Origin of the sequence: Streptomyces sp. NBC_00461, assembly GCF_036013935.1 — a bacterium.
Lineage (GTDB): Bacteria > Actinomycetota > Actinomycetes > Streptomycetales > Streptomycetaceae > Streptomyces.
In genome coordinates, this window is sequence record NZ_CP107902.1 from 10,163,814 (window position 1) to 10,374,860 (window position 211,047).

Here is a 211,047-nt window from a genome sequence, read left to right on the forward strand (position 1 = left end):
GGGTGGTCCCGACGGGGTCTTCGAGTCCCTGACCTTCGGCAACTTCGATGTCGAGGAGGCTCTGATCGAGTGGGAGGGCATCTTCACCGGTCGGGGCTTTGAGGAAGTCCTTGACGACGATGTTCCCGAGACTGGTGTCGACCCGGACGACGGCGAGGGTCCGCTCGTCCTTGCCGTCTCCGGCACCCTTCGAGATGCCCTGTGCACTGCCGTCGAGCACCGGCTCGCTGAAGTCAGCCGGCTGTGGGTGGCCGAGCGGGCGGCAGACGGCGAGGTCTTCGACCCCGAGATCGCCGTGTGGATCCTGAGCGGCGTGGCCGACCTGGCCCGTGCCGTCCGCGAGGGAGACGAGAACCTGTACTGCTGGGTGGCGTAGAAAGGGCACGGCCACCGTTGATCATCGTCGGTTGTGTGGACAGACGAAGATCAGCCGATGGCCGTGGGCCACAACGCAGACCCTGCCCGGTGGCAGCCGGTGTTCGACGACCTGATGGCGGGTGTCGGCGTACACCTGAACGTCCCCACCCGCGTACGGATGAACGCGGCCGTTCCTGAGACGGTGAGGAACGCTGGCGGGCACTCTGCTGCGTAGTCGGTGTGTGGCGGCAGGGGGTGGTCGGCGGTGGTCTTGGATCCGCGTCGCTGGTCGGAACTACGACGGTTTCGGGGGTTGTTGGAGTCCGGGGCGGCGATGAGTCCGTCGGAGATCGCCCGGGAGACGGGGCTGGACCGCAAGACGGTCCGCAAGTACCTCGCGGGTCCGGCGACCCCGCCGCGTCGCTCGCCCAGCGGCCAGGTGGTGCCCAGGAACAGCGCCCGCGCCCGCGCTTTCGGCAAGATGCAGGACGTACAGGGGAAGTTGACTGCCGTCGGCGCGGCCGATGACGCCTTTGCTCGCTCGAACCCGGCCGAGGACCCCGCCTGGATGCACTACTACGACGACGCCCAGCACCACGGCGACACGGCGCATGCGCTGTTCGATCTTTCCATCCACGCTGACCAGGACCCACGGCGGGCCGCGCAAGGCTTCGCAACGGCGGTGGCGGGCACGGCGACGACTATGCGCGCTCGCGCGGCATTTCCCGTACAAAGCTGGCGTCGCTGGTCATGGCCAAAGGTGACCCAGTGCAGGCGGCCACCATCGGGCACCAGGCACTCGACGACGTTGGCCGACTCACCTCGCAAAGGGCGGCCGACGACCTTCGGGAACTCCGCCGATTCGCCGGGCAGCACCGCACTCTGGAAGAGGCCGTGCACCTGCGTCAGCGGATCACCGCTACCTTGCAGGCATGACGATCTCGGCCGTCCCTGAGGCCTGCGCCCTCGCAGGCTTCGACCCAGCATGCGCTGAGCCCGTTCGGATCGCCGAGAACGAGATATGGCGTCTTCCCGGCGAGGTGATCGTCCGCATAGCGCGCGGCGGCCAGTGAAAGGCGGCTGTGCGTGAGGTCCGCGTGGCCCGTTGGCTCGCCGAGAACGAAGTGCCGGCCGTCCGCACGTTGCCGGTCGAGCAGCCGGTCGAGGCTGCGGGCCGCCCGGTGACGTTCTGGGTCGAGCTCTCGCCGCACGGGATCGGCACAGTTCGGGATGTCGTCACACTGCCGAAGATGCTCCACCCGTTGCCCGTGCCGGACTTCTCGCTCGACCGGCTCGACCCGTTCGTACGGGTCTCCGAGCGGATCGACGCGGCAACCTCCCTGTCCGAGGATGACCGCGGGTGGCTGCGTCATCGGCATGCGGAACTCCGCGAGTTGTGGGAGCACGGGCCCGTCGGTCTACCCGAGTGCGTCGTGCACGGTGATGCCTGGGTCGGCAACGTCGCCCGCACGACATCCGGGCCGCTGCTGATGGACTTCGAACGGGTCTCCGTCGGCCCGCCGGAGTGGGATCTCGTTTCCACAGCGCTCAAGCTGACGACGACTGGTGCGGTCTCCGAGGACGAGTACGCCGAGTTTTGCGAGGCGCACGGAACGGATGTCATTGAGTGGGAGGGGTACGAACTCCTCGCTGGGGCCCGCGAGTTGCGCATGACGACCTACGCGGCCCAGCACGCGGCGAGGCGCCCCAAGTGGCGGGCGGAGGCTCAATACCGCGTCGACTGCCTACGCGGGCGTGCAGAACCTCGCCCCTGGCACTGGAAAGGGATCATGTAGTGGACAGACTGGCGCGACGCCCCGACCTGCTGTTCTGCTATGACACGCTGCAGTTCGACGCTGTCATCGAGGCTCTCCTGGGGCGGATACCTGAACGCATCCCGGCGTCCGCACCTGGCTACCGTGCGGCCGCACTCGCAGCGCGTGTCTCTCCGGGCCTCATCCGCGCCTCCGGCAGCTCGGCGGTCGGCATGCTGCTCACCGACCTCAGCTATCAGGAGTGGGAGATCCTCGATGCGTTTGAGTATGTCCGCCACGACCTGCGGGAGGTCACGTTCTCCATGGGCAAGTCGGGATGGGCGTAGGTCTGGCCAGGCGACGACGTCCAGGAAGACGACTGGGACGCCGAGGGGTTCCAGGCCCGGCATCTCGCGGAGTACGCGGCACGCTGTGCGCGAATCGGTCCGCGCCTCGCCGCAGGAGCCCAAACGGCATCCGAGGGCCCCCGGATGCCGCGTCAGGCCTACGCCGCAGCGGGGTTGTGCACGGGAATCCTGGCGAACGGCTCGTTCCCCACCTCGGGCCATGGCCGTCTTCCCCTGAGTCTCCGCAGAGGCCACCTTGCTGCTCCGGAGAACGTGCCGGAATACCGGCCCTGTGGTGATGCCCTGGTCGGCCATGTAGTCGAGCCAGCGGGTGAGCCGCGGGACGAGCTGGATGTCCGGCCGGTCCAGGAGCACGAGGTTCTGCTCCTCGTCGTGCGTCTTGTCTTCGGGGAGCCAGACCAGGAGGCCGCCGTTGATGGAGGTCAGGTCCTCGATCTCGAGGTTGGCGTCTTCGACGCTTCGGCCCAGGAAGCGGTACCCGAAGGCGAGCATCGCCGAGTCGCGTTAGCCGATCGGCCGGCTGTCGGCCTCCGCCTTCTCCATCATCGGGATCAGGTAGGGCAGCGTGATCGGGAATGCCCGCCGAGTGCGCAGCGCGTGCTTGTTGTTCTTCCGGTAGTTCTCCAAAAGCCGCAGGTAGAGGCTGTTATCGGGCTTCTTCCCTGGGGGCATGGCGGTCTTGATCAGCGACATGTACGTCATCTGGTCGACCACCACTCGGAAGGTGGGGCGTCCGTCCGCTGGTCGTCGTGATCTCCCTGAGCCAGGTGCAACAGCCGGATCGGGTGCATTGCCTTCGCAGGAAGGTGGCCTGGGCGGGGCAGCTCGCTGCGCAGGTCGTCCGGGACCCGCTCACTTCACACCGCAGACCCGGTGAGAAATTGCGGATGAACCGGGAACGGACAGCGAGCAGGGGCCGGGCGGTGCAAGGATGCGGTGCGGCAGCCTCGTGGCGCACCTGGGGATACCGCTCGCTGATGTTCGATGTCGGCGGCCAGGCGGAATTCCCCACGGACGGCCAGTTGCGATGTAACGGTCCGTGACGAACATCGGGGCCGAGGCGCCCGCCGGCCGTCTAGTTCGGTCTGTACTGAGGTGGTCGCTCAATGGGCAGCCGCATGAGGTGTGCCTGGCGGTCGGGTCTACGTGTCTCGTTCTGCGGTGAGGCGCTGAAGTAGGTCGAGCAGGGTTGCGCGGTCCGCGTCGGGCAAGGCGGAGAAGCAGGCGGCGAGCACCTCGTCAGCAACCTTGTGGCCGGCTGCCAGGACCTGCTCACCGACGGGCGTGAGATGGTGCTCGATGCGCCGGCCGCGTCCCGGTCGGCGCTCCGCGAGGTCCTGGGCCGTGAGGCGGCCGACGAGCGTTCCGAAGGCTTGCTCGGTCTGAAACGTCGCTGCGGCCAACTCGCGGGCCGATGCCCCGGGTGAGCGGCTGATCGCACGCAGGGCGTCCCACTGGGCCAGCGTCGTGCCGATGGCCGAGAGCGCGCTGTCGAGCGCCCGGTGCTGTCGATACTGGGCTTGTTTGACCGCTCTGCCGAGTTCTTGCAGCTCACCATGCATGGAGCGAGTCTACGTCATAACCAAGCTAGCTTATATAAAGATGTTTAGTTATGCTGGAGGGCATGCTCACAGACGCATCAGCCGTGTACGCCGACCTGTCCCTCACTCTGTCCGAGGCCGGAGCCGGCAGGCCGGTCCTCATCCTTCACGGCGGCGGAGGCCCCGCCACAGTCGCCGGCCTCGCCCAGCACCTCTCCCGCGTCGCACACGCCATCACGCCCGTGCACCCCGGCTGGGACGGCACCCAGCGCCCCGCGTGGCTCACCGGCATCGACGACCTTGCCCTCGCCTACCTGCACCACCTGTGCGACCGTCGGCTGCGCGATGTTCTCGTCATCGGCTCCTCGCTCGGGGGCTGGACAGCCGCCGAGATGGCCGTACGCGACAGCGCAGGAATCATCACCGGCCTTGTCCTGATCGATGCCGTCGGCGTGCAAGTCGAGACGGAACCGATCACTGACTTCTTCGCCCTTGACGCCCGCGGCGTCGCAGAGCACTCCTGGCACGACTCAGACCGGTACTACCTCGACCCAGCCGACGTCCCAGCCGAAGAACTCGCGCGCAGACAAACCAACATGGCCACCATGCGCATCCTCGCCGGCGACCCCTACATGCACGACCCCAAGCTGCTGCGCCGGCTCGGACGCATCCAGGCACCCGCCCTCCTGCTCTGGGGCGAGAGCGACCGCATCGTCACCCCCGCCTATGGCGCGGCGTACGCCGACGCATTCGGCAACGGCCGACTCGAGGTCATCCCCAAGGCCGGCCACCTTCCGCAGATCGAACAACCGGAAGCCACCTTCTCCCTGATCGACGCCCACCTGCGCCAGACTGCCGTTGTGGACGGGTACGCCGGGTCAACGCCCTGACCTCTGACGGGCCGGTCTGCGGCGGTTGCTACTCCAGCCCTGCCCGCCTGTGCGGTGTCTGCGGGCAGATCGTTCCCATCGTGGCGCGGGCCGACGGCTCCAGGCCGGACACCTGCGACCGGTGCTACAAGCGACACGAAAAGACCTGCGCCATCTGCGACAGGGTCCGCCCAGGCCACCACGTCAACGGCGGCCTGGGACCGTTCCACTGCGACACGTGCCGCCCTCGCGAAGAGTGCGCATGTGCCCTGTGCGGGCACGTCGCGAAGATCAAGGTCTTCTGGCCGCGAGGGCCGGTGTGCAACTCCTGCTACAGAACAGCCCTGTCGACCCCTGCACCGTGCGCCTCGTGCAACCGGCAGCGCATCCTGATCGGTCAGACGGCCGAGGGAACCCTCCTGTGCAAGGCGTGCTCGTTCCCCGACGAACCGGTCGAGCGGTGTTCGGCCTGCGATGAGCCGGCGGACCTCTACTCCGGCCGCCGCTGTCCCCGCTGCACCCTGGCCGCCCGCGTGACCGATCTGCTCTCCGCGGACGGCGCAAGCCTGGCCCAGCTACTCCACCCCCTCGCCGCGGTACTGACCGGAGCGGATAACCCCTACCGCGTCCTGCAGTGGCTGCGCCGAAGCCCTGCCGCCCATCTGCTGGGCCGCTTGGCACTCGATCCCGAAGCGCTGAACCACAAATCCCTCGACACGCTGCCGCAGCGGGCTGCCGCCGCCTAGGTGTGTGGGCTACTCGTCACCGCCGGCATCCTGCCGCCACGCGATGAGAATCTCGCCCTCCTCACCAACTGGGTCGCACGGACCGTGGCCGAACTGCCAACGCGGCACGCCAACCTCATCCGTCCGTTCGCCGAGTGGCACATCATCCGCGACGCCCGCCGACGCTCATCCCGCGGCCGTTACACCTACGCCGCACACAAGGGTGACTGCGGCAACGTCCTCGCCGCCATCAACTTCCTGAACTGGTTCGGCACCCAGCACCTGAGTCTCTCCCAGCTCCAGCAGCGGCATCTGGACACCTGGGCGATCGAGCGGCCAACCCTGCGCTCCCGTTCCATCCCCTTCCTCCGCTGGAGCACTGCACGACGCCTCTGCCCGCCCGATCTGGTCATCGAGCGCTCAGCCGCCCAACTCCCGGGCCACTTCCAGGCAGAGTAGGAGCACCGAAAAGAGCTGCTGCGCTGCTTGAACGACACGGCGTTGCCCCTGGATGTCCGCGTCGCGGCTGCTCTCGTCCGCCTCTACGCCCTCCCCCTGACCCGCATCGTCGAACTCACCGAAGACCACATTCGCCGCGATCAGGGGCATACCTACCTGACGGTCAATAACCACCCCTTCGTGCTCCCGCCGAAGCTCGCCCGTCTCATCGACGATCAGCTGCAGTACAGCCCCCGGCACAGCAACGCGGCCGGGTGCAGATACCTCTTGCCCGGTCACAGCCCTGGACGCCCGCGCAACCCCCTCGGCCTCGCCGACGCCTTGAGACACCACGGTCTGCCCGCCCGCGTTGCACGGAACACCGCCCTGATGGACGCCCTAGTAGACCTGCCGCCCATGGTCGTCGCCGCCCTGCTCGGTATCCACCCCAAGACAGCCGAACGCTGGGCCACCTTCGTCGGCGGGAACTGGTCCGAATAGTTGGCAGCGCGACGGGCCGACCCGTAGGGCTAGGCAGTTGAGCAGGGCAGTGTTCCGAGTCTGCGCTATTGGGGGAGGGTGACCAGGATGCGGCTGTGGACACCGTCGGCGTCGACGTGGTCGTGGGCCTTGGCGATGTCGTCCAGCGGGTGACGGTCGCCGACGGCGACGGTGAGGGCGCCGACGGCGGCGGCGGAGGTGAGGTCGCGGGCGGCTTGGCGTTTGGCCTCGGCGGGGAAGTCGTCGCTGCCGAGCAGCCGCAGGGTGACGTTGTTGAACAGCAGCGGCCAGAAGGGGATTTCGGTGCGGTCCGAGCGGGTGGCGTAGGCGGCGATGACGGCGTTGTTGGCGGCGACGGCGTTGTCGAGATCGGCGTTGTCGGACAGCGCGACCTCGATGATCCGGTCGACGCCCCGCGGCGCGTGCGAGCGAATGGCCGCGGCGGGGTCGCCGGTGTCCAGGGCGACGGCGTGGGCGACGGCCGGGTCGACGCGGTCGAGGTCCGCGGTGCGGCGGACGGTGGCGATCACGGTGGCGCCGGCCCAGTGGGCGAGCTGGGCGGCCAGGGAGCCGACGCCGCCGAGAACTCCGTGGACCAGGACCAGTCGGCCGTCGACCGGGACGTCGGCGAAGACGGCGCGGTGGGCGGTGATGCCGGGGATGCCGAGGCTCGCGCCCAGCTCGTCACTGAGGTGGTCGGGCAGGGGTGCGGCCTGTCGCGCTCACTGGCTTGGCGGGCGCTCTGGGCGGTGGCCTACTCGGCGTTGCTGGCACTCTCATAACCACAAGAGGAACCCGTAAGGCTGCTCGTGAGGCTGCGTGAACCGAGCATGAGAAGTGGCTTCGGGATCGTCGAGTCGATGTATTTAAAGAGGTGAGCCGTCATGCGCAACAGTTGGCGACCTCAATGGAAGTCGGTGAGCCCTTCGCTTCTCTTGCTAACTGGCTCTAACAAAAGCGGGTTGATCATGTGACTGTCCGCTTGATCGCTCGTTGATGTGGGCATGGGGAAGCGTCAGTCGCGGCCGTGGATCGTGTCGGACGAACTGTGGTCGCTCATTGAACCGTTGCTGCCCAAGCCGCCGCCGAAGCAGGTCGAGGGACGGCCACGTGTGCCCGACCGGCAGGCCCTGTGCGGCATCTTGTTCGTACTGCACACCGGGATCCAGTGGGAGTACCTGCCCCAGGAGCTGGGCTTCGGCTCGGGCATGACGTGCTGGCGCCGTCTTGCGGCCTGGAACGAGGCCGGCGTGTGGGGCCGGTTGCACCAGCTGCTGCTGAACAAGCTGCGCTCGAAGAACCAGCTGGGCTGGTCGCGGGCGGTGATCGACTCCTCCCACGTCCGGGCCGCACGCCGGGGCCCAAAAGCGGACCCAGCCCGGTCGACCGCGCACGCCCGGGCAGCAAGCACCACATCATCACCGACGGCCAAGGGATCCCGCTCGCGGTGTCGCTGACCGGCGGAAACCGCAACGACGTCACCCAACTGCTGCCGCTGTTGGACAAGATCCCGGCAGTGGCCGGAGTCGTCGGCCGGCCGCGCAGGCGGCCCGACATGCTCTTCGCCGACCGCGGCTACGACCACGACAAGTACCGCCGGCTCCTGCGCGAGCGCGGCATCCGGCCCGCGATCGCCGAACGCGGCCAGCCTCACGGCACCGGCCTGGGCACGTTCCGGTGGGTTGTCGAGCGGACCATCTCCTGGCTGCACGGCTTCCGCCGCCTGCGGATCCGATGGGAACGACGCGACGACATCCACGAAGCCGTCCTCGGACTCGCCGTCTGCCTCATCACCCACCGCCACGTCCAGAGGCTTTGTTAGGGCCAGTGAGAGCGGCAGGTAGGGACGGACGCCGCGAGGATCCGGTCGAGGTGCGTTGCTCTGGAAGTTGGCCACCATCCCGTGCAGGCCACAGACCCCGCTGATGGTTGCGAAGTCAGGGAGGTGACCACGCCGTGCGTGCTCTTCAGCGGTGTGGGTCGTTGGACGGATCATGCAGACCAAATGGGTGACGCGGCCAGTCAGCGGCCTCAGTTGTCGTCAGAGCCGTGAGCCAGGGGGCAGCTATCGCGCATTCTCGTCCGTCCCCATGAGACTGGCTCCCCTGGTGGGGAGTGGTGAGTCGTGACGTCGGGTGTGATCGACGCGCGAGCTATCGATCTGCCTGCGGTGAAGTGCCAAGTTGATGCGGTTCTTGAGAACTTCTTGGCCGAGAAGGCTCGTGCGGGGGCTGGCCGGGGGCATCCGCCGGAGGTGGTGCAGACCGTACGCGACTTCCTGACAGCTGGCGGGAAACGGATCCGGGCGCTTTTGTGCGTAGTGGGCTGGCATGCCGCCGGTGGCCGTGGTGATGCGGCGTCGGCGGTGCGGGTGGCGGCGTCGCTGGAGTTGTTCGTGGCCTTCGCGCTCATCCACGACGACATCATGGACGACTCGGTCAGTCGCCGCGGTCGGCCCGCGGTCCATCGTGTGATGCGTGCCCGGCTGGGAGCTGGCGAGCGGGCCGAGCGGCTGGGTGCGGGCGGCGCGTTGCTGGTGGGCAACCTGGCCCTGATGTGGGCGCAGGAGCTGCTGCACACTGCCCCGATCGAGTCCGGCCGGCAGCGGCTGGTCCATGGGCTGTATGACGCGATGCTGGAAGAGGTGATGTACGGGCAGTACCTGGACGTCATGGGCACGGGCCGTGGCGCCGATGACGTCGAGGCGGCCTTGCGGATCATCCGGTACAAGACCGCCACGGCAACCATCGAGCGGCCGCTGCAATTGGGGGCTGCGGTCGCCGGGGCCGATGGGGCCACGATGGAGGTTTTCACCGGGCTGGGCTTGCCGCTGGGGGAGGCGTTCCAGCTGCGGGATGACCTGCTGGACGTATTCGGCAGCCCGGACGGCGCGTGCGCTCCGGGCCTGAGCGACCTGCGGGAGGGCAAGCGGACCGTTCTGCTGGCCCTGGGCCTGCAGAAGGCTGACTTGGTCCAGCGGGAGCGGCTTGGCCGGCTGGTGGGCCGGGCCGCCCTGGAGGAGCGCGAAGCCGAGGAGATCCGGGGCATCCTGCTCGCGACAGGGGCACGCAAGGAGACCGAGCGGATGATTACTTCCCGCTACGACCACGTCTTGCGCGTCCTGGACGGGGCCGGCTTCCCGCCGTCTGCGGATCGTGCTCTGCGTGGGCTGGCGGTCAAGGCCACCCAGTACACGTCCTGACCCCTGCGGCCGCGACCCTAGGGCACCAAACGTCAACCGTGGCGCGTCTACAGCGGTGTCACCGGACCCCCGAGCAGGAAGAACTCGTGATGACCGAGCAGGTTCCCGATCGTGTCGCCGGATATGAGCGCCGGTTCAACACGCTCTTCGAGGAGTACTTCCACGCGTTGAGCGCCGGGCTGGATGCGCCGTCGTTCAGCCGTTTCACTCCGGAGTGCCTGCGGTTGCTGCGGGAGTTGTCCTTGCGGGGCGGGAAGCGGATGCGGGTCGTTTTGCTGCATGAGGCGGCGCGTCTGGTGACGGACGAGCCGGTCGAGGGGCTGGAGGCTGCGGCGCTGAGTATCGAGCTGCTGCAGACCCACGGCCTGGTGCACGACGATCTCATCGACGACAGCCCCACCCGCCGCGGCGGCCCGTCCACCTACTACGCCTACCGTGAGCGGTTTCCCGGCCATCCGCAGGCGGCCCTTGGTCTGACCGTGCTCGCGGGGGACCTCGCCCTCGCCCTGTCGCTGCAGGTGCTGCTGGAGGCGAAAGTGCCTGTGGCGGTGCGGCAGGCCATGGTCGAGGTGCAGACGCGGGCGGCGGCCGACACGTTCGTGGGCCAGATCGTCGACCTGGAACGCGACTTCGCCGCCGCGCCGGGAGAGGAGGTCCTGCACTGCGTGGCCGACTACAAGTCCGCCCGCTACTCGGTTCTCGCGCCAATGCAACTTGGGCTCCTGGCCGCAGGCGAGAAGCCGGCGCTCTTCGGGAAGGAGCTGCGGGAGTATGCGCGGCTGGTGGGGATCGGCGGGCAGATGCGCGACGACTACCTGGATCTGTTCGGGGACGCGTCCGTCATGGGCAAGCCGACCGGCACCGACATCCGCGACGGCAAACACAGCTACACGGTCAGCGCCTTGCTGGCGGCCGTCGACGACGCCGAGCGTCGCGTGGTGGAGGCCGCGCTCGGCGACGCGTCCTGTCCGGCGGAGACCATCGCCGCCGTCCGGGAGATCGGGGAGCACTGTGGTGTGCCGGACAGGATGGAGGCGGACATGCACCGCTGCGCGGCGCAGGCCACCGAGGTGGCCGCCGGCTGGCGGTCACGGTGGCGGGAAGAGGCGGTCACCTTCTTCGAGCAGGTGCCGCTGTGGAGCGTCAACCGCACCTGGTGACCGGCCCGTTCGGGCGCCTACGGGGTGCTGACCTGGGATGGTGGGGCCGCGCGTCAGCTCCGTTCGGATGCTCCGCACGCTGCCTTGACCAGGACGAGATCGGCGGGGCTGGGAGCCAGGAATGGGTTCATGCCCATCACCTCATGAGGTCGAAGACGGGTGAGCTGACGGCCGCGCCGATGAGGAACCCGACGCTGACCTGGCCGGCGGTGTGGCAACGCAGCCGGATGCGGGAGCAGCCGATCAGCACCACCAAGGGAGCCAGTACGAGCAGCCAGGGGCCGAAGACCATTGCGAGAATGGTGAAGGCGCCGGAGGCGACGGCGGAGTGCACCGACACCTTCCAGAAGAAGGTGATCACCAGGAGGGCGAGCAGAACGGCGACCATCGCCGTCACCAGGGCCGTCACCTCGACGGGAGCATCGAACCTGTGCAGCAGTGCGGTGCCGGTGATGACCGAGGCCATCACCCCTGGGGCCGCCACAATGCGGTCTTGCCGCCGCCGCACATGCCGGTCTCCCCAGTACTGGCGGTGCTCGCCGAACCGAAGAATCAACGTGGGCAGCACCGCCGTGAACACCGCCGCGACCATGCCCCAGCCGATGCCGGCCCAGCCGTCGGTGTGCCAGCCCAGCAGCGGGGCCAGGAGCAACATCCAGTTCCGGGGCTCGCCGCCGTCGCTAAGCAGCCACGCCCAGCGCGCCTCCGTTCGAGGCACCACGACCTGCACCGCCAGGCGCCCCTGGCCGGGCGGCGCGGCTGATGCGACCGGTGAAGCAGCCGAAGCCGCAGCCTCGTCGTCCGGCACCCTGAAAGCCCCCGTCCCTCACACGATCACGCTCTCGCCGTGCGCGGCGTTCACCGTCCAAACGACACTCGCACCGGGCCGGTCACGACACCGGTACAGCGTGCTCGACACCCGTCGACGCTGCCTTGGCCCCCGCGCGCGGGAGGCGGTCCGGGCGGCGAAGGCGGTAATGCCCAGCGCCGCCAGGCCCACCGCCCAGCAGCAGGCAACTGGCTGGCATCACCTGCAGAGCGACGCGTCACCACCCAACGGGATTCGCAGCTTCTCGACCTGGGGCTTGCCTCTCACTCAACGTCCGATGAGAAAGCTCAACCTTCACTGCGCAAGGTCACAGACCTCGACTGTCCCGTGTCATCGATGTTTGATCGTGTGTCATCGATGTTTGAGCGGCTTCGATGACGCGCCGTCACTGAAGCAGTCCCCTACCTGCAGGCCGTCGACGAAGCGCTCACCGGGCGGGGCATCCCGCCGGGCACCGTCCGCGCGGACTGCACCCATCCCCAGCGCGGGCGCACGATGTACCTCGTACTCGTGTGGGACATCAGCCGCACCGCCGGAGTGGGCGGTCTACGGTTCAACTGGGAGGAAGAGACCGGCTGGGCCTATGCCCTGCGCCGGACGACGTTGCCCAGGTGGCTGAGGACTACGTGTGCACCTGGCGTACGCCCACCGGCGAGTACGGTGCGGAGTGGGACGGGGCACCACACGTGCGGGACACGATCGAACGGTTCCGCGCCACCCTCAACGAACCCGGTGGTGTCTGGACGGGCACGGGTGAATGAGTCCAAGAGGGGCAGCAGCACGGCGGTACTGCGCCGCGGCCGCGACGCGATCCGGGCATCGTCGGCGTGACGACGATGAGATGGATGTTGGCCAGGCGGCTGGCAAGACCGGCCTGCGCAAGGCCGATTGCGCAGGCGAGCGCATCCAGCCTTGCGCATTGGGCAAGCCTCCGAACCCCTTACCGGCCCCGCTACCGTCATCCCTACCAACTCCCCTACCGGCAGCCGCTGTAGGCTATGCAAGGTTCCCCTGGTCAGACCCCGTAGAAAGGCCCGACCGCACACCCCGACAACCCTCTTTCTCTCTCTGTCGCCCCACTTGAATGTCTGTGGAAGGTGGTAGATGTGGGGCGGACGTCGAGATCATCGGGTGAGGGTCTGCGCGGCTTCTGGCGGGCCCCGCGTCGCCGGGCCCGCAGCGGCGCGGCCAGGGGGCCGCGCCGGGAGCAAGGAGGGATGGACGGTGGGGCGGCTCGAAGATCTACCCGTACGGATCCACGGGTGCGGTGCGCGCGCACGTTCTGGCTGCGCTGGGTGTGCTCAAGGTCGCCAGCCCCGACCAGATCCACCGGCTGACGTGTCCCGGGCAGCGACGCCTTCCGCCTCGCCCAGACCGGGCCAGGGCTGAGCAGGCGCACAACGGCTGACCGCAGCAGTCTGAACCGCCCGAAGGCTGATCATTGTCGCCGAGGAGTGATGATCAGTATGTTCGTCTCACCGAAGGTTGGGACTGCGGGGCCTCAGGGGGTTTGATGCTGGACTCGCTGGTGACAACGGCCGCTGGTGCGCTTTCCGCCACAGCGGGTGTGCTGGTCGGCGGTATCGTCACGCGCCGGGCTCAAGATCGTCAGTGGACCCGTGATCAGCAACTTGCCGCCTACCAGGAGCTGTTCAGTCACTACGCCAAGTTCACGATGGAACTCAGGCGAGCGCATGGTGACCGACGCGGGTGGGATTACGACTGGGGCGAGTGGAGCGCGGCCTTGATACGCGTAAGCCTGGTCGCTCCCACGGAAGTTGCGACGGAAGTCGACAATTTCGGCCGTGCTATCAACTCCTTCCTGGACCAGGTGGAGCGAGGCGAACGCACCCCACTGCGTGACCCGCTGAGTCCGGAGGAGTTCGAACAGGCCAGACAAGCATCCGCCCAAGCGCAGGTGAAGCTGGTCAACGTCATACGACGTTCACTGAGCAAGCATCACAAGGGGCTGCCCTTTGGGATCGGCGGGTAAGGCAACGACCCCAGCATGCCGGGGTGCTTGTTGATGTGCGGAATTCCTGTTGGCCGCTGCCAGGTGCTGCCAAAACTCACCAACATTTCTAACCCCACTGATGGCGAAGTGGTGTCGAGACTCACCGACATGCGCTGTCATCCGACATCGACAAAGCCGGAGCCCCGCACAAACCGTGCCAGACAGAGGAGCCCGACAACCGCCATCACCGCGAACGCCAGCCACCTGACCTCGGCGGAAGCCCGCATACGCACCTCCAGCGGCTGTCCCGGCATGCTCCTGTCGCCATGATGACCAGGCCCCGCGCGACAAGGGCAGGGCGCGTGGAGGGCGCAGAACGGCACTACGCCCTCCGAGTCGCGCCTCTGGCCTTGTCGCCTAGCAGCTCCGCATCACACGGGGCGGAACGGTCAGTCGTACCCCTCGGCCACCGGAACGGCGTGCTCGGCCTCGTCCAGCCAGCCGATCAGGGAGGTACGGGCCCGGGCGACCCGGGAGCGCACCGTGCCGATCGGGCAGTCGCTGACGAGGGCCGCCTCCGCGTAGGGAAGTCCCAGCATCTGGGTGAGCACGAACGCCTCGCGGCGGTCGTCGGGGAGCGTGTTCAGCAACTCCGCGAGCGCGACGCCGTCGTCGAAGCCGGGCAGGCCGCGCGGCCGGGTACGTTCGACGAACGACTCCCACTCGCCCGTGTCCGACAGGCGGGGGCGGGAGGAGTTGTGGCGGATGCTGTCGATGACCGCGCGGCGGGCGATGGAGAACAGCCAGGTGCGGGCCGAGGAGCGGCCTTCGAACCGGTGCAGGCTGCCCAGGGCGCGCAGGAAGGTCTCCTGGGTCAGGTCGTCGGCGCTCTCGGGGTCGGCACCGAGGTACGTCACGTAGTGGCGGACGTCTCGGTGCAAGGCGCGGACGAAGTGGTCGATGGCGTCGGGATCACCGCTGCGCGCGGCAAGCGCCCACGCCGTGATCGGGTCTTGTCTCGGGTTCGTCGTCGTCTGTTCACGCGAGGGAGGCAGGGCAGGAGTGATCACCTGGTGTCTGTCCTTCTCTGTGCCAAGGATCCGGTTTCCGGGCAGGCAGGCGCATCAGGGCAGCAGGCAGCCCGGCACCGGTGAGGGGGTGTCGGCCGGGCGCGGGCGCACGGCCGGCCCGAGGCGGGCAACCGACAGCTCGATGACTGCGGACGGGCGACTGCCTGGACGAGCGAGGACCTGCCGGATATGGGCACCGCGGCAGCACCGTTCCTCTGCTGCGCCGGCAGTGGGGCCTTGTGGTGCGGGGTGGTATAGGCGGCCGTCCTGTACCACCCCTTCGTGCGCCGCTACCGCCGGGCGGCCCGTGCGCGGGTGACGGCGAGGCCGCCCGCGAGGAGGCCGAGGACACCGACGACGAGACCCGCGATGCCCAGGCCGCGGGCGGTGTTGTCGCTTGCCTTGGCCGACGACGAGACCGCGCTGACGTTGGCGGCGTCGGAGCCGGCCGCGGTCAGTTTCAGCACGGGTGCGAGGTTCTCGGGTTCGGCCTGGCCGGGCTGTTGCTGCTCGATCCAACGGACGATCTTGCCGTCGGAGTAGCTCTGCAGGGCCTTGAAGACCAGTTGCGCGGCGCCGGTCGGGAGCTGGCCGAAGGCCACGGTGAAGTCCTGGTACTGGCCCGGCGCGATCCTGCCGCCGGTCCAGACGATTTCGGAGACGGCGGTGGTGATGTCGCCGTCGTCGGTCTTGATGGGGGTGCGGAGTCTGGCGGTCTTCGTCTGGGCTGTCCAGCCGGTGACGGGCTGGACGAGGACGGAGGGGATCGGGTGGTCGGTGGGGAAGACGACGTCGAGCTTGACCGTGCCCGCGGTGTCCTCCTCGTTGGGAACGCGGAAGGTGATCGTGCCGTCCGTGGCGCCCTGCGGGTAGCTGTCGGGATGGACGGTGACGTGGGCGAACGCTGCGCCGGCGCTGCCGATCAGGCCGGCTGCGGTGAGCGCGGTGACCGTCAGGGCACGGCGGACCGCACGGGAGGACACGGTGGGTGTCGCGTACATGAGGGACTCCATCGGGGGACGTGGGAGGCCATCGCGGCTGCGGTGTGCGGCGGCGACGCGGATGGCAGGGCGCGTGCAGCCATGCGGGTGCGGTTTCGGGGCGCGGGGGTGGCAGGCCCCCGGTCCGCGGGAGGCCCGCGGCGGCTCACCGTGTGCCGCAGCAGCAGTCGCCGCGTCGACTTCTCGTGCCCTTCGCGGCGCCGGCGGCACGCCTGCGGCGGCTGTCCCTCCGGTGCTGTGGCCTCCGGCCACCGGAGCCTGGGCCTCGGGAGCAACGTGGCAGCTTGTCGCAGAAGCGACCACACGGCCGCCTCACCGCACCGTAGCCACCAGGCGGCCACCATGGCTGCCGCGAGATGAGCAGCGAACATCCGCGTGACGTCCCGGTGGTCCGTCATCACGGCCATAGACGTTCGTGGAGTCGACGCGTCGAAGTACAGGTGGAGTCCGAGCTGCGTCACGGCCATGGCGCCGCAGATCTCAGGCAGCGAGCGTTCCCTGCCGCACAGCGGCACGGTCAGAGCGAGCACCACGGCGAAGCCGGCCCCCACCGACCAGCCGGCAGGCGGCGGATGTCCCGCCATGCGGTGGCCGGCGGCCGCCAGTGTCACGCACAGCGCCGCGAAGACGGCGGCCCGCAGAAAGCTCACGCTACTGCCCTCCCGCGGCGACCCGTACGGTCCGGGTCTCCGTCACCTCGTCGACGGCCGACGTCCGTACCGTGACGGAGAGCTGCCACGCCCCCTGCATGGGGATCTGGAACCCCTTCGCCACCCATCGGCTTCCGGACTTCACGAGGGCGGCTTTGAGCGGGCCGATGCCTCTGCTCGGCAGCGTGAGCGCGACATCCAGTTCGGGAACGCGCTCGGGTGTGCGGCGGGGGCCCAGAACGACGGCCCGCAGGGTGTTGCCGCCCGGCCGGCCCGGCGTCAGGGTGAGGTCGACGGTGCCTCGGCCGGCGCCCCCCAACTGGCCGGTGTCGAAGGGCACGGCGAGGCTCGTCGTCCGTGCCGTCGACCTCGGCGCTGCCTCGGTGTGGGCCTCGGCGCGCGGGGGCTGGGTGTTGGTGAGGACGGTGGTCACCGCCAGCACCAGGATCCCGACGGCCGCTTCCATCGCTGCCGTTCGCCGCAGGGCCCGCCGGTAGACGTCGCCGTCGTACGGCACTTCGCCATACGGCACTTCGTCGTCGCCGCCCGTTCGCGGGGGCGGTTCGCCGTGGGCCTCCCGCAGCGAACCGCCCGCGTGCCCGACCGCCCCGACCGGTACCGGCACAGGCACGCAGGTACGCTGCGTCGTCGATCGCGCCCGGTGTCGCAGTTGGGCCGCCCATCGGCGCGAGTAGAAGGCGGCCGTCAGCATCACCAAGACGCCGTAGACCTTGAGCAGCAGCCACCTCCCATAGGCCGTCGCCACCAGCGCGTCCCAGGAGCCGGTCTGACGCCACGTCTGGTAGACCCCGGTGAGTACCAGGACCGCGACGGAGGCCAGGGCGACCGCGGAGAAACGGCTCACGGCCCGGGTGTCGGCCCGTTCCTCGGCTGGGGCGCGCCACAGCATGGTCACCAGCGCCGACAGGCCGCCCAGCCAGCAGGCCATGGCCACCAGATGCAGGATGTCGAACGGGATGGCGGCCGCCACCTGGATGCCGACCGAGGCGTGCTCGGCCAGGGACCAGGTCGAGGCCAGGCCCACTGCCAGCACCACCGTGGCGCCCGACAGACCTGCTTCTCCCCTACGGATCCCACGCCCCGCCCGTCCCGCGGAACCCGGGCCGCAGCCTCGGGTCAGCAGCCGGAGCAGCGGATACGCCGCCGCCAAGAGCAACAGCCGTATCAGCAGGGCGATTCCCGCGGTGGTCCCGAGCGTGCCGCGGAGCACGGAGACGCTCAGCGCACGGCCGGGGCCCTGCTCCGACGCGTACGGGCCGCGGAGCGTCAGCAGAGCGACCGTGGCGAGGGCCATGGACCACCACCCGACCCGCAACAGGGGCAGCAAGGACCTGCGGGCGGCGGCGCCGGGCCGGCACAGCAGCACGAAGGCACTCACCCCGACGAGCACCGCGTAGCCCGTGTAGTCGAGGTACCGGCCGCACCCGTACAGGATGCCGGCCGCGCTCGCGTTGGGTGAGGCTGCGGTGGGAGCGGCGGCATGACGGGAGGCGCTGCCGACCGAGAAGACGAACGCTCCGGCGACGGGGTGGGTGTCAGCAGAGATCACGTGCCACGCCACTGTGTAGGTGCCGTGCGGCAGGGCGCCCGTCAGCAGCACGCCCACCTCGGCCGCGTTGCCTCCCACGCGCAGCGGACGACCGTCGTCCACCCGCTCGCCGGCCGGGCCGAAGACCCGCACCGAGTCGTCGAGAAGCCCGACGCCTTCACCGAAGTCGAGGACGACCTGCCGCGGCGCGCTCGCCACCACCGCGTTCGCAGCCGGGTTCGTGGCCATGAGGGCGGCGTGAGCCGAGGCTCTGCCAGCAGTGACCAGCGCCAGTCCGAGCGCCGCGACGCAGAACGCCAGCGCCGCGACCAGCGCTCTCAGGCCCTGCTTCGCCCTGTGCGGCGAACGCGTCGTCATGCCCAGGAACGATGACCATGGGGCTTTGCGATCGCATCGCCGTACCGTTGGCCCGCCGTAAAGTCGCCCTCATTCCGGGCTGTGCGTCAGGGTGAGCGATGGGGAGATCCTGTGCGCGGGACCACTCACTACGGACCGGCAAGGCTCGCCCGGCGGGTCGTCAGCGTGCCGCAGCCACGCCCCGGGTTCGGTGCGGGCGGCGCGGCACCACCGCCACAGCCAGGGCCGGGACGGCGGCGAGGACGAGCCAGACAACGGCGGCCGGGAGACGGAGGTCGAGCAGGGAGCCGGTGGCCACGCTGCCGATGAGGACGATCAGGCCGGAGATGGAGGACAGCGCGCCGATGGAGAGGCCGATCCGGCCGTCCTCCGCGAGGTCGGGCACCCATGCACGGGCCGCTGGGACGACCAGCATCTGCCCCACTGAAGGTCACCGTCGACAACGTGGTGACCACGGATCTGCAGGAGAACCTTCGCGGCATCGAGCGGCAGATCGAGCAGGTCCGCCAGGCCGCCGCCCCCGACGAACCTTCGGACGACGACGAGAGGGGCGAGGCCCTGGCGGTCACGTGGCTGGTGCCGGCGCGCCACTATCGGTAGGTCATGCTGCGAGCGTCTCACCGATGCGGCCCGGTCCAGCAGAACCGCTCCAGGCACCGAGCCGCCGAAGGCGCGAAGGAAGCGTGCAAGTCAGGCGGTCCGTGCAGCACCCTGCGGCCACACCACATCGACGGGGAGGCCAGCGTCGCGCGCCTCCAGGACGGTGTCCGCGGTGCCTCCCACGCCTGACGGCGGTTCGCCGTTCCACACGGCGACCGGGAGGCTTGAACGAGCCGAACCTGGTGCTCGCGCAGCAGCGGCAGCACGTACTGAGCGGTGTGGGCGCGGGTGGCCGGCCACTGGCTCCCGGTGAGCTGGTGCAACACCGTGGTGCGGGCCGGATCGACTCCGTGGGCAGCCGGGTCCTCCAGCATCTTCACCAAGTACGCGGTCGAGTCGACGGCGCAAAGGCACGCGACCCGCCAGGGCGTGCCCACTCCCATCGCCTAAACACTGCGGGTATACAGGCCGCGTATACATGGTGTGTATAGTGCTGGGTATGTCCATCGGTAATACCCTTCTGGGGCTCCTGGAGTCCGGTCCGCGCCATGGCTACGACCTGAAGCGGGCCTTCGACGAGAAGTTCGGTCATGACCGGCCGCTGCACTACGGCCAGGTCTACGCGACGATGTCCCGGCTGCTGAAGAACGGCCTCGTCGAAGTCGACGGCGTCGAGGCGGGCAGTGGGCCCGAGCGCAGGCGGTACGCGATCACGGACGCCGGGATCAGCGACGTCGAGCGCTGGCTCGCGACGCCGGAGAAGCCCGAGCCGTACCTGCAGTCGTTGCTGTACAGCAAGGTCGTCCTCGCGCTGCTGACCCGTCGCAACGCCGCCGACATCCTCGACACGCAGCGCTCCGAGCACCTGCGCAGCATGCGGATCCTGACCGACCGCAAGCGCAAGGGCGATTTCGCGGACCAGCTGATCTGCGACCACGCCCTGTTCCACCTCGAAGCGGACCTGCGCTGGCTGGAGCTGACCGCCGCGCGTCTGGACAAGCTCGCCGGGGCGGTGACCGCGTGACCCGTGTTGATCCTCCCGGTTCCCTGCTCGCCGCCCAGGACCTGCGCAAGGCGTACGGGCCGACCACCGCGCTCGACGGCGCCGACTTCTCCATCCACCCCGGCGAGGTCGTCGCCGTGATGGGCCCCTCCGGCTCGGGCAAGTCGACGCTGCTGCACTGCCTCGCCGGGATCGTGCCGCCCGACTCCGGGTCCATCACCTACAACGGGCGTGAGCTGGCCACCATGAACGACGCCCAGCGCAGCGCGCTCAGGCGCTGCGAGTTCGGCTTCGTCTTCCAGTTCGGTCAGCTGGTGCCCGAGCTGACCTGTGTGGAGAACGTGGCGTTGCCGCTGCGGCTGAACGGCACTTCCCGCAAGGAGGCCGAGAAGGCGGCCCTGACCTGGATGGAGCGGCTGGAGGTCGACGACCTGCGCAAGAAGCGGCCCGGCGAGGTCTCCGGCGGTCAGGGGCAGCGGGTGGCCGTGGCCCGGGCGCTGGTCACGAGCCCCCGGGTGCTGTTCGCCGACGAGCCGACCGGCGCACTCGACTCCCTCAACGGCGAGCGTGTGATGGGGCTGCTCACCGAGGCGGCTCGCTCCACCAACGCCGCCGTCGTGCTCGTCACGCACGAGGCACGGGTCGCCGCCTACTCCGACCGCGAGGTCGTCGTACGGGACGGCAAGTCCCGGGACATGGAGCGGGTCATATGAAGACGCGCCAGTGGTCCAGGGACCTGAGTATGGGGGTCAGATTCGCTGTCGCCGGCGGGCGGGAGGGGTGGGCGCGGATGCTGCTCACCGCCGTCGGCGTGGGGCTCGGTGTGGCACTGCTGCTGCTCGCCACCGCGGTGCCGAACGCGCTGGCCGTCCGGCACGACCGGGAGGAGGCGCGTAGCGACCTCACGTACGCGTTCAGCGAGTCGCCGATGCGGAAGGCGGACAACACACTGCTGGTCCGCAACGCCGGGACGGTTTTCCGTGACAAGGAGGTGCGGGGGCGGGCGTTGCAGCCCGAGGGGCCCAAGGCGCCCCTGCCGCCGGGGGTCTCGAGGTTTCCGGGGGCGGGCGAGATGGTGGTCTCCCCCGCGCTGAAGCGGCTGTTGGAGTCTGGCGAGGGGAAGATGCTGCGGGAGCGGCTGCCGGGGCGGATCGTCGGCACGATCGCCGAGCCCGGGCTGATCGGTGCCCAGGAGCTCGCCTTCTACCGCGGCGCCGACGATCTCGTGTTCAAGCAGTACAGCGGCGGGGTCGAACGCATCGACCGATTCGGCGCAGGCTTCAAGACCCCGGAGCGGAAGGACCCCGTCCTCGTCCTGCTCTCCCTCGTCGTGTTCCTGGTGCTGCTGTTGCCGGTCGGCGTCTTCATCGCCGCGGCCGTGCGGTTCGGCGGCGAGCGCCGCGACCGGCGACTCGCGGCCTTGCGGCTGGTGGGTTCGGACAGCCGGATGACCCGGCGGATCGCCGCCGGCGAGGCCTTCGCCGGCTCCGTGGCCGGCCTGGCCTTCGGCGCGGTCTTCTTCCTGCTCGTCCGGGAGTTCTCCGGGTCCGTGGACCTGTTCGACGTGAGCGTGTTCCCCAGCTATCTGGTCCCCTCCCTCCTGCTCGCCCTGCTGGTCGTGGTCGCGGTCCCGGCGGCCGCCGTGCTGGTCACCCTGTTCGCGCTGCGGGGCGTGGTGATCGAGCCGCTCGGCGTGGTGCGCGCCGCGAAGCCCCCGCGGCGCCGGCTGTGGTGGCGGATACTGCTGCCCGTGGGCGGGCTCGGCATGCTCTACCCGATGATCGGCAAGGACCGGTACAGCAAAGACTTCAACCAGTACCAGGTCACCGGCGGCGTCCTGCTGCTGCTCGTCGGGGTGACCGCGCTGCTGCCGTGGGCCGTGGAGACGGTCGTCGCCCGGCTCGGCTCCGGCGCAGTCGCCTGGCAACTGGCCATCCGCCGGCTTCAGTTGAGCAGCGGAACGGCCGCCCGCACGGTCAACGGCATCGCGGTCGCCGTGGCGGGCGCCATCGCCCTGCAGATGCTGTTCACCGGGGTGCAGGGCCAGTACACCAAGCACACCGCCAACGACCTCACCCGGGCCCAGATGCACGTGGACCTAGGAGACCAGGTCCCGCTCGCCCGGGCGGCGGCCGACTTCAAGGCGACCAAGGGTGTCGCGAAGGTCTACGCCTTCGACGAGGGCTCCGTCGGCGAACGGCGCGAGGCCGCCGACGACCAGGACTACGCCCAGGTCGCCATCGCCGACTGTGCGTCCCTGCGCGCGGTGGCTTCCCTCCCCTCCTGCAAGGACGGTGACTCCTTCGTCGTCCAGGGTGGCGCATACGGGGAGGCGACGCCCGGCATGTCCAAGCCCGGCAGCACGCTCTGGTTCGACTCCCGCGACGAATCCGGTGCTGCGCGGACGCGGACGCCCTGGACCGTGCCGGCGGACGTGAAACAGGCGAGGTCGATCACGGACCCGGCAGGGAACAAGCGTGGCGGCCTGCTGCTGACGCCGGGCGCGCTGCCCTCAGGCGCCGTACATGGTCTTCGCGGCCAGATCTACCTCGCGCTCGACCAGGGGCTGGCAGACGCGCCCGACCATGCGCGGAACACGGCCCACCGTCTCGGCCTACCCGCCGACCCGGTGATGCTGGTGTCCAGCAAGAGCGACGACACCTACGCCTCCATCCGCACCTTCCTGTTCGTCGGCGCCACCTGCGTACTGGCGCTGATCGGCGCGAGTCTGCTGGTGTCGCAGCTGGAGCAGCTGCGCGAGCGCCGCAAGCTGCTGTCGTCGCTGATCGCCTTCGGCACCCGGCGCCGCACACTGACCCTGTCCGTGCTGTGGCAGACCGCGATCCCGATCGGGCTCGGCCTGGCGCTGGCCACGGCGGTCGGGCTGACGCTGGGCGCGGTACTGCTGAAGATGACGCACAAGGCGGTGGACGTCGACTGGGCGAGCGTACTGTCCATGACCGGTATCGGCGCCGCCGTCACCGTGCTGGTGACCGTGCTCAGCCTGCCACCACTGCTCCGGCTGATGCGCCCGGACGGCCTGCGCACCGAGTGAGCCATACGGCCCGAAGGCCCCTCTCCACCAGAACCGCCGGCCAGTGTGCTGGATCGTTCAGGCGGAGGGGGGCCTCGGGTTGCTCGTCGTACGGGCCTCGACCCGGAATCTTGGACACGGGCTGTGCGGCTTGGGCCAGGGTGGTTGATGTTGTGTCGACTGCTGTCTCGTCAGCAATGGGACTGCGTTGTCCGGGGGGGTGCCTCTATGTCCTTCGTCAAGGCACCCCTGTCGGGTTTGGGGTGATTCGGTCTTGCTGGGGTCATGCGGCGAGCTCGACGTCCGCGGGCGTGCGGGATTCGTAGAAGGTGCCGTCTCGGAGCATGGCGAACAGGACGCTGATGCGTTGGCGGGCGAGGCGGAGGAGGGCCTGGGTGTGGGTTTTGCCGCGGGCGCGTTGCTTGTCGTAGTAGGCGCGGGAGGCGGGATCGGCGTTCATGCAGGCGAAGGCGGAAAGGAACATGGCGCGTTTGAGCTGGCGGTTGCCGCCTCGGGGCGCGTGTTCGCCGTGGATCGAGGTCCCCGACGACTTCGTGGTCGGGGCGAGTCCGGCGTAGGAGGCCAGGTGGGCGGCGTTCGGGAAGCTGGTGCCGTCGCCGACGGTGACCAGCAGGACGGCGGCGGTCCTGACGCCGACGCCGGGCATCGACGTCAGGACCGGGGAAAGAGGGTGGGCCTCCAGCAGGGCGTTGATCTGGGCTTCCAGGGCCCGGCGCTGTTCGTGGACAGCGGCGAGCGAGCGGGCCAGGGAGGGCACGACGATGTCGAGGGTGCCGGTCCCCGGGACCACGACGGTCTGCTCGTCCAGCGCCTCGAAGACATCGTCGATCAGCCGCTGGGCCATGCGCGGGGCCTTGGGCCGGATGAGCTCGACGAGCCTGCGGCGGCCGGCTTTGCGCAGTGCGGCGGGGGAGCCGTAGCGCTCCACCAGCCAGGTGACGGCCTGGTGGTCGAGGCGGGGGCCCAGAACCCGCTCCAGCGACGGGTGGAACTGGGTGAGCAGGCCGCGTATCCGGTTGGAGGTGCGGGTGGCCTCGGCCGCGAGGTCCTGGTCGAAGCCGACGAGGACCGTGAGTTCGGCGGTGATCTCGTCGGTGAGTTCCAGCGAGCGCAGGGTGTGCGGCATGGTGCGGGCCGCGTCCGCGATGACCGCAGCGTCCTTCGCATCGGTCTTGGCCTCGCCCGGATACAGGTCGGCGATCCGCCGCATCGCGAGTCCGGGCAGGTAGGCGACCTTGCAGCCGGTGTCCCGGGCGACCGCGAGCGGGAGGGCTCCGATGGAGGCGGGCTGGTCCACGATCACCAGCACGGTGCCGAACTTCGCGGCCAGTGTGTCGAACACGGCCCGCAGTTTCGGCTCGCTGTTGGGCAGCTGCTTGTCGAAGACCTTCTTGCCGGCCGGAGTCAGCCCGTGCCCGTGATGAGAGCTCTTGCCGACGTCCAGGCCGAGGAACACGCCCACGTCTTCGGTGTCGAACATCGCGCCCTTCCAGGGGAGTTGATCGTGCCGGCCTCGGCAGTGGTGTCGTACGCGCGCATCCACGTTATGCAGACCTGCCGCCCGCGAGCTGTCCGGCGTTGCGCCGGACCGGGTGGTGGCCGGACCTCTGATCAGCGTCTCCGACGGCACCTCCCGGGCCCGGTGACACCACCCCCCAGGTCATCCGTTCGACAGGGGGACACAGTCATGCCGGGCCCGGAGGCCAGCGGCCCTCTTGCAGGACCGCGGAAAACATAACGGGGGGGCAACCCCCGCTACCGCAGGTCAAGGTCGCCCTCAACGAGCTCGCCGGCCCCGCCACCCTTCATGTCTTCGGGTGGCGGGGGCGTTGACCGGAGCCCCCACCTCCGGTCAACGCCGCCCCACCAGTCCTTCACTTGAGCACAACACGCCGACAGCGGGCACCCGAGGAGGCGTAGCGCTCACATCGGACACTCCACTGAGTGGACGGTTCGTGAGTCTATGAGTGGTTCTGGTGTCACCTGATGGTGTGGGCGAAGCCGGAACGTGCCGGTCCGATGCCGGTGGCCTGCTGGGATCGGTGGGGTGAGTGAACGCAAGCCGTACCAGAGCGACTTGACGGACGAGCAATGGGCGTTGATCGAGCCGGTGCTCACGGCCTGGAAGAACCGGCACCGTTCCGTCAGCGGCCACGAGGGCCGCTACTCGATGCGGGAGATCGTGAACTCGATCCTCTACCAGTCCCGGACCGGCTGTCAGTGGGCTCTCCTGCCGAACGACCTGCCGCCGAAGAGCGCGACGTACTACTACTTCGCCGCCTGGCGGGACGACGGCACCGACCGGCAGATCCATGAACTCCTGCGCTGCCAAGTGCGGGAGAGGAACCGGCGATTAGAGGACCCGACCCTGGTGATCCTGGACACCCAGAGTGTCCGGGCGGCCACCGGGGTCCCTGCGGCCACGACGGGCAAAGACGCCGCGAAACGGGTACCGGGCCGCAAGCGGGGACTGGCCGTGGACGTCCTCGGCCTGGTCATCGCCGTCACCGTGCCGGCCGCGAGCGTCCACGACAACGCCGCCGGCATCACTCTGCCCGACCAGGTCGCCGTCGCGGCCGGCGGCTCGGTCAGCAAAGCCCTGGTCGACCAGGGCTTCAAGAACCAGGTCGTCACGCACGGGGCCGCCCTGGGTATCGACGTCGAGATCGTCCAGCGGAACCCTGAGGAGCAGGGATTCGTTCCGCAGCCGAAACGGTGGCGGGTGGAGCAGACGTTCGGGATCTTGATACTGCACCGGCGGCTGGTCCGCGACTACGAACACCGCCCGGCCTCCTCCGCCTCACGCGTCTACTGGGCCATGACCCACGTCATGGCCCGTCGGCTCACCGACACGAACACGCTCACCTGGCGCGATCCGCGGATGGCCGGCGCGTGAACCTGAACCCTCTCCTCCAGGCACTCGACCTTCAGGAAGACGCCGCCCGGGCCCTGGCCGACGATCTCCGCACCCAGATCGACGCCCTGCAGACCCAACTCCGTGAGGCCGAACTACGTCTGGAACACCTCGCCATCACCCGCACGACCATCATCGGCCTCGCCGACCGAATCCCGGCCCAGACGGTCGCCCCAGCAGGAAGTCTGGAGCTGCCCGAGCACCCGGACTACCCCCGCATCCTCGCCGTCTTCAACGACACCACCGGTCCGCTGAGGGCCCGAGACATCTGTCAGGCCCTCGACTTCGAGCTGCTGCCGAAACACGTCGAACGCACCCGCGCCAAGATGAAACGCCTGGTCACACTGGGAATCCTCACCGAGGCCGAGCCCGGCACCTTCAGCAAGAAGCCGTAACCAAGTCCGGAACGGACATCAACTCACGAACCGCCCGCTCACTCCGGCCTGGGCGTCCGGCTTTCGCGTGTTGCGCGCCCTCGGCCCATGGCGGCACGGCCGGACCGGACACGGCACCATGCGCCGGGCGGCACCGCGGGCGTGGGCCTTGTGGGAAGCTAACGGCAGGTCGCCCTCGTTCTGTGGGCTGAATGCCACCGGTGACGGGCCGAGTTGGTCGGGGAACGACAGGGCCCCCACGCCACCGCCGAGTGGTTGACACACCACGACACGCAGGCGTGCTCGACCGTGACCGGACAGCCTGGAGCGTGGCAAAGAGCCCCGTCCAGGTCGTCGGGGATTCTCTGCGCCGGTTCGGCGTGAACAGGGTCGACCTGCTGTACCAGCACCGCGTCGACCCCGACGTGCCGATTCGAAGGGGCCCCGGGCGGCGGAGGAGCTCATCGGAGCGGGCAAGGTCAAGCACTTCTGCCGGTCCGGGACCGAGTACTTCCTGCGGTGGCGGGAGCCCGCGAAAGGGATCCTGCCGACGCTGCTTGAGCTCGGTATCGGATCTGTCCCCTTCAGCCCGCCGGCAAGGCCCAGGCGGGTTCGCGTTCTGCTCCCGCACCGCACCGCAGGGCAGCGCCTCGCTAGGTGAATTCCAGCAGCCCCCGGCGGACCGCCTCGGAGACCGCCGCCGCCCTGTTGTCGACGCCGAGTTTGCGGTAGATGCGCACCAGGTGTGTCTTGACGGTCGCCTCGCTCAGATACAGGGCGCCCGCGATGGAGCGGTTGCTGTGCCCGTCGGCCATCAACCGGACGACCTGTCGCTCCCGCCCCGTCAGCTCCGGTGCCGGACTGACGACCTGCCCGACGAGGTCGCCGACCACCCCCGCCGCGAGTCCCAGGCCGCCCTCGGCGGCGCTGCGCACGGCCCGGAAGAGGTCCTCGGGCGGTCCGGCCTTGAGGACGTAGCCGCGTGCGCCGGCCGTCAGCGCGCGCACGACGTCGGCTCGCCCCGAATAGCTGGTGAGCATCACCACGGGCAGGCCCGGAGCCTGGGCGGCGAGCCGGCGGACCGCCTCGATCCCGTCGATGCCGGAGCGCATGCCCGCGAAGCGCAGGTCCATCAGCACGACATCGGGTGCCAGTGCGAGCGCCAGGCGGACGGCTTCCTCGCCACTTCCGGCCTCCGCGATCACCTCAAGGTCCGGCGCCCCCTCCAGCAGGGCCCGCACCCCGGCCCGTACGACCGGATGGTCGTCGGCGATCAGCAGGCGCCGCGTCGCGGCCGTCATTGCGCCGCCGCCGCGGAGACAGGCGCCTGCGTTCCCGGCCGCAACGAGCGGGCGGGGACGGTGGCCCGGATCCGCGTGCCCTGCCCCGGGGCGCTGTCGACTTCCAGATCGCCGCCGTCCTGGCGTAGCCGGGCCCGGGCCGAGGGCAGGCCGAAGCCCCGGCCCGACCGGACCGATCCGCCGATGCGGGCGGTGTCGAAGCCGACTCCGTTGTCGCACACGTCCAGTTCGACCCGGTCCGTGAGATGGCGCAGTGTCACTGACACGTGGGTGGCCTGCGCGTGTTCGCGGACGTTCGCCAGCGTGCTCTGCGCCACGCGGAACAAGGTGGTGGCGCTCCGTTCGTCCGGGCCGAGGGCCGGGGTGCCGACCGAGCGGAACCGCACCCGCCCGGCGCCACCCGGCTGCTGAGCCCGGGCGCACAGCAGCTGCAAAGCCCCCTCCAGCCCGGCCTCGGCGACCGTGGGCGGGGTGAGGTCCTGGATGATCCTCCGGGTCTCGGCGAGCCCCGCGTCCAGGCCTTCGGCGACCGCGCGGACCCGCGTCCGGGCCATGTGGGGCCGTTCCTCCCACTCCTGGTCGGCCGCCTGCAGCAGCATGAGGTTGCCGGACAGTTCCTGGGCGAGGGTGTCGTGCAGGTCACGGGCGATGCGCGCGCGTTCCTCGAGCGTGCCGTGGCGGTGCCGTTCGTCCGCCAGTACGTCGCGGGTGCTGCGCAGTTCCTCGACCAGCCGCTGGCGTTCCGTGACGTTCCGTTGCTGGGCCCGGTACAGCGCCACGGTTCCCCAGACGGCCGCCACCGGGATCAGTACCATCTCGAGGTCGAACCCGCCTGCGGTCCGGGTGAGTTGACCGACGAGCAGGCCGGTGACGGCGCTCAGTGCCACGCCGGTGGCACGGCGGCCGAGGGTGTCCAGGACCACGCAGGCCAAGGGCACGGCGCACCAGATGTAGGCGCCGGTCAGGGGCGGCGGAGTCAGGAGGACGAGGATCGCCCACAGCAGGAGGAGGGCAGCGATCCAGGTGTGCCGGACGAGCCTGCCCAGCCTCGCCCACAGTGCCAGCCCGGCGGCGTACGTCATGGCGAGCAGCCCGCTGACGGTCACGATGTCCCAGCACAACGGGATGTTCAGCCGGACGAGGCGGACCAGCGCGGCACCGACGACGAGGAAGAACAGCAGGTGCGGCAGCTGCCTCGGGTCGAACCGTCTGCGGCTGGCCGGCGCGGAAGCGTGGACGAGGCCGGGGTCGGTCACGACAAACCCCCTGGATGAATGATCCATTGGGACAAGGGGGCCGAGTCTATCCGCCGTCTGTATGACCCATGTGAAGGGTGAGGCCGCCGTTCCGCCGGTGGGAGAGCCGGGAGAGTACGGCAGCCCCGCTGGCGGTTAGGCCCCCGGGTGCAGTCCGAGCCAGCCCGGCGTGGGGTCGCCCTTGACCTCGCCGAAGTACAGGGCGAAGGTCTGCCTCCAGCGCTCCACCTCGGCGCGGTCGGCCATGAAGCGGGGGAAGCCGTCCACATGGGCGTTGGGGTACTCCCACATCTGCTTCAGGCCGGCCGGGGGAGTGACGTCGGTGCGCACGGACCAGCCGTTGAAGGACTGCTGCTGGTGCTCGGTGGACAGCTGCCAGTTGAGGAAGAGCTTGGCGGCCGTGGAGTTCTTGGCCCGCTTGAGGATCGCGGTGCGCTGGCCCCAGGCCATGAACGGGTGTCGCGGGTCGATGACGAACTTCACCGGGGAGGACGTCGACGGGACCGCCGAGCCGGCGGTGCCGATACCGATCGGCTTCTGCCCGCCGAAGACGGCGTCGCCGGGGGAGTTGCTGCCCCGCGCGAACTGCACGTCCTGCGCGGCAAGCCTGGCCACCCACTCCCAGCCGTACTTCTGGGCGTACAGCGTGTAGAGGTAGAGGACGGCGTCGTCGTCGTGCGGGTAGGACGAGGCGATCTTGCCCTTCCATTTCGGGTCGACCAGGTCGCGCGGCGTGAGCCGCACGCCCGAGCCGACCGCCGTCGTGCTGTACACGAGGCTGAAGGCGATCGCTCCCGTGGCCACCCACGCGCCCTGCGGGTCCTTGAACTTGTCGTAGACCTTCGAGAACCCGGCGGGCTTGTAGGGCAGCAGGCGGTCCTGCTGCTTCCAGCGGTCGAAGTCCTGGACGGTCTGGAACTGCACGACGTCCGGCACGAGGGTGTCGGTGGCGAACTGGTTGTCGACGCGCACGTCGTGGTACTTGCTGTAGTCGACGATCAGCGTCAGGTCGATGTCCGGGAAGCGGTCCTTGAAGGCGGCCTTGGTGCCGTCCTGCTGCGTCGGCGTGTCACCGCCGGCGTAGACGACGAGCTTCCCGCCCTCCGCGAGGGCGGCCTGGTAGAGCTCGTCGAGCGACCTGGTCTCCTCGCGCCCGGCCGAGCGCCCCGACAGTGCGGGAGAGGCCGAGGCCGGGAGCGCCGAGGCACCGAAGGCGCCGGCACCGAGGGCGACGCCGGCACCGGCGGTGAGGACACGTCGTCTGCTGGGGAAACTGGGCATGCGAAGAGACCTCTCTCAGGGGGGTGGCACACAAGACCCGGCGCGCGCCATGGGCGATGGTCATCCTGCTGCGGCCCACCGCGACTTCGCGTCGTCCGTACGGAGAAAAGAGACCTCCATGAGGTGGAAGCCGCGTTCAACCGATCGGTTGAACGCGGCTTGTCAGGCCCTGGTGTCGTCGGTCTACCGCGCAGGAGGGGCGGTGCTCCGACGCGGGATGAGCGTGGGAGAGAGCGTGACCTGTACCGATGCCTTGTTCCGGGCGGTGATCCGCTCGAGGAGGAGACGCGCGGCGTTCGCGCCGATCTCCGGCCCGCCTGGTCGACGCTCGTGAGCACGATCGGGCCGAAGGAGGCGAAGGTCGTGTTGTCGTAGCCGGCCACCGAGATGTCGCCGGGAACCGACAGCCCGGCTTCGGCGCAGGCCTCCAGCACCCCCATGGCAACGATGTCCGCACCGGCGAAGACGGCCATGGGCCGGCGCGGACGCGCCAGCAGTTCCCTGGCACCGTCGTACCCGCCCCGCTGGGTGTAGCCGGTGGAGACGATGTCGATCTCCTCCGCGAGGCCAAGGGAGCGCATGGCGTGCCGATATACGCCGCGCGCACTCGGCACCAGGACGACGAAGGCGAACAGCAGCAGAGCCGGCAGCGCGAACCACCAGGGCGGGGTGATGCGGCGATGGTGCGCCTTCGCCGCCGGCTCCGGGCAGGGTATGCGGTCGTCGTGGTCCGGGAGCGGAGTGGCAGACGGAAGCAGACTCCCTGCTGGCCTCAGTGTTCCTGGACAGGACTGCCGCTGCGGCGCGCTCGCGGATCATCGCATCGGGCCGAAGCCTGCGGCTGCGTGTCGAGGCCGCATCGTTGCTGGACGACCTGGGCCACACGGTGCGCACCCGGCCCGACCGCACTGGACACCCTCGACATGATCTGGGAGCACCCTCCGCACAGCATCGAGCGCAAGCTCCTCATCGCCCGCGACTACGTCACCCGCCACGGACACCTCGCCCCCCGGTGGGCCGAACACCACCAAGGCCTGCACCTGGGCCGCTGGCTCGCCGAGCGCCGAAAGGATGCCAACACCCGCCGCCTGCCCCACTGCTACCAACGGGCCCTGAACGAGATCTACCCCTGGTGGAACGCCAAAGGCAAGGCCGAATGGAAGCGCACCTACGCCTGCGCCCGCGCCGCCGCGCGCGACAACACCCTGATCTTCCCCAGCCCGCACCAACTCACCGGTACCGTCCCTCCGCTCACCCAATGGCTGACCCAGCAGATCGACAACCTCGACAGACTTGAGCCCTGCCAGCACCACCTCCTGGGCGACCTCCCCATGGGCCTTGACCCCGGATTTTGGACGCCGGAGACACTTGGATCTTGATGGTCCGGGTGGTCAGGAGTCCTGCACAGATGGCAATGAAGCACTATCCGTCGGTGTTCAAGGCGGACGCGGTCGCGCTGTACCGGTCGAGGCCGGGAGCGACGATCAAGTCGGTCGCCGAGGACCTTGGGGTCAACACCGAGACCTTGCGGAACTGGATCCGGGCCGACGACGGCCGGCGCCAGGGTGCCCACTCGACGCCTCCGGCGGCGTCGGCCCAGGCCCGGAACCCGGTGGAGGCCGAACTCGCCGCCGCGCGGAAGCGGATCCGCGAGCTGGAGGAAGAACGCGACATCCTCCGCAAGGCGGCCCGGTATTTCGCCGGGGAGACGCGCTGGTGACCCGCTTCCAGTTCGTTGCCGATCACCAGCGCCGTCACGGCGTGAAGCGGCTGTGCGCCATCCTCGGGATCGCCCGTTCCAGCTTCTACTACTGGCGCCGCACCGCACCCAAGCGGGCCGCTCGCCAGGCTGCGGACGCCCAACTCGCGGCCCGGATACGTCAAGTGCACCGGGACTCGGACGGTACCTACGGCGTCCCGCGGATCACTGCCGAACTCCGCGACGACGGCCGGGCGGTGAACCACAAGCGCGTCGCCCGTGTCATGCGGACCATCGGGCTCACCGGAGTTCGCCTGCGCCGCAGGCATCGCATGACGGTCCCGGCCCCGTCCGCGGCCAAGGCCCCCGACCTGATCGGCCGCGACTTCACCGCGGCGGCGCCGAACACCAAGTACGTCGGTGACATCACCTACTTGTCGACGGACCAGGACCGCATCCGGCACCTGACCGTCGCCCTGCCGCCCCACTACGCCGCCCGCCTCTTCGACGCCCAGGAAGCCGGTGCCACCGAGCAGCAGCTGAACGAGATCGCCGCCGAAGCCCTCAAGGAGGTGTACTTCCAGGACAACGGCCGCCGCGCTGGACGTCTGGAGGAAGTGCGCTTCACCGACATCGAGCACCTGGAGTTCGACCTGTAGAGGCCTCGGCCGATGGCACCGATCGCTGCTCAGGTGTGGTCGGGTAGTGGATTGCGACGGCTGCGGAGGACTGCCGTCACGCCGGTCAGCGGGCCTAACCGTTGGAACCGAGTCATCGCCCAGGCGATTTGGGGCGCAGTTCCCTGAACTGCATTAGTAATGACTTGGTAAAATAGCGGCTCGTTGCTTGGTGATCCGGGTCGCTCGCTGCGTGGTACAGAGTGCGAGGGGTATTGCCCTCGCAGAGGTGGGTGCAGTCCACGTTGGGCTCCGGGCAAAAGAGTCGCCGACGACCGGACTGCCGGACAACCACCCCGCAGCCAAGCGCACTTGCCAGCCCGCGAAAGCTTCTGGCAAGTGCGTTTGGCATGCCCCTTTTGTTACATCGTCACAAACATCATGCGTCGGTTGCGTCACTCCCTGTGACTGTGGTTTTTCTGTACGCGGACCCTCGTCGGCGACCTGCCCGGAGCCCGGGGGCCACTTCGGTTGTCTGACCCATCCACCTTTTGTGAGGTTTACGCAAAAATGACCGAAAATAACAGTGCGCAGCAGGGCGGCGTGTTCCGTCGCGCTGGCAGGTGGTCCACGGCGTCGGCCGTGGTGATCACCGAGGTCGCGCAGCACTACGCGGTTCCCGGGTCCGCGCTGGAGACGGTCGTCCATCACGCGCACACCGGCGCGGTCTGGGGGTTGGGCTTCCAACTCGCAGCCATGCTGGGTACAGCGGTGTACAAGGCCCTGCCGTCCGACGGCTCGTTCACCGTGTCGTGGCGCGTCAACAACAGGGGTGACGGTGACGCTTCGACGAAGGCAGACACCGTCCCCCCGGCGGCGCAGGTAGCGTGCGCGACGGAGACGGTTCCCGAGATCGAGAAGCATGGCGTCTGAGGACTTGGACGCTCGCCACGGGACCCCGCCGTCAGGTGGGGCCCCGTGGTCGGAGTTCGAGCAGCTCTACCGCGCCAACCATGGCAAGCTGACCGCCTATGTGACACGGCGGGGCCTTTCGCCAGCGGACGCCAGCGACATCGTGTCGGTGTCGTTCGCGGACCTGTGGAAGTCCTGGCAGAAGAGGGAGCGCCCGCAGGATCCGACGCCCTACCTATACAAGATCGTGCAGATGCGGACGATCGATCATAGGAGGCGGGAAAGGCAAGCGGCCCGGGCCGTGGACTTCAACGCATCAGACGCCGAGACAGACGCTGTGGGACCTATTGAGGACGTCGCCGCTTCGGTCGAGCCGGAGATGGGATACCTGCAGGCCATTGCGACGCTACCGGAGCGCCAGCGTGCGGTTCTCACCCTCCATGGGATCGGGCTGGAGGACACCGAGATTGCGGCCGCAGTCGGCCATTCGGCAGACCGTTCACGACCGCCTGGTATGGCTTCGGCGCACGCTCCAGAGTCGCCGACCGCCGAGGTTCACGCAAACCGCGGCGATGCCCACGAAGCAGCCCCGCCTCCCCAGGACGGCGCGGAGCTGCCGCCAGACTTCGAGGCCTTCTACCTTGGCCACCAGGAGATATTCCACGAATATGCGGAGGCTCACCTCGGTAGCCGCGCGACCGCCGAAGAAGTTGTGCACACGGCGTTTGTGAAGCTACTCGCCGACTGGACCGAACTGCTGCGCTCGGAGAATCTCGAACAAGGCGCATGGGCGATCGTACGGCGCACGGTGCACGACCGTCTGAAGCTAGAGAGTCGGACTACGGCATTCGCCATAAAGGAGCAAATCGCCCAGGCCCTGGTGGCCACCCGGGGCCAGCTACAGATAAGCGGATCCGTGTCTGGTCTGTACGAGGCGATTGCGGAACTACCCGACCGACAGTTCGACGCGATCGTGCTGCGCTACGTGCTCGGCTACCCCACCTCCAAAGTCGCCTGGTACATGGGTGTTGATGAGCGAACTGTCGGATATCACCTGCGCCGCGGTAAGGCGCGCTTGCGCCTCACACTTGACATGCCTGGCCCGTAAAGGAAACCAAAGGCCAAAGGCTCACGCCGACGTCGTCGTCGCGAGACGGCCGTCGGCCTGCTGGCCGGCCAGGGCCCCCGCGCGCCACGGGAAGTGGTGCCTGACGTCTCGTCGGCGACTCGCGGCCGCTGCCCAACATCCCACCGGACTGGCGGACCCAAGCCGCTGCGCCCGCTACGCCCATCGTTCGAGGCTTGCGACTCCCCTTCTCCGGCACCGAGTTCGATGTCACCAGCAGGGACTTCGAGATCCGCGGCTCACAGGACAGCAGCGGGTTCCACGATCTCTTCAGTGGAGGCGTGTTCGTAGAGTCGGTCGAGGTGACCGACACCAGCGCGAACGCGCCCCACGCAGAGCAGACAGATCATGCGATTAGGTGGTTTAGCGCAGGAAAAGACGCGTACTGCGACAGTCTCCTGTTTCCTGGCGGCGAGGCGTGGAGGTGGTCACAACGGGGAGCGGGTACTGCGACGTTCTGCTGCAGTGTGTCGGCTGTCCTCGCGCTCGGTGAACACCGACCAGTGTCAGGAGCGCACAATGCCACCTTCTGGGATTGACCCTGCTGCTTTTCCGTGTCTGGAGGCGGACTTGGACAGGGTCCGTGACGCTCTGGGACCGGTGCGTATCCAGGGCAGGCCCGAACTCGACGCGCTCACACAGGAAGGGCCCGGTACGTCCCGTGGCCTGGTCCGTCCCACCCTTGCTCTGCTCTCGTACTACGTTCTTACGGATCCTTCGGTGCCGGCCGATGACCGGGCAGTGCTCGCCGCCGCAGCCGTCGAGATGCTGCACCTGGGCGCGCTCTACCACGATGACGTCGTGGACCACGCTCACGAGCGCCGGGGCCGCCCCAGCGCCAACGCGGTATGGGGTGACCACCTGGCCATCCTCGCCGGGGACTGCGTGATGCTCACCGGCCTGAACATGCTGGCGCAGCTTGGTCAGCGCGAAGTCGTCGAGGGGACGATGGCGAATGAACGCATGTGCGCCGGCATGGTGATGGAGGCGGCCGACCTGTATGCGGTCTCGCGCAGCGAGCAGGCCTACCTCGACGCGATTGGGGGCAAGACGGCGCATCTGTTCGCCCTGGCCTGTCGGCTGGGGGCGGTGCAGGCAGACAGGGACGGCGGCCGGCAGGAGAGCCGAGAGGAGGCGCTGGCCGGGTTCGGCTGGCAGTTCGGGTACGCCTATCAGTTACGCGATGACATTCTCGATCTGACGTCGACCGTTGAGGAGTTGGGTAAGCCCGTCAACACCGATTTGTCCGAGGGTGTCTACACCCTGCCTGTGATCCGTGCGGTTTCCCGCGACCGCGACCTCGGCCGCCTTTTGGGCAAGGAGATGACACAGGAGGAAGCCGCACGTGCCCGGGACCTCGTTGTCGCCTCCGGGGCCGTGCAGGAGGCGCAGGCGGTGGCCGACGCGTACATGACCGAGGCCGCTGATCGGCTTTCCCACCTTACCGATCACTCTTGTGCGCTCGATGGTCTGACAGCCTACGCTCGGGCCGTACTCGACCGGCCCACTGCTTCCCGTCCCGCGGTTATCCCCCACCAGGTCCGGCAGGCCCCTCAGCCCCAGAACAGCGCGCACGCTGAGCAGGTCACGAGGCGGCTGAAGGGCTGGCTCGTGGAGACCGGCATCGCCGCCACCCCAGCCGAGGCTGACCATCACCGGCTGTCGGGGGCTCTGTCGATGATTGAGCGGATCATTCCTCGGGTGGCGGATGAGGCCGGCAACGCCGACAGCAATGACGATGACCTCTTCGAAAGGAAGCAGACCAGCGCAGCGTTGGGCATGCTGTTCGGTATGTGGGACGACCTGTTCGAGGATCCACAGCTGACGGACCCGCGCGCTGTTACCGCGCTGAGGGAGGGATTGGTGGCGACATTGCGCCAGTCCCCGGGCGCACCGTGGACGCACGGCGCGATCCCGACGTCCTGGGCGCAGTTGTGGCCGCGCCTGTGCAAAGGCAGGACAGTGCGATGGCAGGAGGCATTGCTCGACAACATCGAGGAATGGCTCCACGCCTGCGAGCGTGAGGCACGCCACCGCATCAGCGGCTACATCCCCTCACCAGCGGACTGGCTGCCGCTGCGGAGGTCGACCGGTGGCTTCGAGGTCGGCCTGGCGTGCTCGGAGATCGTGCAGGACCGGGAGATGCCGCCGGCGGTGCGCAGCCACCGCCTGGTCCGACGTCTTGAGGATCTCGGCTTCTTCGTCGTCTTCGCTGAGAACGACCTGGCGGGCGTGGACCAGGACGAGGCTGACCAGGTCCCCTACAACCTGGTCAGGGCGATCCGTCATGAGATGGGGTGCAGCCGCGCGGAAGCCATCGAGCGGGTGGAGCGCCAAGTGGCGGAGAAACGTGCCCAATTCAACGCGGTATACAAGTACGTGCCCGTGCTCTTCCGCACGTTGCCCGGCCTCTCCGGTCAGGGTGACCGGTATGCGGCGATCTACGATATGTTGAAACTGTTTTTCGATCTACGGCAGGGCGAGTCCGAGAGGTACCAGCCGAAGACCACGGCCGTGGGACCGGACCTGGAGCGTCTGCGTCGTGAGATCAGCCGGCCTGCCGCCCCGGCCCCGTCCACGCGGTAGTCCCGGGGGCTAGAGAAAGACGGTGTCCCTGTGCGGCTGTTTGTACAGGGACACCGCCCTCATCGATTCGCCGCCCTCCCGAACGGCACCGGGCCGTCATCCGCCTGACGGCCGATTCGCACAGCGGCTGCCAGAGCGGACCGGGTCCGCCGGTAAAAGGCCAGCAGCCCGATGAGGCCGACGGCGGTGAACCAGGCCAGTTGGATGGCGAAGTCCACGGCGGACACCGTGGCGGAGAAGCCCGCCGCCGTCGCGGTCTGCATGGCACCGTATGAGGGCAGCCAGCGCACCATGCCGCTGTCCGCCCCGCCACTGGCGAGGGGATTCTGCAAGCCCAGGTCCACGACGCTGATCATTACAATGGCGAACATGCCCTCCACCTCGCGGCGCAGGAGCGTGCCGAGGGCGACGCCCAGCGCGCCGTAGGTCATCGCCGTGCCAAACAGCGCCGCGCCGAGCAGCACGGGCTGCCGGGGCGACCAGAAGCAGCAGATGACCGCGGTGGCGTACGAACAGACGGCCACCGACGCAATGACCAGGCAGGCGACCTTCGCCAGCCCCAGCGGAACCCGGGGAAACCCGGCCATGGACAGACGGCGGTCGAATGCCCCATTGCTGAAGGTTGCCGCGAACATCATGAATCCGATGATCAGCGTGACCCCGTTCAGCGCCCCGGTGATCTGGGTGATCTTGTCACCGTCGGCGGTCAACACGTGACTGGTGCTGTGCAGCCGGAACTGCACCGGCTCCTTGGTGACAGCCCAGCCCGTCATGATGACCCACACAGGGAGAAACACCGCCACGAGCAGCATGGCGAACCGGTTCCTGGCGTGCTCCACCAGGCCATAACGTGTGGCGATCTTGAACAGCCGCAGCCCTCGCCTCACCGCACCTCCTCCTGCCGTCCGTGCAGCACACCGTCCCGCAACCGCCACACCTGATCGAGCCGATCGGTGTCGTAGGCCAGATGCGAGACGACGAGAACCGATCGGCCGGCCGCACGCAGGTCCCCGACCAGATCCCAAAAACGCAGGTACGTCTCCCAGTCGAACCCCTGGTACGGCTCATCCAGCAGCAGCACCTGCGGGTCGTGCATCACCGCGAGCGTCAGATTCAGCTTCTGCCGCGTGCCGCCACTGAGCGTTCCCACCAGGGCCCCGGCGTACTGGGCGAAACCCAGGATCGCCATGACCTCCTCGGCCCGCCGCAGATCCGGAACGTCATAAGCCGCAGCGAAGAGCTCTAGATGCTGACGCACCGTGAACACATCGTTCAGCACCACCTGCTGAGGGCAGTACCCGAACCGCCCACCGTGCCGGACCACGCCCCGCTCCGGCCGGAGCTCCCCCGAAAGGATCTTCAACAGCGTCGACTTGCCCGCCCCGTTCTCGCCGACAATGCCCACCACCGAACCCGCGGGCAGCGCGACATCGATACCGCGCAATACCTGCCGAACGCCGTAGGAATGATGGACTCCCTCTGCCTCCATCAACGCCCCCCTCTCCCTCACCCCCGAGGCAGGCCATATGGATGCCCCACAACGGCCAACGAACCAAAGGCCGCATGGAAACGCCACAGCACAGTCGAGCCAGGACAAGCCGTCATCGGGCAGATGCGTGCGACGACGGGATGGGCGGCACGGAGCGGATTGCCGCCGGAGATCAGGGCGCGCTCACCGGTACTGGGGGCCTCCCCCTGAGTGGTGGACACGCTGATACTGGATCTGCTTGATCCGGAGGAAGCGAGAAGACCGCCGATGGCGATGAAGGACTATTCGGACGAGTTCAAGGCCGATGCCGTGGCCCTGTACGAGTCCACACCCGGGGCGACCTACAAGAGCATCGCTGCTGACCTGGGCGTCAACCGGGCGACCCTGCGGGAGTGGGTGCTGCGGGACCGCGAACGCCGCGGCGTCACGGCCACGGTTGGGAGGCCGGCCGCCCGACCTCGGGAGGCGATGGCGTCCGCTGATCCGGACGAGCGGGTGCGGCAGTTGGAGGCCCGGGTGGCCGAGCTCGAGGCGAATGAGCGCAAGCTCGCCACCGAGCGGGACATCCTCCGCAAGGCGGCCAAGTATTTCGCCGGGGAGACGAACTGGTGAGGAGCCGCTTCCAGTTCGTTGACGACCACCGGGACACCTACGAGGTGAAGCGGCTCTGCCACGTCCTGGACGTGAACCGGTCCGGCTACTACAAGTGGCTCGCCGGCGCCGAGGCCCGGGCAGCCCGCCTGCACAAGGACCGGGTCCTGGCCGAGGAGATCCGCGAGGTCCATAGCGAGTCCGGGGGCGCCTACGGCTCCCCGCGGGTGACCGCCGAACTCCGCGGGAAAGGAAGGCGGGTCAACGAAAAGCGGGTCGCCCGGATCATGCGGACGTTCTCCATCACCGGCATCCGCCTGCGCAGACGCGTCCGCACCACCGTCCCGGACCCGGCCACCTCACCGGTTGCGGACCTGTTCCAACGGGACTTCACCGCCACCGAGCCGGGGCGCAAGTACATGGGCGACATCACCTATCTCGCCCTGGAAAACGGGGAGTTCCTCTATCTCGCGACCGCGCTGGAATGCTTCAGCCGCAAGGTCGTCGGCTGGTCCATCGCCGACCACATGCGCACGAGTTTGGTCGCCGACGCACTGCGGATGGCCGTCCGCACCCAGGGCAGCCTGGACGGCGCCGTGTTCCACTCCGACCACGGGGCCCAGTACGGATCCCGGGCCTTCGCCGGCCTCTGCGACCAGCTCGGGGTCACCCGGTCGATGGGCGCGGTCGGCACCAGCGCCGACAACGTGGCCTGCGAAAGCTTCCACGCGTCCCTGAAAGGCGAGACCCTCCGGGGCGCCCACGACTACGGTGACGCCGGCACCTGCCGCAGGACCGTCTTCGCCTGGCTGACCCGCTACAACACCCGCCGCCGGCACTCCGCCAACGGCCACCTCAGCCCCGACGAATACGAACGCCGACACCACACCGCTAAACTCACGCTCGCCGCGTGATCAATAACCGCGTGCCCACCTTCACGGGGGAAGGCCCGGCGAGCCGTCGGTGGTGCATGAGCCATCCGATGCTGCGCTCGATGGTCCATCGTCTCGGGATGATCGTGAACCCGCGGGCGCCGGGCGGGCGTTGGACGGGGTGGACGTCGATGCCGCGGCGGGTGCCGTGGTGATGAGGACGGTCGAAAACGACCAGGGATGCTGCTCGCCTCAGTTCGTTCGTTGTTCAACGGAGTGGGGAGCACGGGGAGGGGTCTGTAAAGCGAGCGGCTCTGTCACGTAATCGGCTCTGTCACGTAATCGGTGGTAGCGCTGCGTGGTGATCACTGGAGGAGGATGCGGTGGCGGAGCAGGGGGAACCCGGCTCGGCCGTGCATCTGCCTCATGATCCGCTTGGTCCGCGTGTTGACGCCTTCGGTGCGGCCGTTGTGGTGCGGGAGGGTGAGTCCGGCGTCGACGGCGGCGCGGTCGAGTTCGAGGCCGTTCGCGAAGGAGCGCAGGTGGGGCAGGTCGGCGGCGCAGACTTTGGTGATCCAGTCGGTGAGCTTGGCGTCGTTGCCTTCCGCTGGGGTCAGTAGCTGAGCGAACTCGCCGGTGAGCCGGGCGAGTTCGGTCATCTCGGGGCAGGCTCTGGTGAGTTCCCGCAGCAGTGCGGTGTCCTTGTCGCGCAGGCTCTCGGGGCGGGTGAGCAGGAGGCGGGCGAAGCGCTGCGGGGTGGTGACCGGCTTGTCGCCCTCAGCGCGGCCCTGGGTGATGTTGCGGTAGAGCAGGTTGAGGCTGCCGGTGTATCCCAGCTCCTTGATCTCCCGGAAGAGTTGGAGGACGGGGACTGCCGGGTCGTCCGCGCGGCGGATGCGCAGGTGGTCGCGGTAGGGGTCGACGAGCGTGGGCCTGTAGCGGGGTGCGCGGCGGTCGCCGGTGGGCTCCTTCATGCGGGCGTAGCGCTTGACGGTGTTCAGGGCGACATCGAGGCGGCGGGCGCATTCGAGCAGGCCGACGCCTTGGCCGAGCAGATTGTGGACCCGCTGCCAGCGCTCGCGGGTGGTCTGCTCGTGTAGGCCCCCGGGCCGGGCGGGGTTCACAGCGGTCGCCCAGCAGGCGGTGTGGGAGCGGACCTCGGACAGGACCTTGCCGCACAGGTTGCTCCACAAGTGCCACCTGTCGCTGACCTGCACCGCCTCGGGGAGGGCCTGGCGGATCGCCTCGCCATAGGAGCCGGAGCCGTCGCGGCAGACGTATGCGGACCCGGGATGCTCGCGCAGCCACGCGACCAGGGTCTGGGCGGTGCGGTCCGGCAGGACGTCGATCCGCTCGCCGGTCTCGGCGTCGATGATCACGGTGGCGTAGCGGTGCCGGCGCTTGAGGGCGAAGTCGTCAATGTCGAGCACGCGCGGGACGCGCAGCGGCTGTACCGCCCTGCGCATGAGCATGCGCAGGGCGGTCGAGCGGGAGATCGCACAAGCCAGCACGCAGGAGAGGCGGGCGCCCGCCCGGCCCGCTAACTCCTGCACCACAAAGCCGAGTTGGTCGGCCAGGCGGTTGGTGCGACGCTGGTAGCGCTCCACGACGCCGGGAACCTGCTCGCGGAACGTCTGCCGCGGGCAGCCGAGTACCGGGCAGACCAGGCGCCGGATGCGCACCGACGCCACCACCCGCCGTCCGTCCACCGGCACGTCCGCGACCACCCGTCTGTGGAAGCCATGCACCCGCCTCGTCGGCTGCCCGCACAGCGGGCACGGCACCGGGTCGTCGCGGGTCCGCGCCGACACCCGGATGACCTCACCCTCGTCCGTCACGCCCTCGACGACGAGGGCCGACAAGCCCGAAAACACCACACCCACAAGCTCATTGACATCGCGCACACCATGGCAACGACGACCGTCACCCTTCGCTACCACCGATTACGTGACAGAGCCGGTGAGCGTACAGACCCTACGGTGTTGACAGTCGGGGCTCGCAGGGACTGAGGCGGAGGTCCGGTCCCGCCCGCGGCACTTCAGGGTATTTCTGCACCTGACCGCTCGTAGTTGTTTGAGGCGGCCTCTGCTTCGGGGGTGAGGCGCCGCTCCCGGGTGTCCGCCGAGGCGGGGCAATACCGCCGAGGTGAAGAGCCGACCTCTCGTCAGTCCCCGCTGGGAGGCTGCCAGGACGGCATGGAAGAAAGGTCGTCGGCATGGGGCAGTTTCACGACCGTACGTGTTGCTACGTATGGCCGACGACAGCCGTTTTGTGTAAGCGTGTTGTGGAGAGGCTTGGTTCCGGAAAAGCCGTTCAGTGGGGGTCTGGTGGCTGGACAACGTCATGGCCCTGACGGGCAGTTCGCTGGACATCCTGGAAGCCTTTGGGGGCTGGCTTTCTGCGCCGAGAATCTGCTCGCCAGCGCGGGTGGCGATGCGGTGCGGTTGTGGGACTGCTCCGAGGGACGACTGGTCGCGGTACTAGCCGGTCACCGCGCGCTTGTACGGGACATCGCTGCCAGCAGCACCGGCCGGATGCTGGCCAGCGTCTCGCACGATGGAGAGATACGGCTGTGGGATGTGCCCGAGCGGGAGCTCAAGCAGGTGGCGCGCAGGGAACTGGCCCGGTCTGCGTGGTCGGTGGCTTTCAGCCCCGACGACCAGATGCTCGTAGTGGGCGAGGACGACGGGCAATGGAGTGTGTGGGACGTGCCGTCCCTGTCCCCTCTCAAAGACCTTCCCCAGCTGCCAGGGAGCGGCATGGTGCAGGGTGTGGCCTTCCACCCCGACGGGGACCGGCTCGCCGGGGCGAACATGCTCGGCAAAGTCTGCGTTTCGGCGGTCAACGGCAACCAACCCCTGATCAAGATGGCCCATCCGCAACGGTGGCCCAGGGCCGTGGCCTTCAGCCCAGACGGTGATCTTCTCGCAGCGGGCGGGGAGAGCCCGGGCATCCGCCTATGGGACATCCGGGACGGCGCGGCGCACTTCGAACTCCCACAGAAGTGGGGAGAGAGTAGGAGACCCTTCGAGGGCGTCTGGTCGATTGCCTTCCATCCGCACCACCCCTTGCTGCTCGCAGGCGGTTCTGGAGATGCGTCCAGTGTCTGGCTCTGGGACTACGAGCGGAGGGAATGCGTCGCCGAGCTCGGTGGGCATGCAGATGAACGCGTCGTCCGTGTTGTCTTCAGTCCAAGTGGCCGGACCTTCGCGAGCGCGGGCATGGATGGGACCATCGGGCTCTGGGACACCGCCACACACGAGCGACGCCACACCGTCGTCGGCGGCATCGGCCGGGTGACGAGTGCTGCGTTCAGCCCCGACGGTCGGCTGCTGGCCACCGGATCCGACTCCGGGACGGTGCGGGTGTGGCACACGGCCTCCGGCGCTCAGGCGCTGCGTCTGTCGGAGGAGCATCTGAACGATCTCGCCCATATCTATGTCACCACCTCGGACTTGGCCTTCGACGGATCGGGCGAGCGCTTGGCGTCGACCGGAGGCGGCGGGATGACAAAGGTGTGGGACATGCGGACCGGCGAGCGTCTTGTGACGCTCATCCCCTCGATCAGCAGCGGCCAGGCTCCTCCGTCGTCCGTGGAATTCATCGGTTCATCGCTGATCATCTCTGGAGGCGAAACACTGCAGTTGTGGAACGGGGCGGCGGACGAGCCAGCGCCCATTCTTCAGATGCCTGGGAAGATCCACGCGGTGCGAGGCCAGGACGACCAAGGGATCGCCGTCGTGGCCGGCGCGAAACTCCGCCGCGCGGAGTCCTTTTCGGCGCTGGAGAACGCTTCCGACATCGATCTTCCCTGCTGGCCGAAGCATGCGGCATTACAGATGGACAGCGAGCGCGCAACAGCACTGATCCACGGGTACGAAGGACTGGTGCTGCTGGATGCCCACAGCGGCGAGCCACTCGCGGACCTGGCACGTGACCTGCCGGGAGAGCCTTCCGGCAGTGCGACCGCCGTGGCTCTGAGCCCCGACGGCACCTTTTGCGCCGCAGGGGCCGAAGACGGCTATGTCCGGGTGTGGCACAGGGCGACAGGCGAACGCGCCACCAGCTTCCAGGCCCACGTCGGACCGGTGACCGTCTTGTGCTTCGAGCCGCGTGGGTCCGTCCTGGCGACCGGCGGCCACGACGGCGCTGTGCGCCTCTGGCAGGCCCACAGCGGTCAACAGATCGGCGGCACGGATGTGCCACCACTGCGGGCGCCCAACGTGACCAGCACCCACCCTGATCAACCCACCGCCGATGACCTGCTGGGAACGGCACGCCACGTAAGAACCCTCACCAGTCTGGTGTGTGCCCGCGACACCGATCCACCCCTGGCCATCGCGCTGCTCGGAGGCTGGGGGGCGGGAAAGTCCAGTGTCATGCTCCAGATGCAGAACCAGGTACGGGAGCTGGCCGCGCGTTCGTCAGCCGCCAGGCGAAACAGCGGCCAGAGCGCCTTCGTGTCCAATGTGCGCCAGATGACCTTCAACGCCTGGCACTACAGCGACGACCGGCTGTGGGCTGGACTCGCCACCCATCTCTTCCGGGCCCTCGCTGAACCGGACCGCCCAGACGGGCCGGAGCCCTCCACGGACCAGGCTGAGAAACGACGTCATGAACTCCGCAACGAGCTGACCTACTACAAGGCCAAAGAAGCCGCACTTTCCGAATTCGAGGCCGATGGACAAGGCAACGGACTGGCATCGCCGGTCGATATCGGCATCCGGATGTGGCGGCGGCTGAGGATGGCCAGCCCCCACGTCCTTCGTGCACTGGCAGGATGGGGTCTACTGGCCGCTGCCGGCTACGCCGGATACCACTGGCTCGACTCGGCGTATGCCCCTGCAAGTGCCGCCGCCCTGGCTCTGTACAGCGCCCTGCGGACCATCGGCAGTATCGCGTCGGACCTCCGGACGGGCATTCCCCAGTTCCCCGACATCGAATTCGAACGGGAACAGGTCAGCGCGCAGATCGCTAAGACCGAGGACAGACTGGCTCAGGCAGATGCAACCGTACGCCTCTCCCGGCTACTGGAGGATCTCGGCAATTCCCGCGCCTATGCCGCCGACCGGGGGCTGCTCGGGCGTATCCACCAAGACCTCGAACAGTTACAGGATGATCTCGACCGGGCCCGCCGACAGTGGTCCAAATACCAGACCGGGCAACCACCCCTCGAAAGAATCATTCTCTATATCGATGACCTCGACCGCTGCCCGCCCGCGCGGGTTGTCGAGTTGCTGGCCGCCGTACACCTCATGCTGGCACTGCAACTTTTCGTGGTCGTGGTTGCCGTGGACCCACGCTGGTTGCTGGGAGCCCTGGAATATCACTACCGCGAACTCTTTCCAGGTGAGAACACCACAGATCGCGCGGGAACATCACCTCCGGTCACCCCGCTCGACTACTTGGACAAGATCTTCCAGATCCCGTGGACCGTACCGACCAGCTCGCAGGAAGCTGCCGAGAGTTACATCAGGGCACTGCTCACCGACCGCCAGGCTCCGCTACCGGGTACGGAGCGGACCAGAGAAAACGGCAACGCCCACCAGAGGGCACCGCGCCCCGGACTCGAAGAGCCACGTCCCTACTCGGCCCCTTCCCCGGTCTCACCGGATGAGCCGGTTCGCCACGGCACTTCGCGGTTGTCTGGTCATCCCGGACCCGGGTGGACGCCGCTGGAGGTCCAGCCGTCACCACTGCGTCTGACCGAGGCAGAGATCGTCTCCCTGGCTGCCCTCGCCCCTCTGCTTCCTACACCACGGGCCGCGAAGAAGCTGGTCAACCTCTACCGACTGGTCCGCTTCGGCATACCGGAAGCCGAACTCCCTCGCTTCCTCAACTCCCACGAGGAGTACTCCGACCACCGGGCGGTACAAGTTCTCCTGGCCCTCCTGGTGGGCCATCCCAACGCCGCCCCGATCCTCCTGAACGCCATTCAGGAAGCCGACCCGCAAGACGATCTCACGACGTTGCTGGAGGCTGCTGGCCCTCAAGGCAGCAGTACCGCGCACGTCATCCGCCAGATCGGCAACCGACAGAGATTCCCCTCCACGGCCGGTCCGTATCAGAGATGGTGCCGCGAAGTCAGCCGTCTGAGCTTCCACACCTGGAAGGGATTGCGCCCCGACAACGGCCCAGCCACACAGCCTCCTCACGCATGACCTGGCCCGCTGAGGCATGAGTACGGGGCCTCTTGGCAGCTCGGAGTTGCGAGACCAACCGAGGTCCAGGAGAGTCTCCATCGGTGCTTGGAGTTGCGGCGGACGAGAACGCCACTGGCGCACAGGCCGACTAGGGCGGCGGACAGGCCTGCGGCCCAGTGCAGGGTGCCCGGCGCTCCGAGGCAGCCGAGCACACCGAACGAGAGCAGGAGGAGCCCGAAGGCCTCCCGGCCGATCTTCGCGTCGGAGAGCACCGACCCAGTGATGTCGGTGGTGGCGACAACCGGGTCGTCGTTCGACGGCTGATTTCGCTGAGTAGTCACGCCGCGCACCATGAACAGCGGGCGGCGTTAGTGTCGCGTGCTCAGCGTGGGGGGCGGGACACCCCGGACATGTAGGCGCTGATGCCGCGCCGGTTGATCGTGCCGCCGGGGATGATCCGCGCGTTCGCGGGCGGGGTGGGCACCTTCCGCTTCGCCCGCTTGGTCTGATCCCCGCCGATCAAGTGCGTGTTGTCGATCTTGGCGGCGCAGTCATCACCCCGGACTTCGTCGTACGGGCGGCGGCACCCCTTGCGATACACCTCGAGCGCGTCAACGCGCTGCCCCGCCGTAGCCTTGAAGCTGCCCCGGCAGTCGGCGACGCTCGCGATCTTCGGCGTGACCTCGATCTCGGCGGCCACGACCCAGACGTGGGAGAGGTCCGGCGCCTCCCGTTCGGCGGCCGGTGGCTCCGGCGGTGGAGCGGTCTTCTGCTCACGCGCAGGTGCGGGCGCTGAGGCGGACGTGGGGGCCGGCTCGGGTGCCAGCCAGTCGAACAGCCTCTCCTGCAAGTGGGAGCGGCCGGTCTCGGGCGAGAGGGGGGCTGTCGCGGTCGTCACCGTTCCTCCGGATCACTGCGGGATTGACGTAAAGTGCAACCCCCTTCACCCCCGGAACGTCAACGGCCGTGATCTGTTACACCCAAGCCTGTGCTCCCGCCTGCAGAAGGCGGGAGCACAGCAGAAGTCTGGACCACCAATTCACCACAAGGTCGGGTCCTTTTCTGGCTCGATGGCGCCGGGCATGCCGGGCGGCACGGCCGTGGCGACCAATTGGTCCCAGGTCTCGTATCGGGAGGCCATGATGATGAGGAGCTGCGCGGTGGCGTACGCGTCGAACGTGGCTCGGTGCCGATGCGCGGGGGCTTCGCTCAGGTCGGGCTGCACGTGCTTGATGAGGGCATCCAGGCTGTAGCCGCTCAGATCCGGAAAAGTCTTCCTGGCCAGCCGCAGGGTGTCCAGGACGCCGGTGGGCTCCCAACCGGGCAGGTGCGCGCTGAGTACGCGGTAGTCGGTGTGCGCGCTGTGCGCGCAGATCCAGGTGTTCCCCAGGAAGTCCCGCACTTGGTCCGCGACTTCGGCCCATGCTGGCTTGTCGGCCAAGTCGTCGTTGGTCAGGCCGTGCACCCGGGTGGCGAAGGGGGTGACGGGGCGGTTCGGGCGGGTCAGCCACCATCCTGCGGTGCTCTTGTCGGGGCGTCCGTCACGGACGGGCAGCGCGGCGATTTCGACGAGGTCGGGCGGGTTGGTGCCGTTGCCTTCGACGTCGACGACGTGCAGCACGGGCAACGTGCCGTGATCCATGGAGTGTCGCGTCCGTTCTCCGCCAGCCTCCGGCCGGGCGTCCTGCCCAGCCGGAGGCCCCTTGTTACCAGCCGTGCAGCGTCAGGGCGCCGGTCTGCCCGAGGCAGCCGCGCAGGCCCGCCTCGGGGTATTCGATGATGTCTTCGGGGAGGTCATGGTCGGTGAACCACTCGAGCGCAAGGCACTTCTCGGGCTCCTTGTTGGTGGGCGCTCCCTCCCATTCAGTGGCCAGGAAGAAGAATCCGATGCGGTCGGAGCCGTCTTCCTGCCGGTGGTGCACGACGTGCAGGAGCTCCAAGTGGTCAGGGTCGACCTTGACGCCGGTCTCCTCGAACAGTTCGCGGGCTGCCCCGAAGGTGAGAGATTCGCCCTGGTCGAGCTTGCCGGAAGGCAGATGCCACCGGCGGAAGCCGTAGGGACCGCCTCTCTGTGAGAGAAGGATCTTCTCGCCCGCGCGGAGAAGGACGTGGGTGTCGATGGTGGGCTGGGCCAGCTGTGCGCTCATGATTCCTGGGGGGTTGGGGTGGCGACTGGAGCACCTGACGGTAGCGGGAGGGCGGGGAGCGCGTCGGCGATTCGGCGCGCGACCTCCGATGGGGGTATGTCGGTGCTGTCGATCACGATCACCTTGGACCCGAGGTCTTCGAGGATGTTCGCGGCATCGCGGTACAGATCGACCTCTCGCGCGGGCGCCGCGGGGTCGGCCCGGAAGCGGTGGGTGATGCCGGCCTGGACGATACGGTCGGCGATCGTGCCCGGGGAGGCGGTCAGGATTACCGCCAAGTCAGGTTGCGGCGCATAGTCGTTGAGTAGCAGCAGGAAGTCCATCGGGACACCGTCGAGCCGCTGGAGTACGAGGGTCGAAGCCAGGTACCGATCGGAGATCAGCAGCTCGCCGCGGCCGAGAGCGGGGTCGATGGTTGTTTCGACGTGCCGGTACCGGGCGGCTGCGACGAGGCAGGCCAGGGCCAGGCCGTGGAGTTGACCGCCATACGTGCGGGTGAAGTCCCCGAGGAAGTCACCGCGGGGCGGCTCGACCGTCCACTGTGCAGGGACGCCCCGCGCGGAAAGCTCGGCTTGCAACTCCCGGATAGTGGTGGACTTGCCTACGCCGCTCGGGCCGTCGATCGAGACGAAGACGCCTTTGCGGTCCCCGCTCATGCAGCTTCTCCGATCCCGGCCTCGTTCCGTTCGTGCTGCTCGCGGGTGAGCATCGCGAGCGTGGAACGGACCTCGGGCAAGGGCACGTCACCGAACTGGATGCCCACCGAGAAGTTGAATTCATCCCGCTGACGCATGGACTCGTCGGCGCCGTCCTGGGTGAGATCGACATCCCCGTAGGCGAGCAGATCGTCCGGGTTGTAGCCGGCCTCTTCGGTGAGGGTCTTCCACACGGGCGTACCCGGGTAAGGGCGGAACTCGAAGACGCTGGCGCGAATGCCCCCGGGGTTGCGGTCGGCGATGTCCCACAGGTTCCGGATGTGGCGCACGGTGGCGTCGAGGTCTTCGCGGGTCTCACCGGGGTAGCCGAGGATGAAGTAGCCCTTGACACCGATGCCGCGCTCAAGGAGTCGGCGGGTGACGCGTTCGGTCATCGCGGCGTTGATCCGCTTGTCCATCACCTGAAGGATGCGGTCGCTGCCGGACTCGATCCCGAGAGCGACCTCCCGAAGCCCATTGGCCACGAGGACATCCAGGTCTCCATTCGTGAGGCGGTCGAGAACGTTGATGCGGCCGGTCGCGTCCCATACGTACTTCTCGCCGATGCCGTTGTCGGCGAACGCCTTCATGTGCTCGTAGATCACATCTCGGACGCCGAGGAAGAGATCGTCGACGAACCTGAAAGCGGTGACACCGTACTCGCCGTGCAGCGCTTCGAGTTCGCCGATGATGTTCTCTGGAGTGCGAACGCGGATTGTCACATCCTCGTTGGCGGTCCAGGCCGCGCCGCAGAACTTGCAGTTGTACGGGCAGCCGCGGCTACCGACGATGTTCGCCTCCATGTGCCCGGTGTTGGCGGCCGCCGCCAGCCAGGCGGAGCCGCGGCTCACTGCGAGGCGGCGATCGGTCACCGAGGGAGAAGCGCGGTACGGGTCCTGGGGCAGGAACGCGCGGTCCACGTAGGGCAGGGCGTTGATGTCGGGGCCGAGCATCCGAACCCTGGTCCGTCCGTCGGTGATCCCCACGCCTGTGGTGCCGAGCAGCGGATCCCGCCACAAGACCTCGGGGAGCTCCCGCCGGCGCTGTTCGTCCTCCAGCAGGGCGGTGACGCGCAGCTCCCCCTCGCCGATGACCAGCGCGCGCAGATTGCGCATCCGCGGGTCGGCGAGGATGCGTGTGGGTAGCGCCTTGGCGTGGTGCCCACCGACCATGAGGGCAATACCCGGATCGAGCAGGTCGGCGATCTTCGCCGACATCTCGTAGGTGGGGGCGAGGAGGTTCATGGCGGCCCAGCGGGGCCCGGCCTCGTTCACGATTCGGGCCGTCGCCTCGAGACCCAGACCGTGGGCTTCGGCGTCCAGTACGCCGACGTTGTAGCCGTGCTGCTTGGCGTACGTAGCGATGTACGCCATACCGAGCACGGGAAGCGTGTAGTCGTTGGTCCGGGGCCGCAGGGTGTAGTCACGCAGCGGCGCGTTGATGAACAGGGCATCCAGCGTGTGACGGTCGTCGGCGCCCGCGATCAGCGGTAACTGCTGCATACGTCCTCCATGTCATCGGGCATGCGCCCCCCAGGTGAGGGTCGCGAGGGTGAGGGTGTGCAGGGCAGTGCGATCGTTCCCGGCCCAGCCGGTCCACAGCGGACCGAACGCCTTGTCCTTCTTGTCGGGCCAGGCGTAGGCGGGGGCGATCTTGGCGGCCCAAGTGCGTACGGCCAGGTCGTCGTGCGGGTAGACGCTGAAGTCACCGGTGAAGTCCGTCGCGGCGGCCGCAGCAGTCCACCGGCCGATGCGGGAGATGCGAGTGAGCTCGAGGGCCAGGGCGTCGGCGTGCAGACACTCCCACTCGCGGTGAATGCGCTCGTACTCCGTTGCGGCTGCCTGCAGGGCGCTGTGATGGAACTTCGCCCCGACGGCGGCGAACTGCTCGTCGGCCAGATTGAGGACCGCGGCCGGCGTGGGCGCCACGGCGAGCTTGCCGTGTGGGCCGTCGACGGTGGTGCCGTAGGTGGTGCACCAGGTGCGGTACACCTTGCGGGCCTGGTCGGCACGTACGACTTGCCGGAGGATCGCCGTGGTGATGGCGTCCCACAGCCACGGGTTCGCCAGGCGCTGGGTGACGCCGAGCTCGGCGAGGCCTCCGCTGAGGGCGGCCGGGGCGGCGGGCGGAAGGTGCGCGGGGTCGGTGCTGACGAACTCGGGCTTGGCGTCCTCAGTCCCGTCGACGCACGTCAGGTGCAGGCCGTTCCGGTCGTGGGACACGGTCCAGATGCCGGAGGCGGTGCGAACGGCGCGCGCGCGTGTGCCGTCCTCGTACGTCTGCCAGGCGGGGTGATCGGTGGTCAGGACATTGCTCATCGGTTGGCTCCTCGGTGTGCCGGATGTGTTCGCCGTAGCCTCTCGCGTCCCAGCCGTGCGACGCGCCGCGGCCACGGAATTGAGGCGTCAGCCGATGAGGGCGTGTTCGATCAGGTAGGCGCGCATGCGCTGGTACTCGGCGAGCGTGCACGGCCGGGACTCCTCCGGTGTATCGCCCGGTATGGCGGCCGACGGCCAACTGTCCGGCGGCGGCATCAGCTCCTCGGCCGCGTGAGACAGCTTCTTGCGGCGTGGGCCGCGCGTGAACAGGGTGACCGTGTGTGGCTCCATCACGGCCTGGTGCACCATCGACTCGCCGAGCGTGTAGGCGCTGCCGGGCCGCTCGACGGTGACGACGGCCGGTTCCAGGTCCGCGCCGGTGAACGGGCCCTCCCAGCCGTTGGTGCGGCGCCGAATGACGTGCACGTAGCCACCGGTGAGGATCCGAGTGGCGAAGGCATAGCAGTGGTCGTGCGGTACAAGCTGGTTGTCAGGCCGTGGGTTCATGTTCAGCCGGATCTCGAACCCACGGTCCGGGGCCTGGTACAGCGAGAGCCGATTGAGCAGCAAGGTGACTCGGCTAGCCGCCAGGCGGTCCGGGTCGCGCAGGACATCCTTGACGAGTTGGGTGAGCGTCTCGCGGTCATCGGCGAGGCGGTCGAGCACATTGCGGCTGATCCGCTGGAACTTGCGCAGACTGTCCATGTCCAATGGCGGCACGGCGTCCAGCCACGAGGTTGTCGTGGTCAGCACGGGCCACCTACCGGGGCGGGGGAGGCCTGCTCGAGGAGCTGGCGGGCTCGCCGGGTAAGGGAGGCGTACGCCGCGCCGGACAGGGGCCGCTCGCGGCCGGTCACCGGCTCCGTGGTGGCGAGCAGTTGCACAGTGGCCGTCGCCCCCCGGGTCGCGCACAGCGTGCCCGGGTGCACGGTGAAGAACTCGCCGGCGCCGAACGGGCGCGCGTACTGCGGTCGACCGCCCTGCGCGTCGTCCGGGTCGCGGTACATCTCCAGCATGGTCGTCCCAGCCATCGTGAGGACCGCTACGGGGGCGTGGACGCGCCAGGGCGTCATGGCTCGCGTGTCCGAGACACGCAGATAGACCGTGCAGGCGTCCGGCGTCCGGAGCGGCAAGTACGCGTAGCCGTCCATTCGGAACGAGCCCTCCGCGCGGGCACTGCCGGTGTCGAGGAGCGGCAGGATGCGAGACGCGAGAGGAGAGAGCCAACCGGTGGCGGCCGACACGGTGATGTCAGGGATGTGTATGGGATCGCGGCCCTGCGCCAAAAGCTGGCCGACGAATCCCGGGAGGACGGCATCCACTGAGTGGCCCCTTCAGAATGAGTTCGGATGGTGTAGGCCGTGCTGGGGCCCCAGGGGGACGTGGCCCCAGCACCATTTCCGCCCGCGCCGTAGCACAGGCATCTCCTGCGCCGGGGCGTTGGCCCTCGTTCCCCAGACCACCGTCCGGACGGGGGGAACGAGGTGCTGGCCCCTGCCGCCGAGGGGGGTTGCACCCGGCGGCAGGGAGTTTCATCGGATCCCGCGCTGGCGCTCCATGTCTGTGACGTGTCTGCGCGACCAGGTGAGCTCGGCCCGCGCTGCGTGGGAGTAGTGCCGCACGACGTCCTTGTCGAGCAGGAATCCGGCGATCGTGCTGTCCTCGAAGTACGAGAGCGCTTCGGAGAGGTCGGCGTAGAGGGGGATGGAGTCCCGGTCTTGGTAGGCGTCGCTGTCGCGGGCCGGACGTACCGTCAGCTTTTCCTCGATGCCGTGGGCCATCGCGGCGACGTAGGCGCTGAGCGCGAGATAGGCGTTGGCGTCGGCGCCGGCGAGGCGGACCTCGATGTGGGCGCCGTTGCCGTGGCCGGTGATGCGGATCGCGCAGCCGCGGTGATCGAGGCCCCAGTTGTAGCGGGTGGGGGCGAATGAGTGCGGCTGGTAGCGCTTGTATGAGTTGACGGTGGGTGCGTACAGCGGGGCCATGTGGGGCGTCGCCGAGAGCAACCCCGCCAGGGCGTGCTTCATCGCTGGTGGCAGGTCCTCGCCGCGGCGATGGGCGAACGCCGGCTGGTCGTGCTCGTTCCATAGGGACACGTGCAGGTGCAGGCCGCTGCCGACGCCAGTTTCCGGAGCCGCCATGAAGACCGCCGTCATGTCGTACCGCCTGGCAACGGTAGCGACGATCTGGCGGAAGACCGCATAGTCATCGCATGCGGCGAGCGCATCGCCGTAGGCGAACGTCACCTCGACCTGCCCCGCCGCCCCTTCCGTCTTGAATGCCTCGTAGACGATCCCGGCGTCGCTCAGCGCCTCGCCCAGGTGGCGAAAGAAGTCATCGACCACGGGCGGGTGCTGGAGGCCGTAGTCGAGGTTTTCACTCCATGCCGGTTCCCGGCCGGACGGCCCGTCCGTGTACAGGACGAACTCGGCTTCGACGCCTACCTTCACCAGGTAGCCCAGTTCACGCAGGCGCGCGAGCTGTGTTGACAGCATGTACCTGGGGGCCACGCCCACGGGCATGTCGTCGTCGTGGACGGGCGTGCCGAATACCAGGGCGGTGCCGGGCCGGTGCGGCAACATGCGGACGTTGTCGAGGTCAGGCGTGACGAGGAAATCACCGAAGCCCTCGGCCCAGCCGGTCAGCTCGAAGCCGTTCAGAGGCGTCATGTCGACGTCCGTGGCCAGGATGTACGAGCACATCTCAGCCCCGTCTGTCATCCGCTCGAGGAAGACCCGGGCGTTGAAGATCTTGCCCTGGAGTCGCCCCTGGATGTCTGGTACGGCCAGCATGATGTCGGTGACAGATCTGTCGTTGAGCAGGCGTTGAAGGGTCTCCCTGGTCACCGGTCCTGCGGGCCAGGGCGTATCGGTGGTGTTGGCCGGTGCGTTCATCAGAAACCCTCCAGCATGGCTTCGCTGCGCTGGGCGGTGTGGGCGGCGGTGAGCTGGTAGTCCCGTTTGCCGCGGGTCAGCCAGGTCCCCCAGGCCAGCAGCAGCGCGGCCAGCAGGGTCACCCCGGCGTAGTTGAAGGAGTCCGTGGTGATGGGGGTCGACTGCGGAAGGCAGAACACGACGGTGATGACTACGACGTAGGCGACGGCGATGACACCGATCGGCTTTCGCCAGCGCCCCAGGCTCCACCGGCCGGACTGGTAGGCGCGGCCCTTGCGCAGGGCGAGGAAGACGGGGATGCCGTAGGCCGGCGTCATGCCGACGGCGTTGATCGCGGTGATGGCACCGTAGGCGGCGGGCGACCACAGGGCGGGCAGGGCGAGTACGAACGGCGCGACGATGACGAACCACACCGCGCGTGTGGGCGTTTTCGTGCGGTCGTTGACGATCCGCCAGCTCTGCCAGCCGGGCAGGGCACGGCTGCGGGAGAAGGCGAAGACCATGCGGCTGGCGGCGGCGACCTCGGCGTTTCCGCAGAACAGCATGGCGACGATGACGACCAAGAGCAACGCCTTGGCGCCTGATGCGCCGAGGACATCGAGGAAGATCTGCGCGGGCGGCACCCCAGCCGCGGAATTCTGCGTGGCCGCGTAGTCCTGCATGGCGAACAGCAACCCGGCCAGGAGCACGAACCCGGCCGCCCAGGAGACCCATATAGAGCGCACGATGCCGCGGGGTGCCGACATCTGCGCGTCGGTGGTCTCCTCGGCCACGTGGGCGGAGGCGTCGTAACCGCAGAACGTGTATCCAGCCAGCAGACTGCCGATGAGCGCCACGTAGAAGGGGCTGGAGAAGCCAGTGTCGTTGTGGAAGTGCGTGAACACGAAGCTCACCGACTGGTGCTTGGCCGGGGCGATGGTGAGGGCGCCGACGATGACGGCAACGCCGATCAGCTGCCAGTACACCGAGATCGAGTTCAGCACGTTGACCAGGCGCACACCGGCCGAGTTGAGCAGGCCGTGCACGAGCAGGATGCACCCGAAGACGGTCATGGTGGAGCCGTCGGTTGGGGTGATGCCCCACTGCAGTTGCGCGAACGCTCCGGCGAAGGCGGCGGCACCGTAGTCGATACCGGCGATCGCGCCGAGCAGGCCCAGCAGGTTCAGCCAGCCGGTCACCCAGCCCCAACGGGGCCCGCCGAGCTTGTCGGCCATGAAGTATGGGCCGCCGCTGGTGGGATAGGCGGAGACGACGTCGGCTAGGGACAGACCGACCAGCAGCGTCATGAAGCCGATCACGATCCAGCTGCCGAGCATGACCACGGGCCCGCCGTGGCCCAGGCCGAACCCGAACAGGGACATCCCGCCGGCCAGGATGCAGATGACCGAGAACGAGATCGCGAAGTTCCCGAAGGGGCCCATCCGGCGGGAGAGCTCGGGCTTGATGCCGAGGTCTGCGAGGAAAACGTCATCCGAGCTCGGTGGTTCAACCTTGCTGGCACTTCTGTGAGACACCAGAGATCCACTTTCAGAAGGGAAGGGGAAGTGTGGGGACAGATCCGGGGAGCGTTGAGCACGCTGCACGGGCGGAGGCGCGCGACTGTTCACCACAGGGGCCGCTCCCGCAGCGCGGTGGCGCGGATGCGCAGGAACTCCGTCGTCCAGTCGTAGCTGCGGCCCAGACTGACGTTGATCGTCTGCCATGGCTCTGGAGTGGCGTAGGGACCCATCGCCTCGAACACGGCCCGCGCATCCTCGCCGCAGGCCACTAGGGCATGCGCGAGGTGGTTGAGATCCAGTGGCGACAGCCATCCGTGGTGGACCGGCGGGACGGACGCGAACCAACGGTCCCGCGCCTGCCGTGCGTAGTGCGCAACCTGGGCGGTCTGCCAGAACTGCAGGGCGCTCCCCTGGCCGTTGCCGTGCCGCTCCCGGTAGACGTCCATGAGCGCGTACAGGGGGAGCATGTCCAACTCGAGGTTGTTCGGTTCGCTTGCGACTGTCCAAGCCGCGTAGTTCATGGCGGCGGACAGTCCGTTGCGGTGGAGGTGGAATTCCCGCATGCGGTGATGCCCCTCCCGGCTGCCGGGATCGCGCTTGTTGATCTCCTCCAGAAGCGGCCACGGCCCCCGGTAGGGCATCGTGGGATCTCCTAGCTGATCCCATGGAATCGGGCGAGATCGCCAATGAGGGTCGAAGTGATAGGGGTCGAAGGGGAGTTGAGCCAGGTGCAGCAGGCAGATCCATGGCACCGGACAATCTGGCCAGAGGGCGATCGCCTTCAAGCAGGCTTGCAGTGCCAGACCGGCGGCTCGTGAGACCAGGCTCTTGTTCTTGCCGCTGCGATGGGCCTCGATCGCGGCCCGTGTGAGCACCCGTGCCCACATCGTCGATGCGTCCGCGCTGTTAGGTTCCTCGTCCAGCCACGTTTTGAAGACGCCGCCCGCTCCCGCCTGCGCGGCTAGGAGCTGGCTGCGCCTCGTGCGCAACGACCAGTTCGGGCCCGTCCTGGCCAACAGGTCACGGGCGGCCCGATAGCGCCCCATTTTTAGGTCCTCGAGAGCCGCACGTAGATCTGTGTCGGCACCGACCGGGCTCACTATCAGGTTCATGTCATTGGGTGTTGCCATTCGGTCTCCGCTGCGGGCGGAGGTGGCATTGGTCGTTAACGAATCGGGCATGGAAGGCCTCGTCGTTGATTGGTGGGGGGAGTCGGAGTAGCGATGCCGCGCCGCAACGTGGCAGCCAACGCGGGGTATATGGGTGTCAGTTCTCCGCGGACCAGTCCCTCGCCACCATTACGGTCCCTCTTCGGCGGATCGGCTGTGGCCGTAGGCGACGAGTTGCGCCACCGCCAAGGCGGGGCACAGGTCGCCCGGTCCGTCCATCGGCACCACCCAGTAGCTGAAAGCGTCGTCCGGGTTGCTGAGGTCGAACCGCGGAACGCCGAGGAAGGAGTCACGGGCAAGGCACTCGGCGCCGCGCTGCTGCTTACTCCACTCGGGTCGATCGGCCGCACTCGGTGGCACGAGGGCGTAATACCGGCGGCTGTGCTGATCGACGAAGACGGGGCCGCCGTGCAGCACGTCGGCGAGGAACTCCTTCACCTTCTCCGGTGCGTCCGACCCGGCCGCAGCGTGGATCAGGCCGGCTTCCACGCGGACGGCGGTGAACTGCATGCCGCACCGCAGGAGAGCGATCCCGCCAGTGCGCCACTCTTCGAGCGCCCGGTCCCTACTATCAGCGGACAACAGCAGCCACGTACCCACCGCAAGTTCGCGATCCTGCCGGGTGGTTACCAGTACGCCCGCTGACGAAGCGTCGTCGGTGTGCTCCCTGGAAGTCTCCGGGCTGGTCATGACGCCTCCCGGCTCCGTGGACCCTCATTCGGGTCGACGCTGGGGATGGTGAAGTTGGCCCACACGTCCTTGCCGCTGTTGGCGGGGGACCATCCAAAGTCGTCGGCGAAGGCCCTGACCAACTGCAAGCCCCGGCCGTCCTCGGCGTCCGTTGCCGCGCAGGACGGCACGGGGAGGGCCCGGCTGAAGTCCCGTACGCAGACGTTCAGCGCTCCGGGCAGGCGCGTGACGGTCAGTCGCGCACTCCTCGCTCCGGTGCGCGCATCCGGCGGCACGTGCTTCAGGACGTTGGTCAGCAACTCCGAGACCGTCAGGGCCACCGGGGCTGTCAGGCCATGCAGATCCCACAGCTTGAGGTGTGCTCGCACGATGGTCCGGACGATGGGCACGGCCTCCGAGGTGACATCGAGGTCTATCTCCAGGTGTCCCGGCTTGCTACGTGTCGTCGCGCGCACGCCGGTTGCTGGCGGGGCGGGCAATTCCAAGAGGTCGGCCATCACAGATCCACTTCGGTCTGGCGGAATCCTCACCAACGAGGTTCGACTGCGGTGTGTACTGGTGTGGAACCGGTCAGCGACTATTCAGTCAGGCCGCGAGACTCGCGTGCAGATCCGGATGCGGAGAGCTGAGATATCCGCATCGCGACCAAGGGGACGCTGATGCCGCAGCCCGAGAAGGAGCTCAACCCCGACGCCTCGCCGGAGGCGTGGTTCGGTGCCGAACTGCGCTACTGGCGCAAGCGCCAACCCGGCTTGCGCGCTGCCCAGTTAGGGCCAATGGTGCAGGTCAGCCCGTCTGTGATCTCCAAGATCGAGAAGGGCGAGTACCGGTGCAGCCGAGACCTCGCCGAGCGCTTGGACGCCGTCCTCGAAACGGGAGGGGTCCTGACCCGTGCGTGGGGAATGGTGTTCGGCGATGCGGATAAAAAGCGGTCTCAAGCGGAAAGTGCCCGCAGGGGGTCGGTGGAGGGGACCATTCAGGTCCACCAGGGGCGCATGCTGGGCACAGATACCTCAGCCCAGCAACCTGAGAGCCTTACGTCAGTGGACCGACGCGCCTTCCTGGCTGCCACCAGCCTCGCCGCCATCGCCCCGATAGACCTCGCTAACCTCGTCGCTCCGACCGCGCCGCCCGAGCTGCCGAAGCGGATCCGACCAAAGGAGCTTGATCAGCTGCGCCACGTCGCCGACGGCATCCACCGCTGGGACAACGCCCAGGGCGGCGGGGGCCTGGTCGGCGACTTCGCGAGCCGCTCAATGGCGTGGGCCGTACGGCTGCTCTCCGTCGACTGCCCTCAGCAGCTCCGTCTCGAACTCCTGGCCAGCGTCGCCCGGCTCGGCATCGTGGTCGGTGCTACGCACTTCGACGCCTACGCCCACGACGATGCCCGGGTTGCCTTCAAGGTCGCTTCTGAGTGCGCGGAGGCGGCCGGCGACTGGTGGCTTCGGGCAAAGACGTTCTCCTTCCTCTCCCGACAGGCCACGTGGCTGGGCGATCCAGACGAAGGCCTGACGTACGCGGAAAAGGGACTTGTCCGGTCCGACCGGCTCACGCCGACGATTCAGGCCATGATGCACAGCGCCCGCGCCCGCGCTTTCGGCAAGATGCAGGACGTACAGGGGACGTTGGCTGCAGTCGGCGCGGCCGATGACGCCTTTGCTCACTCGAACCCGGCCGAGGACCCGGCCTGGATGCACTACTACGACGACGCCCAGCACCACGGCGACACGGCCCACGCCCTGTTCGATCTTTCCATCCACGCCGACCAGGACCCCGGGCGGGCCGCGCAACGCTTCGCAACGGCGGTCGCCAGGCACGGTGACGACTACGCACGCTCGCGAGGTATCTCCCGTACGAAATTGGCGTCGCTGGTCATGGCGAAGGGCGACCCGAAGCAGGCAGTCGCCATCGGGCACCAGGCGCTCGACGACGTCGGACGGCTCACCTCACGGAGGGCGGCCGACGACCTTCGAGAGCTCCGCCGATTCGCTGGGCAGCACCGCACGTTGGACGAGGCGGCGGAGTTGCGCCAGCGGATCACCGCTACCTTGCACGCATGACGATCTCGGCCGCCCCTGACCGCGCCGCACTGGACGAGGCCTGCGTCCTCGCAGGCTTCGACCCGGCAGGCGCTGAGCCCGTTCGGATCGCCGAGAACGAGATATGGCGCCTCCCCGGTGGGGTAATCATCCGCATCGCCCGCGCCGGCCAGTGGAAGGCGGCCGTGCGTGAAGTCCTCGTGGCGCGTTGGCTTGCCGACAATGCAGTGCCAGCCGTCCGCGCACTGCCTATCGAACAGCCAGTCGAAGCCGCGGGCCGCCCAGTGACGTTCTGGGTCGAGCTCCCGCCGCACGAGGTCGGCACCGTCCGGGATGTCGTCACGCTGTTGAAGCAGCTGCACCCCTTGCCAGTTCCGGACCTGCCGCTCGACCGGCTGGACCCGTTCGTGCGGATCGCCGAGCGGATCGAGGCCGCTACCTCACTGTCGGAAGACGATCGTCGGTGGCTTCACGATCGGCACGTCGACCTTCGCGAGCAGTGGGAGCACCGGCCCCAGGGCCTGCCGGACTGCGTTGTGCACGGTGACGCGTGGGTCGGCAACATTGCCCGGACCGCCAACGGTCCGATCCTGATGGACTTCGAACGGGCCTCCGTCGGGCCGCCGGAGTGGGATCTCGTCTCCACCGCCGTCAAGCTGACGACGACCGGCGCCGTCACCGCGGCCGCGTACGCCGAGTTCTGCGAGGTGTACGGGACAGACGTCACCCAGTGGGCCGGGTACGAACTCCTCGCCGGAGCTCGCGAGTTGCGCATGACCACCTACGCAGCCCAACACGCTGCAACACGCCCAGAGTGGCAGGCCGAGGCCCAGTACCGCGTCGACTGCCTGCGCGGTCGTGCAGAACCTCGCCCATGGCACTGGAAAGGGATCATGTAGTGGACCGACTCGCGCAAGGCCCCGACCTACTGTTCGGCTACGGCACCTTGCAGTTCGATGACGTCCTCAAGGCGCTGTTGGGGCGAATACCCCAGCGCACTCCGACGTCCGCTCCCGGCTATCGCGCGGCCGCACTCGCAGCGCGCGTTTACCCAGGTCTCGTCCGTGCGTCGGAGAGGTCGGCGGCCGGCGTGCTGCTCACTGACCTCAGCTCTGCGGAATGGGAGATCCTCGACGCCTTCGAGGATCTCCACTACGAGCTGCAGGAAGTCGCTCTCTCCACGGGTAACCAGGGATGGACCTACGTCTGGCGAGGCGGCGACGTCCAGGAAGGCGACTGGGACGCCGAAGGTTTCCAGTCCGAGCACCTCCCTGCGTACGCCGCTCGCTGCGCGCGTATCGGGCCCCGTCTCGCCGCGGGCCTACCCAAGGGCGAGTAGCCCAACCGGTATCCGAGCATGGGAGATGTGCCCGGATGCCGCGCCAGTTCTACGCCGCCGTCGCAGGGTTGTGCACGGGGATCCTGGCGAACGGGTCGTTCCTCTCGGCACGTGCTGGGCGCACGTAGACCTCCCGGGGGACCCGGGAGCCCGGCCGCCAACGGCCTGCCCGCTCCAGTTCATCGTCTGTGGCACCCCACTGGGCCAGTTCGGTCGCGGCGCCCGCGCGGACGCCCTGGGAGCTGACGTGCCGGCCATCGGTGACCAGCCCGGCCGCGTTGAACCAGTGCTTTACACGCTCGTTGACGGTCTGCCCCCGAACGCGCAGACCTCGGGTCGTGGCCGTCTTCCCTCGAGTCTCCGCGGAGGCCACCTTGCCGCTCCGCAGAACGTGCCGAAATACCGGCCCTGTGGTGATGCCCTGGTCGGCCATGTAGTTGAGCCAGCGGGTGAGCCGGAGGACGAGCTGGATGTCCGGCCGGTCCAGGAGCACGAGGTTTTGTTCCTCGTCGTGCGTCTTGTCTTCGGGGAGCCAGACCAGGAGGCCGCCGTTGGTGAACGTCAGGTCCTCGATCTCGAGGTTGGCGCCTTCGACACTTCGGCCCAGGAAGCGGTACCCAAAGGCGAGCATCGCCGAGTCGCGCAAGCCGATCGGCCGGTTGTCGGCCTCCGCCTTCTCCATCATCGGGATCAGATAGGGCAGCGTGATCGGGAATGCACGCCGAGTGCGCAGCGCGCGCTTGTTGTTCTTCCGGTAGATATCCAAAAGTCGCAGATAGAGGCTGTTTTCGGGCTTCTTCCCTGGCGGCATGGCGGTCTTGATCAACGACATGTAGTTCTTGATGGTAGTGACCTTGAGGTTCCGTGCCATCAGGTGTCGGCTGTACTCGGTGTACGTGGCGGTGGTGCACGGCACCGCCACGCGGTCGTGCTGCGCACACCAGGCTTTGAAGGCCTTCATCGGGCCCGTCTCGGTCGGGTCCGTGTCTTCCAGGATGGCGGCGGTCTCGTCGCTGACGTACAGGTCCCGCTCGCTGTACTGCGGGCCGTCAGCCGCGGTCGGGATGTCCTCGCCCGGGTACAGCACGGTGTTGAAGTCGACTAGGTTCTGTCTCTTTGGTCAGCGTCGGGTCCAGATGAGGATGCTCGCGAGGTGGAGTGCGGCCTGGTAGGCGATCGCGAGCTTGTCGGTTCGTGTGGCCAGGCCGCGCCACTGCTTGAGGCGGTTGATGCACCGTTCGACGGTGTTTCGCTGCTTGTAGACCTCGCTGTCGAAGGCGGGCGGACGGCCACCGAGCCGGCCTCGCCGCAGGCGGTGGCCGACTTGGTCAGACGGCTGGGGGATGACCGCACGGATACCCCGGCGCCGCAGGTGGCTGCGGATGGCGCGCGAGGAATACGCGCGGTCGGCCAGAACGGCCAGGGGCCGGGTCCGAGGCCTGCCCGGGCCCCTGCGGGGCACGCGGATGCGGGACATCACCGTCTCGAAGGCGGGTGCATCACCTGCCTGGCCCGCGGTGACGGTGAAGGCGAGAGGCCGTGCGCGGCCGTCTGCGGCCAGGTGGACCTTGGTGCTCAGCCCGCCGCGGGAGCGTCCGAGCGCGTGATCGGCGGGCTCGCCGGAGCGGGACGCCCCCTTTTGAGTGCTCCGGCAGCGTGCTGGTGAGCCCGGACGACGGTGGAGTCCACCGACACCGTCCAGTCGATGTCGTCATCGGCGTCCGCTGCCGCCAGGACGGCGGCGAGGATCATCTCCCAGGTGCGGTCCACGGCCCATCTGATCAGCCGCTTGTGAGCGGTCTGGAAAGAGCCGAGCTCGTCGGGCAGGTCCCGCCAGGGTGAGTTGGTGCGGTACTTCCACGCGATGGCCTCAAGAGTGCGGCGGTGGTCGGCCCATCGCCGCCCGCGGACCGGATCCGCCGGCATCAACGGCTCGATCCGGTCCCACATCGCATCGGTGATCACTAATCGGACAGACACATCCGATCAACTGACCAACCCATCAAAGAGACACGCGCTAGTCCCACCCTCCTCCTGTGCGGTGCTGAGAGGGGGGTTTGCGCGGTCGAGGCGCTGCTGAAGGTCGTCAAGGGCGGCTCGGTACCACGGCGGATTAGTGGGCTCTCTCCAGCCGGTTGGTGGTGCGAAGCGCGGCGAGGGTTCCCACTGTGGGGGTTCTACGTGGCTGGTCTGCTGGGCTTCCTTGTGTGCCTTGCGCTCTCGTTCCTTCTTGCGGCGGTCGATCTCCTCGACAATCCAGTCCTCGTGCTTGTCCAGCAGGCTCCGGAGCTGCTCGCGCTCACGATCACGCTCGGCCTGTGAGCGCGAAAACACGATTTCGACGTTCTCGGAACTGGGCCTGGGCAACTTCCACTGACGCTCGCGCTTGCGTCGCCGCTCAGCCTCGTGGGCGAGCCACCATTCGATGTCCACGGAGGGGAAAGAGTGATCGTCCGTTGGCGTCGCATCGACAATGAACGGCGTGCGGCTCCTCCAGTTCAAGGCTCGGTCGAGGGCTTTCGCCCAGTGGTCGTCATCGGTTCCGTGCTTTCGCTCGTCCTTGTCACCCATCGTCTGTTCCCTTGTCACCGTCACCAGCGTGCGCAGGTGTTTTGTGTAAAGACAAGGCTTTCATGGCGGTCTGGTCACGTTGGCCTGGGTGAGTAACTGATCGTTTCAGAATGAGGGACCGCCATCGTGGTCTTTGCTGGTCAGTGGGGCTGGTGTGATGTTCGGGTGGGGTGCTCGTGCTGATCGGGAGCGTGATCGTTGACGCGTGATCGTCCGTCATCGCTGGACCTCGGTGTTCGCCAGGACGAGCAGGGCCCGCAGGAGGGTGGTCGCGTGCCGGGCGTTCATGCGGAGCTTGGTCAGGATCTGCCAGGTCTTGAGGTTGGCGACGCCGTGTTCGTTCGCGGCGCGTTCGCGGCTGACCAGGCGGTTCGCCTCCTTCTCGGTGGCGGTGAGGCGGTGGTTGCGGGTTGCTTTGCGGCCGGTGATGATCACCGGGTCGTCGTCGGGCTTGTCGTCCAGACCGACGAAGCCGAGGTCGGCCAGGGCCCCGAGCCCGGCCTCCCGCAGATGCCCGGTGATCTTGTTGTGCCGGCAGGCGGTGATCTCGCTGGAGCCGCCGGGCCTGGCCGCGGATATCCAGATCAGGTTGCCCTTCTCATCGGTGAGCGCGAGAAACAGCAGGCCATGAGCCTTGCTCTTGCCGCTGTAGTTCTTCCGGTTGTCCCTCCCGGTGCGGCGTCGGGTGCGGATGAGGGTGCCGTCCAGCAGAACCACGACCCCGCCCAAGCGGGCGATCTTCCTCAGCGCTCGGTCCAGGCGCGGGGAGCGGGCGGCGAGGAGTCCGATCACTTCCTGGACCCAGCGGCGGATGGTGGAGGCGGACACGTCGTTGCCGCCGGCCATATCGGAAAGACGCTGGTCATGGCGGAGCGCGGCGAGCACGACGATCGCCTGGGTGCCGGGGCCGGCCTTGCGCCAGCGGGACCGCATCTGGCTGCGGCGGCGACGTATGAGACCGGCGACGAGGTCGATGGTCCGCTTCGACAGCGGGAGGCGGACCTGGTAGACAACATCGTGAGCGCCCTCGGCGGGCTGGTTTGTCTTCACACACTCACCAACTCCAGCCGGGGGCCCTCGTGTTACGGCGGGAACCGGCCGCTCCGCTGCCGTCCTCGCCCGTCAGCGCGGCAGGTAGCGGCCGGATCCGGTCCGGGCCAGCCAGCCCCGGTCGGAGAGTTTGCGCAGCTGACCGCGGACCGGCTCGACCTTGCCCGGTGTGGTCTCACGGCCCAGGGCGATCGCGACGTCCCTGGCCATCACCGGCCCGCCCGCGCCGGCCACGATTTCCATGATCCGCCGATACTCCGGCGTGAGGACCTCCATCCCAATGCCCTCCGTCCGGTCCGGCACCAGCCGCATCCCACCCACACCCGGCCCGACCGTCACCCGCTCCGGCTCCGGCTCCGGCTCCGGCTCCGGCTCCACGATGCGCGACGGCTGCCGGCCGCCGTCGGTCGCCTCGGCCCACTGCCCGAACACCACCTCGGCGGCCTCCAGCCGGGCCACCTCGGCATCGATCCCGGCCAGCTCCTTGCGCAGCAGTTCGGCACGTTCCGCCAGCTCAACCCGCCGCTCGACCGTCCAGGTCAGCACGTCCGTCATGAGCATCCCTCCCGCCGCAGAACCTACGCAGCAGCCCAAGTGCCCCGTACGAGAAGGCCAGAGGCCGCCCGTGACGGATGATCACGTGCTACCGATCTCCACCCCGGCCAGCACGAGCACCCCTGCGAGACATCACACCAGCCCCACTGACCAGCAAAGACCACGATGGCGGTCTCTCAATGGACGTCCGTGGAGCCCCCAGGCCCCGGCAGCGGCGTTTGACGGCTTTGCTGCCGGGTCGGCTGCCGACGCTCAAGGGGCCTTCCCCATGGCGCCGACCTGTCCGTCCACACCCGAGCGCACCGCATGCGGGTCGGGTCAGGGAGGCGACTCCAGTCAGGTGAGAACCCTGTGCCGGAGGCGCCTCGCAGGCCAGGCGATGTGCGCCGGGGCAGTGCCGCGGGCACCTCGGCTGCTTCGGGGGTCGTCGAGACGGACCCGCCGTCGAGAATTCCCGACCTCGCCCTCTTCTCTCATGCGCTCTCTTCGCTGAGGCGGTCGACTGCCCACGGCAGGAGCTCCTTGGCCACCGCAAGGCTGAACGGCCTCACCAGCGAACGAAGTTCGGCGCAGGCGGCAGGACCGAGCGTGATGTAAGGGAGGGCGGCCAGCCTGTCGGTGGTGTGCTCGATCTCCGCCCTGCCATGCGTACCGTCCTCGGTCAAGGCCAGGTGGGGTCCGTCGTCGAGCCATCCACGCTCACGCAGGTTCTGCACGGCCTGTCCCCACTGCTCCGGCGTCCATGCCCGCGAGTCGCGCAGCACCCCTGCGTCGATGTCGCCTGTGGCAGCGTGCGTGACGAGAGCCTCGAGCCCGCTCAGTCCGGCAGTCAGTAGTGCCGCCACGTGACCGTCGCCACGGAACTCTCGCAACAGAGTCTGCGCGTGCCAGAGCACGAGGTGGGGTGCGCTCGGCCACGGCAGTGCGGCGTGCGCGGCGAAGAGGGGGCGGCCTTGTGGATGGCGCACGGTCACTTCAGCCGCGGTACGGGCTAATTCCGCCGCGCGGGCCAGCGCCGACGAGGAGACGTCCGCGCCGAGGATGCGGCGGAGCGTGGTATCGATCCCGGTAAGCCGGGCGGCGGCGAACCGCTGCGGCGTGGCGGCTTCCCACGCCGCGGGTATGGCTCGGCGCACCAGTTGGGGATTGAAGTTGTAGAACGTGGCGATGACCAGATCCGCCGGAGCGGCGCCGAGCGCGGCGGAGCGGGACGCGAAGTACCCCGTCCTGGCGTCCACGCCCAACTCGGCGTACTGGCCTGCGGCTTCGGGCGAGAAGTAGACAGCGCCGTGGTAGGGCTCGAGAGTTCTCCAGGTCTGGCGCGCGAAGGCCAGGCTGTCGCGGTCCGTGTTCTGCGTCATGAGGGGCTCTCCGTCCCGTGGCGGATGAAACGTTGCTGTTCATCGAGCACACGACGGCGCGTGGGGCACGCCCAACCGTACCGTCTGGTCGGTACGTTATCGGAGAGCGGCTCCGGCGACTACTGCCCTGCAACCAGTTCTCTCCTGACCAAGGTGCGCATGCATCCGCGGCACACGACCGCGTTGGTGCGGGCCCTCCTGGTGCTGACGCACCACCAGGTGGCTCGGTGACCGATGATCTCCCCGCAATGACCGTGTTCTGCGGCATCGACTGGGCGGAGCGCCACCACGACGTCGCCCTCGTCGACGAAACCGGCACCCTGCTGGCCAAGGCTCGCATCAGCGACGATGCGGCCGGCTACAGCAAGCTCCTGGCCCTCCTCGCCGAGCACGGTGACAGCCCCGAAGATCCGATACCGGTGGCCATCGAGACCAGGGCTGCGCGAGGTCAGCTACCACGGCTGGCAGAAGCCCGGCTGGTCCCAGCCGGGCCTGACCCTCGCGTGGACGGATGGCGACGGCCCCGCTGCCCTCCGCCTTACCCTGCACGGTTCCGCGACCGACCCGCGTCAAGCCGCCAACGCCATCGCCGCTGCGGCCAGCGCCGACCGCCAGCGCCGAGGCGTCCCCATGCCGGCCTGGCCGGGCCCCACCGGCTTCCGCGTCACCGACTCAGGTCCCCAACAGGGCGGCATCGCCGCGATCCCCTGCCCAACCCCCGCCACGCCCCCGAGCCCAGCCTCCACCCTTCAATGAGAGGCGAAGCCTATGCGTGCCAGATACCATTACGCCGCACTGTTCGTGCTTCTCGCGGCATTTGTGGGCGGCTGCTTGACCAGCGCATCTGCGGGTCAGCCGAAGCCCGACTGCACTGGGAAACACAGCTTTATCGGCGTCCGCGGGTCAGGTGAGCATGCGGGGTTCGGTGACACAATCGGGGCAGTGAAGGATCGGCTTCAGCAGCCCGCCCCCGTCTTCACGGGCTTCGAAGCAATCGACTACGTCGCCGTGGACGTGCTAGACCCCAGACTCTGGGGAATGTACGACGCTAGCTACCGTCAGGGAGTAGATCAGCTGACTAACGCGCTGTACTTGAAGAATCATCAATGTCAGAACAACACCTACGGCATCGCAGGATATTAACAGGGTGCCGACGTGGTCGCTGGGACCCTCAATAGTCTCTGGAAATCCAACTCGGCCCGGGACCGGCATATCGCCGACCAGATTGAGGCTGTAGCACTCTTGGGTGACCCCCGCTACAATTCCAAGGACACTTCTGTAGCAGCCGTAGCCCACCAGCGCGGAATACCGATTCTGACCATTGTGCCGTCCGACCACGGTGGCGTCAGGCCGGTCTTTCCTGAGGCCTTGGCTGTCAAGGTGCGCTCCTGGTGCCTACCCAAAGACCTAGTTTGTGATCTTGACCCGGTCACGGTAATCGCATGTGCGAGGGGCTCTTCCTCGTGTGCAACGCGCCTCGCCACCCAAACTGCCCGTCATCTTTTTGCCTACAAGACCACCGACAATACGACCCGTGCTGCCGACTGGCTGGCGCACAAGGTGCGCAGCTCCATCGCACCATCGGAATCGACATCCCCTGTCCAGTCGGCACCTTCCGACTCCCCATACGTGGGTGACTGGCACGGAACGCTGCTGCAAGATAATAACCAGGTCTATACCATCGATGTCCATTACACCGGCGGACAGCTGGGAGAGAAGGTAGCCACCGTCAGCTACGCCACCCTTGGATGCAGCGGCCAGTGGCTCCTCGCTAAGGCTTCAGCCCGCGCAATTGTCGTACGTGAAGAGATCACCAAGAATTCCCACTGCATCCCAAAGGTAGACATCACATTGACACCCCTGGGTAAGGACACCCTGGATTACAATATCTCGACGCCAAATAGTGTGACGGGGCAGTTGCACCGACGCTGAAATCGACATTCGCCGCCCAGGGCTGATGCGTTCTCAGTTGGCGAGATGAGCTGATCGCCTGCGTTCCCGCAGCCGCAGGCCGGCCTGGTAGTCCCGGCGCAGTACTGCACCGACCTCCCCTCAGAACCGTACTGGCCCTTCGTCCGTTCAAGTAAACCCTGTCAATTCCGTGTCCTCGCCACCACATGTCGTCCTTGTCGAGACCGACACCGCTTGGCGCGTCAACGCTCAGGTGCGTCAGGTGCGGAAGTAGGACCCGGCGTCCAGGTCCTGCATCAGGGTCGGCCCGCTTGGTGCCCAGCCGAGGAGTTCCTGCGTGCGCGTGCTCGAGGCGGGGATGTCCATGGCGAAGAAGCGGCCGATCCAGCCGAAGTGCTTCTGTGCGTCCTGCGGTGCGATCGAGGTCACGGGAACGTCGAGTCCTCGTCCGATGGCCTCTGCGATCTCCCGTGTGGGGACTCCCTCCTCGCTCACCGCGTGCAGGAGCGTTCCCGCCGGGGCCTTCTCCAGTCCCAGGCGGGTGATCCGTGCGGCATCCGACCGGTGCACTGCCGGCCAGCGGTTCGTGCCATCGCCGACGTAGCCCGCGACCCCTTTCTTACGGGCGATGGCGACCAGGGTCGCGATGAGCCCGTGGTCGCCGTCGCCGTGCACGGTCGGGGCGAACCGCACGCTGACCGTGTTCACGCGGCGATCGACGTACTCCAGCGCGAGGTTCTCGCTGCCGCCTCGGGGGGACTCCAGGCCGTGGAACGGTGACCTGTCGTCCTCGGTCGCCAGCCGGCCCTGCGCCGGGCCGGCGACGCCGGACGCCAGCAGGAACGGACGGCCTGATCCGGTCAGGACGTCGCCGATCGCCTGCACGGCGGCCCGTTCGGCCTGATTGGAGACGGCGGGGTTGTTGAAGTCGTGCTTGTTGGCGAGGTGGAGGACGGCGTCAGCGGTCGCGGCGCCCTCCCGGATGCTGTCGAGGTCGTCGAGGTCGCCGCGGCGGACCTGGGCACCCTTCGCGTCGAGGGATGCGGCCGAGGTATCGGAGCGGGCGAGCCCGACGACCTCGTGGCCGGCGGCGAGCAGCTCGTCGACGGTGGCCGAACCGATCCACCCGGATGCTCCGGTGACGAAGACGCGCATGTGAATGATCTCCTTCGATGCTCAAGCCTGGTGAACGAGGCAAGCGATGTCAGTTGCTGACGTCAGTAACTGTCGTCACTGTAGCTGCCATGTCAGCTGCTGTCATCACTAGAGTGGTGGGCATGGTGCGATGGGAGCCCGGGGCGCGGGAACGACTACAGGCAGCGGCGATGGACCTCTACATCAGTCGCGGCTACGACAGGACGACCGCGGCCGACATCGCCCAGGCCGTCGGTCTCACGGAGCGGACGTTCTTCCGCCACTTCGCCGACAAGCGTGAGGTGCTTTTCAGCGGCCAGGAGCTGCTGGAGCAGGCGTTCCTGGACGGCGTGGCTGCGGCTGCGCCGGACGCGTCACCGCTCGAGATGGTCGAGTCCGCCCTGTCGGCCGCGGCGCCGTTCTTCTCGACCGAGCGCCGCGACCACTCCAGGCGGCGGCAGAGGATCATCTCCGAGAATCCCGCGCTGCAGGAACGGGAGTTGTTGAAGTTGGCTGGGCTGGCCACGGCGGTCGCTGCCGCCCTCCGATCGCGGGGGGTTCCCGAGGCGACGGCCACGCTCGCCGCGGAATCCGGGGTGACCGTGTTCGGCGTGGCCTTCGGGAAGTGGATCGCCGAGGGTGAGGAGCGGTCGTTCCTCGACATCGAGCGCGAGGTGTTGGGCGAGCTCGTGGCGATGGCCGCCGGTGCGACGTGATCAGCGTAGCGATGGATCAACCGGGTGAACTCCCGACGACGTCCTGGCCTCGCGGTAGTGATCAACTGCGTTCGGGCCTCGGCGCCGGCCCGGCATGTCGTGCGCGCTGTGGGCGAGAGGGATGGCGTCGACGAACCGGCCGCCGAGCTGCTGGCGTCCGGCTGTCTGGCCAGCCTGCGGATGTGCGATGAGGTGAGCGCCGGCAGTGTGGCGTTCCCCTCGCAGTCCACCGGCACCTTCGGGTTCCCCAGCACGAGGAGTGCCAGATCAGCGTGGCGACCTTGCGTGGCGCCGGCACTCAGGTCGGACGATCAGGGCTGATGCGTTCTGACCTCAGTTGGCGAGATGAGCTGATCGCCTGCGTACGCGCGGTCGCGTGGGAACGGTTCGCCCGGTTCGGCAACGAGAGACGCGACCCCCGATGATCAAGGTTGTTGAAGCCTTTGATCACGAACAGGGGTCGCGTTCGCGTGCCATCTTCCCTGATCGGTGTCCTGCAGCGCCACTGCGAGGACATCGACTCCGCCTGCCCGGATCCGGAACTGACGCAGTTCGCTTCCCTGGCCCAGGTCTTGGACCGGATACCTGATCCCCGCCGGGTCCGGGGCCGCCGCTACCGCCTGGGCTCCCTGCTCGCGCTGTGTCTGGTCGCCGTCCTCGGCGGAGCCACGTCCCTGGCCGCCATCTCCCGCTTCGCCGCCGATGCCGACTCCGACCTGCGCGAACAACTCGGACTGACCTCCTGCACGCCGAACGCCTCCACGCTGGGACGACTCCTGTCCCGCCTGGACGGCGATGCCCTGGACGACACCGCGGGCGTCTGGCTCGCCCGGTACGCCGCCGACCCGGTCGACGAACCCGGCGACAGGCTGGTCGGCCTGGCCGTCGACGGCAAGACCGTGCGAGGATCCCGCACCGACAGCAGCGCCGTCCACCTGCTCGCTGCCGCGCTGCACTCCTGCCAGACCGTGATCGCCCAGCGCCAGGTCGCCGCGAAGAGCAACGAAATCCCTGCTTTCGCCCCGCTGTTGGACCGGATCGACCTGCGCGGCGTCGTCGTCACCGCCGACGCGATGCACACCCAGCGCGCCCACGCCGAGCACGTCATCACCGCTGGCGGCCACTACCTCCTGGTCGTCAAAGGGAACCAGAAGAAGCTGCGTCGGCAACTGCGGCGCCTGCCCTGGCGGGAAATCCCTCTGCAGGCCCGCACCACTGGGGCGGGGCACGGCCGCCGAGAGGTCCGCCGCCTGAGGGTCTGCACCGTCCAGCCGGGCCTGCTCTTCCCCCACGCCGTCCAGGCCATGGAGATCAAACGCCGCCGCACCCACCGCAAGACCGGCAAGGTCGAGACGAAGACCGTCTACGCGGTCACCAGCCTGCCGCCTGAGCAGGCCAGTCCGTCACAACTCGCCGAACTCGTGCAGGACCACTGGTCAGTTGAGGCGCTGCACCACATCCGAGATGTCACCTACAGAGAGGACGCCTCGCGAGTACGAACCGGCACCGCACCCCGCGCCATGGCCACCCTGCGCAACCTCGCCATCGGACTTATGCGCCAAGCAGGTTGGACCAACATCGCCGCGGCAGCCGATCACTACCGGTCACGCCCCCAGCATGCGATCGCCCTGCTCTGGCTCACAGTCTGAGAACGCATCACCCCTGGAGGGCTTGCCAGCGCCGTTCGAAGTCGGTGACTAGCTCGGTGATGTGGTCGGTAGTGATGGGTTTGTTGTATTGGGCGGTGATGTCGCGGGCTGCGCATTCTCGCGCGATGGTCTCGAGGGAGGGCGTTTCGCTGCTCTGCCGTTGCCGGGCCCAGAGGTGGTAGATGCGAAAGGGCAGCAGGTAGCGGCGCAGGGTGGCAGGGCTGACGGGTTTGCCGCCTCGGCCGTGCAGGCCCTTCATGGCCAGGTGCGCGGATAGCTGTTCGGCCATGCGTGTTGAAGCGAGGGTCTCATCGTTGTGTTCGCTGTGAAGTTCCGTCCAGGCGAGGTAGTACCGGTCAACGGTGGTGAGGCCGGTCGATTTTTCGCTTGCGATGTTCATGTCCGCAAGTGGGTCCGGGCCGTCCTGCGGGACGGCGGTATGCGCGTGGCCGCTGCGTTGCTTCTTTGCCGGTGCTGGGCGTGGAGTAGGCGCTGTCAGCACTCGTTCCGCGTCCGGCTGTAGGCGACTGACGTGTTGTACACCCGGGGCTGCGGTGGCTTCGCTTGGTGCATCGAACGCTCCCTGTCCGACTGCGGGGGTGGTGCGGTCCTGTATGCCCGCAGCGGCCAGGCCGGAGGGGGCCGTCTCCGCGAGCGGGACGCCGTAGCGGGCCAGGCGCAGCGGCATCAGGGACTGTACTGGGGCCTTGCGGCGCCAGGCGCGGCCGAAGCGGGAGCGCAGCCGGGCCTGGTAGACCAGCCGCTCCTGCTCCAGCTTGATCACCTGCTCGTAGGAGCGCAGCTCCCACAGCTTCATACGCCGCCACAGCAGGAACGTCGGGACCGGCGAGAGCAGCCAGCGGGTGAGGCGGACGCCCTCCATGTGCTTGTCGGCCGTGATGTCGGCGATGCGGCCGATCGCGTGCCGGGCCGCCTCGACGGAGACCACGAAGAGGATCGGGATCACCGCGTGCATGCCCACGCCCAGCGGGTCCGGCCAGGCCGCGGCACCGTTGAAGGCGATCGTGGCGGCCGTCAGCAGCCAGGCCGTCTGCCGCAGCAGCGGGAACGGTATTCGTATCCAGGTGAGCAGGAGATCGAGGGCCAGCAGGACGCAGATGCCTGCGTCGATGCCGATCGGGAAGACGTAGGCGAAGTTCCCGAAGCCTTCTCTGAGGGCCAACTCGCGGACCGCCGCGTACGAACCGGCGAAGCCGATGCCGGCGATGGTCACGGCGCCGCACGCGATGACGCCGATGAGAATCCGGTGCGTTTGGCGCAGTCGGCTCGGGCGGTTGGCCTGGTCGGGGGGTGCGGATTGACCGGGCCCGGCTGTGCTGTCTCGGTTGGGGCGGGCGGCTTCTGGGACGGCTTGGTGGATATGGCGTGGGGCCTGGTGCATGTGGGGGCGCGGCGGGGCGGGGTCTGCCTGTACGTGGGTGAGTGAGGCCGGGGATGGCGTCATCGGCTGTGTACCTCGCCGCGGGGGATTGACTGCAGCAGTTTGTTGATGAGGTGGGTGGTTTCCGTTTCGAGGGAGCAGTCCAGTGCGGCGTTGACGTGTTGAATGCGGGTGATGGCGGTGTGCAGGCCGCTGCGGTTGCCGCGGGCGGCTTCGAGGCGTATCCAGTCCCGGTACAAGAGCTCGGCGGAATCATCAACCTCGAGGCCGGTCGCGATGGCCTGGCGGGCGGCGCTGAGATCGTGGTGCGGGCCGGCGGGCGTGCGGTAGGTGGCCACCGTGTGGGCCACGTCGATGATGCGGGTGACCATTTCCTGCTGGTAGGGCTCGGCCCAGGGCAGGGCCTTGCCTCCGAACGGCCGGCCGCGCACCAAGGTGAGTGCCTGTTCCAGGTCGGTCAGGCCGGATGGGCCCTGCGGCAGTGCGCGTTCGACGAGTTGGAGGAAATGCGTCCAGTCGCAGCGCACGGCGGCAGTGAGCCGGTAGGGGTCCTCACCCGTTTTGCGGCGTGGTACGTAGACGTTGCCCGTCGAGTCGCTGCCCAGGGAGCTGCGCAGGCCCTGCATCCGCGCGTTGAGGGTGCTTGTCGACCAGGGGTTGATGGGATCCATGTCGGCACACAGGACATCCGCATTTCGCCCGGGCCGAAAATACAACAGCGCGGCCAGCTGCGCCATCCTCGGCCCGTGGCCGGTGCTGTCCACGCCCGTCACCTCAACCGGCCCCAGGACCCGGATCTCGGGGGCGTGCAGGTCGTGCGCCTCGCGCTCTTCCGCGACCGGCACTGTGGGTTTGTCGGCGGAGGGTGCTGGGTCGTCAGCTTCTGCGGCCCCTGCTGCGGCGGTGGAATCGGCGGCAGCCGCGGGCGCCGGGAGCGAAGGCACCGCTGTGTCGGTGCCGGGGCCGGTCTTGTCCTCGTGTCCGGTCGGCGATGTGGTGGGGGAGAGGGGGCGGAGCCCGGATGGGTCGGTGCTGGCGGTGAGCAGGGCCGGGAAGACCTCGCCGTTCACCTCCGTTGCCGCTGTCGGCGAGGGGATCGGGGCGGGGGTTGCGGGCGCGTTGGGCTGGTCCGGCGATGCCTGCTGGGTCTGCGGCATGCTGTCGGGTTCGTCCGGGACGTCCTGCCAGGGTCCGTCGGCCGGGTGGGGCGGCTGCCCGGACACCTTCAGGGCGGTGGTGATGTGGAGGTAGGCGGCGTGCTGAAGGCGTTGCACTGTGATGTCGGTGCCGGCGTGGTCGAGGGTTTGCGGTTCGCTGGTGGAGGCGTTGAGGATCTCCGCCTCAGGGAAGTGAGTGGCCGCCGTGCTCGCTGGGGCGATCAGGGTGACGGGCACTGTCCCCGCCCGGTCGATCAGGTCGGCGAACTGCCAGGCGGTGTCCTCGTCCAGGGGGGCAGCGCACAGCAGCAGATACGGCTGATGCTGGGTTTCGGGCATCTGGTGTGCTTCCAGGAGGCGTTCGCTCAGGTCGCGCAGTGCGTGTGCGGGCTGGCGCATGTGGGCGATCCGCGCGGTGGGCAGCAGTTGTGGCAGGTCCTCGCCGAACCCCACGGTGACGACCTCGACTTCGGCCGCCCAGGGGCTCATGCCGAGTTCCAGGGCGAGTGAGGTGCACACCTCGGTGATGTGGAGCGGGTTGCCGTCCAGCAACAGCGCGGGCAGCCCGGCGAGGTTGTGCAGCAGCAGGTCGCCCGCCGCGGTGCTGCCGATTGTGACCAGCCCCGGATACGGCGCCGGTACGTCCCGGGCCATCTCCTTGTCCAGGAGCGCGGCATCGGCGGGCAGGGCCCACCATCCGCCCTGCCCGCTAGTGAAGGGGGCTACCGGTTCCTGGGTGAGGTCCTCGGGCAGCACCTCCACCGTACGGGTCCCGATCCGGGCGGCCCGCAGCGGCGGCAGGACCGCGTCGTCCTCCTCCTGCTGGGCCAGGTGGTGGGCCAGGGTCCGCAGCGCCACATCCAGACGGCAAGCGCCGCCGGGCTCGGCGGCCGCCGCCAACTGGGCCTCCGCGACGGACGTCTGCGACGCGATGGCGATCTTCTCGCCCGGCTTGCGGCGGCGCCGCTGCAGCGTCCTGCGCAGGGCGAGCGCCCCGGTGATCGCGGCAGCGAGCAGCGCGCCGGCGCCGAGCACGATGCGCAGGTTCAGCGGGCTGCTGGCCGGGGCCGTCGCCGGGGTCTGGGTCGCGGGAGCAGCGGGGGAAGGGGAAGCGGAGCCGTCCGGCTGCGCCGACGCCGACGGGGAGGGGGCGGAAGCCGGGGCGCTGGCGCTGGGTTCGGGCGTCGCGGTCGCCGCTGCGGACGGCGAGGACTGGCCTTGCCCGGGCTGCTCGGCCGGGCGGCTGGACGGTGTGCTGGGCGCCGACGACTGCGGTGTGGGCGCCCGGGTCTGGCTGGGCGCGGGGGCCTGTGCATCCCCCGAGTCGTCGCCCGGCTTCTGCATGCCGTCGGGGTTCTGAGGGGTGGGGGGAGTGGTTTCCTGGCTGCCCGACTCCTCACCCTGGTCTCGGTCTTGGGGCGGCTGGCCGGTTGGGGCACCGGGCACGGTGACCTGCTGCCCGGGGCGGATGACGTCGGGGTCGGTGATCTCGGGCAGGCCATGCGGCTGCGGCTTGCCCTGGCTGGCCTCGAACAGCTGCGGCCATGCGTCGCCGTCGCCGAGCTCCTTCTCGGCGATCTTCGACAGGTAGTCGCCCGAGTGGACCGTGACGACGTGCCGCCCCTTCTCGTCGCCGGCCGGAGCGCTGTCACCCAGCTGCGTGCGGAAGCCTCCCGCGGCCGGAGCGGTCTCGGGCATCTGGAGCTGCCAGCCGGGTTGCAGAAAGCTGTTCGCGCGGAAGACCGTGCCGTCGACCATGGTCCGGCCCTCGTTCAGGTCGGCGATCTCCCGCCACCGCTCGCCGTCTCCCAGCTCCTTCTCGGCGACGCCCCACAGACTCTGGGCGGGCCGCGTCTCGCGCACCGTGTATGTCGAGCGGGACGCCGGTGTGCTCGCCGCAGGCGTCTGAGCCTGCTCGGTCGCGGTGGTCTGCGGCGTGTGGGTCTGGCCGGGGACGGGGGCCGCCGTGGTGGCCGGGGCGGCCTGGGCGTCGGAGGCCAGCGCCGAGCTGGTGGGCAGCAGCACCAGGATGCTGCCGATCAGGAGAGCGGCGGCGCGCTGCGAGGCGCCCATCCCGCGCGGGGCATGCCAGGTACGGCCCCGCACCTGCGCGATCAGCTCGCGCACGGTGCAGAAGCTGAACTGCGCCCAGCCGATCCAGCCCACCGCGACGAGCAGCAGCAGGAACACGCTGCCGGTGTCCTGCCGGTCCAGCAGGTGCAGGGCGTCGTCGTGGGTGGCAGCCCAGATGACCGGGGTGGCCCAGGCCAGCAGCAGCGGCAGCCCGGCGACCGCGACCGCCAGCACCACCGCGCTCAGCAGGGCCTTGCAGACCCGCGCCAGGGTGCGGCCGGCGGTTGCGGTGGGGGAGGGGGTGGTGCTCATCAGTTTCCTTCGGGAGCCGTGACGCCATGCAGGAGGGTGGCCTTGCCGTGGCCGGTCACCGACAGCGAGCCGATCCCCGCCACGGACAGGAACTTCGTGTCGTAGGTGCCGGTGACCGTGACGGTGAGGGTCTTGTCGTGGCCGGACACGCTGACCGTGCCGGTGGCACCGGCGGAGCGCAAGTAGGCCTGGGCTGCGGCGGCCGCGGCCTGCGGATCCACGACGGTCGCCCTCCCGCTGATCGCGTCGGCCGGATCGATGGCCTGCCCGCCGGCCCGCGCGGCTTCGCCGGCGATGTAGTCCGCGCGTTCCGTGGCCCGCATCGTGCTGCCGCCGTCGACGGCGACGCCGATGATCCCGAGCAGCGCGATGACACACACCGCGACGAACACCGTGATGCCTCCCCGGTCGTCCAGCCGCACTCGCCCCAGGCACATTTGACGGACGGTCATCAGTCACCCCGCTGCCTGTACTGGTCCACTACCGAGGTCGCCGTCGAGGTGAGTGTCTTGGCTCCTGGCACGCCCGGAAGCAGGAGGTCTGCCAGATTGACCGTGCAGGTCACCGTCACGGTGACGGTGCCGACCTGTCCCACGGGCACGCTGAGACCACCGGTGTTGATGTTGACGGATGTCGACGCGCACCTGATGCCCTGGTCATTGAGGGACTCGGCTGCCGCCGACTGCGCGGCACTCTGGGCGGTGGCCGCTGTGCGGTGGATGGACGCCTCCCGCGCCGCGTCCTCGGCCGCAGAGTCGATCTTCGCGCCGGAGGTGACGATCCGGCCGCCGGCGATCGCCAGACACAGAAACATGATCAATGCCGGGAGGACGATCGCCGCCTCGATCGCGGCACTGCCCTCATCGCTGCGCAGTCTGCGAGCCCAGCGGGCCATGGATCGCACGTGATTCACTCCCCCGGGACCGTCCAGCGCTCCACGGGGCCGGACGCCGACTGGCTGACCTGCAGGCCCGACACGCCAGGAATCATCGACAGGGCCGTGCCGGACACCTGAACCTGAACGCGCTGCCCACTGCTGCTCGCGGAGACGCTGTAGCCGCGCAGGCTGTCACCCGCGGTGCGCCCCAGCACGGTTCGCGCCTGGGCCGCACCGTCAGCCGGGCTGGAATCGTAGGCGCGGGCAGCGGTGAGGCCCTCACGGGCAGCGGTCAGGGCGATCTGCCGGGCGTAGTACCACATGGAGGCCTGGATGACGGCGACCGTGGCGAGCAGCACGAACGGGAAGATGATCGCCATCTGGATACTGGTGTCCCCACGGTCCTCGCGCCATCTTCGCCCCTGCCACCAGTCCTGCAGTCGCTCGGGAGGCTTCATCACAGGCCGTTGAGCTTGCCGTTGTACTTGTTGATCACGACGGCGATGGTCCCGGCGATGAGAACGGCGCCGGTGACGGCGGCCACCCAGATGATGACGGTCGTGGTGGAGATGTCGCCCCGGTCCGGTCGGCGGGCGGCCTCCTCAAGGCCCTCCTGTACGCGCGTGGTCAGCCGGAGGACCGCACGATTCGCGCGCTCCCAGGCGTGTGCTCCCCGTCGGCCACGTCCCGGTCCGCGCGATGTGGTGTAGGGGCCGGTGTGCGGGTGCGTGGTCGCGCGGAGCACAGCACGGCGGGTGCGGGCTGCGGTGAGCTTCATGTTCCATACCTCTCTCGAGCGTTGACCGAGTTGAACGAGTGGGTGGTCTCAGACGGTGAGCATGCGGATCACTGCGGGGAAAGCCATCAAGAGCATCACCAGGACGGCCAGGAGGGCCCCTGGCGCGGTCATCTTTTCGCTGGCCGTGTTGGCCTCGGCGGCCTGATCGGCGAGCAGTTCGGCGTTGAGCGCGGCGGTGCGGGCCCGCAGCGCCTTGTAGACGGCGGCGCCGTCGGTCGCCGAGCCGCGCATGATGTCGGCGACGTCGTCGAGGACGGGCAGGTCGTACTCGTGGGCGAGTTCCGTGAGTGCTTGATACGGCGGGATCTTCTCCAGCCGGGCCCGGCGCAGTGCGCCCTGCAGATACAGGAAGGGCCAGCCCTCGCCGACCTCGGCGGCCTTTTCCAGCGCCTCGGCGGGGCCGGCGTCGGCGGCCCGCTTGAGGGCGACCAGGTCGAGGTAGGCGGACAGTGCGTGCGCGAACTCCTCCCGGGCCCGTTTGGCCTGGTCCCGCACCGCGAGATCCGGGGTGATGAACAGCAGGGCGGCGATGATGAGTCCGACGCCGGCGGGCACGTAGAACGGCAGGCCCACACCTGCGATGATCCACGGAATCGTCGCGATCACCGGGCAGAGCAGACCCAGCGCGGCGAGCGCAGTCTTTTTAAGCATGAACTGGCCCGGCCCCTGCCCGAGCAGGGCCAGGTTCGTGGTGGGGACCCGCACGCCCGGGAGCCGCTCGAGGCGGGCCAGCAGCCACCGGCCCCACCGCTCTTCGCGGTCCAGCTCCGGCTCGGGCATCGTCAAGGTGCCCGGGGCGCTGCGCTTCAGGGCCGGCGCCAACGCGGGCTGGGGCTGCAGGAGTTCCCGGATCAGCAGCGCGACGCCGGCGCCGAGGGTGCCGCCGGTGAGGACAACGGGAAGCACGTTCACGAGGCGGCTCCTTCCGGCTCCCGGGCGGCGATCGGCAGATCCGGTTCCGGCGCGGGCGCAGGAAGTCGGACGGTGCTGGCCGGGTCGGGAAGGAGGAAACGCGGGATGCGGCGGAACAAGCCGAGCTGGCGCATCAGGGCGAGCACGCCGATGAACCCGGCGGCAATAAAGGCGAGCACCAGTTGTCCCAGCAGCGTGGCGTACGGCTTGGTGTAGGACGGCACGAAGAACCCGGCCGCGACCACCCCGACGGTGATGATGGTCATCCACCGCACCGTGGTACGCGACTTGGCCCGGTCGGCCTCGATGCTCCGCTTCCCCGCGACTTCGCTACGGACCGTGCCCGCCAAGTCCTCCAGTGCCTGGGCCAAGCCCGGCCCGCGGTCGTTGACGGACAGAATGAGCGCGGCGATGACCTTGTCTGAGGTGATGTCGTTGAGCTCATCACCGAAGGCGCGCAGCGCCAGTTCCGGCCGCCAGCCCAGGCGAAGCCGGTCGGACAGATTGATGATCTGCCCGGCGAGTTCGTCCGGCGCCCCCTGACGGCTGGTGACCATCGCCTGTTCCAGTCCCATGCCCAGCCGCAGCAGACCGGCCAGCCGCTGCGTCCACTCGCTTAAGCCCTCCAACTGGCCAATGCGGTCCTGCGCCATCCGGGCCGACGCAGTCAGCCACGGCACGCCGATGACGGCCGACCCGACCAGCACGCCGCCCACGAAGTTCCCGGAAAACAGCCACACGGCCCCGAACACCACCACCGCCGCGACCGCGAGGGTCCGCCGACGCATCCGGACGTCCTCGGATTGCTCCTTCCCGGCGCGCGGGGCCTGCCAGCGCAGGTGCAGCGGAGCCCGGCGCGGCGCCGTGGTGCCCACGCAACCCGCCACGACACCGATCAGCCCGCCGACCACGGCCATCCCGCTGAGCAATCCGAACAGCAGCGTCATCGGCCCGCCCCCACCTTCAGCGGCAGCGGCGCCGGCCAGGCCCCATACGCCTCCTGCAGCAGGCCTGAGTCGAAGCCGACGCGGCGCAGGTCATCGACGCAGCCCGGGTCCATCCTCGGCACCGCCCGCAGATCCCCCCACTCACGGCCGGGGGAGAAGATCTCATTGGTGGCGGGCCGGCCCATCTCGCCGATCCCCGTCAGCTCCAGGACGTGCGAGACGTAGCGGTGGCGGCGGCCGCCGATCTGCGTCTCATCCGTCATGTCGACGTACACGATGAAGTCCAGGCCGTTGGCGGTCTGCCGGTAGGCGAGCTGCTCGGACAGGTTCTCCTGGGCGAGTGCATACAGCTCGGCGATCCGGTCGAAGATGATGTCGGGGCGACGCGCGTGGATGGTGCACAGGTTGCCGCCCGAGCCGTTCGTCAACGCCTGCATCATGGCGACGACTTCGGGGCCGCGGACCTCGCCGACCACGATCCGCTCCAGCGACATCCGCAGCGCGGGATGCATCAAATCCAGGAGCGTGATCTCACCGGCGCCACGCCCGGTGACGTCCTTCTCCCCGTTGGACTCACGGCCGACCAGTGAGACAACCTGGCGGTGGTAGCCGTTGGCGTGGGCGAAGAGTTCGTCCTCGGTCTGGATGGTCGCAAACCGGCACTCCGGGTCGAACTCCTTGAGCATCGCCCGCAGCAGCGTGGTCTTCCCGGCCTTCTGCTTGCCTGCGATCATGATGTTCTTCTCGGCGCGTACGCACGCGCCGAGGAACTCGCGCAGGATCGGGTCGATGGTGCCCAGCCGGACCATGTCGTCGAGGTCGGCGTGGGAGACCCGGTGCCGGCGGATGACGGCATAGGTCATCGGCCCGAGCCCGGTGATGGCCTGGAGGCGGGAGCCGTCCTGCAGGGACAGGGCGAGGGTGGGGTTCGCGGTGGAGATGGTGCGCTCACTGTGCCCGGAGCCGCCCCGGGCCAACTCCCGCAGCAGCTCCAGCAGTTCCTCTTCGGAGTCCGCGATCGGGCCGACCCGGCGGCGTTCGCCGTCGCCGTAGTCGAGCCACACCTCGTGCGGACCCTGGATGATGATGTCCTCGACCCGTTCATCGTCGAGGTACGGCTGCAGCCGGCCGGCCCGAAACAGCAGGTCGTACACGGCACGCCGCAGCGCCTCGTCTTCCTGCGGCGTCATCGCCTGGGCGTCCGACCACAGCGCGACAGCCTCGGCGATCCAGTTCAGGCACCGCTGCTCTTCGCTGGCCCGGTCCATATCGGGCTTGGTCTTGAGTAGTTCCTCGCGCTGCTTGGCGACCTGGGACGCAATCTCCCGGGCCACCCGGTAGTCGACGGTGATCTGCGGAGCCGCCATACCCAGCACCTGCGTACTTTCGGCAGCACCGGCAGGTGCCGGTGCACCGTTCGTCTGCTGTCCCCACTCCTGGGGCAGCGGCGCCACGGTGGGGTCGGGGTGCAGGGGCCTAGCGTGCATGGGTCACCTCCCCGCCTGCTGCGCGCAGACTGCGTGGATCGAGGCGGGCCCGCCGCAGGGCGGCCCGCTGGACCAGCAGCGTGCTGGTCGTGCGGGCGGCCTTCATCAGCGGCGACTTGGTGAACCGACGGGGCTGTTCGGCGCCGTCGGACAGCACGCGGGCGTCGTCCGGCGCATGCGGCAGGGTGGCGACCACCGGCACCTGCAAAACGCGCTGCACCTCGCCCGCGGGGTAGGGGCCCTCGTTGATCAGTAGCACGCTGACGTCGCCGACGCGCTCCTCCAGTGCCCGCACCCGGCCCTCTGCCGCCTGCAGGCAGCGCAGGGTGTTGCGGACCACCACGAAGGTGGCGTCGGCCTGCTCGGCCAGGACCCCGGAGGGGCCGTACGCGCCATGGCGGCCGAGGTCGATCAGGACGTCGTGGCCGCTCTCGGCCTCGATGCCGCGGAACATCTGCGCCAGGACTTTCCAGACCTGGCCGAGGCTTGCTGACTGCGCGGGGTCGGTGAGGCCGGGCAGCAGCAGCCGGTCGCGCGGTGACTCCTGTTTGCCGTCATCGCTGCTCAGGTCGATCAGCTGGCGCCAGAAGGCATCGCTGAACTCGCCTTTGCGGGCAGCAACACTGAGGTTGCGCAGCCCGTACCGGTCGCCGAGGGTGCCCTGCAGCAGCCCGTGCAGCACGGCTCCGCCGTCCGGGTCGCACTCGGCCAGGATCATCCGCCGGTCCGCCTCCAGCGGCCACGACAGCAGCAGGGCCAGCGCGCTGGTGGTCACGCCGGGTGCGCCGCTGCACCCGGCGAGCGCGATCACGGCCATCAGTTGCCGTCCGGGGCAGCGAGTACCAGGCGCAGGGTGCCGGCTGCCTCCCATGCGGCGGCCGTGGGGCCGTCGGTGGCGGAGGTGGCAACGTCGACGACCACGATTCCCGTACCGGGGGCGGCGCTTGACACCTTCACCACCTGGCCGTCGATGGTCTGCGGCGCGGCGTCGGACGTCTTGCCCGTGTCCGTGGTGCCCTGGGCCGGGACATGCACCAGCTCTACCCTCTGGCCCGGCACCAGCGCGGTGGCCGGGATCTGCTTGGGCTCCAGACCGATCGGCACCAACTGCTCACCGGCCTTCACCAGGTTGTCCTTCGTCACCTGCGAGGGGGCGAGCATGGCGCCCGGCTTGAGCTCCACCGCGGCCCGCTTGCCCACCACAGACTTCAGGTCGTCGGCGCGCACCGCCTTGACGGCCGGGTCCAGGGCGACGGACGCCCTGCCCAGGTCGTCCTCGGTGAGGACCTGGCCGACCTGCACGTCGCGGACCACGGTCACCACGTCCGTGCGGTTGCCGACCTGCAGCAGCAGGACGGCAACTCCCGCCCCACCGGCGGCGATCAGCGCCAGCGACAGGGCAATAACGCCTGGTCGTCGCCTACGAGCCGACACCCGCGGCGGCGCCACCGGTCCGGCCACGCGCCCCGGCTGCGGGACACCGTTCGGGGCTGTGTCTGCACGTTCTTTCGTCTTGCTCACGGTTTGTCCTTCCGGCGGCGCTACCTGACGACCTGGACTTCGCCGATCGCCACTTGCACGTTGGTCTGCCGGACCTCGGTGAGCTGGCCGGCTTGTCCGCCGCCCTGCCAGTTGATCGTCCACGTCGAGGTCGCGGTCACGGGGAACTTGCCGCTCTGGGCACTGGCCGAGGTCTTGGCGTACACGTGTCCGCAGGTCGGGGACTCGGCCATGCCCTCCGACGATGTGTAGGGCGTGCCCGGGCCATTGCAGGTCACGGAGGCGCCGTCGCCCATCGCCCACACGATCTTCGACACCTTCGCGGTCGCGGTGACGGTGACCCCGCCCGCCGTAGCCGATGCGGTGTTCGGTCCGTACGTCGTGGCGCTCTCGTTGACCCACATCCACATCGGGACACCCACGGTGTACTTCCCCGCCGCGCGCGGGCTGGCGAGGTCCGGACCGAGCAGCGTCATGGAATCCACCGCGCGCTGGGCCAGCACCTGCGGGTCGACCTGCGGCGCAGGAGCCTGGCCTGTGCGCACGACAACGAAGCTGGCCGGGTTGTCCTGACCGCCGTCCGAACACTCCATCAGGTACAGGTCGTTCTTCTTGGGGTCTTCGCCCTTCCAAGCCGGGTGGTTGGCTGGAGGCTTCGGATCGACCTTGGTGTAGGTGCACTTCACCTTGCTGTCGCTGCCGTCACCGCCGCCCTGCGAGCCACCCGCCTGCCCGCCGCTGCCTCGGGTCTCGTCACCGACGCCGACGTCGACACAGAACTTGATGACCTGGCACTTGCCCGCGCCGACGTCCGGATCGTCGCCGGCGTGCGTGACACCCGCCGAGGCCAGTACGAGAGCGCCGGTGAGTACGGCGAGACGTCGGGTCAGCAGGACTGCTCTTGAGCGGTCAACTTCGTGACCATCCACTTCGTCCCCCACTTTTCAAGCGTTGCGGTGCTGACGTATTTGATGAGCCGCGTCGTTGGCAGCGGGACCTTCTTCTTCGATGCCTTGTCGATCAGTGTCCAGTGCGTGGTGTCGACGCAGTCCGCGACCGTGGCCGTGGGGACCTTGGCGTCGGTCACCTTGACGACCTTCGGACTGATCACCGGCTTTCCGGTCGTCACCTGCCCGGCCTCCCGCATAACCGAGAGGTCCTTCTCGATGTCGGCCAGGGCCTTGAAGGTGGTGTTCTTCTTCAAGTCGGTGCCCGCGGAAGAGGCCTTGCTGTAGGCCGCGGTCTGCGCGTCCCAGGAGCTGGTGTACGCCGCGATGACGGCGGCGCCCTCGGCGTCGACGGTCGAACTGGCAGACGGCGAGACAGCCGTCGGGGTCGGGCTGAGCTTGGACGACGTGTTCGAATCGCTGTCGCTACAGCCGGCCAGCGCCAGCACGCTTCCGGCGAGGAGCAGCGCAGTTGCGTGCTTCCGGGTGCGAACAGCGGCGATAGTGAGCCCCGATGGGCGTCGTTGTGTAGCTGTCACGATGTCTCCCCGTACGACGCGGTGCGGTCGACCGCTGCCCCCGGCCTCCGCCATGCGACGACCCAGAACCGCGGCCTGGTCCAGCTGCGGTAATGCGTTTGCGTGATCGCAAGGTTACGCATATGCCAGCCAACTTCCCAGCGTGATAGATGAGTTCACTCGCACAACTCGGGACGTATCCGGTCACTTTCGGAACCGGATATCGATTTGTACTTCTGTGTCTTCACTCGTCGCTCCCGCACACCGTCAGGGCGTGTTCGCCGAGCCGAACGAACCTGATGAGTCCGCTGCGGCAGGAAACGAGATTCGAACACGTCGGTTCTTCTGACGGCCAGCCTCGGTGGTGTTGGAGGCCACCGGCTGCCTCTCGCCCAACCCGCGCGTGTCGAAGCTGACCACCCCACCCTTGAGCTCCTCGGCCAGCACGACCTGGACAGCGGCAGCACGCCGCCGGGAGAGGACGTCGCCTGGGCGGCCGATCCGACATCGTCGGTGAACCCGTACACCCGGATCACCGTGCCCACCTGCGGCTCGATCTCCCGGGCAACGGAGGCGATGCGAGATCGCGCCGAACTGCTCAGCCGCGCGCTGTCCTTGGCGAAGAGCACCTCCGCCTGCAGATCGACGGTCACCTGTGTGCCTGCGTCCTCGCTACGCTCGGCTCCCTCCTGGTCCTCGACCACCCGTCCAATGCCGACGGGCTGCGAACCGAGATCGAGAACCTTGGGCGGTGCGAGCGTCGCGTGGGCATGGAGCGTAAGTCCGGGACTGGCCGAGTCGATGGCGAGCAGCGCGCGCCCGCTGGATGCGGCTGTACGCGGACCGGGAGCGGCTGCTGCCTGCCCGGCCGAACCGCCGGCCCAGATGCTTGTCGCGACTGCGAGGGCGAGGAGCGGAGCGGCGATCCGCGATCGGGTGGTGGTCATGCGGACGCTCACCTCACTCACTGATCTTGATGTTCGCGGTGTCGAACAGGGGCAGTTGGAATCCGACCGTGCTCGACGAGGGCGAGGGGAACTGCATGAAGACATGGGCGCTTTCGCCGGCCTTCAGCGTGGACAGGCCGGTCGTGGTGAGGGGGCGTCCCTCCGTGTCGCGCAGCACGTAGTAGCGCTTCTTGTGGGCGAAGTCGACGAGGGTCGCCCCACCCAGTGACGGGCCTGTCCTGAGTACCTTCAGCTCGTCGCCGCGCAGTTCGGCGGGGACCGCGGCCACGGTGGACGCGTCGTTCTTCAGATCGCCGCGGACGGTGACGTAGCCGGCAGGGTCCCGCTTGGCTGATGTGATCGTGAGCGACAGGCCGCCCTGTCCCTGGAGTTCGGCCAGAGGCGTGTCGGTCTGCAACTGCTCGTGCAGAGCGGAGCCGCCACGTGCATCCGATGCCGCCGCCGGACGGTCCTGGTCCCGGCCGCCGCCCGAGCAGGCGGAGACGCCCAGGCCAAGGCCGACGGCGATCGCCAGTGCAGTGAGGCGTCTGCCGAACGCTGTGGTGTCCCGACTGGTCATAGGGCTGCTTCCTTTCGGTGAGGGATCTGGAGGTGGTCATCGCGGCGCAGGGGCCGCGCCGGCGACATGAGCGGGGACACGGGGAGCGGACGCGTTTCACTACTGCCGGACCGGCGGCCACACGGTGATCACGTCGCCGTCGAGGGTGACGTGCCGGCCGGGGAAGCGACCGCGCACCGCGCTCAGGTCGGCGAGGCCGAAGTCGCCGCTCCCGCGGACCACGCACGCGTCACCCACGTATGTGACGTCCTGCGTCCGGGCGGGCCACTCCCCGTCGATGGCGGGTTCTGTAGTGCGAATCTGACCAGGCGCGTGCAACATGCTTCGTTCCCTAACGTCGGTACACAGCAAGGAGTTTCCGAGGCGATGCCTTGCTGTGCAGAAGTAAACTAGAGGTTCGCGTGAGCAAATCTCAAGGGGTTTGGGGCGTAGTTGCAAGGCTGCGACATTCGGCCCCGGCACCCGGGGTCTCACAGCTCGGTCCACGGCCGTGGCTCGCCGCCGGCCAGAGGCGCCCAGACGTCACCGGTGGGCCCCCGTTCTTCGAGGTCGTCCAGGACTGCCGCTCCCATCGGCACCTGCCGGGCCAGCGTGCCCACGAGAGGGTGCGCCGCCATCATGGCCTGCAGGTCGCTGATCCGGTGGTCCAGGACGTACCGGGAGGCCCCGGTCAGCACGAACAACACCCGGGGGAACACGGGATACCAGCGCAGCCACACCGCTGAAGGAGCGGCCGGCTGCCGCGCACGTGCCCGCCCGACGGGCTGTGGCTCGTACGACCACAGCCGCGCGTACTCGATCAATTTGGAGGCGAGCCGTTCGCTGCCCATCGTGGTGCGGTCGACCTCGACGAACGCCCGCAGCTTCATCCGCTCGTCGTCACCGATGAGGGTGTAGTGCATCACCGCGTCCGTGATGATCCTTTCGCCGTCGCTGAGCGGGTGGGAGACCTCCGGTGTCCAGTCCAGGTGGCCGTGCTCGTCACCGCGCCGGCGGGCGTCGGTGACGAACGTGAGGTGGGTGCGGACCACGGTCAGGGTGTGGGGCGTCTTCAGCGAGGCAGCCGTGGCCGAGCTGATCGGGTACGGGGGCCGTCCCCGCAGAGCGGGGAAGTCCTTCGTCAGCCGGGCCCCCTCGCTGGTGAGGTACCAGGCGCGGGACCGGTTGGACTGCGGCAGCACCGTGTAGTCCACCAAGCCGTCGCGACGCAGCTTGTTCAACGGCGCGGAGACGGTCTGCCGCGCGGCGCCGGGCCGCAGCAGTTCGTGGAGCTGGTTCGTGGTCGCCATCCGGTGCTGACCGAGCACGGCCAGGAGCTGATGCGGCAGCGGCTCGACGGGGCTTGGCGTACGACCGGACGACACGGTCTCGAAGGCGGTGGTCACTTGTATCCCTTCATGTTCAACTGGACGTTCGGCGGGGTGGCGGGGGCGTGCTGGGCGAGGAAGCCGCTCACTCGGGTGAGCTGGTTGCCGGCCCGGTCCGTGAGCTGGTCCAGCGCAGCTGCGCCGGCCGTGGCCCGGGCGGCGCGCTCCAGTGCCGCAACCTGGCGTGGGCGGGCGTAGTCGGCGAAGACTTCGTCCAGGTGAGGGCCGGTGATCCGGACGGGGCCGACACGACGGCCCTCGACGGTCAGCGACATGTAGTGCTCGAACCGGTCCAGCGCGGCGACCACGTCCGGGCTGGGACGGTCGCCCCACTCCGCGGTGATCGGGGCGACCGCAGACTGTGAACCCGCGGTCGACGCCAGCGTGGAGGCGTTCTGCACCAGCGACAGCCGCACCGGAATGGGCAGGCGGGCCAGCAGCTGCGTCATGCCGTGGACGTGGACCTTGTACTTGCGGAAGTCCTCGAACATCGCGGCGATCGTCTCCGGGGCCGCGCCCGTGAGGGTGATCAGCTCGTCGAAATACGGGCGGAACGGCACCCGCTGGCCTTCCGGGGTATCCCGGCGGGAGCGCACGGCCCGCAGCAGGTCGCGGGCGAGCAGTGCGGTGATGAGCCGGTCGGTGGGCCCGTTCCCGCCCGGACACACCCACACGATCATCCGTGAGTCCATCGCGGCCCGGATGTTGTAGACGCCGGCCGGCTGCCCGAGGAACGCCCGGGTCACCGGGTTCGCGGCCAGCCGGGCGATCGGGTTGAGGACGACGCCGAACGCGTCGGTGGGCAGCGTCGGGAACACCGTCCGCCACCAGGAGCGGGTCTCCTCGTCCAGGCGCCCCTCCACCGCGGTGAGCGCCGGAATACGGAAGGCCGGATCCGTGAGGAGAGAACGCAGGTGAAAGACCGTCGCCTGGTCCTCGGGCCGCCCGGCCTGGCAGGCGGCCTCGTTGACGGCCACCAGCACCGCCAGGGCGGCGGTGAAGATGGTCAGCGCGCGGGGAGCGGTGGCGTCGTCCCACCTGAGCACGGACGCGTAGGCATCCGCGGTCGCCTCCACGACCTCGTGCGCCACCTGACCCTGGTGCATACCGATCGGATTCCAGCAACTGAGCTGCGGAGCAGGCCCGTTGGCGTTCAGGTCGATCAGTGCGATCCGCTGCATCAAGTGGTCGTGGGCGAGGAACGGCAGGGCGCGCGGCCAGGAGTCGCGATGCGGGTCGACGAACATCAGCCCGCCGTCGGCGTGGGCCCAGCCGATCGCCTGGGCCAGAGCGCGTTCGGTCTTGCCGCCGCCCGCCTTGCCCACCCCGACCTCGAACAGCGTCTCGCACGCGTAGGTGGCGACCAGGCGCCGCCGGCCGTCGGATCCGCGGTAGATGCCCTGCAACAGCAGGTCGGGATCCCCGTGCTCGAACGTCGGCAGGTCCCCGGCCAGCAGCGGCAGTCGGCAGTGCACCGTGGGTGGTTTGAGCAGCCCGGTCAGCTCGTCCAACCGGACCCAGTTCGCACGAGGCGGCTGGCAGTGCCCCAGATCCCAGCGGCGCTCGAAGCCACGCCTAGTGGGCCAGTGATCGGCGCCGAACCGCCACGGGCCCACCCGCCAGCCGCGCATCGCCCAGCGCGAGCCGCCGCCGAACACGTCGAGGGCGGCCTGGAGTTGACCGAGGCGGGCCTGGGCGCGCCCTTCAACGTTGGACGCGCACATCACCAGCAGCTGCACGCGCACCAGGTGGTCGTCCTCGACGAGCTTGCCCAGTGCTTCCTCCGGGTCCACCCGGCGGGGGACCGGCGGCATGACCAACCGACGCCCGCCCCCGCCCTGCTTGCCGGCCACCAACTGCTGCAACTGCCAGGCCAGCGAGTCTTCGATACCGGTGGCGTCCTGCCGTACCCACCGGGCGGCCCGCTGGGCCTCCCGCCTCTCCGCACGCCGCGCCTCCGTCATCAGCTGCAGCCGGCGCGCCCGCAGCGACCATTTGGGGGCGCGCTGGATGTCGAGCCGGATCTCGGCCAGGTCACCCAGCTCGGCACGGAGGTCGGAGACAGCGTCGATCAGCGGCTGCAACGGGTCGGGGGCCAGCGGGACTTCACGCAAGGGCGCGCTCGGCTTGCCACGCAGGATGAACTCCGCCCGCACCACGTGGTCACGGGGCTTGTCGACCAGGGGACGGGCCCGGTTCACGGTCACCGCAGGGCCGAACGGCGTGATCGACAGGAGACGCTCGCCGCCTGCGGGGCCTTCGATCCGGTACCGCAACGGGCTGGAGCCGTCGGCACGCAGCCTCAGCTGCACCGTCTTCGACCGGCGCGGCGCCCACCACGGCATGGAAGTCGAGGCCCGGGCGAGCTGAACACCCCGGCGGAAGATCTCCTCGAAACCAGGGTCGAAGTGCCGCGACGGCACGAGCTCCAGCGCCATCCGCTCAGCCGAGGCCTTCCGGGCCAGGTGGCGCACCACCAGCTCGCTCGCCATCCAGACGACGACGGCGACCGCGGCCACCACCCACCAGTAGGTGAGCACCCAGCCGGCGGCATGAACGATGCCGGAGATGAGGCCGAGCACCTGTCCGGATGCCGTTGGGTCCGACTGGCCGGTCAGGTACGGGGCTGCGGAATCCACGTCGCTGCTCCCTTCTTGTTCGTGCGGGTGAAGAACCAGTCGGTGATGCGGAGGTCGGTGAAGGTGCCGCCGCGGTCTACGCCGGCCCACACCAGATGGACCACCGCCTTGTTGCGACTGCCGTGGCGGCGGGCGATCGCGGCCTGGATGCGGAAACGGGCGGTGGCGAACGCCGGGGCCACCGCCTGCCCCGGGTCGGGGAAAACCTCTGGCCATTTCGCGCGGCCGGCTCCGGTGGCGTCCGCGCGCAGCAGCGCGCGACCGGCGGTGAGCAACTCCCGCTCGTCGGCGGCAGGAAGATCGGCGGGCCAGGCCGCCTCCAGGTTCCGCTGGACGGCCCGGTCACCGGCCACGCCCTCGCCGTGCGGTGGCAGAGCGGACGCGACGGCCGGCGGTGTCGATGCGGCGGGCGTCGCGGTGGCAGCCGCGTGGGCGGTCAGCTTGCCGGTAGGAGGCGCAGCGGCCGCCGATGACGCATCCGTGGTCACCTGCTTGGTCGGCGAGGCGGCCGGGGCCTGCGGCTGTTGACCGTGCGGCATGCCCAGCAGAGCGAGGCCGGCAATGGTGAGCACGACGGTGCTCAGCAACAGCAGACGCGAGGAGCGCGGGGTGGTGGTCACAGCAGCCGCGCCCCTCCCGCATAGCCGGACATCGCGTCCACCGCGTCCAGCCGGACAACGGTCCCCGGGCGGGCGGCGTTGACCATCTGCCCGCCGCCCAGGTAGATCCCGACGTGATAGATCGTCAAATCGCGTCCGGGAGCGGTGGCGTAGAAGACGAGGTCACCCGGCATGAGCGCACCCGTGCCAAGGCCCGCGGGAATCCGCCGGCCGACACCGGCCTGGGCGGCCGCGGTGCGCGGCAGTCGGATGCCGGCCTTCGCGTACGCGTACTGGGTCATCCCGGAACAGTCGAAGCCCTTGATGTTGGCGCCGTTCTTGCCGCTGGGGGAGCAGCAGAACCCGTACGACGGACCCTTGGCGTTGCCCCCGCCCCACGAGTAGGGCACCCCCCGCTGGGAGAGCGCCGCCTCGATCACGGTGCGGGCCTTCCCGGAGACGTTCTTGAGGTCCGGGTCCTTGGCGGCCGCCCTGTACTGCTCGATCCAGCCCAGCACGCCTGCCACGTACTCGCTCGAGTGGTTGTACTGCAGGATCGCCGCCGTGAGCTGGGCCCGCTTGGTCAGGTCGCGGCCTCCTGTGCACAGGTAGATCGCGGCGCCGAGCGCGGCGTCGTCGGCGTTGTGGGGATCGGCAACCTTGTCCCCGTTGCCGTCCTCGCCGGTCGACTCCCAGGTCGAGGGCATGAACTGGAATGGCCCGACGGCTCGCTCACCCTGTGAGGCGCCATCCCACCTGCCACCGTCGGTGTCGGGGAAGACAGTGGTGTTGCCGCCGGCGCCGGAGCCGTTGAGGAGCACCCCGTAGATCTTCGGGCGGATGTCGCCGTTGTCGGCGATGTTCCTGCCCACAGCGTGGTTGGACTCGACCTTGGCGATCCCGGCGAGGATAGGCCAGCGCATGCCCTCGCACTTGGGCACATACTCACCGACGTGCTGAACCGCCTTCTTGTAGGCGGTCAGCATCCGCGGCGGGATGTCCGCGGCGCTGCCGCCCTCGGCGATCCCTCCGTCGTCCTGCGCACCGGTCTTCAGGGCGACGTATGCGCTGATCGCGTTTCCGACCGGCGCGGCGCAGCACACGGCGGCGAACATCAGCAGCGCGACGACACATCCCCACCGCCTCATGCGGCGTACCGGCGGCCTCACTCGCCCTCACCGTCCTCGTCCTGCCACCGATCCCGCACCTGGCGCAGGCGGCCCAGCCGGTCGGCGTCGGGCTCGGTCCGCCGCATCAGCTCCCGCATCCGGTCCCGTGCCTCGTCCCGTGGGTTGCGTGCGTTCCCGCCCCCGGGATGAGCGGGCCTGCCGAGATCGGACCGAGGCACTGGGGGCGGGCCCTGCCGAGGCGGGAGCGGTGCCGGCGGCGGAGCTGCGGGACCGCCCGTTGGTGGGGCGGGGCGCGCAGGCGCGGCCGGGCGGGGGGTGGCAGCCGGAGTGCCTACGGCTGGCAGGCGGCGGTTGGCGAACGGACCGGAACCGCCGCTGTCGTCGGTGTGGTCCCGCAGGACCTGGGCCACGTGTCGCCCCGTGTCGCCCCAGGCCCGGCGGTCTTCGCGGACGGTGTTGCCCCAAACCCGCACCTGCTGGCGGGCGTCCTGGGAGTAGCGCGAACCCCCCGACCGGGCCCGGCGGACGTTGGCCGGCAGACCGACCGTCGCCCCGTACGCGGCCCGGCCGCCCCGGTTGAGGATGCGGTACCCGCGGAAGCGGACCAGCCGGTTGTGGGCCCGGGTCGACAGCAGCGTCCGATCGCTGTTCTGGTCGTGCAGCACCTGGCCGGTGTTACGGTCGACGACCTGCCCCTGGTCGTTGCGATACCGGTCGGGCGGGCCTGACGGCCGACGCGGCCCCGCACCGCCTGAACCACCGCCGCCCGACGGGCCACCCGCACCCGGGTCCCCGTCGGCCGTGGGCTTGCGCCACTTGGCCAACTGCTCCCGATCCGGACGGCGGCCGATCAGCAGCCAATGCGCACCCTTCCCGCCAAGCCGTGCGCCCAGCCCACCCACGGCCGCGGCCGCGGTCAACGGGGCCAGACCGCGCCCGGCTTCGGCCGTGGCATCGGCGAGGAGTCCGCCGGTGTCCACCGGCATGCCGGCGCCGTCGACCAGGGAGGTGAGTGCGCCCATCAGTCGCTGGCGGGTGCCGAGCATGCCGAACCTGCCGCCACCCCCGCCGGTGAAGGCGCGCAGCCCGCCGCCGTATCCGCCGATCGCGGTAGGGGAGTTCATGGCGAGGGCGGCGCCGAGTTCGGAGGTGTCGCCGGGCATGTGGGTGCCGCCGACCTTGGCGTAGCGCATCCGCATGGCCATGCGCCGTCCGAAGGAGGTGATGCCGGTCAGCAGCCTGCGGTGTCCGGCCGCGCCGGCGATGGCGAGCACGTCGATGAGCAGGATCCGCTCGACCATCAGGTCGGGGCCGTTGGTGATGGTGGCGTCGATGGCGATCCCGAAGAAGGGGATGAAGGCGCAGATCCCGACCACGGCCAGGACGGCGATGCCCCAGATCGACAGCCACTTCCACACCGACTGGCGCGCCGGGCCGGGCAGCATGCCTGCGACGAAGGTGACCCCGCCGACGGCCGCCGCTGCCGCGCAGATGCCCTGGGTACCCAGCAGCACGATCGCGCTGGACAGCAGCATGCCGCAGATGAACAGGGCGGCGATCAGCAGCAGGAAGGCTCCGCCGACCCGCCACCAGGTGGGCTGTTCGGCGTAGGCGGCACACGACTTGCCGACCGGTCCGGCCTTCTTCATGTCGGCGAGGAACGCGGCGAACTCCTGGTCCTCCGCGCTGACGACCGGATTGGCGGCATCCAGCAGCTCACCACCCGGAGTGAGTTCGGGCAGCGCCCCTGCGGTCCCCTTGTCGCCGTCGCCGCGCTGGCACCATTTCTTGGCGGGCCCCTTGACCAGGCGGCAGGGATCGTCCTTGTCGTCTTTGGCCGTGCCGGCCTTATAACCGCCGGTGATCCACTTCAGGTGGACCGCGTAGGCCTTGCGGTCGGCAGGCTTGGCCGGGTCGAGGATGCGCCCGTACTGGAGGAGCATGTACGGCTTGACAATCAAGGCGTTGGTGATCGAATCCTGGATGGGCCGGGCCACTTCCGTTGAAGAGACCGGTCCTTCGCCTTCACGCTGTTCGCACTTGATCTCGGCGTTGCCGGCCATGCCGGCGCATGGGTCGTAGCTGGCGAGCTTGCCGCCCCAGTCGTAGGAGTTGACGCTCTCCTGGGCGACCTCGGCGGCCACCTGCTGGGACTGCCCCAGCGGCCCGTCCGGGCCGAGCATGGTGTCGGGGCGGATGAGAGCCGAGGCAGCGATCGCCCCGATGAGCAGGGTGAGGAAGATTTCGCCCAGACCGCGGCCGACCCGGCCACGCACGATCATGAATCCCGCGAACACAAACGCCCAGGCCAGCAAGAGCCCCTTGATCCCGAGTGTGTCGACGACCACCGTGTCGTAGGTGTCGGCGACCTTCTGCGCGGGCTTGGTGAGGAGCTTGAGCAGCGGGAACCGGAAGGCCACCTCGATCGCCCACCCGGCCAGCCCGACCAGCAGCCTGATCAGGGTGAACAGCCCGGACAGGGCGAAGGCCAGGGCCTGGGTCTTGAAGGCGACGATGGAGCCACCTGAAGCGTTCAGGTCGTACCCGTCGATCGGCACACCCTCGGACGAGTAGATGTTCAGCGGGGCGAGCAGGTCTCCGGTCTCGCTGTTGCTGCCGGCCGCGTACACGACCTGGGTGTTCACCATGAGGAACACGCCGGTGAGCAGCACGACGAAACCGGCCGAACGCAAAGTCGCACGGTCTGGACGGAACACGTCAGCGCCGCCTTCGCCCAGCGGCGCCGCGCAGCCGCCACACCACGAGAGCACCCACACCTGCACTGGCAGGCACCAGCCTCCACGCCCCGCCGGCCACGTCCTGATGACCGGCGGAGGCAGTGGTCGCGGCGCCGCGCTCGCAGTACGCCTTGGCCGGGCCCACGATCAGGGCGCAGGGATCCCGGTGCGCGGCGTCGGCGGCGAAGGCCTGTCCGGTGTGCGGCCACCACCCCTGCGGCACGCCCACCCCGAGGGCGAGCACGACGACGGCGAGCACGGTGAGGACGCTCACGGCGGCGACGCGCTTCGAGCGGGCACAGGACAACGTGGTCATCAGACGGTTTCCTTCGGACGGGTCTGTGCGGCCTCACCGGCAAGCGGCTTAGGCACCGTGGGGGAGACAGCGCTCGTGCGGCGTCCCGGCGTGGTGGTGATGGACGTGGTGATGCGCTCGATGCGGGGGATGGAGACCTTGATGCGGCCGGTGTTCTGCCGCGGGCACGTCAGCAGGAACTCGCCCTCCCGGCCGCGCTGCCCGACGGGGGACAGGCCGGTGGTCACCAGCCGCAGCAGTTCGCCGTCGGTCGGGTCGAGGCCGACGAACTCCAGCCCGCGGCGGGCGCGTTCACGGTCGGCGGTGCGGGCGAGTGCCCGGTAGGCCATCAGGCCTCGGTCGGGCCCGAGTTCCTCGGCGTCGTGCGAACCCGCCAGGAGCCCGGCGCCGTGCTTGCGGCCGTCGTGGAGGATCTCGTGGACCAAGGCCGTGCCCTCGGCGGACGAGGTGAGCCAGTACAGCTCGTCCAGGACCACCGCGGTGAACCGCTCGGGGTCCTCGAAAGCCGTCTGCCGGGCGATCGCGGCGATCAGGTAGAGCACCGCCCGGCCGATCAGCGCCTCCAGCGGCTGCTGGTGCAGGATCTCAGGGTTGGCGAACGCCGCCTTCGGAGGCAGCTTCAGACCAGTGGTGGTGATCACGATCATGTCGGAGGCGCTGGAGGCGTCCAACCTGACCGGCGGCAGCGTCGGGTCGAAGACCATCCGGGCCAGGGAGTTGGTCGCCACGACCCGGATGAGACCGGCGAGGGTCGCGGCCGCGTCCTGCCGTTTGCCCGCCTCGCGCGTGGCCATCTCCTCGAGGACCTCAAGGACACGGTGCATGGACGGGGCGTCGCTGAGGGCGGCCTGTTCGACGGCGTGGTGGAGGACCTCGCCGTTGGTGCTCATCGGGCCGATGCCGAGCTGCAGGGTGAGGTAGGACAGGGCGTAGTGGCGGCCCTCCGGCCCGTCGAACATGCGCAGCGGGTCGATGGACACCTCGGCCTGCGCGGCGTCGATGATCTGGACGCGGCCCTTGGCCGCGGTGCGGGCGAAGGTGGCCCACTCGCGCACGGGGGTGCGGTCGATGCAGATCGCGCAGCCGCCGCGCGCCCACACCGCCTCCGCGATCAGCTTCTGCAGGACGCTCTTGCCCGCGCCGAGATCCCCGACGATGCCCATCGACGCGGATGCGTCCACCTTGGGCGCATCCGCCACGTTGATCATGACGGGGCGGGTGGAGCCGCTGTCCTGGTCGATGCCGAGGAACATGCCGTTGGGGTCGCCGACCTCCGCAGCCGTGAAGGCCCCGCCCAGCGCCCAGTCTTCGGAGACCTGGTGCTGGGTGAACTCCCGTACGACGCCCGGCCGTACGGTGCCGGGCAGCCCCAGGGTGAACAGGGCCTCCTGCAGGCCGGCCGGGCGCACGGCGCGGTAGTCGGCGCCGCCGAGCAGCGCGGCCAGGGCGCGGGCCCTCGCGTCGCAGACGGCGGCGGTCGGCCCCCACACCGTCAGCACCGTCACCGACTGCACCTCCACCTCGACCGACGTACGGGACAGGCGGGCGTCCAGCTCGCCCAGGTCACGGGCGGCCTCGGTGAGCGAGGCGGGCATGCCGGTAGGGCGGGCGTCGTACTGATCGGCCTGGTCGATGAGTTCGTTCTTCTTGCGCCGCACCTGGTCGCGAGCCTTCTCTGCGGGCACGAGCGTCAGGTCGACGGTGTAGTCGACGGGAAAGTCGAGCATCTCCAGCTGGGTGAACAGGTCGGCGGCATCCTGGCTGATGGCGGGCGGGCACTCGGCCAGCGCCAACTGCGCCTGGTAGCCCACACCGTTGTCGGACTCGACCTGCAGCCAGCGCCGCCCCAGCGGTGATCCGGTGTTCACTCGCCACCAGGCCTTGCGGCCCGACCGGGTGATCCGGCCCGCGCTCTTGAGCTCGTCGACATCATCGAGGTCGGGGTCGATGCCGCCTTCCTGCAGGCGCACCTGGCCGAGGTCGGCGTAGCTGGGGGAGCGCAGCACCCCTTCACGGATCTGCCCGCCGTACAGCTCGCTGGTCTCGGCCTCCGCCAGCAGCGGCTCGGCAAGGCCGCGGTGGAGGGCGTGCTGGATCATCCACACGATCTCCGCCGGGCGGGCCGGGCGGAAAGCGATGCCGCCGGCGAGCGCGGCCTCCACCCGGGAGGCCTGCTCGCGGTAGGAGCTCACCTCGCGCCGGGCCACCGGCGCCAGCCGCATGCCCAGCATCGGCGCGACCTCGGCCCACGCCGCACCGAGGGACGCCGACACCTGCAGGCCGCCTGTTTCGGTCTGCAGGGGCACGGCCAGCCACAGGGTGCGGCGGTGCATCTCCTGGCCGTCCAGCAGATCCAGGGTGGCCTCGACGTTCTCCACCCACGGGTGCCGGCCCGCACCGGGTGCCTGCTCGGCCGGCTCGATGCCCTCGATCATCCTGAGGGCGATCTCGCCCGGGTCGACCTGCGCGCACATGCCGTACAGGCGCGGTGCCCCGGACAGAGAGCGCACCAAGTGGGTGATCTTGGCGAGCTGTTCGTCGCGGACGGGGGCGGGCACGTAGGTGCCCTGGACGGTCTCCTCGCGCCGGCCCTGCGCGTCCGGGCCCGGGTGCAGGCGGTAGACGGCCCACACGCTGCCCTGCGTGGACCACACCAGGTGCCCGGCGATGTGACGGATCGGCACCCTCATCGCGCACCCCCTTGCTGGGCGAGCGCGAGCAGCTGCTGCACGCCCGACACCGGCCCTGCCGCTACCGCGGGAGCAACTGGCTGTGTGCGGCGGGGTGCGGACGCGCGGTCTGTGGCCGGGCTCGGGTGCGGCGCCCGGGTTGGACCCCGCTGAACCGCGCGGGAGGGTGCGGCGTGCACAGCGGGATGGGGAGCGGGCGCGGGCGCGTCCTCGATGGTGAAGCCGCCGAGCAGCGGGTGGTCAGCGCGGTCGCGGGCGGCCCGCCCGCCGATCCGCCCTCCGCGGGGCTGCCAGCCGAGCAGCACCCAGCCCAAAGCGGCCTGCATCGGGGCACGGCCCCGGACCTTCGGCCGGCGCACCATCCAGATGACCAGGCCCCACCCGACGATGGGGACCGGCCCCATCCACGACCACCAGCCGATGGTCTTGATCAGAAGGAAGCCGCCGCCGACGGCGACCGCGATCTGCGCGGGCGTGTAGGGGCCGAGCGGGATTTTCCAGTCGGCGACCTTGCCCAGCACCCAGGGATGGCGGCGGGCGGAGGTGTAGAAGCGGCCCACCCGTGCCGCGGCGGCCGCGCTCACAGCCAGCCCCCGGCCCCGAGCGAATGGTCACGAGAGGCCGGGAGTTCGGACCGGACGATGCCGGGAACGGCGGGAGCGCCCTTGGGCGGGTTCTTCACCTCGTCGGTGAACATGTTCGCCAGGTCGTTGCGCGAGTTGTACAGACCCAGCGCGATCACCATCAACAGCAGGGCACCGATCCCCGCCTTGAGGCTGAACTTCTGGATCATGATGACGACGACCAGACAGATCAGACCGGCCTGCAGCCCCTTGGTCGCCCACTCCTTGAACATGTTGATCCAGCTGTTGCCGAGGTCGTCCAGCTGCCCGGCGAGCATCAGGCTGTGCACGGTGTTCATCGCCCGCCCCCGTCCTGGGCAGTCCCGGACTGAAGCGCGGCGACTTCCCACCGGCCGGAGCGGGCCTTGAGCGTGAGCTCGTACGCCAGCGGCCACCGGCCGGTCGCGTCACGGGCTTCCACCGAGGCCAGGACCCGCACCTTCGTGCCGTCCGCCGGCACCTGCTCGGCGGCCGCGGCCTCCTCGACGGCCGACACCTCCTGGACGGCGACCGCCGCGTACGGGGCGGGGGACACGGCGGTGAGCTTCACGCCGGGCGCGAGGTAGCGGTCGACCTCACCGGCCCCCGTCAGGTAGGCGGCGAGGAACTGCCCGAGAGCAGACGACAGATCACCCTCCGGAACGGGCACGGCGTACGACGACTTCGCCACCTCGGCCCGGGCCGGGCTGGCCACCACGCCAGGCGCACCGGTCACCGTGAACGAGGAGCCCGCGCTGTCGCAGACCACCGGCACGGCGTAGAACCGCACCGATCCGCCTGCGAACTGCGCAGCCACCGTCACCGACCACGCACCGGCGCCGCGCTGCGCACTGCGCACCGCCGTCACCGACTGAGGAGCCGATTGCGCATCGGCGACCGGGTCGGGCAGCTCGACGTCCGGCGCCATCGACTGCGCAAGCCGCGCCTGCGCACTCGTCTCGTCGTCCGCACTGCTGCGCAACCACGCGCCGACGAACACCTGCGCATAGCCGCCCGGGTCGGCGGCGTCCGACGCGGTGCGCATCGCAGTGGGCTTGGCCGCCGCTGCTGCCGCGACCGTGGTCGGGGTGGAGGCGACGGCGACGCACAGCGCGACGGGGCCGGCCGCGATGACGGTCCAGACCGCCACACGTGAGAGGCGTACGCGGCGGCGCATCGCCTCCAGCCGGGCGCCGGCCGCCATCGGAGCAGCGGCCTCGCTCCGTGCGGTCTGCTTGCCAGGGGACATGGTCAAACTCCCAGGTCAGAACGGATGTTGCTGACCTCGAGAAAACCCGCCGACCCCGACCCGACCACCGACCACGAACCCCCGACCACGGTCACGATGGGGACACGAAGTCCATGGTCGGGGTCATGGTCGGGCCGACCACGACCCCAACCATGGGCCAGACGTGAGCTGGCGGCAGGCCATCGCGCCCGGCGCGCGTTGCCCAGACCGGCGACCGCCAGGCGATCACGTGCCGCCCGGCCACAGGGCCCGGACACCGATGCGCAGACGGAAGCCGGCCGGGCCGCGACAGACGCCTGCGCAGTACGCGAGACGGACCTGCGCAAGAGGAGATCAGGAAGTCCGGGCGGACTGCGCAGCCTCCCCAGCACAACTCGACTGCGCAGGATCCCCAGACCGGTTGCGCAGCCCGATTGCGCAACGCCCGCCCAAGGCTGCGCAATCACCGAGCGCCCGGGCCGAAGGCGCCGTGGTAGGCCCGGCCATGAGCCCGACCACGGCAGCTAGACGGCTCCGTTGCCGGATCGTGACCGATGGTCGGGGCTCGTGGCCGCCGGTGTGGTCGGGGCCGGCGGGTGAGCTGACGACATGGAACACACGTACGCCTCCACACCCACGATCCCCGGCCGCCCCACCTCGGCGGGCCCGGTGTGCCGCCGTGGCCACAGCGCGCGGCACGCGTCGGGGACACGGCAGTGAGCCGCTTCGGGGCGGGGATCCACCGGGGCGTGATGGCGGCCGATCAGTTCACCCAGATCGCCAACGCGCTGTTCCGTGCTTCTGCGCTGTCCTTCAAAGCGAAGGGGATCTTCGGGTACGTCAGTACGCACAGGAACGGCTGGCAGGTGACCGTCACCGACCTCGTTCGCCTGGGCCCGGACGGACGCGAAGCGGTACGGACCGGCCTGCAGGAGCTCGAGGCACACGGCTACCTGATCCGTGAACGCCAGCGCCGCCCGGACGGCACGCTCGGCGAGATCGTCTACTGCATCACGGACCGCCCGGCCACCTTGGACATCGCGCTGATCGAAGGCGACTTGATGGTCACGGCCCCCGAGGCCGAGTACGCCGACGGCCTCCCAGCGGGGATCCGGCGGGGCGTGATGGCGGGCGATCAGTTCACCCAGATCGCCAACGGGCTCTTCCGCGACCCCCAGTTGTCCTTCAAGGCCAAGGGCCTGTTCGGACTGCTCTCGACGCACCGGGACGGCTGGCGGATGACCGTCTCCGACATCGCCCGCCGCGGCCGCGACGGTGACTCAGCCGTCAAGAGCGGCCTGAAGGAGCTGGAGAAGCACGGCTTCCTGGTCCGGGAACGCGAGCGCGGCCCAGACGGCACCCTCGGCGCGGCCGCGTACTTCATCACCGACCTGCCCGCTCTGCAAAGCAGCAGGTCACAACCAGAGTCGGGTTTTCCACCAGTGGATGACCCTACGTTGGCTGATCGGTCCACTAAGAACACCAACAGAAAGAAGACCACTCAGCAGAAGACCAGCCCCCTCCGTCCGTGCCGCGGCGACACGTCGCGACCACCTGGACGGACGGACCGGCCGCACACGCCGACGTCCCCGCCGGCCGCGCCCGCGACGGATGAGATGCACCCGGGGATCCGGCTGCTGCTCGAGCTCGGGGCGGCCCGCCCCGAGCTGCTGCTGACCGGGCAGGCGCTGACCGATCAAGGCCGCATCGTGACCGCGATGCTGGAAGCCGGCTGGAGCCGCGAGCAGCTGCATCACGTCGTCGCCGCGAGGCCGCTGCCGAATCCGGTACGGACCACGGTCGGCGCGATCATCGCCGCTCGCCTGCGCGCCGCCCAGGCCTACCCGCCGCCCGCCCTCACGGCCGGCCACCACGACACGCCCGCCGGGGACGACCAGCCGCCGCAGCCGGTGACCGCTTCCGCCGCCGCCCGCACGGTGGGCGAGGCCCTGACCTACCGGGCCCTCGTCGAATGCGCCGGCTGCGGCCATCCCGCAACCGCCCCCGGCGAGGACCTCTGCCCGGCTTGCCTCGGCTGGCCGCTGTGCCACACCTGCCCGGGCCCCACCCCCCGGCGCGCCCACCCGGACGGCGACGGCCGCTGCACCACCTGTGCCTCCGCATCGACCGACCACCTGGAAGGAAGCACCTCGTGACGGACACGCTCCACACACCGCCGCCGACCGCGGTCGCGCACCACGAGCACCCCTTCACCGGCCACCCGAGGCGGTGGGAGAAGGAACGCGCCCGCGCCCTGCGCACCGGCCACGTCCGCGACCACACCTGCTCGGCCGACTGCGAACCCGTGCTCGTCCACGAACGCACCCCGTGGGGCTGGCTCGCCTGGACCGTCCCCGGCGACGGCAGTCCGCCCGAGATCCCCCACCAGATCGGTGTGCTCACCCCGGCCGCGACCCGAGCGCAGCGCCTGGCCCCGCGCTGGCTGACCCGACGCCCCGCCCGACGCATCGCCCTGGGCAGCGTCCCCGGATCCCTGCGACTGTCCGCCGCGTGCGTCGCCCTCATCAGCGTGCTGGTCGGCCTGTTCGAGATAAGCCGCGGCGTCCCCACGGATGTCGCGCTGCCGGCGATGCTCCTTGCCCCGCTGCTCGCCGAGCACCTGCCCGACCGGATGGACGCCCGGGCTCGCGAACACGTCCACATCGTCGAAGGCGACGGCCCCTGCCGCTACCTGCAGCGCCTCGCCGCCCTGCATACCTCGCTCGTCCAGGCCGCCGCCGGCAGCGACCGCTACGAACTGCGCCGGCCGGCCGAGATCGGCCAGCACCTGCTGTGGGACGCCGCCAACCTGCTCCAGACCCGCGACGCCCGCTCGGCCCCAGCCGAACTCATCGCCCGCGAGCGGCTGATGCTCCAACTCGCCCACCAGGTCACCCAGATCCTCAAGCACACCGCGGACGACAACGCACCCGGAACGAACCAGGCCTGCGCTCCCGCACGACCCCTGAGCCCGTATGCGCCTGGCGCCCGACCGACGACCCATCCAGGCCCCCGTCATGCACCGACCCCACCGCCTCAGAAGGGAAGCCTCCCCATGTCCCAGCCCGAACTCAGCCAGGCCGTCCCCACCCCGGACGTCTACTTCCTGTTCGCGCACGAGCCCTACTACCCGGCCCCTGCCAAGGAGATCAACACCACCGTCGTGGCCGCATCCTCCCTGCTGCACCCCCGCGTACAACAGCCCGACGGCGCCCGCATCCACGCCCTCCTCGTCCATGGCCGCCGACCCGGCGAGATCGTGCCGCTGTCCACGCTCACCCACGAACTCGACGGGGGCGAACGCTGGCCCGAGGTCGGCGACTGGGAGACAGCCACCGAAGACCTGCTGCAGCTCATCCGTGCCCACGACTGCGACGCCCTCAATCTAGGCCTGCCTGAAATCGCTCGCGCCCTGGTGTGCAACGGTCCGCACGGCGAGATCCGTGCCGTCGACCCCGCCTCCGGGGCCCATTGGACGTACGGGTCGGCCGACCGTGTCGAGGTCCTCGTCGAGGTCGGCAGGCACCTGGCTTGGGCGGAAGCAGGATCGCCCCTGTGGCCCGGCGACGGTCTGCTTCCCCCGCTCAACTCCGCGGATGCCAAGTGATGATCGGCTACCAAGCCTGCGAAGTCTGCGTGGAGCTCCGCCGGTTGGTGGCCGGGCTCCGACAACTGAATGGCTCAGGGCCGGTAGCCGCCAAAGGCCTGTGGCCACCCCCGATTCGGAGGGTTACGGTCCGGTTCCGGAGTGGGGCGGGAGTTGCCGCCCGAGTGAGTGCCGATACCGTGGCACAGCGATCATCCCGTGCGCGCTGCACAGGGCGGTCGCCGAAAGAACACGACAAAAAACGGGGATACCTTGCTATGGCCCACCCGGCCCGCTCTGCCCACATAGGCCCTGCCACGCGCATTGGAGCGTTCGCCGCGGCCGTACTCTCAGCCGCGGCTACCTTGACCGGATGCTCTACCGCCGACAGCGCTTCCGAACCCGCGGGCGCTGCGCCGGCCGAGAGGCCGTTGCTCACCAAGGCCGAGGCGAACACGACGGTCGACGCCTATCAGAAGCTCAACAACCAGGCCAACGCCAAACGTTCCGCCTCACTCATGGCGAAGGCGGAGGGCGGCGCCGTCCTTGCGATGGACCAGGCGTACTTCACGCAGATCCCAGCCCTCGACAAGAGCGACGTCGCGGACAATATCGCTCCGTTCGTGTACGTCAACCGCACCTTCTACATCCCGCCCGCTTCCTCGAAGGCCAACTGGTTCCTGGTGCGCACCCAAGGCGCGCACCTCACCCACGGCAAGCCGGGCAAGCTGTGGTCAAAGGACATCAGGTTCCTCGTCTTCAAGCGCTCGGGTGACGGCTGGCGGATGGTCGTCGCCCGCGACTTCGAAGGGTCCGAGGTGGCCAAGGTGCCGCACATCGCGCTCGACAAGGCCGGGCTGATGAAGGTCGCCGACCCCGACACCAAGATCGGTAAGACGGCACCCTCGCAGCTGCCGGAACTAGTCACCGATCTGTGGGTGACAGGCGGCCGCAACACTCCGCTCGCCAACACCTCAGCCCGACGCATCGGCAGATCCTGGTACACCGAGCGGGAAAACAACCTGGACGGGCACGCCTGGGTCGACTTCAAGAAGACCGCCCCCCGCGCCGGGGACGTCTTCGCCGCGAAGACCGCTGACGGCGGCGCGCTCGTGTTGTCCGACAGCGCTGTCGATGAGACCTTCCTCGCCAAGGACCTGCAGTCCTACATCAACCTCGGCGACTCAGACAAGCCGTTCGTCAAGTACAACCCGGACGCGCAGATGTACAAGGTCGTCCGCCACTACGCACAGACTGAGCTCGGACTCATCTCCGCAGCCGGCAAGCCTGCCGTCTATTCCATCGGCACCCAGGTGACCAAGGTGGACGCCACACCAACAGCCGACATCAACTCATGATGGCCGCTCACGTACCGCGGCGGATCCTTGCCGCACCGGTGCTCACAGCGCTGGCGTCGTCCACATCAGAGATGCTCCGGCGCAGGAACTGAGCGATGGCCGGTTCCGCGAAACCGTACGGCTTCGCGGTGGAGGGGTGGCTGGCCTCTCCATACCGGCCATCGTGCGGTATCTGGTCCGCCGGGAGTTCGTCGATCCCATAAACCAGAGGCCGCGGTCTTACGGTATCCCGCCTGCGACGCGGTTCGGCGCGCTGCAGTCAGGACGTCGAGGAGCGGCGGGCGGCCAAGTCCTCGAGGCGGGAGCGTTTCCAGCGCTGCTGACGGGGGCGGCCGCCGCTGCCGCGCCGGTACTCGTATCCGTCGGGCTCCTCGAGGTCGGGCAGGAGCCCGTGCCCCAGCGCGCTGATGAAACTGTCGGCGTTGTTGTATCCGAGGATTCGGGCTGCTTCGGCGGCGCCGACCAGGTCCTCGTTCTCGTCCTGGTCGGCCGGCGGCAGCACACCGCGCTTGCGGGCGACGGCAACGACGGTGGCCCGGCGCCACTTCTTGCGCGCCCGGCCGCGGCTGCCTTCTTCCTTCTCCAGGGCGTCCGGCTCGGGCAGTTCGGGGATGCGCCCCTGGTAGAGGGCGCTGGAGAAGGAAGCCGTGCTGCTGTAGCCGAGGAGGCCGGCGACCTCGGGCGTGCCGAGGAGCTCGTCGGGATCCCCATCCGCCGACACATCAGGCCGCGCCGCCGGAGCGGAGCTGCGCCGGCCCTTGCCGGGGCGGTTGGACACCCAGGTGACGATCGTGCCGCGGCGCCACATCGGGCCGTCGGCGTCCTCGTCGGGCTCGGGGAAGTAGCCGGGCCGGTCGCGGAAGTAGCCGTCGATGGTCGACGTGCGGGTGTAACCCAGAAGCTGGGCCACCTCCCGCTTGGTCAGCAGCTCGTCCTGGTCAGCCTCGAGGACCGCGGCCGGCAGCGCGCGCTTCTTCGGGGCACGCTGCGCGAAGAATGCGGCAACCTCGTCGTGGCGCCAGAACCGCTTGCGGCCCTCGGTGTGCGCGACCGCGGGGAAGCCGCTGTCCGGGGTGTTGCTCCACTCGCTGACCCGGGGCTTGCTCGTGCCGAACTCGGACACGATCTGCGCGGTGTCCACGAGCCGGTCGGCGGAAGACATCGGGTCCCCTTGGAAGAGTCAGCACAGCGGGGCCGGCACTCGGACGAGCGCGACATGTTCGATAATGCCAAAGTGGGCGGTTTGTTGTCCAGCCTGACGGCAAATCCGTCTACAGCACTTCCTCGCCCAGCAGGCACACCCCGCAGCGTGCCGCACGCTCCGCCAGTTCCGTGTAGGCCATGGCGGCCGGCGCGGCGTCCCAGGTCACGAACGCGAGAGCGGAGACCGCCTCGTCGCGCGTCATTCCCTCCTCCCACGCCGCGCCCGCAGCGGCGCACCGCTCGGCGAGTTCGGCGTCGGACAGGCTCGAGGTCTCCCGGCCAACACCGGTCCGGACGTCGGCGACGCCCTCGCACCAGGCCCGGTGGCCCGCAGACAGCAAGTCGCGCAGCGTGCCCGGGTCGCTCACGCTCCGGGCCTGGGCGGCGAGCTCGAGCAGCAGGGCGGTGGGGTTCATCTCCATGGTCATCTCCTCATCCACTGTAGGGGGCGCCTGCCGCGCCGCGGGCATCGGCCGACGCGGCAGGCGGTGGTCATCAGCTGTGAACGGTGCAGCCCTCGCACAGGGCGCGGCCGCCGTGGCGAGCCAGCTCGGGTTCCTTGCGGGGCTCCTTCTGCAGCGCCGCCCGGACCTGCTTCGTGAGAGCGGTGAACTCCGGACCGTCGTCCGTGCAGACGACGCCGGGGTCGGGCGCCCCGCACTGGGCGGCGTGCCGGATCAGGTCGGCGATGCGCCAGTCCGCGCGGAAGCTGCGGAAGCTATCGCCCCGCACCCGCTCGACCTCGGCGTACAGGTCGGCCAGCCGCGGCCGCCGCCCGATGGAAAGCAACACGTCGTGCTTGGAAGCGAAGACACACAGCGAGCAGGAGCAGCGGGAGGTACCGGACCAGTCGCCGGCACCGGGCACGGAGTCGTACGTCCAGGAGTACGGAACCGGCGCGTCGGCGTGCCACTCCTTGACGGCGGCGGTGGACCAGTCCTTGACGGGCAGCCACTCGTCCACCACTCGCGCCCCGTTGACCTGCACCGTACGGAAGGCCGGGCGCTTCTTGCGGTCGGGGCCCTCATCGCTGCGCAAGCCCATGACCTTTAAGATCCGCACCGGTCGGCCGAGCTCGCGCTTGAGGCGGTCGACGAACGGCGTCCAGGCGGCGGAGACCACGCTCTCCTTGGCGCTCTTGCGGCAGTACGGGCTGCCCATCCGCGGGAACCGCCCGTACGCCACGATCTCGGTGAGCAGACTGTGCGGCATCCGGGTCCCGTCCGGGCCCGGCATCGTGCGGGTACCTCCAGGTGCCGGCCGGCGGGCACCCCGAACGCAGCGCTCTGCAGGGCAGCGAGCTCGGACACCCCCGGGTAGCGGATGCCGTCGAACACGACGGACGGCCACTCCAGGACCCCCAGGCTGGAGTGGTACGAGATCACCCGGTCGGCCACGCCGGCGGTGCGGGCGGCTTCCATGAACACGGCCATCATGACCGCGCTGTCTTTCCCGCCGGACAGCTGGGGCGCGAGCAGATCGTAGGAGGTCAGATCGGGCGTGATGGGCGGGCGGCTGCTGGGGCGCGAAGGCATGTCAACTCCAGTGAGACGAGCAGCGGACGGGGAACTCAGGGCGGACGGTGCCGCGGGTGTGCAGGGGGGCGATGGTTCGGGGTCGGGCTGGACCGGGAGCGTCACGGCGTTTCACCGCCGGTGGCCTCCTCCGGCAGACCGGTGCTGGCGAAGAGGGACATCTGCCCGTCCGGCGCGGGTGCGGGCACGGACGTCGAGCAGCGGGTCTCCGACCGCCGGGCGGACGGCTGTACCTCGGGGGCGTGAACGGCGGCCTCCTCGGCTTCGCCGTCGGGCGCGTGCGTGCAGGGGCAGATCCAGCGACAGGGCCGCTGGCCGGGGCCGTAGCGGATCACGGCGACGACGAAGCCGCGCCGGTCGGTGATGGTGCCGGCGGCGTCGTCGACGCGGGGGCCGTTGCGGCTGATGCACTGGTCGTGGTGTCCGGTGCGGCAGGGGTGGCAGGTGCCGGCCTCGCACGAGCACCACCGGTGGAAGCCGTGAGGGTAGGCGTCGTCGATCTTGCGCAGTGCCTTGGTCCAGGCGTTCGTGCGGACCCAGGCGCCTTCCTCCTTGGCCATGGGGGAGGCCACGGTGGAGGGGACGGGGTCGAGGATGCCCATGATCGATGCGCCCACGTAGCGCAGCCAGGTCGTCGTCATGCGTCGTCTCCGAACAGGGTTGGGGTGGTGTGGAGTTCCTTCATCCAGGCGAGGAGGCGGGGGAGGTTGGTGTCGGGGCCGAAGGCGAGATAGGTGCCGTCGGCGCTGGTGCAGCCGAAGGCCTGTGCGATGCGCAGCCGCCGGCGGGAGTTGACGCGGCCCATGTGGACGGCCAGGCCCCGCTCGCGGGCCTCAAGCGCGAGGCGGTGGGCGGCCGGTGAGGTCTTCCACTCGGTGGAGCCCGCGAGGAACAGCACGTCGATCAAGTCCCAGGGGATGAGGCCGTGTTCGCTGCCGTCCTGGGCGGCGAAGGCCGCCGGGATGCCCAGGGAGCGGATCGGCTCAAGCCAGGGCAGCGACTCGGGCAGGGTCGCCGCGGCGTCCATCGGGACGTCGGGGGCGACGGCCCACAGGCAGCGGTCCGGGCCGTAGCGGTCGAGGGTCGCCTTGAGCCAGGTGAACCAGGCCTCGGCGCCGGGCCAGCCCTTGCCGAACTTGCCATTGTCGCAGGCGTACAGGCAGCCGGGCGGGATCACGTTGCCCTGGGCCGGGGTCGTCATGCAGGCCAGCAGTCCGGCCCGCATGGCGGCCCGTGCGTCATCCCCGGACGGCGTGGCCAGGTACAGCACGGCGCAGAAGGCGAGACGGATCGGGGAGTAATGCCAGGTGAGCGCACACGACAGGTCCTTCCGGGAGAGGGGCGGGATGGTCAGGCGAGAGGGAGCTGTGCGGTGGAGCCGGAGATCAGGGCGTTCCACGCCGGCTCGAAGTTCGGGTCCTGTTTGTTGATCACGCGGGCCGGGGCGGTCGCGAAGAGTTCCTCGGCCATCGGCCATGCCTTCGTGCGGGGGCGGGTCCAGGAACGGGCGCGCCCGTACTGCGGGTCGCGTTCGACGGCGATGCCGTGACGTCCGCCCACGGTGACCAGCCGCTGTGCCAGCTGCTCGGGGCGTCCGATGTCGACGCGCTCGGTGGATCGCTTCACTGGGCGCCGTTCGCCGGCGTCAGACAGGAGGAACAGGCGGCGCACGTGGTACAGCGCCCACGGCATGTCGAGCTCACGCTCGAAGGCCTCCAGGCAGGCCCGGTCCCGCGGCTGGGAGGGGTCGAACATCTCCAGGAGGGTCTTGCGGCCGTAGAGCTTCGCGTTCGGGTTGAGGCTCATCGCCGTGTACTCCAAGCGCAGCACCTCGCCCGCGATGTCCGGGTGCGTGCGCATGCGCTCAAGGTGGGCGGGCAGGGCGCCCATGGAGACGGGGAAGCAGCAGAACGTGCAGTAGCTCTTGGGCCAGTGCACCTTGAACCGCCTCAGGAGGTAGTCCTCCACCTGCTGGCGGCCCCAGCCCCACTCGATGAGCGGATACACCCCGGTCCGGCCGGAGAGCTTCGAGGCGGTCTCGTCACGGAGGCAGCGCCCGGCTTCATCGGCGTTGAAGCCCATAACTTGGCGGAACGGGCGGTGACCGCCGAAGACGCGGGCGAGCCACCAGTCACCGACGTCGCCCTTCGCCCACAGACTGCACTTGCGGGTGCCGGCCTGCTGGGGCACCGTGCCGACGGACTCCAGGTCGTCCCACAGCGTCCACGGTCCCCGGGTGAAGAGCTGCTCGGGGTGGCGGGAGTCGTCCAGGACCGTGAAGCCGTCGGACTTCAGGTGCCCGTTGCGGGCCAGCTGGACGAGGCGTACACCGTGCTCGCGCAGCAGCGGGAGCATGAACTCCTCGACCAGGAGCCGGGTTTCGGGCCACTCGCTGCCGGTGGCCATGTACAGGACGGCGGTGCGCTCCAGATCGATGCCGTGGGCGTCGGGGTCGGTGAGCATCCGCGCGAGGTAGGCGGTGGAGTCGGCTCCCAGGCCCCAGTTGATGACGGTGTCCAGGTCGTCGGCGCTGCTCAGGCCGGGCAGCGACAGCGTGTACGCGGTGCGAGGCATGGCCTCCGTCACTCCTTCCGGGCCCGTGCCCGGCCGAACGGCCGGGCACGGCAGGGCGGTTGGGCAGGTCAGCGCAGGGCGGCGAGCGCGTGCGCGGGATCGGGGACCAGGACGGCGCGCTGCTCGGCGAGCAGACGGACGTTGCCGTCGGCGCGCACGTCGCCGGTCGGGGGCGGGACGAGCACGGGCCGGTTCAGGCCGGCGGCGACCTCGGCGGTGTGCATCGCAGCCTCGGAGTGGTCCAGGGCCTCGACGAGGACCACTGCCCGCACGAGCGCGGCGAGCAGGGCGGCGCTGGCCCGGAGCGTTGCTCCGCTGGCCGGGGTGCCGGGCGGGAACAGGCTGGCCACCGCGCCGCCGCTGGCGGGGATGGAGCTCAGCAGCTGGGCGTGGTCGTGCGGGTGGGCGCGGTCCAGGCCGCGGGGCAGGACGGCGAGCGTCGCGCGCCCGGACTGGGCGGCGGCCCGGTGGGCGGTGGCGTCGACGCCGTAGGCGAGGGTGGCGGTGACCGTGTGCCCGGCCTCGGCGACGGCGGTGGCGAAGGCCTTCGCGCGCGTGAGGGCCTCGGCGGTGGCGGCCCGGTTGCCGGTCACGGCCACTGCCCGGGCGGTCAGCCGAGACAGCTGCTCGTGACCGCGCACCCACAGACCGAGCGGGCAGTCGGGGCCGAGGTCGGCCAGGGCGGCGGGCCACGCGTCATCCGACGGGATGACGAACTGGCACCTCAGCTGGGCGCTGGCGAGTTCCTCGCGCGGCTTGTACTGGGCCAGGCGGCCGCTGGCGTCGTGGTCGACGCCGTACTGCCAGATCTCCTTGGCGGGGTGATGGGCGAGATGGGCAGCGACCTGGTGGGGGGAGAAGTGCGCGGCGAGCGCGGCGCGGGCGGCGCGCTCGGCGGGATCAAGTGGTGGGGCGGCCGGTGCGGCTGGGCGCGGTCACCGCGTCCCAGGAGCGGCGCGGCGGCGACTGCCACCAGTCGGCCGGTGCGGCGGCGGGAGTTGCGGCCTGGCGGCCTTCGGCGCGGGGCGCGGGCTCGGGGGCCGCGGCAGCACACGGTGCCGGGGCGGGCGCACGTCCGGCGAGGACGGCGGGCAGGGTGTCGTCGATGTAGGCGACGTGGTGGGCGAGGTCCACGCCGACCTGGGCCGAGTCGAGGTGGAGGCCCGCGCGCAGGGCCAGGTTCCCGGTGGCGATCACGTGCACGGCGTCGGTGAGGCACTCGGCAGCGTGCCGGGCGAGCGGCCCGGTGACGGTGCAGATGACCGGGACCGGCTCGCCGTCGCGCCACTGCCCGCGGGCGCGGTCGTACTCGCGCGGGACCTGCATCACGGTGAACCGGGCGGCGGGCGTGCCGCGTTCGGTGTGGCGCAGCTGCACGGTCCCGTATACGCGGCCGCGGATGACGGCGGTGGTCTCTCCGCTCATGGAGGTACTCCTCGATGCGACGAACGGTCTGGCGGTGCCCGGGAGCCATCCGGTCAAGTTCCATAATACCTATATTGCGATGGAGTGTCATCCCCTTTTTCCTCGACAGGGAGGCACCCGCCCCATAGAGGCCGGCCGGGGCCTACTTGCGTTCCGCCTCAACCCCTGCGGCAGGCTGGGGGGTTCGGCAGGGCCCGGGCCCCTCACAGCAGGTCGCGGCAGCCGGGTTGTCCCACTGGCAGGCTGGGCAGCGCCAGAGGAGGCCGGCGGCGAGAGCCGCGGCGAGGATGGGCTCCTTCTGTATCCGTACGGCGTCGGCCGCGCTCAGCAGCGCGTCCAGCAGCGGCGGCCTGGGTGCTCCTTCGGCGTTGCTGTCATCGAGCACGATCGTGTCCTCGACCTTGACCCTCAGCGGCACCGTGTCATCGGGCCTCACGAGATGGTCCGGGGCGCTGTCGAGGTGGACGGACACCCGGACGGCGCCGACCTGGGGGTCGAGGTAGGCGAAGACCAGGACGCCGTCGACCTCCAGATAGGGCAGGCCGCCGTGAATTCCGGCGTGGAAGACGGCGCCACGGTTGGCGCGCTCACAGTCGACGGCGTCGGGGAACTGGAAGGCGAGCGGCACGATCCGTGGGCGGCCCCTGCCTCTGACGGTCTCGGCGTACAGCGAGTAGCCCTGGTCCGGGAGGTTGTCGCGGCCGGGCGTCGCTGACGCGCTGGGCGTGCCAGGCGGTCTCCGGGTCGTCGGGAACGGGCGGCAGGGTCACGGGGTACGCGGTGGGCATGCAACTCCCCTTCGGGGTCACGCAGATGGGGGCGGCGTACCGGGCTAGGCCCGGGACGTACGGGCTAGGGCTGCTCCAGTCCCAGGGCGGTGCGCAGTAGGTCGAGCAGGGCGGCGTGGTCGGCGGGCAGGACGGCCTCACGCAGGACGCGCGTGCGCAGGATGGGCACGTCCAGGCTGATCCCGACCGGGATGTCGGGCGAGTCCGGGCGGAACACCAGCTGGTAGTGCCGGGCAGCGATCAACCATGCCTCGTACCGGTCGGCGGGCCGTCCGCTGCGGGCGGTGTGCCCCTCGTCCGGCGTCAGCTCGGGGCACCGGCACGACGGGTCGGCGCAGGGACGGGACGCGGGATGGGAGGCGAGCACCGGGCGGGAGCGGTAGTGGGCGGCGGTGCCGTTGAGCATCGGACAGTTCGCCGCGGTGTACGGCTGGCACTCCGGGTGGAGCGCAGGTTCGGGGGAGTAGCCCTGCTGCTCGTCGGCAGGTCGGACGATGACGAAGAACTGCTCTTCAAGGGGCTGGGAGCAGATCTGGCACAGGCGCTGGAGGAAGGCGCGCCGGGCACGGTCGGCGTCGAGGCTGCCGAATACGGCGTGCCCGTTGTGGATCAGGGAGACCCACGGCACGACCAGCCCGCCGGCCAGCGGCCGGGCGAGGCAGCGCACGGGGATCGCGCGGCTCATGGAAGTCACGCTCCTTTCACGGGAGTTGCGGGCAAGGACGGCATGCCAGGGCCGGGGCCGGGGGCAGCGCTCGGCGCGCTGCGGGCGCCCAGCTGCGACGGAACGGTCACGCTCCAGCCGCAGGAACAGCGCGCCACGGTCGCGCCGTCGTACACCTGACCGCCCTTGCGCTCGCGGCCCCCTCCGATCTGGCCCCGGTCGGACGGCCGGTACCAGCCGGACGGCTCCCCGGTGCTGGTCAGGTGACGGGCCTCGGGAGCGCACAGCAGCCGCAGGCCTGCGTCCGCCACGGCGGCCACCCTGAAGTGATCCCACTCGGAGCCCTCCAGCCGACCGGCGAGCTGCGTTCCGGTGGCGCTGCGCAGCTCGATCCGGCCGTCCGGCCACGCGCGCGCGGACGCGCCGGGCACGCTCCAGCCGACCGAGCCGTCGGACTTCCGGGGGATGCCGTTGCGGTGATCCGGCGTCATCCGTGCAAGCAGCCGGACCGAGACCATGGAGGCGGACGGGCGGCGGTGGTCAGCTGTCTCGGGCGCGGCCTCGGCGATGGCGGCCAGCCAGGCCGGCGCGAGCGGGTACGCCTGCGGGTGCAGCGTCAGCAGGGCGGCGCGGTCGCGGCCGTTGCCGGAGCACACGGCGGCCCGGACGAAGTCCGAGAAGCGGGCGTACCGGCGCACGGATACCGGACCGCGCCCGGTGGCGAACCATGTCTGCTGACGGTCGGCGAGCGCTGACAGGTCCGCTGTCTCCAGTGGGGCGGCTGAGGGGGACACGGCGGAAGTCCTCTCGGGAGCAGGGCCGTTGGGCTGTCTTCGGTGTGGTGGGCCGGGCGGGGTCAGTTCTGGACGGGGCCCTTGGCCTGGCTCTCGGCGCGCCACTGCGTCAGCTGACGGACGCATGCCGCGCTGTCGGCGAGACACTCGTGCGCCGTGTCGGGGGAGGGGTGGCGGAGCACGTCGGTCGCGTCCCCGTCCGGGTCGTGCAGGTGGGCGGTCCACCCCGCGCTGCCCTTGCCGGTGCCGTGGATCTCCTCCGGGTGGTTGGCGGAGCCCTGGTCGTCGATGCGGATCGTCCAGTCGCCGACCAGGGGGACGACGACGGCGGTGCGGTTGCCTCCGGTGCTGGTGAGACTGCACCCCTGGAAGGTGGCCAGTTCGAGGGCGCGGATGAGGATCTCGTCCGCGCCACAGGGGATGTCGCGGGCGGCCGCCGGTCCGGTATCGAGGCGCTCGCGCAGGGCGGTGACCACGTCCAGGGCGGTTGCCGTTCCGGCCGGTGCCTCGGTGAAGCGGGCGTGCAGCTCGGCGAGGACGGCGGTGGCGGTCGGTGCGCCGGGCAGGTGGTCGACGATGTTGGTGTGGAGGAGAAAGAGCCTTTCCGCCCAGTGCCGGGCGGGGCGCTCGGGGGTGCGGTCGCTGAACTCCTGGCAGGTCAGGTCGTAGGCGCCGGTGATCCCGTCGCGGGTGAGGGTGCGCAGGGTGCGCGTGGCGGCGACCAGGCGTGCGGGGTCGGCGAGCGGGAAGAGGCTGCGCGCGTCGGTGCCGTGGGCCTCCCACAGGACTGCGTCCCACAACGCGGCCAGCGCTACGGCGCGTTCGGCCTGATGGGCGAGACGAGCCAGGCGCCGCGGGTCGCGCTGCGTGCCCTGGGTGAGGGCGGCTCCGGCCTGCTGCTGGAGCGTGAAGGCGTGCTGAGCGTGCGAGGTGAGCAGCGCGGCGGCATGGTGCAGATCCACAGAGATCCCCTCCGAATGGCTAACGAGTTCCGTAATACCTATTAAAGAGGGCGGGGCAACTGCGTTTCTCCGCGTTGCCCCACCCTGAAACCGCAGATCAGGGCCTGGGCGGTGGAGCGCTGAAGGTCACCTGGATGCCGTCCAGTTGGACGGCCACGGTCCGGCCCGGGCCGTTCAGGAGCCTCGCGTAGGCCCTCAGCTCCCTGTCGTAGCGCTCGACCTCGCGCTCCGGCGCCTCGAAGCGGGCTCCGGGCCGGATCGCCCCCCAGGGCTCCAGCAGCCGCGCCACGCGCACCGCGCTGGGCTGCGGCCCGGGGTAGATGAAGAATCCGGGCGTCTGTGTGTAGTCGACGTCGACCAGGCCGTACGGCATGTGCCCGGCCATGGCCAACTCGACGGCCAGGGCGCGGACTTGCTCCACCTCGATCAGGTCGTCCGACAGGCCGGGCAGATCAGGCGACGGGGTCGCGGCGCGCCGGGCGGCCTCGTCCTCGCTGTTCGCGCTCTCGGCGATCCGCTGGGCCCACTGGGCGTCGTCGTAGGTGCGCACGACTGCCCCGGTGAACTGGTCCACGAGATCCCACCCGTCGCACGCGGAGGCTGGCGCGACGTGAAACCGTGCGTCGGGCTGCTCGGCGGGCGGATCGGAGAAGAACACGTGCGCGCTGCCGTGCGGCTCCGTCGTCGCTAGTCCGGCACGGCGCAGGAGGTCGGCGAGGAACGGGGCGACGGCGCGGGACTCCCCGGAGGGTGTGTGCCACCAGGCGATGTGGCACGTCCGGTCCAGGCCGAGCGGGTGGGGGACGGGCAGGTCGGAGACGGCCCACCGCTGTTCGGGGTGGGTGGGGAGGGCGGACAGGGCGGTCCGGGCGCGCTTGACGGTGGCTGACAGCCGCGAAGCAACGGCGGTCTGCTGCGGCATGAGGCGTCGACGGATGTGGTCGGCGGTGTGCCGGGCGGTGGCCTTGTCTTGGTTCTCGCTGGGGCGCGGGCGGGGCAGGGCGGTCACCGTGATGGGCTCGATCGCCAGGTTCTGCGCGGTGGCTTCCTCGGGCAGAACCGCGGTGATGGTGATCCGGGTCCGGGGGCGGTTGGGGACGAGTTCGAGGGTGCGGCCGTCGGCGAAGATGATCCGTACCCGGTCCGGGGTGCCGTCCTGCTCGGTGCGGTGCGCGCCGAGCTGCTCGGCGACGTCGCGGGCGAGGATCTCCAGACCGGCGGGGGTGGACAGGTCCATCACGGGCTCTCCTTCCGCCTGCGGCGCGAGGGCTGGTCATCGGGGCGGTCGGCGTGGCGCTGGGCGTCTGCGCGGTAGTCGTCGGCGGTGTATCCGGTGTCGCACCAGGGGCGGCAGAGCTGCCCGGGCGCGGCCCCACAGGTCTCGCACTTCTCGCCGAAGTCCTCGGGGCTGAACGGCGGCAGGCTCACGGGGCGGTCTTGATCTGCTCGGCCACCTTGCGGGCGGACAGGACCGGGGTGGTCCTCGCCAGTTCGCCACAGCTGGCCTCCCAGATCTGCGCCGCATTCGACGTGGAGATCTGGAAGTTGGTGGCCGGACTGATCCGCCACGTGCGGCCGTGCGGGTCGGTCACGGTGTAGGTGAGGTACTGCGGGGCGTCCTGGCGGCCGTTGTCGCTCCAGGTGAGGCCGGCGGCCGTGAGAGCGCGGCCGAGCTCGGAGCAGCGCTCCGGGGTGGCGTGGTCGAAAGATGCCACGGGGTGTCTCCTCGCTCACACTCGATCTGACATGTTCCATAATACGTAATTGATGGGGTGGGGCAACTGGATTTCCTGGGGCTGCCCCACCCCTCCGGTGCCGGTGCGCCTACGGGCGCGTAAGCATGTTGGTCCTGGGCGGCAGGGCGGTGAATGCCTGATTGTCGCGGTAGTCGGACACCTTCACGTAGCCACCCGGCATCGTGTCCAGCCGCAGCTGGTCGGGCCCCCAGTTCTCGATCACCTCCTGGGGAAGGTTCTCGACGTCGTCCGCCTCAACCTGGCTGGCCCACCCGGTCAGTTCGACGCCGAACAGCCGCCGCGACTCCAGCAGGACGGGGAACAACTGCCCGACGTCGTCGACCAGGGCAACGGCGCGGGCCTCGTGCGGGCCGGGGCACTCAGCGAAGGTGGGAGCGTCCGGGCGGGTGCGCTCGCCCAAGGTCATCAGCCAGCGCATGATCACACCTTCTCCTTGGTCCCGGGGTACGCCTCGGCTCCCCTGCGGCGGGTGTGAGGTTCGGGGAAGCCGTCACTGAGATGTTCGGGTTCGCGTGTCACTGGTGAGAAGCTGCCTTTGCGCTGATCAGCAGCTATCTGCCGAGCCGATCACGATGGCAGTGGTCCGAATCATGTGGTGACGTAAAGCCGTATCGTCCGGTGTCACCTTCACCGAACCTCCTTCGTGGCGAGCCTGCCATGGTCCGTCCTTTCGAGCCCACCGGTGGTGCAATGACCAATGCCTATGCGGTCCCGAGTGCCGTGCCGTCAGCACGCTTCCCGCGAGATCGGCAGGATGCCCGATACCCGACCACCAGCCTCCGGCTACACCGGAGTACTCAAGGCTGACCGTCCGTGATCCGCTTTCGGTGCTACGGGCGGTGAGAATGGACTGATGCGATACGCGTGGCGACGGTCGTTGCGACCCCTGCAGGCCGAGAGCAGTGCCCGGACCGATGCCTTCGATGGCGGGTGGGATGTCGGCAGTCCGGTGCGGCTGGACGAGATGCGGGATGTGCCGGTCGTTGTGGTGTTGGGGGAGCGCGGTGCGGGCAAGTCCGTGGCTCTGGAACAGGAGCACGGCCTGCTCAGGGACCAGGGTGCAGAGGCGGCGCCTTGGCTGCATCTGGGCCGGGACGTCGCCGATACGGCCTCGGCGGGCAGCACACTGCAGCAGCACCTGCATGGGCAAGGAGACGGGCCGCGGTATGTGCTACTGGACGGGCTGGATGAGGGCCTGAGCGACATCCCTGGTCTCGACAGAGTCCTCCTGCTGCAACTGCGGGCGTTGTCGGAGCCACAGCGCGAAAGGCTGCGCTTGCGGATCACCTGCCGTACCACCCGATGGCCCGAGGCGCTGGAAAGCGGGTTGCGGGGGCTGTGGCCGGATGCGGACCAGGTGACGTTGATGACGCTGGAGCCTCTGACTCGGCACGACGTGGAGAGCGCGGCCTGGCAGCGCGGCCTGGACGGGGCAGCGTTCGCCGAGGAGGTGAGCGGCCGGGGCCTTGCGGCCCTGGCAGAGCAGCCTGTCACGCTGATCCCGCTGCTGGATGCTCAGGCCGAAGGAGAAGCTCTCCCCAAGACGGTGGCCGAGGCCTACAACCAGGCCTGCCGCAGGCTGTGCACGGAGAGCTGGCCGCAGGGGTTTGTACAGCGCCAGGAACGGCCAGCGGTGGATCACCTGCTGGAAGTGGCCCGCTGGGCGGCAGCCGCTCTGCAGTTCAGCCGCGTCCCGGCCCTCGCCGACCGGGAGCCGGCGCGAGAGGGCGAACTACATCTCGACAGCCTTGTCGACCCCGCCCTTCCCGGACTCGTTCCGCAACTGGAGTGCCGCCGCCATGAACTGCTGCACCTGACCGAGTCCTCCTTGCTGACACCGGTGGGGCAGCGGCGCTGGGTGTTTGCCCACCGCAGCTACCAGGAACACCTGGCGGCGCAGTACCTGCGTGAGCACATCGCCCCGGCGGTGCGAAGCGAGCTTTTGTGGGCAGGCAGCGGCTCAGCGCGCCACATCGTGCCAGAGCAGGAGGAGATCGCCGCCCGCCTCGCGGCCGACGACCTGGAGCTATTCGAGGATCTACTCGTCCACGACCCGCGGGTCCTTCTCCTGGCCGACCTGCCCTCGCTGTCGGCCGACTACCGGCAGCAGGCCGCCCAGGCACTCCTGGATGAAGCCCCCGACGAGGGCTTCGACCGCATCGACTTCGCACTCCTCAAACGGCTGACCCACCCCTCTCTGTTCGCACAGCTGACCCCGTTCCTGGTCCGCGACGCCGACCCGGATCAGACGTACTTGGCTTTGTGGATCGCTGCACAGTGCCAGCCAGCCCAACTAACGCCCGCGCTACTGTCCTTCGCGGAGGACATCACGCTGCCGACGCGGCTTCGCTCCTTCGCTCTGCACGCGATCGCCGAGGGAACCGTGCACGGCGACGAGGTCGTCGCCAGAATGCGCGCCCTGGCCGCGGACGCGAAGACCGGCGTTGCCGAAGCAGCGCTGGACCATCTGTGGCCGCAGCACCTGCCACTGACCGAGTACTTCGACCTGCTCCCTGCCCAACGGTCGTTCACCTACCGGCCGGAGCTGGAGAAGGCCATGGACCTGATTTCGGCAGAGCATGCCGACGAGGCTCTGGCCTGGTGCCGCACAGCCCTTGAGGACCAAACCCCCAAGTCCCTGATCGCCACTGCACTGCTGGCGAGGTGCATCCACATCATCAGCCACCCTGGCCTCGGCAGCCCGGTGTCCCGCGAGGAGCAGGCCGGCCGGGCGCTCGTCGCCCTGGCGGCCTACCCGGAGCTGTCCCACACCAGCGACGCACGCACCCCACTCGAATACCTGCACGACTCCTTGAATGCCGTGCCCGTTCTGCGCCGCCGTCTTGCCGACTACGTCCTGCGCCACAGCAGCCAGGAGCATGTACTGGAACTCACCTTCACCACCCCGGAGGTGGGGCTGTTCCCGGACGAAGACCTGCTGTACTGGGCCGAGCGCTGGCCGGACCTGCCACAAGAGATGCGGCGTACGGCGCAGCCGCTCTTCAGCCGCAGACAGCGGCCGGATGACGCGCGGCTGCACGAGGCCATCGAACAGGCCCGGCAGGCCGATAACGAACTTAGGAACGCCACCGCCTGGTGGGACGCTCCGCCCCCCGAGTGGCAGCTCCGTAGGCAGAAGGGCGAGCAAGAGCAGCGGCGCCGCAACACCTTCGACGAGGACCAGTTCACCGCAGCGCTGGAGGCGGTCCACACTGCCGCCCCGGACCAGGTCCGCGCTGCCTGGCGCACGGTCCTCGGCCACATCTACCGCACCCACGACGGTCGGCCCTCCGACGGATCCTTCCACCTCACCGCAGTGGCCGCAGCACCGTCATGCCCGCCCATGGACAGCGCTCTGCACGCGAAGCTGTTCCACGCCGCCCTGCACGTCCTGGCCACCGCCCCCGCATGGAAGCCGCACGACGTCTCAGCCTGGGGCACCGAATGGACCGACGTACCAGAGTTGACCGCGGCAGGATTCGTGTCGGCCGACGCATGGCAAGCCACAGCGCCCGCAACAGACATCGAGCGGTGGACCGGGTGGGCGCTCGCGCTGGCCACGATGACACCCCCCGCGCAGGAGGCGGACCTGCACCACAGCCTCTTCAAGCGGTGCGCTCGCCACGCCGGCCACGCGTTCGAGGCCGCGCTTGCGACATGCCTGGACCGCCTCGAGTCCTACCGGCTCACCGACCTGGTCCGGTTCCTGCACACACTGGACGCGATGGACGCCCTCGCCGTCGTGCGGGCCTGGGCTGCTGCATGCGACCGCAGTGACGCAGCCTGGGCTGCCGTGACGGTCACCCTGTCCGGCCTCGGCGACACCTCTGCCCTCGCCCAGGTCAAAGACACCGTGGCAGCTGGCCCGCCCCATGAAGGGGCAGAACCAGACCCAGGGCGCTGGATCACCGCGGCCTGCACTCTCATGTCCTACCCCGACCTGCCGGAAAGCTGGCCGCCCATCCGTCAGGCGTTCGAGGATCCCGACCTGTGCAGGGCCGTGATCGACCGTATGATCATCGGCGGCTCCGATCGCTGGCCCGCAGGCGTGGCAGAACTCGACGTAGACGATCTTGTCGACCTCTACACACGCCTGTGCGAACGGGAGGAACTTCACCGGCCCCGGACCGAGCACGAGCCCGGTGTCGCCTACAGGATCACCCGGGAAGACACCCTCCACGACCTCGCCGACGCCCTGCCCCAGCTGATCGCCAGCAAAGGCACACCGCAAGCGGCCGACCACCTCGGCCAACTGGCCGCCTCCACATCCCGCCACACGTCCTGGCTGCGGCGCCTGGCCCGCCGCACCGCCCGCCAGGCGGCCCAGCAGCAGAGCCGGCCGCTGCCCGCGCACCAGTTGAAGAAACTGGCGGCCGACCACAGCCTGCGCGTGATCACCGACGAAGCCCAACTCCTGGACGTTGTCATGGAGGCCGTCGACCGAGTCCAGGAAACACTCTCGGGCCCCAACGGGATGGCCATCCTGCTGTGGAACCGCGCCGCCGCAGCCGATTACAACGCGATGTGGCCGACATGGGAAGAAGACTTCAGCGACCTCGTCATGGGCCTGCTCAAGATCCACCTCGGCGGAAGGCGCATCATCCTCAATCGCGAGGTCCAAGTCGACCGCCCAGGCGCCGGAGGAGGCCGCACAGACATTCACATCCAGGCGGCCGACCCCTCCCACGACACCGAGCCATTCACCGTGGTCATCGAAGCAAAAGGCTGCTGGAACCGAAGCCTACCCACAGCGCTCGCCGAGCAGTTGGTCGCCCGCTACCTGCGCCGCCCCCGCACCGCTGGCATCTTCCTCGTCGGCCTCTTCGACTGCGACCAGTGGCACTCCGAGCGGCGGCAGCACTGCTCGCCAGGCCACACCCCGCAGCAGATCGAGCACGAGCAGCAGGAACTGGCCGCACAGCAAGATGCCCTGGTCCGCGCACGGGTCCTCGACTGCCGGCCTCCCGGAGCCCAGACCGACTGACCCCCTTCGTCCGCCCCAACCGAGGCAGGACCAGACTGGCGCCCCCTTTGGAGTGGCGGCTGCCGGAATCCGCCTGCGCAGAGGCGTCCGGACCACTGTCCGGGTCCGCGGTGCGATGCCGTGCTCCGGGTCTGTCCAGTGTGTGGCGCGCTGGGGCCCCGATGGCGCGGCAGGTGAGGAAGAGGGGGCGGCTCACGCTCGGGGGCCTGGGCATGGCCCGGCCGCCGTGGCCGGATTGCACGTCCACACAGCCCCGGCGGCCCTCCTATGGTGTGGACCTTGGATTCCTCACCGGGGGTGGCGATGGCGAGCCGTTACTACAGCAACGCTGTGATCATGGCGCTGATGGATCTGTCCCGCGGGTACTGCTACTGGCCTGACCCTCCGTGCCCCACACCGGTGATCCGTGAGGTCAACGGGGTGCCGATGACGAATGTGCAGATCGCCCACATCCGCGCATTCGAAGCCAATGGGCCCCGGGCCGATCCGACCTGGCCGGGAGACGTGAACAGCTTCGCCAACCTGCTGCTGCTCTGCGAGCCTCACCACAAGCTGATCGACGGGAAGTACCGCGACCGCTACACGGTGGAGGAGCTGGAGAGCTGGAAGCAGCGCCGGGAGGGCGAAAGCCTCCAGCGGTTCAAGGACACCCGCGTCCTGAGTGAGGAGGCGCTGTCCGACGCGATCGCGAAGGCGCAGGCTGACCTCCTTGACCAAGTGGGGCCAGCCCTGGAGGAGTTCCGGCGGTTCGCGCCCCAGATGGCCGAGTTGCTCGGCATGCTCACCACGTCACTGGCTGACCCTCGAGTGCACGGGTTCGGTCTCTCGCCCGACACCGTTGAGCTGCTGAACACAGCCGCCTTCCGGCTTCGGGAACTTCCGGACACCGCCCCGACGCTCGCCCACGCCGCACGGGACCTCGTCGCCGCGCTGGAAAAGGCCCCGCAGGTTGAGCGCGCGACGGCTGCCCTCAAGATTCAGATTGACCGTCTTGAAGATCTCGGAGGTCGTCGTCGGTAAGCCTTCTGCTCGCTCGTGACCTGCGTGGTGCTGACCTGCTGGCCGGTGACAAAGGCTGGTCGCCGACGTTCGGGACCACGCGGTCTATAGAGGAAGCCCAATATCGCGGGCGGCGTTCTGAAGCATTTTCTCGCGCTTCTTGGCGTAACCGAATGGGTGTTCGTAGTACGTGAGGCATTCGAGCCGACCTGCTCTGAGGACTGGCTGGGCCCATCGCGGCATCATATGCAGTGCGCACTGCCCGTGAAAGTCGTAGCCTACGCCTCCATGTGTCTTGAGCAAGTCGCCGACTACGGATACGTCGCAAGTTCGTGTGTTGGAGAGTGCGCGTAGACCAAGGCCGGTGACCGTTGCGGTCGTCAAGATCGCGGCAATTGCGGGGTCGGCGATCTGTAGCAGGCCAGCGATAACCTCTGGGCTGGGGTGCATCCGCAGGCCGTCCGGGCGTGACGGAGAATACTGGATCGTGTCGGCGCCTGGACACAACGGCTCATCCATGCGGCCACTTAGCACTGTGTGTCCTGGAAGGGCGTCGGAGAATACAGGCTCTGGCAAAGGTCGGCTTACCGCTGTCATCTTCAGTGATGTTCCACTCTCTGTCGGACAGAGAGGTTGTGGCGTATTCAGCAAGGCCGCCCGCGCTGCGGACCGGGCCCTGATCACCCGGTGTGGCACGCGGGCCAGATGTGGGGTGCCGGTCCAAGGCCGGTGCCACAGCGCGGTAAGACGCAAGTTCGCGGATTGGCGCAGCGCGAGCAGGACTTCCCAGACTCGGTCCCACCGACTGTTGTGGGCGCGACAGAAGATGACATGCCTGATCCCCAATGCGGTGATCCAAATAAAAACCTGTCCCCTCAGCGTGTCAGCGGCCTCGGTATTGGATCTCCAATACGGATTCTTGCCCAGTTGGGTAAGCATCTCTTGAAAGAGCATGCGTGAGGGATACCGCGAGGGCGCAAGGTGAACGGTTATCCGCCCCTCTTCTGGAGCATGGGCCAGCAGAGCCGCACGCATGAGCGCGGGGTCGTCCACGGGGTCGACGATGACCTGGACCGGTGGAGGACCAGGGGGCGTAGGTGTCCCATATGGCATCGACGGCTGTAGGCAGGGCCACGGGCTACGGATAGCCATGGGCGTTCCCGCTTCCCTGTTGGCGAGTTCGGTGCATGTACGTGCAGAGCGGCACTCCATACAGAGCAGTACAGGCTACGGGGAAGAACTCCGGAAGGGCGCCCTTGGGGGGGCCGGGCCTGCACCGGCCTGGCCATATCGCCAGCATCAAGTAGCGCATGTTCTCGCTGAGTGAAGGCGAAACGGCCCAGAGCCCACTCGTTCCAGTGACAGCCTCCTCCGATTCGGTCACGCCGCATTTAGCCTCAATCCACGCTGTGCGGCACCCGACCGTGCCGCCTCTGTTACCTCTGCCGGGGGAGGCTGTACTTGAGCGCTGCGCCGCTATTCACTTGCTGGTCTTACAGGTTCTGCCGACGGTGATCACCGTGGACGATGAGTCGGAGACGGGTCTGGAACGGCCCCGCGACGAGCTGAGGCCTGCTGCCGTCCGTCAGATGCTCAGGCTGCGGGAGTCGGGGGAGCTGACCACCGCGCACATGAGGCTCATTGCCGAGTCGGTGGACGTGAGTCTGCGGCAGGCGTGGCGCTGGCTGGCCGAGGCGGAAGGGTCCGGCTCACCGGAGAAGCCCGAACGTAGGCGTTTCCGGATCACCGAAGAGATCATCGATGTCCTCGCCGACTACCGGGGCAACGTCAAGCGTGCCCACGAGCATCTGGTGCGTGAGGCCAAGAGGGCGGGGGAGAGGCCGATCGGCCTGACCACGCTGCACGACGCCATCGCCCGTGACCTTGACCCCGGTTTCATGGCCGGGCTGCGGGAAGGCATCCCAGCTGCCCGCGGTTTCGATCCCGCCTTCCAGCGCCCGGCGGTCGCCCGCAACCAGGTGTGGGAAGGGGATCATAAGCAGGCCCCGACCGTCGTGATGATGCCCGACAAGAAGCTGTCGAACGTGTGGGTGACGTGGTTCGAGGACCGTGGCACCAGCAACGTGATGGGCTGGGCGGTCACCGCCGGCTCTGCGCACCGCGGATCGGTCCTGGCGGCCGTGCGGGCCTCTGTGCTGCGTGAACCCCCGTACGGGCCCGCCGGCGGGCTGCCGCACCTGGTGAGGGTCGACGGTGGCTCCGACTTCATGTCCAAGACAGTCCGGCGGACCTTCGGTCTGCTCGGTGTGCCGATGCACAAGGTGCGCAGCGCCCGCCACAAGGGCGGGATCGAGCGGCTGAACGGCACCGGTGTGACCCGGTTCTTCGCTGACCTGCCCCGCTACACCAAGGCGCCCCTGCTTGACCACCGTCGCCGCGTCGGCGACCAGGACCCGCCCCTGACCTTCGAGGCGTTCGTCGACAAGCTGCGCCAGTGGGTTGAGGAGCACAACACCCAGCACGTCCTTGAACGGACCGGGATGACACCGCTTGAAGCGTGGCTGAGCGATCCCACCGAGATCCGGCCCGAGCCCAGCCCGGAAGAACTGCGCGCGTTCATGCTGGAGAGCGACAACAAGATCCACAAGGTCACCAGTCACGGAGTGGAGTTCCGTAACCGCTACTACATGCCGGAGAAGGGGGTGGGACGCATCGGTCTGGAACTGCGCGTGCGGTGGATGCCCCACCACGACCACGAGATCGACCTCTATACCTTCCGTGGCAACCGCTATCTCGGCCGGGCCTTCCTCAGCAACGAGGCCAGCGAGGAGATGCGCAAGGCAGTCCTCAGCGACCGTGACGAGCACAGCGAGGTGCTGCGCCAGGCCTTGAAACGCTCCGCCGATCGCAGGCGGGAACGCCACCTGCCCTCCACTCAGCCCGAACTCCCCGTCCGTGCCCTCCGCATGACGGAACAGGAGGCACGCGCCGAACTGGAGGGCACCACCCCATCCACACCGCCGCGACGGCGCGTACAGCCCTACCAGCCCCTGACCCCGCTCCCGCCCACCTGGCGGCGCCCCGGCCAGACCCCTGTTCCTTCAACGGAGGACGACGCCTCATGACCACTGCTCCGAAACGCAAGCACATGCCCAAACGCCGCGCTGCGCCGGACGCGGGTCAGCCCGCCACGGCACCGCGCCGCCGGCCTGACCTGCGTCCGCAGTTCTTCCTCGGCCTCGAGGACTCCACCCTGGTCGCCACCGACACCCTGTTACAGATCAAGGACACCGTCATCGACACCGTCGAGTCGAAGGCCATGTCCGTGATCTACGGCGACGCAGGGCTCGGCAAGAGCTTCAGCACCCGCGCCACGATCCAGGAAATGAACCCGGACCTGATCCTCCCCTTGGACTTCGCACGCTCCCGCCCCGGCCCGAAGGACCTGCGCGAGGAGCTGTTCCACCAGATGAACCTCAGCTGCAAGATGCCCGGTACCCCCACCGCGTTCGACAAACTGCTGCGCGAGACTCTGCCGCGGCGCCCGTACGTGATCGTGTGCGACGAGGCCCAGCAGTACCGGCGGGAGAACTTCGAGTTCCTGCGCAAGCTGTGGGACAACTGCGACCCCAAGCCCGCCATCATGTTCGTCGGTGGCCGGGAGGCCTACGAGACCCTGCAGAGCGACCCGGCGCTCGCCTCCAGGATCTACATCCGCCTGGAGATCCTCGCCATGACCGAGGACGAGGTCCTCAAAGCCGTACCCGACTCCCACCCCGTGTGGCGGGACGTCGACGAGGCACTGCTGAAGCGGATCGACACCCAGTACACCCTGGGCTCCTTCCGCGAGTGGGTCAAGGTGACCAAGCACGTCCTGAAAGGCATGGAGCACTTCGGCGCCGAGCAGGTCGACGACCGCATCGTCGACTGGGCCCTGGCCCGATGCTGACCGAGACTGCTGCGCAAGGGTGTGCGGCCACGCAGCCGTTTCCCCTCGCCGACGAGCCCGCGCCCCGCGAACTGCACTTCCTCAGTCTGGCCGGGGCAGGCACCGTCGCGACTCCCGGCCTCACGGCAGTCCAACGCGCACTCGCCGATGCCCACCGTCAGCAGCGTTTCCTGTGCGTGCTGGGCGACGCCGGCGTAGGCAAGACCTTCGCCGTTCACACCACCGCCCTTACCCGCTTTCCCGAGGCGCACCTCCTGCTGCGCCTGGGCGCCAGGCCAGGACCGGCTGACCTGCGCACTCACTTGCACTACGCCCTCGGGCTGAAAGGCGAACCGCCCGGCGACCCGGCGGCCTCCGACTCCCTCATCCGCCGCGCGCTCGACGCCGGGCCGCACATCGTGGTCGTCGACGAAGCTGACCGGATGCCCGACACCTGCTTCGAATACCTCCGCTTCCTGCACGACGACCTTCCCGCCGGACTCTGCGTGGTCCTGATCGCCGGACAGGGCGGTGAACGGGCCCTGCGCGCCCAGCAGATGCTGCACACCCGCACCGCGGCCTGGCTGACCCTTGTGACGATCGCCGGCGACCAGCTCGCCCGCATCATTCCCGCCCTGCACCCGCTGTGGCACACCGTTGCACCGGATCATCTGCGGATGCTGGACGGCCGCTTCGCCCACGGCAGCTTGCGCCGCTGGGCCCTGCTGACCCACCACGTCCAGCGCGCCCTGGCCGCCGCCGGCGCCACCCACCCCGACTCCGGCCTGCTGTGGCAGGTCATCCGCCGCATCGACACCTCACGCCAGCCATGACCGTGACCTCACCCGCCCACCTCGTCACAGGGCCGGCGCCGCCGCCCGTCACGCTACTGCTGGACACCCACGACGACCGCACCATCCACGCCGCCGCCTACCAGCGTGCGCACCCCCACCGCGGCCGCATCACCACCGACCCCACCCCCCACACCAGCAGCCTCGCTTACCTCGCCCTGGACCTGCTGCGTGCCATGGGCCGCGACAGCTTCTCCCGCCCCGATGCCGAGCGGATGTCCACCGATCCGGCCTGGCGCGCGGTGACCTGCTGGACGCTGCACATGGGCCTTGCGGAAGCCATCGTGCTGCGCGCCCACCGCCTCACCCCCGAGCGCCTCAAACGCCTGGCCACTTGGCGCACCGAGACCGGTATCCACCTGATCCTCATCGCCCACACACCCACCCCGGCCGACGAACAGCGCCTCAACGAACGCCTCACCGCCGCCAACCTGACCGACCTCACCGCCGTGCGCGGCACCGACACCATCCTGAACGCCATCGGCCCGGCTGCCACCGGCCGACGCCACGGCCCGCCCCCGTCCGACCACGCCTATCCGCTGCCCAGCCTGCCCCGCAGCGGAGTCGCCGCCTTCCGCGCCGACTGCTGGCGCCGCCAGAACGACCTCGACTTCGCCCACACCGACGGTCAATACCGAGCCGGCTATGCCGCCGCCCGTACCTGGCTGGCCCGCCACCCCCCACCACCGCCACCCCCCGACACGCCTCAGGCCGAGGACGCCGGTCCGGACGGGGCCACCCCCTGGCGGAACATGGAAGGCCTGCGCCTGTTCCTGGCCCGGCTGACCGTCCTCAGCCCCAGTCCCCAGCACACCCTGGCCCGCGTCCGCGGAGCCCAGGCCGCATTCCTCAGCCAAGCCCTCCTGCTCAACGTGCCCGACGACCTCGCCAAGCACGGCGGCCCCGGCATCACCACCGTGCCGATCACTCCGCGTGTGGCGCACATCCTCACCACCCAGCTGCCCAACCCGCTGCGCGCCGCCGCCGTCGCCGCCCTGCTGTTCACCGGCACCAGCCAGTCACTGCTGTCCATGACCCAACTCGCCAGCGTCGGCGAGCACGCCACTCTCCTGGCCATCGACCGCGACTCCCGGATCAACGTCGGCGTGCCACCCGGCCCACGGCACCTGTACGCCATCCCGCCCCGCGCCCGCCCGCTCCTGGCCGCGGCCCTGGAATTCCGCCGCCGCACCCCACGCACCGCCGACCACCTCGGACTGTTCGCCAACTGCTTCGGCACCTCCGAACGCTTCGACCACCTCATCCGCGACGTCAGCCTCCACATCCCCACCGTCCTCCACCCCCACACCACAGAGGACTGGCACACCGTTGCCCGCTGCTGGCACCTCAACACCCCCGCCCCGGCCATTGCGCCCACCATGCCCCCAGCACCCGGAGCACACCCGTGACCCACCCGCTCCCGCACCCACCCAACCTTCTGGATTCGGCAGCCTTCGACCTGCCCTACCTACGGGCGCGGGCATCCCAATGCCGGCTCACCGACGACGAACTGACCGCGCTGACCGGCATCCCCACCGCCGACTGGGAAGCCCGTCTCACCCCGCAGAGCCTCAGCAGCGCGGCGATGATCGCCCTGGCCCACATCCTGAACACCTCACCCGAATCCCTGCTCTGCCAGCCCGGCACCGCCCGCGCGGGCCCTCGCCACAACCCACAACTCACCCCCCAGGCCGCCGTTCTGCACGCCGCCCTCATCGAAACCGGCCCCGTCCACCCCGACGACCTCGCCTCCGCCCTGGAATGGAAACCCACACGCCTGACACGAGCCACCGCAGCTCTCAAGGCCCATCTCGACCAGCCCAACAGCCCGCAGCGCTTGATCTCTACCGAAACGACCATCCATCTGGCCGCCACACCCGGACTGCTGACCTCCCGCCAGCTCGACAACCTGCACCACGCCGGGCACTGCGCCGCAGCACTCAGCCCCACCGAGGCCACCGCCGCAGCACGCCTGCTCCACCACACCGTGCTCGGCCTGCCCGTTAACGCCTCGGCCGCTCAGATCCCGCGCCTGATCAACCGGCGCCTGCTGGCCCCCGTCGGCCCGCCAGCCCCCCACCCCGACCTGCTGTTCGCCCTGGGCCTGACTGCCTCCCCGATGACCGAACACCCGCCGGAATCCGCCACCACGGTACCCACCGGCGCCCAGGCCGCCCTCGCCACCCAATGACACCCGCCCCGCGGCCCCCGGCCCTGCCGCCGGCAGCCTGCTCCGATCACCAGGGATCCCTGACATGACTTCTGTACCCGGCCGACTGGAAAGAGGCCAGTACTCCTGGCAGCTGGCCCGACCAAGCCCGCCCTGGTGCCGACCCCCGCACCGAGCACGGCCAAGACCGCGATCGATGACGCCATCAAGGCCGGCGGTATGACGTGCCTTCATGGAGACGCCGACGCCAGCAGGACACTCGCCGCGCTCCGCAGCACCGCACGCGAGCAAGTGATCTGGGCATGGCTCGGTTTCCGCTCGTACGCACCCTGCGCGAAGACCTCTTCCGCGCCCTGAGGATGGACGGGCCCGTGCCCCGCAAGCAGCCGAGGTGCTGATGGAAGTCCGATCGAGCGCGGCATCACGTCACACGACTTACTCCGGGGGCGCCATGAGCGACCTCGTGCCACATGCCGGTGAACAGCGCACATGCTCATTCCGGGCAGCCGTATCACAGCGGCGCTGGCAGATGCCATGAATCCCATCAACGCTCTGGGAGAGACGAGCGTCGACCTTCTGGTGTGCGGGCCCGGCCTGCACGAGCCACCGTCATGGGATCTGCTGTGTACTCCGCGGCGTCCGCCCGTCAGGGTGGTCGTCGACAGCCGCGATGACGTCGGATTCACGCGTGCTGCCCTGCAGATTTACAACCCGGCGGCAGGTCACCTGGTGGTCCATCCCGCTGAGCCCCACCGTGAGCGACAGGTGTGGGACGAGCTGAGCCAGGCCTTGGGGGAGGGGCCACCGCCTCCCGAGGGGTCCTCACTGGTTCATGGGAAGCGTGAGCACAAGGCTGCCTACGCCGTGGCCCGGACCCGGGCCGCCCGCACGGTGACGTTGCTGCGCACCCATCTCATGCACATGGGCATGTGGACCGACCTGGTCCATCTGCACCGCACCACCCGGGTAGCACTCATCCTGGTCCACCACGCCGAACTCCCCGAGGACCTCAGGCATCTGCTGCAGCACTGCGACCACCAAGTGACCGACACGATCGGGGGCATGAGGACGCTTCACTGCATCCCGCAGCTCGGTGTATGCCCCTGAACACCACCCATACTCAATGAAACAATAATACGTTGTTTCATTGAGCAATGAGGTAAGCTGGGCACATGGCACATGATGCTCGCGATGAAGCCCGGCGGCGGTTGTCTGCCCTCGCGGAGGGCCCAACCGCTCAGTGGGGTCCGGCGCGCAGCCTGGAACGCGATGCCGTCCTGCTGGGGCGGCTGCTGATGACTGCCGCCAACTACCAGCAAACCGGCGGCCGTGCGGCGGACGTGACCCCGGATGATCTCGGTGCGGCGCTTAGCTTGTTCGAAGACATGCGGCATCAGCTGGACCGGTTGGAGTCCCAGGTGGTCATCGAAGCCAGGCGCCGTGACATGGACTGGCGTCAGATCGCGCAGCATCAGGGGCTGAACTCGCAGCAGGCTGCTTCGCAGCGTTATCAGCGGCTGATGACCCGCCTCGAAGAGATCCGCCAGGGCGTCAGGTAAGAAGGGGAAAGCCCAGATGACGGACCAGCCGCAGGAACTGTTCGCCGCTGTCGACTCGCTGCTTGCCGCCGTCGACGACGGTACCGTGCTGCCTTTGCCGGCCGAGCGGGTAAGACTGCGTGAGGCGGCCGGGCTGACCCGGGCCGCCATCGCCCAGGCGCTTGGTACGCGGGTGCCGAGCATTGAGGGGTGGGAGGCCGGCCGGTCCGAGCCGACGGGGGAGCGCCGCGAGGCATACCGCCATTTGCTCGAGGGGCTTGCTCAGCGCCATCCCGCCCCCTCGCCCTCCAGCCGGCCCGCAGCCCGACCGAAACCGCCTTCTGTGCCCTCGACCCAGAACACACCGGCGCCGACGGCACGTCCTGCTCGATCGAGCGGACCAACGCGTGCTGCCGACGCACGGTTTCCCAACGGGCCGCTGGCGGTGCTGGACGGGGACGGCACCGCCTACTGCCTGGGCGGGGTGCTGCTGGAGTGCCCCGCGGCCACGATCCCGCAGCTGGCTGACTGGGTGCTGCGTCAGTCCGGGCTGGGCGCGGAGAGGCTGCACCGGCACGGCAAGGACTCGGACCCGCTGATCGTCCTCACCGCTCAGGCAACTGCCCGCTTCGGCCTGCCCGCGGAGCTGGAGGACCGCCGGGGCCTGCGCCTGCCCGACGATCATCCAGTGGTGCGTCAACTCGCCCGCGCGAAGTGGAAGCTGACGCGCCGTGGGTTCGGCCCCTGGCCGCGTATCTACCGGCCGGCCCAGGACGGGCGCCGCCAGTGCGTGCAGCTCGCCGTCCTGCCCTGGGGCGCCCTCGACGCCCGTTCCTGGGGGACAGCCGACCAGCTGGAGCCGGCTGAACTCGCCCGCCTGCTCGGCACCTACGCCACCCGTGTGCTCACCCCCTGCGGCTCTACCGCCGTCACCGGCCTGGAACTGATGACCGCGCTGCGCCCGCCTACCCGCGCGGTGAAGGACCCCGTCACCGGGAACTGGGTCTCCGGCCCGATGCCCGGCTCGCTGACCGAGGCGGTGGAGTGTGCCCCGCCCGAGGCTCCCGACGGACACCCGGCCGTCGCCGCCTTGTATCCCCGCTTCCACCAGCGCACCCCCGACCAGGTGTTGGACGAAGAGGCCTACCAGTGGGCGAGGCCGCTGACGGACGAGGAGTGCATGAAGCCCTATGTCGTCGGCATCGACGTCAACATGGCCTTCGCCGCGGCCGCCAACCGGCTGACCGTCGGCCTGTCCGCCCCCGTCCACGTCCACCGCCCGGCCTTCGACACGAAACTGCCCGGCTCCTGGCTGGTCGACCTCTCCCACATCCGCCTCGACGAGCGCCTGCCCAGCCCGTTTACCCCGCACGGCGAACGCCCCACCGGCCCGGCCTGGTACGCCACCCCAACCGTCGCCTACGCCGTCGAACTCGGCTACACGATCACCCCTCTCGAGGCCTACCTGCGCTACGAGCACGGCCCCTACCTGGACGCCTGGTACACCCGGCTGCGCGACGCCTACATCGCCACGATGGCCGACCTCGGGATCACCCCCGGCATGCCCGAAGAGCAGTACCTGGCCGCGATGGCCGGCCACCAGCACACCGACCCCGTCCTCGCCGCCGTGCTCAGCGCCATCAAGGCCACCGTCAAAGGCGGCATCGGCAAACTCCGCGAGCGGGCCCGCAGCGGCGGCTGGCGACCGGGCGAGCCCTGGCCCGCCCTCGCCCGCCCGACCTGGCGCCCCGACATCCGCGCCGCCGTCATCGCCAACGCCCGCGTCAACATGCACCGCAAGATGCTCAAGCTCGCCACCCACGCGGACCTGTACCCGGTCGCGGTCCTCTCCGACTGCGCCGTGTACGCCTCCGACGGCCCCAGCCCGCTCAACTTCCTGCCCTACCGGGACGGCAAGCCCCTGCCCGGCGGCTTCCGGCTCGGCGTTTCACCCGGGATGGTCAAACACGAGGGCACCCAGAGCGTGCTGTGGGCCGAAGGCCTGCTGGAAGAACATGGCCCGGACGTGAACATCGCCCGGCACATCAAGACCGGCATCATCTCCGGCCAGGACGAAGGGGAGTAGGCACCGATGGGCATCATCGCCGACAGCCTCGACCAGGCCGACGCCGCACACTTCACCCGCCCCATCCCGAAGTCGGCCCAGAAACAGATGCAGTTCCTGGTCCGACAAACCAAGGGCACCAGGGCCGCGGCTGACCTGCTGGGCATCACCCAGCGCACCGTCGAGCGCTACGTCAAAGGACAGCTCAAGCAGCCTCGCCACGACCTCGCCCAACGGCTCGCTGACGAAGTCCGCAAACGATGGCAGCCCCGAGTCCGCGACCGGGCGAAACGACAGGCCGCCACGACCAGCGGCATCGTCATCGACACCCGGGCACGCTTCGGCTTCACCGCCGCCCCCGGTACCACCGACGACCCGCGGCTGAGGCCCATCACCCAAGGCCTGCCGCCAGCCTACGCAGCACGACTCTTCGACGCCCACGCCGCCGGAGCCACAGAGCAACAACTCCAGGACATCGTGACCGAAGGACTCCAGGAGATCTACTTCAAAGACCGCGGACGACGCGCACACGGCCTGCTGGTGGACTTCACCGACCTCGACTACCTCGACGTCGACTACTGAGCAGAGCGGCCCCCTCCACCAAGGGCCCCCGCCTGCTGAGCCAAAGCACAATAGTTGTCACCAAGGCAGGCGTGCTGTCACCAGGGCCACCGGGCGGCGAGTGCTGAGCAGAGTTCGGGACCGCGGTGCAGTCTCAGCTGTCCAACCCGGCTTCCCACTTGCGCCGGCGCAGCAGGTGGTCGCTGAAGAGGTGTCGGCTCCGGTCGAGCAGTTCACCCACCTCCGCGTCGCCGCGCGGCCCGTCAGGCGAGGGATGCCAGCGCTGCACTGATTGCGCGGCCCAGGTGCGCAGCTTCACATCGGGGTCCTCGAAAAGACCGACAGCCGCCCGAAGCGCCACGATGCCGCCGCACGCGTCGAGCAGCCGGAACGCACCGACGCGGACGTGCCGCGGACGCTCGGAGCTGATGCGCTCCAATAGCCAGTCGGCGGGCAGGTCCTTGGCCGAGGGCAGGAGGGCGGCGGCGGTCTCGCGGACGACTCCGGCGGCAGGGTCGTCGAGGAGCGGCCACAACTGCTTCGCATCCACGCAGTCCAGTGCCCGCAGCCCTGCCACCGCTCGTGCCCGCACCCCGGCCGCCGGGTGTACGAGCAGCGGTCGCAGCAGCCTGGCGTCCGCGCGGTTACCGCACTCGGCCAGCCCGATGACCGCACCGGGCGGCAACTCGGGGTTGTCCGGTGCCGTGCACCGCTCCCGGTACCAGGTCGTCGGGTCACCTCCCTGCTGTCGTACGACGTACCGGGCGCAAGCACGCACGAGCGCGGACCGGTCGCTGAGAAACGGTTCCGCCTGCTCTGACCACCCTGCCCGTCTCAGTGCGGTGACGCCGGCCGACCGGGTACGCGGGTTGCGTGCGGACAGCAGTGGAGGCAGCACACCCTCGTAGGTGTCCTCATCCCCCAAAGCCGTGAGCGCCGCTGTGGCACACAGGTCCTGGACCACGGTGTCCTGGTCCCGGGCGGCCGCGCGGGCCAGCTCGGCGGGACGGAGTAGTCGGCCCTCGATGGCCAGCCGGTACGCGAATCGCCGGACGATGCGGTCGGGGTCAGCGAAGAGAACAGCGAGCTGCCCGTGGGATGCCTGGCGCAGGATCTGGCCGAGCACATCGACGCCGAAGGCACCCCTGTCGCGGCGGCCGACGCGGAGGATGAGCGGCGCGAGGTCGAGGGCAGCGTGCACGTTCAGGGCCTCGCGCAGCAACTGCCGGGCGTGCTGGCGCACTGGGCCGACCCAATCGGCGCAGCGGATCACGACCAACGGCAGCAGACCGGGGTATCGGACCGACTGGCGCAGCGCCTCCTGACGGATTCGCCCGTCGCGGTGGCAGAGGGCGAGTGCGAGCCGAGGCTCGCCGAGCTGAGTCAGGTCGGCGGGCAGTGGGGCGGAGTGCTCCCACCCCGGCAGGAGCTGCGGGCGGCGCCAGGCCACCTCACGCACTCCTGCGTCCAGCGCGAGCCAGTCAGCGGGGTCGGCGACATCCAGCGTGCTGTGAAGCGGCGCACCACCCGCGAGCCGCGTCGCTGCCGCTGTCCCGTCCTCGATGTCCTCAAGCATTCCCGCCCCTCCAGCAGTCGTACCCGGTGATCGTAGGAGGCGGGGTTCGCGTAGGGCGCGCGAAATATGGCCCGTGATCGCCGAGGGCTGCCGCTCGGCACCCTGCTCACCAGAAGCCGAACGCGGTGACATCGCCCCTGCTTCGCTTGCCGCTGGTGACAGGTAGCGCGTCGCATCGGTGACAACGACCATGCTTTGTCCTACTGAAGCTGCAGGCCAGCGGATGCCGAGGGTGACAACTATCGGGCTTCGGCACATCGTTGTGGTCGGGTAGCCGGGTCACGGCAACGTGACCCGGCTACCCGACCACAGTTGTGATGAGCCGAAGCACGTTGGTTGTCAGACAGGCAGGCTTGTTGTTACCAGATCGAAGCGCGGGCCCTTCCAGGGTGGCAGGCGGAATGCGACTGCTTCGGCTGGCGCCATAGCACTTCAGTCGGTAATCCGCTTGAACTGCAGGCGGGTGGGCGTGGCAGGCTTACGCGGTGATTGTCGAGCTGGCCCCCGGTTTTCTGACCTGGGGCGATGTGGATCCCGCCCGTCGCTTCTTCGACAGCGCGTCGGCGCCGCAGGTGGTGCGGTCGCTCGGGCCTGCTCGGAGGGTGCCCAGCCGCCCTGACATACCCTTGGGCGACCCGGTGATGAGCGCCTGGAGTTCGGGCGAGGGGCAGCCCTGGGCAGATGCCATGTCGCACGCCCTCGCCGAGCGCTACGGCCGCTGGACCGCGGGCTGGCGCTGGGCGCACGACGAAGGGGACTTCGACGGAGGACCCGTCGGGAACTGGTGCTGCCCGCGAGACTCGATCACCACTCCGCAGGAGACGCTCGCCCGCGTCGTCGCGGCCCTCTGCGAGTGGCGCGAGTGGCTGGAGAGTCTCGCTGGGTGGTTCGACGCGTACCCGTTGAACCTGGCCGAGGTCGACGACCAGCGGATGTTGTGGGAGCGCGCCGCCCGAAACCTGATTGTGCAGGTGACCGACCGGACCGGCTGCGGCAGTGGCTGGCACGGGCACTGCCGTCAGGTGCTCACCTGGTTCCTCAGCCGCTGGAACGTCGCGCCCGACGTCGCGGAGAAGCTGGTCGACGAGGCGATCGGCGGGCGGTTCGAGAGCTGGACCGGACCCGACCTGGCGCTGGTCGAGGACGTCGCCGAGCGACTCTCGCTCTCGCTGCGGCCGGACCACGCCGAACGAGCGGGCGGGCTCGCGCAGGACCACCTTGAGCGCTGGCTCGCGCTGCGCGAGACCGTGCCCTGGCACGAGGCCCCGGACGGGGGCGGCGGGGAACCGGTGTTTCCGTCACGCGACGGTGCGGTGGAGGACATCCGTGCCTTCGACGGCGCCATCGACCCCGCCCGCGTCGAGGGCCTGCTCGCCGCCCTGGAACTGCTGCGGGCCGACGCGGCACGCGGCGCACGACTCGACTTCGAGCTGCTCCGGCGCTGGCAGCAACATGTCCTGGGCTCAGAGCGGTTGCCGCCGTTCCGCGAGCTGCCGGCCTTCGCCAAGGGGGGCCGGGAACGTTACGGCATCGGCCCGGACACCCGAGCTCGCCTCGATGCCTGTCTGGCTGAGAGCGCGCGGAACGCCGAGCGGTCCCTTCCGCTCACTGCTCGGGCTGCACGTGCCTATCTCGACGTGTGTTTCTTCCATCCCTTCGACGACGGCAACGCCCGGTCTGCCTTCCTTGCCCTCGTCTTTGTCCTCGCCCGCGAGGGCGTCGCGCTCGACGGGGTCAGCCTGCTGCGTCGCGTCACCTTCCAGGCCGATGAGCGGCAGGACGCGTTGACCCTCACGCGGTACGTCGACATCCACCTCGCGGAGACCCGACGCAACACCGCCTCCCTCGGCTCCTAGCCGTTGGACAAGAAGGCGCTGCTGAGACCATCTGAGTTGCTGGATCGTACGGATCCGTCCTGCAGCCCAGACCGCGGCGGCGTACCGGAGCCGGTCACAACTGCCCCGCCTCCGCGCTGCTGGTGACAAGTAGCGTGCCGACCTGGTGACAACTGCCCTGCCTCGCCGTACCGAAGCCGCAGGTCAGTAGGCACCGATGGTGACAATTATCGTGCTCCGGCTACCCGACCACATCAGGCCGGCGAGTGAGGAGCAGCGTCTTCGGGCTGCGCCTCGGTCGGGGAAGTAGTTGTTGGCGCCGGTACGTCGGGGGCGGTGTAGAAGACTGAGCTGCCTTGCTTGGTGCGGTGAGCCTGGCTCTTGGCCACGAGTCCTTCGAGAGTGACGCGCACGACCTTGGTCTTGATTCCGCGTTCGGGATGGGCCTGGCCGAGCGTGGCGGAGATTTCCGCAGCGGAGCGTGGTTCGCTCTGCTCGGCGAGGTGGCGGCGGATGAGTTCCACAAGGGTGGGCTGGGTTGTCTTGGAAGCGTCTGCGGTCTTGGCTGCGGGCTTCTTGGCGGCTGGCTTCCTGGCCGTCGGGCTTGCCTGCGCGGCCGTGGCCTTCCTCGCCCTTCGCCTGCTGCTTGGTTCGGCGCTGGTTTTCTGCCGGGGAGAGGGCACTGCGGTGCTCTCGGGCGTGATCGCCGACTTTGCTGGTGCTTCGGTGATGCCGAGTGCCTGCTGCATGTTCACCAGCACGGTGTGGTCCTGCTGCAGGGCGGTCAACTGTTGTTGCAGGGCGGTGATTTCCGCACTGACGCGTTCCTGTTCCTTGAGATTGTGTTCGAGGTCGTCGGTCACCCGGGCGATGTACTGCGATGTCAGTTCCGTGGTGCTGGTCGTGCTCTCGGACATGGCGCTTGACCTTTCCTCGTGTGCGGCCGTGAGGGCGGCGTCTGCGGGCCGCTCCTGACGGGGGCAGCGTCCTGTCGGCCAGTGCCGAACGGTGCCGCAGAGCGGACGCCATCACTGCAGCATGTGCCTTGGCGTAGTGATGGTACGGACCGGCGGAGCCGGTTGTTCCCGCGCAGGCGGCCTTTCTCGGCCCGTGGCCGGCCTCAAGGCAGTGGCGCCTGGCATCTGCAGGACGGTGCTGCTGGGCGGGTTCGTGTACGGGGCTGGGGCAGTTGCCAGAACACTTCGTCGCTCTCCCGGTTGTGCTGCCAGGCTGCCAGCGTGCGGGTGGTCACCAGCCGGTCGAGGAGTTCCCCGGTCTGCTGCGGGGAGTGTCCGCACAGGCGGGCGAGGACATCCATGTCGGTGCCGTGGTGGGTGTCGGCCACGGTGTGCGCGGCCAGCACGAGGACGGTCAGCCGCAGGGCGGGCGGTGCGGCCGGCAGGGCCAACGGGGCGGGGTGCAGCGCCCAGTGGGCGGCGCGGCGGCGGGCGCGGCGGCCCGGCGCCTGGTCGAGGACCGCGGCATCAAGCAGCCGCGCCCGCACGGGCAGCGACCTTGCATCCGGCGGCTGCAGCCAGCCGGCGTGGGCCAGTTCCTGCCACAGCTCCCGATGTCCGCGCAGGCGCATGCCGCGCAGCAGGCCGGTCGGCAGCCGGACGTGGCCGCGGGTGTCGGCGCGCAGGGCGCACTGCAGGCCCAGCAGCCGGGCGGCGGGAGAGGTGAACCGGGGCAGCGCGGCGCCGAGGTAGGTGAGCATCTCCCGCACGCGCACCCGCTCGTCGGCCTGCGCGGACGGCCCGGTGTGTTCGGCAGACGGCGTGCGGGCGGCGTCGTGCGGCCGGGAGGGGCTCAACAGTGTGTCCGGCACCACCGCGGTATGGCTGGTGGCCGCCGCGCAGGCGGCGCAGGTGTCGGCCAGCCGCCAGGCGCGACCGCTGCCCTCGAGGGTCAGGGCCAGCAGTACCGGCCCGGCGCATCCGCGGCGCCGCGGATGCCATACACAGCCCTGCACCCGGCACTGGCAGCTGCGCAGATACGCCGGCAACGCATCCGCGCGGGCATGGCAGGCCAAGTGCGCCAGGGCGGCGGAGCGCGCGGAGGAAGCGGTGAGGGGAGAAGTGTGGGCGGTGCAGGAGGGGCAGACAAGCGTGGGACCGCCCGCGTGCGGACGCAGCTCCACGGTCCAGATGCGCCGCACTGCGGCATGCGCGCCGGCAAGCCTCATCGGCTGCTTGTCCTCCCGTCTGTCCGCGCCGCGGTGGTCGGTGCCCCGGTCGCACGGGGGCCGGGACGGACGCACCGTAGTGCAGATTGCTGCACCGTGGATATCACCGTCCCTCCACCCTCGACGAAAGTGCAGAAACCCGCACTGACGGGGCAGGGGTCTGCACCGTCGGATGGTCAGGTGACGATCTTGCCGCCCGACCCCGACCTCACTGCGCTGCGCGTCGTGCTCGCGCGCCTGCGGGCCGAACGCGGTTGGACCTTCGACGAACTCGCCGACCGCAGCGGTCTGGCCCGGCGCACCCTCATCGACCTCGAACACGGCCGCACCACCGGCAGCGTCACCACCTGGCACACCCTCGCCCACACCTTCGACGTGCCCATCGAGCACTTCCTGGGCACCCTGTGCGACGACCACACCCCGCCCGGCACGGCCGCTTCCTGAACCCCCGCTCCGTCCCGGCGCGCACCACGCAACAAATCACCCGATCGAGCACTCAGGCATAGAACAACCATCCGCAGTAACGCTCATGTGTGCGGGCTTGTTGGGCTGGCCGGGGGACATACCCCCGACACGTTGCTCACGCCTGCGTGTCGCCTGGCACGGTCCGGGCCATGTGCCCCACACCCGCCCCCGACGGCCGTCACCGGGACGGCAGCCCCCGCGCCGCCCACCGCCCCCGCCCGCTCCGGGTGACGACCACCAGCCCCAGCCGCCTGCTGCGCGCCGGCCAAACCGGCCGCTGCCGCCACTGCGGCCACCGCATCGACCTCTACCAGCGCCCCGACCAGCGGCCCATCGCCCTGCACCCCGCGGAACTGGCCGCCGCCGACGTCCCCGAATCCTGCCGCTGGCACCTCAGCGGCGGCATCGCCTACCCGCACGGCGACAACAGCGCCTGGTGCCGCATCCCGCATGCCGTGCTCTGCCCCCACCGCACCCCGACCTGCCAGGCCGGCCCCCGCCTCGAGGCGATCCGCCGCCAACTCGCCGTCCGCACCCGCCGCCTGATCGACACCGGAGGCCTCATCCCCGCCTCACCCGCCGCCCCGCAGCCCGCCTCCCGCACCGGCGGCCTCGGCCGCCCCGTCGTCCAGCTGCTGCTGTGCCGCTACCTCGCCCAGCAGCGGCTCGAGGACCCGCGCTGCGTGGCCCAGACCCGCCACCGTCACCGCTGCCCCAACCCCATCCTCGCGAGCCCGGCCGGGGTGTGGAAACTACTGCCCGCCACCGCCCGACACGGCCAACTTGCCCTCCCCGACGCTCTGATGGCCGTCTACGACCTGGGCCACCTCTCGTACGGCGAACAGCTGCGCTGGCGCACCCAGCGTTTCCCGGCACACGCCACCGCCCCCGGCGCCGCCGACCTCGCCCTGGCCGGCTGGCAGCCCTTCGACCCCCTCCTGCACGCGGCGCACATCCACACCCACCTGCCGCCCCCGGCCCGCCCGCACCGAAGGGGCTGACCCATGCCGCACCACGCACTGGAAATCGTGCTGACCCGCCCCCTGCCCCCGGCGGCCCTGCACCGCGCCGCCCGCGTGCTGCCGCTCGCCGCCAACCACGACGCCACCCGCCTGATGGCCCTCATCCCGGCCAAGACCCCCCACCGGGCCGCCCGCCGACTGCGCCACCGGCTCGGGGAACGACTGCCCATCGACGTGATCACCACGCACTACCCGGACACCGAGCACAAGGTGCTGCTCAACGTCGCCTTCCCGCCCGCCGCGCACGCCGCCCTCACCGCCGCCGCCCGCCGCGCCCAGCAGACCCCCGAACACTTCCTGGAACTGGCCCTGCGCCGGGCCCTGGCCCAACACGCCGACCAGGAAATGGACCGCCTCGACAGGGCAGTTGGCCAGCTGCTGGCCCACACCACCCCCGCCTACCTGATCTCCGCCGTCGGGCACGCGCTCACCCGGCTGTCCGAGAGGCCCACCCCGTGAACCCCACCGACGAACAGACGGCAGCCGCCGACGCCTTCCAGGCCGGCGACCACCTGGCCCTGCAGGCCGGCGCCGGCACCGGCAAGACCACCACCCTCGCCCTCCTCGCCCGCACCACCACCCGCCGCGGCCGCTACCTCGCCTTCAACCGGGCCATCGCCCAGGACGCCCGCACCCGCTTCCCCACCACCGTCCAGTGCAAAACCGCCCACGCCCTGGCCTACGCCGCCATCGGCCACCGCTACACCCAGCGCCTGAACGCACCCCGCCGCCCGGCCTGGCAGACCGGACAGGCCCTCGGCCTGACCAAAGCCCTCCGCATCGCAGAACGCGAGATCTCCCAACGAGCCCTCTCCCACACCCTGCTGCGCACCGTCGCCCGCTTCTGCCACACCGCGGACGAAGCCATCACCCGCCACCACGTACCCCGCCTGCGCGGCCTGGAAGAGACCGACCTCCACGCCCAACTCGCCGCCCACATCGTGCCCTTCGCCCGCAAAGCCTGGGCCGACCTGCACCACCTGGACGACGGCGCGGTCCGCTTCGACCACGACCACTACCTGAAAATGTGGGCCCTCACCCAGCCCAGGATCGACGCCGACTTCCTGCTGCTGGACGAAGCCCAGGACACCAACCCCGTCGTCGAACACATCTTCCTCAGCCAGCGCGACCACGCCCAGCTCGTCATGGTCGGCGACTCCGCCCAGGCCATCTACCACTGGCGGGGCGCCAAGGACGTCATGACCGGTTTCGACGGCACCCAGCTCGCCCTGTCGAAGTCCTTCCGCTTCGGCCCTCACCTCGCCGAGGAGGCCAATCGGTGGCTGGCCATCGCCGACGCCCCCCTCCGGCTGACTGGTACCGAGACCGTGCCCACCGAACTCGGCCCCCTCACTCGGCCCGACGCGGTGCTGTGCCGCACCAACGTCGGCGCCATGGCCCACGTCATGAGCCTGATGACCACCGGATGCCGGGTCGCCCTGGTCGGAGGCGGAGACAGCCTGCGCGCCCTGGCCCTCGCCGCCCGCGATCTGAAGGAAGGCCGCCGCACCACTCACCCCGAACTCGTCCTGTTCCCCTCCTGGGGCGAACTGCAGGACTACGCCGCCTACGACCCCGCCGGCCGCGACCTGCAGCCGCTTCTCGACCTCGTCGACACCCACGGCACCGACGCCATCCTCGCCGCCGTCGCCTGCCTCGCGCCCGAACAGCATGCCCAGGTCACCGTCTCGACCACCCACAAGGCCAAAGGCCGCGAATGGCCCCGCGTGAAGATCGCCGACGACTTCACCCCGCCCCAGGACCCCGACCAGGACACCGATGTGCGCCAGGCCGCACCCGCACCCATCGACGACAGCGAGGCCCGCCTCGCCTATGTCGCCGTCACCCGCACCCGCTCCCACCTCGACCTCGGAGGCCTGTCCTGGATCCACGACCATCCACACGGCATGCCATCTCCCGCATCCTGCGGACGGAGTTCCTGCAACTGAAGTCGAAGCTCCCACTCCTGTGGTCATCCGGCCGGCACTTGGCTCCAGGGCGCGAGGGGAGGATCCGTTGTGATCTTCCTCGGCTCGTTATCCGGGGCTTTCGGCGCCGTGCAGGCGAGCAGTGAGCAGGGATTGTTCGGCGGGGTTGCTGGTGAGCCGGAGGGCCTGTGCGTCGGCCTGGCGGGCGTCGTCGGTGCGGCCCAGGGCGCGCAGGAGCGCGGCCCGTGTGGCGTGGAAGAGGTGGTAGCGGCCCAACTGGTCGGCCAGTGCGTCGACTTGGGCCAGGGCGGTGTCCGGTCCGGTGTGGCTGACGACGACGGCCCGGTTCAGGCGGACGACCGGGGACGGGTCGACCGTGAGCAGCATGTCGTACAGCTGCAGGAGCTGGGGCCAGTCGGTCGCCGGCCAGCTGGGGGCTTCGCAGTGGACGGCGGCGATGGCGGCCTCGATCTGGTACGGGCCGGGGCGGCGCAGCGCGGCGGCCCACTCGATCAGGGTGACGGCGCTGCGGATGCGGCGGGTGTTCCACCGGGAGCGGTCCTGCTCGGCGAGCGGCACGAGGCTGCCTCGGTCGTCGAGACGCGCCGGCCAGCGGGCGGCGTGCAGGCGGATCAGCGCGAGCAGACCCAGGGGTTCGGGCTCGGAGGGCAGGGACTGGGCCAGCAGGCCGGCGAGCCACTCGGCGTCGTCGACCAGTTCCCGGCGCACCCCTGTGTCGCCTGCGGTGGTGAAGCAGCCCTCGTTGAAGACGAGGTAGATCACCCGCAGCACCTGCTCCAGGCGGCTTTTGAGCTCGGCGGGCTCCGGGGCGCGGTACGGGATGCCGGCCTTGGCGATCTTCTGCTTGGCGCGGGTCAGGCGCTTGGCGAGGGTGGCCTCGGGCAGCAGGAAGGCCCGGGCGATCTCGGCGGTGGTCAGTCCCGCCACGGCGCGCAGCGTGAGGGCGACCTGGGCGTCGGCACCGAGCGCGGGGTGGCAGCAGGTGAAGATCAGCCGCAGCCGGTCGTCGGGTTCGCGCTCGGCCGAGGCGGGCAGGGCGGCGAGCTGTTCGAGCTTGTCGCGGTAGCGGCCCTCGCGGCGGATGCGGTCGAGCGCCTTGTTGCGGGCCGTGGTCAGCAGCCAGGCGCCGGGCCGCTCGGGCGGCCCGGTAGCCGGCCAGCGCTGCAGCGCCTCCACGACGGCCTCGGCGACCATCTCCTCGGCCAGGTCGAAGTCGCCCAGGAGGCGGACCAGGCTGGCGGTCAGCCGGCCCGCCTCCTCGCGGAAGACCCGCTCGAGCAGCGACCGCGCGGCGGCGCCGTGGCGCGGGTCAGCGCTCGACGACAGGGCGCACCTCCACCTTGCCGTCGGGCATCGGGAAGCTCGCGGCGAGCTCCAGGGCGGCGTCCAGGTCAGGCACGTCGACGACCGCGTAGCCGCCGATCGCCTCCTTGGCCTCCAGCAGCGGGCGGTCGATCAGGGTGGAGCGGCCGTCCTCCAGCACCACGGTGGTGGCGGTGTCCGGCTCGCGCAGCTGCTGCGCCTCCACGATGGTGCCGTCGGCGAAGTGTTTGCCGATCCACTCCCCGATACGGCCGAACACCTCACCGCGCTCCTCCTCAGGGCCGTCCTCCTGCCAGGCGCCCCGGGTCAGCAGCAACACGTACTTCATGGCTTCCTCCTTGCTCGTGATGTCTCTGTACCACCACGACGAACAAGGCGGCGCCGAAAGGACAGGTCCCTCTCCCGAATCCGGCAGCAGCGCCACGGTGACCACCGGATCCCCCAACAAACCGCCGGCGATGACAGTCCAACGCCCTGGCGCGGAAGGCGGCAGCGGCGATCGTGTGCCTGCATACGCCCCCGAGCGGACCCGCATACGACGTTCTCGTCGCGCCCGCCGGCGCGCGGGCGCCAGGTCGGGGCGCGGTCAGCTGTGCACGTCGATCCGGTAGCGGTCGGCCAGCGCGGCCACACCCAGAGCTTGGCCGGTCAGCGCCTGGCGCTCGTTGTCCGCGGTCAGGGCAACGACGGCGCGACCCACGCCCTCAGGTGACTGGGACGCACTGAGATCCAGGTGCTCCGCAAACCGCATCACGCCGCGGTGCGCCCCAGCCCGGGGTGCAGGGCCACCGAGGTGACGCCGTGCGGGCGCAGCTGCGCGGCGGCGGCCACAGCCAGCCAGCCGGTCGTCGGCGGCCTTGGCCATGCCGTAGGCGTGCTGCTCGCCCTCGGGCACGGCGAACGAGACCGTCACCACCAGACTGCCCGGCGTCTTCATCAGCAGGGGCGCGCACAGCGAGGTCGCCACGTAGTGGGCGCGTACCCCGTGCGTGAACATGGCGTCGAACAGCTCCAGCGGCTGCTGCCACAGCGGGGCGTTCCACTCCTCCCAGGCCCCCGCGTTAAGCCGCTCGTACCCGGCCCAGACGTTGTTGATCAGCAGGTCCAAGCGTCCCTGCTCGGCCGTGATGCGCTCGGCGACCGCCGCCACCGCGGCGTCGTCCCCGTGGTCGCAGACCACGGGGATCCCCTGACCGCCCGCCGCCTGCACCTCCCCGGCCGTCGCCTCCACCGTACCGGCCTCAGGTGACGCCGCCCGGCTGGTCGAACGGGCCGTCACGTAGACCGTCCAGCCCTCCTGGCCCGGCCCTGTAGTCCTAGCTCAGACACCAGGGAACAAGTAACCCGCCGGTAGGTGCGGTAAGGCTTGGGTCTGCCGTTTCCTGCTGCGGGGGCGCCTCGTTGGGCTGATCGGATGAGTGTCCGAAGGGCCGACGGCAGGGGACGGGTGTGCGACAGGAGTGGTCGCCGGAAGACGTGGTGGCGTGCTGGACGCTGGTGGATGGCGATTGGGGCCTGGTGGCCAACAAGTCCGGTCCGACCCGGCTCGGCTTCTGCCTGATGCTCAAGTTCTTCGAGATCGAGGGCCGGTTCCCGGAGTTCATCGAGGAGTTCCCGCAGCCTGCTGTCGAGTACGTCGCCGGTCTGGTCAGGGTGTCGGTGGCCGAACTCGCGAAGTACGACCTGGCGGGCGCGAAGCGGCACCGGAAGCAGATCCGCGAGGCGCTGGGTTTCCGGCCGGCGCTGTTCTGGTCGAACATCAACCCGTACGGCACATTCCGCCTCAACATGGACAAACAGCTCGAACTCCGAATGCCGGTCACGGTGCCCAGCGCACGGCGTCATACAGCCAGGGCGCAGACCATGTCTCCGCGCAGTTGAGTTTCCAGGCCAGGGCCTACGCTGTGTGGACCACCTCTGCAGTGAACATGATGCTGACAGTGGCCGGCGACGAGGTGTTGCCGGTGCCCCTGCAGGCGCCACCCGGTGGGATCAACGGTCTCACCGCGGTGAGGACCCGTGCTCCTCGAACTGGCTCACGAGCTGCTTGAGGGTGGCGATCTCGGCGGCCAGCGCCGCATCGCCAGCATCGGTGATCTCGGCCCAGGTCCGGGGCCGCCGGCCCTCGTACCCCTTGATGAGAGTGGCGAGCCCCTCGGCGGCCAGCACTTCCAGGTGCCGGCCGAGGTTGCCGTCGGTAAGCCGGAGCTGCGACTTGAGATAGGGAAATGTTGCCTTCCGTACCTGGCCGAGCACGGTCAGGATCCCGAGCCGGGCACGGTGGTGCACCACGTCGTTGAGACCGACGGAAGGATGCGGCTGCTCTGTATGCCCGTCATTCATCGACTCTGCTCCTGGCGCAACGTGAGACTGCCGGCGACGAACAGGCTCATACCCAGCAGTGCGAGGATGACGGTCGTCCCGTGCTGATCGAGCAGGTGGGCCGCCGGCATTTTCGGATACGTGTTGGTCAGACCGGTCGACAGCGCATGGAGGGGCTGTTCCAGCCCGATGACGAGGCACGATGCGGCTGCGGCAGTGGTCAGGACCCGGCTGTGCCGGACGAGTCCCACGGCGAGGAAACCCGCTGCGGTGATCGCCCCGCCGAGCGAGAGGAACGCGCCGAGGACCGCCGCGCAGCCGGCCATGACAGCGATGACGACGATGTCGCGTTCCCCAGGCCCGGCACCGTCACTCAGCCGGAACCGGCGATACCACCACGCTGTGACTGCGATGCCGATCGGCCCGGCGACTACCCAGTACAGCCAGGGAAGAACGAACAGGTCGCCGAATTGCTGCAGGTCGGCTCCCGCTCCGACCAGTTCGATCAGGCCGAGGACGATCATCGGTACTGATGCCCGGTGTAGATCCCCTGCGGAACGTCGCCGCAGATGCTCAAGGTCTGCCAGGACAGACCGCGCCTCGGCGGGGTCAATGTTCGGCCGGACCGGCACGGGCAGGGGTGTCACCGCAGGTGCGGCGCTGGTTGCCACGCGCACCACCTTGGTGGCCGCGGCCAGGTCATGTGGCAGGCGGTGGCCGGGGATGACCAGCATCAGCAGGAAGTACGCCACAACAATCGCCGGGTGGACCTCCGACAGCAGCCAGACGGCGGCGACCAGGACGAGGGAGCGGACCACGGCTCTGGCCGGGCCCGGCGGGCAGGCGCTGTCAGTGCGGCAAACTCGGAGTCCGGTCGCCCGCATGCCCAGCGTCCCACCGCCGGCCACCGTGCCGGTGAGATAGAGCCACACCGCAATCATGACCGTCGCGCTGACATAGCCCGGAACGGCCTGGTCGTACGAGGTGACCGGGGTATTCGAAACGAACATCCAGGTCCATCCGCAGACCAGCAGGATCGCGTAGGCGACCACCGCATCCAGTATGGCCGCGCCGCTTCGGGCACCGAATCCGGCTGCCTCCAGGCGGTCCGCGCCCCGTGTCAATCCTGCCTCTGGCTCCATGGATACTCCCCACCGGCGAGAACTCTATCGTGCAGAGGACTATACGGAGCAGGGTTGATGGTGGCAACGGGTTCGGCAGGCGGGTGGCAGGGTCGGCGGCAGGTCGGAGGCTCGGGCGGAACGATGGAAAGCCCGCTTGATGCCTGCGGCATGTCAAGCCAACTTTTCATCGAAAGTGGAGGCGTCGACATCCAGGGATGGTAAGCAGTGAGGAACGACGTGCGCCGTCTCAGGGTGGAGCGCGAGCTCTCCCAGAGTCAGCTCGCCCAGGCCATGGGGGTGTCGCGCCAGACCATCAATTCGGTCGAGACCGGCCGCTACACGCCCTCACTTCCGCTGGCCGGCTTCTTTTCCAGACCTGTAGAGGAGATTTTCCATGCCGATGCCGTCCGATGACGCAGGCCACCCCGACCGGGGCTTACAACTCCTGGTTCCACTCCTATCCGGCGTTGCAGCACTTGTCGCCGCCCTCGTTCCCGACCAGGCCGCCCTCGCCCAGCAGCTCTACGACGCCAGAGAAAAGACCGTCCAACAGATCGCCGACCTGTTCCAGCGCGAACTGATCGTCGCCAACACGATGGACGGCCTGGCCTCCGCACGCGCCCGCGGCCGGGTCGGCGGGCGCCGACCCAAGCTCACTCGGTGTACCCCGCTCGACGGTGTACGGACACCTCAACAAGACCAAGACCGTGCCCCGCCAACAGAAGAGGGCCTCCGCCGCGAAGCCCTGAAAGCTACCGACGGGTTACTTGCTCCCTGGTGTCTGAGCTAGGACTCCCAGGCCTGACCCAAGGCCCGCGCGATCCCCTTGCCGATTCCCCGGCTGGCGCCCGTCACCCACGCCACTCGAGACACGGCGGAGCCCATACGATCTGTCATGCCGTGCACCCTGGCCGCGCAGAGCCGTCCCCGCTCGACGTTGCCAGAGAGCGCTCTCGAGAACCTCGCTTCCGGATACGCACCTGCCCGAGGAGGGAGCGGCGCCCGGCCCCTCGAGTCGCATAGTTCTTCTGATTCGGCCAGTCCCTCCGGCCGCGACCGCAGCGAGGTCACCCCTCACCCCCAGGGGCGCGTCATAGGTCCGCGACGGCATCGAGGAAGGTGTCGGCCTGCTCCTGCAGCCAGGGGTCCAGCCCTTTGAGCCCGGAGACGATCGAGTGCAGCTCGCGCGCCGTCGCCGGCATGTCGGCCCATGGTGTCCGGCTGGTCATGACGGCGGAGAGCAGGTCCCCTTCGTAGAAGTCGTCGGCGGCCATAAGATCCGCTCGGAGTATCTCCATGGCCGCGGCAGGAGGTGGGTCAGACCGATGTTCTGCCCGATCGGCAGCCTCAGGTCCTGGACGCTCAGCGCGCCGATGGGCTTGTGGCGCAGGGCATGCACCGTGGTGACCAGGTAGGAGTCGTACGTCGCAGGCCCCCAGCGATCGTCTTCGATCCCTTCCAGGGAGAGCAATCGGTCCTCGGGTCGAGTCACTCGCCGATTGTCCTCCTCGAGATGCGAATCGGGCCCCGTGTCCCCAGACCTCACGCCCAGGATCCTGGCAGGTCTTGCGCTCCGAGGCCAATGATCTCTTGAACTCGCAGCGGCGCGAGGTGCCGTACCCGAGTTCGGCTCCTGGCGCCGCCACTCTCTCTTTCAGGCCAGGTGCAGACGGCAGCGGGATCCGGATCCGCTCCTGCCTGACAGGCCGACGGCTCGGCTGCCTGCCGAGTGCCTCGCTGGAAAGGGTAAAGGTCACGGCGCGTTGATTCGTAGGTCGCAAGGGCTGGCATGCCCCGGGCTATGGCTGCAGCCTTGATGGCGAGCGCCCGCACCTCATGGCTCAATCTATTCCGTTACGTCTTTGAGTCTTGACGGAGTCTGCACCCCTGCGGCAGTCTCCAGGGCACTGCTTGAGAGCGCTCTCAAAAGGCGCCTCGCATCCCGTCCCGAAGCCATGGGAGGCTTCCATGCTCATCTCCCGAGCCGCCAGACGTACCACCCTCAGACTCGGGGCGGTCGCACTTGCCGGTGTGCTCCTTGCTGCCTGTGGATCCGGGTCGTCCGGGTCGTCCGCGGACAACAACGGCAAGGTCACGCTCACCATCGACCTGTTCGGCACCTTCGGCTTCAAGGAAGCCGGCCTGTACAAGGAGTACGAGAAGCTCCACCCGAATGTCACGATCAAGGAGACCAGCACCGAGCAGGAGAACGACTACTGGCAGGCCCTGAACACTCACCTCGCCGGCGGTGGGGGTCTGGCTGACATCCAGGGCATCGAGGTGGGCCGCACCGCCTCGGTCACCCAGCAGATGTCCGACAAGTTCGTGGACCTGAACTCGCTGGGCGCCAAGGACCTCAAGGGTGACTACTCCAAGGCCAAGTGGGCGGCCGCCACCACGGCCGACGGCCGGACGCTGGGCCTGGGCACCGATGTCGGCCCGGAGGCGATCTGCTACCGCAGCGACCTGTTCAAGAAGGCGGGACTGCCCACCGGCCGCACCGAGCTGGCCAAGATGTGGGCCAGCTGGGACGGCTACCTGAAGTTGGGCGAGCAGTACAAGGCCAAGGCCGGCGCCAAGAGCCACTGGATCGACAGCATCGGCAGTCTCTACTCGCTGATGATCGGCCAGCAGAAGGAGCGCTACTACGACGCCTCCGGCAAGCTCGTCTACGACAAGAACGCGGCCGTGAAGAGCGCCTGGGACACCTCGGTCAAGGCCGCCAAGGACGGGCTGAGCGCCAAGCTCACCCAGTGGTCCCCGTCCTGGAACCAGGCCTTCAGCAGCGGTTCCTTCGCCACTATCGGCTGCCCCGCCTGGATGCTGGGCTACATCAAGGGCCAGGCCGGCACCGCCGGCAAGGGCACGTGGGACGTCGCCCCGCTGCCGGGCGGAGTCTCCGGCAACTGGGGCGGCTCCTACCTGTCCATCCCCAAGACCTCGCCGCACGCGAAGGAGGCGTACGCCTTCATCAAGTGGCTGACGGCGGCACCGCAGCAGGAGAAGCTCTTCAAGAAACAGGGCAGCTTCCCCTCCAACCTCGGGGCCATCGCCGGAGTCCAGGGCGTCAAGGACCCCTACTTCAGCAACGCGCCGATCGGTGAGCTGTTCGGCACGGCGGCGCAGACCTCTCCCGTGCAGGTGCTCGGCGTGCACGACAGGGACGTGGACCAGCAGATCACCAATGCCCTCGGTGAGGTCGAGCAGAAGGGCACCAGTTCCGCCACCGCCTGGAGCCACGCGCAGAAGGGCATCGACAACGCGGTCGGCTGACGCCTCCTCGGGTGTGCAGGGCACGCCCCCGACCCGCCGCCCTGCGCGCCCGGTCAGCCGGCTGTCTCCCGGGCGCGAAGGACCGCCCCCAAGCGGTCCTTCGCGCCCCACATCCGACGTGCGTGCCCCGACCCCACGATCTGCCCCCGACCGAAGGTCTGACCCATGACCCTGACCGCCGCCGCCCCGCCGCGGACCGCGCGGCCGCCGGCCACCCTGAGGCGGCGCCTGGCCAAGCTGTCGCCGTACACCTACATCGCCCCGTTCTTCGCGCTGTTCGCCGCCTTCGGGCTGTTCCCGCTGCTCTACACCGCCTACGTCTCGCTCTACCGGGTCGAACTCCAAACGCCGGGGCAGCTGGAGTGGCGCGGCCTGGGCAACTACACCGCGCTCTTCGGCGACGACTACTTCTGGACCGCGCTGCGCAACACCTTCACCATCGGAGTCATCTCCACCGTCCCGCAGCTGATGATGGCGCTGGGACTGGCCCACCTGCTCAACTACAAGCTGCGCGGCCGCACCGTCTTCCGCGTCACCATGCTGCTGCCGTATGCCACGTCGGTGGCCGCCGCCACCCTGGTCTTCGCCCAGCTCTTCGGCCGTGACTTCGGCCTGATCAATTATCTGCTCGGCCTGGTCGGCGTCCACCCGGTGGACTGGCAGTCCGGCACCCTCGCCTCGCAGATCGCCGTCTCCACGATCGTCGTCTGGCGCTGGACCGGCTACAACGCGCTGATCTACCTGGCCGGCATGCAGTCCATCCCCGCCGACCTGTACGAGGCCGCCGAGCTGGACGGCGCGTCCCGCTGGCGGCAGTTCCTGCACGTCACCCTGCCCGGGCTGCGGCCCACCATCCTGTTCACCGTCGTGGTGTCCACCATCGGCGCCACCCAACTGTTCGGTGAGCCCCTGCTGTTCGAGGGCAGCATGTCCGGCGGCATCTCGCACCAGTACCAGACCCTCGGCCTGTACATGTACCAGGAGGGCTGGGGCTTCTTCCACCTCGGCCGGGCCGCCGCCACCGCGTGGGTGATGTTCGTCCTCATCCTGCTGCTGGTGCTCATCAACACCGTGATCGCGCGCCGCCGCACCCGCAAGGAGGCCCAGCGATGACCACCCTGGCCACGCCCCGGCGCACCGAAAAGACCGCCCCTGCAGCCCGTCCGGCCCGCCGCCCGCGCGGGGGGCGGGCGGGAGGCCACCAGCACGGCGGCCGTCTCGCCTACGCGATCCTCATCGTCGCCGCGCTCATCTCCGCCTTCCCCTTCTACTGGACGATCGTCGCGGCCACCCGCTCCAACGCCGACCTGGCCAAGAGTCCGCCGGCGCTGCTGCCCGGCGGCAGCCTGATGCACAACTTCCAGCAGGTGCTCGAGCAGGCCGACATCGGCAAGGCGCTGCTCAACTCACTGATCGTCTCGGGGGCGGTGACGGTGGGCACCGTCCTGTTCTCCACCCTCGCCGGCTTCGCCTTCGCCAAGCTGCAGTTCAAAGGGCGCAACGCGCTGCTCGCCCTGACGATCGGCACGATGATGATCCCGCCACAGCTCGGCGTGATCCCGCTGTTCATGGTCATCGCGAAGCTGCACTGGGTCAACCAGCTCCAGGCGGTCATCCTGCCCGGCATCGTGTCCGCCTTCGGCGTGTTCTTCATGCGGCAGTACCTCGTGCAGACGCTGCCCGACGAGCTGATCGAGGCGGGCCGGGTCGACGGCGCCTCCACACGGCGCATCTTCTGGAGCATCGTCATCCCGATCGCGCGGCCCGGCATGGCGGTGCTCGCGATGCTCACCTTCATGGCCTCCTGGAACGACTTCTTCTGGCCGATCATCGCCCTGTCCTCACAGGAGCCGACCGTGCAGGTCGCCCTGCGCCAGCTCGGCGGGGGATACGTCCACGACCAGTCCGTCATCATGGCCGGCACCCTGCTCGGCACGCTGCCCGTGCTGCTCGTCTTCGGCCTGCTGGGCCGGCACATCGTGGGCGGCATCATGCAGGGAGCGGTGAAGGGATAGCACGCCGCCCACGCCCCCACTGCGCTGACTGGCCGGGCGCGCAGCGCCCCCTGAAGCCGGCCCCCGCTCTTCGAGCCCTTTGCCCCGACGCGCGCCATCACGCCCCGCCTCACTGCGCTCGGGCCGAACAGCCGCTGGGCGGGGGCCGATCCACTGCCCCGATGACAGGGCGCTGAACCACAACGGAAACGCCCCCACCGCACGGTGCATGACCGGGGGCGAGACCTGGCCGGCCGATGCCCGGTTCGTCTCCTGAGCGCTGCAAGGCCGTGCAGCGCCACTCCACACGACATCAACGACCCCCACGGAGCCCTGATGACCACGACTGCCCCTCACCTGGTTACCGCCTCCCCGTTGACGTTCCCGCCGACGTTCCGCTGGGGCGCCGCCACCGCCGCCTACCAGATCGAAGGGGCCGCGAACGAGGGCGGCCGGACGGCGTCGATCTGGGACACCTTCAGCAGAACACCGGGGAAGGTCCGCAACGGCGACACCGGAGACATCGCCGCCGACCACTACCACCGCATGCGTGAAGACGTCGCGCTCATGGCCGAGCTGGGCCTGACCGACTACCGCTTCTCCGTGTCCTGGCCCCGTGTCCAGCCGACGGGGCGCGGCCCCGCCGCCCAGAAGGGCCTGGACTTCTACCGCGCCCTGGTCGACGAGCTCCACGCCCACCACATCCGCCCCGTACTGACCCTTTACCACTGGGACCTCCCGCAGGAACTCGAGGACGCCGGCGGCTGGCCCGAGCGCGACACGGCCCAGCGGTTCGCGGACTACACCGCGCTCGTGGCGGGCGCGCTCGGCGACCGCGTACGGACCTGGACGACGCTCAACGAACCGTGGTGCGCGGCGTTCCTCGGCTACTCAGAGGGCGTCCACGCACCCGGCCGGACCGAGCCGGAAGCCGCACTGCGGGCCGCGCACCACCTGAATCTCGCCCACGGCCTGGCCGTCGGCGTACTGCGCGACCTGGTGCACCCGTCGTCCGAGGTGTCGCTGACCCTGAACCTCGCCGCGGTGCGCCCGCTCAGCGACAGCCCCGCCGACCAGGACGCGGCCCGCCGGATCGACGCGCTGGCCAACCGGATCTTCCTGGACCCGGTGTTCCGCGGGCACTATGCACGGGACCTGCGGGCCGACACTGGGCTACTCACCGACTGGTCCTTCGTCCGGGACGGAGATCTGGAGATCACCTCCCGGCCCATCGACGCCCTCGGCATTAACTACTACACGCCCACGGTGGTCGCCGCCGGCTCCCACCCCGCGCCCTCGCCCTGGCCCGCCGCACCGGCACACGCACGCTTCCTGCAGGCACCGGGCCCGCGCACCGCCATGGACTGGCCGGTGGACGCCGGCGGCCTGTACGAACTGCTGACCCGGCTGCGCGACGAGCTGCCGGACACGCCGCTGATCGTCACGGAGAACGGCGCCGCCTACGACGACTACACCGACCCGGAGGGCGAGGTCCACGACCCGGAACGGATCGCGTACCTGCGCTCGCATCTCGAGGCGGTGCACCGGGCCATGGCGGCCGGCGCGGACGTCCGCGGCTACTTCCTGTGGTCCCTGCTGGACAACTTCGAATGGGCCTACGGCTACAGCAAGCGTTTCGGCATGGTGCACGTCGACTTCGCCACCCAGCGCCGCACCCTCAAGGACAGCGCCCGCTGGTACGCGGACGTCGTGGCGCACGGCAGCCTGCCGCTCAGGTGAGCGGGCCGTCACAGCACCGACGTGGCCGATCCCCGTGAGCCGCCCGCGGTGGGTCCAGGGCGCGCACGGCCTACGGCCAGAGGCGCGCGGCGCCGATGTGACCGGGCCGTTTCTGTAGGGTGAAAGGGGCGAGAGCGCTCTCCCCGGTCGCTCACACTCGCCTGCCGGGAGCTACGCTGTTCCCGTCCCGAGAGGAGCGTTCCCTTGTCCGACCAGATCTCCGCGTCCCGGCCCACCCTGGAAGCCGTCGCCGAACGGGCCGGCGTCTCCCGGGCCACCGCCTCTCGTGTCGTCAACGGGGGCAGCGGGGTGCGCGAGGCTCTGGTGGAGAAGGTACGGCGGGCCGTGGAGGAGCTGGGCTACGTACCGAACCAGGCGGCCCGTGCCCTGGTCACCCGCCGCACCGGCGCGGTCGCCGTCATCGTCGCGGAGCCGGAGACCAAGGTCTTCGCCAACCCTTTCTTCGCTCAGCAACTGCTCGGCATCAGCCGGGAGCTGACCGCCCACGACACCCAGCTCGTCCTGCTGCTGGTGGAGGGCACGGCCGACTACGACCGCATCGGCCGCTACCTCGCCGGCGGCCACGTGGACGCCGCCCTGCTGTTCTCCCTGCACGCCGAGGACCCGCTGCCCGCCATCACCCGCCGGGTGGGGCTGCCCACCGTCTTCGGCGGCCGTCCCGGCTGGCCGGGCGCGGAGGGAGACCGCAGCCTCCTCTACGTCGACTCGGACAACCGTGGCGGCGCCCGCGAGGCCGTCCGCCATCTGCTGTCACTGGGGCGCGGGCACATCGCGACGATCAGCGGGCCTCTCGATCAGACGGCCTCGGTGGACCGGCTCGACGGCTACCACGACATCCTGATGGACGCCGACCCCCGGCTGGTGATCGAGGGGGACTTCACCGAGGCGGGCGGCGCCCGCGCCATGGCAGAGCTGCTGGAGCGGGCGCCTGAGCTGGACGCCGTCTTCGTCGCCTCCGACCTCATGGCCACCGGCGCGCTGCGCGTGCTGCGAGAGCACGGGCGGCGGGTGCCGGACGACGTGGCCGTCGTCGGCTTCGATGACATGGCCTCGGTGGCCGAGCTGACCGACCCGCCGCTGACGACGGTCCGTCAGGAGATCGAGGAGATGGGCCGGCTGATGGTGCGCTTGCTGCTGCGCAGCCTCGACCAGCGGACGCAGGATGGCAGCGGCGGCCGTCCGCTGTCCTCCGTGGTCACCCCGACCCGGCTGATCCGGCGGGGTACAGCCTGAGCCTGACGCCAGCCTCCGCCTCCTCTGGGGTCGGGGGAGATGCCCTGACACAGGTGATCGCAAGGGCCTGGTCGACTCGGTTGGTTCTGCCTCCCTTGGCGGCCGGCGTTGCGTCGAGTGCCTGATCAGGCAGTTCCACTGGTCAGGGAGGATGGTGGACTACCTGCCTCGGCATGCCGGTTGCCACCGCGTCGACCGATCCGGTCGAAGACCCGTCGCCACCGCAACCACCAGCCACGCCAGGGCGTCTGGGTCAGGCCGCCCGACGTCTGACACCCACCACGTGGTGACAACTCCCAGGAGCAGCGCCAGGAGGATGTGGGAGGTGGCCTCGGTCAGCTGGAAGTGCCAGTACCGGCTGCCCGGCTGACAGGAGTCCCAATCGGTGTAGTGATGTTCCGCCGGCCAGGCCTTCAGCGACTTCTGCGAGGCCGCCGCGCGTGACGGAGAGATCTCTGTCGACGCGCTTATGGCCAGGATCGGGTCTGCACGGTCAACAGTTCAGTAGCTCGGACAACTCCCCAGGGCCGAGGACAAAAGAGAGTTGACAAGTCGTCCGAGGCAGTCTTCGAGTTGCCGGCCTCGCACGATGCCCCAGGCCCGTGCGAGGGCGCCCCTGCGCTGCCGCCGGATCGGCGGTGTGCGCCTCGCCCGGGGCTGGGAAGTCGGCCTTGTGCGGCTCAGTGGGCAGGGCTGATGAAGTCCAGGGCCTCATGGGCCAGTCCGTCCCAGCTGAGCTCCGAGCCGGGGTTCAGGCTGAGCCACTCGCTCATGAGCCGCCCGTGCCCCGGGTCGAAGCGCTCGCCCTCACCGGCATCCACCAACTCGTCGACCCGGGCCCGCGGGAGCTTCACCACGAGATGGCCCTGCGCGAGCATCGCGAAAATCTTCCCGCCGACCTTGAGCGCAGCAGCGCCGAACCTTCCCTCCCGTCCCGGCTCGTCGCCAGGGATGGTTACCCCGTCCAGCTCCGCGAACTGCGCGACCAGCTGCGCGTACCGCTTCTCGGGGGAGACTGCCCGCCGTCGCTGCATCGGCTCCTCGACTCATTCCGGCCAGTGCAAGGTCTCCTGCCGACCTCCGCCATCGCGGCATCCGGCAGCTTACTGTTGTGACCAGGTCAGACCATGAAAGCTCGGGGGTGCAGCGAGAGGTTCAGTTCACACCAGACGATCTTCCCGCCCGGGGTCCGGTGGCTGCCCCATCGGTCGGAGAGGCTGTCGACCAGGACCAGCCCGCGTCCGCTTTCGCAGGTCATCGAGGGGTGGCAGAGCGCCGGCAGTTCGCTGCTGCCGTCGCTGACCGCGCAGCTGAGGACGGGGGTTGCGGCCTGCCGGTAGATGGCGCTCAGGTTCAGGGGAGGGGCGGCGTGGCGCAAGGCGTTGGTTACCAGTTCTGTGACGAGCAACTCCACTGTTTGGGTCAGGAAGTCGGGGACGCCTGTGTGGAGGAGACTGACACGTATCAGGGTCCGGGCTTTGCCGGCCGCAGTTGATGTCCATGGCAGAGCCAGGGACAGGGCCAGCGAACGTCCGTCACGCGGGGCGGGGACGCCAACGGGCGGGCCGGGGATGCCGGCTCCGGGTCCTGGAGGGTCAGAACTGTCCGCGGGGTTCGCGGCGACCTTGTAGCTCATGGGGAACTCCGGATATCGGGAGAGGCTGAGTGGCGGCGTTGCTGCCGGGATGGCCACCGTCCGGGAATGCCTTGAATCCGACCTGCCGTGCCTGCGCAGGAGGCCCTGCAGGCGCTTCCGCGCTCTGCGGGGCCGACGCGACGATCAGCGCGCCCAGCAGGCACTTCCGCGTCGCCTGTGACGAGCAGGATGACGCTGAGAAGCCCAGCGCCACCGACCGCAGCCTGCCACCCAGCGTGGCCCGGCCCGTCACCGGTGACCGCGACGCCACGGCTGCTGCCGCTTCGACGATGGTCTGCCGGGCAGGCGAGGCGTCGTTGTGCTGCTGTCCGCCGGAACCGGCGGTTGAAGCGGCAGCGGTGACGCTCACCATCGCGATGCCTCTGCGGTGGACCATGGCCAGTCCTTTGACCTGAGCTGTGGACACAGCTCTCCTTCGATGGGCCGGAAGGGGAAGGGGTGGCGACTCTCCGACCTCAGATACTGCGTCCACGTCCAGGAGGTGCACGCCTCGAAGTGCCTCAGCCTTCCTTCAGCGGCGACAATACCCAAATATGAGAGCGCTCTCAAGTGCAAGTGTTGACCATCTGCGCTGCAGGGGACAGGGCGGGCGCGGATCTCCCCCCGGATCCGCCTCCCGACCGGCTGCTCCTCGGGGGCCATCCCGTCACGCGGAAGCACACAGGCCACGCTGGCGGCGGCAGCGATCGGCACGGCGGACTGGCCTTGCGCTGCTTGCTCGGCCACTTCGGCGTCGCGGACCGAGCGGCTGCACGTCCCCGCCCCGACCGGGCGCAGCCTGCTCTGCACGCGGCCCTGATCGCCGCAGCCGCCGGGGCGGGGTCGCCCCCCCATGTCGTGCGGTGGCGCCCGTCGGCAGGCCCTATCGGCAGCTCGCCCGGGACACCCTGGTACTCGGTGACCGCATTGTCCGACGCGCGGCCGGCGGACAACTGCTGCCGTCTCTGGATGTCACGCTGGCGTACGTCGGTGCCTGTGGAGGGGATCGCGCGCAGTGGTAGCGGGACTGGCAGGCCGTCAAGGCGGAACTGACCGAGGCCAAGGCACGTACCGATGAGCGGGACCAGCCCCCGGTCAGCGCCACCATTGAGTCCGCCACCGGACGTTGGGCCGGCGACGGCACCGGCAGCGCGCGCCCCGGCCGACGTCATCTGGGGGGCTTGGCGGCGACCCTGGTGTGCGGAGTCGCCCTGGGGGTGGCGGGAACGGTGGCCATACTGCTGCCGGGGCTTCCCACGGCCAGGCAACGGGCGGTGGAGACGCTTCGGCGACGCCGTCGGCCTGGCAGAGCATCGCTGCCCGGTCGCCGGACACCGCGCACCCCGGCGACGGCATGGACCCCATCCGTACCCGATGCGGCGACGCCAAGGCGCACATCACCAACTGGACTCAGTGCCGGTCTACCTGCCAGGCGAGAAGAAGTTCGGCGACCTGGTGATGCGCAACAACCCGCGCTGCAGCGTGATGAGTTGGGGTACCGTGAACGGGCCGGCCCGGCCCAACCGCAAGGTGTACATCACCGCCTACCGGCCCGCCGACCGCGCGTCCACGCTCTCCTGGTACGGCGCACTTACACCTCTGTCCCGCTCGGTGGCCCTCCGGGCCGGCACCTGCACGCTCCAGCCGGTGCGGTGCAGCAGCAGGTCCAGCCCGGCCAGGGTGTACTCGGCCCCGAACCGGCGGCGCACGACCTCGCCGATGCGGGCCAAGGTCCAGCACTGGTCACTCCAGCCGCACGCGGCCGGACCAGCCTCCAACACCGCTTCCAGGGCACGTAGTTGGCTGGTATCGAGCTTGCAGCGGGCGCCACCGGGGCCCTTGGAGACCAGCGCCTGGCGGCCGCCCGAGGCCAGGGCCCGGCGCCGGCGGTTCGCCGGCATCCGGGTCACCCGGAACCGCCGGGCCACCTCCCGGTCACTGGCCCCCGCCTCGATCAAGTCAGCCGCCGCAAGCCGGACTTGCTCACGACGATCCCGCTCCTCGGCCGTCAGCCCACCGCCATCGGGATATCTCATCCCTCCGGAATAGTGGCGTGAGACCGCCGATGGGGCGGGCATCGCGGGCCATGCGTCGGCACCACGATCTCCAGGCCGCCGCTGACACAGGTCGCCCACCGCCGCTGGAGAGCACCGGTCGAACGTGCGGTCGCCTGGCTCGTCCAGCACGGCAACTGCCGCCTGCGCTACCGCGGCGCCATCGCCAACAACACCTGGCCCCACGCCCGGGCAGCCGCCCTCAACCTCCGCCGCCTGATCAACCTCGGACTCACCCAGACAGGCGGAACCTGGCAACTCGCCCCGGCCACCCCAGCGAAAGGGGGCTGCCCGGCCTCCAGCCGGACAACCCCTCGCCAAGATCTCTATGGATCTTGGCGCTAGACTAAGCGTCCTCGAGGACTTCCGCGAATGCGATCACTACTCCTCCGGTGGCGTGCGCTTTGGTAGCGGCGACAAGGGGACCCGCCTCTGCGGCGGCGGCGCTGGCCGCCGCGTAGTCGGCGAAGTACAGGTCCAACAGTCGGTACGCCGGGGTCGGGCTGCCGTCTTCCTTGGGCCACACCTTCGACGTCTGCAGCCGAGTCAGTCCGGGGAGCTTGCGCGCGAGCGCGAGCTGGTCGGGGTAAGCCGCCTCGAAGGTGTCCGGGTCGGTGGGGTTGGAATAGACAAAGCTGATCTTGGTCGGCTTGCCTTGCTCCGTCATGGATGGCCTCTTGATTGTTGGTCTCGGTTGATACAAGCGAGCGGGCCCAGACTCGGACGACGATGTCAGCAATTCCAGTGGCATAGGTGCTTCGCCGATGGAAGAAGTTGGCACATGACAGAGTGCCCAGAGTCATGGCCCCACTCACTGTTTGCTAAACCTAGTCAGAGGAATGGACAGCGACCATGACCGCTCCGCCGGGAAATCTTGCCGATCGTCCAGCGATGCCAGAGGGTTTACTCCGATCGCCGCAAGCGTTTGCCGATCCGCCAGCGCTTGAGGACGCCGCACTCGGCCTCAACGCAGATGGTCAAATGCACGACTTGCTCTCGGAGCTTCTCCGGAGCGCCCGTCTGAGCGGAGAACGGATCGTTGCGTACGCTCCGCCGCGGAATTTCTCGATCGGCTTCGCCGATATCGGCAGCCTGCACATCATAGAAGCAGGCGAACTCGTGCTTCGGGTCGACGGAGACCCGCACGTCCAGCACTTGAGCCGCGGCGATGTCGTCCTGCTCCCGCGCGGTGACACGCACCACATCAGCGACGCAGGCAAGCGCGCGCAAGCGATCGTGCGTACCAGCGCACCCGAGCCGGCGCGCTGGCTCTGCGGCACATTCACGATCGGCGCCCCACAGGCGAGCCACCTGCTCCGGTGCCTGCCTGCCGTGATCATACTGCGCGGTGACCGCGGTCCAGCGCTCGAAGGGCTCGAAGTCGCACACAGGATGCTCGTATTCGAGATGCAATCGCCCTCTCAAGGATCGGCGGTGATGGTCGCCCGCATCCTCGATCTGATCTTCATTCAGATTCTGCGCGCCTGGGCCGCTGGCTCGGACGCCGAACCGAACTGGCTGGCCGGTGCGTTCGACCCCCAGATCAGCCTGGCCTTGAGCGCTATCCACCGAGACATCGGCCACGACTGGACAGTCGACGAGCTGGCCCGAGCGTGCAACCTTTCACGGTCGGCGTTCGCTGCGCGGTTCGTCGCTCGCGTCGGGAAGCCGCCAGCAACCTATCTCGCGCACGTACGCCTGGGCGCCGCCACCGACCTGCTCCGTGACACCTCCCTTCCGCTCACGCTCATTGCGGAGAGCGTTGGCTACACGTCCGAGGCGGCATTCAGCCGCGCGTTCAAGAACCGCTACGGCATGCCACCGGCTCGCTGGCGAAGAGACACACGATGTCGCCCGCCCGTAAGCACTCCCTCCCCAGACCCAGAAGCAGGTGAACCGGCTCGTCAACCGCGAACGAGCCGCCAGCGAGCATGACCTCTCCGACGTGAGATGTCTGGCGCATCCTCACGGAGCTCCGCATGAGCGCTCAGCTCGCGACCTCCCTGCTTCGGGGTGTGCAACTGACGATCAGCGTCCACACCTTCTCGGGAAGCGGTGAAGGGCACAGCCGATTCCATGTGCCTCGGAAAACCTCCCCCGTGTGACCCGCGGGTTGTACCGAGCGAGTCACGTCTTCGCACCACACCCGAGTAGTGCGATTGTCCGGCTGCCGCGATCGCCGGTCGTCGGCCTAGCCTTTCCACGCCACGGCGAACAGGCAGGCGCCCGGCAGTCCGGCAGGCGCTGCGCCACGGTGACGGCTCCTCGGCGGACAGAGTCCGCCGAGTCTGGATTCGCCTCAACCCTCGTCGATCCGCTGATCTTTCCTGCAGAGGCGATGCGGCGATGCAACCCCGGAACGGGCAACGGAGTATTCGGAGTCGCACAGGCTCCGCTCCTTCCCATTCCGACCTGCCGAAGGGAGAGCTGTGTACGGGGCGCAGGTCTCTGGGAAACGGCCACCAGGTGTGGCACGGAGCCCTCTTCCACGACGCCGTGCACCGCCGCATGCGCGTCACCGCTGAACCGAGACCTGCACCTGTAAAGCAACCACCGCCCCTTGACCTGACAGGGGCCGGAACCATGGGGGAGACCCTTGAACAGAATCAGTCATGCTGCCGCCGTCGCCGCCTTGGTACTGGCTGCCGGCGCGACCACCTGCGTCACCGCGTCGGCGGCCCCGTCGCACACCGGTACGGTCGTGGCCAACGCGGCCTCACGGACCGGCTTCACGACGACAGTTGGCCGCGAGGCCGCGCTCCGGCCTTCCACGGTCGCCCCGAAGATCGTCTGGCATCCCGGCGGCTGCAACAAGGAGACAAGGGGGCCCTTCACGGCCAGCGCCTGTACCAGCGACACAGGGTTCGCTGGTGTGGACTTCAACTCCGACGCCTACATCGACGCCAAGCCCAACGGGTGTTTCTACCTGGAGATCGACCTCCGCGACGCGAACGCCAACAAGCTTGCCACCGGCGACTGGCAGCGGTTCTGCGGCACCGGCCACTTCCTCGGCCCGACCTTCAGCGGTCAGAAGTACAACCAGCCGTACTACAGCGAGCTGACCATCGCGAGCGGCAACCAGTCCTACGTCATCGACAGTCCGTACATCGGCTACACGTGGAACTGACCGTAGGGCACCATCTCAGAGAGGAAGCCACATCGTGAAGCGCACGACCACTGCTCTCCGGCTCGCCATCGCCGCCTGCACCGTCGCAGGTGCCGTACTGGCCACTGCCCCCCTCGCCACGGCCGAGAACGCCACCAAGGACGCCGCGATGTCGCCCGGCTACACGATCGAGGCGCGTGTCTACAAGGACTTCGGCGTCGCCCACCCCACGAAGTGGGTGACCTCCGCCTGGACGTACCACGGGGCCGCGTTCCAGAGTATGACCCGCATCCGTAACACGGCGACCCTGGCCAGTTCCGTGGGGACGTTCACGTGGAGCTGCAGCGTCGGCGTGAGTACGGGCGGGCCGGAGGGCAACTGCACCGGCACGCCGAACGTGTCCACCTACAGCACCAGCCAGTACTGGGAGAACGGCAACACCTACGAGGCCGACCTGAACGGGTACATGTACCCGTCCTGGAACACCACGTGGGAGCAGGTCTGCTCGATTGCCTCGGCCAGTTCCAGTTCGCTGGGCATTCACGGGCAGAGCCAGGCCTGCGTCGGCTGACCCATCCTGCGGTGCCCGCCGTTCTCGCGGCGGGCATCCGTCCGCCGACTCCGCACCCCTCTCGTCCCCCTCTCGCCCTGTGGCCCTGCCACGCCTTCGACCAGCAGGAGACCAAGGATCATGCAGGTTCGCCTCCGCGGGGCGGTGGCGGTGCTCGCCGCCGTGCTCGTGCTCCTGGGCGCCCTCGGCGGCTGTGCGGCCGGTCCCGCGACGACCTTGCAGCAGAGCCGCCTTGCGGCGGACCTCGCCCGGCTTCGCGGGGACGACGGCCTCTACTCCGCGAGCGTCCCCGACCGGCCCGGGCTGTACGACTCCGCCTACGGACTGGCCGCGCTGTCGGCCCTCGGAGAGCCCGGGCAGCTGAGCGAACCCGTGACGCGGAAGGTCTTCGCCGACCAGATCACGGGGGATCAGCTCTGGGGACGGCTGTATCTGGCGCTCCTCGAGCAGACCCTGCACCTGCGCCTGCACGACACGTCCGACGTTGCCGCGCTGCGGGCGATGCACACCCCGCGGGGCGACTTCGCCGACCCGGCGGCGCAGCACACCCGCGTACCCGACAGAGGCGCGGAACTGGCCGCCACGACAGCCGCACTGCGGGCCCTCAAGACCTTCGGCGCCCCCCTCACGGGAAACGCCGCCACCACCACCCGGCGCTGGCTCGACACCGACGGAACCCGCGCCGCGGCCACCAGCCTCACTCAGCGACTGCACCTGGTCCAGGCCCGCGCCGCCCTGGGACTGCCGGCCCCCGCCGCACTGCGTAACACCCTGCGGACCTGGTGGTCCCGCACCGGCGCGAACCAGCACGGCCCTGTGTCCGGCGACGCCTTCCTGGAGACCTGCTCCTACATCCGGTTGGCCCGGATCGCCGACGTCGAGCTGAGCGGGCGGCGCGACCAGTTGCTGGCGAACCTCGACCCCTCACCGCTGCCCGTGGGAGACCCGCAGATCGCCGATGCCCTCACGGAGTCCCTCACTGTGCTGCACGCGAAGCCGGCCCGTTCGGCGGCACTGCGCCGGTATCTGTGGACGCGCCGACTCCCCAGCGGTCTGTTCTCGGCCGTGCAGCAACGAGACGGAGACCTTGAGGCGTCGTTCCAGGTCGAGGCGTTGCGGACGCTGACCGGACTGCCCACGCAGGACCCGCAGCTCGCAGCGGCCCTGCGCGCGCACCGCGGCACCGTGCAGCGTTCTGGGCAAGGGGCACAGGCCGTCTGGCTGGCCGTGCTGGAGGCGGCGGGGGGAAGCGTCGGCACCCCGGACCGGCGGACCCTCACGGCACAGGCGGTCAAGGACGTGCCACCACTCTCCGCCGGGACCGCCCAGCAGTGGTCCGAGGTGAGCGCCGCCCTGCGCAGCTCCCATCTGCGGGTTCCACGCGTGGACATCACACCGTGGCCGGCAGACACCGCCGAGCACCGCTACGCGACCTACCTCGCCGTCAGCGGGCTCGAAAAGGACGGCCGACTCGCGGAGTTGCCCAACACACCCTCGTCCGACGCCCTTGCCCGACAGGGGATGGAGCTGCTGCGGACCGGCTCCCTGCACCAGGCCGAGGCGGCCCTCAGCGCCGCGCACGCCACGGGCTGGCACCCGACCGCGGCCCAACGCACCCTGATGGCGGACCGGCTGACTTCCCTGCAGGGCTGCCCGGGCACTCCGTCACTGTTCCGTGACTCCGCCTCCTCCCAGGCCTGTGACGTGTACGCCACGCTCTCCGCCTGGCGGATCTTCGCCCTGCTCGGCACGGTTCCTCGGCAGTGATCGCCATTGGCGAAACCGCCGTCCGGCTCCGCATCGAAGACAAGGAGATCAAAGAGTGGGATTCATCGCCTAGCTGCACGATGCGGTAGGAGGCCAGGCCCCCGGCGGGAGTCCGCATGGCGTTCCCTCGATGGTCAGCCGGACCGGCAGCGGCGTGGTGCCGATCACGTTTTCAAGGCCGGCCTCGTCCGGCTGCGGCTCCATGTCCGCAGCGCTGGCCGCCATCCCTTGTTCTTCGCAGGGAGGCTCGGCCGTCAGCGGGCGGGAGCGCGATCCTTGGCCCGGAGGGGCGAAGCGCCGCAGATCGCTGCGTCTGTGGTGACGGTCATGCCGGGCGTTTCTGGTTCTCGACGTAGCCCTTGACGATGCTCAGCGGTGCGCCGCCGCAGGAAGATCCGCAACATGAGTAAGGCCCCAGAACCCAAGCCCGGCACCGACCAGCCGGGCGGCTTCCTGCACGACGGGGCCGCCGCCAAAGCCGGGCTCAACAAGTCGATCAACGATGCCGGATGGGGGCCCTATCTCTTTCGTCAAGGGGCGGGTCGGTTGATTGGTGATGTTTCAGGCGGCTTGGGGGACGGCTTGAGGTTCGAAGAACGTGCCGTCGCGGAGCATTGCGAAGAGCACGTCGACGCGGCGGCGTGCGAGACACATCAGGGCCTGCTTGTGCCGCTTGCCCTCGGCCTTCTTCCGCTCGTAGTAGGCCCGGGAGGCCGGGTCGGACAGCGAGGCGAACGCGGCGAGGAAGAAGGCCCGTTTCAGGTGCTTGTTGCCTCTGCGGGACGGGCTCTCGCCGCGGATCGAGGACCCCGACCGCCTGGTCACCGGAGCGAGCCCGGCATAGGCGGCGAGGTGGCCCGCGGTCGGGAAGGCGGTGCCGTCACCGACGTCGATGAGGATCCTGGCTCCGGTCCTGACGCCTATCCCCGGCATCGACGTCAGGAGCTCGGAAAGAGGGTGCGACTTGAGCAACTCCTCGATGTCCGAGGCCAGTTCCTTGCGCTGGTCGAGCAGGCTGGCCAGGTTCTTCGCGAGCTTGGGCACGATCACCGCGGCCGCGTCGGTGCCCGTGACGACGACGGTCTAGAAGGTAACGGGGTTCCTGACGCACACCGCCAGGGAGAACCGACCCGCACAGGAAAAATTCCACTGCGTGGCCTGGGGCCACCACGCGCACGCCGACACCGTGGCAGCCACCCACGTGCTACGGGCCGGGCTGGTCCGTCGCGACGCCAACCCGGCATAGCGAGAAGCCCCCGGCTTCAGCTGGGGGAGGAGTCACCAAGAAACGGCGTGGCTGGCTCGGCTCGTCGATGCCCCACCCTCGCGTCACGTCATTCCGCACAGTGACGCTGTCGGAAGCGGAGTCGACGCCCGCCGCGTGGAGTAGCGGGTATGGGCATATGGGGCGTGCGGGCAGACCCCCGGCCGTCGTCCCGCACGCCGGCTGAAAGTGCCTCCGAGGAGAGTGGGAACAAGGAGTTCAATCCCACTGGGTGTTGTGGTTCAGGAGGCGGTTGTGGGCGTCGTATTCATCCACCGCGGCGATGCTCTGTCCGGAGGCGATGGGGATTGCGTAGGCGCGGTAGGCGGTGCCGGGGACGGCGGCCACCTTTGCGGTCGCGTGCCGGCCGTCGCGGAAGGTCATCGTGGCATGGGCGACGGCGGCGTCGGGATGGACCAGGAACAGCCGACTGCCGGTGTTGCCCTTGTCGGTGTTGCCCTCCAGTGAGGCGCCGGTGGTGTGGTCGGTGTCGCGGGTGCCGTCGACCACGGTGCAGCCTGCCCAGGGGTCGGTTGTATGTCCCTCCGGCGCGCCGTCGATGACGACGTTCGTGCACAGCAGGCTGTGCCCCTTGGGTGCCGGGCTGTGCAGCAAGCCGGACGGAGAGGGCGGGGTGAAGCCCTTGGGGAACGTGGCGTAGTACGTCAGCGTCACCGACCACGGCTCGCCTCCCAGCACACCCCGCCCCACCACAACACTCCGCGGCACCGCCGATGGAGAGGGCCGGGGCGAAGAAGCGGTGGTTGTCTGCTGCTGCGGGCGAATGTTCTCCGCCTCGGTGCCGGGTAGGAAAAGAGTCACGGTCAGGCAGACGGCGAGGATTGCGCCTGCGGACGCCACGGCGGCGCGGCGGTGGGCGCGGCGAGACCGGCCGGCCTTGAGGATCTGCTGCACAGGGGCGGCGGACGGCTGCCGCTGGTGGGCCGTGCGTGCCAGAGCGCGGCGCAGGGCCTGCTCATGCTGGGGGGTGCTGTCGCTGTCTGCTGGGGGGGACGGCCGGGTCACGGGGCATCTCCGAGGCTGGTGAGGGACTGGATGGCCAGTGCCGGGTGCGTTCTGAGCTTGGCCAGTGCACGCGAGGCCTGGCTCTTGACTGTCCCCTCGGAGCAGCCCAGTGCATGAGCGACTTCTTCGATGCTCAGATCCTCCCAGTAGCGCAGCACGACGACGGTGCGCTGCCGCGGGGGCAACTCGGACAGAGCCTTGAGCAGCACATCCCGCTTTTCGCTGCCCGCGGCCTCATCGGGTTCCGTGGCGTCCGGGAGGAAGGGCATGAGCAGGTGAACGACGCGGTGCTTGCGATGGCGGCTGCGATTGTTGTTGATCAGGGCGCGTCGCACGTACGCGTCAGTCTCGTCCCTGCGCAGCCGCCGCCACTGCGTGTACACCTTGATCAGCGTCGTCTGCACAAGGTCCTCGGCTTCGTGGAAGTCGCCGGTGAGCATGTAGGCGGTGCGCACCAGTTGCGACCAGCGCGTGGTGGCGAACTGGACGAATTCGGTGTCGTCGTCGCCGTTCCTGCCGAGGTACACGAAGTGCCTGTCCCTGCCGTCTGAGATCGTGGAAATGTCCTGCATCCCGTGGTCGGGGGCCGGTGGTCGGCCCGGCCCCCGACCGGACACGGGGTCAGCGCCACTGGGTGTTGTGGTTCAGGAGGCGGTTGTGGGCGTCGTATTCATCCACCGCGGCGATGCTCTGTCCGGAGGCGATGGGGATTGCGTAGGCGCGGTAGGCGGTGCCGGGGACGGCGGCCACCTTTGCGGTCGCGTGCCGGCCGTCGCGGAAGGTCATCGTGGCATGGGCGACGGCGGCGTCGGGATGGACCAGGAACAGCCGACTGCCGGTGTTGCCCTTGTCGGTGTTGCCCTCCAGTGAGGCGCCGGTGGTGTGGTCGGTGTCGCGGGTGCCGTCGACCACGGTGCAGCCTGCCCAGGGGTCGGTTGTATGTCCCTCCGGCGCGCCGTCGATGACGACGTTCGTGCACAGCAGGCTGTGCCCCTTGGGTGCCGGGCTGTGCAGCAAGCCGGACGGAGAGGGCGGGGTGAAGCCCTTGGGGAACGTGGCGTAGTACGTCAGCGTCACCGACCACGGCTTGCCTCCCAGCACACCCCGCCCCACCACAACACTCCGCGGCGCTGGGGCTCCAGACGGTGTGGGGTGGCCAACGGACTGTCGCGCAGCCGAGGCGGCGCGGTGGCTGACAGCGGGGGTGCTGGAGCGATGAGAGGCGTCGGAGGCGGCCGCAGCGGCAGCAGTGATGCCTACCGCCGCGACACCCGCAGCGACCGTGGTCGCGAGCTTCTTGATCCTTGTCGCGGACACAGTTCTCCTTCTGTAGACGGGCAGATGGGAGCGGCGCCTCTCCGCTTTGGAATACTCCGTTTGCTTCCGGGAGGTTGCATGACCCGGGACCGCCGTGCATGGGCCAAGTGCTGGGAGCGTGGGTGCACGCGCCAGAAGGCGAGAGCCTGACACCCCCCGATCGAGTTCGACGAGAGTCTTCGAACGGCAGGGCCGACAGGCAGAACATTCCTTCGTGCAGGAGGGACCAAGGCGGCGAGCCCGCGACGTCCCGCGGCGAAGCGCAGGCAGCGTTACCACCGGTACAGCGTGATCGCGGACAGAGCGGCCAGGCGGGTAAGCGGCCACATGAGGCGCTAGTCGGGCAGCACGTCGTGTCACATTGCGGTCAACGCGGCCGGTGCCTGCGGCATCCCAGAGGACGCCGCAGGCATGCGGATCAGCGGAAGTGGATGAACGACAGCCCGGCGGTGGCGATGGTATGCCGGCTGTATGAGTAGTACCGGTAACCGTCGTAGCTGTCGGCGTAGTTGTAGTCCTCCACGTCGACCGTGCCGTTGCCCACGCCCAGCACGAAGCCAACATGGCCCATGGAGCCTGCACCATCGACTCCCGCCGGCAGGACGGCGACGCTGTTCACCGCGGGCGTGCTGTTGACGACCAGGCCGAGGTTGCGCGCGTTCGCCACCCAGGTTCCGGCGTGGCCGAACCAGCCGCCGTGCCAGCCATTGCTGAAGTCTGCGATCTTGAGGTTGTGGCGTATCCGCCAGGCGACGAACGAAGTGCACTCTCTGGTCAGGAAGCCCGCTCCGTCGCTGACATCGATGCTGCTGTTGGCGTACGGGTAGTCGTTGCTGCCGCCGACAACGATGTTGGTGCCCGCGGCCCACAAGGGTTTGTTGGTGTTGCTGTAGACGACGGTATTCCCGTCACTCTGAAGGGTCAGATAAGCGCCGGCGTGAGCGTTGGTGTTCGACGCCCACAGGGCTTTGTTGGCGCTGCTGTAGACGACCAGATTCCCGTCGCCCTGCATGTCGGCGCGTGCGCCGGCGTTGCCCGCCGTGCGGCTGGACCAGAGCGGTACATTGTCGAGGGTGTACTCCACCAGGTTCCCGTCGCCCTGCATCGTCAGGCGGTATTCCCCTGAGGCGACGGTGAGTGACTGCCCCGCCGTCAACTGGTGACCGGCTGTCAGGGTCGACGTGGGCGCGGCGTGAGCGGTGGCGGAGGACCCGGTGGCCGCCAAGGCGGGAGCGCCAGCCGTCATGACCGCCGCTGTGGCGAGGAGTACCGCGGTACCCAACGCGAGAACACCGTGTCGCCGGGTGTGCTGATGCGCAACAACAGGCATTGCTGTCCCTTCCCGAGCGCGAAGTCCTCCCGCGGCACGGCCAGTGGCCAGCCACGTGAGAGGGGCGGGAGACCGGAGCCAATGCCCGGCTGGCACAGCGTGCTGCACTTCAGTGGGACGGGTCATGCCCACTGTTTGTGCCACTCCCGCGTGTAGGTGTTACGACCCACAGCACAGCCGCGGCAGCTGAGTCATCGCCATCTGGCGCCGAAGTGCGCTTGGGACGCACCGGGCTTCACAGGCCCCGGAAACCTCAACTGGTCGGCAGGCTCTGGTCGTTGCCCTGGTTCGTGATGTCCAGGGTCAGTTCCACGCTCGTTCCCGCGCCTGGGGCGGATTCCAGGTGAACGTGGCCGCCGATTTCCAGGAGCCGGCGGCGGATGGACTGGGGCAGGCCCCACCCGACGGGTTGGTGAGCGGGGTCGAAGCCGCGCCCATGGTCCACGATGCTGATGGTCACCTGCGTAGGGGTGGCGGCTGCGTGGAGTACGGCCCTGTCGACGCCGGCGTGCTTGGCGACGTTGGTCAGTGCTTCCTCGACCGCGCCGGACAGAGCGGCGACCGATGCGGCTGCCAGACCGGCGCGGACGGCATCCTGCTGCCGCAAGGAGCCGTCGACGAGCTGGACGTCGAGGCCGTGTTCAGTCTTGCGGCACACCACTGCCTGTAGAGCGGTGAGCAGGTCATGTTCGTGGTCGATCGGGTCACCGCGGACCAGGGCGCGCAGCCATGTGGCCTCGCCGGCGACCTGGGCGCGCAGCCGGTCGTCGGCGATCCAGTGACCGCGAGCCAGTGTCTCCATGGTCTGCAGCACCCGGTCGTGCAGGGCCCTGGCGTGCCGGAGGCGCTCGCGTTCGGTGGCCAACGCGGCCGCGTCGGCGACGGCTTTGGCACGCGTGGTGTCCAGTTCACCGGCGGAACGGCGCAGTTCACGCGCGACGATCCAGGTGACCGAGGTGTCGGCGAAGTAACTGATGGTGTCGGGAAGAGCGTTCCAGGGGCGCTCCAAGCCGAAGAACAAGGACGAGAGGACGTATCCGGCGGCCAGCGCGGTGGTCGCGGCGAGGACGGCAACGTACCGGAGGTAGGCGACGCCGATTCCGATGCTGGTCAGGATGGTGAAGCCGTACATGAAGTACGCCCAGGTCAGGGCATCCTGCGTATCAGTGAGTGCCGCGTTGGCGGCGAGGGCCGCGACGCACAGAGCGATGTCGGCGCTCATCGTGACCGGCGTGATCTTTCGGCGACGCAGCCAGTAGACGCTCAGCAGCACGCTTTCCAGGCAGACGGTCAGGGCGACGGTCAGGACCCACCCGGGGCGCGCGTACTGGGCGCTGTGGGACAGGACGGTGATCAGGACCTGGAGGATCCCGGTCGCGCGGAAGAGTACGGCAGTGAGCGTGAGCATGCGCTCGCTGCGCTGTGCCGCGGTCGCCTCGGGCACCTTCACGGACTGCGCTGACTGGTTGGTCCGCACGCGGGTCAGGGTCACTCCGTTCCTGCGGTCTGCTTGCCCTGGCGTTGCAGGGCGGCGCGGGTCAGCTCGGCCTTGTTGCCCAACTGCAGCTTACGGCGGATGCGTTCGACGTAGGTGTCCACGGTCGCCTTGCTGATGCCCATGCGGGTGGCGGTCTGGGCGTGCGTGAAGCCCCGGGCGATGTAGGCCAGGGCTTCCTCCTCACGCGCCGACAGCTGCGGGGCATCGGCACCGCCGTCCGACGCACCGTGACGGGAACGGGCGTCCGGGCCGGCGCCGAGCTCGCTGTGGATCACGTCGGCGAGTTCGGAGGACATCGCGAATCCGCCGGCTGCGACGGTCTCCACGGCCTGCGCGAACATCTCGATGCTGGAGTGCTTGGTCAGGTACCCCCGGGCACCGGCCTGGATGGCTCCCACGACGTCTCGCGGCCGGCCTGAGGCGGACATCACCAGAACCTTGGTCCACGCGGATAGTTCCGCCACCGCGGGCAGCGAGGGCGTGTCCACGTTCAGGTACAGGTCCAGCAGCAGTACGTCCGGCGGGGACGCGCCGGTGTCCAGCTCATCGGGTGAGCCGATCGACTGGGTGACCCGTACGTTGGGCCGGGCGGAGAGAGCGTGTTCAACGCCGCATCTGGCAATGGGATGGTCATCGATGATCGCCACATCGATCATGTCACTCCAGCATCGCCCGTAGCCCTGGGGGCTTGATTCCGACATTGTTCGATCAGCGTCCACATCTTCTCCGCAAGCGGTGACGGGCACAACTGATTCCATGTGCCTCGGTGAACGCACTGTCTGATCTTCGGGTTGCACCGAGCGAGTCACGTATTTGCACCACAGCCGAGTAGTCCCATTGTCCGGCTATCAGGGTCGTCGCCCTCGGCCTAGCGTTTCCACGCCACGCCACGCATAAGCGGCAAGCGCCCGGCACATGCGCCGGGCCTCGCGAGGGCGGCGGCGCCTCGCCGGACAGAGCCAGCGAGCGCCACCTCGATGACAAGGAGATCAAACCATGAGACCGCATCGCGCAACTGCACGTCGTGGGAAGGCGAGCGGCATCGGCCGCAACACCATACGCCGGCTGTCTTCGCTGACTGCAGCAGTCGCCGTCGTGGTCGGCGGCGTCACGCTGGCCGCAGCGGACCCCGCGACGGCGGTGGGCGCCGGTCGCGTCTGCATGTTCAACGCTACGGAAGGCGCCTGGATCGCCGGTCACGTCGGTTGGGCATTCCGGGTCGGCGGGGCCGACGACTGGATCTATGGCGCGACCGAGGACCCCAGCCACAACTGGCAGAAGGAGAGCAACTGGAAGACCATGCTGGACACCTTCAGGGCCCAGGGCGGCAAGGGGTATTACGACACCTACCGTTGCAGGAACACCGGCCACAGCTCGGTGACCGCTGCCAAGGATGAGGTCAAGTCGGCGTACTCGCGGCCTTACGACGCCGGCACCGACAACTGCCTCACCAGATCGGTGGAGTTCTTCCTGGCCTACGACTCCGACCTTTGGAACGACTTGCCGCTTTCCAGCTACACGGGCCCCAACTGGTACTACGACAACGACCTCGGTGGTTTCGAGGGCAAGGTCAACCTCTGACTCAGTGGCATGTGGGTCTCCCCGTTGCTCGTAGCGGTCGGAATCTGTCGCGGCCTCACCTGGCCTTGATCTGCAGAATGGCGGCACGCCGAGAAACGCCGTAGTTCACGGCGCTCAGCAGCGGTGAGGAGCGGCAGCGCAGCGCCTCTCGTCGGCGCCGCACCTAACCATGTCACCCCGGAGGACGGCCGGGCTTGTCGCTCGCTGCCATGTGTTTGAAGATGCTTGCCTGGCCTGCTGGGGCGAATGAGTGGTGTCACAGCCGACTGCTGGGCGATGCCTTGGACTTACCCGCCTCTCTGACGAATTCCGTTGTGGGCCTCGACTCGTCAACGGGGTTCGATTGATTGATCCGGTGGTCTGCCCGTCACCCTCGTAGGGTTCGAGTGGCAGCGGAGCTGCTGGCGGGTCGTTGCGGTGGGCGTGCCCGATCCACAGCTGCTGCCGGTGTCCGGTCAGGACAGGGCCCTGTTGTCTCGTGTCCGCTGCAGAAGCGAAGCCGTGTCCGTCGGTTGCCGTGGCCCAGGAGGCTCCGTTGGCCGGGGCGGCAAACCCGTCCCGACGTCGCACCGCTCGTGGTTCCCTCCATGGTGGACGTGTCGATGCCCTGCTCGATGACGTGCAGTCCGATCCCGCGCTCGCGCAGGTCCGCGCCGAGGGTCACCGGGTGCAGCACGGAGCGCGAAGAAGCGACAGCGGGGAGGTCGGGCGTCCGGTGCCCCAGCCCGATGCTCGACGGAACGTCTTGGCGCTGTGCTTGTTCGTCCCTTTGGGAGCGCTCTCAGCAATAATGAGGTGACGCCTCCACCGCAGGGATCGGGGTGACTGAGGCGGCGTCCGTGGATCGCCGCTGCTTCTCCCGGTTTCCTCTTGTGGAGGCGACCACCTGAAGTGCCGTGAGCCCGTGACGCTGTCAACGGTGCGGCGAAGGCCACGGTGCTCGCCCGGCGTTGTCTCTCCAGGAGTACTGCACGTGTTGCTGACCACCGAGCATCTTCCGCCCGAGGAACGTTTCGCCTACTTCCGGGAGGCCACCCGTCACGTGCCCGAGCCCATCGACGTGCGCAGCGACACCGCCGACTTCGCCGCGAGAGTGCGTATGACCTCCTTCGGCGCCATCGCCGTCACGGATTTCACCGCTCTGGGCCCGATCTCCATGGAGGTGCGACGAGGTCCCCGTCTGATTCGGCAGTCCGATCCGGAGGGCTATCGCCTGCTCCTCGGCCTGCGCGGACACACCGGAGTGCGCCAGGGCGGACGCGAAGCCACCCTGGGTTCTGGGGACATGGCCTTGTATGACACCTCTCGGCCGCTGCGAGGCTGGCGCGGCGTCGAGGCCGGTCCCGCTCGGTTGCTGATGGTGGATTTGCCGCGAAGCCTCGTTCCCGTCCCACCGGACAGGGCCGCACGTGTGACCGCGGTACGGATCACCGGAGAAGTCGGCATCCCCTCGCTGCTCAGGGCGACAGTCACCCGGATGGCCGATGACACGGAGCACTATTCCCCTGCGGAGGCGGTACAACTGTCCGGGGTCCTCACGGACCTGGTCAGTCTGCTCGTGGCCCACGTCTCGGACGCTCCGGGTGAGCCGACCCGCGACGCCGAGCGGCGCCTGCTGATGGTCCGGATCCAGGCATTCGTCGACCATCGGCTCGGCGATGCCGACCTGTCCCCGGCCACGATCGCCGCCGCCCACCACATCGGTGCCCGGACCCTGCACCGGCTGTTCGAGCAGCACGGGCTCACCGTGGCGGGCTGGATCCGGCAACGCCGCCTGGAGCGCTGCCGCCGCGATCTGACCACACCCAGCCTGGCCGGTCAGCCCATCGGCGCGATCGCCCGACGGTGGTGCTTCGCCGATGGCGCCCACCTGTCCAGGGCGTTCAAGGCGGCTTACGGCATCACACCCGGTACCTGGCGCGCACTGCACCACGTCGCTGGCCAGCCCGATGGTGTCAGCCCGGCCTGGGGAGCGGCGGCTGCCGGCCACACCTGCCAGTGCGCCGACCACGCGTGATCACCGCTTCTTGAACGGCCAGGCGCGCATGTTCAAACATCTGTCAGTAAGCGACAAAGGCAGTCGATCCCTGCCGTGACAGAGTCGGAGCGGTATCAGCGAGAGTCGCTGCACCGTTCGTCGGCCTCCGCCCTGCCGACCCTGGTGGGGATCGATTGAGCACGCTGAAAACCGAATCTCCTAAGAGTCAGCCGGCCACTGGGACGAGCCCGGATTGCTCCCTCGTCAGGGGAAGCCCGGCAGCCGCTCCGTGGGCCCTGCTCCAGGCGGACGCGGACGGAGCCCGGCCTGACTGAGGCCGCCGAACACTGGGGCCGGTTCGTCAGCTCTTCGGACATTCTCGGGCTTCCGCGGGAGGACCGCTTGGACATCACACTCGTCATTGAGCCGGATCCGCGGCGTACGCTGCGGATCTCGCGCTACCTGGTGCGGCCCTTGTTCTTGAAACTCGCCTGTGTGTCGGTTGTCGGAGACGTGCTCATCGTCTCCGTGACGGGTGGGCTGCACGGCGTCTTCTCGATCGCCTTGATGATCTCGACACCCGTGATCCTCGGGCTGGTTCTCGAATGGAGAGCAAGGCTGGGAGTGCGGTACATCCGGCGAAGCCGCATGACCGCCGAACTGACGGAGGACAGCCTCCGATTGTCACTTCCCGACCGGAGCAGCAACTGGCGGTGGGCAGCTGTCCAACGTGTTGTCGACCATCGCGACGCGTGGTTGCTGAAGCTGTCCACACATCAGGCCCTCATCCTGCCCAAGGAGGCGTTCACCGATCAGCAGAGGGCTGAGTTCCTGGCGTTCGCCGAGAGGAAGGGATTTCTGGTGGCGGCCGTCGCATCGACTCGCTCACGCCTGTAAGGATCCGCCCCTCGCCGACATAGAGAGGGTGTGGGGGCCCAGGGAAGGAGAGCTTGTGGCTACACCGGATCCGGATCAGTTCCGGGTGATGTATGCCGAGCATTATGACCGAGTGCTGCGCTACGCCTGGCGGCGAACAGGCGCCGACGCGGCAGCCGATGTCACAGCCGAGGTGTTCATGGTGGCCTGGCGGCGGATGGGAGAGGTGCCTGCGCAGCAGCCGCTTCCGTGGCTGTACGGGGTGGCCCGGAAGGTCGTGGCGAACCATCTGCGCGAGCAGAACAGGAGCGAGGAGCTGCCCGGCCCAATGGCGGATGCGGTTCTTGTGTCCCGGGATGTCGCCGAGCAGGTGACTGCCCGTCACCGGGTGCACCGGGCCTGGCAGGGACTGAGCGAGGCGGACCGGGAACTTCTCGCGTTGATCGGATGGGAGGGGCTGTCCGTGCGCGACGCCGCGAAGGTGCTCGGCTGTACGGCCGCGGCGTGCGCGGTGCGTTTGCACCGCGCACGCAGGCGACTTCAACAGGCCCTGTCTCAGCAGGACGCGGAACACACGTCTGATCTGGCCAACGCCGTAGTGAAGGGAGATGCCCGATGCGCATGACTGAGCAGGTGCGGACCCTGATGCAGGACGCCGACCCCGCCCGCAGCGTCATTTCCGATGCGGGAAGGAAGCAAACCGGCCTGGAGCACATCCTCGACAGTGCCCAGCACGCGCTCGACCGGCCGGGGGGCAAACGCAGGCGGCCGACCTGGCGGGTCGCCATCCTGGCCTCGACTCTCGCAGTCGTCGGCGGCACGGCCGCGCTTGCCGTCGTCGCCCGTAAACCCGCTCCCCCCGCGCCGGTCACCTCGATCCTGTGCGCCACCGACTTCTCGTTCTTCCATTCACCCGGGTTCGTCACCGACCTCGGCGACGCGGCCACGCCGGAAGAAGCCTGCCGTGCCCAATGGCCCAAGTCCGTCGGGCAACGGTCCACGGGCGGCATGTCGCCCCGGAGCGCCCCTGCGCATCTGGTGGCCTGCGTCGCAGAGGCCAGCAGCGGCTTGATCACCGTCTACCCGCGCCCCGCCGACATGACCGACGCACAGGCCTGCGGGGTCCTGGGCCTGGTACGACCTCCGGACGGCCCGATCTACGCGGGGGCAACCCTCCTCCAGGTCAGCCAGTTGCAGCACCGAATCGACACCCGCCTAGGCGCGGCGTCCCGCCGCAAACCGTATGCCCCCTGCGCGTCCTACGCCTCCGTGCACGCCGCGGCGCAGAGCAGCCTGCGGGAGACCGGCCTGGACCGCTGGCGAGTCGACGACCAGCGCAGCAGCCGCAGCGACACCGGCGTCTGGTACTACCTCGATGCCCGGGCCGGCACCGTGGTGCTGTTCAACCCCGGTTACTGTTCCATCCACACTTCTTACCGGTAGTTCGTTACATCTGGCAGTGGTGTGGGTTGACGGCAGGTTGGCTTGGTCGTAGATGACTGCTCGCCGTCCGTATCCGCCCGCGCTGGGGGCGTTGGAGGAGTACGCGGCCCCGTTCGACGACCTGTTCTTCAGCCCGGCACAGCGACGTGAGTATCTGACCTGCCGGCGCCACGGGAGCGGAACGAGACGATCACCTGCCTGGCCGGGGCGGAGCCGGTGACCGGCGCGGGATGTTGGGAGTGCAGCGGCTGCAGCTCTTCCTGTCCGAGTGGTGTCCGACGTTCGTTTTGATGATGACGGCGACACTGCCGATGTGGCTGGGCGCCAACTTTAGGCGGGACCACGCGCTCGCGACGGGTCTTCGTCGTCTCCGCCCTGATCCGAAGCGTCCAATGAGCCGGATCGACGTCCTCGGTCCGCAGCGAGCAGAGCTCCTCGCGGGCGCAGAGCGGCGTCGTAGGCAGGGCGAGCATCACCCGGTTCTGCACCGGCTCCTCGCGCACGACGTCCAGCAGATCAAGCCACTGCTGTTCGCTGGGGATCCACGGCAGCTTCACCAGGTGGGGCACCAGGCCCCGCTCGTGGCTACCGAACTTCCGGCCCGGCGTGTAGCGGCCGCGGCCGACCGGGTTCGACTCCCGTAGCCCCTCCTCGATCAGGTAGTCGTAGAACAACCGCACCGGCACCAGCCGCTGCTGCAGCGTCGCGTTCGCCAGACCAGCCCCAGAGTCCAGCACGACCACGTTCGCTCCCCGGCGGCTCGGACGCGTGGACAGGTCCTTCACGAACGCGGCCACGTGCAGCCTGCCCGCCGTCACCGGGTCGACGTCGTCCCGCTCGCAGATCAGCAGGTACTCGGCCAGGCCCAGCGCGTAGGCGTCGATCGTCCGCGGGGCCCTTCCCAGATCCGTCCACACCCGCAGCCACTCGGCCGCTCGCTCATGCCGGCCAAGGACCGGCCACTTCTCCTCCAGCACCACCGCGCTGCCCAACACGCCTCCTCAGCCCATGGGGAACCTCATTCCGATGTCCACCCCGGCCCAAATCTCGGCCACGGTCACCTCCGCCAGCTCTTCGTACACCGATCCCGCAGACGACCTCGCCGACGTTGTCCTACAGCAGCGATCGAGTCGCGTCTCCCAATTGTCGGTCGAGTCGTCGCGGGGCCCCGGGCGGCCAAGTCCCGTAAGCCATCCAGCGGCTCAGCCTTTACAGCCGTACCCGGAGCCCGCCGGGCCCTCCGATCCTACGAACGACCGGATCAGACCCACGCGTGAAAGGTAGGACAGCCCTTAGCGAGGTCGCCCCACGGGCCGCCGAGGGCCCGAGCTGACGAAGAGTCAGGCGGCTGCCGGCGCCGGGCGGGAGGCGGCACGCGCGACCTGCACCTTCGCCGCGCTCGCGGCTACACCACTCGGCGGGGCATCATCCGGGTTTGGAGCTGACCGACACCGGCTTCGACTTCATCGTGCTGTCCCAGTTCCGCACCCGGGTGGTTGAGCACCACCTGGAGGAGAGGGTCCTGGACCTGCTGCTGGAGGCTGACGGAGCAGTGTCTGTGGTCGCAGCGGAGGGCAGGCAGCGCACCGACTCGACCCACATCGTCTCTGCGGTGCGGGACCTGAACCGCCTGGAGCTTGCCGGGGAGAGCGTGCGTGCGGTGGTCGGTGACTCCTTGCTGGGCTGCCGCGGAGGCTGAACGGCGGACTGCCTGACGGGGTGTTCGCCGACGCGAGGGCTCTCGTGGTCATTCCGATCCGGCTGATCTGGCGGTCAACCGCCCGATCAGCCGGGGTCGTGCGAGGTTTCGGGACGCTCAGTGCCCGCGCAACGGGTTGGCGCGGACTGCGGCGAGCAGGTACCAGGCCGTGGCGCCGGTGTGCCGGTAGGGGTAGTAGCCGAAGCCGAAACCTGTGTCCAGGGGACTGCTGGCGGACACCACACCCGACCGCTCGGGAAGGGCCTTGCTGCCCACGGTCTGACCCGCGCCGAGCCGGTCCTGGGCCCGCTCGATGGAGGCGATGAGGCGAGCGGCGCGCCGTTCGTCGCCGGCCGCGCCGCGCTCGCGCAGGGCCAGGGCGAGGTGGGCGGTGCCCTCGAACCACACACCGCTGCGGTCGGGTTTGGGCTGGAACGGTGCGATCGGTGCGTCCTCGTTCGCCACGAGGGAGGCTGAACTGAAGGTGACGCCTTCGTACGACTCGCGGGCGGGAACCGTGCTATTGGGCCGGTCGACGGTGTCCAGCACCGCGAGATTGCCCGCCGCCCAGTCCACCGACCTGGCGCGGCGGCGGTCGTGGAGCGAGAGATAGCTCCAGGTCTGGGTGTCCTCGGGGATCGGGGAGGTGTTGATGGTGACGCCGTCGTTGGTGCCGGTGTAGAAGAACCCGCCGGACGCGTCCCACATCTTGGCGAGGAACGCCTCTGCGCGGGCCCGTCGCTCCAGCCAGACGCCGTTGCCGGTGAGCCGGGCGAGACGCCCGAAGAGGCAGGTCAGGTCGATGTTGTGTTCGGTGGAGGTGAAGGGCAGCTTCTTGTCGGCGCCGTCGACCCCGAACTTGTAGCCGCCGAGCGGCTCATCGGTGCGGGTGTGCGCCTCGACCCATTCGCCGATCCGTACGGCACCTGCGAGGAAGCGGCCCGCCTTCGTACAGCCGGCCAGCGCGGCCAGCGCGATACCCGCCCACGCCATGTCACCAACAGCCGTACCGGTGAAGCCGAACTGAGTGCCGACGTTCACGGTGCCGTCCGTGCGGACAAACCCGTCAGGCTGCGCTGAACCGTCGTAGAAGACGTACGGCCCCACGTTGTACGCCTGCCGAAGCCTGCCGTCCGCGTACTGCGGGTCGTGGGCCTGTGCGTACAGCAGCGCGTCACCGAGGGCTACGGCTCTGGCCCGGGCGCCGGCGCCCGGGCAAGCGAGGTAGGCCAGGATCGTGAGGGCGTTGTCGTAGGTGAACGCGGTGCTGAAGAGTCCGGCCTGATCGGTGTAGCTCTGGGCCAGGCGGATGCTGCCGTGGTCGGGGTAGCCGTCCATGGCGGCGTCGAGGAAGGCGTAGCCGCGCATCCGGGCATCTCCCGTCTCAGCGGCGGGAGTTGGGCCGGTTGCGGCGCGAGCCATGCCACTGCCGAACACGGTCAGGGCGGCTGCGGCGGTGCTGGCACCGATGAGCGCCCGACGGGTGATGGCCCGGGCTCGTCTCTCTGCAGGAATGCCGTGCTCCTCGCGTTGATGTGCCACACCAGCCATGGGGACTCCTCGGGATCCGTGTCGTACCTACTTGAGAACGCTCTCAAGAGTGGGCACATTGTGCTGTCCTGGGCAGGTCCGGTCAAGGAGTGCCTTGTCAATCCCGTCGAGTCGTGGAGACCTTCCTATGCAGCCAACCCCTTGCCGGGTCGGCCCAGCGTCGTGTTCGTAGTCGATCGGGCTCTCGAAGCCACACATCGTGTGCAGGCGGCGTGTGTCGTAGAAGTCGGTGATCCAGGTCGCGATCCGGGGTGACGGTGGTGCCGGTGAAGTGCGGCAGTAACTCCGGCATCCGCCATGCCGGCCTTGCCGCGTTGGGTGTGGGCCTTGTACCAGGTCAGGTGGGTGGTGCAGGCGACGTGCACCCAGTGGAGCGAGGAGCTGACGCGGATGCCGGACCCGTCGAAGTGCTCCACATCGTCGCGGTGGCCGTTGCGGTAGCTGGTGCGGGTGGCGGTGTGCTCGTTCCACTCAGCCCCGATCCCGGCTGCTGAGCTCCACCTCGATCAGCTCCTGCCAGCATGTGCTCGGCCGCCTGACGCACGAGCTCGATTCCGTGATCGCTTATCTCATCCGGCGGGACGCCATTCAAGCGGCCGAGCAAAGAGGAGAGCGCTCTCACCGATGCAGGCGACGGCCTTTTCGAATCTGCCCGTGCCCACCCGGGACTTCCACCGCATCGCACAGCACGAGGGGTGGCACGAGGTTACGGCCGCCCCCTGCCTCCGATGAGCGGTCGGCAGCGTGAAGGGGCGCCTCGCCATGGGGAGATGGTTGCCGAGGCGCCACGAGCGCCGCGCTGCGCCGTCCCCCGTCGCGGGCCCTGCGCGGCGCGAGAAGCCAGTACCGGACGGCTCCCTGGGTCGCGCCGGCACTGCCGCCCGGCGGCGGCCGGGTTGGCCGCGCTCGGTGCCGTCACACCGTCATCGCCGCTCAGCTCTGACAGGCGTGACCGTCGACGGTGATGTACTCGGGCGCCGAGTTGTAGGAGTTCGAGGTGCCTTGGTAGCCCAGCGGGAGGGTGTTGCCGGCCGCGACGGTGCCGTCGTACTCGGCGGGGGTGATCAGGACCATATAGCCGTTTTGCGTGAATTCTCCGTTCCACATCTGCGTCACGCGCTGGCCGTCCCCATACGTCCACTGGACCCTCCAGTCGGTCATCGTTGCCCGCGGCGTGATCCGGACTTCGGCCTGGAAGCCGCCGGGCCACTGTTTCACCAACGTGTAGCTCGCCGTGCAGTAGGCGTCCGGTTCCATCGTCGAGCCGGCCGAAAGTGACGGCGACACGCCGCTCGTGACGGGCATGGGAGCGGCTGAAGCGGTGTACGACGCGGAAGTGCCGGCGTGTGTCGCCGACGCAGTCGGGCGTCCGATGGGGGGTGCCTGTGGTGCGACGGCGCTGGTGGCCGGGCCCGCCCCGCGGTCCCCTGCCGCCCCCTGGTCCGACCCGGGCGTCGATTCCCACGGCAGGCTGCTGAGGACGCTGACCATCCCGATCGCGGCCAGCAGGACTGCGGCGCCCGCCCAGGCCGGCCGTCCCCGCAGGGAGGCCTGCCACCCCGCTGCCCTGCGCCGCCGCTCCATGGCCGCCCGCCCGCCCCGCTGCCGCCTCGCCGCGATCTTGCGTCGGTCCAGGTACGCTTCCCCGCCCCAGCCCAGGACAGCCGTGACCAGCACGCCGGGCAGGTCGTCGGACACCCGCAGGCACACAGCGGTCTCGGCGCACCGCGCGCAACCTGCCAGATGCTGCTGCAGGTCGCCCGGAGACCGCTCGTGCGGCGACCGCGTCACCGCCTCCAGCAGTCCCACGTAGCCACGGCACTGGCCGTCCGAGTCCACCACCTCCACCGCACGCACCCACAGGCAGCGCTGACGGAATGCGGCTTTGACCCGGGCGACCTCCCGCTCCCTGTTCGGCGCCCACGTGCCGGCTCTGGCGTCACTGCGGACATTCAGGCCCTCGACCAGCGCCACCCAGAGCAGCTCCGCGTCCGCCGGCGCCATCCGCTGCAACGCCTGCAGCGCCAGCGGCTGTTCCGGGGCGCGGGACTGCTGTGCCGACCGCTCGCACAGCCAGCCGCTCAGCTCCGTGCTGAGCCACTCGATCCGCCCCTGCGTCAGCCACCCGTCCGCCGTCTCGAGCACCGCCATGAGCAGCAGGGGCAGCCACGGCAGTTGCTCGCCCTGGCGCCGCCATTCGGCAGCCAGCGAGAACGCCTCGTCCGCCAGTTGCTCGGCCTCCGCGAGACCGGTCGTGCACAGGCGGGCGTAGCAGAGGACCGCTTCCCGGTAATCCTCCAGCAGTGCTCCTTCAATCTTCGCCTCGGGTGCGGACATCTGCGGCGGCGTCGGATGCAACGACTGGTCGGCCATGAAAGTGCTCATTCCGAAATCTCCCCACGGTGTTACGGGGATGTCGCTCGTACGGGTGAGGTATGCCCCTCGAGGGGAACAGGCCTCAACGGCTGCGGGCCGGGGGGACCTGGCCAGGCGGCTGCCTGCGAGGTGGCGCAGCCGGTGTCAGCCGGTGGCGCTGGAGACAGACACGTAGTCCACCTTCATGGGGGTGCCTGAGACGGTGCCGGAGGTGGGGGTGGCCGCGCCGCCGGAAAGCTGGTTGGGGAAGCTGCCGCCCATGGCGAGGTTCAGCAGGATGAAGTCGCCGTGGTTGGTCGCCGCGTTCCAGGTGGCGGCATCCATCTGGTCGGAGGTCACGACGTGGTAGAGCACGCCGTCGAGGTACCAGCGCAGCTGCTGGGGGCTGGTGGCGCGGTCCCACTCGAAGCTGTAGGTGTGGAAGTTGCCGGCGCAGGCCGTGTTCGGGCAGGCGTGGCCCGCGCCGAGGCCGCTGGTCTCGTTGCACGGGCCGCCGGGATCGATGCCGCAGTGGAGGGTGCCGAACACCTTGTTCAGGCCGTTGACGTTCTCCATCACGTCGAACTCACCCCCGCTCGGCCAGTTGTGGGGGTTGTCGCGCACGGAGGCGCCCAGAGCCCAGAAGGCGGGCCAGTAGCCCTGGGCGGCCTCGCCCGTGACGTTCGGCAGCTGGATGCGGGCCTCGATGCGCAGCTTGCCCCCGAGCGGCGGCTGGAAGTCGCTGCGGCGGGTCTCTATGCGGGCTGATGTCCACCGGCCGTCCCAGAGCTTGATCGGGGTGATCACCAGATTGCCCTGGCCGTCCTCCTGGAGGTTGCCCGTGTTCCATGTGTATGTCTCGACCTCGTCGGTGCCCCAGTTGGCAGGGCCGCCGGGGTAGCTGGTGCCGCTGTCGATGATCCAGTCGCTGCTGGAAGGCAGAGCTCCCGCCGGACCGGAGAAGTCGTCGCTCCACACCCGGTGCCAGCCGCTGGGCGGATTCGGCTCGGAGGCGTTGGCGGAGCCGTACAGTCCGAAGCCGAGCAGGGCCAGACCGGCCAGAGATCCGATCACGGCCACGCATCGGCCACGAGACTTCCTGATGTGCTTGTTGGGCATGGACGGGTGGCCTCCGCGCGGAAGGAACGTGGGAATGCGGCGAGATCCGGCCACCAACGGGTTGGCGGAAATTCGTCCCCGCCACTCTGGCGTTCGCCGACCCGGACGGTCAAGGCCTGTGCTTGAAAACGCTCTCAAGCTGACTCCGGCCAGGATCCGAACGCAGGCCAGAGGTATACGAAGAGGGAGGCAGGTGTCTTCCGGTGCTGCCGCAAGGGCCTCCCCCCGGCCGACGTCGTCCCTGCTGATGGCACGCCGACACCTTTGGCTACGCCCCTCCCGGGGCGCCAACTGCCACCCCCTGGCGGCCGGGTGAAGGTCCGCCGCCCCTTCACGACCAGCACGCACGGCTGAAGGAGCACAGGCGATGAGAAGCGTCTACCTTGGCACATGGTCGATCGGGCAGGCGCTGACAGGTAGGTACGGCCGGGGACGCATTCCGTTGATCTCGGGCAGGGTCCGCGCGTCCGCGTGCCTCGGCCCTGCTTCGCCGCCTTGTTCGGCGCACGGCACCGGCGCGCCGGCATCCGGAGTGAAAGTGAAGCGGTGGCCGCCGGAGAAGTGGGTGGGTTCCCCGTCCAGGGCAAGTGCGTACGGCTCGCCACCGTGGGGGACGAATACTTGGCACTCCAGCTCAGTGACTGTGCCCCGGTTGGACCGCAGGCGCACGACGATGCGGGGCGGGAGCCTCCGCAAGCGGTGCCGCACGGCTCCCGCCCCGCGGCACTCGGCCGACTGCCTTCAGCGCAGCCGTTTTCTCCGCCGTGGCCGACATCCTCCGCAAGGGTGTGCAGGCTGGCGAATTCGTCAACCTCCCGGATATACAGGCCACTTGGGCCGAGATCCAGCGCCTTCCAAAGAGGCACCCTCATCCTCTGGCGCCTGGCCCGAGAGCACGGTTATCCAGGCGCAATACGCAACGCACCTACGTCATCGGAACCGCTCCGGGAGCTGTGGAGCCAGACCCGGAGCGACTCACATCGTCCGGCCGAGTCGGTTGCGAAAAGGCCCTTGGACCTGACAGCTGTTCAACTTAGCTTCACGAACTGAACACATTGTGTTTTTGGGAGCGCTCTCATCCATAAGTGTTGACGTCGTCGTAACAAGAGGCCACAGTGACGGACACGGACTTCTGTTGAATCCGCTACCACCTCCTGTTCCCTTCTTGTGGAGGTCATCTCCTGATGCACCGCAAGCACGCACGAACTTCCCATCGACTGCTCAAGACGGCGCTGGGTGCCCTGAGCGGTCTGGCCCTCCTCGGCGGCGGTCTGTACGGCCTCGCCAGCGCCGACGAGCCGTCAACGCCAGGCGGCATGAGCCTCATCTGGAGCGACGGCTTCTCCGGCGCAGCCGGGACCCTCCCCTCCAGTAACAACTGGATCATCGACACCGGGACCAGTTACCCCGGCGGCGCGGCCAACTGGGGCACCGGCGAGACCCAGACCTACACCTCCGACCCGGCCAACCTGCAGCAGGACGGCGACGGCAACCTGAAGATCACCCCGATCAAGGACGATGCCGGCAACTGGACCTCGGCCCGGATCGAGACCCAGCGGAGCGACTTCGAACCGCCGGCCGGCGGCAAACTCCGCATCGAGGCCCGCATCCAGGTCCCCGACGTCACCGGCGACGCGGCACAGGGCTACTGGCCCGCCTTCTGGACCCTGGGCGCTCCCTTCCGCGGGACCTACACGAACTGGCCGGGCATCGGCGAGTTCGACATCATGGAGAACGCCAACGGCGCCAACAAGGTCTCCGGCACCCTCCACTGCGGCACCAGCCCCGGCGGCCCCTGCAACGAGAACACCGGCATCGGCGCCAGCCGCGACTGCCCCGACACGGCCTGCGCGGGCAACTTCCACACCTACGCCCTCGAGTGGGACCGCAGCACCTCCCCGCAGGAACTACGCTGGTACGTCGACGGCGTGCAGTACCACTCCGTCAACTCCTCCCAAGTGGACGCGAACACCTGGGACGCCGCCACGGGACATGCGCATTTCCTGCTGCTGAACCTGGCCATGGGCGGCGCCTTCCCCGACGCGGCCGCCGCAGCCACCACGCCCACCTCCACCACCGAGTCCGGCAAGTCCATGCTCGTGGACTACGTCGCCGTATACAGCTCGGACAGCACCGCCGGCACCGCCGCCAAGTAACAGCCAGACGAACTGATCACCCCGCGCCCGCGGGGCCGTTTCACCTCGGGATTTTCCTGCGCATGAAGCGCACGCACGACAACCAAGCGCGGCAATTGCCTCTTGATAATCGTCGACCCGATTAACCCTCAGCGTTGTTCGCCCCTCACGGTCCGATGTTTCCACCGGCCCGACACTGCGGCTGACCGTTTAGTGAACCCTCCCATTCCTGGGCGTGGCTGCAACCGCCAGGAACTTGGCCGGAGCATGGCAGGAATACGAGCCATCCACGCTCCTCGCGGACGCAACGGCCACTTTCTGGAAGGTCGTGCAGCAGCCGGCACCGACAGGAACGCACGGCAACGTCCGCGTCGTGGACACCGCGCGTGACAAAACGGGGAAAGGAAACGCTCGGTATGGATGCACCCCATCCGAAGTCTTCCCACGCTGGTCATCAGCGCGACCTTTCGGACGAGGAGCTGACGAGGGAGGTGAGAAAACCTTCGGGAAACCAGCCGGCACACTGGTCCTTCGAGGAGCTGCTGGCTCGTCACTGGCAACCAGTCGTCGAATACGCCGAGTTGTGCACGGTGTCCGATCAGGCCGCGGGCATCCTCTCGGCGGCTGCGTTCACCCGGCTCTTCGTCGGCGCGCTTCGGTGGCGTGGGCCCATGGCCGTCTGGCGTCCCGAACTGCTCGTCACCGTCGACCGCATTGCTGCGGAGTGGGCCGACGACGCAAGGCGCCAGACGTCACTGCATCCAGCACTCCGTGGTCGTGACGAGCCATCCGTGGCCCGCCCGTCCACGCCGGAAAACCGCCGCCTGGTCCACCAGGCCTTCCAGCGCCTGCCTGAACCGGCGCGCTGCCTTCTGTGGCACGCCGAGGTCGAGGCGGAGGGGCCCGCGGTCCCGGCCACCCTCCTCGGTCTCACCCCGATGACGGCCGCGGCTCAACTCGAGTCCTCCCGGGTGCGCTTCCGTGCGGCGTGCGTTGCCGCGCACCGCGACCTCGCCGCCTACGAGAGCTGTCTGCGCTTCAGCCGGCTGCTGGACGTGTCCGTCCAGCGCGGTGGCACCCACCTGGTGCCCGATCTCCAGCGCCACATCGCCGGCTGCTTGCACTGCCGGTACGCGGCCGAGCAACTCGACCATTCCGAGGACCGCGTTGGCGTACTGATCGCCGAGGCGGTCCTCGGCCGGGCTGCCCGGGCCTACCTCGACTCCCGCCCTGCCCGACGACGGGCGCGTGAGGGCCCTGCCATGAGCGGCCCTTACAGTTCCTCGAGCCTGCGGCATGGCGCTCGCCCTCGGCCATCCCGCGGGTCCTGGCCGGACACCGTCGACTCGGCGCCGCCCTTATCGGCGATCGGCATGATCTCCAGCCCCACCTTTTCTGTGCGGGTGCAGGGGATGGTTGCGCAGGCCGGTGGCACGGGCGGCTGCGGATCCAGTCCTCCGTGCGGGCCCGCGCACGGTGACGGCGCTCGAGCTCGGCGGCAGCTGTGTCTTCGTCCTGTCTGCCGTCCGTCACGGCGACGGCATCACCCTGGCCAGCCGTGAAATCGGCGCGAAGACCAACGAAATTCCGGAGTTCGCCCCGCTCCTGGACCAGATCGACGACACCGACCTGACCGGGGCCGTGATCACTGTGGACGCCCTGCACGCACAACGCGCCCACGCCCACTACCTGGTCGAACAACGCGGCGCTCGCTATCTGTTCACGATCAAGGCCAACCAGCGGAAGCTCGCCGCGCAGTTGGCCGGCTTGCCCTGGAAGGACATCCCGGTCATCCACCGCGACGACCACGACTCGCAGGACGCGCACGGACGCCACGAACAACGCCACGTCCAGATCGTCACCGTCAACGGCCTGCTGTTCCCGCACGCCCGCCAGGTCCTGCGGATCACGCGCAAGCGCCGCAAGGCCGGAGTGAAACGGTGGTCCACCGAGACCGTCTACGCGATCACCGACCTGCCCGCCGAGCAGGCCACCGCCGCCGAGATCGCTTCCTGGGCTCGCGGGCACTGGACCGTGGAAAATACCGTCCACTGGTGCCGGGATGTCACCTTCAACGAGGACAAGTCCCAGGTCAGGGCCCACAACACCCCCGCTGTCCTGGCCGCCGTCCGCGACCTGATCCGAGGCGCCCTCAAACTGGCCGGGCACGTCAACATCGCCGCCGCACGACGCACCCACACCGACCGGCAACGAGTCCTCACCCTCTACGGCATCACAAGATCACCATGAACCGGACATCCAGGGGAGAACGCCGGGCCCCTGGGGTTGTCGTAGGCCGGTAGTAGGAGTCAAGCGCCGTGCTTCGGGTTGAAGATGACCGCTCGCCGTCCGAATCCGCCGGCACCGGACGTGACGGGAGGAGTACGCAGCATCTTCGTATGCAGGTCGATCTCCCAGCCCGTGCCACAGGTTGGGCGCAGCTGCCGCGTGCAATCGCGGGCTGGTTGGAGAACCGATTCAGTTGGCAGTCGCTTGGTGGGGCGACCGGGACGGGCGGCACGGGGCACGTGACGATGGCCGACACATGGCGCGCATCGCCAAGGGCGTGGCGCCCGCATACAAGGTAAGCGTGGCCAGCTTCTGCAAGAATTGCAGCGCTCGGCCCGATGGACGCAATATGGCGAAACTGATCGCGCCCCTCTGGCTGACGTACGAGCCAATTCCGGCCGACTTCGGCAAGCGGTTCCATCTGCGGCAACACCGCCTTCTCGTTCGCCGTAATGGGGTGGCACTTGAACTTTCGGCCTGGTAGCGGCGTGAGTTTGCGCCACACGGTGGAATAGGAGCGATGCAGTGAGCGCGGCGCATACCGGAGGTGAACAGATGCCAAAACAGTCGCAGGTTGCAATTTCGCAGGCGGCGACCGAGCAAGATTTCCGGGATCCTGCCCCCGCAACAGGAATGCGCTCAACAGCTCGGCTGCTGAGTGAGTCGGCAGCTCAGGTATTCCTGGGGAGTCGCGCCGAGACAGTTGCATTTCTCGATTCCGCTGAAGGGGCAGCCGCTGAGCTGGCACGACTGATCGGAAAGCATGCGATTCCATATTCTCTGCCCATGGGGAGAGGCCGCATTGCCGAGGGCTTGCGTGCCGACACTGCGACCATCGAGCGACTCGTCGACGCTTACTCGGGAGCGGTGCGGTTGACGGCCTGGCAGCGGTTGAGGCTCAGAAAGGCATCCCTTGCTGTGCTGCTGGGGCGAGTGTCCGCACGGATCGGAGCCCTGCGTGCCGCATGCGCGTCCGGGCAGGGTGGCCTTGGCCACGCAGAAGTTTCGCTCAAGGTAGGCGGTGGTGTGGACTGCGGCGACTGGTCTCCGGTGTCTGGCGAACAAGCTGAAGCCTTTGGCCGCGTACTGGGGCGAACGCAGTGCGTCTTTGCCCGGCGCTCCGTCATCTGGATGGCCTCGTGGACCGGACGCTGTATCGACGACGCTGTCCGTGCGTGGGCGCCCCTGGTGCGCGGATTCGCTGAGGCTGCCCGCCGGGATCCGGTGGATGGGCTCGTCCTGGCCCTGCCAGGTTCCTTCGGGGATTCGGTGGATCGGTTGGCGGCTACGACGCGCCAAGTGCTGGATGGGCTCGCTGCCGAGGACGGCCGCGGCCGTCGCGGCTTGCGGTCCCCCGAGCGTCAGGGGTGGTACTTCACTTTCGCCGGCGAGCGGATGTTTCTCGTGACGATGGCGCCCTGTTATCCGGCGGATCATGCCCGGCACAGCTTCGGCGAGCCCTACACCTTCCTGCTCCTGCAAGCCGACCATGCCTTCGACCGGGCGGTGAGCCCCGGCAGCGGTGGGATCATCTCGTCCGCGGTGCGCTCACGGATTCGGGAGTTGTACGACCAGCACGGCCGCCCCTACGACCTGGCGATCACACTGTCGCCCTTCGAGGCATACCGATTTGTCAAGCCTCTTGGTCTCGGCGAGCCTCCCGTGCGGTGGTGGGAAGCCCGCGTGGACCAGGACGATCGCTGGAGTTCCCGGTGAGACTTCCCCCGACTCTCGCTCCGTTGCGCCACCCGGACTTCCGCCGTCTGCTGGCCGCGCACGCTCTCTCCCGGTTCGGCACCGAACTCGCCCTGGTAGCAGTCGCCTTTGCGGTGCTTCAGTCCGTGCCGTCCGCTGGTGCGTTGGGCCTCGTGCTGGCCGCCCGAACGCTCCCCAATGTCGTCTTCCTGGTGTTCGGCGGAGTTTGGGCCGACCGTCTGCCCCGAGCGCGTGTCATGGTCTCCAGCGACCTGGTCTGCGCGATCGTTCAGGGCACCCTGGCGACGGCGGTCCTCAGCGGCCACGCAACGGTCTGGCTCATCGTGGTGCTGCAGGCCATGCTGGGGGCTGCCAGCGCGTTCTTCCCCCCGGCAGCCACCGGCCTGACCCCAGTGACCGTGCCGGGCAGCGAACTGCAGCGCGCCAACGGCCTGCTCGGCCTGGTCAGCAACGCGGCCGGCATGCTGGGCCCCGCGGTCTCCGGTGTTCTCGTGGCCGCCGCAGCACCTGGTTGGGCGCTACTGACGGACGCGGCGACATTTCTGCTGTCCGCGTCCCTGCTCCTGGCGCTCCGCCACCGGAGCCAGGTCGAGCCCAAGGTCGGCGGACTGCCACGTAGGGTCGGACGGGAACTCGCCGAAGGCTGGCACGAGGTGAGCTCACGTCCTTGGTTGGTGGCAGGCATCGCCCAGGGGCTGCTCTTCCAAGCGTGTTTCGCCGGGTTCTTCACGTTGGGTCCCGTCATCGCTCGCTCCTCGCTGGGGGGTGCCGACGCGTGGGGAGTCCTCGTGACCGGTTTCGGCGCCGGTTCGCTGATCGGGAGCATGCTGTCCCTACGGCTCAGACCGGCTCGACCGCTCGTCGCCATGCAGGTGGCTCTGCTCGTCTGCACGCCGGCGATGGCGGCGCTCTCAGGGATCGGTTGGCTCCCCGCGCTGATGGCAGCCACGGCTCTGGCAGGCGCCGGGTTCGCGGCTGCCGACGCCTTCTGGGAGACAACGTTGCAGCGAGAGACACCGCAGGACCGGCTAGGTCGGGTGGCGGCGTTCGACCGGATCGGGTCCTCGTGCCTCCGCCCCTTCGGCTACCTGATTGCGGGCAGCGCCGCCGCGGCCGCCGGCCAGCATGCGACCCTGCGCGGCGCGAGCCTGCTGCTCGCCCTGTCGGTGCCCGTTGTGGTGCTGCTCGTGCCGCAGGTTCGTCGGCTCAGGAGCCGCCCCGATCCACCGTCGACGCTTCGGAGCCGCTGGAGACAGCGGCCACCGGGAGCTGAGTCACTGTGCCCGGAGAGGAAGTAGGCACCATGTCCCGTCCGCGAAGGATTGTGCTGCTAGGCGGTGGGTTCTCCGACGACCCCGACCCCCTGCTCGACGATTTCGTCCTCGACGTCGTGAGTAAGGAACGGCCGAAGGTCTGCTTCATCCCTACCGCAAGTGGAGACTCGACGGGCTACATCGACCGATTCCACGCCGCCTTCGGCCGGCGGGACTGCGAGCCGACCCACCTTACGCTGTTTCGCCGCGCTCACCTGGACCTCCGCAGCTGCCTCCTGGGGCAGGACGTGGTGTACGTGGGCGGTGGCAACACGGCGAATCTGCTTGCGGTGTGGCGACTGCACGGCCTGTACGAAATCCTTCACGGGGCCTACCAGGCAGGGGTGCTGCTGTGCGGCATCAGCGCCGGTGCCGCCTGTTGGATGGATGCCTGCCTCACCGACTCTTTCGGTCCGGTGGCCCCCCTGCGGGATGGCCTCGGGCTGCTGCCCGGCAGCCTGTGCCCGCACTACGACAGCGAGGCCGAACGCCTCCCCGCCTACCTGGACGCGGTCGCCTCCGGCACACTCCCGGCGGGATGGGCCCTCGACGACGCAGCGGCAGCCCTGTTCACCGATGGCCTCCCCACCGAGGTAGTGGCCAGGAAGGCCGGAGCAACGCTCCACCGAGTCACCTGCGGCACCGACGGCAAGGTGACCGAGACAGCGCTTCCGTCCCGCCTCCTGACGTTCTAAGACCCGAAAGTTGGACCTGCCATGAACACGCTGCAGATCAAGCCCTATCTGGAAGTGCGCAAGCTCGGAACGACACTCCGGATCGGCCACCTGCCACCCAACGGTACCGAGATCCTGGACGCCCCCGACTTCCTCACCGATCTGGTCGCCCTGCTTTCCGCCCCAACCGACCGCGGCGCGGCGGTCGCGCACCTAGTTGACGCAGGGTTCAGCCCTGAGGGGGCCGAGGACATGCTCGCTCAGCTCGCGGACGCCCGTGTGATCGGTGCCCCGATACCGGACAGCACGCGGTACGCCCGTCACCTGCTGTATTTCGACATGATGGGCCTGGACCCGGCCGACGCCCAGCAGGTCCTGTCGAATGCGACCGTCGCTGTGGTCGGAACCGGCGGCATCGGCAGCAACGTGGCCACCCTGCTTGCCACCGCCGGGGTTGGGCAACTGATACTCACGGACGGCGACCACGTTGAACTGAGCAACCTGACCCGCCAGTTCCTCTACGACGAGAACAGCGTGGGCCGACCCAAGGTCGAGGTGGCGGCAGAGCGGTTGAACCGACTCAACTCCACGGTCGAGATCACTACGGTCCGCGCCCCGGCCGGCCCCGAGCTGTTCGACGAGCACCTGGCGCAATGCGACCTCGCCGTGCTCTCCGCCGACAGCCCCGACGAACTGCATGAGTGGATCGATGACGCCGCGCGCAGGCATTCCTTCGGCTACCTGGCCGCGGGGTACCTGGAGTCCTTCGGCGCTGTTGGACCGTTGGTGCTCCCCGGAACCACGGCCTGTTACGAGTGCTTTCGGGACATCGGCGAACTCGAGCAGTACCTCGAACCCGGTGAGAAGCCCGGTCCCAACCTCAACCTAGGGCTGCAGGCAGGCAGCTACGGCCCGCTCAACCTCATAGTGGCAGCCATGGCAGCCAACGAGGTACTGCGCTGCCTCCTCGGCGGTGACTGCCGTTCCGCCGGAACCAGGCTCATGCTCGACTCCCGTTCCTACAGGCTGCACAGCGAACACTTCCCGCGACGCTCCGACTGCACCTCCTGCGGACCTGTCATTCCCGACCCACGCTGGTCGACGGCAGTCCAGAGCGTGGCGCTAGAGGATCTGTACGAGTCCGACCGCGCAGACGCGTCGCTCAACTCGGTGGTCCTGGATCCGTTGATGGAACAACTCACCGCTGTGAAGCCTGGCGCCAAGGCCCTCGACTATGGATGCGGCACCGGTGAGCAGGTACGGATGCTCGCGAGCCTAGGCGCCCAAGTCGTGGGCTTCGACCGGTCAACCCGGATGCTCGACATGCTGCGGCAGAACATCCCCGACGAGCTCGTCAGCCGGGTGAGCACCGTAGCAGGCGATCGGCTGCCCCCCTACGAGGCCGAGTTCGATCTGGTCGTGTGTAACAACGTCCTCGACCATGTTGCTGACCTCGCACCTGTACTGGCCGACCTGCGCCGCGCCGTCCGTCAGGACGGGACAGTCGTCGTCACCGTGCCCCACCCGATAAAGGACGGCGCCAGCTGGAACCGCAGGAACGACCGCGGCCAGTGGCAGTACGAGGATCTTCGGCTGGAGCACTACTTCACGGAAGGCCCGGTCACCAAGCACCGCGAAGGATCGCAAGGCGACATCGTCATGGACGCCATAACCACCCACCATCGGACTGTCCAGACCTACTTCGCCGCATTCCGCCAAGCCGGCTTCCAGATCACCGAGCTCTACGAACCGCAGCCTCAGGACGAAGTCGCTTCTTCGCATCCCGAGATCTGGGCGAAGGCATCCAGAATCCCGTACTTCCTGGCCTTCGTTCTTCGCCCCGAGAGCACCGGTGCCCAGAGTTCGCCCCGGGCGAACTTCTGATCGGCATCGGTTCCCAGGCCCAACGAATCCACGGAAGGGAGGTGGCACCCACCATGAGCATCGTTCTGAAGATCCGCCGGATCATCCGCATCAAGGGCAACCAGCGCAGCTGGATGAACTAGTCACTGGCTGCGGGGTGCCGGGCCCCGAGCCCGGCACCCCGCAGCGACAAAGGAGATCAAGAGTGTTTGTTCGCACCCCGGGGCGGTTGGACCTCCGCCAGCCCGGTGTCAGTGCCGTATTCGACAAGAGTTACCCCGACTTCGTCGCCTTCCTCGGCCAGCACAACACCCCGCCTGGCGCGTTCCGGACGGTCGACGAGTGGGTCTCCATGGCATCGATCGACAGCAACTCCCACCTGCTGGACCTGGCTTGTTCAACAGGCTGGTCGGGCCGCACCACTCATGGGCTCACCGGGGCATCCGTTCACGGCATCGACATTTCCGAAGACTCCGTCAGGCAGGCGCGTGGGTACGCCAACCACAACCCTGCCTTCTCGTACCAGGTCGCCGACGCCGCGGACCTGCCGCTGGCTGACAACTCGTTCACACACGTCCTGGGGGGCTGCAATTTCGGCTTCATAGAACAGCGCGAGCGGGCCCTCGACGAGGTGCACCGCGTCCTTCGCCCCGGCGGGCTGCTGTGCGTCTCCGCCTTCTACTACCGGAAGCGCCCGCCCGCTCACCTGCTGGACCAGGTGGCCGACGCCATCGGGTTCCGCACCGACGCCGGGCGTGACCGCAGCTTCTGGGTTGACTTTTTCTCCCAGAAGTTCGAACTGGTGGACGAGGTGCTGCGCGACACCCCGTCGTTGGGCCCGCGTCGTGTCACCCGGACGGTCCGGAAGTCCGTCTACGGTCGGGTGCCGGCCCTGGCGGGCGTCTCGCGGCCGGTGCGCGACGCCTGCTTCCACCGCCTGCGGGAGACTCGGCTAGTGCTGGACGAGCACCGCTCTTTCCAGGGGCTCATGGTCGGTGTTTGGCGGGCCAAGCGTTGATCTCCGAGCGCCTGAGGTCCGGCGTGCACGCGGCCGTCGAGCTTTCCACGCCGTTTTACCTGTTCGACCTGGAAGCGATCAAGCAGACCGCGTTCGCGATGGCCAAGGCCTGGCGCCAGGAGTTCCCCCGCTTCACGATGGCGTATTCGTACAAGACAAACGCTCTGCCCGGCGTCACCACGCTCTTGAGGGAGTGCGGTGCCGCAGCCGAAGTCGTATCGGGAGCCGAGTTGGCGGCGGCTCTGGCCGACGGCTTCGCTCCGTCCCAGGTGTACTTCGATGGGCCGGTGAAGCTCCCCTCCGAGCTTGACCAGGCTGTGGCCTTGGGTGTCCTCATCCAAGCCGACAGCATTGCGGAGGTGCAGGCGCTCGCCGACCGGGCGGTCGGGGGCGCATGCCCGCGGGTGTCGTTGCGGCTTGCGGTGCCCCGGGGACGACGGCGCTGGTCCCGGTTCGGGCTGCTGCCCAGCGAGGTCGAACAGGCGCGTCGCATCCTGACCGCCGCAGACATTCCTGTGCGTGGCATCCATTTCAACACCGGACTCCACCCGCTGGAGGCAGAGCCCTATCGCGCTGTTCTCCGTCACTGGCGAGAGCAACTCAGCGATCTGCTCGCTCAGTCCGCCGAACCACTGACCGTGGACATCGGCGGTGGGTTCCCCGCCGCTAGTTGTGCCCCCGGAGTGCCGCTGCCCCCGTGGTCGGTGTACGCCAAGGAGGTTGCCGCCGAGTGCCGTGCGCTCGGGCTCCCCCTTGAGGCCTTGCACTTGGTGATCGAGCCCGGCCGCAGTCTGGTCGAGGACCACGCGGTGCTGGTGGCCTCGGTCGCCGTCCGCAAACCGCGTCACCGCCGGGATGTGGTCGTGCTGGACGCAGGCACGAACCTGGTCCGCTCAATCAACGGATGGCACCACCCGGTGGAGTTCCTCCAGCCAGGCAATCAAGGCAGCCTCCGCTATGACCTCTACGGCGCCATGTGCTACGAGTCGGACCTCTTCGCTGCGCGGATCGTCGGCCCTGCTGGTCTCCGCCCCGGGGACCGCGTCATCATCGGCGCCGCCGGCGGCTATGACATCCCCAGCGCCAACGTCTGGGTTCGCCCTCGCCCGGCAGTGTATGCGCTCCCGGAGTTCGGCACCGAATTCGCGCGTCTGCGTGAGCCGGGAACAGATATCCGCTGATCATCTCGCTCATCACATTGAAGGAGTCTGCCGTGGCGTTTCCCGCCCCCCACCGTCAGGACGTCTGGCCCACGGCCGGCGAGGTCGACCGCGTTGTCCCACAGGGCCGCTGGACCTTCGACCCGGAGGTCACGCGTGTTTTTGACAACATGCTGGCCCGCAGTATCCCGCAGTACGAGGTCATGCGGAACACTGTCTTCGCCTGCGGCTCGGAATTCGTCCGACGGGGATCCACGATCGTCGACTGCGGAGCTTCCCGAGGAGAAGCGATCGCCCCTTTCGTCGCAGCGCTCCAAGGCGATGGGCGGTTCGTCTGCCTTGAGGCGTCAGAGCCGATGGCCAAGGCCCTGCGGCAGCGGTTCGCGGTCGGCTGTGTGGAGGGCTCCGTCGAGGTGCACCAGCGGGACATGCGCGACTTCTACCCTGACGTGCAGGCCGACTTGACCTTGGCTGTGCTCACTCTCCAGTTCATCCCTATCGAGCACAGGCAACGCATCATGCGGCAGATCTACGACCATACGGCACCCGGTGGGGCCCTTGTTCTGGTGGAGAAGGTGCTGGGTTCCGACTCCGATATGAACAATCTGATGGTCAAGCTCTACCATCAGCTTAAAATGCAGAACGGTTATAGTCCTGAAGATATCGATCGCAAGGCTCTGTCCCTTGAAGGCGTTTTGGTGCCTGTGACCGCCAAATGGAATGTCGAGCTCCTGCGACAGGCGGGGTTCCACCGCATCGATTGTTTCTGGAGATGGATGAACTTCGGCGGCTGGATCGCCGTCAAGTCCGCCTGAATCACTGCTCGATGGCGCCACAGGCTGCGCCACGGCCCCGGCGTTCTCCCCTGGATGTCCGGTTCGCGATGATCTCGTGTTGATGCGCCCCGAACGCAGACGGACACGGCCCTTGTCGATCATGAAGGTGTCTACGCCTCAAGATCCGCAAGGAAGCCAGCCGTCAGTCTGCCAGCGTCTGCCTGATCAAGTCGCCCTCGCGTCAGCACCGCGCGCTCCCGCATCTGCCGCAGCGACTGGCCACGCTGGCCGATCCGCGCCACCGGCGCGGGAGGCGTTACTCGTTCGTGAGCGTGCTGCTGATCGCCTGCTCCGCCGTACTGGCCGGGGCCCGCTCGTTCACGTCGATCGGCCAGTGGGCCAAGTCGGCCCCGCAGGCGGCCCTCGCCCGGCTCGGCGCCCGCGTGGCCACGGTGTTCAGCGTCCGCGTAGCGCCGAGCGCAGCGACCGTGCGCCGCGTCCTGAATGCGGTCTGCCCGGGCGGGCTCGCCGACCTGCTCGGCACCGATCCGGCCGGGGCCGGCACCCTCGCGGTGGACGGCAAGAGTGCCCGGGGCTCGCGCACCGTCACCGGCCCGGCCGCGCACCTGCTGGCCGCGATGACCGGCGCCGGGCAGACAGTCGCCCAGCTGCGGGTGCCGGACAAGACCGACGAGATCACCTGCCGCTGCCCTGCTGGAGCCGTTCGACCTGGCGGGCGTGACGGTGACCGCCGACGCGCTGCACACTCAGCGCGCCCACGCCCGGTTCCTGGTGGAGGAGAAGCAGGCGCACTATCTGCTGGTGGTCAAGGCCAACCAGCCCGGGTTGTTGCGGCAGTTGAGGGCACTGCCGTGGAAGCATGCCACCGCCCGGCGCTACGACCGCGAGACGGGGCACGGCCGCAAGGAGACGAGGGCGACCAGGGCCTTGACGGTCACCGAGCTCGGCCTGGACTTTCCCCACGCGGTCCAGGCCGTGAAAATCCTGCGCCACCGCACCGACATCAGGACCTGCAAGGTCACCCGGCAGACCGTCTACGCGCTCACCGACCTGACAGCCCGCCAGGCATCCCCCCAGCGGCTCGGACAGCTGGCCCGTTCCCAGTGGGTGATCGAGAACAGGCTCCACTTCGTCCGCGACACCACCTTCGCCGAAGACGCCTCGAAGATCCGCACCGGGTACGGGCCGCAGAACATGGCCACGCTCCGCAGCTTTGCGATCAACGTCCTGCGAGCGGCAGGCCACGCCAACATCGCCGCCGGGATCCGCGAGATGTCCTACGAGCCCTTCCGTCGTCCACTCGATCTCCTCGGATTGACCTGACCAGCAAGGATTCAAGTTCGTCAGACTTTGCAACGGCCCTGGGATGTCACCTTCAACGAGGACAAGTCCCAGGTCAGGGCCCACAACACCCCCGCTGTCCTGGCCGCCTCCGCGACCTGATCCGAGGCGCCCTCAAACTGGCCGGGCACGTCAACATCGCCGCCGCACGACGCACCCACACCGACCGGCAACTGCGGCGGACTTGGGCGCCTGGCTCTGCTTCGAGGACGAAGCCGGCCAGGGCCTGAGGCCGCCCAAGGGCCGCACCTGGGGCCGACGGGGCCACACCCCGGTGGTGCACGTCACCGCCGCAGGCACCAAACGCGTCTCGATGGCGGCGCTGATCTGCGCCAAAGACGGTCATCGGCCTCGGCTGATCTACCGCATCCACTTCGAGCGTGGTCCCGCCAAGGGCCGCCGCAAGGGCTTCACCGAGACCGACTACGCCCGCCTGCTGGATGCCGCGCACCAGCAGCTCGACGGCCCCATCGTCTTGGTGTGGGATAACTTGAACACGCACGTCAGCCGCGCCATGCACGAGCTGATCGACGCTCGATTATGGCTGACCGTTTACCAGCTGCCCCCGTACCCTCCCGAACTCAACCCGGTCGAGGGCGTGTGGTCACACCTGAAGAGGTCGCTGGCCAACCTCACCAAACACAGCCTCGACCAGCTCACCGCGTTGGTGAAGACGCGGCTGAAGCGGATGCAGTACCGCCCCCGCCTCATCGAGGGACTCATCGCCAAAACCGCGCTCGACCTCCAACCTCCGTAACGGAAAGGTCTCCTAGAAGTAGGAGACCACCAGGTCGCGGTCCACCGTGATGGTGTCACGATCCAGTGCGGGCAGCCCCAGGTGGTCACAGATCAGCTGGGTCAGCTGCTCCTCGTAGGTCTCGTTCTCGTGGTCCAGTCCGGCCGCCGTGATGAGGGAGGCCAGCTTGTTGGGCCAGTAGTCTCCGACGTAGTCGGGGCCTTCGTAGTCGATGCAGGACGATATCTGGCCGTCCTTGTAGTGGTACGCCTTGGGCCGGTGGGCCTGGGCAATGGACGGGTTGGGAACGAACACCATCAGCTCAGCGCCCTGGGGGCACAGTTCGCGGTAGTCGATCTCGTCGAAGTCGCCACGGGACGGGTTGAACATGTGGTGAACGATCACGCCCCAGTCACCGGGTGCCGTGCCGTTGCCGTAGGCGAACGGCGGCCGGTCGTGCGCGGACAAGCCATCGGCCATGGTGGCCAGGCCGGTCCCCTTGAAGTAGACCAGGACACTTTCGTCGTCCACGCACCACTCTTCTTCCAGCCACGCTATGACGCCGCAGTTGATCCAACTTGTCATGCCCAGCAACATAACCGGCGCCACTGACATACCAGCGCACAGAGCCGCCACTCGACGCCAAGACCAACCGCCTCACCCGCGCCGTCGAGGCGCTCAGGCACATCCAACCGCCGTAACCCGCACCGTTAAAGATCTCTAGGAGAGCCCAATGCCGCTGACCGGCCGCACCTTGGCCTACCAGGACGCAGAGATTTACCTGACGGGAGTGCTGTATCCGCGATGAGGCATGGGAGAAGCCGCGACCTGGCATCCTGCTCATCCACGGCGGCGCGGGTCTGGACGACCACGCACGCGACCAGGCGCAACGCTGGGCGACACTCGGCTACGTTGTGCTGGCCTGCGATATGTACGGCGACGGCGTGGCCGGTGACCGCCAGCGGATCATGAACTGTGTGACAGCCCTGCGCGACAACCCCGCCACGTTGGCCGGGCGCGCCAGGGCTGGGCTGGACGCGCTCAGGGACTGCCCGGACACCGACGGACGCTTCGCCGCAGTCGGTCTGCTTCGGAGGAATGGCCGCTTTGACGCTGGCCCGGTCCGGGGAGGAGATCGCAGGCGCCGTCAGCATCCACGGCAGCCTCGCGACACCGGCTCCGGCACAGCCGCACATCGTCCGCGCCAAGATCCTTGCCTGCCACGGCGCTTCAGATCCCCACGTGCCACAAGCGGACGTTGCGGCGTTCATTCAGGAGATGGAGGAGGCGCACGCGGACTGGCAGCTCATCATGTACGGCGGCGCCCTGCACGGCTTCACCCACCGGCACGCCCAGCCCGGCGCAACGCCCGGCGTGGCCCACGACGAACGCGCCGACCACCGCTCGTTCGCGACCGCGAGCCAGTTCCTTGCCGAAGCGTTCGCCGAGCAAACAGCATGAACTGCCTCGGTGATCGGTTCCGGCGGTCCGTCGACGACCCTGCGGTGTCGCCCATGGCCTGTCTTCGGGGGACCAGCACGACCGTGGGCTTTGACACGTCAGCGGGCCGCAGACTGGTGCTGGTTGAAGCGGTGGCTGGGGGGAGCGGAAACAGGCCAGCGATCCCGTGTGGACCGCGGCACCCCAGCGCTGGGGCGGGTTGTCTGCAGCCGCTCCGTCCCAGATGGGACGGAGCCGAGGTGTTGCCCGAGCCGAGTAGGGGACGGTTGTGCAGACTGTCTCCACCAGTGGCACGGCCCCGGCCTGCGAGACCACTCGGCGACTGTCGCCGGGCCTTGACCTGGTCAGGCCTCGGCGGTCTCGTACATGGGCCAGCCTAAATGGGCGCTCCCCGTCCGGCGGATGATGCCGGGTGTGCAGCACTCCAGCGGGACACATCCAGGACGGAAGGTCGCAGGTGCGGAGCCGGCGTCGCAGAGCCTCCGCTGTGACGTGCATCAAACTGGTGGGGCGCCCGTCCGGTTGGAGAAGTCGGCGCAAGCGCGGGGAGTGGGCAAGCCCCGCAGTTTGGCTCTGTGGGTTTCATTTCCAGTGTTCTTCGATCGCGGGCAGGGCGGCCCAGCGTGGGATTGGCCAGACCACCGCGAAGGCGCGGCCGATCACGTGGTCCACGGGGACGAAGCCGCCCTCGGGTTCGTGGACGTGGGCGCGGGAGTCCCAGGAGTCGTTGCGGTGGTCGCCCATGACCCACAGGTGGTCCGGGGGCACCTTGACGGTGCCTGCCGGAAGGTCGTCGCACGGGGTCGCGCCCCGGAAGATGTATGGCTCCTTCAGCGGGATGCCGTTCACCTTCACTGGGCTTCCGCGACGGCACTCCACGGTGTCCCCGCCGACCGCGATCACCCGCTTGATGAGGTCTTTTTCATTCGCAGAAGGCATCAGGCCAACGAAGCTGAGCGTGCTGTTCAGGAAGCGCAGGGCAGGGTTGCGCGTCTGGTGTGTCGGCTCGGTCAACCAGCCCCCGGGGTCTCGGAAGACGACGACCTCACCGCGTTTCGGGGTGGCTCCGAACCAGGGGGTGAGCTTGTCCACCAGGACCCGGTCGCCCGGCTGCAGAGTGTTCTGCATCGAGGACGAGGGGATGGAGAACGCCTGCACGAAGAAGGTCTTGATCCCCAGCGCAAGGATCAACACCATGCCGCACAGCACCAGCACCTCCTGCCACCGGCGTCGACTGCGCCGTGCGCCCGAAGACCCGGCCGGGGACGGTGGACTGTCCACCACCGCGCCGTCCTGCGGTTGCGCATCGGCCGCCTGGGACGGGGAAGCCCGCACTGTCCGTGGTCCCGCAGGGCGGGAGCGCGCAGATGGAACAGTGGGTTCGGACGGGGTGATCGCTCTCCGTGAGCTCATTGGCGCCTCCTGTGTGCGCTGGTGGTGGGACTCCGGCGTCTTGACGCCCGCTTCTGATTGCATGCATGCCGAACGGCGGCACGGAGGCACCGGTGATGGGTCACGGGTGGGTGCGGTGCAGATGCAGTGTTGATCAGCACCACGGTGCCGGCACGCGCGTCGAGGTAGTACCGGGCGCCTGTGTCGTGCGGGCGCTGCGCTGATCGTCGATGCGTCAGTTCAGTAGCGCCGGGTGAAGGCGGGCTCGGTCAGCGCCTGCCGTGACCAGCGGACGTTCACTGGGTGGAGACTGTGGCAACCGGTGCAAGGCTCAACGGCCCGCAGGTTCCCGCCAGGGTGAGCAGGTGGGCGGCTGCCTCGAACGGGTCGATCTGCCAGCCTCGCACGATCGCCCCGGCGGGGCATGCGTCTCATCGGATGCCGACCGGGATGTCGGAAGGCGGCCCGGATGTATACCGGGCGCCGGTCAGTATTCCTTGGTACGGCAGGACGAACATCCCATCTGGATAGGGTCCTTGCCGGAACGCCCAGGCGCTGGAGCGCGACGCCGTAGAGATCGGGGAAGGGCTTGCCCCGGGGGCGTCCTCGCGGGTGACCAGGGTGGTGAAGAGCTCTTGCATGCCGAGGTGTCCGATGGTGGGCAGCACAGTGGCCCGCCCTCCTCCGGTGACCAGGGCCAGGCGCCTGACCCCCTGCTGGGCCCTCGCCAGAGCGAGAACGTCGGGCACCGGGCGGACCCGGGCGACATGCGTCAGGTAGTACGCATCCCGTTCGCTGACCACGGCCATCACATCGATGGGCCAACGGGTCTCCTCAGCCACGTGCGCCACCATCTCCACTGCCGACATCCCGGTCCGCGCCAGAAACCACTCCCGCGACAGATTGCTGCCATGTGCGCGCAACGCGCGTCTGAGTGCTCCGAAGTTCACCCGGTGCTGCCCGCGAGGGTGCCGTACCAATCGAAGAGCAGCACCTGGGACTCGAGCGGGGATCTCGCACAGGGCGCCCGGGTGGCTGGCCAGGGTCATGCTCGGGCGAGCGCAGCCGGGCCCCTGGGCACCCGATGGCATGTCAGGCGGCGGCATGCGCACCGTCTCCTTTCGCTGATCTGGTGAGGTGCCGGGGCGGCGAGGGAAAGCCACGGACGCGACCACAGCGCAGACAGTTACCTCCGGCCGGCCGTTCCTTCCTCGCCTCCCCGGAGAGCGCCCGCACGCCTGGACATCGGTTCTGCGCGGTCCGGGCCGAGGACGCTTTCGTACCGCCGCCCGGCTGCGCGAAGTCGGCGGCAGGGTCACTGCCGCCGGGCACCGACGGTCAGGCGGCCGAGACATTCTCATCGTCACGGAATCCTGGCTTCTACGTGCCCTGCCTCGGCCTACGAGTTACCCGGGCTGGGAGCGCTGGAGGCAGAGCCGCGGGAGCTGTAGACGGCGACGTAGTCCACCTTCATGGGGACGCCGGGGCGGGTGGTGGAGCTGGGTGTCGCGTGTCCGGCGACCGGGTCTGGGAAAGCGCCGCCCATGGCGACGTTGAGCAGGATGAAGTGCCCGTGGCCGGTGGCCGCGTCCCAGGTGGCCGCGTCGACCTGGTCGGAGGAGACGGTGTGGTATCGCACGCCGTCGACGTACCAGCGCAGCTGCTGGGGGCTGCTGCTGCGGTCCCATTCGAAGGTGTAGGTGTGGAAGTGGCCGGCGCAGGCGGTCGTCGGGCAGGCACGGCTGTCACCCAAGCCCTGCGTCTCGTTGCAGGGCCCGCCGGGGTCGGTGCCGCAGTGCAGTGTTCCTGACACCTTGTTCTGGCCGGCGGCGTTCTCCATCACGTCGAACTCGCCAATGCCCGGCCAGTTCTTGTAGTTGCCCCGGAAAGGGGCGCCCAGTGTCCAGAAGGCGGGCCAATATCCATCCGCGGCCGCTCCGGTGACGTTCGGCAGCTGGATGCGGGCCTGGATGCGCAGATTGCCGTGGGCCGGTGGTTCGAAGTTGCTGCGCTTGGTCTCGATGCGGGCCGAGGTCCACTTGCCCGTGGCGTTGCGGAGCGGGGTGATCTTCAGGTGGCCAGAGCCGTCCTGCTGCAGGTTGGCGGTGTCCTTTGTGTACGTCTGGACCTCGCCGGTACCAAAGTTGGCGGCGCCGCCGGGGTAGCTGGTGCCGGTATCCATGATCCAGTTCTTGCTGGAGGGGAGCGTGCCGGCTGCGCCGGAAAAGTCGTCGCTCCATACCTTGTGCCAACCGCCGGACGGCTTGGCCACCGAGGCGTCGGCGAGTCCGTACAGGCCGAAGCCGAGCAGGGCGAGGCCGGCCAGCGAGCCGATCACGGCCACAGAGCGATGGCGGGGCTTCCTGATGTGTTTCTTGGGCATGCCGAAGTGGCCTCCAAACAAGAGGGGTTGGTGAGGAAGCGGATTCGGCGGCATCCGCGAGCCACACTGTCCTCCTGAGTCCCACAAGTGGTCAACACTTGAAGCTGAGAACGCTCTCAAATTCACACTGTGACCATTCCGTGAAGGCAAAATTGCGGGGGGCTTGCCTCTAGCTCCTCCGCGGTCTGTATCGAGCGCTGGAGAAGTGTCTATTTTTAGTGGGTATTGCCCCGGTGGCCCGCTTAAGGATGTGCGAGGAGCGGTCGGGGATCCATTCGTTGGTTGATCGGTTCCCATTGATGCGCAAGGTCGTTGAGAGCGCTCTCTCCGGTCGGGTGGCGATATGAGGACCGATGCGTTGCCAGCACAGCACTGTGCAGGGAACGAGCTGAGGTGGCCTTGGTGGTGACGACGAACGCAGAGGAAAACTGCCTGTTTGTCTGATCAACCGGCGACTTGGCGTCGTACCAACGGAGTTCGGTTGTGCGGTATGGATCGTGACGCAGGTCCGTCGTGTGCCACAGTGGCGTCACGAAGGCGTATGGCCAACCCTGGGGGTGTCGCTGCCCGCTCCACCCCCAGGGCGGCCTGTCAGCAGCTTCTTCTACCTGGCCCGGTCATCCGCGAGGGTGGCGGGGCCAGTTGCTGGTCAGCTCCTGACCAGCGGAAACCTGAAGTCAGCGGCTTCGACCGGTCGGGGGTGCCTATCGCCCGAGCCAGGTCAGGAACCTCGTGCGCTCTTCACCGCAAGGACCATCGCCGGATGCGTGGGCGTTGTTTGGGGTGAAGGTGGAGCCATAGGGGCCGGAGTTGAGCGCACAAGCTTCTCGGACGGGCTGCAGGGCGTAGTAGCCGAATGCGGCCAGTGCTACGACCAGCAGGGTAGACAGCAGGTGGCGGCGGGCTGTCGGGGAGGGCATGACGTGATCCTACTGACGCTTCACAAACACTGATTGGGTGGCGTGGACAGTGATCCTTCTCCAATGTCACCGGAGAGGCCGTCAGTTGGGCTGGAGGGGTGGTGTGTGGACGTGAAGAAGCCGCTGATAGACGGGTTCACGACCGAGATCACGTGCCCATCAGGAGCTTCCGCGTGCTTGTCTACCCGTCAGGCCTCGATGTGTCCGCCTCGACTCTGCGCTACCTGTCCGCCCGCCTACGGGCCCGCGGCCAGGAAGGCGGAACATGATGGCGCCGTGGGAGCGCGGGCCGCCAGGCCCTCTCGTTCTGGTACACCTGCGCTCCGGCCGTACTTACGTCCAACTCGCCGCAGGCTTCGGCATCGGCACCACTACCGCCTACGGTACTTCGAGGAGGCCATCGACGTCCTCGCTAGGTCAGCAGGTGGTCAACTGGCCTACACCCCCGTCGACGATGCGTAACTCCGCGCCGGAGACATCCCCGGAGCGGACTCCCTGGCGGACCGGGCCACACCCCAGGCCAGCCCCTACGCCCGGCGTGAGTTCACCCTCAAGCACCTCAGGCCCCGGACTGCACACCCATCGCGTTCCCGGCTTGCCGGACGCGGGGTGAGCGGCGCCGGTAGCCTGCGGGGTGAGTAAGCAGATGGGGCGGGACGAGGCTCTGGACCCTCTACCGCCTGTTCGGCAGCCGCCAGGCGCTGCTGCGCGAGGCCGGCTGCGCAGCGGCACCTGCGCCACGGCAGCTGATCCTGGATGCGGCACTGGAGCAGGTGGGCCGGCACGGACTGGCAGAGCTGTCGATGGACGATCTGGCCACCGCCGCCGGGGTCTCCCGGGCCACGGTTTACCGGTTGTTCCCGGGGAAGGCGGCACTGTTCGACGAGTTGATCAAGGCTTACTCGCCGTGGGCGGTCGTGTCGGACGTCATCGACGCGATGCCCGAGGCGGACCCCGGCGATGTGATCCCCGCAGTGGTCCACGCCATGGCACACGCCATGGAAGGACGTGGCGGCCTGCTGCTGCACATCGTGTTCGAGTTGGTCAAGCAAGGCCCGGATGTCGGTGAGGGCGTGAGGCACGGGATGGCTCGGGGCTTTCCCGACCTCGCCCGGTACCTGAACAGCCAAATGCAGGCCGGACGGCTGCGACGGATTGAGCCGATCCTGGCCTTCCAGCTTCTGGCCGGGCCCGTCCTCGTTCATCTCCTGACACGGCCGCTGGCCATGCAGGCTGGCTTCAGCATGCCGCCGGAAGAGGTGATCGAGGAGATCTCCGGCGCCTGGCTGCGCGCCATGGCGCCGGAGGGAGACGAACCAGTGGGCAAGCAATCCAGTTGACCGGCTCAGGGCGCGAACGAACCGAAGCAGGGCAGAGGGTGAGGCGTTGAACACCCCCGCCGCCCTCCTCCGGCCCGAGTACGACCGCCTCGTCTGATCCGCGGATGATCACGCAGCGCAACCCGGGGTTACCGGACGTCCTCCGCCGGCTGGCGGCATCGCCGCGTTCCCGACCCGGAGCCCGGCCAAGCTCGCCGCACCTTGTCGCCCGGAGGGCAGTCGCGGCACATCAGCCGGGAGACTCTGCGCCGCATCCTTCTCGAGCTCAAAAGTGCCCTGTCAGATGGCCACGACGTGGAAGGCTCCACCGAGCCCGGACTACCTGGCCAAGATGCAGCGGGTCCTGGAAGTTCTACGACGCCCCGCCCACGGATGGTTGGTACCCCGCCGACCCGGCCGGCCCGCAGCCGGCGGCACCGCCCCCAGCACCACTCGCGCAGGACTGCGCTGCACTTCGGGCAGGTCGACTCGCCTGCTGCAAGGCGCCGTTCGACAGCCGCGGTGTCCGCCTTCACGGTGGCCAAGAGCGCCTCCGAGCGCACCAGAGCGGCCCTCCCGACCTCGCTGTCAATCGAGACGGGAGGGCCTGTGCACCACAGATTCCACGCCCTTGTCCGGCACCGCACCGCGGGGGCATGCCGCCTTGGCGGCTATGCGGCTGCTTCCTGGGCGAACGCGTCGAGGAGACGCGGCCAGCCGCCCGGCGATTCGAACGCGGCACGGGCCTGGTCCTGGGCTTCGCCGAAGCGGTCCAGGTCACGGTGTTCGAGCTCCACGCGGGTGCGATCCGGCCCTTCGGAGAAGAAGCGGATCTCCACCTCGGTGCTCAGCTGCGGGTCGAAGCGCCAGGTGGCGTCGATCTGCCAGGCCAGCACCAGGAGGGTGGGCGGCTTCCACGTCAGCACCCGGCCCCACTCGCACTCGCTGCCGTCGGTGTCGATCTCGTACCAGCGGCCGCCTTCCCTGCCTTCGAGGACCGCCTGCTTCAGCTCCCCCTCACCGGTCTTGTGGCTGCGGGGCCACCAGTTGTCCATGCCCTGCGTGAAGACGGTGAATGCCTTCTCGATCGGTGCCTGGACGGTCACGCTCTTGCGGACGGGGCCATCAGTCATATTCGTGCTGTCCTTCGCTCTCGGCGGCCGCGGTGAAAGCGGCCAGTGCCTGATCCCAGAACAGGTCGAGCCAGGCGCGCAGAGCACCCAGCCCGGCCGGGTTGAGCTGGTACACGCGTCGCGTACCGACCGCTTGGTCCACGACCAGCCCGGCCTCCCTGAGCACCTTCAAGTGCTGGGAGACCGCGGGACGGCTCACGGGCAGGCCCTCAGCCAGCTGCCCCACTGCCTTGGGACCGTCGACGAGACGCTCGAAGATGGCCCGCCGGGTCGGGTCGGCCAGCGCGGACAAGGCATCCTCGTAAGTCACCACTTACGTAAGTTACGACTTACGGATGGCCCGGGTCAAGCAGGACGACGAGACACAGCGACACGAGCGACCAAGCCCCGGCGGGAAGCTGCACGGCCGCCGACGCGGGCGATGCGCAGGGCCTGGGTGAAGTGGCGCTGGGCGACGTCGTGTTCGCCGACGTCGAAGGCTGTCCAGCCCACGCTGGACAGTTCAACGGTGATGAAGAACAGCTTGCGTCCGACCTGGTCAGTGGAGGAGTCCTGAAGCAGCGGGGCTGCCTCTTTCTCCAGGCAGCTGGTGACGGAGCTGGCCCTCCAGTTCCCGCCGCCGTACTTGGAGTCCCAGCGGCGGGCGTCGTCGGCGGCCTCTGACGGGGGTGGTGGAGGCGGAGGCGGGCTGGGCTTGTACTGAAGCGGCCCAGACCGCAGGGAGAGACGCTTGCGGGCGCCGGGTCAACGCAACGGGATGCTGCCCCAGAGGGAGGCAAGCTGTTCCTGCAACCGCGCGGCGGGAATTCTGTCAGGCAAGTCACCAGCACGCCATGCGCCGGTCCCTCACCCCCACTTCATCCCGACGGCACTGAGCTCCCGTACTCGCTCAGAGGCCAGGCGTTGCTTGCGGGCCCGGCAGTTAGCGATGAACACGCCCAGCGCACGGTCGTCGCCGTCCACGGTTTCCACGTGCTGGCGAGGGACGTTCAGATGTCCTTCCCGCTGGTGGTACTGGCGGGCGGCGGCGAGGTTGGCAGCCCACATCTGCGCCCGCGTCTTGCTCGGGGCAGGGCCTGGCTGAGGCTGATCGTCGTCCGGCGTCAGGTGCAGCACCTGCGTGAGCAGCCACTGCTGCGCTGGCAGCAAGCCGTCCCATACGGCAACTGTGCGCTGGGTGCCGGCCCACCGCCCGAGGTCCTCGCCCTGGACGACGAGCTCCCCGGGCCCAGCGGGCAGTTCTCCACCGCCGTTGACGTGGGTGCGGGCAAGGTGGAAGCACCGCTGCCAGGCGATGTCCCAGGCGGGGCACCAGGCAGGGTCGATCTTCTCCAGTTCCCCCCACCGCCGCGCGCTGTCGGCCTTCCCCGATGCCCGACCCCCGTCAGGCCCGTTCTGTGCCGCTCGTTCTCGTCGCGCGGCGGCACGCTGGTCTCGCAGCCAGATCCCCACGGGGTAGCCCTGCCAGGTTGCCTCGGTGGGGGCGAGGAGGTGCCCGTGTTCCCCTGCCCAGCCGCGTGCCGCGGCTAGGCCCTCGGAGAAGGCCACCTCGAGATGGGACCACACCATCCCGGCCGCATCCAGCTCCTTCACCCGCTCTTCGGCCAGGGTTCCCTGGCGGTAGGCGACGCGCTGCTTGGCGATCCACACCCCCAGCGCGAAACCATCGGGAGCGGTAGACCCGTAGGGGACCCGCAGGTGCCCGTGATCGGCAGCGTAAGCCATCGCGGCCTGCAGCCCCCGCCGCCAGTACTCGCCCTCGGGCCGCAGCACACGCGCCCTGATGAACGCCGCCAACTGCACCGGATCCCGGGCCGTGGAGAACCGCAGCAGTCCCTGCGCCGCCCCACTGACCACCCCACCTGCCGTCCCGCCCGCGGCAGCCTGCCGGCTGGGAGATTGGGAGACGGCGAGTTGCTCGACGGCCTCGGCATCATGCGCACGCAGCGCGGTCAGCACCTTCACCAGATGCGTATACGACCGCGAGGCCAGCATCTCGTCCGGTTCCTCACCCAGCTCCAGGAACACCGGCACCACCAGCGAGGCCACCTTGCCCTCTCCGGGCTGCATCCGCAGCGCCCGGCCCACCGCCTGCACCACATCGGGCGTCGAGCCCCGCGCATCCACGAACACCACCGCATCACACGCCGCGGTATCGACCCCCTCGCCGAGCACACGCGCCGACGACAGCACGCACAGCTCCATCACGGCATCCTCGACCAGCCCCGCGGAAAAGGTCTCCAGCACCTGCCGCCGGTGTACCGCCCGATGCTCCCCGCACAGCCAGTCGGCCCACACCGCATCCGGCTCCGCGAACGATCCCGCATCGGCCTCCCACAACGCCGCGGCCACCCGCCCCAGCCCGCCGGCGAAAGCCTCCGCCTCATTCGTACGGTGATGAAACGTCAGCACCCGCCGCAGCCGGTGCTCCGCAGCAGTCTTCAAAACCGCCGTCTGCAAGGCCGCCAACCGCACCCCCCGCACCTCATCCGTGAACGCCTCCGCGCCCACCAACCGCACCGCCGACAGCTGCGGATCAGCAATATCCACGCAGACCACCTGGTACTGCGCGATCAACCCCCGCTCGATCGCCTCCGACATCGTCAACCGGTACACCACCGGCCCGAAGATCTCCTCATCGTCCATCGACGCCACCAGCTGCCCCGCCCCACCGGTTGCCCCCTCCAGCCCGGGCAACTCCCACAACCGCGGAGTCGCCGTCATGTACAACCGCCGCACCGCCGGCAGCCGCCGATCGTCATGCACCACCGCCCACGGCTTCCCCAACCCCCCCGCCGTCCGGTGCGCCTCATCCACCACCATCAGATCCCAACGCCCGGCACCGGCCGCATGTGCACGCTCCAGCACACCCAGGCCCGCCGCCGCATACGTGGCGAACACCGTCACCCGGCCCTCACCCGCGAGCCACCCCGCCAACTCACCCGCATCCGTGGTGCACCGCACCCCCACAGCGGCCTTCTCGCGCTCAGAGCACACCCCGAATAACCGGCCGCCACGCCCGCCGGCACGCCATACACCCACCATCTGACCCAGCAGGTCGAGCGTGGGCACCAGAACCAACACCCGTTCGGCACGCAGCCCCTGCGCCGCATAGACTGCGATCAGGCTCTTGCCAGCCCCCGGAGGTGCAATGACCTGCGCACGCACCGCCGTGTCTGCGAGCTCTCCGCTCGCCGGAGACCCGAGCGCGCGGACCACCGCGTCAACTGCCTCGACCTGATGAGGACGGAGCCGCTGCTTCCTCGGCATGAGATCCCGCCTTTCGATCTACGGGGGCAGTGAGCCCTCAGGGTAGAGTCTCTACAGAGAAATTATGATGCAAGGCCTCAAGTTGCGAGTTGCGAGGCCATCACACGCTACAACCGAGCGTGCCGCATACATGACGGCCTCTGCACATGAACCCCGAAGACCCCCATCGCGCCACCAGCAGTATGGGACAATAGGCCCTCAAAAATTACGGGCCGTCAGGAATTCGTGATGATATGTCAAGTACCCGGGAAAGAAAGGAAGTCAGGCACCGCACACCTCACCTTTGCAGCCAGCTAGGCTCGCGTTAGCGAGCCTTTCAGCAGGGGAGCGAAGCGGACCTGTGTCGAGGCGCGAAGCGGCTCGACCGGCGGCTTGCCGCCGGAACAGGACCGCAACGCGGGCCTATTGCATGTCAGTTGGAGCGAAGCGGAAACTGACATGGCGTGGCTTGCCACGCCTGCGCCCGCGGAGCGGGCGGCACAGCCGGCGCAACGCGCCGGCTTTTTCGTTGGCCCAGCGCGC

Annotated in this window: 188 protein-coding genes and 18 pseudogenes (1 of these 206 cut by a window edge); 93 read left to right on the forward strand and 113 right to left on the reverse strand. The window is 69.0% G+C overall.

Annotated features, from left to right (window positions below):
• The 4 genes from OG870_RS46935 to OG870_RS46950 all read left to right on the forward strand — a co-directional run.
• Window positions 1-376, forward strand: partial view of a hypothetical protein gene (locus OG870_RS46935; RefSeq protein WP_266588229.1) — the 3' portion only. It extends 62 nt beyond the left edge of the window; only the last 376 of its 438 coding nucleotides appear in the window; the start codon falls outside the window, past its left edge; it ends in the stop codon at window positions 374-376.
• 315 nt (window positions 377-691) lie between these two features.
• A complete protein-coding gene (locus tag OG870_RS48390) occupies window positions 692-1,312 on the forward strand; it encodes a hypothetical protein (RefSeq protein ID WP_443063456.1) in 621 nt (206 codons plus the stop codon).
• A 127-nt stretch (window positions 1,313-1,439) separates the two neighbouring features.
• Window positions 1,440-2,153 (forward strand): phosphotransferase family protein, encoded by a 714-nt coding sequence (locus OG870_RS46945; protein WP_266588231.1) that lies wholly within the window; start codon window positions 1,440-1,442, stop codon window positions 2,151-2,153.
• A complete protein-coding gene (locus OG870_RS46950) occupies window positions 2,153-2,458 on the forward strand; it encodes a gamma-glutamylcyclotransferase family protein (protein WP_266588233.1) in 306 nt (101 codons plus the stop codon). The genes OG870_RS46945 and OG870_RS46950 overlap by 1 nt, the downstream gene beginning before the upstream one ends.
• Window positions 2,459-2,983: 525 nt before the next feature.
• On the opposite strand, the gene OG870_RS46955 is transcribed toward OG870_RS46950, so the two are convergent.
• Entirely contained in the window at window positions 2,984-3,193 is a 210-nt protein-coding gene (locus OG870_RS46955; protein ID WP_266528541.1) for a hypothetical protein, read from the reverse strand.
• Window positions 3,194-3,621: 428 nt separating this feature from the next.
• Window positions 3,622-4,041, reverse strand: coding sequence for a MarR family winged helix-turn-helix transcriptional regulator (locus OG870_RS46960; protein WP_266588235.1), 420 nt, complete (start codon window positions 4,039-4,041; stop codon window positions 3,622-3,624).
• 62 nt (window positions 4,042-4,103) lie between these two features.
• Here OG870_RS46960 and OG870_RS46965 point away from each other — a divergent pair, with 62 nt between their 5' ends.
• The 4 genes from OG870_RS46965 to OG870_RS46980 all read left to right on the forward strand — a co-directional run bounded on the left by OG870_RS46965 (window position 4,104) and on the right by OG870_RS46980 (window position 6,553).
• On the forward strand, window positions 4,104-4,910 hold the full coding sequence (locus tag OG870_RS46965; protein WP_266588237.1) for an alpha/beta fold hydrolase: 807 nt from the start codon (window positions 4,104-4,106) through the stop codon (window positions 4,908-4,910).
• An 80-nt stretch (window positions 4,911-4,990) separates the two neighbouring features.
• Window positions 4,991-5,635, forward strand: a complete 645-nt coding sequence (locus OG870_RS46970) for a hypothetical protein (protein WP_266588239.1) — start codon at window positions 4,991-4,993, stop codon at window positions 5,633-5,635.
• Entirely contained in the window at window positions 5,636-6,073 is a 438-nt protein-coding gene (locus tag OG870_RS46975) for a hypothetical protein (protein ID WP_266588241.1), read from the forward strand.
• A gap of 27 nt (window positions 6,074-6,100) precedes the next feature.
• The gene (locus tag OG870_RS46980; protein ID WP_266588243.1) at window positions 6,101-6,553 is read left to right on the forward strand and encodes a hypothetical protein; all 453 of its coding nucleotides are present in this window, start codon (window positions 6,101-6,103) and stop codon (window positions 6,551-6,553) included.
• Between the two features lie 65 nt (window positions 6,554-6,618).
• Here the strand turns inward: OG870_RS46980 and OG870_RS46985 are convergent.
• Window positions 6,619-7,269, reverse strand: a pseudogene (locus OG870_RS46985) (zinc-binding dehydrogenase); the annotation flags it as partial.
• 288 nt (window positions 7,270-7,557) lie between these two features.
• Here OG870_RS46985 and OG870_RS46990 point away from each other — a divergent pair.
• The 3 genes and pseudogenes from OG870_RS46990 to OG870_RS47000 all read left to right on the forward strand — a co-directional run bounded on the left by OG870_RS46990 (window position 7,558) and on the right by OG870_RS47000 (window position 10,915).
• Window positions 7,558-8,375: pseudogene (locus OG870_RS46990) on the forward strand (IS5 family transposase).
• A 303-nt stretch (window positions 8,376-8,678) separates the two neighbouring features.
• The gene (locus tag OG870_RS46995; protein WP_266588250.1) at window positions 8,679-9,755 is read left to right on the forward strand and encodes a polyprenyl synthetase family protein; all 1,077 of its coding nucleotides are present in this window, start codon (window positions 8,679-8,681) and stop codon (window positions 9,753-9,755) included.
• Window positions 9,756-9,844: 89 nt separating this feature from the next.
• A complete protein-coding gene (locus OG870_RS47000; protein ID WP_266588252.1) occupies window positions 9,845-10,915 on the forward strand; it encodes a polyprenyl synthetase family protein in 1,071 nt (356 codons plus the stop codon).
• Window positions 10,916-11,051: 136 nt separating this feature from the next.
• Here OG870_RS47000 and OG870_RS47005 read toward each other — a convergent pair whose 3' ends face one another.
• Window positions 11,052-11,636, reverse strand: a complete 585-nt coding sequence (locus OG870_RS47005) for a hypothetical protein (protein ID WP_266588254.1) — start codon at window positions 11,634-11,636, stop codon at window positions 11,052-11,054.
• A gap of 549 nt (window positions 11,637-12,185) precedes the next feature.
• Between OG870_RS47005 and OG870_RS48395 the strand changes: the two are divergent.
• The 3 genes and pseudogenes from OG870_RS48395 to OG870_RS47015 all read left to right on the forward strand — a co-directional run.
• Window positions 12,186-12,350: pseudogene (locus OG870_RS48395) on the forward strand (hypothetical protein); the annotation flags it as partial.
• Window positions 12,351-12,355: 5 nt separating this feature from the next.
• Window positions 12,356-12,505, forward strand: coding sequence for a hypothetical protein (locus OG870_RS47010; RefSeq protein WP_266588256.1), 150 nt, complete (start codon window positions 12,356-12,358; stop codon window positions 12,503-12,505).
• A 752-nt stretch (window positions 12,506-13,257) separates the two neighbouring features.
• Window positions 13,258-13,737 (forward strand): hypothetical protein, encoded by a 480-nt coding sequence (locus OG870_RS47015; RefSeq protein ID WP_266588258.1) that lies wholly within the window; start codon window positions 13,258-13,260, stop codon window positions 13,735-13,737.
• Between the two features lie 410 nt (window positions 13,738-14,147).
• Here the strand turns inward: OG870_RS47015 and OG870_RS47020 are convergent, their stop codons facing one another.
• The 4 genes and pseudogenes from OG870_RS47020 to OG870_RS47035 form a co-directional block, all read right to left on the reverse strand.
• A complete protein-coding gene (locus OG870_RS47020; RefSeq protein ID WP_266588260.1) occupies window positions 14,148-14,768 on the reverse strand; it encodes a sigma-70 family RNA polymerase sigma factor in 621 nt (206 codons plus the stop codon).
• A gap of 290 nt (window positions 14,769-15,058) precedes the next feature.
• Window positions 15,059-15,769, reverse strand: a complete 711-nt coding sequence (locus OG870_RS47025; protein ID WP_266588262.1) for a YcnI family copper-binding membrane protein — start codon at window positions 15,767-15,769, stop codon at window positions 15,059-15,061.
• Window positions 15,770-16,420: 651 nt separating this feature from the next.
• Window positions 16,421-18,346, reverse strand: a complete 1,926-nt coding sequence (locus OG870_RS47030; RefSeq protein WP_266588264.1) for a copper resistance CopC/CopD family protein — start codon at window positions 18,344-18,346, stop codon at window positions 16,421-16,423.
• A 160-nt stretch (window positions 18,347-18,506) separates the two neighbouring features.
• Window positions 18,507-18,773, reverse strand: a pseudogene (locus OG870_RS47035) (MFS transporter); the annotation flags it as partial.
• Between the two features lie 17 nt (window positions 18,774-18,790).
• Here OG870_RS47035 and OG870_RS47040 point away from each other — a divergent pair.
• The 4 genes from OG870_RS47040 (at window position 18,791) to OG870_RS47055 (ending at window position 23,004) form a co-directional block, all read left to right on the forward strand.
• Complete coding sequence (locus OG870_RS47040) at window positions 18,791-18,946, forward strand: hypothetical protein (RefSeq protein ID WP_266588266.1); 156 nt, start codon at window positions 18,791-18,793, stop codon at window positions 18,944-18,946.
• Between the two features lie 499 nt (window positions 18,947-19,445).
• Entirely contained in the window at window positions 19,446-19,970 is a 525-nt protein-coding gene (locus OG870_RS47045; protein WP_266588268.1) for a PadR family transcriptional regulator, read from the forward strand.
• The gene (locus OG870_RS47050) at window positions 19,967-20,662 is read left to right on the forward strand and encodes an ABC transporter ATP-binding protein (RefSeq protein WP_266530325.1); all 696 of its coding nucleotides are present in this window, start codon (window positions 19,967-19,969) and stop codon (window positions 20,660-20,662) included. The genes OG870_RS47045 and OG870_RS47050 overlap by 4 nt, the downstream gene beginning before the upstream one ends.
• Entirely contained in the window at window positions 20,659-23,004 is a 2,346-nt protein-coding gene (locus OG870_RS47055) for an ABC transporter permease (protein ID WP_266588270.1), read from the forward strand. The genes OG870_RS47050 and OG870_RS47055 overlap by 4 nt, the downstream gene beginning before the upstream one ends.
• A 262-nt stretch (window positions 23,005-23,266) precedes the next feature.
• On the opposite strand, the gene OG870_RS47060 is transcribed toward OG870_RS47055, so the two are convergent.
• The gene (locus tag OG870_RS47060; RefSeq protein ID WP_266588272.1) at window positions 23,267-24,484 is read right to left on the reverse strand and encodes an IS110 family transposase; all 1,218 of its coding nucleotides are present in this window, start codon (window positions 24,482-24,484) and stop codon (window positions 23,267-23,269) included.
• A gap of 567 nt (window positions 24,485-25,051) precedes the next feature.
• Between OG870_RS47060 and OG870_RS47065 the strand changes: the two genes are divergently transcribed.
• Window positions 25,052-25,900: an IS5 family transposase gene (locus OG870_RS47065; protein WP_266593918.1), complete on the forward strand. Its 849-nt coding sequence runs from the start codon at window positions 25,052-25,054 to the stop codon at window positions 25,898-25,900.
• Window positions 25,897-26,313: a hypothetical protein gene (locus OG870_RS47070; RefSeq protein WP_266530316.1), complete on the forward strand. Its 417-nt coding sequence runs from the start codon at window positions 25,897-25,899 to the stop codon at window positions 26,311-26,313. Before OG870_RS47065 ends, OG870_RS47070 begins: the two co-directional genes overlap by 4 nt.
• 632 nt (window positions 26,314-26,945) lie before the next feature.
• Here OG870_RS47070 and OG870_RS47075 read toward each other — a convergent pair.
• From OG870_RS47075 to OG870_RS47090, 4 genes and pseudogenes are all read right to left on the reverse strand, one after another.
• Complete coding sequence (locus OG870_RS47075; RefSeq protein ID WP_266593916.1) at window positions 26,946-27,593, reverse strand: response regulator; 648 nt, start codon at window positions 27,591-27,593, stop codon at window positions 26,946-26,948.
• Entirely contained in the window at window positions 27,590-28,849 is a 1,260-nt protein-coding gene (locus OG870_RS47080; RefSeq protein WP_266593914.1) for a sensor histidine kinase, read from the reverse strand. The genes OG870_RS47075 and OG870_RS47080 overlap by 4 nt, the downstream gene beginning before the upstream one ends.
• Window positions 28,850-28,984: 135 nt before the next feature.
• Entirely contained in the window at window positions 28,985-30,130 is a 1,146-nt protein-coding gene (locus tag OG870_RS47085; protein WP_266530307.1) for an ABC transporter substrate-binding protein, read from the reverse strand.
• 356 nt (window positions 30,131-30,486) lie between these two features.
• A pseudogene (locus OG870_RS47090) lies at window positions 30,487-30,711 on the reverse strand (substrate-binding domain-containing protein); the annotation flags it as partial.
• A gap of 342 nt (window positions 30,712-31,053) precedes the next feature.
• Here OG870_RS47090 and OG870_RS47095 point away from each other — a divergent pair.
• The 7 genes from OG870_RS47095 (at window position 31,054) to OG870_RS47125 (ending at window position 37,070) form a co-directional block, all read left to right on the forward strand.
• A complete protein-coding gene (locus tag OG870_RS47095; RefSeq protein ID WP_266593912.1) occupies window positions 31,054-31,509 on the forward strand; it encodes a helicase associated domain-containing protein in 456 nt (151 codons plus the stop codon).
• 29 nt (window positions 31,510-31,538) lie between these two features.
• The gene (locus OG870_RS47100; protein WP_266593911.1) at window positions 31,539-31,850 is read left to right on the forward strand and encodes a transposase; all 312 of its coding nucleotides are present in this window, start codon (window positions 31,539-31,541) and stop codon (window positions 31,848-31,850) included.
• A complete protein-coding gene (gene tpg / locus OG870_RS47105; protein WP_266593909.1) occupies window positions 31,847-32,488 on the forward strand; it encodes a telomere-protecting terminal protein Tpg in 642 nt (213 codons plus the stop codon). Before OG870_RS47100 ends, tpg (OG870_RS47105) begins: the two co-directional genes overlap by 4 nt.
• Window positions 32,489-33,016: 528 nt before the next feature.
• A complete protein-coding gene (locus tag OG870_RS47110) occupies window positions 33,017-33,379 on the forward strand; it encodes a hypothetical protein (RefSeq protein WP_266530292.1) in 363 nt (120 codons plus the stop codon).
• Entirely contained in the window at window positions 33,369-34,466 is a 1,098-nt protein-coding gene (locus tag OG870_RS47115; RefSeq protein WP_266593907.1) for a sigma-70 family RNA polymerase sigma factor, read from the forward strand. Before OG870_RS47110 ends, OG870_RS47115 begins: the two co-directional genes overlap by 11 nt.
• A gap of 194 nt (window positions 34,467-34,660) precedes the next feature.
• Window positions 34,661-35,023 (forward strand): hypothetical protein, encoded by a 363-nt coding sequence (locus OG870_RS47120; protein ID WP_266593905.1) that lies wholly within the window; start codon window positions 34,661-34,663, stop codon window positions 35,021-35,023.
• Complete coding sequence (locus tag OG870_RS47125; RefSeq protein WP_266593928.1) at window positions 35,004-37,070, forward strand: polyprenyl synthetase family protein; 2,067 nt, start codon at window positions 35,004-35,006, stop codon at window positions 37,068-37,070. The genes OG870_RS47120 and OG870_RS47125 overlap by 20 nt, the downstream gene beginning before the upstream one ends.
• A gap of 59 nt (window positions 37,071-37,129) precedes the next feature.
• On the opposite strand, the gene OG870_RS47130 is transcribed toward OG870_RS47125, so the two are convergent.
• Both OG870_RS47130 and OG870_RS47135 read right to left on the reverse strand, forming a co-directional pair.
• Window positions 37,130-37,957, reverse strand: coding sequence for an ABC transporter permease (locus tag OG870_RS47130; protein ID WP_266593903.1), 828 nt, complete (start codon window positions 37,955-37,957; stop codon window positions 37,130-37,132).
• A complete protein-coding gene (locus OG870_RS47135) occupies window positions 37,954-38,559 on the reverse strand; it encodes an ABC transporter ATP-binding protein (RefSeq protein WP_266530433.1) in 606 nt (201 codons plus the stop codon). The genes OG870_RS47130 and OG870_RS47135 overlap by 4 nt, the downstream gene beginning before the upstream one ends.
• A 267-nt stretch (window positions 38,560-38,826) precedes the next feature.
• On the opposite strand from OG870_RS47135, the gene OG870_RS47140 reads away from it, so the two are divergent.
• Window positions 38,827-40,064, forward strand: a protein-coding gene (locus OG870_RS47140) for an IS3 family transposase (RefSeq protein WP_266593901.1) whose coding sequence is annotated in 2 segments (ribosomal slippage) — window positions 38,827-39,151 and window positions 39,151-40,064 — 1,239 coding nt in all. Because the reading frame shifts where the segments join, the coding sequence is not laid out codon by codon here.
• A gap of 37 nt (window positions 40,065-40,101) precedes the next feature.
• On the opposite strand, the pseudogene OG870_RS47145 reads toward OG870_RS47140, so the two are convergent.
• Window positions 40,102-40,233 (reverse strand): annotated as a pseudogene (locus OG870_RS47145) (IS5 family transposase); the annotation flags it as partial.
• Between the two features lie 154 nt (window positions 40,234-40,387).
• The gene (locus OG870_RS47150) at window positions 40,388-41,926 is read right to left on the reverse strand and encodes an ISL3 family transposase (protein WP_443063457.1); all 1,539 of its coding nucleotides are present in this window, start codon (window positions 41,924-41,926) and stop codon (window positions 40,388-40,390) included.
• A 291-nt stretch (window positions 41,927-42,217) separates the two neighbouring features.
• Here OG870_RS47150 and OG870_RS47155 point away from each other — a divergent pair, with 291 nt between their 5' ends.
• On the forward strand, window positions 42,218-46,183 hold the full coding sequence (locus OG870_RS47155; RefSeq protein WP_327692381.1) for a P-loop NTPase fold protein: 3,966 nt from the start codon (window positions 42,218-42,220) through the stop codon (window positions 46,181-46,183).
• Here OG870_RS47155 and OG870_RS47160 read toward each other — a convergent pair.
• The 14 genes from OG870_RS47160 to OG870_RS47225 all read right to left on the reverse strand — a co-directional run bounded on the left by OG870_RS47160 (window position 46,174) and on the right by OG870_RS47225 (window position 58,074).
• The gene (locus OG870_RS47160) at window positions 46,174-46,506 is read right to left on the reverse strand and encodes a hypothetical protein (protein ID WP_266593899.1); all 333 of its coding nucleotides are present in this window, start codon (window positions 46,504-46,506) and stop codon (window positions 46,174-46,176) included. The two genes, OG870_RS47155 and OG870_RS47160, sit on opposite strands and share 10 nt — an antisense overlap.
• 41 nt (window positions 46,507-46,547) lie before the next feature.
• Window positions 46,548-47,063 carry a hypothetical protein gene (locus tag OG870_RS47165; protein ID WP_266593897.1) on the reverse strand — a complete coding sequence of 172 codons (516 nt, stop codon included), beginning with the start codon at window positions 47,061-47,063 and terminating at the stop codon, window positions 46,548-46,550.
• A 141-nt stretch (window positions 47,064-47,204) separates the two neighbouring features.
• Complete coding sequence (locus tag OG870_RS47170; protein WP_266593895.1) at window positions 47,205-47,807, reverse strand: 3'-5' exonuclease; 603 nt, start codon at window positions 47,805-47,807, stop codon at window positions 47,205-47,207.
• Between the two features lie 64 nt (window positions 47,808-47,871).
• Window positions 47,872-48,312: an NUDIX hydrolase gene (locus OG870_RS47175; protein ID WP_266593893.1), complete on the reverse strand. Its 441-nt coding sequence runs from the start codon at window positions 48,310-48,312 to the stop codon at window positions 47,872-47,874.
• The gene (locus OG870_RS47180) at window positions 48,309-48,968 is read right to left on the reverse strand and encodes a dTMP kinase (protein ID WP_266593891.1); all 660 of its coding nucleotides are present in this window, start codon (window positions 48,966-48,968) and stop codon (window positions 48,309-48,311) included. The genes OG870_RS47175 and OG870_RS47180 overlap by 4 nt, the downstream gene beginning before the upstream one ends.
• A complete protein-coding gene (locus OG870_RS47185; RefSeq protein WP_266593889.1) occupies window positions 48,965-50,509 on the reverse strand; it encodes a B12-binding domain-containing radical SAM protein in 1,545 nt (514 codons plus the stop codon). The genes OG870_RS47180 and OG870_RS47185 overlap by 4 nt, the downstream gene beginning before the upstream one ends.
• Window positions 50,510-50,521: 12 nt before the next feature.
• A complete protein-coding gene (locus OG870_RS47190; RefSeq protein ID WP_266593887.1) occupies window positions 50,522-51,325 on the reverse strand; it encodes a hypothetical protein in 804 nt (267 codons plus the stop codon).
• Between the two features lie 87 nt (window positions 51,326-51,412).
• Window positions 51,413-52,078: a hypothetical protein gene (locus OG870_RS47195; RefSeq protein WP_266593885.1), complete on the reverse strand. Its 666-nt coding sequence runs from the start codon at window positions 52,076-52,078 to the stop codon at window positions 51,413-51,415.
• Window positions 52,072-52,647 carry a hypothetical protein gene (locus tag OG870_RS47200; RefSeq protein ID WP_266593883.1) on the reverse strand — a complete coding sequence of 192 codons (576 nt, stop codon included), beginning with the start codon at window positions 52,645-52,647 and terminating at the stop codon, window positions 52,072-52,074. The genes OG870_RS47195 and OG870_RS47200 overlap by 7 nt, the downstream gene beginning before the upstream one ends.
• Before the next feature lie 210 nt (window positions 52,648-52,857).
• Window positions 52,858-54,219 (reverse strand): glutamine synthetase family protein, encoded by a 1,362-nt coding sequence (locus tag OG870_RS47205; RefSeq protein ID WP_266593881.1) that lies wholly within the window; start codon window positions 54,217-54,219, stop codon window positions 52,858-52,860.
• The gene (locus tag OG870_RS47210; protein WP_266593879.1) at window positions 54,219-55,733 is read right to left on the reverse strand and encodes an amino acid permease; all 1,515 of its coding nucleotides are present in this window, start codon (window positions 55,731-55,733) and stop codon (window positions 54,219-54,221) included. Before OG870_RS47210 ends, OG870_RS47205 begins: the two co-directional genes overlap by 1 nt.
• Before the next feature lie 89 nt (window positions 55,734-55,822).
• Window positions 55,823-56,359, reverse strand: coding sequence for a hypothetical protein (locus tag OG870_RS47215; RefSeq protein ID WP_266593877.1), 537 nt, complete (start codon window positions 56,357-56,359; stop codon window positions 55,823-55,825).
• A gap of 657 nt (window positions 56,360-57,016) precedes the next feature.
• On the reverse strand, window positions 57,017-57,577 hold the full coding sequence (locus OG870_RS47220; protein ID WP_266593874.1) for a hypothetical protein: 561 nt from the start codon (window positions 57,575-57,577) through the stop codon (window positions 57,017-57,019).
• Complete coding sequence (locus OG870_RS47225; protein WP_266593872.1) at window positions 57,574-58,074, reverse strand: ATP-binding protein; 501 nt, start codon at window positions 58,072-58,074, stop codon at window positions 57,574-57,576. Before OG870_RS47225 ends, OG870_RS47220 begins: the two co-directional genes overlap by 4 nt.
• 162 nt (window positions 58,075-58,236) lie before the next feature.
• Here OG870_RS47225 and OG870_RS47230 point away from each other — a divergent pair, with 162 nt between their 5' ends.
• Genes OG870_RS47230 through OG870_RS47240 form a run of 3 tightly spaced genes read left to right on the forward strand, consistent with a single transcriptional unit; the run spans window position 58,237 to window position 60,955 of the window.
• Window positions 58,237-59,637: a helix-turn-helix transcriptional regulator gene (locus OG870_RS47230; RefSeq protein WP_266593870.1), complete on the forward strand. Its 1,401-nt coding sequence runs from the start codon at window positions 58,237-58,239 to the stop codon at window positions 59,635-59,637.
• Window positions 59,634-60,515: an aminoglycoside phosphotransferase family protein gene (locus OG870_RS47235; RefSeq protein ID WP_266593868.1), complete on the forward strand. Its 882-nt coding sequence runs from the start codon at window positions 59,634-59,636 to the stop codon at window positions 60,513-60,515. The genes OG870_RS47230 and OG870_RS47235 overlap by 4 nt, the downstream gene beginning before the upstream one ends.
• On the forward strand, window positions 60,491-60,955 hold the full coding sequence (locus OG870_RS47240) for a gamma-glutamylcyclotransferase family protein (protein WP_266593866.1): 465 nt from the start codon (window positions 60,491-60,493) through the stop codon (window positions 60,953-60,955). Before OG870_RS47235 ends, OG870_RS47240 begins: the two co-directional genes overlap by 25 nt.
• 49 nt (window positions 60,956-61,004) lie before the next feature.
• Here the strand turns inward: OG870_RS47240 and OG870_RS47245 are convergent, their stop codons facing one another.
• The 6 genes from OG870_RS47245 to OG870_RS47270 all read right to left on the reverse strand — a co-directional run bounded on the left by OG870_RS47245 (window position 61,005) and on the right by OG870_RS47270 (window position 66,492).
• Window positions 61,005-62,042, reverse strand: coding sequence for a tyrosine-type recombinase/integrase (locus OG870_RS47245; RefSeq protein ID WP_266593864.1), 1,038 nt, complete (start codon window positions 62,040-62,042; stop codon window positions 61,005-61,007).
• A 33-nt stretch (window positions 62,043-62,075) separates the two neighbouring features.
• A protein-coding gene (locus OG870_RS47250; RefSeq protein ID WP_266593922.1) for an IS5 family transposase occupies window positions 62,076-62,905 on the reverse strand; the annotation gives its coding sequence in 2 pieces (ribosomal slippage) (window positions 62,076-62,564 and window positions 62,567-62,905; 828 coding nt in all).
• A gap of 36 nt (window positions 62,906-62,941) precedes the next feature.
• Window positions 62,942-63,526 (reverse strand): hypothetical protein, encoded by a 585-nt coding sequence (locus tag OG870_RS47255; protein WP_266593862.1) that lies wholly within the window; start codon window positions 63,524-63,526, stop codon window positions 62,942-62,944.
• A 216-nt stretch (window positions 63,527-63,742) separates the two neighbouring features.
• Window positions 63,743-64,576, reverse strand: a complete 834-nt coding sequence (locus OG870_RS47260; RefSeq protein WP_266593860.1) for a transposase family protein — start codon at window positions 64,574-64,576, stop codon at window positions 63,743-63,745.
• Window positions 64,577-64,648: 72 nt separating this feature from the next.
• A complete protein-coding gene (locus tag OG870_RS47265; protein ID WP_266593858.1) occupies window positions 64,649-65,131 on the reverse strand; it encodes a hypothetical protein in 483 nt (160 codons plus the stop codon).
• Between the two features lie 473 nt (window positions 65,132-65,604).
• Entirely contained in the window at window positions 65,605-66,492 is an 888-nt protein-coding gene (locus OG870_RS47270; RefSeq protein ID WP_266593856.1) for an SCO6745 family protein, read from the reverse strand.
• 248 nt (window positions 66,493-66,740) lie between these two features.
• Between OG870_RS47270 and OG870_RS47275 the strand changes: the two are divergent.
• Together OG870_RS47275 and OG870_RS47280 are read left to right on the forward strand one after the other, a co-directional pair.
• Window positions 66,741-66,926, forward strand: a pseudogene (locus OG870_RS47275) (IS110 family transposase); the annotation flags it as partial.
• Between the two features lie 721 nt (window positions 66,927-67,647).
• Window positions 67,648-68,424 carry a hypothetical protein gene (locus OG870_RS47280; RefSeq protein WP_266593854.1) on the forward strand — a complete coding sequence of 259 codons (777 nt, stop codon included), beginning with the start codon at window positions 67,648-67,650 and terminating at the stop codon, window positions 68,422-68,424.
• A 237-nt stretch (window positions 68,425-68,661) separates the two neighbouring features.
• Here OG870_RS47280 and OG870_RS47285 read toward each other — a convergent pair whose 3' ends face one another.
• Window positions 68,662-69,558 carry an SDR family oxidoreductase gene (locus OG870_RS47285; RefSeq protein ID WP_266593852.1) on the reverse strand — a complete coding sequence of 299 codons (897 nt, stop codon included), beginning with the start codon at window positions 69,556-69,558 and terminating at the stop codon, window positions 68,662-68,664.
• A 122-nt stretch (window positions 69,559-69,680) separates the two neighbouring features.
• On the opposite strand from OG870_RS47285, the gene OG870_RS47290 reads away from it, so the two are divergent.
• From OG870_RS47290 to OG870_RS47295, 3 genes are all read left to right on the forward strand, one after another.
• Entirely contained in the window at window positions 69,681-70,253 is a 573-nt protein-coding gene (locus OG870_RS47290; RefSeq protein ID WP_266593850.1) for a TetR/AcrR family transcriptional regulator, read from the forward strand.
• A gap of 24 nt (window positions 70,254-70,277) precedes the next feature.
• The gene (locus OG870_RS48400) at window positions 70,278-70,574 is read left to right on the forward strand and encodes a macro domain-containing protein (protein ID WP_353962351.1); all 297 of its coding nucleotides are present in this window, start codon (window positions 70,278-70,280) and stop codon (window positions 70,572-70,574) included.
• 149 nt (window positions 70,575-70,723) lie between these two features.
• Window positions 70,724-71,902: an ISAs1 family transposase gene (locus OG870_RS47295; protein ID WP_266593848.1), complete on the forward strand. Its 1,179-nt coding sequence runs from the start codon at window positions 70,724-70,726 to the stop codon at window positions 71,900-71,902.
• A gap of 7 nt (window positions 71,903-71,909) precedes the next feature.
• On the opposite strand, the gene OG870_RS47300 is transcribed toward OG870_RS47295, so the two are convergent.
• The 26 genes from OG870_RS47300 to OG870_RS47425 all read right to left on the reverse strand — a co-directional run bounded on the left by OG870_RS47300 (window position 71,910) and on the right by OG870_RS47425 (window position 99,690).
• Window positions 71,910-73,184, reverse strand: coding sequence for a DUF2637 domain-containing protein (locus OG870_RS47300; RefSeq protein WP_266928382.1), 1,275 nt, complete (start codon window positions 73,182-73,184; stop codon window positions 71,910-71,912).
• Between the two features lie 179 nt (window positions 73,185-73,363).
• The gene (locus tag OG870_RS47305; RefSeq protein WP_266927988.1) at window positions 73,364-76,846 is read right to left on the reverse strand and encodes a LysM peptidoglycan-binding domain-containing protein; all 3,483 of its coding nucleotides are present in this window, start codon (window positions 76,844-76,846) and stop codon (window positions 73,364-73,366) included.
• Window positions 76,846-77,298 carry a TadE/TadG family type IV pilus assembly protein gene (locus OG870_RS47310; protein WP_266845074.1) on the reverse strand — a complete coding sequence of 151 codons (453 nt, stop codon included), beginning with the start codon at window positions 77,296-77,298 and terminating at the stop codon, window positions 76,846-76,848. Before OG870_RS47310 ends, OG870_RS47305 begins: the two co-directional genes overlap by 1 nt.
• Window positions 77,298-77,741 (reverse strand): TadE/TadG family type IV pilus assembly protein, encoded by a 444-nt coding sequence (locus OG870_RS47315; protein WP_266845073.1) that lies wholly within the window; start codon window positions 77,739-77,741, stop codon window positions 77,298-77,300. The genes OG870_RS47310 and OG870_RS47315 overlap by 1 nt, the downstream gene beginning before the upstream one ends.
• A gap of 14 nt (window positions 77,742-77,755) precedes the next feature.
• A complete protein-coding gene (locus OG870_RS47320) occupies window positions 77,756-78,181 on the reverse strand; it encodes a TadE family protein (RefSeq protein WP_266927986.1) in 426 nt (141 codons plus the stop codon).
• Entirely contained in the window at window positions 78,181-78,501 is a 321-nt protein-coding gene (locus OG870_RS47325) for a hypothetical protein (protein ID WP_266845719.1), read from the reverse strand. The genes OG870_RS47320 and OG870_RS47325 overlap by 1 nt, the downstream gene beginning before the upstream one ends.
• A gap of 48 nt (window positions 78,502-78,549) precedes the next feature.
• Entirely contained in the window at window positions 78,550-79,434 is an 885-nt protein-coding gene (locus OG870_RS47330; protein WP_266845071.1) for a type II secretion system F family protein, read from the reverse strand.
• On the reverse strand, window positions 79,431-80,381 hold the full coding sequence (locus OG870_RS47335; protein ID WP_266845070.1) for a type II secretion system F family protein: 951 nt from the start codon (window positions 80,379-80,381) through the stop codon (window positions 79,431-79,433). Before OG870_RS47335 ends, OG870_RS47330 begins: the two co-directional genes overlap by 4 nt.
• A complete protein-coding gene (locus tag OG870_RS47340) occupies window positions 80,378-81,868 on the reverse strand; it encodes a CpaF family protein (RefSeq protein WP_266845069.1) in 1,491 nt (496 codons plus the stop codon). The genes OG870_RS47335 and OG870_RS47340 overlap by 4 nt, the downstream gene beginning before the upstream one ends.
• Window positions 81,858-82,685: a hypothetical protein gene (locus OG870_RS47345; protein WP_266845068.1), complete on the reverse strand. Its 828-nt coding sequence runs from the start codon at window positions 82,683-82,685 to the stop codon at window positions 81,858-81,860. Before OG870_RS47345 ends, OG870_RS47340 begins: the two co-directional genes overlap by 11 nt.
• Window positions 82,685-83,389 (reverse strand): SAF domain-containing protein, encoded by a 705-nt coding sequence (locus OG870_RS47350; RefSeq protein WP_266845067.1) that lies wholly within the window; start codon window positions 83,387-83,389, stop codon window positions 82,685-82,687. The genes OG870_RS47345 and OG870_RS47350 overlap by 1 nt, the downstream gene beginning before the upstream one ends.
• Before the next feature lie 20 nt (window positions 83,390-83,409).
• Entirely contained in the window at window positions 83,410-84,297 is an 888-nt protein-coding gene (locus OG870_RS47355; RefSeq protein WP_266845066.1) for an ATP/GTP-binding protein, read from the reverse strand.
• Window positions 84,255-84,908: a hypothetical protein gene (locus OG870_RS47360; protein WP_327690530.1), complete on the reverse strand. Its 654-nt coding sequence runs from the start codon at window positions 84,906-84,908 to the stop codon at window positions 84,255-84,257. Before OG870_RS47360 ends, OG870_RS47355 begins: the two co-directional genes overlap by 43 nt.
• Window positions 84,909-85,009: 101 nt before the next feature.
• Window positions 85,010-85,780, reverse strand: coding sequence for a hypothetical protein (locus OG870_RS47365; protein ID WP_323180323.1), 771 nt, complete (start codon window positions 85,778-85,780; stop codon window positions 85,010-85,012).
• Between the two features lie 13 nt (window positions 85,781-85,793).
• Window positions 85,794-86,360: a hypothetical protein gene (locus OG870_RS47370; protein ID WP_266845064.1), complete on the reverse strand. Its 567-nt coding sequence runs from the start codon at window positions 86,358-86,360 to the stop codon at window positions 85,794-85,796.
• A gap of 99 nt (window positions 86,361-86,459) precedes the next feature.
• Entirely contained in the window at window positions 86,460-86,681 is a 222-nt protein-coding gene (locus OG870_RS47375) for a hypothetical protein (protein ID WP_266845063.1), read from the reverse strand.
• A 149-nt stretch (window positions 86,682-86,830) separates the two neighbouring features.
• Window positions 86,831-87,745 carry a replication-relaxation family protein gene (locus tag OG870_RS47380; RefSeq protein ID WP_266845062.1) on the reverse strand — a complete coding sequence of 305 codons (915 nt, stop codon included), beginning with the start codon at window positions 87,743-87,745 and terminating at the stop codon, window positions 86,831-86,833.
• Window positions 87,742-90,366, reverse strand: coding sequence for an ATP/GTP-binding protein (locus tag OG870_RS47385; RefSeq protein WP_266845061.1), 2,625 nt, complete (start codon window positions 90,364-90,366; stop codon window positions 87,742-87,744). The genes OG870_RS47380 and OG870_RS47385 overlap by 4 nt, the downstream gene beginning before the upstream one ends.
• Window positions 90,342-90,986: a hypothetical protein gene (locus OG870_RS47390; RefSeq protein ID WP_266845060.1), complete on the reverse strand. Its 645-nt coding sequence runs from the start codon at window positions 90,984-90,986 to the stop codon at window positions 90,342-90,344. Before OG870_RS47390 ends, OG870_RS47385 begins: the two co-directional genes overlap by 25 nt.
• The gene (locus OG870_RS47395) at window positions 90,983-92,113 is read right to left on the reverse strand and encodes a C40 family peptidase (RefSeq protein WP_266845059.1); all 1,131 of its coding nucleotides are present in this window, start codon (window positions 92,111-92,113) and stop codon (window positions 90,983-90,985) included. The genes OG870_RS47390 and OG870_RS47395 overlap by 4 nt, the downstream gene beginning before the upstream one ends.
• Before the next feature lie 17 nt (window positions 92,114-92,130).
• Window positions 92,131-94,812 (reverse strand): hypothetical protein, encoded by a 2,682-nt coding sequence (locus OG870_RS47400; RefSeq protein WP_266845058.1) that lies wholly within the window; start codon window positions 94,810-94,812, stop codon window positions 92,131-92,133.
• 1 nt (window position 94,813) lies between these two features.
• On the reverse strand, window positions 94,814-95,149 hold the full coding sequence (locus OG870_RS47405; RefSeq protein WP_266845057.1) for a hypothetical protein: 336 nt from the start codon (window positions 95,147-95,149) through the stop codon (window positions 94,814-94,816).
• Window positions 95,149-97,839, reverse strand: coding sequence for an ATP-binding protein (locus OG870_RS47410; protein ID WP_266927983.1), 2,691 nt, complete (start codon window positions 97,837-97,839; stop codon window positions 95,149-95,151). The genes OG870_RS47405 and OG870_RS47410 overlap by 1 nt, the downstream gene beginning before the upstream one ends.
• On the reverse strand, window positions 97,836-98,423 hold the full coding sequence (locus tag OG870_RS47415) for a hypothetical protein (protein ID WP_266845055.1): 588 nt from the start codon (window positions 98,421-98,423) through the stop codon (window positions 97,836-97,838). The genes OG870_RS47410 and OG870_RS47415 overlap by 4 nt, the downstream gene beginning before the upstream one ends.
• Complete coding sequence (locus tag OG870_RS47420) at window positions 98,420-98,761, reverse strand: hypothetical protein (RefSeq protein ID WP_266845054.1); 342 nt, start codon at window positions 98,759-98,761, stop codon at window positions 98,420-98,422. The genes OG870_RS47415 and OG870_RS47420 overlap by 4 nt, the downstream gene beginning before the upstream one ends.
• Complete coding sequence (locus tag OG870_RS47425; RefSeq protein ID WP_266845052.1) at window positions 98,758-99,690, reverse strand: conjugal transfer protein; 933 nt, start codon at window positions 99,688-99,690, stop codon at window positions 98,758-98,760. Before OG870_RS47425 ends, OG870_RS47420 begins: the two co-directional genes overlap by 4 nt.
• Before the next feature lie 695 nt (window positions 99,691-100,385).
• On the opposite strand from OG870_RS47425, the gene OG870_RS47430 reads away from it, so the two are divergent.
• From OG870_RS47430 to OG870_RS47440, 3 genes are all read left to right on the forward strand, one after another.
• Entirely contained in the window at window positions 100,386-101,825 is a 1,440-nt protein-coding gene (locus OG870_RS47430) for a hypothetical protein (protein WP_266845050.1), read from the forward strand.
• Window positions 101,822-103,276: a hypothetical protein gene (locus OG870_RS47435; protein ID WP_266845048.1), complete on the forward strand. Its 1,455-nt coding sequence runs from the start codon at window positions 101,822-101,824 to the stop codon at window positions 103,274-103,276. The genes OG870_RS47430 and OG870_RS47435 overlap by 4 nt, the downstream gene beginning before the upstream one ends.
• 344 nt (window positions 103,277-103,620) lie before the next feature.
• Entirely contained in the window at window positions 103,621-104,613 is a 993-nt protein-coding gene (locus OG870_RS47440; protein WP_266845046.1) for a hypothetical protein, read from the forward strand.
• A 259-nt stretch (window positions 104,614-104,872) separates the two neighbouring features.
• Here OG870_RS47440 and OG870_RS47445 read toward each other — a convergent pair whose 3' ends face one another.
• The 16 genes from OG870_RS47445 to OG870_RS47520 form a co-directional block, all read right to left on the reverse strand.
• On the reverse strand, window positions 104,873-105,775 hold the full coding sequence (locus OG870_RS47445; RefSeq protein WP_266845044.1) for a hypothetical protein: 903 nt from the start codon (window positions 105,773-105,775) through the stop codon (window positions 104,873-104,875).
• Window positions 105,776-105,884: 109 nt separating this feature from the next.
• Entirely contained in the window at window positions 105,885-106,238 is a 354-nt protein-coding gene (locus OG870_RS47450) for a hypothetical protein (protein ID WP_266845042.1), read from the reverse strand.
• A 73-nt stretch (window positions 106,239-106,311) separates the two neighbouring features.
• The gene (locus tag OG870_RS47455) at window positions 106,312-107,052 is read right to left on the reverse strand and encodes a phosphoadenosine phosphosulfate reductase (protein WP_266845040.1); all 741 of its coding nucleotides are present in this window, start codon (window positions 107,050-107,052) and stop codon (window positions 106,312-106,314) included.
• A 400-nt stretch (window positions 107,053-107,452) separates the two neighbouring features.
• The gene (locus OG870_RS47460) at window positions 107,453-107,992 is read right to left on the reverse strand and encodes a DUF6248 family natural product biosynthesis protein (RefSeq protein ID WP_266845038.1); all 540 of its coding nucleotides are present in this window, start codon (window positions 107,990-107,992) and stop codon (window positions 107,453-107,455) included.
• Window positions 107,989-108,621: a hypothetical protein gene (locus tag OG870_RS47465; RefSeq protein ID WP_266845036.1), complete on the reverse strand. Its 633-nt coding sequence runs from the start codon at window positions 108,619-108,621 to the stop codon at window positions 107,989-107,991. The genes OG870_RS47460 and OG870_RS47465 overlap by 4 nt, the downstream gene beginning before the upstream one ends.
• Window positions 108,622-108,701: 80 nt before the next feature.
• Window positions 108,702-109,925, reverse strand: a complete 1,224-nt coding sequence (locus tag OG870_RS47470; RefSeq protein ID WP_266845034.1) for a hypothetical protein — start codon at window positions 109,923-109,925, stop codon at window positions 108,702-108,704.
• A gap of 68 nt (window positions 109,926-109,993) precedes the next feature.
• Complete coding sequence (locus tag OG870_RS47475) at window positions 109,994-110,734, reverse strand: DNA-processing protein DprA (RefSeq protein WP_327692382.1); 741 nt, start codon at window positions 110,732-110,734, stop codon at window positions 109,994-109,996.
• 91 nt (window positions 110,735-110,825) lie between these two features.
• Complete coding sequence (locus tag OG870_RS47480) at window positions 110,826-111,350, reverse strand: single-stranded DNA-binding protein (RefSeq protein ID WP_266845032.1); 525 nt, start codon at window positions 111,348-111,350, stop codon at window positions 110,826-110,828.
• Window positions 111,351-111,492: 142 nt separating this feature from the next.
• Window positions 111,493-111,978, reverse strand: coding sequence for a hypothetical protein (locus tag OG870_RS47485; RefSeq protein WP_266845030.1), 486 nt, complete (start codon window positions 111,976-111,978; stop codon window positions 111,493-111,495).
• A 224-nt stretch (window positions 111,979-112,202) separates the two neighbouring features.
• Window positions 112,203-112,823 (reverse strand): cell envelope biogenesis protein OmpA, encoded by a 621-nt coding sequence (locus OG870_RS47490; protein WP_266845028.1) that lies wholly within the window; start codon window positions 112,821-112,823, stop codon window positions 112,203-112,205.
• A gap of 5 nt (window positions 112,824-112,828) precedes the next feature.
• Window positions 112,829-113,596, reverse strand: coding sequence for a hypothetical protein (locus tag OG870_RS47495; RefSeq protein ID WP_266845026.1), 768 nt, complete (start codon window positions 113,594-113,596; stop codon window positions 112,829-112,831).
• Between the two features lie 62 nt (window positions 113,597-113,658).
• Window positions 113,659-114,558 carry a hypothetical protein gene (locus OG870_RS47500; protein WP_266845024.1) on the reverse strand — a complete coding sequence of 300 codons (900 nt, stop codon included), beginning with the start codon at window positions 114,556-114,558 and terminating at the stop codon, window positions 113,659-113,661.
• Between the two features lie 97 nt (window positions 114,559-114,655).
• Window positions 114,656-115,795, reverse strand: coding sequence for a hypothetical protein (locus tag OG870_RS47505; RefSeq protein ID WP_266845022.1), 1,140 nt, complete (start codon window positions 115,793-115,795; stop codon window positions 114,656-114,658).
• A complete protein-coding gene (locus OG870_RS47510) occupies window positions 115,795-115,986 on the reverse strand; it encodes a hypothetical protein (protein WP_266845020.1) in 192 nt (63 codons plus the stop codon). Before OG870_RS47510 ends, OG870_RS47505 begins: the two co-directional genes overlap by 1 nt.
• Window positions 115,983-116,273: a hypothetical protein gene (locus tag OG870_RS47515; RefSeq protein ID WP_266845018.1), complete on the reverse strand. Its 291-nt coding sequence runs from the start codon at window positions 116,271-116,273 to the stop codon at window positions 115,983-115,985. The genes OG870_RS47510 and OG870_RS47515 overlap by 4 nt, the downstream gene beginning before the upstream one ends.
• Window positions 116,274-116,382: 109 nt before the next feature.
• Entirely contained in the window at window positions 116,383-116,733 is a 351-nt protein-coding gene (locus OG870_RS47520) for a hypothetical protein (RefSeq protein WP_266845016.1), read from the reverse strand.
• 435 nt (window positions 116,734-117,168) lie between these two features.
• On the opposite strand from OG870_RS47520, the gene OG870_RS47525 reads away from it, so the two are divergent.
• From OG870_RS47525 to tpg (OG870_RS47575), 11 genes are all read left to right on the forward strand, one after another.
• Window positions 117,169-121,299: a hypothetical protein gene (locus tag OG870_RS47525; RefSeq protein ID WP_266593254.1), complete on the forward strand. Its 4,131-nt coding sequence runs from the start codon at window positions 117,169-117,171 to the stop codon at window positions 121,297-121,299.
• Between the two features lie 279 nt (window positions 121,300-121,578).
• Window positions 121,579-122,319, forward strand: coding sequence for an HNH endonuclease (locus OG870_RS47530; RefSeq protein WP_266593256.1), 741 nt, complete (start codon window positions 121,579-121,581; stop codon window positions 122,317-122,319).
• 1,499 nt (window positions 122,320-123,818) lie between these two features.
• Window positions 123,819-125,384 (forward strand): Mu transposase C-terminal domain-containing protein, encoded by a 1,566-nt coding sequence (locus tag OG870_RS47535; protein WP_266593258.1) that lies wholly within the window; start codon window positions 123,819-123,821, stop codon window positions 125,382-125,384.
• Window positions 125,381-126,208 carry an ATP-binding protein gene (locus OG870_RS47540; protein ID WP_266593260.1) on the forward strand — a complete coding sequence of 276 codons (828 nt, stop codon included), beginning with the start codon at window positions 125,381-125,383 and terminating at the stop codon, window positions 126,206-126,208. Before OG870_RS47535 ends, OG870_RS47540 begins: the two co-directional genes overlap by 4 nt.
• Window positions 126,202-127,020 carry an ATP-binding protein gene (locus OG870_RS47545; RefSeq protein WP_266593262.1) on the forward strand — a complete coding sequence of 273 codons (819 nt, stop codon included), beginning with the start codon at window positions 126,202-126,204 and terminating at the stop codon, window positions 127,018-127,020. The genes OG870_RS47540 and OG870_RS47545 overlap by 7 nt, the downstream gene beginning before the upstream one ends.
• On the forward strand, window positions 127,017-128,447 hold the full coding sequence (locus tag OG870_RS47550; RefSeq protein ID WP_266593264.1) for a hypothetical protein: 1,431 nt from the start codon (window positions 127,017-127,019) through the stop codon (window positions 128,445-128,447). Before OG870_RS47545 ends, OG870_RS47550 begins: the two co-directional genes overlap by 4 nt.
• A complete protein-coding gene (locus OG870_RS47555; RefSeq protein ID WP_266593266.1) occupies window positions 128,444-129,229 on the forward strand; it encodes a hypothetical protein in 786 nt (261 codons plus the stop codon). Before OG870_RS47550 ends, OG870_RS47555 begins: the two co-directional genes overlap by 4 nt.
• Window positions 129,230-129,742: 513 nt before the next feature.
• Window positions 129,743-130,315 carry a hypothetical protein gene (locus OG870_RS47560; RefSeq protein ID WP_266593268.1) on the forward strand — a complete coding sequence of 191 codons (573 nt, stop codon included), beginning with the start codon at window positions 129,743-129,745 and terminating at the stop codon, window positions 130,313-130,315.
• A 65-nt stretch (window positions 130,316-130,380) separates the two neighbouring features.
• Window positions 130,381-130,767: a hypothetical protein gene (locus OG870_RS47565; RefSeq protein ID WP_266593270.1), complete on the forward strand. Its 387-nt coding sequence runs from the start codon at window positions 130,381-130,383 to the stop codon at window positions 130,765-130,767.
• Window positions 130,768-130,783: 16 nt separating this feature from the next.
• Window positions 130,784-132,832 (forward strand): telomere-associated protein Tap, encoded by a 2,049-nt coding sequence (gene tap, locus OG870_RS47570; protein ID WP_323179503.1) that lies wholly within the window; start codon window positions 130,784-130,786, stop codon window positions 132,830-132,832.
• Between the two features lie 6 nt (window positions 132,833-132,838).
• Window positions 132,839-133,393, forward strand: coding sequence for a telomere-protecting terminal protein Tpg (gene tpg / locus OG870_RS47575; RefSeq protein ID WP_266593276.1), 555 nt, complete (start codon window positions 132,839-132,841; stop codon window positions 133,391-133,393).
• Window positions 133,394-133,526: 133 nt separating this feature from the next.
• On the opposite strand, the gene OG870_RS47580 is transcribed toward tpg (OG870_RS47575), so the two are convergent.
• Complete coding sequence (locus OG870_RS47580; protein ID WP_266593278.1) at window positions 133,527-134,948, reverse strand: hypothetical protein; 1,422 nt, start codon at window positions 134,946-134,948, stop codon at window positions 133,527-133,529.
• Between the two features lie 485 nt (window positions 134,949-135,433).
• On the opposite strand from OG870_RS47580, the gene OG870_RS47585 reads away from it, so the two are divergent.
• Window positions 135,434-136,804, forward strand: a complete 1,371-nt coding sequence (locus OG870_RS47585; protein WP_266593280.1) for a Fic family protein — start codon at window positions 135,434-135,436, stop codon at window positions 136,802-136,804.
• Between the two features lie 233 nt (window positions 136,805-137,037).
• Here OG870_RS47585 and OG870_RS47590 read toward each other — a convergent pair whose 3' ends face one another.
• Both OG870_RS47590 and OG870_RS47595 read right to left on the reverse strand, forming a co-directional pair.
• Entirely contained in the window at window positions 137,038-137,700 is a 663-nt protein-coding gene (locus tag OG870_RS47590; RefSeq protein WP_266593282.1) for a hypothetical protein, read from the reverse strand.
• 203 nt (window positions 137,701-137,903) lie between these two features.
• The gene (locus tag OG870_RS47595; protein WP_266593284.1) at window positions 137,904-138,968 is read right to left on the reverse strand and encodes a hypothetical protein; all 1,065 of its coding nucleotides are present in this window, start codon (window positions 138,966-138,968) and stop codon (window positions 137,904-137,906) included.
• Between the two features lie 180 nt (window positions 138,969-139,148).
• Here OG870_RS47595 and OG870_RS47600 point away from each other — a divergent pair, with 180 nt between their 5' ends.
• From OG870_RS47600 to OG870_RS47615, 4 genes are all read left to right on the forward strand, one after another.
• Window positions 139,149-139,412: a helix-turn-helix transcriptional regulator gene (locus tag OG870_RS47600; RefSeq protein WP_266593286.1), complete on the forward strand. Its 264-nt coding sequence runs from the start codon at window positions 139,149-139,151 to the stop codon at window positions 139,410-139,412.
• A gap of 170 nt (window positions 139,413-139,582) precedes the next feature.
• Window positions 139,583-140,434, forward strand: coding sequence for a DUF6083 domain-containing protein (locus tag OG870_RS47605; protein ID WP_266593288.1), 852 nt, complete (start codon window positions 139,583-139,585; stop codon window positions 140,432-140,434).
• Between the two features lie 3 nt (window positions 140,435-140,437).
• Entirely contained in the window at window positions 140,438-140,914 is a 477-nt protein-coding gene (locus tag OG870_RS47610) for a hypothetical protein (protein WP_266593290.1), read from the forward strand.
• Window positions 140,911-142,404: a UvrD-helicase domain-containing protein gene (locus OG870_RS47615; RefSeq protein ID WP_266593292.1), complete on the forward strand. Its 1,494-nt coding sequence runs from the start codon at window positions 140,911-140,913 to the stop codon at window positions 142,402-142,404. The genes OG870_RS47610 and OG870_RS47615 overlap by 4 nt, the downstream gene beginning before the upstream one ends.
• 87 nt (window positions 142,405-142,491) lie before the next feature.
• Here the strand turns inward: OG870_RS47615 and OG870_RS47620 are convergent, their stop codons facing one another.
• The 3 genes from OG870_RS47620 to OG870_RS47630 all read right to left on the reverse strand — a co-directional run bounded on the left by OG870_RS47620 (window position 142,492) and on the right by OG870_RS47630 (window position 145,006).
• On the reverse strand, window positions 142,492-143,730 hold the full coding sequence (locus OG870_RS47620) for an RNA polymerase sigma factor (protein WP_323179509.1): 1,239 nt from the start codon (window positions 143,728-143,730) through the stop codon (window positions 142,492-142,494).
• Complete coding sequence (locus tag OG870_RS47625) at window positions 143,714-144,055, reverse strand: YciI family protein (RefSeq protein ID WP_266593294.1); 342 nt, start codon at window positions 144,053-144,055, stop codon at window positions 143,714-143,716. Before OG870_RS47625 ends, OG870_RS47620 begins: the two co-directional genes overlap by 17 nt.
• Window positions 144,056-144,313: 258 nt before the next feature.
• Entirely contained in the window at window positions 144,314-145,006 is a 693-nt protein-coding gene (locus tag OG870_RS47630) for an SDR family oxidoreductase (protein ID WP_266593296.1), read from the reverse strand.
• A 167-nt stretch (window positions 145,007-145,173) separates the two neighbouring features.
• On the opposite strand from OG870_RS47630, the pseudogene OG870_RS47635 reads away from it, so the two are divergent.
• A pseudogene (locus tag OG870_RS47635) lies at window positions 145,174-145,608 on the forward strand (DUF4158 domain-containing protein); the annotation flags it as partial.
• Between the two features lie 120 nt (window positions 145,609-145,728).
• Here the strand turns inward: OG870_RS47635 and OG870_RS47640 are convergent.
• Complete coding sequence (locus tag OG870_RS47640; protein WP_266593298.1) at window positions 145,729-146,070, reverse strand: transcriptional regulator; 342 nt, start codon at window positions 146,068-146,070, stop codon at window positions 145,729-145,731.
• Window positions 146,067-147,191 carry an RDD family protein gene (locus tag OG870_RS47645; RefSeq protein WP_266593300.1) on the reverse strand — a complete coding sequence of 375 codons (1,125 nt, stop codon included), beginning with the start codon at window positions 147,189-147,191 and terminating at the stop codon, window positions 146,067-146,069. Before OG870_RS47645 ends, OG870_RS47640 begins: the two co-directional genes overlap by 4 nt.
• A 207-nt stretch (window positions 147,192-147,398) precedes the next feature.
• On the opposite strand from OG870_RS47645, the gene OG870_RS47650 reads away from it, so the two are divergent.
• Both OG870_RS47650 and OG870_RS48405 read left to right on the forward strand, forming a co-directional pair.
• Complete coding sequence (locus OG870_RS47650; protein ID WP_266593302.1) at window positions 147,399-147,587, forward strand: helix-turn-helix transcriptional regulator; 189 nt, start codon at window positions 147,399-147,401, stop codon at window positions 147,585-147,587.
• Window positions 147,568-147,963, forward strand: coding sequence for a hypothetical protein (locus OG870_RS48405; RefSeq protein ID WP_443063423.1), 396 nt, complete (start codon window positions 147,568-147,570; stop codon window positions 147,961-147,963). The genes OG870_RS47650 and OG870_RS48405 overlap by 20 nt, the downstream gene beginning before the upstream one ends.
• Before the next feature lie 301 nt (window positions 147,964-148,264).
• Here the strand turns inward: OG870_RS48405 and OG870_RS47660 are convergent, their stop codons facing one another.
• Window positions 148,265-148,471, reverse strand: a complete 207-nt coding sequence (locus tag OG870_RS47660; protein WP_266593304.1) for a hypothetical protein — start codon at window positions 148,469-148,471, stop codon at window positions 148,265-148,267.
• On the reverse strand, window positions 148,399-148,719 hold the full coding sequence (locus OG870_RS48410; RefSeq protein WP_353962348.1) for a contact-dependent growth inhibition system immunity protein: 321 nt from the start codon (window positions 148,717-148,719) through the stop codon (window positions 148,399-148,401). The genes OG870_RS47660 and OG870_RS48410 overlap by 73 nt, the downstream gene beginning before the upstream one ends.
• A gap of 422 nt (window positions 148,720-149,141) precedes the next feature.
• Between OG870_RS48410 and OG870_RS47665 the strand changes: the two genes are divergently transcribed.
• The 5 genes from OG870_RS47665 (at window position 149,142) to OG870_RS47685 (ending at window position 155,434) form a co-directional block, all read left to right on the forward strand.
• Window positions 149,142-150,446, forward strand: coding sequence for an ABC transporter substrate-binding protein (locus OG870_RS47665; RefSeq protein ID WP_266593306.1), 1,305 nt, complete (start codon window positions 149,142-149,144; stop codon window positions 150,444-150,446).
• Window positions 150,447-150,611: 165 nt separating this feature from the next.
• Complete coding sequence (locus OG870_RS47670; protein ID WP_266593308.1) at window positions 150,612-151,559, forward strand: carbohydrate ABC transporter permease; 948 nt, start codon at window positions 150,612-150,614, stop codon at window positions 151,557-151,559.
• Window positions 151,556-152,461 (forward strand): carbohydrate ABC transporter permease, encoded by a 906-nt coding sequence (locus OG870_RS47675; protein WP_266593310.1) that lies wholly within the window; start codon window positions 151,556-151,558, stop codon window positions 152,459-152,461. Before OG870_RS47670 ends, OG870_RS47675 begins: the two co-directional genes overlap by 4 nt.
• 315 nt (window positions 152,462-152,776) lie before the next feature.
• On the forward strand, window positions 152,777-154,180 hold the full coding sequence (locus tag OG870_RS47680; RefSeq protein WP_266593312.1) for a GH1 family beta-glucosidase: 1,404 nt from the start codon (window positions 152,777-152,779) through the stop codon (window positions 154,178-154,180).
• Between the two features lie 204 nt (window positions 154,181-154,384).
• Window positions 154,385-155,434, forward strand: a complete 1,050-nt coding sequence (locus OG870_RS47685) for a LacI family DNA-binding transcriptional regulator (protein WP_266593314.1) — start codon at window positions 154,385-154,387, stop codon at window positions 155,432-155,434.
• A 680-nt stretch (window positions 155,435-156,114) separates the two neighbouring features.
• Here the strand turns inward: OG870_RS47685 and OG870_RS47690 are convergent.
• The 4 genes and pseudogenes from OG870_RS47690 to OG870_RS47710 form a co-directional block, all read right to left on the reverse strand.
• Complete coding sequence (locus OG870_RS47690) at window positions 156,115-156,468, reverse strand: hypothetical protein (RefSeq protein ID WP_266593316.1); 354 nt, start codon at window positions 156,466-156,468, stop codon at window positions 156,115-156,117.
• Between the two features lie 86 nt (window positions 156,469-156,554).
• Window positions 156,555-157,070, reverse strand: a complete 516-nt coding sequence (locus OG870_RS47695) for an ATP-binding protein (protein ID WP_266593318.1) — start codon at window positions 157,068-157,070, stop codon at window positions 156,555-156,557.
• 1,574 nt (window positions 157,071-158,644) lie between these two features.
• Window positions 158,645-159,106 (reverse strand): annotated as a pseudogene (locus OG870_RS47700) (winged helix-turn-helix domain-containing protein); the annotation flags it as partial.
• A gap of 364 nt (window positions 159,107-159,470) precedes the next feature.
• A complete protein-coding gene (locus OG870_RS47710; RefSeq protein WP_266593322.1) occupies window positions 159,471-159,791 on the reverse strand; it encodes an EthD family reductase in 321 nt (106 codons plus the stop codon).
• A 314-nt stretch (window positions 159,792-160,105) separates the two neighbouring features.
• Here OG870_RS47710 and OG870_RS48415 point away from each other — a divergent pair, with 314 nt between their 5' ends.
• The 4 genes from OG870_RS48415 to OG870_RS47730 all read left to right on the forward strand — a co-directional run bounded on the left by OG870_RS48415 (window position 160,106) and on the right by OG870_RS47730 (window position 164,568).
• Window positions 160,106-161,059 (forward strand): AraC family transcriptional regulator, encoded by a 954-nt coding sequence (locus OG870_RS48415; RefSeq protein ID WP_353962350.1) that lies wholly within the window; start codon window positions 160,106-160,108, stop codon window positions 161,057-161,059.
• A 661-nt stretch (window positions 161,060-161,720) separates the two neighbouring features.
• Complete coding sequence (locus OG870_RS47720; RefSeq protein WP_266593326.1) at window positions 161,721-162,251, forward strand: hypothetical protein; 531 nt, start codon at window positions 161,721-161,723, stop codon at window positions 162,249-162,251.
• Between the two features lie 34 nt (window positions 162,252-162,285).
• Window positions 162,286-162,801 (forward strand): hypothetical protein, encoded by a 516-nt coding sequence (locus OG870_RS47725; protein WP_266593328.1) that lies wholly within the window; start codon window positions 162,286-162,288, stop codon window positions 162,799-162,801.
• A gap of 120 nt (window positions 162,802-162,921) precedes the next feature.
• Complete coding sequence (locus tag OG870_RS47730; RefSeq protein ID WP_266593330.1) at window positions 162,922-164,568, forward strand: hypothetical protein; 1,647 nt, start codon at window positions 162,922-162,924, stop codon at window positions 164,566-164,568.
• Window positions 164,569-165,129: 561 nt separating this feature from the next.
• Here the strand turns inward: OG870_RS47730 and OG870_RS47740 are convergent.
• From OG870_RS47740 to OG870_RS47770, 7 genes and pseudogenes are all read right to left on the reverse strand, one after another.
• Window positions 165,130-165,651: pseudogene (locus tag OG870_RS47740) on the reverse strand (IS110 family transposase); the annotation flags it as partial.
• A gap of 400 nt (window positions 165,652-166,051) precedes the next feature.
• The gene (locus tag OG870_RS47745; RefSeq protein WP_266593332.1) at window positions 166,052-166,858 is read right to left on the reverse strand and encodes a hypothetical protein; all 807 of its coding nucleotides are present in this window, start codon (window positions 166,856-166,858) and stop codon (window positions 166,052-166,054) included.
• Window positions 166,855-167,385, reverse strand: coding sequence for a SigE family RNA polymerase sigma factor (locus tag OG870_RS47750; protein WP_266593334.1), 531 nt, complete (start codon window positions 167,383-167,385; stop codon window positions 166,855-166,857). Before OG870_RS47750 ends, OG870_RS47745 begins: the two co-directional genes overlap by 4 nt.
• 94 nt (window positions 167,386-167,479) lie before the next feature.
• Window positions 167,480-167,959: a hypothetical protein gene (locus OG870_RS47755; protein WP_266593339.1), complete on the reverse strand. Its 480-nt coding sequence runs from the start codon at window positions 167,957-167,959 to the stop codon at window positions 167,480-167,482.
• A gap of 634 nt (window positions 167,960-168,593) precedes the next feature.
• The gene (locus OG870_RS47760) at window positions 168,594-169,421 is read right to left on the reverse strand and encodes a CHAP domain-containing protein (protein WP_327690529.1); all 828 of its coding nucleotides are present in this window, start codon (window positions 169,419-169,421) and stop codon (window positions 168,594-168,596) included.
• Window positions 169,422-169,758: 337 nt separating this feature from the next.
• Window positions 169,759-170,997: a sensor histidine kinase gene (locus OG870_RS47765; protein WP_266593343.1), complete on the reverse strand. Its 1,239-nt coding sequence runs from the start codon at window positions 170,995-170,997 to the stop codon at window positions 169,759-169,761.
• Complete coding sequence (locus tag OG870_RS47770) at window positions 170,994-171,659, reverse strand: LuxR C-terminal-related transcriptional regulator (protein ID WP_266593345.1); 666 nt, start codon at window positions 171,657-171,659, stop codon at window positions 170,994-170,996. The genes OG870_RS47765 and OG870_RS47770 overlap by 4 nt, the downstream gene beginning before the upstream one ends.
• A 340-nt stretch (window positions 171,660-171,999) precedes the next feature.
• Here OG870_RS47770 and OG870_RS47775 point away from each other — a divergent pair, with 340 nt between their 5' ends.
• From OG870_RS47775 to OG870_RS47805, 7 genes and pseudogenes are all read left to right on the forward strand, one after another.
• On the forward strand, window positions 172,000-172,584 hold the full coding sequence (locus OG870_RS47775; RefSeq protein ID WP_266593347.1) for a hypothetical protein: 585 nt from the start codon (window positions 172,000-172,002) through the stop codon (window positions 172,582-172,584).
• A 973-nt stretch (window positions 172,585-173,557) separates the two neighbouring features.
• Window positions 173,558-174,601, forward strand: coding sequence for a helix-turn-helix domain-containing protein (locus OG870_RS47780; protein ID WP_266593349.1), 1,044 nt, complete (start codon window positions 173,558-173,560; stop codon window positions 174,599-174,601).
• Window positions 174,602-174,964: 363 nt separating this feature from the next.
• Window positions 174,965-175,459 carry a YcxB family protein gene (locus OG870_RS47785; RefSeq protein ID WP_266593351.1) on the forward strand — a complete coding sequence of 165 codons (495 nt, stop codon included), beginning with the start codon at window positions 174,965-174,967 and terminating at the stop codon, window positions 175,457-175,459.
• Window positions 175,460-175,514: 55 nt separating this feature from the next.
• The gene (locus OG870_RS47790) at window positions 175,515-176,063 is read left to right on the forward strand and encodes an RNA polymerase sigma factor (protein ID WP_266593353.1); all 549 of its coding nucleotides are present in this window, start codon (window positions 175,515-175,517) and stop codon (window positions 176,061-176,063) included.
• The gene (locus tag OG870_RS47795) at window positions 176,054-176,881 is read left to right on the forward strand and encodes a hypothetical protein (protein ID WP_266593355.1); all 828 of its coding nucleotides are present in this window, start codon (window positions 176,054-176,056) and stop codon (window positions 176,879-176,881) included. Before OG870_RS47790 ends, OG870_RS47795 begins: the two co-directional genes overlap by 10 nt.
• A 52-nt stretch (window positions 176,882-176,933) precedes the next feature.
• Window positions 176,934-177,150 (forward strand): annotated as a pseudogene (locus OG870_RS48420) (IS701 family transposase); the annotation flags it as partial.
• 1,166 nt (window positions 177,151-178,316) lie between these two features.
• On the forward strand, window positions 178,317-178,580 hold the full coding sequence (locus OG870_RS47805) for a hypothetical protein (protein WP_266593359.1): 264 nt from the start codon (window positions 178,317-178,319) through the stop codon (window positions 178,578-178,580).
• A 117-nt stretch (window positions 178,581-178,697) separates the two neighbouring features.
• Here the strand turns inward: OG870_RS47805 and OG870_RS47810 are convergent, their stop codons facing one another.
• The 3 genes from OG870_RS47810 to OG870_RS47820 form a co-directional block, all read right to left on the reverse strand.
• The gene (locus OG870_RS47810; protein WP_266593367.1) at window positions 178,698-180,131 is read right to left on the reverse strand and encodes a Tat pathway signal sequence domain protein; all 1,434 of its coding nucleotides are present in this window, start codon (window positions 180,129-180,131) and stop codon (window positions 178,698-178,700) included.
• A gap of 933 nt (window positions 180,132-181,064) precedes the next feature.
• On the reverse strand, window positions 181,065-182,516 hold the full coding sequence (locus OG870_RS47815; RefSeq protein ID WP_266593373.1) for a cellulose-binding domain-containing protein: 1,452 nt from the start codon (window positions 182,514-182,516) through the stop codon (window positions 181,065-181,067).
• A 135-nt stretch (window positions 182,517-182,651) separates the two neighbouring features.
• Window positions 182,652-183,560 carry a glycoside hydrolase family 16 protein gene (locus OG870_RS47820; protein WP_405622981.1) on the reverse strand — a complete coding sequence of 303 codons (909 nt, stop codon included), beginning with the start codon at window positions 183,558-183,560 and terminating at the stop codon, window positions 182,652-182,654.
• Window positions 183,561-184,789: 1,229 nt separating this feature from the next.
• On the opposite strand from OG870_RS47820, the gene OG870_RS47825 reads away from it, so the two are divergent.
• Complete coding sequence (locus tag OG870_RS47825) at window positions 184,790-185,761, forward strand: glycoside hydrolase family 16 protein (protein WP_323179505.1); 972 nt, start codon at window positions 184,790-184,792, stop codon at window positions 185,759-185,761.
• 731 nt (window positions 185,762-186,492) lie between these two features.
• On the opposite strand, the gene OG870_RS47830 is transcribed toward OG870_RS47825, so the two are convergent.
• Window positions 186,493-187,038, reverse strand: a complete 546-nt coding sequence (locus OG870_RS47830; protein WP_266593375.1) for a hypothetical protein — start codon at window positions 187,036-187,038, stop codon at window positions 186,493-186,495.
• Between the two features lie 133 nt (window positions 187,039-187,171).
• Here OG870_RS47830 and OG870_RS47835 point away from each other — a divergent pair.
• From OG870_RS47835 to OG870_RS47895, 13 genes and pseudogenes are all read left to right on the forward strand, one after another.
• Window positions 187,172-187,990, forward strand: a pseudogene (locus OG870_RS47835) (ISAs1 family transposase); the annotation flags it as partial.
• Between the two features lie 295 nt (window positions 187,991-188,285).
• On the forward strand, window positions 188,286-188,513 hold the full coding sequence (locus OG870_RS47840; protein WP_266593377.1) for a hypothetical protein: 228 nt from the start codon (window positions 188,286-188,288) through the stop codon (window positions 188,511-188,513).
• A gap of 41 nt (window positions 188,514-188,554) precedes the next feature.
• Window positions 188,555-189,745 carry a YqcI/YcgG family protein gene (locus OG870_RS47845; protein ID WP_266593379.1) on the forward strand — a complete coding sequence of 397 codons (1,191 nt, stop codon included), beginning with the start codon at window positions 188,555-188,557 and terminating at the stop codon, window positions 189,743-189,745.
• Window positions 189,742-191,043 carry an MFS transporter gene (locus OG870_RS47850; protein WP_266593381.1) on the forward strand — a complete coding sequence of 434 codons (1,302 nt, stop codon included), beginning with the start codon at window positions 189,742-189,744 and terminating at the stop codon, window positions 191,041-191,043. Before OG870_RS47845 ends, OG870_RS47850 begins: the two co-directional genes overlap by 4 nt.
• A 5-nt stretch (window positions 191,044-191,048) precedes the next feature.
• A complete protein-coding gene (locus OG870_RS47855; protein ID WP_266593383.1) occupies window positions 191,049-191,753 on the forward strand; it encodes a peptidase E in 705 nt (234 codons plus the stop codon).
• A 21-nt stretch (window positions 191,754-191,774) separates the two neighbouring features.
• Window positions 191,775-193,616, forward strand: coding sequence for a ThiF family adenylyltransferase (locus tag OG870_RS47860; RefSeq protein ID WP_266593385.1), 1,842 nt, complete (start codon window positions 191,775-191,777; stop codon window positions 193,614-193,616).
• A gap of 184 nt (window positions 193,617-193,800) precedes the next feature.
• On the forward strand, window positions 193,801-194,613 hold the full coding sequence (locus OG870_RS47865; RefSeq protein ID WP_266593387.1) for a class I SAM-dependent methyltransferase: 813 nt from the start codon (window positions 193,801-193,803) through the stop codon (window positions 194,611-194,613).
• Window positions 194,595-195,794, forward strand: coding sequence for a hypothetical protein (locus OG870_RS47870; protein WP_266593389.1), 1,200 nt, complete (start codon window positions 194,595-194,597; stop codon window positions 195,792-195,794). The genes OG870_RS47865 and OG870_RS47870 overlap by 19 nt, the downstream gene beginning before the upstream one ends.
• A gap of 32 nt (window positions 195,795-195,826) precedes the next feature.
• Window positions 195,827-196,588: a methyltransferase domain-containing protein gene (locus OG870_RS47875; protein ID WP_266593391.1), complete on the forward strand. Its 762-nt coding sequence runs from the start codon at window positions 195,827-195,829 to the stop codon at window positions 196,586-196,588.
• A 293-nt stretch (window positions 196,589-196,881) separates the two neighbouring features.
• A pseudogene (locus OG870_RS47880) lies at window positions 196,882-197,025 on the forward strand (hypothetical protein); the annotation flags it as partial.
• 238 nt (window positions 197,026-197,263) lie between these two features.
• A complete protein-coding gene (locus tag OG870_RS47885) occupies window positions 197,264-197,893 on the forward strand; it encodes an ISAs1 family transposase (protein ID WP_443063477.1) in 630 nt (209 codons plus the stop codon).
• Between the two features lie 42 nt (window positions 197,894-197,935).
• A pseudogene (locus OG870_RS47890) lies at window positions 197,936-198,141 on the forward strand (hypothetical protein); the annotation flags it as partial.
• Window positions 198,084-198,668: pseudogene (locus OG870_RS47895) on the forward strand (transposase); the annotation flags it as partial. The pseudogenes OG870_RS47890 and OG870_RS47895, both read left to right, overlap by 58 nt.
• Before the next feature lie 12 nt (window positions 198,669-198,680).
• Here the strand turns inward: OG870_RS47895 and OG870_RS47900 are convergent.
• A complete protein-coding gene (locus tag OG870_RS47900) occupies window positions 198,681-199,232 on the reverse strand; it encodes a hypothetical protein (protein WP_266593395.1) in 552 nt (183 codons plus the stop codon).
• Window positions 199,233-199,444: 212 nt separating this feature from the next.
• On the opposite strand from OG870_RS47900, the pseudogene OG870_RS48425 reads away from it, so the two are divergent.
• Both OG870_RS48425 and OG870_RS47905 read left to right on the forward strand, forming a co-directional pair.
• Window positions 199,445-199,720 (forward strand): annotated as a pseudogene (locus tag OG870_RS48425) (dienelactone hydrolase family protein); the annotation flags it as partial.
• A gap of 25 nt (window positions 199,721-199,745) precedes the next feature.
• A complete protein-coding gene (locus tag OG870_RS47905) occupies window positions 199,746-200,108 on the forward strand; it encodes a dienelactone hydrolase family protein (RefSeq protein ID WP_266593397.1) in 363 nt (120 codons plus the stop codon).
• A gap of 582 nt (window positions 200,109-200,690) precedes the next feature.
• On the opposite strand, the gene lepB is transcribed toward OG870_RS47905, so the two are convergent.
• The 3 genes from lepB to OG870_RS47920 form a co-directional block, all read right to left on the reverse strand.
• Window positions 200,691-201,443 (reverse strand): signal peptidase I, encoded by a 753-nt coding sequence (gene lepB / locus OG870_RS47910; protein WP_405626641.1) that lies wholly within the window; start codon window positions 201,441-201,443, stop codon window positions 200,691-200,693.
• Between the two features lie 488 nt (window positions 201,444-201,931).
• On the reverse strand, window positions 201,932-202,342 hold the full coding sequence (locus tag OG870_RS47915; protein ID WP_266593399.1) for an HAD family hydrolase: 411 nt from the start codon (window positions 202,340-202,342) through the stop codon (window positions 201,932-201,934).
• Window positions 202,343-202,899: 557 nt separating this feature from the next.
• On the reverse strand, window positions 202,900-203,883 hold the full coding sequence (locus tag OG870_RS47920; RefSeq protein WP_405622974.1) for a glycoside hydrolase family 16 protein: 984 nt from the start codon (window positions 203,881-203,883) through the stop codon (window positions 202,900-202,902).
• A 1,093-nt stretch (window positions 203,884-204,976) separates the two neighbouring features.
• On the opposite strand from OG870_RS47920, the pseudogene OG870_RS47925 reads away from it, so the two are divergent.
• A pseudogene (locus OG870_RS47925) lies at window positions 204,977-205,226 on the forward strand (helix-turn-helix domain-containing protein); the annotation flags it as partial.
• Window positions 205,227-205,555: 329 nt separating this feature from the next.
• Window positions 205,556-206,143 carry a TetR/AcrR family transcriptional regulator gene (locus OG870_RS47930; RefSeq protein ID WP_266593464.1) on the forward strand — a complete coding sequence of 196 codons (588 nt, stop codon included), beginning with the start codon at window positions 205,556-205,558 and terminating at the stop codon, window positions 206,141-206,143.
• A gap of 650 nt (window positions 206,144-206,793) precedes the next feature.
• On the opposite strand, the gene OG870_RS47935 is transcribed toward OG870_RS47930, so the two are convergent.
• The 4 genes and pseudogenes from OG870_RS47935 to OG870_RS47950 all read right to left on the reverse strand — a co-directional run bounded on the left by OG870_RS47935 (window position 206,794) and on the right by OG870_RS47950 (window position 210,525).
• Window positions 206,794-207,255, reverse strand: a complete 462-nt coding sequence (locus OG870_RS47935; RefSeq protein ID WP_266593401.1) for an SRPBCC family protein — start codon at window positions 207,253-207,255, stop codon at window positions 206,794-206,796.
• Window positions 207,248-207,568 carry an ArsR/SmtB family transcription factor gene (locus OG870_RS47940; protein ID WP_266593403.1) on the reverse strand — a complete coding sequence of 107 codons (321 nt, stop codon included), beginning with the start codon at window positions 207,566-207,568 and terminating at the stop codon, window positions 207,248-207,250. Before OG870_RS47940 ends, OG870_RS47935 begins: the two co-directional genes overlap by 8 nt.
• Window positions 207,569-207,660: 92 nt before the next feature.
• A pseudogene (locus tag OG870_RS47945) lies at window positions 207,661-207,915 on the reverse strand (sporulation protein); the annotation flags it as partial.
• 186 nt (window positions 207,916-208,101) lie between these two features.
• Window positions 208,102-210,525, reverse strand: a complete 2,424-nt coding sequence (locus OG870_RS47950; RefSeq protein WP_266593405.1) for a DEAD/DEAH box helicase — start codon at window positions 210,523-210,525, stop codon at window positions 208,102-208,104.
• Window positions 210,526-211,047 lie beyond the last annotated feature (522 nt).

Coding starts and splice junctions, on each gene's coding strand:
- OG870_RS48390 (WP_443063456.1), top strand. CDS start 692: ATGAGTCCGTCGGAGATCGCCCGGGAGACGGGGCTGGACCGCAAGACG.
- OG870_RS46960 (WP_266588235.1), bottom strand. CDS start 4,041: ATGCATGGTGAGCTGCAAGAACTCGGCAGAGCGGTCAAACAAGCCCAG.
- OG870_RS46965 (WP_266588237.1), top strand. CDS start 4,104: ATGCTCACAGACGCATCAGCCGTGTACGCCGACCTGTCCCTCACTCTG.
- OG870_RS47000 (WP_266588252.1), top strand. CDS start 9,845: ATGACCGAGCAGGTTCCCGATCGTGTCGCCGGATATGAGCGCCGGTTC.
- OG870_RS47015 (WP_266588258.1), top strand. CDS start 13,258: ATGCTGGACTCGCTGGTGACAACGGCCGCTGGTGCGCTTTCCGCCACA.
- OG870_RS47025 (WP_266588262.1), bottom strand. CDS start 15,769: ATGTACGCGACACCCACCGTGTCCTCCCGTGCGGTCCGCCGTGCCCTG.
- OG870_RS47030 (WP_266588264.1), bottom strand. CDS start 18,346: ATGACGACGCGTTCGCCGCACAGGGCGAAGCAGGGCCTGAGAGCGCTG.
- OG870_RS47045 (WP_266588268.1), top strand. CDS start 19,446: ATGTCCATCGGTAATACCCTTCTGGGGCTCCTGGAGTCCGGTCCGCGC.
- OG870_RS47055 (WP_266588270.1), top strand. CDS start 20,659: ATGAAGACGCGCCAGTGGTCCAGGGACCTGAGTATGGGGGTCAGATTC.
- OG870_RS47060 (WP_266588272.1), bottom strand. CDS start 24,484: ATGTTCGACACCGAAGACGTGGGCGTGTTCCTCGGCCTGGACGTCGGC.
- OG870_RS47075 (WP_266593916.1), bottom strand. CDS start 27,593: ATGACGGCCGCGACGCGGCGCCTGCTGATCGCCGACGACCATCCGGTC.
- OG870_RS47085 (WP_266530307.1), bottom strand. CDS start 30,130: ATGCCCAGTTTCCCCAGCAGACGACGTGTCCTCACCGCCGGTGCCGGC.
- OG870_RS47095 (WP_266593912.1), top strand. CDS start 31,054: ATGATCTGGGAGCACCCTCCGCACAGCATCGAGCGCAAGCTCCTCATC.
- OG870_RS47100 (WP_266593911.1), top strand. CDS start 31,539: ATGGCAATGAAGCACTATCCGTCGGTGTTCAAGGCGGACGCGGTCGCG.
- OG870_RS47110 (WP_266530292.1), top strand. CDS start 33,017: ATGACCGAAAATAACAGTGCGCAGCAGGGCGGCGTGTTCCGTCGCGCT.
- OG870_RS47115 (WP_266593907.1), top strand. CDS start 33,369: ATGGCGTCTGAGGACTTGGACGCTCGCCACGGGACCCCGCCGTCAGGT.
- OG870_RS47125 (WP_266593928.1), top strand. CDS start 35,004: ATGCCACCTTCTGGGATTGACCCTGCTGCTTTTCCGTGTCTGGAGGCG.
- OG870_RS47135 (WP_266530433.1), bottom strand. CDS start 38,559: ATGGAGGCAGAGGGAGTCCATCATTCCTACGGCGTTCGGCAGGTATTG.
- OG870_RS47155 (WP_327692381.1), top strand. CDS start 42,218: ATGGAAGAAAGGTCGTCGGCATGGGGCAGTTTCACGACCGTACGTGTT.
- OG870_RS47170 (WP_266593895.1), bottom strand. CDS start 47,807: ATGGATCACGGCACGTTGCCCGTGCTGCACGTCGTCGACGTCGAAGGC.
- OG870_RS47175 (WP_266593893.1), bottom strand. CDS start 48,312: ATGAGCGCACAGCTGGCCCAGCCCACCATCGACACCCACGTCCTTCTC.
- OG870_RS47180 (WP_266593891.1), bottom strand. CDS start 48,968: ATGAGCGGGGACCGCAAAGGCGTCTTCGTCTCGATCGACGGCCCGAGC.
- OG870_RS47185 (WP_266593889.1), bottom strand. CDS start 50,509: ATGCAGCAGTTACCGCTGATCGCGGGCGCCGACGACCGTCACACGCTG.
- OG870_RS47190 (WP_266593887.1), bottom strand. CDS start 51,325: ATGAGCAATGTCCTGACCACCGATCACCCCGCCTGGCAGACGTACGAG.
- OG870_RS47205 (WP_266593881.1), bottom strand. CDS start 54,219: ATGAACGCACCGGCCAACACCACCGATACGCCCTGGCCCGCAGGACCG.
- OG870_RS47215 (WP_266593877.1), bottom strand. CDS start 56,359: ATGCCCTACCGGGGGCCGTGGCCGCTTCTGGAGGAGATCAACAAGCGC.
- OG870_RS47220 (WP_266593874.1), bottom strand. CDS start 57,577: ATGACCAGCCCGGAGACTTCCAGGGAGCACACCGACGACGCTTCGTCA.
- OG870_RS47225 (WP_266593872.1), bottom strand. CDS start 58,074: ATGGCCGACCTCTTGGAATTGCCCGCCCCGCCAGCAACCGGCGTGCGC.
- OG870_RS47230 (WP_266593870.1), top strand. CDS start 58,237: ATGCCGCAGCCCGAGAAGGAGCTCAACCCCGACGCCTCGCCGGAGGCG.
- OG870_RS47235 (WP_266593868.1), top strand. CDS start 59,634: ATGACGATCTCGGCCGCCCCTGACCGCGCCGCACTGGACGAGGCCTGC.
- OG870_RS47240 (WP_266593866.1), top strand. CDS start 60,491: ATGGCACTGGAAAGGGATCATGTAGTGGACCGACTCGCGCAAGGCCCC.
- OG870_RS47255 (WP_266593862.1), bottom strand. CDS start 63,526: ATGGGTGACAAGGACGAGCGAAAGCACGGAACCGATGACGACCACTGG.
- OG870_RS47265 (WP_266593858.1), bottom strand. CDS start 65,131: ATGACGGACGTGCTGACCTGGACGGTCGAGCGGCGGGTTGAGCTGGCG.
- OG870_RS47270 (WP_266593856.1), bottom strand. CDS start 66,492: ATGACGCAGAACACGGACCGCGACAGCCTGGCCTTCGCGCGCCAGACC.
- OG870_RS47285 (WP_266593852.1), bottom strand. CDS start 69,558: ATGCGCGTCTTCGTCACCGGAGCATCCGGGTGGATCGGTTCGGCCACC.
- OG870_RS47290 (WP_266593850.1), top strand. CDS start 69,681: ATGGTGCGATGGGAGCCCGGGGCGCGGGAACGACTACAGGCAGCGGCG.
- OG870_RS47305 (WP_266927988.1), bottom strand. CDS start 76,846: ATGAGCACCACCCCCTCCCCCACCGCAACCGCCGGCCGCACCCTGGCG.
- OG870_RS47310 (WP_266845074.1), bottom strand. CDS start 77,298: ATGACCGTCCGTCAAATGTGCCTGGGGCGAGTGCGGCTGGACGACCGG.
- OG870_RS47315 (WP_266845073.1), bottom strand. CDS start 77,741: ATGGCCCGCTGGGCTCGCAGACTGCGCAGCGATGAGGGCAGTGCCGCG.
- OG870_RS47320 (WP_266927986.1), bottom strand. CDS start 78,181: ATGAAGCCTCCCGAGCGACTGCAGGACTGGTGGCAGGGGCGAAGATGG.
- OG870_RS47325 (WP_266845719.1), bottom strand. CDS start 78,501: ATGAAGCTCACCGCAGCCCGCACCCGCCGTGCTGTGCTCCGCGCGACC.
- OG870_RS47335 (WP_266845070.1), bottom strand. CDS start 80,381: ATGACGCTGCTGTTCGGATTGCTCAGCGGGATGGCCGTGGTCGGCGGG.
- OG870_RS47340 (WP_266845069.1), bottom strand. CDS start 81,868: ATGCACGCTAGGCCCCTGCACCCCGACCCCACCGTGGCGCCGCTGCCC.
- OG870_RS47345 (WP_266845068.1), bottom strand. CDS start 82,685: ATGGCCGTGATCGCGCTCGCCGGGTGCAGCGGCGCACCCGGCGTGACC.
- OG870_RS47360 (WP_327690530.1), bottom strand. CDS start 84,908: ATGGCGGAGGCCGGGGGCAGCGGTCGACCGCACCGCGTCGTACGGGGA.
- OG870_RS47365 (WP_323180323.1), bottom strand. CDS start 85,780: ATGACCACCACCCGATCGCGGATCGCCGCTCCGCTCCTCGCCCTCGCA.
- OG870_RS47370 (WP_266845064.1), bottom strand. CDS start 86,360: ATGACCAGTCGGGACACCACAGCGTTCGGCAGACGCCTCACTGCACTG.
- OG870_RS47375 (WP_266845063.1), bottom strand. CDS start 86,681: ATGTTGCACGCGCCTGGTCAGATTCGCACTACAGAACCCGCCATCGAC.
- OG870_RS47395 (WP_266845059.1), bottom strand. CDS start 92,113: ATGAGGCGGTGGGGATGTGTCGTCGCGCTGCTGATGTTCGCCGCCGTG.
- OG870_RS47405 (WP_266845057.1), bottom strand. CDS start 95,149: ATGACCACGTTGTCCTGTGCCCGCTCGAAGCGCGTCGCCGCCGTGAGC.
- OG870_RS47410 (WP_266927983.1), bottom strand. CDS start 97,839: ATGAGGGTGCCGATCCGTCACATCGCCGGGCACCTGGTGTGGTCCACG.
- OG870_RS47420 (WP_266845054.1), bottom strand. CDS start 98,761: ATGAACACCGTGCACAGCCTGATGCTCGCCGGGCAGCTGGACGACCTC.
- OG870_RS47425 (WP_266845052.1), bottom strand. CDS start 99,690: ATGTCCCCTGGCAAGCAGACCGCACGGAGCGAGGCCGCTGCTCCGATG.
- OG870_RS47445 (WP_266845044.1), bottom strand. CDS start 105,775: ATGTCTTCCGCCGACCGGCTCGTGGACACCGCGCAGATCGTGTCCGAG.
- OG870_RS47450 (WP_266845042.1), bottom strand. CDS start 106,238: ATGGAGATGAACCCCACCGCCCTGCTGCTCGAGCTCGCCGCCCAGGCC.
- OG870_RS47455 (WP_266845040.1), bottom strand. CDS start 107,052: ATGCCGGGCCCGGACGGGACCCGGATGCCGCACAGTCTGCTCACCGAG.
- OG870_RS47460 (WP_266845038.1), bottom strand. CDS start 107,992: ATGACGACGACCTGGCTGCGCTACGTGGGCGCATCGATCATGGGCATC.
- OG870_RS47470 (WP_266845034.1), bottom strand. CDS start 109,925: ATGCCTCGCACCGCGTACACGCTGTCGCTGCCCGGCCTGAGCAGCGCC.
- OG870_RS47480 (WP_266845032.1), bottom strand. CDS start 111,350: ATGAGCGGAGAGACCACCGCCGTCATCCGCGGCCGCGTATACGGGACC.
- OG870_RS47490 (WP_266845028.1), bottom strand. CDS start 112,823: ATGAGCCGCGCGATCCCCGTGCGCTGCCTCGCCCGGCCGCTGGCCGGC.
- OG870_RS47505 (WP_266845022.1), bottom strand. CDS start 115,795: ATGGACCTGTCCACCCCCGCCGGTCTGGAGATCCTCGCCCGCGACGTC.
- OG870_RS47520 (WP_266845016.1), bottom strand. CDS start 116,733: ATGCGCTGGCTGATGACCTTGGGCGAGCGCACCCGCCCGGACGCTCCC.
- OG870_RS47525 (WP_266593254.1), top strand. CDS start 117,169: ATGCGATACGCGTGGCGACGGTCGTTGCGACCCCTGCAGGCCGAGAGC.
- OG870_RS47540 (WP_266593260.1), top strand. CDS start 125,381: ATGACCACTGCTCCGAAACGCAAGCACATGCCCAAACGCCGCGCTGCG.
- OG870_RS47545 (WP_266593262.1), top strand. CDS start 126,202: ATGCTGACCGAGACTGCTGCGCAAGGGTGTGCGGCCACGCAGCCGTTT.
- OG870_RS47550 (WP_266593264.1), top strand. CDS start 127,017: ATGACCGTGACCTCACCCGCCCACCTCGTCACAGGGCCGGCGCCGCCG.
- OG870_RS47560 (WP_266593268.1), top strand. CDS start 129,743: ATGAATCCCATCAACGCTCTGGGAGAGACGAGCGTCGACCTTCTGGTG.
- OG870_RS47565 (WP_266593270.1), top strand. CDS start 130,381: ATGGCACATGATGCTCGCGATGAAGCCCGGCGGCGGTTGTCTGCCCTC.
- tap (WP_323179503.1), top strand. CDS start 130,784: ATGACGGACCAGCCGCAGGAACTGTTCGCCGCTGTCGACTCGCTGCTT.
- tpg (WP_266593276.1), top strand. CDS start 132,839: ATGGGCATCATCGCCGACAGCCTCGACCAGGCCGACGCCGCACACTTC.
- OG870_RS47580 (WP_266593278.1), bottom strand. CDS start 134,948: ATGCTTGAGGACATCGAGGACGGGACAGCGGCAGCGACGCGGCTCGCG.
- OG870_RS47590 (WP_266593282.1), bottom strand. CDS start 137,700: ATGTCCGAGAGCACGACCAGCACCACGGAACTGACATCGCAGTACATC.
- OG870_RS47595 (WP_266593284.1), bottom strand. CDS start 138,968: ATGAGGCTTGCCGGCGCGCATGCCGCAGTGCGGCGCATCTGGACCGTG.
- OG870_RS47605 (WP_266593288.1), top strand. CDS start 139,583: ATGTGCCCCACACCCGCCCCCGACGGCCGTCACCGGGACGGCAGCCCC.
- OG870_RS47610 (WP_266593290.1), top strand. CDS start 140,438: ATGCCGCACCACGCACTGGAAATCGTGCTGACCCGCCCCCTGCCCCCG.
- OG870_RS47625 (WP_266593294.1), bottom strand. CDS start 144,055: ATGAAGTACGTGTTGCTGCTGACCCGGGGCGCCTGGCAGGAGGACGGC.
- OG870_RS47640 (WP_266593298.1), bottom strand. CDS start 146,070: ATGAATGACGGGCATACAGAGCAGCCGCATCCTTCCGTCGGTCTCAAC.
- OG870_RS47645 (WP_266593300.1), bottom strand. CDS start 147,191: ATGGAGCCAGAGGCAGGATTGACACGGGGCGCGGACCGCCTGGAGGCA.
- OG870_RS48405 (WP_443063423.1), top strand. CDS start 147,568: ATGCCGATGCCGTCCGATGACGCAGGCCACCCCGACCGGGGCTTACAA.
- OG870_RS47660 (WP_266593304.1), bottom strand. CDS start 148,471: ATGGAGATACTCCGAGCGGATCTTATGGCCGCCGACGACTTCTACGAA.
- OG870_RS47665 (WP_266593306.1), top strand. CDS start 149,142: ATGCTCATCTCCCGAGCCGCCAGACGTACCACCCTCAGACTCGGGGCG.
- OG870_RS47670 (WP_266593308.1), top strand. CDS start 150,612: ATGACCCTGACCGCCGCCGCCCCGCCGCGGACCGCGCGGCCGCCGGCC.
- OG870_RS47675 (WP_266593310.1), top strand. CDS start 151,556: ATGACCACCCTGGCCACGCCCCGGCGCACCGAAAAGACCGCCCCTGCA.
- OG870_RS47680 (WP_266593312.1), top strand. CDS start 152,777: ATGACCACGACTGCCCCTCACCTGGTTACCGCCTCCCCGTTGACGTTC.
- OG870_RS47690 (WP_266593316.1), bottom strand. CDS start 156,468: ATGCAGCGACGGCGGGCAGTCTCCCCCGAGAAGCGGTACGCGCAGCTG.
- OG870_RS47695 (WP_266593318.1), bottom strand. CDS start 157,070: ATGAGCTACAAGGTCGCCGCGAACCCCGCGGACAGTTCTGACCCTCCA.
- OG870_RS47710 (WP_266593322.1), bottom strand. CDS start 159,791: ATGACGGAGCAAGGCAAGCCGACCAAGATCAGCTTTGTCTATTCCAAC.
- OG870_RS48415 (WP_353962350.1), top strand. CDS start 160,106: ATGCACGACTTGCTCTCGGAGCTTCTCCGGAGCGCCCGTCTGAGCGGA.
- OG870_RS47730 (WP_266593330.1), top strand. CDS start 162,922: ATGCAGGTTCGCCTCCGCGGGGCGGTGGCGGTGCTCGCCGCCGTGCTC.
- OG870_RS47760 (WP_327690529.1), bottom strand. CDS start 169,421: ATGACGGCTGGCGCTCCCGCCTTGGCGGCCACCGGGTCCTCCGCCACC.
- OG870_RS47770 (WP_266593345.1), bottom strand. CDS start 171,659: ATGATCGATGTGGCGATCATCGATGACCATCCCATTGCCAGATGCGGC.
- OG870_RS47775 (WP_266593347.1), top strand. CDS start 172,000: ATGAGACCGCATCGCGCAACTGCACGTCGTGGGAAGGCGAGCGGCATC.
- OG870_RS47795 (WP_266593355.1), top strand. CDS start 176,054: ATGCGCATGACTGAGCAGGTGCGGACCCTGATGCAGGACGCCGACCCC.
- OG870_RS47810 (WP_266593367.1), bottom strand. CDS start 180,131: ATGGCTGGTGTGGCACATCAACGCGAGGAGCACGGCATTCCTGCAGAG.
- OG870_RS47815 (WP_266593373.1), bottom strand. CDS start 182,516: ATGAGCACTTTCATGGCCGACCAGTCGTTGCATCCGACGCCGCCGCAG.
- OG870_RS47825 (WP_323179505.1), top strand. CDS start 184,790: ATGCACCGCAAGCACGCACGAACTTCCCATCGACTGCTCAAGACGGCG.
- OG870_RS47830 (WP_266593375.1), bottom strand. CDS start 187,038: ATGCCGCAGGCTCGAGGAACTGTAAGGGCCGCTCATGGCAGGGCCCTC.
- OG870_RS47840 (WP_266593377.1), top strand. CDS start 188,286: ATGGCGCGCATCGCCAAGGGCGTGGCGCCCGCATACAAGGTAAGCGTG.
- OG870_RS47855 (WP_266593383.1), top strand. CDS start 191,049: ATGTCCCGTCCGCGAAGGATTGTGCTGCTAGGCGGTGGGTTCTCCGAC.
- OG870_RS47860 (WP_266593385.1), top strand. CDS start 191,775: ATGAACACGCTGCAGATCAAGCCCTATCTGGAAGTGCGCAAGCTCGGA.
- OG870_RS47900 (WP_266593395.1), bottom strand. CDS start 199,232: ATGACAAGTTGGATCAACTGCGGCGTCATAGCGTGGCTGGAAGAAGAG.
- OG870_RS47905 (WP_266593397.1), top strand. CDS start 199,746: ATGGCCGCTTTGACGCTGGCCCGGTCCGGGGAGGAGATCGCAGGCGCC.
- OG870_RS47920 (WP_405622974.1), bottom strand. CDS start 203,883: ATGCCCAAGAAACACATCAGGAAGCCCCGCCATCGCTCTGTGGCCGTG.
- OG870_RS47935 (WP_266593401.1), bottom strand. CDS start 207,255: ATGACTGATGGCCCCGTCCGCAAGAGCGTGACCGTCCAGGCACCGATC.
- OG870_RS47950 (WP_266593405.1), bottom strand. CDS start 210,525: ATGCCGAGGAAGCAGCGGCTCCGTCCTCATCAGGTCGAGGCAGTTGAC.